This is a genomic window from Nocardioides sp. OK12 (assembly GCF_024341885.1).
Taxonomy (GTDB): domain Bacteria; phylum Actinomycetota; class Actinomycetes; order Propionibacteriales; family Nocardioidaceae; genus Nocardioides; species Nocardioides marinisabuli.
On the sequence record NZ_BNET01000002.1, the window covers coordinates 114924 to 299549 of the forward strand.

161 protein-coding genes, 3 tRNA genes, 1 other RNA gene, 1 pseudogene and 1 riboswitch (1 of these 167 cut by a window edge) are annotated in these 184626 nt (G+C 74.2%); of the genes and pseudogenes, 98 read left to right on the forward strand and 68 right to left on the reverse strand.

The features are described from left to right. On the reverse strand, window positions 1-521 hold the 5' end (the start) of the coding sequence (eccCa, locus tag OCU29_RS04720) for a type VII secretion protein EccCa (RefSeq protein WP_261818998.1). 3514 nt of this gene lie to the left of the window's left edge; the window shows 521 of its 4035 coding nt (coding positions 1-521); the start codon lies at window positions 519-521; its stop codon lies beyond the left edge, outside the window. Window positions 522-740: 219 nt separating this feature from the next. Here eccCa and OCU29_RS04725 point away from each other — a divergent pair, with 219 nt between their 5' ends. The 6 genes from OCU29_RS04725 to OCU29_RS04750 all read left to right on the forward strand — a co-directional run bounded on the left by OCU29_RS04725 (window position 741) and on the right by OCU29_RS04750 (window position 7251). Then, window positions 741-2114: an EsaB/YukD family protein gene (locus OCU29_RS04725; protein WP_261818999.1), complete on the forward strand. Its 1374-nt coding sequence runs from the start codon at window positions 741-743 to the stop codon at window positions 2112-2114. Between the two features lie 153 nt (window positions 2115-2267). Then, window positions 2268-2594 (forward strand): WXG100 family type VII secretion target, encoded by a 327-nt coding sequence (locus OCU29_RS04730; RefSeq protein ID WP_179615097.1) that lies wholly within the window; start codon window positions 2268-2270, stop codon window positions 2592-2594. A gap of 50 nt (window positions 2595-2644) precedes the next feature. Beyond that, entirely contained in the window at window positions 2645-2938 is a 294-nt protein-coding gene (locus OCU29_RS04735; protein ID WP_179615098.1) for a WXG100 family type VII secretion target, read from the forward strand. Between the two features lie 126 nt (window positions 2939-3064). After that, the gene (eccD, locus tag OCU29_RS04740) at window positions 3065-4450 is read left to right on the forward strand and encodes a type VII secretion integral membrane protein EccD (RefSeq protein ID WP_261819000.1); all 1386 of its coding nucleotides are present in this window, start codon (window positions 3065-3067) and stop codon (window positions 4448-4450) included. 3 nt (window positions 4451-4453) lie between these two features. Continuing rightward, window positions 4454-5911 carry a type VII secretion protein EccB gene (locus tag OCU29_RS04745; protein ID WP_261819001.1) on the forward strand — a complete coding sequence of 486 codons (1458 nt, stop codon included), beginning with the start codon at window positions 4454-4456 and terminating at the stop codon, window positions 5909-5911. Next, window positions 5908-7251, forward strand: coding sequence for a S8 family serine peptidase (locus OCU29_RS04750; RefSeq protein ID WP_261819002.1), 1344 nt, complete (start codon window positions 5908-5910; stop codon window positions 7249-7251). The genes OCU29_RS04745 and OCU29_RS04750 overlap by 4 nt, the downstream gene beginning before the upstream one ends. Before the next feature lie 171 nt (window positions 7252-7422). Here OCU29_RS04750 and OCU29_RS04755 read toward each other — a convergent pair. After that, window positions 7423-7510 (reverse strand) — tRNA-Ser (locus OCU29_RS04755). Between the two features lie 149 nt (window positions 7511-7659). Between OCU29_RS04755 and ffs the strand changes: the two genes are divergently transcribed. From ffs to OCU29_RS04790, 7 genes are all read left to right on the forward strand, one after another. Next, window positions 7660-7750: signal recognition particle sRNA small type (gene ffs, locus OCU29_RS04760), an RNA gene on the forward strand. Between the two features lie 91 nt (window positions 7751-7841). Beyond that, complete coding sequence (locus OCU29_RS04765; protein ID WP_261819003.1) at window positions 7842-10151, forward strand: DNA polymerase III subunit gamma and tau; 2310 nt, start codon at window positions 7842-7844, stop codon at window positions 10149-10151. Window positions 10152-10250: 99 nt separating this feature from the next. Next, window positions 10251-10643 carry a YbaB/EbfC family nucleoid-associated protein gene (locus tag OCU29_RS04770; RefSeq protein ID WP_261819004.1) on the forward strand — a complete coding sequence of 131 codons (393 nt, stop codon included), beginning with the start codon at window positions 10251-10253 and terminating at the stop codon, window positions 10641-10643. Between the two features lie 12 nt (window positions 10644-10655). After that, window positions 10656-11252 carry a recombination mediator RecR gene (gene recR, locus OCU29_RS04775; RefSeq protein WP_179615104.1) on the forward strand — a complete coding sequence of 199 codons (597 nt, stop codon included), beginning with the start codon at window positions 10656-10658 and terminating at the stop codon, window positions 11250-11252. After that, the gene (locus OCU29_RS04780) at window positions 11249-11893 is read left to right on the forward strand and encodes a DUF5063 domain-containing protein (RefSeq protein WP_179615105.1); all 645 of its coding nucleotides are present in this window, start codon (window positions 11249-11251) and stop codon (window positions 11891-11893) included. Before recR ends, OCU29_RS04780 begins: the two co-directional genes overlap by 4 nt. Before the next feature lie 124 nt (window positions 11894-12017). Continuing rightward, window positions 12018-13322: an aspartate kinase gene (locus OCU29_RS04785; protein ID WP_218876267.1), complete on the forward strand. Its 1305-nt coding sequence runs from the start codon at window positions 12018-12020 to the stop codon at window positions 13320-13322. After that, entirely contained in the window at window positions 13319-14365 is a 1047-nt protein-coding gene (locus OCU29_RS04790) for an aspartate-semialdehyde dehydrogenase (RefSeq protein ID WP_179615107.1), read from the forward strand. The genes OCU29_RS04785 and OCU29_RS04790 overlap by 4 nt, the downstream gene beginning before the upstream one ends. 59 nt (window positions 14366-14424) lie before the next feature. Here the strand turns inward: OCU29_RS04790 and OCU29_RS04795 are convergent, their stop codons facing one another. From OCU29_RS04795 to OCU29_RS04805, 3 genes are all read right to left on the reverse strand, one after another. After that, window positions 14425-15252: a hypothetical protein gene (locus OCU29_RS04795; RefSeq protein WP_261819005.1), complete on the reverse strand. Its 828-nt coding sequence runs from the start codon at window positions 15250-15252 to the stop codon at window positions 14425-14427. Between the two features lie 114 nt (window positions 15253-15366). After that, a tRNA-Pro gene (locus OCU29_RS04800) sits at window positions 15367-15440 on the reverse strand. Between the two features lie 108 nt (window positions 15441-15548). Continuing rightward, complete coding sequence (locus OCU29_RS04805; protein ID WP_261819006.1) at window positions 15549-16487, reverse strand: metallophosphoesterase; 939 nt, start codon at window positions 16485-16487, stop codon at window positions 15549-15551. Window positions 16488-16513: 26 nt separating this feature from the next. On the opposite strand from OCU29_RS04805, the gene OCU29_RS04810 reads away from it, so the two are divergent. Beyond that, window positions 16514-16972 (forward strand): GatB/YqeY domain-containing protein, encoded by a 459-nt coding sequence (locus tag OCU29_RS04810; protein ID WP_261819007.1) that lies wholly within the window; start codon window positions 16514-16516, stop codon window positions 16970-16972. A 126-nt stretch (window positions 16973-17098) separates the two neighbouring features. Here OCU29_RS04810 and OCU29_RS04815 read toward each other — a convergent pair whose 3' ends face one another. After that, complete coding sequence (locus OCU29_RS04815; protein ID WP_261819008.1) at window positions 17099-19471, reverse strand: penicillin-binding protein; 2373 nt, start codon at window positions 19469-19471, stop codon at window positions 17099-17101. Between the two features lie 296 nt (window positions 19472-19767). Between OCU29_RS04815 and OCU29_RS04820 the strand changes: the two genes are divergently transcribed. Beyond that, window positions 19768-20070, forward strand: a complete 303-nt coding sequence (locus OCU29_RS04820; protein WP_261819009.1) for a WhiB family transcriptional regulator — start codon at window positions 19768-19770, stop codon at window positions 20068-20070. A 124-nt stretch (window positions 20071-20194) separates the two neighbouring features. On the opposite strand, the gene OCU29_RS04825 is transcribed toward OCU29_RS04820, so the two are convergent. Both OCU29_RS04825 and OCU29_RS04830 read right to left on the reverse strand, forming a co-directional pair. After that, a complete protein-coding gene (locus tag OCU29_RS04825) occupies window positions 20195-21403 on the reverse strand; it encodes an ArsA family ATPase (RefSeq protein WP_261819010.1) in 1209 nt (402 codons plus the stop codon). Further along, window positions 21400-22401: an ArsA-related P-loop ATPase gene (locus tag OCU29_RS04830; RefSeq protein ID WP_258017184.1), complete on the reverse strand. Its 1002-nt coding sequence runs from the start codon at window positions 22399-22401 to the stop codon at window positions 21400-21402. Before OCU29_RS04830 ends, OCU29_RS04825 begins: the two co-directional genes overlap by 4 nt. Window positions 22402-22672: 271 nt before the next feature. Here OCU29_RS04830 and OCU29_RS04835 point away from each other — a divergent pair, with 271 nt between their 5' ends. From OCU29_RS04835 to OCU29_RS04855, 5 genes are all read left to right on the forward strand, one after another. After that, window positions 22673-24397 carry a BCCT family transporter gene (locus tag OCU29_RS04835; protein ID WP_261819011.1) on the forward strand — a complete coding sequence of 575 codons (1725 nt, stop codon included), beginning with the start codon at window positions 22673-22675 and terminating at the stop codon, window positions 24395-24397. Window positions 24398-24528: 131 nt separating this feature from the next. Then, window positions 24529-24684 (forward strand): DUF4177 domain-containing protein, encoded by a 156-nt coding sequence (locus OCU29_RS04840; protein WP_261819012.1) that lies wholly within the window; start codon window positions 24529-24531, stop codon window positions 24682-24684. A 5-nt stretch (window positions 24685-24689) separates the two neighbouring features. Next, a complete protein-coding gene (locus tag OCU29_RS04845) occupies window positions 24690-25160 on the forward strand; it encodes a RidA family protein (protein ID WP_261819013.1) in 471 nt (156 codons plus the stop codon). Further along, complete coding sequence (locus tag OCU29_RS04850) at window positions 25160-26029, forward strand: NUDIX hydrolase (protein WP_179615117.1); 870 nt, start codon at window positions 25160-25162, stop codon at window positions 26027-26029. The genes OCU29_RS04845 and OCU29_RS04850 overlap by 1 nt, the downstream gene beginning before the upstream one ends. Next, window positions 26026-26868 carry an MBL fold metallo-hydrolase gene (locus OCU29_RS04855; protein WP_306799007.1) on the forward strand — a complete coding sequence of 281 codons (843 nt, stop codon included), beginning with the start codon at window positions 26026-26028 and terminating at the stop codon, window positions 26866-26868. The genes OCU29_RS04850 and OCU29_RS04855 overlap by 4 nt, the downstream gene beginning before the upstream one ends. Here OCU29_RS04855 and OCU29_RS04860 read toward each other — a convergent pair. The 5 genes from OCU29_RS04860 to OCU29_RS04880 form a co-directional block, all read right to left on the reverse strand. Further along, window positions 26847-28241, reverse strand: coding sequence for a hypothetical protein (locus tag OCU29_RS04860; protein ID WP_261819014.1), 1395 nt, complete (start codon window positions 28239-28241; stop codon window positions 26847-26849). The genes OCU29_RS04855 and OCU29_RS04860 overlap by 22 nt on opposite strands. Beyond that, window positions 28238-28759 (reverse strand): SigE family RNA polymerase sigma factor, encoded by a 522-nt coding sequence (locus OCU29_RS04865; protein ID WP_261819015.1) that lies wholly within the window; start codon window positions 28757-28759, stop codon window positions 28238-28240. Before OCU29_RS04865 ends, OCU29_RS04860 begins: the two co-directional genes overlap by 4 nt. Window positions 28760-28810: 51 nt before the next feature. Next, on the reverse strand, window positions 28811-30217 hold the full coding sequence (locus OCU29_RS04870) for a hypothetical protein (protein ID WP_261819016.1): 1407 nt from the start codon (window positions 30215-30217) through the stop codon (window positions 28811-28813). Next, the gene (locus tag OCU29_RS04875) at window positions 30214-30738 is read right to left on the reverse strand and encodes a SigE family RNA polymerase sigma factor (RefSeq protein ID WP_261819017.1); all 525 of its coding nucleotides are present in this window, start codon (window positions 30736-30738) and stop codon (window positions 30214-30216) included. Before OCU29_RS04875 ends, OCU29_RS04870 begins: the two co-directional genes overlap by 4 nt. A gap of 86 nt (window positions 30739-30824) precedes the next feature. After that, on the reverse strand, window positions 30825-31502 hold the full coding sequence (locus OCU29_RS04880; RefSeq protein ID WP_179615120.1) for a Crp/Fnr family transcriptional regulator: 678 nt from the start codon (window positions 31500-31502) through the stop codon (window positions 30825-30827). 198 nt (window positions 31503-31700) lie between these two features. Here OCU29_RS04880 and nth point away from each other — a divergent pair, with 198 nt between their 5' ends. From nth to OCU29_RS04900, 4 genes are read left to right on the forward strand one after another with little or no spacing between them, the layout of a single operon-like run. Beyond that, the gene (gene nth, locus OCU29_RS04885) at window positions 31701-32405 is read left to right on the forward strand and encodes an endonuclease III (RefSeq protein WP_179615121.1); all 705 of its coding nucleotides are present in this window, start codon (window positions 31701-31703) and stop codon (window positions 32403-32405) included. Continuing rightward, entirely contained in the window at window positions 32402-33025 is a 624-nt protein-coding gene (locus tag OCU29_RS04890; protein ID WP_261819018.1) for a TlpA disulfide reductase family protein, read from the forward strand. Before nth ends, OCU29_RS04890 begins: the two co-directional genes overlap by 4 nt. Next, the gene (locus OCU29_RS04895; protein ID WP_261819019.1) at window positions 33022-33795 is read left to right on the forward strand and encodes a CoA pyrophosphatase; all 774 of its coding nucleotides are present in this window, start codon (window positions 33022-33024) and stop codon (window positions 33793-33795) included. Before OCU29_RS04890 ends, OCU29_RS04895 begins: the two co-directional genes overlap by 4 nt. Before the next feature lie 4 nt (window positions 33796-33799). Then, window positions 33800-34969 carry a MarP family serine protease gene (locus tag OCU29_RS04900; RefSeq protein ID WP_179615123.1) on the forward strand — a complete coding sequence of 390 codons (1170 nt, stop codon included), beginning with the start codon at window positions 33800-33802 and terminating at the stop codon, window positions 34967-34969. 33 nt (window positions 34970-35002) lie between these two features. Here the strand turns inward: OCU29_RS04900 and OCU29_RS04905 are convergent, their stop codons facing one another. The 5 genes from OCU29_RS04905 to OCU29_RS04925 form a co-directional block, all read right to left on the reverse strand. Further along, a complete protein-coding gene (locus tag OCU29_RS04905; protein ID WP_179615124.1) occupies window positions 35003-35413 on the reverse strand; it encodes a phage holin family protein in 411 nt (136 codons plus the stop codon). A gap of 85 nt (window positions 35414-35498) precedes the next feature. Beyond that, window positions 35499-36872 carry a Na+/H+ antiporter NhaA gene (gene nhaA / locus OCU29_RS04910; protein WP_261819020.1) on the reverse strand — a complete coding sequence of 458 codons (1374 nt, stop codon included), beginning with the start codon at window positions 36870-36872 and terminating at the stop codon, window positions 35499-35501. Between the two features lie 225 nt (window positions 36873-37097). After that, window positions 37098-39077: an acetate--CoA ligase gene (gene acs, locus OCU29_RS04915; RefSeq protein WP_261819021.1), complete on the reverse strand. Its 1980-nt coding sequence runs from the start codon at window positions 39075-39077 to the stop codon at window positions 37098-37100. Between the two features lie 102 nt (window positions 39078-39179). Continuing rightward, window positions 39180-40853: a sodium:solute symporter family protein gene (locus tag OCU29_RS04920; RefSeq protein WP_179615127.1), complete on the reverse strand. Its 1674-nt coding sequence runs from the start codon at window positions 40851-40853 to the stop codon at window positions 39180-39182. Then, complete coding sequence (locus OCU29_RS04925; RefSeq protein WP_179615128.1) at window positions 40850-41128, reverse strand: DUF4212 domain-containing protein; 279 nt, start codon at window positions 41126-41128, stop codon at window positions 40850-40852. Before OCU29_RS04925 ends, OCU29_RS04920 begins: the two co-directional genes overlap by 4 nt. Before the next feature lie 309 nt (window positions 41129-41437). Between OCU29_RS04925 and OCU29_RS04930 the strand changes: the two genes are divergently transcribed. Then, entirely contained in the window at window positions 41438-41881 is a 444-nt protein-coding gene (locus OCU29_RS04930) for a hypothetical protein (RefSeq protein ID WP_261819022.1), read from the forward strand. Window positions 41882-41884: 3 nt separating this feature from the next. Here OCU29_RS04930 and OCU29_RS04935 read toward each other — a convergent pair whose 3' ends face one another. Further along, on the reverse strand, window positions 41885-42406 hold the full coding sequence (locus tag OCU29_RS04935) for a metallophosphoesterase (protein ID WP_261819023.1): 522 nt from the start codon (window positions 42404-42406) through the stop codon (window positions 41885-41887). 211 nt (window positions 42407-42617) lie between these two features. On the opposite strand from OCU29_RS04935, the gene OCU29_RS04940 reads away from it, so the two are divergent. The 7 genes from OCU29_RS04940 (at window position 42618) to OCU29_RS04970 (ending at window position 52626) form a co-directional block, all read left to right on the forward strand. Continuing rightward, on the forward strand, window positions 42618-44147 hold the full coding sequence (locus OCU29_RS04940) for an MFS transporter (RefSeq protein ID WP_261819024.1): 1530 nt from the start codon (window positions 42618-42620) through the stop codon (window positions 44145-44147). Beyond that, complete coding sequence (locus OCU29_RS04945) at window positions 44147-46237, forward strand: molybdopterin oxidoreductase family protein (RefSeq protein ID WP_261819025.1); 2091 nt, start codon at window positions 44147-44149, stop codon at window positions 46235-46237. Before OCU29_RS04940 ends, OCU29_RS04945 begins: the two co-directional genes overlap by 1 nt. A gap of 109 nt (window positions 46238-46346) precedes the next feature. Further along, complete coding sequence (locus OCU29_RS04950) at window positions 46347-47672, forward strand: FAD-dependent oxidoreductase (protein ID WP_261819026.1); 1326 nt, start codon at window positions 46347-46349, stop codon at window positions 47670-47672. Between the two features lie 112 nt (window positions 47673-47784). Then, on the forward strand, window positions 47785-50361 hold the full coding sequence (gene nirB / locus OCU29_RS04955) for a nitrite reductase large subunit NirB (protein ID WP_261819027.1): 2577 nt from the start codon (window positions 47785-47787) through the stop codon (window positions 50359-50361). Then, on the forward strand, window positions 50358-50756 hold the full coding sequence (gene nirD, locus OCU29_RS04960; RefSeq protein ID WP_179615134.1) for a nitrite reductase small subunit NirD: 399 nt from the start codon (window positions 50358-50360) through the stop codon (window positions 50754-50756). The genes nirB and nirD overlap by 4 nt, the downstream gene beginning before the upstream one ends. Window positions 50757-50815: 59 nt before the next feature. Further along, window positions 50816-51940 carry a uroporphyrinogen-III synthase gene (locus OCU29_RS04965; RefSeq protein WP_261819028.1) on the forward strand — a complete coding sequence of 375 codons (1125 nt, stop codon included), beginning with the start codon at window positions 50816-50818 and terminating at the stop codon, window positions 51938-51940. Beyond that, window positions 51937-52626: a sirohydrochlorin chelatase gene (locus OCU29_RS04970; RefSeq protein WP_261819029.1), complete on the forward strand. Its 690-nt coding sequence runs from the start codon at window positions 51937-51939 to the stop codon at window positions 52624-52626. Before OCU29_RS04965 ends, OCU29_RS04970 begins: the two co-directional genes overlap by 4 nt. Before the next feature lie 10 nt (window positions 52627-52636). Here the strand turns inward: OCU29_RS04970 and OCU29_RS04975 are convergent, their stop codons facing one another. The 10 genes from OCU29_RS04975 to OCU29_RS05020 form a co-directional block, all read right to left on the reverse strand. Next, window positions 52637-53362: a fibronectin type III domain-containing protein gene (locus OCU29_RS04975; protein ID WP_261819030.1), complete on the reverse strand. Its 726-nt coding sequence runs from the start codon at window positions 53360-53362 to the stop codon at window positions 52637-52639. 162 nt (window positions 53363-53524) lie between these two features. Then, window positions 53525-54283, reverse strand: coding sequence for an ABC transporter ATP-binding protein (locus OCU29_RS04980; protein WP_261819031.1), 759 nt, complete (start codon window positions 54281-54283; stop codon window positions 53525-53527). Next, window positions 54280-55293 carry an iron chelate uptake ABC transporter family permease subunit gene (locus OCU29_RS04985; RefSeq protein ID WP_261819032.1) on the reverse strand — a complete coding sequence of 338 codons (1014 nt, stop codon included), beginning with the start codon at window positions 55291-55293 and terminating at the stop codon, window positions 54280-54282. Before OCU29_RS04985 ends, OCU29_RS04980 begins: the two co-directional genes overlap by 4 nt. Further along, window positions 55283-56212 carry an ABC transporter permease gene (locus tag OCU29_RS04990; RefSeq protein WP_261819033.1) on the reverse strand — a complete coding sequence of 310 codons (930 nt, stop codon included), beginning with the start codon at window positions 56210-56212 and terminating at the stop codon, window positions 55283-55285. The genes OCU29_RS04985 and OCU29_RS04990 overlap by 11 nt, the downstream gene beginning before the upstream one ends. 116 nt (window positions 56213-56328) lie before the next feature. Beyond that, window positions 56329-57291: a siderophore ABC transporter substrate-binding protein gene (locus OCU29_RS04995; protein WP_261819034.1), complete on the reverse strand. Its 963-nt coding sequence runs from the start codon at window positions 57289-57291 to the stop codon at window positions 56329-56331. Between the two features lie 209 nt (window positions 57292-57500). Then, entirely contained in the window at window positions 57501-59045 is a 1545-nt protein-coding gene (locus OCU29_RS05000; protein WP_261819035.1) for a cation acetate symporter, read from the reverse strand. Further along, a complete protein-coding gene (locus OCU29_RS05005) occupies window positions 59042-59443 on the reverse strand; it encodes a hypothetical protein (RefSeq protein ID WP_179615138.1) in 402 nt (133 codons plus the stop codon). Before OCU29_RS05005 ends, OCU29_RS05000 begins: the two co-directional genes overlap by 4 nt. Further along, the gene (locus OCU29_RS05010; protein WP_306799008.1) at window positions 59440-60186 is read right to left on the reverse strand and encodes a LytTR family DNA-binding domain-containing protein; all 747 of its coding nucleotides are present in this window, start codon (window positions 60184-60186) and stop codon (window positions 59440-59442) included. The genes OCU29_RS05005 and OCU29_RS05010 overlap by 4 nt, the downstream gene beginning before the upstream one ends. Then, a complete protein-coding gene (locus OCU29_RS05015) occupies window positions 60183-61316 on the reverse strand; it encodes a sensor histidine kinase (protein ID WP_179615139.1) in 1134 nt (377 codons plus the stop codon). The genes OCU29_RS05010 and OCU29_RS05015 overlap by 4 nt, the downstream gene beginning before the upstream one ends. A gap of 33 nt (window positions 61317-61349) precedes the next feature. Next, window positions 61350-62291: a class I SAM-dependent methyltransferase gene (locus tag OCU29_RS05020; RefSeq protein WP_261819036.1), complete on the reverse strand. Its 942-nt coding sequence runs from the start codon at window positions 62289-62291 to the stop codon at window positions 61350-61352. Window positions 62292-62326: 35 nt separating this feature from the next. On the opposite strand from OCU29_RS05020, the gene OCU29_RS05025 reads away from it, so the two are divergent. Then, the gene (locus tag OCU29_RS05025) at window positions 62327-63058 is read left to right on the forward strand and encodes an oxidoreductase (RefSeq protein WP_261819037.1); all 732 of its coding nucleotides are present in this window, start codon (window positions 62327-62329) and stop codon (window positions 63056-63058) included. A gap of 310 nt (window positions 63059-63368) precedes the next feature. On the opposite strand, the gene OCU29_RS05030 is transcribed toward OCU29_RS05025, so the two are convergent. After that, the gene (locus OCU29_RS05030) at window positions 63369-64154 is read right to left on the reverse strand and encodes an HAD family phosphatase (RefSeq protein WP_179615142.1); all 786 of its coding nucleotides are present in this window, start codon (window positions 64152-64154) and stop codon (window positions 63369-63371) included. Between the two features lie 162 nt (window positions 64155-64316). Between OCU29_RS05030 and ssd the strand changes: the two genes are divergently transcribed. From ssd to OCU29_RS05065, 7 genes are all read left to right on the forward strand, one after another. Then, a complete protein-coding gene (gene ssd / locus OCU29_RS05035) occupies window positions 64317-65423 on the forward strand; it encodes a septum site-determining protein Ssd (protein ID WP_261819038.1) in 1107 nt (368 codons plus the stop codon). Then, window positions 65420-66598 carry a TadA family conjugal transfer-associated ATPase gene (locus OCU29_RS05040; RefSeq protein ID WP_261819039.1) on the forward strand — a complete coding sequence of 393 codons (1179 nt, stop codon included), beginning with the start codon at window positions 65420-65422 and terminating at the stop codon, window positions 66596-66598. Before ssd ends, OCU29_RS05040 begins: the two co-directional genes overlap by 4 nt. Beyond that, complete coding sequence (locus OCU29_RS05045; protein ID WP_261819040.1) at window positions 66595-67470, forward strand: type II secretion system F family protein; 876 nt, start codon at window positions 66595-66597, stop codon at window positions 67468-67470. The genes OCU29_RS05040 and OCU29_RS05045 overlap by 4 nt, the downstream gene beginning before the upstream one ends. Beyond that, a complete protein-coding gene (locus OCU29_RS05050; RefSeq protein ID WP_261819041.1) occupies window positions 67467-68207 on the forward strand; it encodes a type II secretion system F family protein in 741 nt (246 codons plus the stop codon). The genes OCU29_RS05045 and OCU29_RS05050 overlap by 4 nt, the downstream gene beginning before the upstream one ends. 152 nt (window positions 68208-68359) lie before the next feature. Beyond that, entirely contained in the window at window positions 68360-68578 is a 219-nt protein-coding gene (locus OCU29_RS05055) for a DUF4244 domain-containing protein (protein ID WP_261819042.1), read from the forward strand. Between the two features lie 89 nt (window positions 68579-68667). Then, window positions 68668-69000, forward strand: coding sequence for a TadE family type IV pilus minor pilin (locus OCU29_RS05060; protein ID WP_219633641.1), 333 nt, complete (start codon window positions 68668-68670; stop codon window positions 68998-69000). Beyond that, on the forward strand, window positions 68997-69365 hold the full coding sequence (locus OCU29_RS05065; protein WP_261819043.1) for an Rv3654c family TadE-like protein: 369 nt from the start codon (window positions 68997-68999) through the stop codon (window positions 69363-69365). Before OCU29_RS05060 ends, OCU29_RS05065 begins: the two co-directional genes overlap by 4 nt. A 7-nt stretch (window positions 69366-69372) precedes the next feature. Here the strand turns inward: OCU29_RS05065 and OCU29_RS05070 are convergent, their stop codons facing one another. Next, complete coding sequence (locus OCU29_RS05070; protein ID WP_261819044.1) at window positions 69373-69681, reverse strand: hypothetical protein; 309 nt, start codon at window positions 69679-69681, stop codon at window positions 69373-69375. A 9-nt stretch (window positions 69682-69690) separates the two neighbouring features. Further along, window positions 69691-71979, reverse strand: coding sequence for a DEAD/DEAH box helicase (locus OCU29_RS05075; RefSeq protein ID WP_370463660.1), 2289 nt, complete (start codon window positions 71977-71979; stop codon window positions 69691-69693). A gap of 303 nt (window positions 71980-72282) precedes the next feature. Here OCU29_RS05075 and OCU29_RS05080 point away from each other — a divergent pair, with 303 nt between their 5' ends. Both OCU29_RS05080 and OCU29_RS05085 read left to right on the forward strand, forming a co-directional pair. After that, window positions 72283-72621, forward strand: coding sequence for an anti-sigma factor antagonist (locus OCU29_RS05080; protein ID WP_179615149.1), 339 nt, complete (start codon window positions 72283-72285; stop codon window positions 72619-72621). 265 nt (window positions 72622-72886) lie between these two features. After that, the gene (locus OCU29_RS05085) at window positions 72887-75199 is read left to right on the forward strand and encodes a sodium-translocating pyrophosphatase (RefSeq protein ID WP_179615150.1); all 2313 of its coding nucleotides are present in this window, start codon (window positions 72887-72889) and stop codon (window positions 75197-75199) included. Between the two features lie 106 nt (window positions 75200-75305). Here the strand turns inward: OCU29_RS05085 and OCU29_RS05090 are convergent, their stop codons facing one another. Beyond that, a complete protein-coding gene (locus OCU29_RS05090; RefSeq protein WP_261819046.1) occupies window positions 75306-76868 on the reverse strand; it encodes an Ig-like domain repeat protein in 1563 nt (520 codons plus the stop codon). 147 nt (window positions 76869-77015) lie between these two features. Between OCU29_RS05090 and OCU29_RS05095 the strand changes: the two genes are divergently transcribed. Then, window positions 77016-78563, forward strand: coding sequence for a methyltransferase (locus OCU29_RS05095; RefSeq protein ID WP_261819047.1), 1548 nt, complete (start codon window positions 77016-77018; stop codon window positions 78561-78563). Between the two features lie 90 nt (window positions 78564-78653). Here the strand turns inward: OCU29_RS05095 and OCU29_RS05100 are convergent, their stop codons facing one another. The 3 genes from OCU29_RS05100 to OCU29_RS05110 form a co-directional block, all read right to left on the reverse strand. Further along, window positions 78654-79391, reverse strand: coding sequence for a hypothetical protein (locus tag OCU29_RS05100; protein ID WP_261819048.1), 738 nt, complete (start codon window positions 79389-79391; stop codon window positions 78654-78656). Continuing rightward, window positions 79388-79930 (reverse strand): sigma-70 family RNA polymerase sigma factor, encoded by a 543-nt coding sequence (locus OCU29_RS05105; protein WP_261819049.1) that lies wholly within the window; start codon window positions 79928-79930, stop codon window positions 79388-79390. Before OCU29_RS05105 ends, OCU29_RS05100 begins: the two co-directional genes overlap by 4 nt. Window positions 79931-80046: 116 nt before the next feature. Then, window positions 80047-80919, reverse strand: a complete 873-nt coding sequence (locus OCU29_RS05110; protein WP_261819050.1) for a hypothetical protein — start codon at window positions 80917-80919, stop codon at window positions 80047-80049. 240 nt (window positions 80920-81159) lie between these two features. On the opposite strand from OCU29_RS05110, the gene topA reads away from it, so the two are divergent. The 5 genes from topA (at window position 81160) to OCU29_RS05135 (ending at window position 88705) form a co-directional block, all read left to right on the forward strand. Then, window positions 81160-83901 carry a type I DNA topoisomerase gene (gene topA / locus OCU29_RS05115; RefSeq protein WP_179615156.1) on the forward strand — a complete coding sequence of 914 codons (2742 nt, stop codon included), beginning with the start codon at window positions 81160-81162 and terminating at the stop codon, window positions 83899-83901. 194 nt (window positions 83902-84095) lie between these two features. Then, entirely contained in the window at window positions 84096-85172 is a 1077-nt protein-coding gene (locus tag OCU29_RS05120) for a spore photoproduct lyase family protein (protein ID WP_179615157.1), read from the forward strand. A 79-nt stretch (window positions 85173-85251) separates the two neighbouring features. Then, on the forward strand, window positions 85252-85923 hold the full coding sequence (gene tmk / locus OCU29_RS05125; RefSeq protein WP_261819051.1) for a dTMP kinase: 672 nt from the start codon (window positions 85252-85254) through the stop codon (window positions 85921-85923). Next, a complete protein-coding gene (locus OCU29_RS05130; RefSeq protein WP_261819052.1) occupies window positions 85920-87122 on the forward strand; it encodes a DNA polymerase III subunit delta' in 1203 nt (400 codons plus the stop codon). The genes tmk and OCU29_RS05130 overlap by 4 nt, the downstream gene beginning before the upstream one ends. Next, window positions 87119-88705, forward strand: a complete 1587-nt coding sequence (locus tag OCU29_RS05135) for an alpha/beta hydrolase (protein ID WP_261819053.1) — start codon at window positions 87119-87121, stop codon at window positions 88703-88705. Before OCU29_RS05130 ends, OCU29_RS05135 begins: the two co-directional genes overlap by 4 nt. Before the next feature lie 10 nt (window positions 88706-88715). Here OCU29_RS05135 and OCU29_RS05140 read toward each other — a convergent pair whose 3' ends face one another. Both OCU29_RS05140 and OCU29_RS05145 read right to left on the reverse strand, forming a co-directional pair. Further along, window positions 88716-89114 (reverse strand): limonene-1,2-epoxide hydrolase family protein, encoded by a 399-nt coding sequence (locus OCU29_RS05140; RefSeq protein ID WP_261819054.1) that lies wholly within the window; start codon window positions 89112-89114, stop codon window positions 88716-88718. Between the two features lie 38 nt (window positions 89115-89152). After that, window positions 89153-90079, reverse strand: a complete 927-nt coding sequence (locus tag OCU29_RS05145) for a LysR family transcriptional regulator (protein WP_261819055.1) — start codon at window positions 90077-90079, stop codon at window positions 89153-89155. 106 nt (window positions 90080-90185) lie between these two features. Between OCU29_RS05145 and OCU29_RS05150 the strand changes: the two genes are divergently transcribed. From OCU29_RS05150 to OCU29_RS05200, 11 genes are all read left to right on the forward strand, one after another. Then, entirely contained in the window at window positions 90186-90368 is a 183-nt protein-coding gene (locus tag OCU29_RS05150; protein WP_261819056.1) for a hypothetical protein, read from the forward strand. Window positions 90369-90486: 118 nt separating this feature from the next. Further along, window positions 90487-90559 (forward strand) — tRNA-Thr (locus OCU29_RS05155). A 583-nt stretch (window positions 90560-91142) separates the two neighbouring features. Beyond that, a complete protein-coding gene (locus OCU29_RS05160; protein ID WP_261819057.1) occupies window positions 91143-92471 on the forward strand; it encodes a fibronectin type III domain-containing protein in 1329 nt (442 codons plus the stop codon). A 356-nt stretch (window positions 92472-92827) separates the two neighbouring features. Beyond that, a complete protein-coding gene (locus OCU29_RS05165; RefSeq protein ID WP_261819058.1) occupies window positions 92828-94030 on the forward strand; it encodes a fibronectin type III domain-containing protein in 1203 nt (400 codons plus the stop codon). A 108-nt stretch (window positions 94031-94138) separates the two neighbouring features. Then, complete coding sequence (locus tag OCU29_RS20060) at window positions 94139-94630, forward strand: transposase (protein ID WP_370463652.1); 492 nt, start codon at window positions 94139-94141, stop codon at window positions 94628-94630. Next, window positions 94627-95040 (forward strand): hypothetical protein, encoded by a 414-nt coding sequence (locus OCU29_RS05175; protein ID WP_261819059.1) that lies wholly within the window; start codon window positions 94627-94629, stop codon window positions 95038-95040. Before OCU29_RS20060 ends, OCU29_RS05175 begins: the two co-directional genes overlap by 4 nt. Before the next feature lie 83 nt (window positions 95041-95123). After that, on the forward strand, window positions 95124-95528 hold the full coding sequence (locus OCU29_RS05180) for a hypothetical protein (RefSeq protein ID WP_261819060.1): 405 nt from the start codon (window positions 95124-95126) through the stop codon (window positions 95526-95528). 109 nt (window positions 95529-95637) lie between these two features. Next, on the forward strand, window positions 95638-99198 hold the full coding sequence (locus OCU29_RS05185) for a SpoIIE family protein phosphatase (protein WP_261819061.1): 3561 nt from the start codon (window positions 95638-95640) through the stop codon (window positions 99196-99198). An 86-nt stretch (window positions 99199-99284) separates the two neighbouring features. Beyond that, window positions 99285-100946, forward strand: a complete 1662-nt coding sequence (locus tag OCU29_RS05190) for an amidohydrolase (protein ID WP_261819062.1) — start codon at window positions 99285-99287, stop codon at window positions 100944-100946. A gap of 148 nt (window positions 100947-101094) precedes the next feature. Continuing rightward, a complete protein-coding gene (locus OCU29_RS05195; RefSeq protein ID WP_261819063.1) occupies window positions 101095-102375 on the forward strand; it encodes an HNH endonuclease signature motif containing protein in 1281 nt (426 codons plus the stop codon). A 170-nt stretch (window positions 102376-102545) separates the two neighbouring features. Continuing rightward, the gene (locus tag OCU29_RS05200; RefSeq protein WP_261819064.1) at window positions 102546-103760 is read left to right on the forward strand and encodes a YibE/F family protein; all 1215 of its coding nucleotides are present in this window, start codon (window positions 102546-102548) and stop codon (window positions 103758-103760) included. 26 nt (window positions 103761-103786) lie between these two features. On the opposite strand, the gene OCU29_RS05205 is transcribed toward OCU29_RS05200, so the two are convergent. Beyond that, the gene (locus tag OCU29_RS05205) at window positions 103787-104398 is read right to left on the reverse strand and encodes a flavin reductase family protein (protein WP_261819065.1); all 612 of its coding nucleotides are present in this window, start codon (window positions 104396-104398) and stop codon (window positions 103787-103789) included. An 82-nt stretch (window positions 104399-104480) separates the two neighbouring features. On the opposite strand from OCU29_RS05205, the gene OCU29_RS05210 reads away from it, so the two are divergent. From OCU29_RS05210 to OCU29_RS05220, 3 genes are read left to right on the forward strand one after another with little or no spacing between them, the layout of a single operon-like run. Next, window positions 104481-105053, forward strand: coding sequence for a thermonuclease family protein (locus OCU29_RS05210; RefSeq protein ID WP_261819066.1), 573 nt, complete (start codon window positions 104481-104483; stop codon window positions 105051-105053). Between the two features lie 52 nt (window positions 105054-105105). After that, window positions 105106-106101, forward strand: coding sequence for an alpha/beta fold hydrolase (locus OCU29_RS05215; protein ID WP_261819067.1), 996 nt, complete (start codon window positions 105106-105108; stop codon window positions 106099-106101). Between the two features lie 10 nt (window positions 106102-106111). After that, window positions 106112-107323: a thiolase family protein gene (locus OCU29_RS05220; protein WP_261819068.1), complete on the forward strand. Its 1212-nt coding sequence runs from the start codon at window positions 106112-106114 to the stop codon at window positions 107321-107323. Between the two features lie 66 nt (window positions 107324-107389). Here the strand turns inward: OCU29_RS05220 and OCU29_RS05225 are convergent, their stop codons facing one another. From OCU29_RS05225 to xylB, 3 genes are read right to left on the reverse strand one after another with little or no spacing between them, the layout of a single operon-like run. Continuing rightward, window positions 107390-108184, reverse strand: coding sequence for a siderophore-interacting protein (locus OCU29_RS05225; protein ID WP_261819069.1), 795 nt, complete (start codon window positions 108182-108184; stop codon window positions 107390-107392). Between the two features lie 54 nt (window positions 108185-108238). After that, window positions 108239-109408, reverse strand: coding sequence for an ROK family transcriptional regulator (locus tag OCU29_RS05230; protein WP_261819070.1), 1170 nt, complete (start codon window positions 109406-109408; stop codon window positions 108239-108241). Between the two features lie 41 nt (window positions 109409-109449). Then, on the reverse strand, window positions 109450-110835 hold the full coding sequence (gene xylB, locus OCU29_RS05235) for a xylulokinase (protein ID WP_179615173.1): 1386 nt from the start codon (window positions 110833-110835) through the stop codon (window positions 109450-109452). Between the two features lie 193 nt (window positions 110836-111028). Here xylB and OCU29_RS05240 point away from each other — a divergent pair, with 193 nt between their 5' ends. The 7 genes from OCU29_RS05240 to OCU29_RS05270 all read left to right on the forward strand — a co-directional run bounded on the left by OCU29_RS05240 (window position 111029) and on the right by OCU29_RS05270 (window position 119464). Continuing rightward, window positions 111029-112312, forward strand: coding sequence for an ROK family transcriptional regulator (locus OCU29_RS05240; RefSeq protein ID WP_261819071.1), 1284 nt, complete (start codon window positions 111029-111031; stop codon window positions 112310-112312). Then, complete coding sequence (locus OCU29_RS05245; RefSeq protein ID WP_261819072.1) at window positions 112309-113832, forward strand: sugar ABC transporter ATP-binding protein; 1524 nt, start codon at window positions 112309-112311, stop codon at window positions 113830-113832. Before OCU29_RS05240 ends, OCU29_RS05245 begins: the two co-directional genes overlap by 4 nt. Continuing rightward, window positions 113829-114908: an ABC transporter permease gene (locus OCU29_RS05250; protein ID WP_179615175.1), complete on the forward strand. Its 1080-nt coding sequence runs from the start codon at window positions 113829-113831 to the stop codon at window positions 114906-114908. Before OCU29_RS05245 ends, OCU29_RS05250 begins: the two co-directional genes overlap by 4 nt. 80 nt (window positions 114909-114988) lie before the next feature. Next, window positions 114989-116044 (forward strand): substrate-binding domain-containing protein, encoded by a 1056-nt coding sequence (locus tag OCU29_RS05255; RefSeq protein ID WP_261819073.1) that lies wholly within the window; start codon window positions 114989-114991, stop codon window positions 116042-116044. A gap of 44 nt (window positions 116045-116088) precedes the next feature. Further along, window positions 116089-117264 (forward strand): Gfo/Idh/MocA family protein, encoded by a 1176-nt coding sequence (locus OCU29_RS05260; protein WP_261819074.1) that lies wholly within the window; start codon window positions 116089-116091, stop codon window positions 117262-117264. Then, the gene (xylA, locus tag OCU29_RS05265; protein ID WP_261819075.1) at window positions 117261-118421 is read left to right on the forward strand and encodes a xylose isomerase; all 1161 of its coding nucleotides are present in this window, start codon (window positions 117261-117263) and stop codon (window positions 118419-118421) included. The genes OCU29_RS05260 and xylA overlap by 4 nt, the downstream gene beginning before the upstream one ends. Window positions 118422-118456: 35 nt before the next feature. After that, the gene (locus OCU29_RS05270; RefSeq protein ID WP_261819076.1) at window positions 118457-119464 is read left to right on the forward strand and encodes a sugar phosphate isomerase/epimerase; all 1008 of its coding nucleotides are present in this window, start codon (window positions 118457-118459) and stop codon (window positions 119462-119464) included. A gap of 51 nt (window positions 119465-119515) precedes the next feature. Here the strand turns inward: OCU29_RS05270 and OCU29_RS05275 are convergent, their stop codons facing one another. Continuing rightward, window positions 119516-120673, reverse strand: a complete 1158-nt coding sequence (locus OCU29_RS05275; protein ID WP_261819077.1) for an alcohol dehydrogenase catalytic domain-containing protein — start codon at window positions 120671-120673, stop codon at window positions 119516-119518. 227 nt (window positions 120674-120900) lie between these two features. Beyond that, window positions 120901-121545, reverse strand: coding sequence for a hypothetical protein (locus OCU29_RS05280; protein ID WP_261819078.1), 645 nt, complete (start codon window positions 121543-121545; stop codon window positions 120901-120903). 471 nt (window positions 121546-122016) lie between these two features. On the opposite strand from OCU29_RS05280, the gene OCU29_RS05285 reads away from it, so the two are divergent. Further along, entirely contained in the window at window positions 122017-123285 is a 1269-nt protein-coding gene (locus tag OCU29_RS05285; RefSeq protein WP_261819079.1) for an ATP-binding protein, read from the forward strand. Window positions 123286-123314: 29 nt separating this feature from the next. Here the strand turns inward: OCU29_RS05285 and OCU29_RS05290 are convergent, their stop codons facing one another. The 5 genes from OCU29_RS05290 to OCU29_RS05310 all read right to left on the reverse strand — a co-directional run bounded on the left by OCU29_RS05290 (window position 123315) and on the right by OCU29_RS05310 (window position 127105). Continuing rightward, window positions 123315-124238, reverse strand: a complete 924-nt coding sequence (locus OCU29_RS05290) for an alpha/beta hydrolase (RefSeq protein ID WP_261819080.1) — start codon at window positions 124236-124238, stop codon at window positions 123315-123317. Further along, window positions 124231-125301: an NADH:flavin oxidoreductase gene (locus OCU29_RS05295; protein WP_261819081.1), complete on the reverse strand. Its 1071-nt coding sequence runs from the start codon at window positions 125299-125301 to the stop codon at window positions 124231-124233. Before OCU29_RS05295 ends, OCU29_RS05290 begins: the two co-directional genes overlap by 8 nt. A gap of 69 nt (window positions 125302-125370) precedes the next feature. Next, window positions 125371-125811: a GAF domain-containing protein gene (locus OCU29_RS05300; protein WP_261819082.1), complete on the reverse strand. Its 441-nt coding sequence runs from the start codon at window positions 125809-125811 to the stop codon at window positions 125371-125373. A gap of 29 nt (window positions 125812-125840) precedes the next feature. Then, window positions 125841-126059, reverse strand: coding sequence for a CDGSH iron-sulfur domain-containing protein (locus tag OCU29_RS05305; RefSeq protein ID WP_261819083.1), 219 nt, complete (start codon window positions 126057-126059; stop codon window positions 125841-125843). Beyond that, entirely contained in the window at window positions 126056-127105 is a 1050-nt protein-coding gene (locus OCU29_RS05310) for an iron-containing redox enzyme family protein (protein ID WP_261819084.1), read from the reverse strand. Before OCU29_RS05310 ends, OCU29_RS05305 begins: the two co-directional genes overlap by 4 nt. 76 nt (window positions 127106-127181) lie before the next feature. On the opposite strand from OCU29_RS05310, the gene OCU29_RS05315 reads away from it, so the two are divergent. After that, on the forward strand, window positions 127182-127805 hold the full coding sequence (locus OCU29_RS05315) for a methyltransferase (protein WP_261819085.1): 624 nt from the start codon (window positions 127182-127184) through the stop codon (window positions 127803-127805). Window positions 127806-127855: 50 nt separating this feature from the next. Here OCU29_RS05315 and OCU29_RS05320 read toward each other — a convergent pair whose 3' ends face one another. Then, window positions 127856-128107, reverse strand: a complete 252-nt coding sequence (locus OCU29_RS05320) for a hypothetical protein (RefSeq protein ID WP_261819086.1) — start codon at window positions 128105-128107, stop codon at window positions 127856-127858. A gap of 165 nt (window positions 128108-128272) precedes the next feature. Here OCU29_RS05320 and OCU29_RS05325 point away from each other — a divergent pair, with 165 nt between their 5' ends. Together OCU29_RS05325 and OCU29_RS05330 are read left to right on the forward strand one after the other, a co-directional pair. Continuing rightward, a complete protein-coding gene (locus OCU29_RS05325; protein ID WP_179615189.1) occupies window positions 128273-128923 on the forward strand; it encodes a response regulator transcription factor in 651 nt (216 codons plus the stop codon). Window positions 128924-128943: 20 nt separating this feature from the next. Next, window positions 128944-130029, forward strand: coding sequence for an aromatic acid exporter family protein (locus tag OCU29_RS05330; RefSeq protein ID WP_261819087.1), 1086 nt, complete (start codon window positions 128944-128946; stop codon window positions 130027-130029). A gap of 21 nt (window positions 130030-130050) precedes the next feature. On the opposite strand, the gene OCU29_RS05335 is transcribed toward OCU29_RS05330, so the two are convergent. After that, a complete protein-coding gene (locus tag OCU29_RS05335; protein ID WP_261819088.1) occupies window positions 130051-130497 on the reverse strand; it encodes an SRPBCC family protein in 447 nt (148 codons plus the stop codon). Between the two features lie 119 nt (window positions 130498-130616). On the opposite strand from OCU29_RS05335, the gene paaA reads away from it, so the two are divergent. The 5 genes from paaA to paaE are packed head-to-tail and all read left to right on the forward strand — an operon-like array spanning window position 130617 to window position 134574. Then, entirely contained in the window at window positions 130617-131657 is a 1041-nt protein-coding gene (gene paaA / locus OCU29_RS05340) for a 1,2-phenylacetyl-CoA epoxidase subunit PaaA (RefSeq protein WP_261819089.1), read from the forward strand. Window positions 131658-131671: 14 nt separating this feature from the next. Further along, window positions 131672-131977, forward strand: a complete 306-nt coding sequence (paaB, locus tag OCU29_RS05345; protein ID WP_261819090.1) for a 1,2-phenylacetyl-CoA epoxidase subunit PaaB — start codon at window positions 131672-131674, stop codon at window positions 131975-131977. An 8-nt stretch (window positions 131978-131985) separates the two neighbouring features. After that, complete coding sequence (paaC, locus tag OCU29_RS05350) at window positions 131986-132921, forward strand: 1,2-phenylacetyl-CoA epoxidase subunit PaaC (RefSeq protein WP_261819091.1); 936 nt, start codon at window positions 131986-131988, stop codon at window positions 132919-132921. A gap of 2 nt (window positions 132922-132923) precedes the next feature. Further along, on the forward strand, window positions 132924-133472 hold the full coding sequence (paaD, locus tag OCU29_RS05355; RefSeq protein WP_261819372.1) for a 1,2-phenylacetyl-CoA epoxidase subunit PaaD: 549 nt from the start codon (window positions 132924-132926) through the stop codon (window positions 133470-133472). Between the two features lies 1 nt (window position 133473). Next, window positions 133474-134574 (forward strand): 1,2-phenylacetyl-CoA epoxidase subunit PaaE, encoded by a 1101-nt coding sequence (paaE, locus tag OCU29_RS05360; RefSeq protein WP_179615196.1) that lies wholly within the window; start codon window positions 133474-133476, stop codon window positions 134572-134574. Here paaE and OCU29_RS05365 read toward each other — a convergent pair. Next, window positions 134552-135196, reverse strand: coding sequence for a TetR/AcrR family transcriptional regulator (locus tag OCU29_RS05365; RefSeq protein ID WP_261819092.1), 645 nt, complete (start codon window positions 135194-135196; stop codon window positions 134552-134554). The genes paaE and OCU29_RS05365 overlap by 23 nt on opposite strands. 116 nt (window positions 135197-135312) lie before the next feature. Between OCU29_RS05365 and OCU29_RS05370 the strand changes: the two genes are divergently transcribed. Then, window positions 135313-136176, forward strand: a complete 864-nt coding sequence (locus tag OCU29_RS05370) for a serine/threonine-protein kinase (protein ID WP_261819093.1) — start codon at window positions 135313-135315, stop codon at window positions 136174-136176. Window positions 136177-136195: 19 nt separating this feature from the next. On the opposite strand, the gene OCU29_RS05375 is transcribed toward OCU29_RS05370, so the two are convergent. From OCU29_RS05375 to OCU29_RS05390, 4 genes are read right to left on the reverse strand one after another with little or no spacing between them, the layout of a single operon-like run. Next, window positions 136196-137014: a glycosyltransferase family 2 protein gene (locus OCU29_RS05375; RefSeq protein WP_261819094.1), complete on the reverse strand. Its 819-nt coding sequence runs from the start codon at window positions 137012-137014 to the stop codon at window positions 136196-136198. Continuing rightward, window positions 137011-138054: a glycosyltransferase gene (locus OCU29_RS05380; protein WP_261819095.1), complete on the reverse strand. Its 1044-nt coding sequence runs from the start codon at window positions 138052-138054 to the stop codon at window positions 137011-137013. The genes OCU29_RS05375 and OCU29_RS05380 overlap by 4 nt, the downstream gene beginning before the upstream one ends. Then, a complete protein-coding gene (locus OCU29_RS05385; RefSeq protein WP_261819096.1) occupies window positions 138051-139127 on the reverse strand; it encodes a glycosyltransferase in 1077 nt (358 codons plus the stop codon). Before OCU29_RS05385 ends, OCU29_RS05380 begins: the two co-directional genes overlap by 4 nt. Continuing rightward, the gene (locus OCU29_RS05390) at window positions 139124-140248 is read right to left on the reverse strand and encodes a glycosyltransferase (RefSeq protein ID WP_261819097.1); all 1125 of its coding nucleotides are present in this window, start codon (window positions 140246-140248) and stop codon (window positions 139124-139126) included. Before OCU29_RS05390 ends, OCU29_RS05385 begins: the two co-directional genes overlap by 4 nt. Window positions 140249-140421: 173 nt before the next feature. Between OCU29_RS05390 and OCU29_RS05395 the strand changes: the two genes are divergently transcribed. Further along, on the forward strand, window positions 140422-141291 hold the full coding sequence (locus OCU29_RS05395) for a pyruvate, water dikinase regulatory protein (protein ID WP_261819098.1): 870 nt from the start codon (window positions 140422-140424) through the stop codon (window positions 141289-141291). Continuing rightward, the gene (ppsA, locus tag OCU29_RS05400) at window positions 141288-143732 is read left to right on the forward strand and encodes a phosphoenolpyruvate synthase (protein ID WP_261819099.1); all 2445 of its coding nucleotides are present in this window, start codon (window positions 141288-141290) and stop codon (window positions 143730-143732) included. Before OCU29_RS05395 ends, ppsA begins: the two co-directional genes overlap by 4 nt. 69 nt (window positions 143733-143801) lie before the next feature. Here the strand turns inward: ppsA and OCU29_RS05405 are convergent, their stop codons facing one another. Then, window positions 143802-144965, reverse strand: coding sequence for a hypothetical protein (locus OCU29_RS05405; RefSeq protein ID WP_261819100.1), 1164 nt, complete (start codon window positions 144963-144965; stop codon window positions 143802-143804). 172 nt (window positions 144966-145137) lie between these two features. Here OCU29_RS05405 and OCU29_RS05410 point away from each other — a divergent pair, with 172 nt between their 5' ends. Next, window positions 145138-147681, forward strand: a complete 2544-nt coding sequence (locus OCU29_RS05410) for an AMP-binding protein (RefSeq protein WP_261819101.1) — start codon at window positions 145138-145140, stop codon at window positions 147679-147681. A 212-nt stretch (window positions 147682-147893) separates the two neighbouring features. Here OCU29_RS05410 and OCU29_RS05415 read toward each other — a convergent pair whose 3' ends face one another. The 5 genes from OCU29_RS05415 to OCU29_RS05435 form a co-directional block, all read right to left on the reverse strand. Continuing rightward, window positions 147894-149021 carry an ABC transporter ATP-binding protein gene (locus tag OCU29_RS05415; RefSeq protein ID WP_261819102.1) on the reverse strand — a complete coding sequence of 376 codons (1128 nt, stop codon included), beginning with the start codon at window positions 149019-149021 and terminating at the stop codon, window positions 147894-147896. After that, complete coding sequence (locus OCU29_RS05420) at window positions 149018-150790, reverse strand: iron ABC transporter permease (RefSeq protein WP_261819103.1); 1773 nt, start codon at window positions 150788-150790, stop codon at window positions 149018-149020. Before OCU29_RS05420 ends, OCU29_RS05415 begins: the two co-directional genes overlap by 4 nt. Window position 150791: 1 nt before the next feature. After that, window positions 150792-151826, reverse strand: coding sequence for an extracellular solute-binding protein (locus tag OCU29_RS05425; protein ID WP_261819104.1), 1035 nt, complete (start codon window positions 151824-151826; stop codon window positions 150792-150794). A gap of 236 nt (window positions 151827-152062) precedes the next feature. Beyond that, window positions 152063-152755 (reverse strand): response regulator transcription factor, encoded by a 693-nt coding sequence (locus tag OCU29_RS05430; RefSeq protein WP_261819105.1) that lies wholly within the window; start codon window positions 152753-152755, stop codon window positions 152063-152065. A gap of 264 nt (window positions 152756-153019) precedes the next feature. Further along, window positions 153020-153976 carry a B12-binding domain-containing protein gene (locus OCU29_RS05435; RefSeq protein ID WP_261819106.1) on the reverse strand — a complete coding sequence of 319 codons (957 nt, stop codon included), beginning with the start codon at window positions 153974-153976 and terminating at the stop codon, window positions 153020-153022. Window positions 153977-154221: 245 nt separating this feature from the next. Between OCU29_RS05435 and OCU29_RS05440 the strand changes: the two genes are divergently transcribed. After that, on the forward strand, window positions 154222-154458 hold the full coding sequence (locus OCU29_RS05440) for a hypothetical protein (RefSeq protein WP_179615210.1): 237 nt from the start codon (window positions 154222-154224) through the stop codon (window positions 154456-154458). Window positions 154459-154505: 47 nt separating this feature from the next. Here OCU29_RS05440 and OCU29_RS05445 read toward each other — a convergent pair whose 3' ends face one another. Then, a complete protein-coding gene (locus tag OCU29_RS05445) occupies window positions 154506-155303 on the reverse strand; it encodes a sigma-70 family RNA polymerase sigma factor (protein ID WP_261819107.1) in 798 nt (265 codons plus the stop codon). A 119-nt stretch (window positions 155304-155422) separates the two neighbouring features. Between OCU29_RS05445 and OCU29_RS05450 the strand changes: the two genes are divergently transcribed. Together OCU29_RS05450 and OCU29_RS05455 are read left to right on the forward strand one after the other, a co-directional pair. Beyond that, window positions 155423-157048, forward strand: a complete 1626-nt coding sequence (locus OCU29_RS05450) for an adenylate/guanylate cyclase domain-containing protein (RefSeq protein WP_261819108.1) — start codon at window positions 155423-155425, stop codon at window positions 157046-157048. Between the two features lie 116 nt (window positions 157049-157164). Beyond that, window positions 157165-158142, forward strand: a pseudogene (locus OCU29_RS05455) (acyltransferase family protein); the annotation flags it as partial. An 89-nt stretch (window positions 158143-158231) separates the two neighbouring features. Here OCU29_RS05455 and OCU29_RS05460 read toward each other — a convergent pair. The 3 genes from OCU29_RS05460 to OCU29_RS05470 form a co-directional block, all read right to left on the reverse strand. Next, on the reverse strand, window positions 158232-158981 hold the full coding sequence (locus OCU29_RS05460; RefSeq protein WP_261819109.1) for a helical backbone metal receptor: 750 nt from the start codon (window positions 158979-158981) through the stop codon (window positions 158232-158234). Window positions 158982-159168: 187 nt separating this feature from the next. Next, a complete protein-coding gene (icmF, locus tag OCU29_RS05465; protein WP_261819110.1) occupies window positions 159169-162390 on the reverse strand; it encodes a fused isobutyryl-CoA mutase/GTPase IcmF in 3222 nt (1073 codons plus the stop codon). 103 nt (window positions 162391-162493) lie between these two features. After that, the gene (locus tag OCU29_RS05470) at window positions 162494-162991 is read right to left on the reverse strand and encodes a MarR family winged helix-turn-helix transcriptional regulator (RefSeq protein ID WP_261819111.1); all 498 of its coding nucleotides are present in this window, start codon (window positions 162989-162991) and stop codon (window positions 162494-162496) included. 76 nt (window positions 162992-163067) lie between these two features. Here OCU29_RS05470 and OCU29_RS05475 point away from each other — a divergent pair, with 76 nt between their 5' ends. From OCU29_RS05475 to OCU29_RS05490, 4 genes are read left to right on the forward strand one after another with little or no spacing between them, the layout of a single operon-like run. Beyond that, window positions 163068-164273: an NADH:flavin oxidoreductase gene (locus tag OCU29_RS05475; protein WP_261819112.1), complete on the forward strand. Its 1206-nt coding sequence runs from the start codon at window positions 163068-163070 to the stop codon at window positions 164271-164273. Window positions 164274-164295: 22 nt separating this feature from the next. Further along, complete coding sequence (locus tag OCU29_RS05480) at window positions 164296-165396, forward strand: diacylglycerol kinase (RefSeq protein ID WP_261819113.1); 1101 nt, start codon at window positions 164296-164298, stop codon at window positions 165394-165396. Then, window positions 165393-166196: an SDR family oxidoreductase gene (locus OCU29_RS05485; RefSeq protein ID WP_179615218.1), complete on the forward strand. Its 804-nt coding sequence runs from the start codon at window positions 165393-165395 to the stop codon at window positions 166194-166196. The genes OCU29_RS05480 and OCU29_RS05485 overlap by 4 nt, the downstream gene beginning before the upstream one ends. A gap of 33 nt (window positions 166197-166229) precedes the next feature. After that, complete coding sequence (locus OCU29_RS05490) at window positions 166230-167336, forward strand: MBL fold metallo-hydrolase (RefSeq protein ID WP_179615219.1); 1107 nt, start codon at window positions 166230-166232, stop codon at window positions 167334-167336. 80 nt (window positions 167337-167416) lie between these two features. On the opposite strand, the gene OCU29_RS05495 is transcribed toward OCU29_RS05490, so the two are convergent. Further along, on the reverse strand, window positions 167417-167869 hold the full coding sequence (locus OCU29_RS05495; protein ID WP_179615220.1) for a GNAT family N-acetyltransferase: 453 nt from the start codon (window positions 167867-167869) through the stop codon (window positions 167417-167419). Window positions 167870-167904: 35 nt separating this feature from the next. Further along, window positions 167905-168027, forward strand: a riboswitch (TPP riboswitch). Between OCU29_RS05495 and OCU29_RS05500 the strand changes: the two genes are divergently transcribed. The 5 genes from OCU29_RS05500 (at window position 168026) to OCU29_RS05520 (ending at window position 174930) form a co-directional block, all read left to right on the forward strand. Further along, the gene (locus OCU29_RS05500; RefSeq protein WP_261819114.1) at window positions 168026-169120 is read left to right on the forward strand and encodes a thiamine ABC transporter substrate binding subunit; all 1095 of its coding nucleotides are present in this window, start codon (window positions 168026-168028) and stop codon (window positions 169118-169120) included. (Overlaps the previous riboswitch by 2 nt.) Then, window positions 169120-170778, forward strand: a complete 1659-nt coding sequence (locus OCU29_RS05505) for an iron ABC transporter permease (RefSeq protein WP_261819115.1) — start codon at window positions 169120-169122, stop codon at window positions 170776-170778. The genes OCU29_RS05500 and OCU29_RS05505 overlap by 1 nt, the downstream gene beginning before the upstream one ends. Then, complete coding sequence (locus tag OCU29_RS05510) at window positions 170778-171791, forward strand: ABC transporter ATP-binding protein (RefSeq protein ID WP_261819116.1); 1014 nt, start codon at window positions 170778-170780, stop codon at window positions 171789-171791. Before OCU29_RS05505 ends, OCU29_RS05510 begins: the two co-directional genes overlap by 1 nt. 52 nt (window positions 171792-171843) lie before the next feature. Next, entirely contained in the window at window positions 171844-172863 is a 1020-nt protein-coding gene (locus tag OCU29_RS05515; RefSeq protein WP_261819117.1) for a phosphatase PAP2 family protein, read from the forward strand. Between the two features lie 39 nt (window positions 172864-172902). Then, window positions 172903-174930, forward strand: coding sequence for an acyl-CoA dehydrogenase (locus OCU29_RS05520; protein WP_261819118.1), 2028 nt, complete (start codon window positions 172903-172905; stop codon window positions 174928-174930). A gap of 120 nt (window positions 174931-175050) precedes the next feature. On the opposite strand, the gene OCU29_RS05525 is transcribed toward OCU29_RS05520, so the two are convergent. After that, window positions 175051-175539, reverse strand: coding sequence for an inorganic diphosphatase (locus OCU29_RS05525; protein WP_179617306.1), 489 nt, complete (start codon window positions 175537-175539; stop codon window positions 175051-175053). 128 nt (window positions 175540-175667) lie between these two features. Between OCU29_RS05525 and dacB the strand changes: the two genes are divergently transcribed. The 4 genes from dacB to OCU29_RS05545 form a co-directional block, all read left to right on the forward strand. Beyond that, a complete protein-coding gene (gene dacB, locus OCU29_RS05530; protein ID WP_261819119.1) occupies window positions 175668-177182 on the forward strand; it encodes a D-alanyl-D-alanine carboxypeptidase/D-alanyl-D-alanine-endopeptidase in 1515 nt (504 codons plus the stop codon). Window positions 177183-177195: 13 nt separating this feature from the next. Continuing rightward, window positions 177196-178233, forward strand: a complete 1038-nt coding sequence (locus OCU29_RS05535) for a zinc-dependent metalloprotease (protein ID WP_261819120.1) — start codon at window positions 177196-177198, stop codon at window positions 178231-178233. A gap of 22 nt (window positions 178234-178255) precedes the next feature. Next, entirely contained in the window at window positions 178256-179236 is a 981-nt protein-coding gene (tilS, locus tag OCU29_RS05540) for a tRNA lysidine(34) synthetase TilS (protein WP_261819121.1), read from the forward strand. Window positions 179237-179497: 261 nt separating this feature from the next. Further along, window positions 179498-184626 (forward strand): peroxidase family protein (locus OCU29_RS05545; protein ID WP_261819122.1); only part of this gene is annotated, 5129 nt, incomplete at its 3' end.

The following is a 184626-nucleotide window of genomic DNA, read 5'->3' on the forward strand; positions in this document are numbered from 1 at the left end:
GGCACCAGCGAGAGCGCGAGCTCCTGGCTGCAGCGGCCGTAGCGCACGTGCAGGAACTCGGGGTCGCCCACGCCGTGCTCCCACACCCGGGTGCGGTCCTCGGCCAGCGCGGGCAGCGCCGACGGGTCGGGGTGGCGCCAGGTCAGGGCGCGCCGCTGCTGGTCGGCGGCGTCGCGGGCCACCTGGCGCACGGTGCCGAGGTAGCGCAGGTACTCGGTGCGCGAGCCGGTCACGCTCTGGGCGCGCTGCTTCCGCTGCCGGTCGATCTGGACCACGATGAAGCCGAGGGTGGCGAAGAGGAACATGCCCGCGGCGATGAAGCTGCGCCCGCCGTTGCCCGAGGACTGGCCCATCGTGGCGACCAGCACGATCGAGCCCAGGCTGCCCAGCATCGGGATCGCGTTCATCAGCACCCCGGCGGCACCCTCGGAGCGGTCGAGCTCGGGAGGGGCCTGGAGCCGGATCTCGCCGGAGGGCATCTCCGGCTCCTCGAGGCGCTGGCCCCGCAAGGTCGTGGTCACTGCTCTCCTCGGTCGAGCGGGGCGCTGCGGGGCGCCGCAGGGGGAGTGGGGACCTCGGGCTGGTGGCCCCCGGCGCGTGCTGGGGTGGCCCCCGCCGCCCGTGCCAAGCACTACCCTGCCTCACCACGGGCCAAACCGTCCTGACCTCTCCGGACCCCAGGGCCCGCGACGCTCGTCGCGCGACCGGCGCGGCGCCCGACCGGGAGCGGAGGTGGTCGCGTGACGACCGGCAGCGAGGCCCTCGACCGCGTGGCGCTGACCGTGCACGGCCCCGCGGGCGCCGTCGACCTCGTCGTGCCCCTGGGGGCCAGCGCCGCCGACGTCGCTCGCGAGTACGCCGCCCAGGCCGGGCTCGCCCGCCCGCCCGCGCTCGGCACGGCCGCCGGCCGCCGGCTCGACCCCGACGAGCCGCTGGCGGGCGCCGGGCTGCGCAGCGGGGCCCTGCTCGTCGCCCTCGGCGACCCCGGACGCCCCGACGCGGGCAAAGGGGTGCCGGGTCCCGTACCCGAGCGACGTACCGACGCCACGGCGCCCGGCCCGGTCGCGGGGGCCTGGGTGGGGGTGGCCGCGGGCCTGGCCGCCCTGGCCGGGTGGGCCGCGGCCCGTGCCGACGGCGCCCTGCACCAGGCGAGCGTCGGGCTGCTGGTGCTGGCCGCGCTGGTGGGGGTGCTGCCGCTGGGCCGGCTGGCGGCGCACCGTGTCGTGGCCGCCCCCGCCTTCGCCGGGGCCGCCGCCTTCGCGGTGGTCTGGGAGCCGGAGGTGGTGCTGCGACCCACTGCGGTCGGGGTGGCGGCGCTGGTCGCGGCGCTGGCCGCCGCCGTGGGCCGGTCCCTCTCGCGCGCCCAGGAGCAGGTGCTGCGGGTGTGGGTGGTCGTGGGCGCGGGCGTCTTCGGCCTCACCGTCGCCGGCGCCCTCGTGGGCGCCCCGACGGCCCTCGTGTGGGGCGTGCTCCTGGTGCTGGGCGTCCTCGCCCCGCGCTTCGTGCCCGGCCTGGCCGTCGACGTGCCCGACCAGCTGCTCCTCGACCTCGAGCGCCTCGCCGTCACCGCCTGGTCCGCGCGCGAGCGCCCGGCGGGGCGGCGCGGGCGCACGATCGTGGCCCCCGAGGCGGTGGCCGAGGTCGCCGCCGGCGGCGCGCGCACCGTCACGGCCGCCTGCGCGGCGGTGGTGGCGGTCGCGGTGGTCGCCGCGAGCGGCCTGCTGGGCGCCGTCGAGGCCGGTGTCGACATCGTCGGGGCTCGGCTGATGGTGCTGTTCTCGGGGGCGGCGATCGTGCTGGCGGCGCGCAGCTACCGCCACCGGGCCGCCAGGGCGCTGCTGCGCCTGGCGGGCCTGGGCTGCTGGGTGGCGCTGGGCGTCGACGTCGCCCCGGCCCTGCAGGGGAGCGCCGGGATGGCGGTGGCCGTGGGTGCGGTGCTGGTGGCCGGCCTCGTGGTGCCGGTGGCGGTGGCGACGGGCCGCGGCTGGCGCTCGGCCTGGTGGGCCCGCCGGGCCGAGGTCGCCGAGGGCCTGTCCTCCGCGCTGGCGCTGGCCGCGCTGGTCGTCGCCTCCGGGTTCTTCCGCCACCTGTGGGAATCCATCCCCGATGTTTAGAGGGTAAAGGCCGGGGTAGAGGACTGCGCGACAGCTCCATGCCGGGTCCGCGATGACGACACCGAATCGGCCCGCAGGCTGAAACGACAGATCCAGCGCGCACCCAGCGCAGACACCCGTGGCGACCCGGTCGCGACGGGAGAGGAGCAGGAGATGAGCAACGAGTTCGGACAGGGCGAGAAGACCCTCAGTCGGGCGGCCGGCATGGTCGCCCAGGCCCGTGGCGAGTTCGACGGCATCAGCAAGACGCTGATGGGCAACGTCGAGGCGATGCGCTCGCAGTGGGGCGGTCAGGGGTCGGTGGCCTTCCAGGCGCTGGCCATGGCCTGGAACGAGAAGCAGCAGAAGATCGTCAGTGCGCTCAACGAGTTCGAGTCGAACCTGGTGACCACCGAGAAGGACAACATGGCCACCGACGACTCCCAGTCGTCGTCCATGACGTCGCTGCAGAACAGCCTCGGCCAGCTGCCCAACGGCTGAGCCCCCCCACCAAGCGCACCCACACTCACGGACCTGGAGAACCCCAGATGATGAACGACGGCATCCGCGTCAACCACGCCGGGCTCGACACCGGCGCCGGCGACCTCGCCAACGGCGTCAAGCAGATCGAGGACCGCATGAACCGTCTCGAGGACGACCTCAAGGAGCTCAAGGGCGCCTGGGTCGGAGACGCCAAGGACTCCTACGCGGTCGCGAAGGCCAAGTGGGACCAGGCGATCCTGGAGATGAAGGACCTGCTGCAGAAGACCAGCGTGGCCGTGTCGCAGGCCAACCAGGACTACCGCTCCGCCGACCAGCGGGGCGCCTCGCTGTTCAACGGCTGAGCCGCAGCAGGCACCACCGCACGACGCACGAGTCCACCAGGGGGCCGGCACCGCGAGGTGCCGGCCCCCTGGTGACGCGCCGCAGTAGCATCACCGTCCGGTCGAGACCTCCGGCGAGGAGACGAGATGAGCCCCCCGATCAGCCCGGCGCCCGTGAGCGCCACCGGTCTGGTGCGCGTGACCGTCGCCTCCGGCACCCGGCGCGTCGACCTGGTCCTGCCCGGGGCGGTCCCGGTGGCCGAGCTGGTGCCCGAGCTCGCCCGCAGCGTCGGGCTGCTCGACCCGCTCACGGTGCACGGCGGCTACCGCGTGGTGACCGCCGAGGGCCGGCTCCTGGCCGCCGACGCCGGCCTCGTCGTCCAGGGCGTCGAGGACGGCGCGCTGCTCACGGTGACCGCCGGGGTCGACGACGAGCCGCCGCGGGTCTACGACGACGTCGTCGAGGCGATGACCGACGTGGTCGAGCGCGACCTGCGCCCCTGGTCGCCGGCCTCGGGGCGTCGTACCGCCCTGGGGGCCGCGGGGCTGCTGATGGCGATGGGCGCCGCCGCGCTGCTCGTGCAGAGCGACACCCTGCTCGCCGGCAGTGCCGCCGGGGTCGTGGCCGCCGTGCTGGTGGCCGGCGCCGTGGTCCTTTCCCGCGCCCAGGACGAGCCCGAGGCGGCCGTCGCGGTCGCCTGGATGGGCACGGCGTACGCCGCCGTGGCGGGGCTGCTGCTGGCCCAGGACGGCGCCCCGCTGACCGACCTCTCCGACCTGGCCGGCGTGGCCGTGGCCGCCGCCGGCCTCGGCGCCGTGGTGGCGGGCCTCGTCGCGCTGCTCGGGCTCGGCGACGGGCGGGCGCTGGTGCTGCCGCCGGTGGTCGTGGGCGCCGCCTTCACCGTCGTGGGGCTGGTGCTGCGCACCGGCGACGTCGACGCCGGCGTGCTGCTCGCGACCGTGCTGGTGCTGGTCGTGCTGATGGGCAGCCTCTTCCCGTGGCTGGCCCTCGGCATGACCGGAGCCCGGGTGGAGCAGATCTACAGCACCGCCGACATCACCGCCGACCCCGACGAGGTCGACCCCGACCAGGTCGGGCGCGAGGCCCGGCTGGCCCACGAGATCCTGCTGGCCATCACCGCGACGGTGGGGCTGCTGCTGGTGCTGGTGGCCCCGGTCGCGGTCGCGCTGGGGGTCTCCGGCACGCTGCTGGCGCTGGTCTGCTGCCTGGTCGTGATGCTGCGCACCCGTCAGTACCGCACCGGCAGCGAGGTCCTCGTCGGGCTGGTCTCCGGGATCGCCGGGCTGGCCTCGGTCGCCGTCGCGCTGCTGTGGCTGCAGCCGCAGTGGCGGCCCACCACCGCGCTGGTGCTGGCCGCCGCGGGGGCCGTGCTGCTGGCGGTCACCCTGCTGCCCGCCACCCCGTCGGTGCGCCGCGGCCGCCTTGGCGACGTCGCCGAGAGCGTGTGCCTGCTGGGCCTCGTCCCGCTCGCGCTGGTCGCCACCGGCGTCTTCTCGGCGATCGCCGGCTGAGCCGTGGCCACCAAGCGCGACCTCGTCGAGGCGCACGCCTTCAGCAGGCGCCGCCTGGTGACGGCCTTCGTCTCCGGCGCCCCCGGCGGCCGCGAGGTCGAGCCCGCGCGGCCCGGTCGCACCATCGTCGGCGGCGTCGCGCTGGGCGTGCTGCTGGTGGCCGGTGCCGCCATCACCGGCGTCTTCACCGACAACGCCCCCACCGACTGGGACGAGCCGGGCCTAGTCATCAGCAAGGAGCAGGGCGCGGCGTACGTCATCCTCGACGACGGTGCCGACCCCGACCCCGACGCGGAGACCGGCGACGACGCCGGGCCGCAGCTGCGACCGGTCCTCAACATCACCTCGGCCCACCTGATCCTGGGCGCCGAGGGCCTCGAGCCGCGCATCGTGTCGCAGGAGACCATCGAGACCCGGCCGCTGGGCGAGGACATCGGCATCCTCGACGCGCCCGCGAGCCTGCCCGGCACCGACGCGCTGGTCGAGTCGGGGTGGAGCGCCTGCACCGGCGACGGGCTGGGGCTCAAGGTGGCGCTCAGCGAGACCCCCGAGGTCACCGCCGCGCCGGGCACGGCGTTCCTGGTCAAGGTCGCCACCCGCAGCCGCAGCGACGCGGCGTACTGGGTCGTGGCGACCGCGGAGCGCACTGGGCAGGAGACCGAGGCCTACCGCTACGCGCTGACCATGCCCGGCGGGTCGCAGCGCAACGCGTTCCTCGCCGCGCTCGACCTGCCGCTGCTCGACACCGCGACCAAGGTGCCGGCGGAGTGGCTCGAGCTCTTCCCGCGCGGCGCCGACCTCGACGCCGGCAGCTTCGACGTGCCCGGGCTCGGCGACCCGCTGCCCGGTGGCGGCGGGCGCATCGGCGACTACGTCGTCGACGAGGGCGGCGGGGGCTACCTGGTCACCGCCGACGGCGCCGAGCTGCTCGACGAGTTCGCGCTGCAGGTGCTGGCCGCCTCCGAGCTGCCCGGCGGCCGGCTGCCCCGGGAGCTCGCCGAGCTGCCCTCGGGCAGCGACGGGTCGTCGCTGGTCGCGGCCAACCGCTGGCCCGAGGACGTGCTCGACGACGAGCCCGGCGAGCACTGCGCGCTGCTGGAGACCGCGGCGGGGGAGGCCCCCCGGGTCCAGGTCGCGGTCAACCCCGTCGGCGAGGCCGCGGCGCTCGACGTCCCCCGCGGCGAGCGGGTCGTCGAGGTCGAGCCCGGCGGCGGCGCCTACGTGATGAGCGGCGGCTGGGGCGACGTCGAGAGTGGCAGCCGCTGGGCGGTCGACCAGAAGGGTCGCGCCAACGCGCTGGTCGGCGACGACACGCCGACGCTGCTCGGCTACGGCGGGTACGACCCGGTGCTGGTGCCCGACGCGTGGCTCGAGCTCTTCGCCCAGGGCGTGCCGCTCTCGCAGGCGGCCGCGCTCTGCCCGCCCGACCGCGACCCGGACGCCGGGTCGGGCTGCGCGTGAGCACCCGGGGCGCCCGCTGGGCCACGGCCGCGGCGACCTGCGGGGTGCTCGCCCCGCTGACCCTGCTCGGGCTCGGGGCCGTAGCGCTCGGCCAGGCGGCCCAGGCGGCCGCGCCGGGCCCGGCCGCCCCCGAGACCCGCTCGTGCACCGAGGTCGCGGCCGACGACCCGCGCGTGGGGCCGTGGGCCGGGCCCAGCCGGGCCCTGGCCGCGACGGGGGTCCTCGAGGCCCAGGACCTGCTGCGTCGCCGTGGCGTGACCCCCGGGGCCGGGGTGGTGGTCGCCGTGGTCGACAGCGGCATCGCCGACGCGGCGAGGCTGCCCGCGGCGCCCGGGGTGGCGGCGTACGGGCAGGGCGGCGCCGTGGTCGACCCGCACGGCACGATCGTCGCCGGCCTCGTCGCGGCCCCGCCGCGTCCCGGGGGTGGGGGCGCCGTGGGCGTGGCGCCCGGCGCCCGGCTCGTCGACGTACGGGTGCTCGACGCCTTCAGCCCGCAGGAGGGGCAGGCGGGGCCGCTGGCGGTGCGCGTCGCCGAGGGCCTCGAGCACGTCCTGGCCGAGGTGCGCCGGGCCGGGGGCGGCGAGCCGGCCGTCGACGTCGTCAACGTGTCGATGGCGGTGCCGCCCGAGCCGCGCATCGACGCGGCGGTCGAGGCGCTGTGGCGCGAGGGCGTCGTGGTGGTCGCCGAGTCGGGCGACCGGCCGGTCGACGAGTCCGACCCGCTGCCCGACGAGCTGGCCGTCGCAACCCCGGGGGAGGACGCCGCGACGCAGGTGCACCCGGCGGGGGCGGGGAGCGACGGGGAGGAGCCGGGCCGCCACGTGCTCGCCGTCGGTGCGGTCGCCGAGCCCGACGGCTCGGGCGGCCCCGCCGACGAGCTGCTGCGCAGCAGCGCGATCGACGTCGCCGCGCCCACGGCCGGCGGGGTCTCGATCGGTCTCAACGGCGGCTCCTGCGGCGTCGACTCCGTGTCGACCTCGTGGGCGGCCGCCCAGGTCACCGGGGTGGTGGCGCTGCTGATGTCGGCCTACCCCGACGACACCCCCGCGCAGGTCCTCGACCGTCTGGTCTCCACCGCCGACGGCCGCGCCGACGTCCGCTCGCCCCTGCGCGGCGCCGGCGTCGTGCGCGCCGACGAGGCGCTGGCGCGGGGGCTGGCCGCCCGCCCCGACGCCGCCGCCCCAGGAGCCGAGGCCGAGCCCGCCACCGCCCCGGCCGCGGAGCCCGACCTGCTCGCCGGCATCCGCGACGACGCCGTGTGGTGGGGCGTGCTCGGCGGCGGCGCGCTGCTGCTGGCGCTGGTGCTGCGCCCGGTCCTGGCCCGCCGTGACCCGGCCTGAGTCTCCCCCTGACCCGGCGCAGATCTCGCGCTGACCCGGCCCGGATCTCGCGCTGACCCGGCGCAGATCTCGGGCGGGGTGGAGGTCTGCGCCGGGTCGACGCGAAGATCGGGCCGGGTCGGCGGGGAACACGAACGGCGCCGGTCCCACAGGGGAGCGACGCCGTCCGGATGGCGGAGGATAGGGGATTCGAACCCCTGAGGGCGTTAACCCAACCCGCTTTCCAAGCGAGCGCCATAGGCCACTAGGCGAATCCTCCGCCGAGGAGCGTACCGGTGCCCCGGGACGGGGCGAAATCGCCCCCTCACGTCGTACGCCGGTGGCGCGCTGCCGAGGCGCCGGGCCCGGCACCGCGCCCGGGGCCGGCCTCGTGTTGGTCGCCCCGGCCACCTCACCTACACTCGTGCCAACCCCCCGTGTGGCGACATCTTGCCCAACTCCCCCAGGGCCGAGAGGCAGCAAGGGTCAGCGAGCTCTGTCGGGTGCGCGGGGGGCCTTTTCATGCCCGGACGCGGGTGGCCCGGGGGTCGTGCTCCCCAGGTCCCCTCCTGGCGATGGCCAGTGTCGGACCTGCTGGTTAGGGTCGTCGTGTGGAGTCCCCCCTCGCCCTGTACCGCCGCTACCGGCCCGAGACGTTCTCGGAGGTCATCGGGCAGGACCACGTCACCGAGCCGCTGCGCGCCGCGCTCGCCAACAACCGGGTCAACCACGCCTACCTGTTCTCCGGGCCGCGCGGGTGCGGCAAGACCACCTCAGCGCGCATCCTCGCCCGCGCGCTGAACTGCGAGCAGGCGCCGGTCGCCGACCCCTGCGGGGAGTGCGACAGCTGTCGCGACCTGGCCCGCGGCGGGCCCGGGTCCATCGACGTGATCGAGATCGACGCGGCCAGCCACGGCGGTGTCGACGACGCCCGCGACCTGCGCGAGAAGGCGTTCTTCGCGCCGGTGCGCAGCCGCTACAAGGTCTACATCATCGACGAGGCCCACATGGTCACCACGCAGGGCTTCAACGCCCTGCTCAAGCTCGTCGAGGAGCCGCCGCCGCACCTGCGCTTCATCTTCGCGACCACCGAGCCCGACAAGGTGCTGCCGACCATCCGCTCGCGCACCCACCACTACCCCTTCCGGCTGATCCCGCCGCGGCTGCTCTCCTCCTACCTCTCCGAGCTGTGCGAGCTCGAGGGGGTCCCGATCGAGCAGGCGGCGCTGCCGCTGGTGGTGCGCGCCGGCGCCGGCTCGGCCCGCGACACGCTCTCGGTGCTCGACCAGCTGCTCGGCGGCGCCGGGTCCGCCGGCGTGACCCACGCCCTGGCCACGGGGCTGCTGGGCTACACCCCCGACTCGCTGCTCGACGAGGTCGTCGACGCGTTCGCCGCCGGTGACGGCGCCGCGGTCTTCGGGGTGGTCGACAAGGTGATCGAGACCGGCCAGGACCCGCGCCGCTTCACCGAGGACCTGCTGCGCCGCCTGCGCGACCTGGTGATCGTGGCCGCGGTGCCCGACGCCCCGGCCACCGGGCTCATCGACGTCAGCGAGGACGCCGGTGAGCGGCTCGTGGCCCAGGCCGCCCGCTTCGGCGCGGCCGAGCTGACCCGGGCCGCCGACCACGTGGCCGCCGGCCTGACCGAGATGCGGGGCGCCACCGCGCCCCGGCTGCTGCTCGAGCTGATCTGCGCCCGGGTGCTGCTGCCGGGTGCCGACCACTCCACCGACGGGCTGACGGCCCGCCTCGACCGCATCGAGAAGCGGATGTCGGTCTCGGGGGTCCCCGCCAGCGCCCCGGCCCGCCCGCAGACCCAGGTCCCGGCCCAGGACCGGCCGGCCCCCGCGTCGTCGACGCGCGCGCCCGACCAGGTCGCCGAGGCCCCCGCCGGGGCGGCGGTCGCGCCCTCGGCCACCGCGCCGCACGCCGAGCCCGCGCCCGAGCCCGTGCCCGCCCCGACCCCGCACGCCTCCACCCAGGCACCGTCTGTCCAGCCGACGTCCCAGCCCACGCCCGAGCCGGTCCCGCAGCCCCAGGCCGCGCCCGCCCCGCAGGCGTCGGCGCCCCCGCAGACCAGTGCCCCGAGTCCCCAGAAGCCCAGCGGCCAGCCCGGCGGCCAGCCCGGTGACCAGTCCGCCGAGCCCGCGGCGGGTGCGCTGAGCCTGGTCGAGGTGCGCCGGCTGTGGCCCGACATCGTCGAGGCCACCAAGGTGCGGCGCCGCGTCACCTGGATCCACCTCACGCAGAACGCGCAGGTGGTCGCGGTCGACGCGAGGACGCTGACGCTGGGCTTCGCGAACGCGGGTGCCCGCGACTCCTTCGACGGCAACGGCAGCGCCGAGATCGTGCGCCAGGCAGCGATCGACGTGGTGGGCTCCGACTGGCGCATCGAGACGATCGTCGACCCGGGCGCCACTCCCGACTCGACCCCGGTCGTGACCCGGCAGGCGGCCCCCAGCGCGCCCGAGCAGCCCGCCGCCCCCGCCGCTCCGGCACGCCCGGTCGACCAGCAGCCCGCCCAGCAGTCCGCCCAGCAGCCGGTGGTCCGCGACACCCCGCCGTCCGCAGCCGAGGCCCCGTCGCCGGCCGCGCCGGCCCCGGAGCGCCCCCCGGCCTGGATGGACGAGCCGCCCCCGGACGACGACCCGGGCGAGCCCGGTCCGCCGCCGGGCGAGCCCCAGGCTGCCGCGCCCGCGCAGCGCCCCCAGGCGGGCCCCGGCTCGATCGCCGCCGCCCGGGGAGCCATCCAGCAGACCCGGGTGGCCGGCCCCGACACCTCGCGCTCCGACGACCTGCGCGCCGCCGACGCCGACGCCCACCCCGACGACCTCGACGCCGACGACGAGACCCTCGGTGGCGCCGCGCTGCTCGAGCGCGAGCTCGGCGCCCGGGTCATCGAGGAGATCCCCCACCAGTGACGACCCGGCGACCGCCCGGGTGACCTGCCGCACGACACACTGAGCACACCAGCTCCCACGACTCCCCATGACTCCCCACGACACCCAGAGGTGACTCCCATGAGCCAGAACCCCTTCGATGCCCTCGGCGGCGCAGGCGGCGGCCTCGACATGAACGCCCTGCTGCAGCAAGCCCAGCAGATGCAGGAGCAGCTCCAGCAGGCCCAGGAGCGGCTGGCCGAGGCCGAGGTCGAGGGCACCGTCGCCGGCGGAGCCGTCACCGTGCGGGTCAACGGCGTGGGCGAGCTCGTCGGTGTCGACATCAAGGCCGGCGGCTTCGACGGCAGCGACGCCGACGACCTCAGCGACCTCGGCGACATGATCGTCGCGGCGTACCGCGACGCCAAGGCGCAGGCCGACACGATGGCCGGCGAGGCGCTCGGCCCGCTGGCCGGCGGCGGCATGCCCGGCGGCGGCGCTCCGGGCGGCCTGCCCGGCCAGCTCGGCTTCTAGGGGCGCACGACCTTGTACGAGGGCGTCGTCCAGGACCTCATCGACGAGCTCGGGCGGCTGCCCGGGGTCGGGCCGAAGAGCGCCCAGCGCATCGCGTTCCACCTGCTGCAGGCCGACCCGGTCGACGTGCGCCGGCTCGCCGACGTGCTGCTCGAGGTCAAGGCGAAGGTGAAGTTCTGCTCCACCTGCTTCAACGTCTCCGAGGACGAGCAGTGCCGCATCTGCCGCGACCCCCGCCGCGACCCGTCGGTGCTGTGCGTCGTCGAGGAGTACAAGGACGTCGTGGCGATCGAGCGCACCCGCGAGTACCGCGGCCGCTACCACGTCCTGGGCGGGGCGATCAGCCCCATCGACGGCATCGGACCCGACCAGCTGCGCATCCGCGAGCTCATGACGCGCCTGGCCGACGGGGTGGTCACCGAGGTCATCCTGGCCACCGACCCCAACCTCGAGGGCGAGGCCACCGCGACCTACCTCACCCGGATGCTCAAGGTGATGGACTTGCGCGTGACCCGGTTGGCGAGTGGACTGCCGGTGGGTGGAGACCTCGAGTACGCCGACGAGGTGACCCTCGGACGGGCGTTCGCAGGAAGGCGGGCAGCGGAATGACGAGCACGAGCAGCACCGACGGAGCGCACGAGGCGGGCAGCGGACTGGCCGAGGGGCTCGTGGAGGCCCTGGCGCTCGACGCGGAGACCCACGAGTTCGCGCAGCAGATCGCCGACCAGGTCGCCAGCTTCCTGCTGGCGCTGCGAGCGATCGCCGAGGAGGCGGACGGCGGGCGGGCGATCTCGCTGCTGCTCCTCGAAATCAGCCAGGTCCTGCTGGCCGGCGCCCGCCTCGGCGCCCAGCAGGACTTCACCCCGCACTCGCGCTACCAGCCCGACGTCGGCCCCGAGCCCGACCTCGACGAGCTGCGGATGCGTCTGGCGGCGATGCTCGACAACATCGACACCTACAGCTTCGTCTTCGACCCCTACGTGCCCGACGTGGTCGAGAGCCAGCTCTCCGACGACCTCGCCGCGATCGCCACCGACCTCGACACCGGCCTGCGGCACTTCCGTGACGGCAACGTCGGTGAGGCGCTGTGGTGGTGGCAGTTCTCCTACGTCTCCTCGTGGGGCAACCTCGCCGGCGCCGCGCTCAACGCCCTGCTCTCCGTGGTGGCCCACGACCGCCTCGACGTCGACGTCGACCTCGACGCCGACCAGGTCGCCGCGGCCGACGCGCTGCTCGGCGACCGTCCCTGACCCCGGCGGCCGGCGGGGCCCGGACGGGCCGGACGGTGGGCGTGAGATGCGTCCGGGAGGTGGCGTCGAGCCCCGGTAGACTCCGACCCGGTCATGGTGGGCCTGCCGGCCCACGCCCCCTCACATGCGGAACGGGAAGTCTGTCGTGGGCATTGTCGTCCAGAAGTACGGCGGTTCGTCGGTCGCTGACGCAGCTGCGGTCAAGCGGGTCGCGCGCCGCATCGTCGAGGCCAAGAAGGCCGGGAACGACGTCGTCGTCGCGGTGTCCGCGATGGGGGACACCACCGACGACCTGCTCGAGAAGGCGCAGGCGGTCAGCCCGCTGCCGCCGGCCCGCGAGCTCGACATGCTGCTCACCGCCGGCGAGCGGATCTCGATGGCCCTGGTGGCGATGGCGATCTCCGACCTCGGCTACAGCGCCCGCTCCTTCACCGGTTCGCAGGCCGGCGTGATCACCGACTCGGTGCACGGCAAGGCCAAGATCATCGACGTCACCCCGGGGCGCATCCGCACCGCCATCGACGAGGGCCACATCGTGATCGTGGCCGGCTTCCAGGGCGTCTCGCAGGACACCAAGGAGATCACCACCCTGGGTCGCGGCGGCACCGACACCACCGCGGTCGCGCTGGCCGCGGCGCTCGAGGCCGACGTCTGCGAGATCTACACCGACGTCGACGGCGTCTTCACCGCCGACCCTCGCATCGTGCCGACGGCGCGCAAGCTCGACCGCGTCACCTACGAGGAGATGCTCGAGCTGGCCGCCAGCGGCGCCAAGATCCTGCACCTGCGGTGCGTCGAGTACGCGCGCCGCTTCGACATCCCGATCCACGTCCGGTCCTCGTTCAGCCAGCTCGACGGCACCATCGTCTCCGGCAGCATCGAGGACCCCGCGCCCGAGGAGGGCACCATGGAGCAAGCGATCATCGCCGGCGTCGCGCACGACCGCAGCGAGGCCAAGATCACCGTCACCGGTGTGCCCGACAAGGTCGGCGAGGCGGCCCGGATCTTCGCGGCGCTGGCCGAGGCGCAGATCAACCTCGACATGATCGTGCAGAACGTGTCGGCGGCCTCGACCAACCTCACCGACATCTCCTTCACGCTGCCGCGCACCGACGGCCAGACCGCGATGACGACCCTGGCGGGCCTGCAGGACCAGATCGGCTTCGAGTCGCTGCTCTACGACGACAAGGTCGGCAAGGTCTCGCTGATCGGGGCCGGCATGCGCAGCCACCCGGGCGTGACCGCGAAGTTCTTCTCGGCCATCGCCGAGGCCGGGGTCAACCTCGGCATGATCTCCACCTCCGAGATCCGCATCAGCGTCGTCGTGGCCGACGAGGACGTCGACGCCGCGGTCGCCGCGACCCACACGGCCTTCGACCTCGACGCCGACGAGGTCGAGGCGGTCGTCTACGGCGGGACCGGCCGATGAGCGGGCTGCGCATCGGCGTCGTCGGCGCCACCGGCCAGGTCGGCGTGGCGATGCGCCAGATCCTCGCCGAGCGCGACTTCCCGGTCGAGGAGATCCGTTTCTTCGCCTCGCCGCGCTCTGCCGGCAAGGTGCTCGACTTCGCCGGCACCGAGGTGGTCGTCGAGGACTCCGAGACCGCCGACCCGACCGGCCTGGACATCGCGCTGTTCTCCGCCGGTGCCACGGCCTCGCGGGCCTTCGCGCAGCGCTTCGTCGACGCGGGCGTCATCGTGGTCGACAACTCGAGTGCCTTCCGCAAGGACCCCGCCATCCCGCTGGTGGTCGCCGAGGTGAACCCCGAGGCCGCCGCCGACGTGATCGCGGCCGGGCGCGGCATCATCGCCAACCCCAACTGCACCACGATGGCCGCGATGCCGGTGCTCAAGCCGCTGCACGACGAGGCGGGGCTGGTGCGGATGATCGCGTCGACGTACCAGGCCGTCTCGGGCTCCGGCGTGGCCGGCGTCGAGGAGCTGGCCGGCCAGGTCGAGGCGGCGGGCGGGAAGGCCCGCGAGCTGGCCTACGACGGCGAGGCCGTCGACTTCGGCGAGCCGGGCGTCTACCGGCGCACCATCGCCCACAACGTGCTGCCCTTCGCCGGCAACCTCGTCGACGACGGTCTCGGGGAGACCGACGAGGAGCAGAAGCTGCGCAACGAGTCGCGCAAGATCCTGGGGCTGCCCGAGCTGGCCGTCTCGGGCATCTGCGTGCGGGTCCCGGTCTTCACCGGGCACTCCCTGGCCCTCAACGTCGAGTTCGCCTCGCCGCTGAGCGTCGAGCGCGCCACCGAGCTGCTCGGTGCCGCGCCGGGCGTCGAGCTCAGCGAGATCCCCACCCCGCTCCAGGCCGCCGGCAAGGACCCGTCGTACGTCGGCCGCATCCGCGCCGACGAGGGCGTACCGGGTGGTCGTGGGCTCGCGCTCTTCGTCTCCAACGACAACCTGCGCAAGGGCGCGGCCCTCAACACGGTGCAGATCGCCGAGCTGGTCGCCGCCACCCGCTGAGCGCCCGCACGACCCGCCCGCCGTCGGCGGGCCGGTCGTGGCTGCTCGGTCGTGGCTGCTCAGTCGCGGGCGGGCTCGACGACCGCGGTGGTGACCCAGTGCGAGAGCACGAAGGTGCCGACGCTGACCAGCGGGATGACCACGGCCATCCACGGTGACATCAGCGCGTCGACCAGGAACAGCAGCGCGACCACGCACAGCAGCCCCACGGCGAGGAAGGCGGTGCTGGTCGGGTCGGGCGCGCCCGCGGCGCGCAGCATCGCCCCACCGAGCACGACCATCGCGACCATGATCGCGAGCAGCAGGAAGAAGCCGGGGTTGCCGCACGAAGGCGTGCCCTGCAGCACCTCGCACAGGCGCAGCGCGCCCCAGGTCAGGGCGACCACGAGCAGTCCGACGACGGCCCCGGTGAGCGCCGCGGCGCTGCGCCCGCGCAGGCCGAGCAGGGTGGCGAACGGTGAGCGGCCCCGGGCGGTCGCCGGCTCCTCGACCGGCACGGGCTCCTGAGCCGGCTCGGGAACCTCGTCGGCGAACAGCGGGGTCCCGGTGCCCTCACCGGCGCTCTCGGTCCTCCGGGACTCCGGAGCAGGAGCCGGGGCGGCCATCGGTGCCGTCGTGGGGGCGGGCCGGCGAGCGGCAGGCCGGGAGACCGGCGGGGGAGCGGGTGCCGGCTCGGGCTCGGGCTCGGGGGCCGGTACGGGGTCGGGCTCGGGGTCGGGGGTCGGCTCGACGTCGGGCAGCGGCTCCGGCTCGACGACCGGGATCGTCGCCGTGGGGTCCTCGGCCACCTCGTCGGAGGTGTCCTTCTTCCTGCGGCGCCACCTGCCCAGCCCCAGGGAGGGTGCCTCCAGGGACGGGGTGTCCGCGGAGCGGTCGTCGTCTGCCATGGGCGCAGTCTGCCACGCGGGCAGCGGCCTCAGCGCCGGCCCGGGGCCGGAAATGACAGCAGCCGGGCCCACTCGCGTGGGCCCGGCTGGTCGATGTCGGGAGACATCACTACGTCGGGCTGACAGGATTTGAACCTGCGGCCTCCTCGTCCCGAACGAGGCGCGCTACCAAGCTGCGCCACAGCCCGATCCATGGGTCCAGCCGAGGCTGACCCCACGAGCACCGGAGCATACCGGAGCACCGAGGGGCCACCCCAATCGGGCCCCCGGCGGACGCGTGCGGCCGCGCGGGGGCTTCAGTGCGGGCGCGGCACCAGGGTCATCAGGGTCGCCTCGGGGCGGCAGCTCGTGCGCACCTGGGCGAACGGGCTGGTGCCGAGGCCGGCGCTGACGTGCAGCCAGGCGGAGCCCGCGTCGCCGGGCTGGGAGTCGGCGGGGTGGCGGTGCAGGCCCCGGGCACGGGCGGGCTCGAGGTCGCAGTTGGTGGTCAGCGCCCGACCGCCCGGCAGGCACACCTGCCCGCCGTGGGTGTGCCCCGCGAGGATCGCGTCGTGGCCGTCGGCGGCGAACTGGTCGAGCACCCGCAGGTACGGCGCGTGCGCGACGGCCAGGCGCACGTCGGCGCGGGGGTCGGCCGGGCCGGCGACCGCGGCCAGGTCGTCGTACTCCAGGTGCGGGTCGTCGACCCCGACGAAGGCCAGGTCGAGCCCGGCGACCTCCAGCCGGCCACGGGCGTTGGTCAGGTCGAGCCAGCCGTGCTCGGTGAAGGTGGCGCTCAGGTCGCGCCACGGCAGCTGGGGCACGTCGGTGTGGCGGGTGCCGTCGTCGGGCAGCACGTAGCGGAACGGGTTGCGCAGCCGCGGCTCGAAGTAGTCGTTGGAGCCGTGCACGAAGACGCCCGGCACGTCGAGCAGCGGCCCCAGGGCGTCGGTCACGTACGGCACCGCGCCCTGGTGGGCGAGGTTGTCGCCGGTGTCGACGACCAGGTCGGGACGCAGCGTGGCGAGCCCGGCCAGCCACTCCTGCTTGCGCTGCTGGCGCGGTGTCATGTGCACGTCGCTGAGGTGCAGCACCCGCAGCGGGTCGGCCCCCGGCGGCAGCAGCGGCACCTCGACCCGGCGCAGCACGAACTGCCGGGTCTCGCGCACGGCGTACGCCGTCACGGCCGCACCGCCGAGCGTCGCGGCCCCGAGGAGGGCGGCGCTGCCACGGGCGAGAACTGGGGTGAGGCTCACCAGCACAGGCTGTCACAATGTCGGTCATGAGCACCCTCAAGGACCAGCTGCGCGCCGACCTGACCACCGCCATGAAGGCCCGCGACCAGGTCCGCTCCTCGACCCTGCGGATGGTGCTCGCCGCCGTGGCCAACGCGGAGGTGGCCGGCAAGACCGCCCGCGAGCTGTCCGACGACGAGGTCGTCACCGTCCTCGGCGCCGAGGCCAAGAAGCGTCGCGAGGCCGCTGCGGCCTTCGACGAGGGCGGGCGCGAGGAGAGCGCGGCCAAGGAGCGCGCCGAGGCCGAGGTGATCGCCGTCTACCTGCCCGAGCAGCTCGACGCCGCCGAGATCGAGCGCATCGTCGCCGCGGCTGTCGAGTCGACCGGTGCTGCCGGCGAGGGCATGAAGGCGATGGGCAAGGTGATGGGGGTCGTGCAGCCCCAGGTCAAGGGGCGCGCCGACGGCGGTGCCGTCGCGGCCGAGGTGCGTCGCCAGCTCGGCTGAGAGGCCCACGGTCGCTGACCCGGGAGGTCCGGGCCGGGTCAGCGCGAGGTTTGGGCCGGGTCAGTGCGAGATGTGCGCCGGGTCAGCGCGAAGTTCGCGCCGGGTCAGCGCGAAGTTCGCGCCGGGTCAGCGGTTGTTGCCGTTGCCGTTGCCGTTGCCGTTCCCGTTGCCACCGCCGCCACCGCCGCCGTTCCTGCCGCCGCCGTTGCCGTTGCCGCCGCCACCGTTGTTGGAGGGCGGCGGGGGCGGCGGGGTGCCGTTGGACTGGTAGAGGGTGATCTGCGAGCCCGAGGGGGCGCTGCCGCTGGGCGAGGAGTAGGCGACCGTGCCGGCGGAGTACGACGAGTTCACGTACCCGCCGCTGCTGACGCCGAACCCGGCGTCCTCGAGCACCTGGGTGGCCCCGTCGAGGGTCATCCCGCTCACCGACGGCACCGAGATCGTCACGCCGTTGACGACGGTGGCGTCGGGGGGCGTGAAGCCGGTGTCGGGGAGCTGGTCGTCGATCGCCTTCATCGCGTCACCCCAGATCGGGCCGGCGTAGCCCGAGCCGGAGGCCGAGTCGATGTAGCGTCCGCCGACGGTCTGGCCGGTCAGGGTGATCGGGGTCCCGGACTGGTTGGCGCCGGCGATCATCGCGGCGGCCGCCATCTCGGGGGTGTAGCCCACGAACCAGACCGAGCGACCGTTCTGGGTGGTGCCGGTCTTGCCGCCGGCGGGGCTGTCGAGGGCCTCCGCCTGGGCGAAGCCGCCGGGCTCGATGACCCCGCGCAGGATGTCGTTGACCGCGTCGGCGGTCGAGGCCTTCAGCACCTGGCGGCACTTGGCGGGGTACTGCTTGAGCACGTTGCCGTTGGCGTCCTCGATCGAGGTGACCGGGCGCGAGGCGCAGTGCTGGCCGCGGGCGGCGAAGGTCGCGTACGCCTCGGCCATCTCCAGCGGGCTCACGCTGGCCACACCGAGCGGGAAGGAGGGCACCATCTCGTTGGCCTTGTCGGTCAGCCGCACTCCCATCTTCTTGGCCAGCCGGTAGGGCTGGCACAGCCCGGTGCGCTGCGCGAGCTGGATGAAGAACGTGTTCACCGACAGCTGGGTGCCGCGGTAGAGGTCGAAGGTGCCCGAGTCGGTGGAGTTGCCCACCGGGTAGGTGTCGGTCGACTGGTAGTTCTGGCCGCCGCAGACCGCGAACGAGCTCTGGGGGACCTCGATCTGCTCGGGGCTGTTGATCTGGGTGTTGAGCGGGATGCCCTGCTCGATCGCCGCCGCCAGCACGAACGCCTTGAACGTCGAGCCGGGCTGGAAGCCGCCGGAGTCGCCGTACTTCCGCGGCACGACGTAGTTGAGGTAGGTCTGGCCGGGCCCGTCGCCCACGGGCCGGGACTGGGCGATCGCGCGCACCTGCCCGGTGCCCGGCTCGACCATCGCGAGCGCGCCGATGGCCTGGTCGGTCGGGTTCACGCCCTCCCGCACGGCGGCGTCGGCGGCGTCCTGGAAGTCCTGGTCGAGGGTGGTGCGGATGGTCAGGCCGCCCGACTCCAGCAGCGCGCGGCGCTCCTTCTTGGTGTCGCCGAGGGCGGGGTCGGTCACCAGGTAACGCAGGACGTAGTCGCAGAAGAAGGGGGCCGCGGTGAACACGCAGCCGTCGGAGGTCTTCTGGACCTTCAGGCCCAGCGGCTTGTCCTTGAGCCGGTCGGCGCGCTTCTGCTTGATCACGCCCAGCCCGGCGAGGCTCTGCAGCACCACGTTGCGGCGCTCGGTGGCGCGCTCTGGGTTGTCGACGGGGTCGTAGCCGACGGGGTTGCGCACCAAGCCGGCCAGCAGCGCCGACTGCTGCATGTCGAGCTTGTTGGCGTTGACGCTGAAGAAGTGCTGGGCGGCGGCCTGGATGCCGTAGGCGCCGTCGCCGAAGTAGGCGATGTTGAGGTAGCGCTCGAGGATCCAGTCCTTGGAGTGGCGCTGCTCCATCGCGACGGCGTAGCGCAGCTCCTTGAGCTTGCGGGCGTACGTCGTCGCGGTGGCGGCCTCGCGCTCCTCGTCGGTCTTGGCCTGGTTGACCAGGGTCTGCTTGACCAGCTGCTGGGTGATCGTGGAGCCGCCCTGCACGTCGCCGCCCTGGGCCTGGTTGGTCACGAAGGCGCGCAGCGTGCCGCGCACGTCGAGCGCGCCGTGCTCGTAGTAGCGGGCGTCCTCGATGCCGACGATGGCCTTGACCATCTTGCGCGAGACCTGGCTCAGCGGCACCTCGACCCGGTTCTGGTCGTAGAGGGTGGCCAGGGTGTTGCCGTCGACGTCGAGGATGGTGGTCTTCTGCGCCAGCGCCTCGGTCTCGAGCTCGGCGGGCAGCTGGTCCATCGTGTCGGCCAGGTTGCGCGCCCCGATCCCGACGACCCCGGCGAAGGGGATGGCCAGCCCGGCGACGACGACACCCAGCACGGCCGAGATCGCGACCATCACGGCGAGGTGGGAGGCGACACGGCTGGCGGGACGAGACGCAGGCATGGCGCCCAGGGTACGGGAGCACGGCACACCGATCCCATCGTCGAAGCCGGGCACCGTACCCCGGCTGGGCCGCCCGCGGGCCGGAATCCGTCATCGCTACCCCCCTGAGCCGGGTGAGGCTGACCACATCGGTCTAGTCATTTCGGGCCATCTCTTTGAGTCGAAATGACCTGTCCCCAGGTGCGTCACCGCTCTTTACTGAGAGGCAGGGACATGAGAGCAGAGGCGCAACCGACTCCAGGGGACGCAACGGAGCCGGCGGCACCCGCTCTCGCACATAAGGATGGGGACTTGTCATGTGGGTTGAGGACTGGACGCCGCGCGCCGCCTGTCGGGCTGCGCAGCCGGATCAGCTGTTCGTGCGAGGCGCTGAGCAGAACAAGGCCAAGCAGCTGTGCGCGGGCTGCCCCGTGCGCACCGAGTGCCTCGCCGAGGCGCTCGACAACCAGATCGAGTGGGGCGTGTGGGGCGGCATGACCGAGCGCGAGCGCCGGGCCCTCCTGCGCCGCCGTCCGGCCGCCTCGTGGCGCTCGGTGCTCGAGAACGCCCGCACCCGCGGCACGGTCGAGGCCGAGCCGCTGCCCGCGCGCGCCCGCTGATCCCGTAGTCCTCCCGACCCGGCCGGTTCGAACCGGCCGGCTCGCGGCGCGCGCCGTGGGGTGGCTGCCGTGCGCCGGGTGCCTGCGGGGTTTCGACGACGCTCGAGCCTTCGGCCCTCGCTGCTCAACCAGCGGGGTGCTGGGTGCCCAGCAGGTCGCCGACGCGGCGCAGGCCGTCGAGGTCGTGCACGTCGCCGGCCAGCGCGGGGACCACGGCGGTGGCCACGTCGGGGTGTGCGGCCGCGAAGCGTTCGCGCAGGCCGGTCTCGCGCTGCACCAGCCGCACCCGGTCGGCGTGCAGGCGCAGCAGCGCCGCGCCCAGCTCGTGGCCCCCGGTGGCCTGCAGGCGGTGCGAGGCGGCCATCGCCTCGTCGGCGCCGATGTCGTCGTACGGCGCCGCGCTGGCCCGGTTGACCACGAGACCGGCCAGCGGCATCCGGTCGCCGCGCAGCCGCTCCACGAAGTAGGCGGCCTCGCGCAGCGCGTCGGGCTCGGGGGCGGCCACCACGACGAAGGCGGTGCCGTCGGCCTGGAGCAGGGCGTAGGTGCGCTGGGCGCGCTGGCGGAAGCCGCCGAAGACGGTGTCGAGGGCGGCGACGAAGGTCTGCAGGTCGGTGAGCACCTGCGCCCCGAGGATCTTGGTGAGGGCACCGGTGACCAGGCCGAGACCGGCGGTCACGAGCCGCGCCGGACCGCGGGCCGGGGCCAGCATCAGCCGGATGAAGCGTCCGTCGAGGAAGCTGGAGAGCCGCTCGGGGGCGTCGAGGAAGTCCAGCGCCGAGCGGGAGGGCGGGGTGTCGACGACGATCAGGTCGTAGGTGCCGTCGCGGCGTGCGTCGGCGTGGATCTGGCCGAGCTTCTCCATCGCCATGTACTCCTGGGTGCCCGCGAACGAGCTGGACAGGGCGACGTAGAACGGGTTCTCCAGGATCTGGCGGGCCTTCTCGGGGGAGGCCTGGCTCTCCACCACCTCGTCGAAGGTGCGCTTCATGTCGAGCATCATCGCGTCGAGGCTGCCCCCGCCGTCGACGCCGGCGACGGGTCGCGGGGTGTTGTCGAGCTCCTCGATGCCCATCGACTGGGCCAGGCGCCGCGCGGGGTCGATGGTCAGCACCACGACCTTGCGCCCGCGCTCGGCGGCGCGCAGCGCGAGGGCCGCCGACGTGGTCGTCTTGCCGACCCCGCCCGAGCCGGTGCACACGATGATCCCGGTCGCCGGGTCGTCGAGCAGCGCGTCGACGTCGAGGTGCGGCGCCGGCGCCGGGTGCGCGGCCAGCGGCCCGACCCGCGTGCGCGAGCGGTCGGCGGTCCTGGGTGCTGGTGTCCTGCTCATCCGAGCCCCTGTTCCCTGAGCGTGGCGGCGAGGTCGTAGAGCCCGCCCAGGTCGACCCCGCCCGGGAGTCGGGGCAGCTCGACCGAGGGCACGTCGAAGCCGGCGACCAGCGCGCGCTGGGCGTCCTCGAGCGCCCGGCGCTCGGCGTGGTCGCGCGCCTCGGCGACCAGCCCGTCGAGCAGCTCGGGGCTGGGGGTCACGCCGCCGGCCTCGAGGTCGGCGCCCAGCTGGGCCCGGTCCAGGCGCCCGGCGAGGGCGTCGGCCAGGTCGTCGGGGCCCACGTCGCGCGGGCGCACCTGGTTGACGATCACGGCGCCGACCGGCAGCTCGGCCTCGCGCAGCTGGGCGATGCCGTCGGCGGTCTCCTGCACCGGCATCTCCTCCAGCACCGTCACCAGGTGCACCGCGGTGCGCGGGGAGCGGAAGAGGGTCATCATCGTGTCGGCCTGCGAGCGGATCGGCCCCACCTTGGCCAGGCCGGCCAGCTCGTCGCTGACGTTGAGGAACTGGGTGATCCGGCCGGTCGGCGGGGCGTCGAGCACCACGGCGTCGTACTGCACGGCCCCCTTGTTGCGGGCGTTGCGCTGCACCGCCTCGTAGAGCTTGCCGGTCAGCAGCACGTCGCGCACCCCGGGGGCGATCGTGGTCGCGAACTCGACGACGCCGAAGCGGTCGAGGGCACGCCCGGCGCGGCCCAGCTTGTAGTAGAGGGCCAGGTACTCCAGCAGCGCGGCCTCGGGGTCGATGTGCAGCGCGTGGACGGTGCCGGGCCTCGCCCCGCCGGCCAGGCCGGTCGCGATCCGGCGCTCGGCGTACGGCAGCGGGTCAACGTCGAACATCCGGGCGATGCCCTGGCGGCCCTCGACCTCGCAGAGCAGGACCTGGCGCCCCTCGGCGGCCAGCGCCAGGGCCAGCGCCGCCGCGGCCGTCGACTTGCCGGTGCCGCCCTTGCCCGTCACCACGTGCAGCCGCACGCCGGACCAGTCGGTACGTCTCACGCGGCCGAGCCTAGTGGGCGTCCCACCCACCCCTCAGGAGGCGCCGGAGGAGTCTCAGGCCTCTCCCAGCCGGTGGGGCACCACCCGCAGGTGTGACGCGAGGGGTGACCCTTCGGTAACGTGATGGGTTGCCCCGCACCGGCCTCGGGGTCCGGTGGCCCCCACGGGGCGTGCGACGACGGCTCGGCACCAGCCGGCCCGACGCACCGCAGGCGCTCCAGCACGAGACTCAGCACGACCGACTCAGAGTGATCCCGACCGAGAGGCAGTCATGACGTCCAGCCCGCCCACCGAACGAACCACGCCGCCGGGCGAGCCGTCCGGCGACGGTTCCCGGCCCACCCCGCGCACCGCCCGTGGCCGGTTCCCGATGGCCGCACCCCGCGTGTTCATCCCCGCTGCGGTGATCCTGGTTCTCTTCTCCGCCACCGCGGCGATCTTCCCCGACCGCATGGGCGACTGGCTGGCCTCGGCCAACACCAACGTCGTCATCGACCTCGGCTGGTGGTACGTCCTGGTCGTGACGTCCTTCGTGGCGTTCTCGCTGTGGATGGCGCTCTCGCCGATGGGCTCCATCGTCCTGGGCAAGGACGACGAGGACCCCGAGTTCGGCCTCAAGTCGTGGTTCGCGATGCTCTTCGCCGCCGGCATGGGCATCGGCCTGGTCTTCTGGGGCGTCGCCGAGCCGCTGAACCACCTGGCCACGCCGCCCCCGGGCACCGACGTCGCCGGCGGGCCCGACCAGGTCGCGCGCACCGCCATGGACACCACCTTCCTGCACTGGGGCCTGCACGCCTGGGCCATCTACGTCGTCGTCGGCCTCGCGATCGCCTACGCCGTGCACCGCAAGGGCCGCCCGATCTCGATCCGCTGGGCGCTCGAGCCGCTGCTCGGCAAGCGGATCCTGGGCTTCTGGGGCGACGTCGTCGACGTCGTGGCCATCGTCGGCACGCTCTTCGGTGTCGCGACCTCGCTCGGCTTCGGCGTCAAGCAGGTCGGCGCCGGCCTGAGCTTCCTCGGTGTGGTCGACGAGGCCAGCACGCCGCTGCTGGTCCTGCTGATCGCCATCATCACCGGCGTGGCGCTGGTCTCGGTGGTCACCGGTGTCGACAAGGGCATCCGCTACCTGTCCAACATCAACATGGGCGTCGCCGCCGGCCTGCTGGTCGCGGTGCTGCTGCTGGGCCCGACGGTCTTCCTGCTCAGCGACTTCGTGACCCAGATCGGCTCCTACCTGCAGAACTTCCTCAAGCTCTCCTTCGACGTGCGCCCCTTCCAGGGCGAGGCCGGGCAGAGCTGGCTGTCGGGCTGGACCACCTACTACTGGGGCTGGTGGATGAGCTGGGCCCCGTTCGTGGGTGTCTTCATCGCCCGCATCTCGCGCGGTCGCACCGTGCGCGAGTTCGTGCTCGGCGTGCTGCTGGTGCCGACCATGGTCACTTTCCTGTGGTTCTCGGTGCTCGGTGGCACCGCCATCTGGACCGAGATGTTCGGCGGCGGCGGGCTGATCGGCGAGGAGGGCGTGAGCACCGACCTCGCGCTCTTCCAGATGCTCGACACCCTGCCCCTGGGCACGGTCCTCAGCGTGGTCGCGATCTTCCTGATCGTGGTCTTCTTCGTGACCAGCTCCGACTCGGGCTCCTTCGTGGTCGACATGCTCGCCGAGGGCGGCGACCCCAACCCGCCGGTGTGGAGCCGTGCGTTCTGGGCGTCCATGGAGGGCGTCGTGGCGGCCGTGCTGCTGATGGCCGGCGCCGGCGGACTGGCGGCGCTGCAGACCAGCGCCATCCTGGTCGCGGCCCCCTTCAGCATCATCATGGTGCTGCTGATGATCGCGACCGCGAAGGCGCTGCTCGCCGAGAACCGCGTGATCCAGCGCAAGAAGCGCAAGTGGCTGGCCACGCAGATCGCCGACGAGGTCACCGAGGGTCTGCAGGACAGCGGCACCATCCCCGCGGTCGACCCGACCCCGGGGAAGGGCAGCCCCCGCCGCTGACCTCGCCCAGCACGACCCAGCACGACCAGCACCACCCAGCACGACACCCGGCCCCGGCCGCGCCCCGCGCGCGGTCGGGGCGTGTCGTACGGGGCGGCGCCGCGCACGGCGGCCCGAGTAGGGTGCGGGCCATGACCAAGTGGGAATACCAGGTGGCGCCGATTCCGCTCCACAACGAGGCTCTGATGCTCAACAACTTCGGCCAGGACGGCTGGGAGCTGGTGACCATCCAGACCAACGCGCAGGGTGGCCTCGTGGCCTTCCTCAAGCGCGCCGCACAGGGCTGACACGCATGCCCACCCCCGAGGAGCGCCTGGGCGAGCTCGGCCTGGCCGTGCCCGAGGTGGCCAAGCCGGTCGCCGTCTACGTGCCGGCGGTCCGCTCCGGGTCGCACGTCTACACCTCCGGGCAGCTGCCGATGCGCGACGGCGAGCTGATGGCCACCGGCAAGGTCGGCGGCGAGGTCACCGCGGAGGAGGCCTACGAGTGCGCCCAGCAGTGCGCGCTCAACGCGATCGCCGCGGTGCGCGCCCAGGTCGGCGAGCTGTCGCAGGTGGCGCGGATCGTCAAGGTCGTGTGCTTCGTGGCCTCCACCCCCGACTTCACCGGGCAGCCCGGGGTCGCCAACGGCGTCTCCGAGCTGCTCGGCAAGGTCTTCGGCGAGGCCGGGGTGCACGCCCGATCGGCGGTCGGCGTGCCCGTGCTCCCCCTCGACGCCCCCGTCGAGGTCGAGCTGGTCGTCGAGCTGGTGGCCGACGCCTGATGCGCATCCCGCTGCCGCCCGTGCCGCTGCCCGACACGGTGGTCGCGTTGGCGCGCGAGTACGCCGACGGCACCCGCGAGCCCGCGGAGCCGCGCAACGCGGCCACGGTGATCGTGCTGCGTCCCGGCGACTCCGGCCCCGAGGCCTACTACCTGCGCCGCCAGGTCTCCATGGACTTCGCGGCCGGCATGGCGGTCTTCCCCGGCGGCGGCGTCGACCCGCGTGACTTCGACGCCCAGGTCGGCTGGGCCGGTCCCGAGCCGGCGGCCTGGGCCGCCCGGCTGGGCTGCGACGAGGAGACCGCACGGGCGCTGGTCTGCGCGGCGGTGCGCGAGACGTTCGAGGAGTGCGGGGTGCTGCTGGCCGGGGCCTCCGACGGGGAGGTGGTCGCCGACACCACCGCCGACGACTGGGAGGCCGACCGGGTCGCCCTGGAGTCGCGCGAGCTGGCGATGACCGACTTCCTCAACCGCCGCGGCCTGGTGCTGCGCACCGACCTGCTCGGCGTGTGGGACGCCTGGCTGACCCCGGTCTTCGAGCCCAAGCGCTACCGCACCTGGTTCTTCGTGGCCGAGCTGCCGGCCGGGCAGGTGACCCGCGACGTCTCCACCGAGTCGTCGTCGGTGCACTGGCTGCCGGCCCGCGAGGCCGCCGACCAGGCCGACGCCGGCGAGCTGGCGATGATGCCGCCGACGTACCTGACCTCGATGGAGGTCGGCACCTACCCCGACACCGGGGCGGTGCTGGCCACGGCCCGCGAGCGCTCGGTGCAGATGTTCACCCCCACGGTGGAGCCGCTGGGGGACGGCTGGACCCTGTCGATGCCCGACCGGCTGCGCCCGCTGGTGAGCGAGCGGAGGCAGGCGTGAGCGGCGCGGGCGGCCCCGTGGTGGGGCCGTCCGGCTGGGCCGGCGGTGCGTTCGGCGAGCGGGCCCGCTGCGTGCTGGCGCCCAACGCCGACCACATGACCCTCGACGGCACCAACACCTGGGTGCTGCGCGAGCCGGGCGCCCGGCGCTCGGTCGTGGTCGACCCGGGACCCTCGATCCTCTCCCACCTCGACGCGGTCGCCGAGACCGCCGGGCAGGTCGGTGTGGTGCTGCTGACCCACCACCACCACGACCACGCCGAGGCCGCCAAGGAGTTCGCCGAGCGGATGGGCTGCGGGGTGCGCGCGCTCGACCCGCGCCACCGCCTCGGCTCCGAGGGCCTGGCCGACGGTGATGTCGTCGAGGTCGACGGTCTCGAGGTGCGGGTCGTGGGCACCCCCGGCCACACCGCCGACTCGCTGTCGTTCGTGCTGCCCGCCGAGCGCGCCGTGCTCACCGGTGACACCGTGCTGGGCCGGGGCACCACCGTCGTGGCGCACCCCGACGGCGAGCTCGGCGCCTACCTCGGCTCCCTGGGGCGCCTGCACGCCCTCGCCGAGGCCCAGGAGGTCGCGACCATCTGGCCCGGGCACGGGCCGGTCATCGACGACGCGCTCGGGGCCATCGGCTACTACCAGGACCACCGCCGCGAGCGCCTCGAGCAGGTGCGCGCCGCCGTCGAGACCCTGCGCGCGACCCCGCACCCCGAGGGCCTCGCCGTCGACGAGCTGCCCCGCCGGGTCGTCGAGATCGTCTACGCCGACGTCGACCCGGTGCTGTGGGGCGCCGCGGAGATGTCGGTGCGCGCCCAGCTGGCCTACGTCGCCGAGGGCCGCTGAGCGCTGCGCCGGCGGCGTCGTACGACGGCGAGCGCGAGCGCGCCCACGAGCAGCAGCACGCTGCCGACGTACCACCAGCTGCGCGAGCGCCGGTCGTCGGCGAAGGCCGGGAGCGGCCGCTCGACCGCCGCGGCACCGTCGGCGAGCAGGTCGGTGGCCACGGTGAGGGCCCGGGCGCCGGGGTCGCTGGTGAGCACCGGGTCGTACCTCGCGCCGTCGTCGGCGAGACTGACGACACCGACCTGCGTCTGCCGCGGGGAGATCTCCTCCTCAGCGCCGGAGACGTCGACAGCCACGACGGCGTGGTCGGGGTCGACCCACTCCAGCACCCACCAGCTGTTCAGCGGCAGGTCCGCGGGAGTGTCGAGGCGGCGTGGTGTCGCCTCGGGTTCCCCGCGGCTCGCGGTCACCCAGGTGAACGAGTACTCGGGGTCGGCTCGCGGCCGGTAGGTCTGGACCAGGCTGCTCACGGCCAGGTCGTCGATGCTGCCGCTGTGCACGATGCCCTCCAGGCCGCCGAGGGTGGCGGCGGGCACCTCGTCGGCGCTGGCCCTCAGCAGCCGGGTGGACCCACCGACGCGGGCGACCGTGCCCTGGTCGTCGACACCGACCGACAGCTCGAGGTCGCGGTCGCGTCCCGGCAACGGTGTGGAGCGGGTCGCCCCGGGAGCGACCACCCCGTGGGCGGTGGCGGAGCCGAAAGACCGCCCGTCCTTGCTGGAGCGGACGGGCTGACCCGTCCAGAGCAGCCAGCGACCGTCGGGGGAGAAGGTCACGGTGCGAAGCAGCACGGGCCGACCCTCGTCCTCCAGCGCGATCTTCCGCACGTCGCCGGTGACCAGGTCGACGATGCCGACGCCGGTGCGCAGCGTGCCGCCGGCCCGCCAACCGCTGGCCCGCGGGTAGGCCAGCGTCGTCCCGGCCGGCGAGAGCGTCACGGGATGGACGGTGCCGCTGAGGCCGCGACCCGTGGCGGCGCCGAAGCCGGGCAGGTCGAGGCCCCGGTACTCACCGCTGCGGGCGTCCACGACCACGACCTCGCGGTTGCCCTGCGGGGTGTCCGGCACCATCGCGACCGCCTGCGCCCCGACGGCGAGGTCGTCGGTCCCGTGCACCCGCTCGAGGCCTGTCGGCACCGGCAGGTACGCCGGTAGCGCGCTGGCGTCGCCGTCGGCCGGCGCGATCCCGTCCCGGTCGGGCAGCCAGGCGACCGCGCCGGCGACCAGGGCGACGACCGCGACGAGCGCCGCCAGGGCGGCCGCGGTGTCTCGACGCACGCTGCGGCGGGCGCGGCTCCAGGTGTCGGCCGGCACGTCGGCGACCGGGGCCCGATCGGCGATCCGCTCGAGCTCGTCGCGCAACGGCTGACTCATCGTGATGCCTCCTCGGCCACGGGCCGGCCCACCAGCTCGGCGAGCTCCGGGGCGAGCGTGCGGAGCCGGGCCAGGGCCTGGCGGGTCAGGGACTTGGCGGTGCCGGGCCGGATGCCCAGCGCAGCCGCGGTCTGCACCTCGGTGAGGTCCTCGAAGTAGCGCAGCACCAGCACCGTGCGCTGGCGCGTGGTCAGCCGCGCGAGCGCCCCCTCGAGACTGAGGCGCAGCGCGGGGTCGGAGCGGTCGGCGGCCGGGGCGTCGTACCCGCCGAGCGGCTGCTCGGAGAGATGACGTCGCGAGCGCCACCAGGAGATGTTCTGGGTGTAGAGGATGCGCCGCACGTAGGGCTCCGGGTCGCCGGAGATCCGCGGCCACGCGCGGGCCGCCTTGAAGAGAGCTGTCTGCACGAGGTCCTCCGCCAGGTGGGCGTCCCCCGTCAGGAGGTACGCGGTGCGGGAGAGGGCCCGCGTGCGGGCGCGCACGAACGACTCGAAGTCCACGTCCGGTCCCGAGATCACCTGATCACCCTCTCTCACCCAGGCCTACGCCCGCCGGGAGCTGCTCGGGGGTCACTCGTCCGCAAGTTCTTCCCGTGCTCGGCGTCGACGCCGGCGTACGACGACCCGGACGAGCGCGGCCACGAGCAGCAGAGCGGCACCCAAGGCCGCCGGGACGGCCCAGGACGGCGGGTCCCAGGGCCAGTCGGGTGCCGGGCGGGTGACGGTGGGCTGGTCCTCGGTGACCAGGTCGGCCGCGACGCTCAGGGGTCCTACCCCGGTGTGCGGGTTGTCCGACTCGCCCCCGTCGAGCACACCGACGTCGCGCACCGCGGCGTCGCCGGTGACGTCGACCAGGCTGAGCAGCCCCTCGTCGCCGCTGGCTGGTGGCGTGCGCTGCACCAGGACGGCGTCGCCGACCCACGCCAGTGGGCGCGCCGACCAGTCCTGCGCGCCGCCCGACCGGGTCTCGACCCGGTCGCGATCGAGGTCGATGGCCACCAGGTCGTAGCCTGCCGCCGTGCCGATCACGAGCCGGGAGCCGTCGGGGGAGAGCAGCCCCTCGCCGGTGAGCTCGGGTGTCCCGGCGGCGCCGCGGCGCGCCATGGTGGTGCCGTCGGAGCGCTGCACCTCGATGCTCCCGCCGTCGAGCACGATGGCCGCACCGTCGTCGTCGACGTAGGTGCTGCCGCCGGGCTCGACGGCGCGTCGGGTGCCGTCCGGTCCCGCTACCCCGGCTCTGCTGCGGCTCCCGTTGAGGGTGGTCGTGGTCCAGTACGACGTCTCGAACCCGGTCCAGGCCAGCCAGGCGCCGTCGGGTGACCACGAGACCTGGGTGACCGCGACCCCGGATCCACCCTGGAGCGCCAGGTCGCGGGCCACCTCGCCGGTCTCCAGGTCGAGCACCCGGATGCCTGAGGGCACGACGGTGCCGTCGTCCGTGGCGGGCCAGGCGTAGGCGTAGGCCAGCCTGGTGCCGTCAGGAGAGAGGGCCATGGGGGGCTGGTCGCCGGGGAACCAGCTGATCGCCAGGTCACCGGCGAGCAGGAAGTCGGGCAGGTCGAGCAGGTGGTAGCGACCGTCCGTCGCGCCGACGAGCACCGGCAGCCCGGCGCTTGTGACCCATGCGGCCACCGCCCGCCCGATGGCGAGGTCGTCGCTCACCTCCTCGTGGCCCCAGCGCTCGTCCTCGCCCCGGGCTGCCAGGTGGGAGGGCACCGCGTGCAGGTGGTCGGGCAGGCCCGGCCCCGACGCCCCGCTGCCGGCGGGCTGCGGTGCGGAGCGGTCCGTCGCGCGGTCGAGCAGGCCGGGCGTCGCGGCGACCAGGGCGACGACCCCGACGACGGCGGCGGCCCGCAGCGCCAGGGAGCGGCGGTGCCGGCGCCGGCCGCGCTGCCAGGTGTCGCGGGGCACGTCGGCGGGCGGCACGGTCTCGGCGGCCTGCTCGAGCAGGTCCTTCAGGTGCGGGTGCGGGCTCATGCGGGGTCCTCCACGAGGTCGGCCAGGTCGGGGGCGAGGACCCGCATCCGCGCGAGCGCGTGACGGACCGTGGACTTCACCGTGCCGCGGCTGATGCCCAGGACGTCGGCCACCTGCGGCTCGGTCAGGTCCTCGAAGAAGCGCAGCACCAGCACCGTGCGCTGCCGGGTGGTGAGCCGGCGCAGCGCCTCGACCAGGCTGAGCCGCAGGTCCGGGTCGCCGGCGTCGGTCGCGGCAGCGGCGTCGTACGCGCCCAGGGCCTGCTCGTGCACGTCGCGGCGCCGCCGCCACACCGAGACCTGCTGGGTGTAGAGCGTGCGGCGCACGTAGGCCTCGGGCGAGGTCTCGATGCGGTGCCAGTGCTCGGCCGCCTTGAGCAGCGCGCTCTGCACCAGGTCCTCGGCGAGGTGGACGTCGCCGGTGAGCAGGTACGCCGTGCGTGTCAGCGCGGGCGTGCGGGCCAGCACGAACGCCTCGAAGGCGGCGTGCTGCTCCTCGCGCCTGGCCTGGCGTGACCCCATGGTGTGCTCCTCGTCCTCACCTGCTCAGACGCGGTGGGGACGGGAAAAGGGGGCACCCCGCAGGAAGTTTCTTTCTCGGGCGGGCCTCAGCGGGCGCGGCGCGACATCCGCTCGAGGTCCATGATGACCACCGAGCGGGGCTCCAGGCGCAGCCAGCCGCGCGAGGCGAAGTCGGCGAGCGCCTTGTTGACCGTCTCGCGGGAGGCGCCGACCAGCTGGGCGAGCTCCTCCTGGGTGAGGTCGTGGTGCACGTGCACGCCGTCGTCGGCGGTGCGCCCGAAGCGGTCGGCGAGGTCGAGCAGCGCCTTGGCCACGCGGCCGGGGACGTCGGAGAAGACCAGGTCGGCCACGACGTCGTTGGCCTTGCGCAGGCGGCCGGCGAGCTGGGTGAGCAGCCCGCGGGCGACGACCGGTCGGCCCTCGAGCCAGCGCAGCAGGTCCTCGTGGGACAGCGAGGCGAACGACGCGTCGGTCACCGCGGTCACGGTCGCCGAGCGCGGGCCGGGGTCGAAGAGCGAGAGCTCGCCGAACATCTGGCCCGGGCCGAGGATCGCCAGCAGGTTCTCGCGCCCGTCGGAGGAGGTGCGGCCGAGCTTCACCTTGCCCTCGAGCACGATGTAGAGCTTGTCGCCGGAGTCGCCCTCGCGGAACAGCACGTCACCACGGCGCAGCCGGCTCTCGGTCATGGACGTGCGCAGCGCGGACGCAGCCTCGTCGTCCAGGGCGCTGAAGAGTGGGGCCTGACGCAGTACGTCGTTGTCCACCGGACCTCCTGTAGGCGTGCGGGTGCTCGAGACTCGACCGCGCAGGGGCGCACGGATGTGGGCAATGCTATCCAGTGGACTTGCTCACACGCACCATCGCCCCTCCCAGGCGCGGCGGCCCCGGCCCCGGCGCTGCCCCGGCGCCGGACCGGCGCCGGTCCTGCCGGAGGCGTCGGTGCCGTCTCGTAGGCTGGCGGGGTGCCCGCCGCCGAGACCCCCACCGCCCTCGTGCGACGCGCCCGCAAGACCCACCGGGTGCTGGCCGAGACCTACCCCGATGCGGCCTGCGAGCTCGACTTCGACGACCCCTTCCAGCTGCTGGTCGTCACCGTGCTCTCCGCGCAGACCACCGACCGGCGGGTCAATGCGGTGCGTCCGACCCTCTTCGCGGCCTTCCCCGACGCCCGGGCCATGGCGGCGGCCGACCGGGCCGTGCTCGAGGAGATCGTCGGACCGCTCGGCTTCTTCCGCGCCAAGACCGAGTCGCTGCTCAAGCTGTCGGCCCACCTGGTCGAGCACCACGACGGCGCCGTGCCGCCGCGGCTGGTCGACCTGGTCAAGCTGCCCGGGGTGGGGCGCAAGACCGCCAACGTGGTGCTCGGCAACGCCTTCGACGTCCCCGGCATCACCGTCGACACCCACTTCGGCCGGCTCGCCCGCCGGCTGGGCTGGACCGACGAGACCGACCCGGTCAAGGTCGAGCACGCGGTGGGGGCGCTGTTCCCCAAGAAGGACTGGACGATGCTGAGCCACCGGCTGATCTGGCACGGCCGCCGGCGCTGCCACGCCCAGCGCCCGGCCTGCGGTGCGTGCCCCGTGGCGCGGTGGTGCCCGGCGTACGGCGAGGGCCCGACCGACCCCGAGACCGCCGAGAAGCTCGTCAAGACCGAGGCGCGCCGGTGACCCGACGTCGCCTCGTGCCCGCCCTGGCGGCGGCCGCGCTGCTGCTCAGCGCGTGCTCCGGCGAGGACGGCTCGTTCGTCGCCGCGCCCGGCCCGGCGCAGATCGACGTCGACACCCCCGCCCTGCGCGAGGCCAAGGCCGACGCCGGGATCGAGGAGTGCCGGCCCGGGGACGCCTCGGCCGGCCCCGTCGAGGGCGGTCTGCCCGCGCTCGAGCTGCCGTGCTTCGGGGGCGGCCCGGCCGTCGACCTGTCGACGCTGCGCGGGCCGCTGGTGCTCAACGCCTGGTTCGCCACCTGCGCCCCCTGCAAGCGCGAGCTGCCGGTGCTCCAGGACTTCTACACCCAGCACGGCGACCGGGTCGACGTCCTCGGTGTCGACTTCGCCGACCCGATCACGGAGGGGGCCATGGAGCTGCTCGTCGACAGCGGGGTGACCTACCCCCAGGTCGCCGACACCCAGGGGGAGCTGCAGGTCGACCCGGTGGTGCGTGCGGTCGCCTTCCCCACCACGGTGCTGGTGGGTGCCGACGGCGTCGTCGAGGCCGTCCTGCCGGTCGAGATCCGCAGCGTCGAGCAGCTCGAGGACCTGGTCGCCGAGCACCTGGGGGTCGAGCTGTGAGCGACCGCGGAGGCGCTGGCGGGCACGGTGGGCTCGGTGGGCACGGCGGCTCCCTGGCCCCGCTGCCCGAGTGGCTGCTGCCGGTCCAGGAGGGCGCCGCCTCGATCACCGCCGACCACCTGACCCGCTTCACCCCGCCCGCCGACGGCAGCGCCCGCCTCGGGGCGGTGCTGATGCTCTTCGCCGAGGGCGCCCAGGGCCCCGAGCTGCTGCTGACCGAGCGTGCCCACGACATGCGCTCGCACCCGGGCCAGGTCTCCTTCCCCGGCGGCGGGCTCGACCCCGGCGAGACCGCGGTGCAGGCCGCGCTGCGCGAGGCCGAGGAGGAGGTGGGCCTGGAGCCCGCCGAGGTGCGGGTCTTCGCGACCCTGCCCGACCTGTGGCTGCCGCCCAGCAACTTCGCCGTCACTCCCGTGCTGGGCTGGTGGGCGCACCCCAGCGGGGTCCACATCGCCAGCCGCGACGAGGTGCACGCGATCCACCACGTGCCGATCAGCGAGCTGCTCGACCCCACGCACCGCGTCACGGTCCGTCATCCCCGCGGCTACCAGAGCCCGGGGTTCATGATCGGCCCCGACAACGACGTCATCCTGTGGGGCTTCACCGGCGGCATCATCGCCAAGCTCTTCGACTTCCTCGGCTGGACCCAGCCGTGGGACGAGACACGGGTGCGCGACCTGCCCGACTACATGCTGGCCGCCGACCCGCGGCCCACCCCGGGCCTCCTCGACATCGAGGACGAGCCCGACCGACCCCACGAGGACATCTGACGTCATGAACCTGCTCGACTGGCTGCTGGTCCTCCTCGTCGTCGCCTACGCCCTCTCCGGCTACTGGCAGGGCTTCATCACCGGCGCGTTCGCGACCGCGGGCCTGCTGGCCGGCGGCCTCTTCGGCATCTGGCTCGCGCCGATCGCGCTGGGCGAGGCCAACCCCTCGCTGCTGGTGACCCTCGGGGCGCTGTTCATCGTGATCCTGGCCGCCTCGCTGGGCCAGGCAACCCTGCAGTACGTCGGCGCCCGGCTGCGCTCGCGCATCACCTGGCAGCCCGTGCGTGCCCTCGACGCGGTGGGTGGTGCCGCGCTGAGCGCGGTCGCGGTGCTGCTGGTGGCCTGGGCGCTCGGGGTGGCCGTCTCGGGCTCGCGGATCGCGGGCGTCACCCCGATGGTGCGGGCCTCGACGGTGCTCGCCAAGGTCGACTCCGCGCTGCCGCAGTCGGCCGGAGGCCTGCTCCAGGCCTTCAACACCGTCGTCGGCACCAGCTTCTTCCCCCGCTACCTCGAACCCTTCGCCCCCGAGCGGATCGTCGAGGTCGGCCCCGGCTCCGAGCGGATGCTCCAGCGCCCCGCGGTGCAGCAGGCCGCGCCCAGCGTGCTGAAGATCCGGGGCGCCAACTCGTGCGGCAGCGGGGTCGAGGGCAGCGGGTTCGTCTACGCCCCCGACCGTCTGATGACCAACGCCCACGTGGTCGCCGGCGTCGACAACCCGCAGGTGCAGACCGAGGGCGGCCCCGTGGACGGGCAGGTCGTCTACTACAACCCCGACGTCGACGTCGCGGTCATCTCCTTCGACTCCGGCACCCTGCCCGCGCTGGACTTCGCCGACGCCGCCCCGCGGGACGCGGTGGCGGTCCTGGGCTACCCGCTCGACGGGCCCTACGACGTGCGGGCCGCCCGCATCCGCGCCGAGCAGCGGCTGCGCTCGCCCAACATCTACGGCGACGGCACGGTGATCCGCGAGGTGTTCTCGCTGCGCGGGCTGGTGCGCCCCGGCAACTCCGGTGGCCCGATCGTCTCCACGTCGGGCGACGTCGTGGGCGTGATCTTCGCGGCCTCGGTCACCGACGGCGACACCGGCTACGCCCTGACCAGCGACCAGGTCGAGCAGGCGGCCGAGCAGGGCCGGGCCGCCACCGGGGCGGTCTCGACCGGAGCCTGCGCCTAGCGCACAGGGCGGGTCGAGACCCAGCCGCGAGGCTCAGGCCGAGTGCTTGCCCTTGAGGGCCGAGGGGATCTGCTTGCCCTGGCTGATCGCCTTCTCGGGCGGACCGACCTGCTTGACCTTCTTCACGCCGACCAGCACCAGCAGCCCGGCCAGGGCGACGTACGCGCCGAAGACGATCAGGAACGCCCAGTGCAGCGACAGGCCGGAGCCGTTCCAGTGGATGAAGTAGGCGATCGCCACCGAGAGCATGATGATCGCGAGCACGCCGATGAAGCCGGCGGCCGCGAACAGGCCGACGCCGATGCCGCCGGCCTTGACGCTCACCTTCAGCTCCGACTTGGCGAGCTCGATCTCCTTGGAGATCAGGGTCGAGATGTCGCGGCTGGCGTCGGTGACCAGACGCCCGATGGTGGGATCGGTGTCCTTGACCGGCTCGATGGCCATGCGGTTGCTCCCAGGTGGTGAGTCGGGTGTCGGGTTCTGACCCTACAAGCCCGACACCCCTCCCGTGCCGCCAGTGGGGTGAGGCTCAGGCCGGCGGGGTCGCCGGGTCCTTGTCGCCGGTCTGGTAGACGTCGGGGATGTCGTCGCGGTCCTCGTCGACCTGCTCGGCGTCCCAGAGCTTCTTGTAGACCCGGTTGCGGGCGCGCAGCACGATCGTGGCCAGCAGGACCGCCAGCATGGAGCCGACCAGCACACCGACCTTGACGTGCTCGTCGCGCTCGGTGGAGGAGCCGAAGGCCAGCTCGCCGATCAGCAGGGAGACCGTGAAGCCGATGCCGGCCAGCAGCGAGAGCCCGACGACGTCGATCCAGGCCAGGTCCTCGTCGAGGTCGGCCTTGGTGAACTTCGCGAGCAGCCAGGTGGAGCCGGTGATGCCGATCGTCTTGCCGAGCACGAGGCCCGAGACGATGCCGATGGCCACCGGGTCCTGCAGCGACTCGACGAGGCCGCTGAAGCCGCCGACGGTGACACCGGCGGCGAAGAACGCGAAGACCGGGACGGCGAAGCCCGCGGAGATCGGCCGCACCAGGTGCTCGAGGTGCTCGGCGAGGCCGGGCTTGTCGTCGGCACGGTCCTTGCGCAGCACCGGCACGGTGAAGCCCAGCAGCACGCCGGCGACGGTCGCGTGCACGCCGGACTCGTGCACGAGCACCCACGCGACGAGCGCGAGCGGGATGAGCAGCACGCCCCGGAAGATGCGCATCTGCACCAGCACCGCGAAGAGCAGGATCGGCAGCAGCCCCAGCGCCAGGAAGAGCAGGTCGAGCTCCTCGGTGTAGAAGAGCGCGATGATCGTGATGGCCAGCAGGTCGTCGACCACGGCCAGGGTCAGCAGGAAGGTGCGCAGTCCCGAGGGCAGGTGGGTGCTGATGACCGCCAGGATCGCCACCGCGAAGGCGATGTCGGTGGCGGTGGGGATGGCCCAGCCGCTGGGGGCGCCGTCGGCGAGGGTGAAGTTCCAGGCCAGGTAGATCAGCGCGGGTGCGACCATGCCGCCGACGGCCGCAGCCATCGGCAGGGCGGCCCGCTTGGGGTCGCGCAGGTCGCCGGCGACGAACTCGCGCTTGAGCTCGAGGCCCACGACGAAGAAGAAGATGGCCAGCAGGCCGTCGGCCGCCCAGGTGCCGATGCTCAGGTCGAGGTGCAGGGTGAAGGCGCCCAGGTCGAGCGGCTCGCTGAGCGGCTTGAAGTCGCGGATCGCCTCGTAGGTGCTCGCCCACGGGGTGTTGGCCCAGACGATCGCGATGAGGGCACCCGCGATGAGCAGCAGGCCGCCGGTGGTCTCGGCCCGCAGCACCCCCGCGATGCGGGAGTCCTCCAGGAAGCTGCCGCGCGAGAAGAGGCGGGTCGAGCCCGACGAGCCGGACGTGTCGGGGGGAGTGGGGCTGCTGGAGTTCACGAGGTCTCCTCGGATCGGTCAGCGGTCATGGGGCAGGGCCCGTCGACAGGGGTCGACGGACGAGCTGCCGACCAGACTTCCCGGCGCACCAGCCACTCACTCTACCGGCGTACGACCCCACCCCCCACCGCCGACCCGGCGCCAGTTCCGCGCCGAGCCGGCGCCACTTCCCGCCCAGCGAGGGAAGTAGCGCCGGCTCGCGGAGGAAGTAGCGCCGGCTCGGGGCTACTCGTCGCTCTTGCCGGTGGAGGCCCCTGCGGCGATCAGGTCCATCACCGAGGAGTCGGCGAGGGTGGTGACGTCGCCGACGTCGCGGTGCTCGGCCACGTCGCGCAGCAGGCGGCGCATGATCTTGCCCGAGCGGGTCTTGGGCAGCTCGGGGACGATCATGATCTGGCGCGGCTTGGCGATCGGGCCGATCTCCTTGCGCACGTGGTTGCGCAGCTCCTCGACGATGTCGGCGCCGCCGTCGCCGGCCTCGTCGCGCAGGATGACGAACGCGCAGACCGCCTGGCCGGTGTCCTCGTCCTTGGCGCCCACGACCGCGGCCTCGGCGACCTTGGGGTGCGAGACCAGGGCGGACTCGATCTCGGTCGTCGAGAGGCGGTGGCCCGAGACGTTCATGACGTCGTCGACGCGGCCCAGCACCCACAGGTCGCCGTCGTCGTCGAGCTTGGCGCCGTCGCCGGCGAAGTAGTAGCCGAGCTTCTCGAAGCGCGACCAGTAGGTCTCCTTGAACCGCTCGTCGTCGCCCCAGATGGTGCGCAGCATGGCCGGCCACGGCTTGGTCAGCACCAGGTAGCCGCCGGCGCCGTTGCCGACCGGCTCGCCCTGCTCGTCGACGACCTCGGCGCTGACGCCGGGGATCGGGATCATCGCCGAGCCGGGCTTGCCGTGGGTCACGCCCGGCAGCGGGCTGATCATGATCTGGCCGGTCTCGGTCTGCCACCAGGTGTCGACGACCGGGGTGCGGTCGCCGCCGATGACGTGGCGGTACCAGACGTAGGCCTCGGGGTTGATCGGCTCGCCCACCGAGCCCAGCACCCGCAGGCTGGACAGGTCGTGCGCGTCGGGGATCTCGCGGCCCTGCTTCATGAAGGAGCGGATCGCGGTCGGGGCGGTGTAGAAGATCGAGACCTTCAGCTCCTCGACGATCTTCCACCAGCGCCCGCGCTCGGGGGAGTCGGGCGTGCCCTCGTAGAGCACCTGGGTCGCGCCGTTGGCCAGCGGGCCGTAGACGATGTAGGAGTGCCCGGTCACCCAGCCGATGTCGGCGGTGCACCAGTAGACGTCGTCGGGCTTGAGGTCGAAGACCGCCCAGTGCGTGTACGCCGCCCCGGTGAGGTAGCCGCCGGTGGTGTGCAGGATGCCCTTGGGCTTGCCGGTGGTGCCGGAGGTGTACATGACGTAGAGCGGGTGCTCGGCGTCGAAGGCCTCGGGGGTGTGCTCGGTCGAGGCGGCGTCGACGCTGTCGTGCCACCACACGTCGACGTCGTCGTCCCAGCCGTCGAGGTCCTGGCCGGTGCGGCGCACCACCAGCACCTTCTCGACCGTGTGGCCCAGCTCGGCGGCCTTGGTGCGGGCCTCGTCGACGGCGGGCTTGAGCGCCGAGGCGCTGCCGCGGCGGTAGCCGCCGTCGGCGGTCACCACCACCTTGGCCTGGCAGTCCTCCAGCCGCGAGGCCAGCGCGTCGGAGGAGAACCCGCCGAAGACCACGGTGTGCGGGGCGCCGATGCGGGCGCAGGCCAGCATCGCCACGACCGCCTCGGGGATCATCGGCATGTAGATCGCGACCCGGTCGCCGGTCCGCACGCCCAGGTCAACCAGGGTGTTGGCGGCCTGGCTGACCAGGTCCTTGAGCTCGGCGTAGGTGATGTCGCGGGTGTCGCCGAGCGGCTCGCCGACGAAGTGGAAGGCGACCTTGTCGCCGCGGCCGGCCTCGACGTGGCGGTCGACGCAGTTGTACGCCGCGTTGAGGCGCCCGCCCTCGAACCACTTGGCGAACGGCGGGTCGTCCCAGTTGAGCACCCGGTCCCAGGGGGTGGCCCAGTCCAGGCGCCCGGCCTGCTCGGCCCAGAAGCCCTCCGGGTCGCGCTCGGCCGCGGCGTACGCCTCGGCGGTGACGTTGGCGTTCGCCGCCAGGTCGGCCGGCGGCTCGAAGCGGCGGTCCTCCTTGAGCAGGTTCGACAGGGTCTCGTCGCTCACGTCTCTTCGTCTCCTTCGTCGGCGGGTGCGTGGTGGGGCCGTCGTCACACTAGGACGCCCGGGCCGGTGGGGGGAACGGCCCCACCGGCCACGGGTGCGTGCTCAGAGGTCGATCTCGCCCGCCTGGTGCTGGGCGACGAGCTTGGTCTTGCCGGGGTAGCGGATCTCCTCGACCAGCTCCTGCATGATCGGGGACGGCTTCGTGGTGAACTGCGAGACCACGATCGTGACCGTGAAGTTGATCAGCATGCCCACGGTGCCGAAGCCGGTCTCGGGGATGCCGAGGATGCCGTCGGAGTTCCCGTAGATGTCGATCGTCCAGATCATGTAGGCCAGCGTCACCGTCAGGCCGGTCAGCATGCCCGCCACCGCACCCTTGGCGGTGCAGTTCTTCCAGAAGATGCCGAGCACCAGGATCGGGAAGAAGCTGGCCGCCGCCAGCCCGAAGGCGAGCGCGACCACCTGGGCCACGAAGCCCGGCGGGTTGATGCCGAAGTAGCCGGCCACCAGGATCGCCCCGGCCATCGCGATGCGCCCGACCATCAGCTGCTTGGCCTCGGTCGCGGCCGGGTTGATCTTCTTGTAGTAGACGTCGTTGGCCACCGACGAGGAGATCACCAGCAGCAGGCCCGAGGCGGTCGAGAGGGCCGCTGCGAGCGCGCCGGCCGCGACCAGGCCGACGATCGGCGCCGGCAGGCCGCCGATCTCGGGGCTGGCCAGCACGATGATGTCGTTGTTGATGACCGTCTCGGTCGCGAAGTCGATGACCCCGTTGCCGTTGGCGTCGGTCGCCGAGACCAGGCCGACCTCCGACCAGGTGCTGAACCAGCCCGGCTCCGAGCCGATCGCGGTGCCCTCGAGGTCCTGGAGGATCTGCAGCTTGGTGAAGGCCGCCACCGACGGGGCGGTCGTGTAGAGCAGGGCGATGAAGAAGATCGCCCATAGTGCGCTGTAGCGGGCCGCGCGCACGCTCTTGGCGGTGTAGAAGCGCACGATGACGTGCGGCAGGCCCGCGGTGCCGAACATCAGCGCCGCGGTGATCAGCACCATGTTGGGCATCGAGGTCTGCGTGAAGGCTTCGGTGTACGCCGCCAGCCCGAGGTCCTGCTGCAGGCCGTCGAGCTCGGCGAGGATGTCGCCGAAGCCGATCTGGGGCACGGGGATGCCGGTGACCTTCGCGGACACCGCGAACGCCGGGATCATGTAGGCCACGATCAGCACGGAGTACTGCGCCACCTGGGTCCAGGTGATGCCCTTCATGCCGCCGAGCACGGCGTAGAAGAAGACGACCGTCATGCCGATGACGACGCCGGTGGTCGTGCCGACCCCCAGGAACCTGGTGAAGACCAGGCCGGCGCCGGCCATCTGGCCCGCGACGTAGACGAACGAGACGACGATCGCCGCGACCACGGCCACCAGCCGGGCGGTCTCGGAGTACCGGTCGCCCACGAAGTCGGGCAGCGTGTACTTGCCGAACTTGCGCAGGTACGGCGCCAGCAGCAGCGCCAGCAGCACGTAGCCGCCGGTCCAGCCGAGCAGGAAGACGCCACCGGCGTAGCCGTTGTAGGCGAAGGCCACGATGCCGGCCAGCGAGATGAACGACGCCGCGCTCATCCAGTCGGCGGCGATCGCGGCGCCGTTGGCCACGGCGGGGATGCCGCCGCCGGCGACGTAGAAGCCGGAGGTGGTGCTGACCCGGCTGGCGTAGGCGATGTAGATGTAGACGCTGAAGGTGATGACCGTGAAGATCAGCGTCCAGAGCTGGATGTCGCTCACGAGTGGTGCACCTCCTGCTCGTACTCCTCCACGCCGAACTCCGCGTCGAGCTTGTCCATGCGCCACACGTAGACCGCGATGATCGCGACGAACGTGATGATCGCCCCCTGCTGGGAGAACCAGAAGCCGAGCGGGAACCCGGCGACCACGATCTCGTTGAGCGGCTCCACGAACAGGATCCCGGCGCCGAACGACACCAGGGCCCAGATCGTCAGCAGCACGGCCATCAGCCGCACGTTGCGGCGCCAGTACTCCCGGCGCTGTGCGTCATCCATCGCTTCCTCCTCGTCTCGACGTCGCGTGAGGTGGACCACACGTCAGGTCGTCGAGACGGGATGCAAGCGCCTGGGTGGTGCCCGCCACAAGAGGCTGGCGTGACACCGGTCACAGTTTGCGACGAGCGGCCGGGTGGCTGCGACGAGCGGCGGGCGGACACCGTCGGAGGTCGCCACCAGCGGGCTCCGAGCGGCCTCGCCGACCGCTCGTCGCCGCGCGCCGACCGCTCGTCGCACGACGTACGACGCTCAGCGGGCGCCGGGCCGCTGCCCTGTCGTGACGTGGGTCACTCGTCGTAGCCTCCGAGCATGACCACCCGTGCCGGCGCTCCCGCCACCACCGCCCCGTCCGGCCCGCGACGCACCGCCGCCCGGCCGCGGCGCGGCGGCGAGCCGGGCCGCCGCAGCCTGCTCGGTGCCAGCCTGCTGGTGCTCTTCGGCTCCTTCATGCCGTGGGTCGACACCCCGCTCGGCACGGTCCTGGGCGGGCAGGGTGCCGGGCTGTGGACGTTCTACGCCTGCATGCTCGGCCTCGCCGGGGTGATGGTCCCGCTGCGCGGGTTGGCGGTGGCGCAGGCCGCGCTGCTGGGAGTCGTGGCGTTGGCGCTGCCGCTGTGGCAGGTGGGCCACCTGCTGAGCCTCGTGGGCACGGCGGGCTGGATGCCCGGTCCCGGCCTGGTGCTGGTGCTGGGCGGCGGCGTGCTGGCCTGCGTCAGCGCGGTGCGGCTGCACCGCGGACCGCGCGAGGCCTGAGCCTCACCCGCGACGCGGGACCCGCGGCGGGAGCCGGTGCAGGGTGACCTCGCCCAGCGCGCCGTCGTCGACCACTGCGGTCAGGTAGGTGCAGTGCGGCTGGCGGCGCCGGTCGGTGGGCGAGCCCGGGTTGAGCAGCCGCAGGCCACCGGGCGTCGTGGTGTCCCACGGGATGTGGCTGTGGCCGAAGACCAGCACGTCGAGGTGCGGGTAGGCCGCGTCGCAGCGCTGCTCGCGACCCTGCTTGGCCCCGGTCTCGTGCACCACCCCCAGGCGCAGCCCCTCGACCTCGGCCTCGGCCACCAGCGGCAGCCGCTCGCGCAGCACCCCGTGGTCGTTGTTGCCGTGCACCGCCACCAGGCGCGCGCTGCGCGCCTCGAGCTCGTCGAGCAGGGCCACGTCGACCCAGTCGCCGGCGTGGACGACGACGTCGGCCTCGTCGACGGCCGCCCACACCTCCTCGGGCAGCGCCTTGGCGCGCAGGGGGAGGTGGGTGTCGGCGATGATCAGCAGTCGGGTCGGCACCGCCCCAGTGTGCGCCGCCCCGATGTGCGCCGTGCCGGGGTGTGCCGTGCCGACGGTGAGGTCGTGAGCGGCGTGAGGCCGTGAGCGGAAGTTGACGGAAGCGACGCGCCAGACGCACGCGGGCTGAAACCTGCGCTCGGGAGGCTGGCGGCACGCCGGTCACCGACTGGTCGGCGCGCACCCGTCCCGTGCTCCTCCGAGGAGAACCGCCATGACCACCCTGCAGCCCACACCCCCCGCCGCGGCGCCGCCAACCAGCCCAGCCAGCCAGGCCGGCCCGGCCCCCACCACGCCGGCACGGCGCACCCGGCGCTGGATCGACGACTGGCGCCCGGAGGAGCCGGACTTCTGGGAGGGCGGCGGCAAGCAGGTCGCGCGCCGCAACCTCGGCTGGTCGATCTTCGCCGAGCACCTCGGCTTCTCGGTGTGGCTGATCTGGAGCGTGTCGGCCGCGATGCTGGGCAGCCGCTTCGGCTACAGCCCCCAGCAGCTGTTCTTCCTGGTCGCGGCACCCAACCTGGTCGGCGCGCTGATCCGGATCCCCTACACCTTCGCGGTGCCCCGCTTCGGTGGCCGCAACTGGACGGTGGCCAGCGCGCTGCTGCTGCTGGTGCCCACCGTGCTGTTCGTGGTGGCCGTCCAGCACACCGGCACGCCGTACTGGGTGATGGTGCTGATCGCGGCCACCGCCGGGCTCGGCGGCGGCAACTTCGCCTCCTCGATGGCCAACATCAACGCCTTCTACCCCGCCGACAAGAAGGGCGCCGCGCTCGGCCTCAACGCCGCGGGCGGCAACATCGGCGTGGCGGTCATCCAGTTCGCGCTGCCGGTGATCGTGGGCGGGGCCGGGGTCTTCGGGCTGGTGCAGGCCGCCGAGGGTGGCATCCACCTCGAGCGGGCCGGCTGGGCGTACGTCGCCCTGGCCGTGGCCGCCGCGCTGGGCGCCTACTTCTTCATGGACAACCTCGGCACCGCCACCGGCTCGACCCGCGAGAGCGCCGCGGTGCTGCGCCGGCCGCAGACCTGGGTGATGAGCTTCCTCTACATCGGGACCTTCGGCTCCTTCATCGGCTACTCCGCGGCGATGCCGCTGCTGATCAAGGTGAACTTCTCGGTCGTCGACCCGGCGAGCGGAGCGGTCACCGGCGGCATCAACTTCGTCTTCTACGCCTTCCTCGGCGCCCTCGTCGGCTCCTTCACCCGGCCCTTCGGCGGCTGGCTGGCCGACCGCTTCGGCGGCGCCCGGGTGACCCTCGCGGCGTTCGGCGCGATGATCGCCGCGACCTGCGCGGTGCTGTGGACGCTGAGCCAGGTGGTGGCCAACCCCACGGGCGACAGCGCCGTGGCCGACGCCAACTCGTCGTGGTTCCCGCTCTTCCTGGCCTTCTTCCTGTGCGTCTTCGCCGCCACCGGCGTCGGCAACGGCTCGGCCTACCGGATGATCCCGACGATCTGGCGCCACCAGCACACCGCGGGCACCGCGGCCGGCACCCCCGAGCACCGTGCCGCGCTGCTGCGGGCGACCAAGGAGTCCTCGGCGGCGGTCGGCATCATCGGCGCCGCCGGCGCGATCGGCGGGTTCCTGATCCCGATGATGTTCGGGGCGCCGTGGATCGCCGACCCGCTCGCGGCCGTGCAGACCGCCTTCGTGCTCTTCATCTCCTACTACGTGCTCTGTGCGCTGGTGACCTGGTCGACCTACGTCCGGCGCGGCGCCCCGCTCGCGGCGGCCCGCGCCTGATGCCCGGCGCGGCGCCCCCGCAGGGGACCCGGACCCACTGCCCCTACTGCTCGCTGCAGTGCGGCATGACCCTCACCGGCTCCGGCCGCGGCGGGACGCGCCTGGAGGTGCAGCCGTGGGAGGAGTTCCCGGTCAACGAGGGGGCGCTGTGCCGCAAGGGGTGGACCGCCGGCGGGCTGACCGGGAGCCGCGAGCGGCTGACCACGCCGCTGCTGCGCGACCGGGCCACCGGCGAGCTGCGGGCGGCCTCCTGGGACGAGGCGCTCGACCTGGTCGCGGCCCGGCTCGACGACCTGCGCGCGGAGCACGGCGCCGACGCGATCGGGGTCTTCGGGGGCGGCGGGCTGACCAACGAGAAGGCCTACCAGCTCGGCAAGCTGGCCAGGGTCGCGATCGGCACCAGCCAGATCGACTACAACGGGCGCTGGTGCATGAGCTCGGCGGCCTCGGCCGCCACCCGCACCTTCGGGATCGACCGGGGGCTGCCCTTCCCGCTGGCCGACGTCGAGCAGGCCGACGTCGTGGTCCTGGTCGGGTCCAACCTGGCCGAGACCATGCCGCCGGCGGCGCGCCACCTCGACCGGCTGCGCCAGCGGGGCGGCAAGGTCGTGGTGGTCGACCCCCGCCGCACCCCGACCGCCGACCTCGCCGACCTGCTGGTGCAGCCGGTGCCGGGCGGCGACCTCGCGCTGGCCCTGGGCGTGCTGCACCTGCTGGTCGCCGGCGGCCACGTCGACACGGCGTACGTCGAGGCGCGCACCCGGGGCTGGGAGGCGCTCGCCGACTCCGTCGCGGGCTGGTGGCCCGAGCGCGTCGAGCGGGTCAGCGGGGTGGCGGTCGCCGAGCAGCGGTCCCTGGTCGACCTGCTGGCCGGGGCGGGTCGCGTCGTCGTGCTCACCGCGCGCGGCGCGGAGCAGCACGCGCAGGGCTCCGACACCGTGCTGGCCTGGATCAACGTGGCGCTGGCGCTCGGGATGCCCGGCCGTCCGCACGCCGGCTACGGCTGCCTGACCGGGCAGGGCAACGGGCAGGGCGGCCGCGAGCACGGCCAGAAGGCCGACCAGCTGCCCGGCTACCGGATGATCGACGACCCGGCGGCCCGGGCCCACGTGGCGGGCGTGTGGGGGGTCGAGCCCGAGTCGCTGCCCGGCCGGGGGCGCTCCGCCTACGAGATGCTCGACGCGCTCGGCACGCCGACGGGGCCCCGCGCGCTGCTGGTGATGGGCTCCAACATCGTGGTCTCGGCGCCCCGGGCCACGCGGGTGGCCGACCGGCTCGCCGCGCTCGACCTGCTGGTCGTCTGCGACCTGGTGCTCTCGGAGACGGCCGCCCTGGCCGACGTGGTGCTGCCGGTCACCCAGTGGGCCGAGGAGACCGGCACCATGACCAACCTCGAGGGCCGGGTGGTGCTGCGCCGCCAGGCCCGCCCGGTGCCCGAGGGCGTGCGCTCCGACCTCGAGGTGATGGCGGGCCTGGCCCAGCGGCTGGGCTCGCCGGTCGAGCTGTCCACGGACCCCGAGGAGGTCTTCGCCGAGCTCGGCCGGGCCTCGGCGGGCGGCGTCGCCGACTACAGCGGCATCACCTACGCGCGCATCGAGGCCGAGCACGGCGTGTTCTGGCCCTGCCCCTCGACCGAGGGGGCGCCGCACCCGGGCACCCCGCGCCTCTTCGCCGAGCGCTTCGCCACCGCCGACGGGCGGGCCCGGCTGCACCCCGTCGACCACCGCGGCCCGGCCGAGCCGCCCGACGCCGACTACCCGCTGCACCTGACCACCGGCCGGGTCCTGGCGCAGTACCAGTCGGGCGCGCAGACCCGGCGCATCGCCGCCCTGCCCGACCCGGGACCGTTCGTCGAGATGCACCCCCAGCTCGCGGCCCGCCTCGGCGTCGCCGACCGGATGCTCGTCGAGGTCGCCACCCGGCGCGGCACCCTGCGCGCCCCCGCCCGGGTCGTGGCCACGATCCGGCCCGACACCGTGTTCGTGCCCTTCCACTGGCTGGGGGTCAACCGGCTCACCAACGACGCGCTCGACCCGGCCAGCCGGATGCCCGAGTTCAAGGTCTGCGCCGCGCGCGTGGGTGTCGCATGAGCCCCGAGCGGCTCGTCGTGGTCGGTCACGGCATGGCCGCGACCCGGCTGGTCGAGCAGCTCGTCGCCGGCGCGTACGCCGGACGGGTCACGGTGCTGGGGACGAGCCGGTGCCGGCGTACAACCGCATCCTGCTCTCGGCGGTGCTCGAGGGCACCCACGCCGACAGCGCGATCACGCTGCGCCGCGCCGAGTGGTACGCCGAGCACGGCGTCGACCTGCGCCTGGGCAGCCGGGTGCTGGCGATCGACCGCGAGCACCGCGACGTGATGCTCGTCGACGGCACCGTCGTGCCCTTCGACCGCCTCGTGCTGGCCACCGGCTCGCTGCCCACCCTGCCGCCCGTGCGGGGGCTGGTCACCGCCGAGGGCCGGCTGCACCCCGCGGTGCACGCCTTCCGCTCGCTGGCCGACTGCGCGCGACTGCTCGAGGCCGTGCCCGGGGCCCGCCGCGCCGTGGTCGTCGGCGGCGGGCTGCTGGGGCTGCAGGTCGCCCGCGCGCTCTCGGTGCGCGGGGTGGCGACCGAGGTCGTGGAGGGCGCCGAGCACCTGCTCTCGCGGCAGGTGGGTGCGGGCGCCGGAGCGGTCCTGGCACGCAGCCTGCGCCGGCTCGGCACCACGGTCTACACCGGCGCCCGGGCGGTGCGGCTGGTCGAGCCGACCTCCGGCGAGGGCGTCACCGGGGTGCGCCTCGACAACGGCGTCGTGCTCGACACCGACCTCGTCGTCCTCACCGCGGGCGGACGGCCGGCGACGTCGCTGGCCCGCGCCGCCGGCCTGGCGGTGCGCCGCGGGGTCGTGGTCGACGACCACCTGACCTCGCCCACCGACCCCGCCGTGCACGCCATCGGCGACTGCGCCGAGCACCGCGGCGCCACCACCGGCTTCGTGCCCCCGGCCTGGGACCAGGCCACGGTGCTGGCCCGGCGCCTCTGCGGCGACGACGTCGAGCACGCCGGGTCGCGCGGGGTGGCCCGGCTGCGGGCCACCGGCCTCGACGTGGCGGTGCTCGGCGACCCGGTCGGCGCCGAGGGCGAGGTGGTCGAGGTGACCAACCCCGTGGTGGGCAAGCACTCGCGGCTCGTGGTGCGCGACGGCGTCGTCGTGGCCGCCGCGCTGGTCGGCGACCTGTCGCGCGTCGGCCTGATCACCCAGCACTACGACCGCGGCACCGTGCTCGGCCCGCACGAGCCCGGGCAGCTGCTGCTGCCCGAGCAGGGGGCCGCGGCACCCACGGCCGACGCGCTGCCCGACGACGTCGAGGTCTGCGCCTGCGCCGGCGTGAGCGCCGGGCGGCTGCGGGCCTGCGCCGACCTCGCGCAGGCGCGCGAGCAGACCCGGGCCACCACCGGCTGCGGGTCCTGCACCGCGACCTGCGCCCAGCTGGTGGGCACCGCCGCGGCCGACCCCGCCTGTGAGGTCGTGCGGACAAAGTGACACGACGTGATCGACGAGGTCATCGCGGGGCAACGTCGCCGGCCCACTGTGGTCGAGCAGTCCCGCACCACCCGAGCCCCGCCCCGGGCACCGCACCCGTGAGGGAGAACCGATGACGAGCACCACCCCCCGCCCCCGCCTGGTCGTGGTCGGCCACGGCATGGTCGGCCACCGCCTCGTGCAGGCCGCCGTCGAGCGCGGGCTGAGCGCCACGCACGACATCGTCGTGGTCGGCGAGGAGCCGCGGCCGGCCTACGACCGGGTCGCGCTGACGTCGTACTTCGCCGCGAGCGGGCCCGAGGAGCTCTCCCTGCTGCCCTCCGGCTCCTACGACGACCCCGCGGTCGAGCTGCTGCTCGGCACCGAGGTGACCGCGCTCGACCGGGCCGCCCGCACGGTGGCGCTCTCCGACGGCCGGGTGCTGGGCTACGACCAGCTGGTGCTGGCCACGGGCGCGGCGCCCTTCGTGCCACCCGTGCCGGGCCACGCCCTCGACGGCTGCTTCGTCTACCGCACCATCGAGGACCTCGACGCGATCCGGGCCGCGGCCGGCCCGGCCACGGCGGGCGTCGTGGTGGGCGGCGGCCTGCTGGGCCTCGAGGCCGCCAACGCGCTGGTGCAGCTGGGGCTCGAGACCCACGTGGTCGAGATGGCGCCCCGGCTGATGCCGGTGCAGCTCGACGAGGCCGCCGGCGCCACGCTGGTGCGCCACGTCGAGGGCCTCGGCGTGCAGGTGCACACCGGCGTGGCCACCGAGTCGGTGAGCGGCACCGACCGCGTCGACGGCCTCGTCCTGGCCGGCGGGGCACGGGTCGAGGCCCAGGTGGTGGTCTTCTCGGCCGGCATCCGCCCGCGGGACGCGCTGGCGCGCGCGGCCGGGCTCGAGGTCGCCGAGCGCGGCGGGGTGCTGGTCGACGAGCAGTGCCGCAGCAGCGACGAGCGGATCTGGGCCGTCGGCGAGTGCGCCGCGCCCGGCGGGCGGATGTACGGCCTGGTCGCGCCCGGCTACGACATGGCCGAGGTGGTCGTCGACGCGCTGCTCGGCGGGGCGGGGCGCTTCGTGGGCGCCGACATGTCCACCAAGCTCAAGCTCCTCGGGGTCGACGTGGCCTCCTTCGGCGACGCGTTCGCCACCACCGAGGGCGCCCTCGAGCTGGTCTTCTCCGACGCCGTCGCCGGGCTCTACAAGAAGCTGGTGGTCAGCGACGACGGGCGGCGCCTGCTCGGCGGGATCCTCGTCGGCGACGCGTCGGCGTACGGCGTGCTGCGGCCGATGGTGGCCAGCGGGATCGACCTGCCCGACAACCCCGAGGAGCTGATCCTGCCGCCGGGCCGCGGCGGTGCGGCGACCGGCGTCGCGTCCCTGCCGCCCGAGGCCCAGGTCTGCTCCTGCAACAACGTCACCAAGGCCGCCCTGCTCGAGCGGCTCGACCAGGCGCACCCGGGCCCCGACGGGGCCGAGCACCACTGCGAGGACGTCGCCGCCCTCAAGGCCTGCACCGGCGCCGGCAGCACCTGCGGCTCGTGCGTGGGCACCGTCAAGGCGCTCGTCGAGGACCACTTCGCCGCCCAGGGCCGCGAGGTCAGCCGGGCCCTGTGCGAACACTTCGCGCTCTCGCGCGCCGAGCTCTTCGACGTGGTGGCGATCCACGGCTACCGCAGCTTCGACGAGGTGGTCGCCGCCCACGGCACCGGCCGCGGCTGCGACGTGTGCAAGCCGACCGTCGCCTCGGTGCTGGCCAGCCTGGTCAACGAGCACGTGCTGGGCGAGCAGCGCGCGGTCCTCCAGGACACCAACGACGCGTTCCTGGCCAACATCCAGCGCAACGGCAGCTACTCCGTGGTCCCGCGCATCCCGGGCGGCGAGATCACCCCCGACAAGCTCATCGTGATCGGCGAGGTGGCCCGCGACCACGGGCTCTACACCAAGATCACCGGCGGCCAGCGCATCGACCTCTTCGGGGCGCGCGTCGAGGAGCTGCCCGTGATCTGGCGCCGCCTCGTCGACGCCGGCTTCGAGTCCGGGCACGCCTACGGCAAGTCGCTGCGCACGGTGAAGTCGTGCGTCGGCTCGACGTGGTGCCGCTTCGGGGTGCAGGACTCGGTGCAGATGGCCATCGACCTCGAGCTGCGCTACCGGGGGCTGCGCTCTCCCCACAAGCTCAAGGGCGGGGTCTCGGGCTGCGCCCGCGAGTGCGCCGAGGCCCGGTCGAAGGACTTCGGGGTGATCGCGACCGAGAAGGGCTGGAACCTCTACGTCGGCGGCAACGGCGGGGCCACCCCGGCGCACGCCCGGCTGCTGGCCGGTGACCTCGACGACGAGACGCTGGTGCGCTACCTGGACCGCTACCTCATGTACTACGTGCGCACCGCGGACCGGCTGCAGCGCACGGCGCCGTGGCTCGACTCCCTCGAGGGCGGGCTCGACCGGCTCCGCGAGGTGGTCGTCGACGACGTGCTCGGCCTGGGCAGCGAGCTCGAGGCCGCCATGGCCCGCCACGTCGCGACGTACGTCGACGAGTGGTCGGCGGTGCTCGACGACCCCGACAAGCTCGCCCGCTTCGTCTCCTTCGTCAACGCGCCCGAGACCCCCGACCCGGCCGTCTCCTTCGGCACGGTGCGCGAGCAGATCGTGCCCAACGGGCCGGTCGACCTGGGGGCCACCATCCCGGTGGGGGCACCGGCATGACCACCTCCACGAGCACCTCCACGAGCACCTCCACGAGCGCGGGGCCGGACGAGCTGCTCTGGGTGCCCGTCTGCCCGCTGGACGCGCTGGCCCGCGAGGCCGGCGTGCCGGCGCTGGTGCGCGGCGAGGCGGTCGCGGTCTTCCGCACCCACGACGACCAGGTGCACGCGCTGTCCAACATCGACCCGGTCACCGGGGCGTCGGTGCTCTCGCGTGGGATCATCGGGACACGCGGCGACGAGGTGTTCGTGGCCTCGCCGCTGCACAAGGAGCACTACGCGCTGCGTGACGGCCGGTGCCTCGACGACCCGACCCTGCGGGTCGCCGCCTACGACACCCGTGTCGTCGACGGAGAGGTCCAGGTCGGCGGGCGGCGCCCCGAGTGCCCGCAGTGACCTCCGGGAGGGCCCTGGCACCAGGCTCCGGCCCGGACGCCGAGGAGAGGGCCGAGGAGATGGACGAGTCCGGGGGCGGCAGCCTCGACGGCTTCCGCATCGGCGTCACCGCCTCGCGCAAGGTCGAGGAGCAGGTCGCGCTGATCGAGCGCCGCGGCGCCGAGGTCGTGTGGGCCCCGGCGCTCTCCGACGACCCCACCCGGGTCGACGACGCCGCGCTGCGCCGGGCCACCGAGGCCGTCATCGCCCAGCCGCCGGACCTCTTCCTCGCCACCACCGGGGTCGGCATGAAGGCGTGGCTGCGCGCGGCCGAGTCGTGGGGGCTGCGCGAGGACCTCGTGGCGGCGCTGCGCCCGGCCGAGATCCTGGCCCGCGGCCCCAAGAGCGTCGGCGCCCTGCGCGGCGCCGGGCTGCGCGAGCTGTGGTCGCCGGAGTCGGAGCTCTTCGAGGACGTGCTCGACCACCTGCGCGGGCGCGACCTCGCCGGCCGGCGGATCGTGGTGCAGGAGCACGGCCAGTCGCTCTCGATGGTGGCCCACGCCCTGCGCCGCCAGGGGGCCGTCGTCGACGTGGTCACCGTCTACCGCGTGGTGGGCGCCGACGACCCGACGCCGATGTTCCGCCTGGTCGACCAGATCGCCGACGGCCAGGTGCACGCCGTCACCTTCACCGCCGCGCCGGCGGTCGCGGCGCTGCTCGACGCCGCCGCGTCGGTGGGGCGGCGCGACGACGTGGTCAGCGCCTTCCAGGCCGACGTGCTCGCCGTGTGCGTCGGCCCGGTCACGGCCGCGGCCTTCGAGCTGTGGGGCGTGCCCACCGTCTACCCCGAGCGCTCCCGCCTGGTGGCGATGGTCAAGCTGCTGGCCAGCGAGCTGCCCTCGCGCCGCTCCGGCCTGGCCGTCGAGCTGGTCGGCGGCCACCAGCTGCTCCTGCACGGCGACAGCGTCCTGCTCGACGGCGCCGAGGTGCGGCTCTCGCCCGCCCCGGCCTCGGTGCTGCAGGCCCTGGTCGCCAACCCCGGCAACGTCGTGTCGCGGCGCGCCCTGCTGGCGATGCTGCCCAGCGGCACCGCCGGCTCCGAGCACGCCGTCGAGATGGCGGTCGCCCGCCTGCGCGCCGCCCTCGGCACCCGCACCGTGCAGACCGTCGTCAAGCGCGGCTACCGCCTCGCGGTCGAGCCGTGAGCCGGACGCCGCTGCTGGTCACCGTCGCCCACGGCACCCGCCGCGCCGGCGGCAACGAGACCGCGCGGCGCCTGACCGCCACGGCGGCCGAGCGGCTCGGGGTGCCCGCCACGGCGGCGTACGTCGAGCTGAGCGAGCCGCTGCTCGCCGACGTGGTCGCCGGGCTGACCGCGCCGGCGGTGGTGGTGCCGCTGCTGCTCTCGACCGGCTTCCACGTGCGCCAGGACCTGCCCGAGGCCTGCGCCGGTGCGCCGCCGGGGGTGCCGGTCGACCTGGGGCGGCCCCTGGGGCCCGACCCGCTGCTGGCCCGCGCCCAGGTCGACCGGCTGGTCGAGGCGGGCGCCCAGCCGGGCTCGCCGCTGGTGATGGTGGCCGCGGGCTCCACCGACCTGCTCGCCTGGCGGGACCTGCGCGGGGCCACCCGGCTGCTGGCCGAGGCGTGGGGCGGGCGCGTGCGGCTCACGACCCTCTCCGGCTACGGACGCCGCCCGGAGACCGTGCTGCGCGCCGGCGACGCGGTGTCGACGTACCTGCTCTCGCCGGGGCTGTTCTCGCGCAAGGTGCGCGACGTCGCCGAGGCCGCCGGGGCGGTCGCCTGCGCCGACGTCCTGGCCGAGCACCCGCTGGTGGTCGACCTCGTGGTCGAGCGCGCCCGCGACCTGCTGGCGCAGCCGGGCCGGCCCTGACCGGGCGACCTCAGGGGCGACGCAGGTAGACCCGCACCCGGGCGGCCCGTCCCTCGCCACGGCCGTTGGTGGCCCGCACCCGGAAGGTGTGCCACCCGGGCCGCAGGCCGTCCCAGACGAGCTGGGTCCGCGGGCTGTCGGGGATCCAGCCCTGGGTGGTGCGGTCCTCGCCGCCGTGCCGGACCCGGTAGGTGTGCACGGGCGACCCGTGCGGCTCGGCCCCGCCGTGCCAGCGCACGACGACCTCCCCGCGGCGCGGCCGCGCCTTGGCGCGCAGGTCCTGGGGTCGACCGGGCGCCTCGGCGCCGATCACGGTCGTGGTCCGCGAGCTCTCGTTGCCGGCGAGGTCGCGCGCGTAGAAGGTCACCTGGTGCGTGCCCTGCGGCACGCCGACGACCATCGCGTAGTCGACCGGCTCGATCGTGTCCTGCCCGGGCGCCATGAACGAGCCGTGCGGCACGAAGCCGGACCCGTCGTCGTACTCGTGCTCGCCGACCGGCTCGCCGTCGAGCAGCGCGCCGAGGACGGCCAGGTCGTCGCCCTCGTCGAGCCACCCGGCGACGTACGCCGCCTCGAGCTGGCAGGGCTCGGACCCGGGGCAGGGGTCGAGGTCGATCCGCGGCGCGTCGGTGTCGGCAGGGGGCTGCTGCGCCGCGACGGCCACCGGGCCGAGCAGCGGCAGCACGGTCGCGGTGGCGCACAGGAGCAGGGCAGCGGGGAGGGTCCGAGATCGCACGGTGCGATCCTCCCACGGCCGGCGTGTGCGGGGTCGTGGTTTCGGTCGTGGTCCCGGTCGTGGTCCCGGTCGTGGTCCCGGTCGTGTGGCCACGGACGCGCCCAGGCGCGTCCACAGGCCACGACCCGGGCCACGACCCGGGCCACGACCCGGGCCACGACCTCAGCCGTAGTGGACCGCCACCCGGTGCCCGCGCACCGTCTCGACGTGCACGTCGACGCCGTACAGCCCGCGCAGCACCTCGGGGGTGACGACCTGCGCGGGCGGGCCCTGCGCCACCACCCGGCCCCCGGCCATGGCGACGATCTCGTCGGACCAGCGGGAGGCGAAGTTGATGTCGTGCAGCACCACCACGACGCGGGTGCCCAGGGTGTCGGCGGCGGTGCGCAGCATCCGCATGATGGCCACGGCGTGGGTCAGGTCGAGGTTGTTCAGCGGCTCGTCGAGCAGCAGGTACTCCGTCTGCTGGGCCAGGGTCATCCCGATGAAGGCACGCTGGCGCTGGCCGCCGGAGAGCTGGTCGAGGAAGCGGTGGGCGAGCCCCGTGAGGTCGAGCCGGGCGAGCACGTCGTCGACGACCGCGACGTCCTCGGTGGTCGGTCGCCCCCGTGAGTGCGGGAAGCGGCCGAAGGAGACCAGGTCGCGCACGGTCAGCCGGGCCGCGAGGTCGTGCTCCTGGCGCAGCACCGCCAACCGGGTCGCCAGCTCGCGCGAGCCGGCGCGGTGCACGTCGAGGTCGTCCACGTGGGCCGTGCCCCGCTCGGGGCGCAGCAGCCGCGCCACCACCGAGAGCAGGGTGGACTTGCCGGCACCGTTCGGGCCGATCAGGGCGGTGACGCCCGCAGTCGCGAGGTCGAGGGTGACGTCGTCAACGACGGCTGCGTCGTCGTACTGCTTGGTGAGCGAGCGGACGGTGATCACCGGCGGGACCTCCTGAGGACCAGGGCGAGGAAGAGCACGCCGCCGGCGAAGTCGATGATGATCGACAGGCCGGTGGCGTAGGAGAACACGCGCTCGAGGAGCAGCTGGGCCAGCACCAGCGTCACCACCCCGAGCGCGGCGGCGGTGGGCAGGCTGTGGCGGTGCCGGTGCCCCACGAGGCGGTAGGCCAGGTGGGCCACGAGCAGGCCGAAGAACGTGATCGGCCCGACGAGTGCGGTCGAGACCGAGACCAGGACCGCCACGGCCACCAGCACGCCCATCACGGTGCGCCGGTGGTCGACGCCCAGGCTGGTCGCGACCTCGCGACCCAGCGCCAGCACGTCCAGCGTGCTGCGCAGGCGCCACACGGCCGCCACCGTCAGGGCCACGGCCAGCGCGGAGATCCCCAGCAGGGTCTCGTCGACGGTGTTGAAGGAGGCGAAGAAGGAGTCCTGCAGCACCGCGAACTGGGTCGGGTCGAGCATCCGCTGCAGCAGGCTGGTCACCGAGCGCAGGAGCGTGCCGACCACGATGCCCACGAGCACCAGCACGTGCAGGTCGCGGCGGGCGCCGACGAAGAGCCACTGGCTGAGCAGGGCCACCACCACGACCATCACCGTCGTCTCGACGACCCACAGGACACGGGCGCCGTCGGTGCCGGTGACCGCGTTCTCGCTGGTGCCCACCGAGAACACCACCAGGGTCGCGACCAGCAGGTGCAGCGCGTCGAAGCCCATGATGCCGGGGGTCAGGATCGTGTTGGCCGTGACCGTCTGGAAGAGCACCGTCGAGACCGCCACGGCGACGGCCACCAGGGCCAGCGTCGCGACCTTGCGCACCCGCAGCTCCAGCACGTACTCCCAGGCCGGGGGCAGGTCCCACAGCACGAACGCCGCGCAGACCGCCAGCGCCGCGACCGCGCTCAGCGCCGTCGCGGCCCGGGCGCGGTGCTCGTGGGTGGCCCGCGGGGCCGGGTCGTACGCGGCCGCGGGTGCGTTCTCAACCGACACGGGAGGACCCCTTGAGGAGGAGCACCAGGAACACCACGCTGCCCACGACGCCGACGACCACGCCCAGGGGGATCTCGTAGGGGTGGCGCAGCGTGCGGCCCAGGACGTCGCAGACCAGCACGAACCCGGCGCCGACGAGGGCCACCCAGGGGATGCTGCGGCGCACGTGGTCGCCGAGGAACAGCCGGACCACGTTGGGCACCACCAGGCCCAGGAACGGGATGACCCCGGCGGTCGTCACGACCACGGCGCTGACCAGCGCCACCACCACGAGACCGGTCATCAGCACGCGCCGGTGGTCGACGCCGAGACCGGTCGCGACCTCGGCGCCCAGGCCGGCGATCGTGAAGCGGTCGGCGACCACCCAGGCGACCACGGCCAGCACGCCGGCGACCCAGAGCAGCTCGTAGCGACCGCGCAGGATCCCCGAGAAGTCGGCGGTGGTCCACGCGAGCAGCGACTGCACCAGGTCGTGGCGGTAGGCCACGAAAGAGGCGGCCGCGCCCACCACCCCGCCGAACATCAGGCCCACCAGCGGCACCATCACCGGCGAGCGCAGCGGCATCCGGCTCAGCAGCAGCAGGAACACGGCGGTGCCGGCCAGCGCGAAGAGGCTGGCCACCCCGGCCTTGGCGATCAGCGGCAGCCCCGGCGCGAACAGCATCACCGCGACCAGGCCCAGGGTGGCGGAGTCGACGGTGCCCGCGGTGCTGGGGTCGACGAACCTGTTGCGCACCAGCACCTGCATGATCAGCCCGGCGATCGAGAGGGACACCCCGGCCAGCACCAGTGCGGTGGTGCGCGGGCCGCGGCTGACCGCGACCAGCTCCCACGCGTCGGGCTCGCCGCGCAGCAGTGCGGCGGGGGACACGTCGCTGACCCCGACGAACAGGCTGACCAGGGCCAGCGCCGCCACCACGACGGCGCCGAGCAGCAGCGGGCCGGCGCCGGACCGCCGGCCCCGGCCGGCACGGCGTACCGCGTCGACCGGGGCCGGTGGGGGCGGGGCGGTGGCCAGCGACCCGGGTGCTGCGCTCAGGACGCGATCCCGTCGGCCACGTCGGAGACCATCGTGCGGGTGGCGGTCAGGCCGCCGCTGACGATGTACCAGGCCAGCGGGTCGAGCTGCACGACCTGGTCCTGCGACCACGCGGTGGTGCGCGCCACCAGGGCGTTGTCGAGCACCTGCTCGGCCGACTCGCCCGAGGTCTCGCCGATGGCGACGTCGCGGTCGACCACGAAGAGCCAGTCGGGGTCGGCCTCGGCGACGAACTCGAAGGAGACCGGTTCGCCGTGGGTGGCGGAGTCGATGTCGACGGCCGGCTCGACGCCCAGCACGTCGTGGACCAGGCCGAAGCGCGAGCCGGCGCCGTACGCCGAGACCTCGCCGGCCGACGTCATCACGATGAGGCCGGTGCCTGCCTCGGCGCCCGCGGCGCGGGTCTGCTCGACCTCGGCCTCGAGGTCGGCGAGCGCCTGCTCGGCGGCGTCCTCCTCGCCGAGGACCGCGGCCAGCGACCGCACGTTGCGCTCGACCGAGCCCAGGTAGTCGCTCTCGTCGACGGACAGGTCGATGGTCGGGGCCAGCTCCTCCAGGTCGGGCATCGCCTCCAGGCTCCGCCCGGTCACGATGATCAGGTCGGGGTCGATCTCGGCGACGGCCTCGAAGTCGGGCTCGAAGAGGCTGCCGATGACCGGCGCGTCGTCGTACGCCGACAGGTAGTCGGGCAGCGCGAACTCGGGGACGCCGGCCACCTCGCCGCCCAGCGTGTCGATGGTGTCGAGGACGCCGATGTCGAAGGTGAGGACGCGCTCGGGGTCCTGCGGCACCTCGACGGGCCCCCGGGCGGTCTCGATGGTGACGGTGGCGCCGCCGGCGTCGGTCGCGGTCTCCTCGGAGCCGCCGCAGGCGGTCAGGGCCAGGGCGGCGGGCAGGGCGAGGGTGGCCAGGGCGAGCGAGGTCGGCCGGGGACGGCGCAGGTGCATCGGGGACTCCATCTTAAGAGGTGAGGCTTACCTAAGTAAGGCTACCCTCAGTGAAGCCGGGGTGTGCGAGGGGTCCCACCACGTGGCCTGGGTCGTGGCCTGGGTCGTGGCCTGGGTCGTGTGCCCTCGGACGCGCCATGGCGCGCGCACGGCCCACGTCCCGGACCACGACCCGGACCACGACCCGGACCACGAGCCTGCGCCGGGCGGAGGGGAGGTGCTCAGCCGCGGTCGAGGTCGACGGCCTCGGGGGTGTGCAGGCGCACCATGAAGCGGCGCACGTGCAGCGGGGCGGTGCGCCGGGTGGCGCGGCTGACCACGATCATCACCAGGAACGACAGCGGCACGCTCCAGGCGGCCGGGCGGCGCAGCAGGATCTCGACCCACCCGTCGGCCCAGCCGGGGAAGAGGGTCAGCAGCGCCGCCAGCCCGGACCCGAGGCCCCCGGCGGCCAGCCCCGCGAGGGCGCCCGCCGCGGTCAGCCCGCGCCACCAGATGCCGAGCAGCAGCAGCGGGCAGAAGGTGGAGGCGGAGACGGCGAAGGCGAGCCCGACGGTGGTCGCCACGCCGACCTGCGACTCCGAGAGCGAGACCACCGCCGGCACCACCACCGCCAGCACCGCGCCCACCCGGAAGGCGGCGACCCCGCCGAGCCGGCGCCCGGCGTACGGCCGGCCGGTGACGTCCTGGCTCAGCACGCCCGCGACCGCGATGGCCAGCCCCGACGACGTCGACAGGAACGCGGCGAAGGCGCCGCCGACCACCAGCCCGGTCAGCAGGTCCCCGCCGAGGCCCGGGAGCATCAGCCGGGGCAGCTCGAGGACCAGCACGTCGGAGCGCCCGCTGGCCGCGAGCTCGGCGGCGTAGACCCGCCCGAGCGCGCCGTAGACCGGCGGCACCATGTAGAAGACGCCGATCAGCACCAGCACCACCAGCGTCGTACGACGCGCGGCCCGGCCGTCGGGGTTGGTGTAGAAGCGCACCACCACGTGCGGCAGCCCCATCGTGCCCAGGAACGTGGCGACGATCAGCGAGTAGGTCAGGTAGAGCCCCATCGAGCCGGACTCGGCCAGCGGGCTCGACCACGACAGCGACCGGGTCGCGCCGGCGTGCACCGCGGCCGGGTCGGCGCCGGGGCGGCCGTCGCCGGCCCACACGACCAGCAGCACGGCGGCCGGGACCAGCAGGGCGGTGAGCTTGAGCCAGTACTGGAAGGCCTGCACCAGGGTGATCGAGCGCATCCCCCCGCTGATGACGTTGACCAGCACCACCGTGCCCACCACCAGCGAGCCCAGCCACGTCGGGCCGCCCACGGCGCTGGCCAGGGTGATGCCGGCGCCCTGGAACTGCGGCAGCAGGTAGAGCCAGCCGATCGCGACCACCAGCAGCGAGCAGGCGCGGCGCACGGTCTGCGAGTCGAGCCGGGCCTCGGCGAAGTCGGGCAGCGTGTAGGCGCCCGAGCGACGCAGCGGCGCGGCCACCAGGGTCAGCAGCACCAGGTAGCCCGCGGTCCAGCCGACGGGGTACCAGAGCATGTCGGCGCCGAAGGTGAGCAGCAGCCCCGCGACCCCCAGGAAGGAGGCGGCCGAGAGGTACTCGCCGCTGATCGCGGAGGCGTTCATCCGCGGCCGCACCGTGCGTGAGGCGACCATGAAGTCGCTGGTGGTGCGCGAGAAGCGCAGCCCGTAGGTGCCGATGGCCAGCGTCGCCACGCTGACCACCACGAGCGCGACGATGCCGGGCGCGGCGTCGAGGTCGGGGCTCACCGCCGCGGACCCCTCCCGGGCCGGGGGCCCGGGGCACGACCGGCCTCCATCAGCTCCACGAACGCGTCCTCGTTGCTCTCGGCGCGGCGCAGGTAGCGCCACCCGAGCAGCACCAGGAACGGGTAGGCCAGCACGCCCAGCAGCAGCCAGGCCAGCGGCAGGCCCAGCACCTGCACCTCGGTCAGACCCGGCGCCAGCACGAACAGCACCGGCAGCACCCCCAGGCCCAGGACCAGCACCACCAGGGTGCGCACCGCGAGCCACAGCTGCTCGCGCAGCAGCGAGCCGAGGTAGAGCGTGCCGAGCGGGGTCTCGTCGTCGACCTCGCGGGTGCGCGCCAGCGGCGTACGCCGGCGCGGTGGGCCGGTGACCCGCACCCGGGCCGGCGGCTCGTTCACCCGCCACCCCGGCGCAGCAGGAGGTCGCGCAGCTCGCGGGTGTGGCGCCGGCTGACCCCCAGCTCGACCCCGGGGGCTCCGCCGGGTCCGGTGACCACGACCGAGCAGCGCCCGGCGTCCATCCGCACCTCGTGCACGTGGGCCAGCGAGACCAGCAGCGAGCGGTGGATGCGCACGAAGCCGGCGGCGGCCCACTCCTCCTCCAGCGTCGACAGGGCGGCGCGCACCAGGTGGGAGCCACCGGCGGTGTGCAGGCGCACGTAGTCGCCGTGCGCCTCGACGTGGGTGAGCTCGGAGCGGTGCACGAAGCGGGTCACCCCGCCGAGCTCGACCGGGATCTGGAGGTCCTGGTCGGCGGGGGAGCGGGTGTCGCCGCCGCCGACGCGGCGCACGGCCTCGGCGAGCCGCTCGGCGCGCACCGGCTTGAGCACGTAGTCGACGGCCTGCAGGTCGAAGGCGTCGACGGCATGGCCCTCGTGGGCGGTGACGAAGACGATCGCGGGCGGCTGCTTGAAGCGGGTCAGGACCTGCGCGAGCTCGAGGCCGCTGAGCCCGGGCATCTGGATGTCGAGGAACAGCGCGTCGACCTCCTGCTCCTGCAGCACCCGCAGCGCCTCGGTCGCCGAGTCGCAGGTCAGCACCTCCCCGACGCGCTCGTCGCGCTGCAGCAGGTAGGCCAGCTCGCCGAGGGCGGGCCGCTCGTCGTCGACCACCAGCACCCGCATGCGGGCGGCGGCGCTCACGCGTGCACCCCCGGGGCGAACTTCGGCAGCCGCACCACGACCTTGGTGCCGGCACCGGGCGCGGTCTCGACGACCAGGCCGTGGTCGTCGCCGTAGACCGCGCGCAGGCGCCCGTCGACGTTGCCCAGCCCGACGGAGTCGAGCGACTGGTCGCCCGCGAGCACGCGTCGGATGTGCTCGGGGTCCTCCCCGGCGCCGTCGTCCTCCACCTCGATCACGCACTCCTGCCCCTGGTCGATGGCCGCGATCCGGATGTGGCCCCCGCCCTCGGCGGACTCCAGACCGTGACGCACCGCATTCTCGACCAGGGGCTGGATGCAGAGGAAGGGCACGGCCACGCTCAGCACCTCGGGCGCGATCGAGAGGGTGACCCGCAGCCGGTCGCCGAAGCGGGCCTGCTCGAGCAGCAGGTAGCGCTCCACCGAGCGCAGCTCCTCGGCCAGGGTGGTGTACTCGCCGTGGCGGCGGAAGGAGTAGCGGGTGAAGTCCGCGAACTCCAGCAGCAGCTCGCGGGCCCGGTCGGGGTCGGTGCGCACGAAGCTGGCGATCGCGCCCAGCGAGTTGTAGACGAAGTGCGGGCTGATCTGGGCCCGCAGGGCGCGCACCTCGGCCTCCATCAGCCGCGTGCGCGAGGAGTCGAGCTCGGCCAGCTCGAGCTGCCCCGAGACCCAGCGGGCCACCTCGTCGGCGGCGCGGACCAGCCCGGCCGAGGCGTAGGGGCCGAAGACCAGGAGCGCGCCGATGACCCGGTCGTCGACCACGAGCGGGCTGATCACCGCTGCCCGCACCGGGCAGCCGCCCTGCTTGTCGGCCGGGCAGGGCAGCTCGCGCCGCGAGACGACCTGGGTGCCGCTGCGCGCGAGGGCCTCGGCCACCAGCGCCGGCACCTGGGCGGCGTGGTGCTGCCCGGCGCCGTCCCAGGCCAGCAGCCCCGAGGTGTCGCTCAGGGCGATCGCGGGCGTGCCGAGGAGGGCGCGCAGGTGCTTGATGGAGCGCTCGGCGCTCTCGCGGGTCAGCCCCGCGCGCAGGGCCGGCGCGGCCAGCGAGGCGGTGTGCAGGGTGCGGAAGGTCGCGCGGTCGGCGTCGGAGCCGAGGTGCGTACGCCGCCAGGGGCGCGGCAGGCGTGCCACGGCGCGGCCCTCAGCCCTTGTTCATCGCCGGGCTCACCGGAAGTCGATGAGCAGCATCGAGGTGTCGTCGTCGGAGATCGAGGGCCGCGGCGCCTTGGTGACCTCGTCCTCGATGCGCGGCATGCTGCCGGTCGTGACGGTCCACGGCGGGTCGGACTGGTGGGTGTCGTCGATCTCGGCGGCGGTGCGCTGCTCGGGGTGGCCGGGGTGGCCGGGGGCCGGCTCGGGAGCCGCCAGCGGGCGCACCCGCGCCCGGAAGCACGAGGTCAGGTAGGGCAGCTGCATGCCGTCCATGCCGCGGCCGTAGTCGTCGTAGAGCGCCAGCACGTCGGCCAGCAGCCGCTCGCGCTCGGCCGCCTCGAGGGTCGAGACGGAGGACAGCGAGCCGACGTAGTCGAGGATCGACTCGCGGTCCAGGACCTGCCAGTGCTTGGCGGTGTGCTCCTCGGCGTCGTCGAAGAGGTCGCTGTCGGCCAGCGGGCGGGTCAGCTCGTCGAGCGGGTGCTCGGGGCCCAGGATCCGGCTGAGCTTGCGCACCCACGGGATGCGCACGTCGCGCTGGTGCCAGACCAGGGACAGGTGGCCCCCGGGCTTGAGCACCCGGGCGATCTCGGGCAGGGCCCGCTCGTGGTCGAACCAGTGGAAGGCCTGCGCGGCCACCACGACGTCGTACCCGCGGTCGGCGGCGGGCAGCTCCTCGGCGCCCGCCACGCTGGTGCGCACGCCGGGCAGGCGCTCGCGCAGCACTCCCAGCATCTGCTCGTCGGGGTCGGTGGCGTGCACCACGTGGCCCAGGGCCACCAGCTGCTCGGTCAGCCGCCCGGTGCCGGCCCCCAGCTCGAGCACGGTGAGGCCGCCGCGCTGCTCGCCGCCGCCGAGCCAGGCCGCGACGTCGCGCGAGTAGGTCGGGCGGCCCCGGTCGTAGGCCCGGACCACCTGCCCGAAGGATCGCGCGTGCAGGAGGGGATCACTCATCGGGGCGAGCGTATCGGCTCGCTACCCTCGACGCCGTGACCTCCGATCCCTTGTCCTGGCTGGTGTCGCTCGAGGGTGTCCCCAGCGGCCTGGCCGCCGCCCGCGACGGGATCGACGTCGTGCTGCGCGACCGCGGCCTGCGGCGCACCAGCCCCGAGACCACCGCCGAGTCGCTGCTGCGCGGCGCGCACGCCAGCGCCGTGCTCGAGGGGTCGACCTCGACGCTCGCCGAGGCGCGCGCCGGCGAGGGCGACGCGGTCGCCCAGGACTCGCTGCGCCTCTCGACCGAGCTGCTCTCGCTGGTGCCGACGCTGGGTCGCTCGCCGCTCCAGGCGCTGGCCCGGCTGCACGCCCTCGCCTCCGCCTCGAGCCTGCCCGCCGAGGAGCGCGGTCGCCCCCGCGACGCCGGGTCCGCCGGTCGGCTGCGCGACCTGGCCGACCTGATCACCTCGAGCGCCGGCTCGCCGGGCCTGCTCGTGGCCGCCGTGGTGCACGCCGACCTCGCCACCGCCGCCCCCTTCGCCTCCCACAACGGCCTGGTCGCCCGGGCCGCCGAGCGCCTCGTGCTGGTGGCCCGCGGGGTCGACGAGAAGTCGTTGGTGGTGCCCGAGGCCGGCCACCTCGCGCTCCGGGAGGCCTACGAGTCCAACCTGCGCGGCTACGCCACCGGCGGCGACGCGGGCGTGCACTCCTGGCTGCTCTACGCCACCGAGGCGTACGCCGCGGCCGCCGAGGCGTCCCCGCTGCGGAGGCCGGCGGAGGGCTGAGCCCTCCTGCGTCGGGCAAGCAGATGGCCCCGGGAGCAGAGCTCCGCGGGGCCATCGCTGACACGTGTCCTGGCTGGCTACCAAGCGTGCACTCATAAGCTGTCTCGGAAGTGTTCCGTTGACAAGCGCCCTGTAGGAAGGGTGGATCGCCGCGTGGGTACCCCTGGTCACGTGTACGTCTATGGAGTTGGTACCCCCTTGTGTACGCCGATGTGACGCGCGACACAAGGGGACGGCAGGAAAATGCCGCACCCCGTGCCTGCGGGGGCACCCGCCCCGGAGGTGGCCGGGCGAGCGTGCGTCGGAGGGCTCAGGCGGTCGGGCCGCGGCGGCGCGCACCGGCCCAGACGGCCCCGCCCACGGCCACCGCGCCACCCACGGCGAGGGCGGCCAGGGTCGGTCGCACCCGCACCCGGCTGCGCAGCGCGACCGGGCGCATGAAGACCAGGACCGGCCAGTCGCGCTCGGTGGCGGTGCGGCGCAGCTCCTTGTCGGGGTTGACCGCGTGGGGGTGTCCCACGGCCTCCAGCATCGGGACGTCGGTCACCGAGTCGCTGTAGGCGTAGCAGTCGGCGAGGTCGTAGCCGCGCTGGGCGGCCAGCTCGAGGATCTCCACGGCTTTCTGCTCGGCGTAGACGTAGGTCGCGATCTCGCCGGTGTAACAGCCGTCCTCGACCTCGAGGCGGGTGGCGACCACGGTGTCGGCGCCGAGCATCGCGCCGATCGGCTCGACGACCTCGGTGCCGGAGGCCGAGACGATCACGATGTCGCGTCCCGCGGCCCGGTGCTCCTCGATGAGGGCGACGGCCTCGTCGTAGACGATCGGGTCGACGACGTGGTGCAGGGTCTCGGCGACGATCTCGTTGACGGTCGCGACGTCCCAGCCCTTGCACAGCTGCGACATGAACTGGCGCAGCTTCTCCATCTGGTCGTGGTCCGCGCCGCCGACGAGGTAGACGAACTGGGCGTACGCCGAGCGCAGGACGGCGCGTCGCGAGATCAGCCCTCCCGCCTGGAAGGGCTTGCTGAAGGCCAGCGTGCTCGACTTGGCGATGATCGTCTTGTCGAGGTCGAAGAAAGCCGCGGAGGCGGTCATGGGTCGAGCCTAGGCGGTGGTGGCCCCCGTGCGGGCCGGGCCGGGGCGGGAGCGGCGTGGGATGCGCCACCTCGGGCGCACACCGGGGGCGTGGTGCGGGGTCGTTCCACAGGGTCCGTGCGACGTCGCGCCGGGCCGCCGCGGCCGGGGCAGCGTGGGCCCATGAGCCCACTGCGCAGCGCACCCCTCCCCACCGGTCCCGCCAGTCCCTCGGCCGAGGCCGAGCCCGACCCGCCGCTGGTGGTGACCCGCGACCCCGACCTGCTCGACGAGGTCGGGCGTCTGGCGGCCGCGGCCGGCACGGCGCTGGCCGCCACCGGTGAGCCCGCCCAGGCGCTGCGCCGCTGGTCCCGGGCGCCGCTGGTGCTGCTCGGCGCCGACCTGGCCGGGGAGATGGCGGTGCTGGGCCCGCCGCGCCGGCCCCGGGTGCACGTGGTCAGCACCCGGGCGGTGCCCGACGACCTCTTCCGCCTGGCCCTCGCCGTCGGGGCCGCCGACGTCTCCGACCTGCCGGACTCGGCGGGCTGGCTGACCGAGCTGCTCACCGACCTCGGCGAGGCGCGGGTGCGCCCGGCCCGGGTGGTGGCCGTGGTCGGGGGCTCGGGCGGCGCCGGCGCCACCACGCTGGCCTGCGCGCTCGGCCAGCGCGCCGCGCGGCGCGGACCCACCCTGGTCGTCGACACCGACGCGGCGGGCCCCGGCCTCGACCGGGTGCTGGGCCTCGAGCGGCGCGACGGCGTCCGGTGGGACTCGCTGGGGCGCACCACGGGCCGGCTCAGTGCCAGGTCGCTGCGCGACGCCGTGCCGCGCGAGGCCGACCTGGGCGTGCTGACCTGGCCGCCCGGCCGGGCCGACACGCTGGCCCCCTTCGCCGCCCGCGAGGCGCTCTCGGCCGCCCGGCGCGGGCACGAGACCGTCGTCGTCGACCTGCCGCGGGTGCTCGGCCCGGTCGCGGAGGAGGTGGTCGCGCACTGCGACCTCGTGCTGGTGGTCGTGGTCCCCACGGTGCCGGGGCTGGCCTCCGCGGCCCGGGTCTGCGCCCGGCTCGGCGACCCGGCGCGCACCCGGCTCGTCGTGCGCGGCTCGGCGGACCCGTCGCTGGTGAGCCGGGCCGTCGGAGCCCCCGTGCTCGCCGCGATGGGCGACCAACGCGGCCTCGACGAGGCCGTCGACCTCGGGCGCGGCCCGGCGGCCTCCGAGCGCGGCGTGCTGGCCCGCACCGCCTCGGGGCTCCTCGACCGCCTCGAGGTCCTCGGCGAGGCGGCGTGAGCCAGGTGCCGACGGCCCTCGACACCGGCGACCTGGTCGAGGTGGTCCGCGACCACTTGGCCCGCGACCCGGGCCCGCTGACCCCGCACCGCGTCGCCACCGCGCTGCGCGCCACCGGCCGGCCCGTCGGCGACACCACGGTCCTGGCGGTCCACGAGGCGCTGCGTCGCGACGTGCTCGGCGCCGGCCCCCTCGAGCCGCTGCTGCGCCGCCCCGGCGTGACCGACGTGCTGGTCAACGGCGCCGCCCAGGTCGTCGTCGACCGGGGTCAGGGGCTCGAGCCGACCGGGGTCGTCTTCCCCGACGACGCGGCCGTGCGCCGGCTGGCCCAGCGCCTGGCCGCCGCGGCCGGGCGCCGCCTCGACGACGCCACGCCGTACGCCGACGCGCGGCTGCCCGACGGCACCCGGCTGCACGCGGTGCTGGCGCCGGTGGCCCGGCCGGGCACCTCGATCTCGCTGCGGGTGCCGCCGAGCCGGGCGATCCGCGTCGACGACCTCGTCGCCGACGGGGCGCTGCCGGCCGGCGGCGCCCGGCTGCTGCGCGCCGTGGTGGCCTCGCGGCTCGCCTTCCTGGTCACCGGTGGCACCGGCAGCGGCAAGACCACCCTGCTGGCGGGGCTGCTGGGCCTCGTCGACCCGGCCGAGCGGCTGGTGCTCGTCGAGGACTCCTCCGAGCTGCGGCCCGACCACCCGCACGTGGTGGGGCTCGAGGGCCGGCCCGCCAACATCGAGGGCGCCGGCGCCGTCGACGTGCGCACCCTGGTGCGCCAGGCGCTGCGGATGCGGCCCGACCGGATCGTGGTGGGGGAGGTGCGCGGCGCCGAGGTCGTCGACCTGCTGGCCGCCCTCAACACCGGCCACGAGGGCGGCTGCGGCACCCTGCACGCCAACTCCGCGGCCGACGTGCCCGCCCGCGTCGAGGCGCTGGCCCTGGCCGCCGGCCTCGACCGCGCCGCGACCCACAGCCAGCTGGCCTCGGGGGTGCACCTGGTCGTGCACCTGGCCCGCGGTCGCGACGGCGTACGCCGGGTGCGTGAGCTGGCCGTGCCCGAGCGCGGCCCCGACGGGCTGGTGCGGATGCTCACCGCCGCCCGGCTCGACGGCGACCGGGTGCAGGACGGCCCCGGCGCCTCGCGGCTGGCGGCGCTGCTCGAGCCCGCGGACCGGCCGTGACCGTGGCGGTGGGCGCGGGGGCCGGTCTCCCCGTGGGCCCGCCCGTCCTCCTGGCCGTCCTGGCCGCCGTCGCCGCGGCCGGGGCGGCCGCGCTGCTGGTCCGGCCCGACCCGACGAGGAACCTGCGGTGGCGCACCGGGACGGACGCGGGGAACGGTAGGGGGGAGGACACGGGGAGCAGGAGGGGGAGCAGGTGGCTGGCGCTCGGCCTGCTGGGCGCGGCGGTGCTCGGGGCCGGTGGGGTCGCCCTGGTGCGGCTGCTGGCGCCCGTGCTGGTGGCGCTGGCGGCGGCCTGGGTGCTGCTGGTGCTGCACCGTCGTCGTCGCGCGGACCGGCTGGCCACCGAGCGCGCGGAGCGGGTGCGTGAGACCTGCGAGACGCTCGCCTCCGAGCTCGCCGCGGGCCGCCCGCCGGGCGCCGCGCTGGAGCGGGCCGCCGAGGAGTGGGCGGTGCTGGCCCCGGTCGCGGAGGCGCACCGGGTCGGGGCCGACGTACCGGCTGCGTGGCGGGCGGCAGGGGAGGTCCCGGGCGCCGGTGACCTGCGGCTGGTGGCCGCGGCCTGGCAGGTCGCCCACCGCACCGGCCACGGCCTGGCCCACGCCGTGGCCCGGGTGTCGGTCGACCTGCGCCGGGCGCGCGGGACCCGGAGGGTCGTGGCCGGCGAGCTGGCCTCGGCGCGCGCGACCGCGCGGCTGGTCGCGGTACTGCCGGTGGGGGCGCTGCTGATGGGCTCGGGCGCGGGTGGCGACCCGGTCGTCTTCCTGCTCGGGCACCCCGTGGGCCTGGCCTGCCTGGCCGCCGGGGTGGCGCTCGCCCTCGCCGGCCTCGCCTGGATCGAGGCGCTGGCCCGCGAGGCCGGGCGCGGCGCGTGAGCCCCTGGGCGGTGGCGCTGCTGGCCGCCGCGGCCGCGGCCGCGTGGGTGCCGCCCGCCCGCGGTCGCCCGTCGATCCTGGTGCCCGGCGCCGTGCCGGGCGGAGCCACGGGTGCCGCGGGGCCCGCTGCGGCGCAGGGCTGGATGCGCCGGCACCGCTGGCTGCTGGCCCTGTGCGCCGCGGCGGTGGGCCCGACCGTCGTCGGCGGGGCGACCGGGGCCGCGGCCGGGCCGGTGCTGGCGGTGGTCGTCTGGGTCGTGGTCGGTCGCTCCGAGCCGCCGGCGCTGCGTCGCCGACGTGAGCAGGTGCGCCGCGACCTGCCCCACCTGGTCGGGCTGCTCGCGGTGGCGCTGCGGGCGGGGGCCGCCCCCGGTGATGCCGTCGCGGTGGCCGGGGCCGCCCTGCCCGGCCCGGCCGCCGACCACCTGCTGGCGCTGACCTCGAGGCTCGGCCTGGGCGTCGACCCGGGCACGGTGTGGCACGACGTGGCGGGCGACCCGCTGCTGGCCCCGCTGGGCCGGGCGCTCGCGCGCGCCCACACCAGCGGGTCGTCGGTGGTCGAGGCGGTCGAGGACCTGGCCGACGCCCTGGCCCGCGAGGCCGGCGCCGACGCCGAGGACCTGGCCCGGTCCGTGGGGGTGCGGGCCGCGGTGCCCCTCGGCGTCTGCCTCCTGCCCGCCTTCGTGCTGGTCGGCATCGTGCCGCTGGCCGCCGGGCTGATGCGGACCCTGCTGTGAGCCGCCCGCGGTCCGGGCCAGGAGCCGTGCACAGGCGCCGCGTCGCGCGGGCCCGCCCACACGCCGCCTGCGGCCGGCCGCGGGGTGCGCCCGGGCGACCCAGGATCGGAGGACCGGTCGCGACCCTGCGACCCCGACAAGGAGGAGCGCACGTGCACCACGACCTCGACACCACCCAGCGACCCGACGACGGCTTGCAGCCCGGCCCGACCCGCGGCGACGACGGCATCACCACCGCCGAGTACGCGGTGGGCACCGCTGCCGGCGCCGGCCTGGCCGGCCTGCTCTACGCGATGCTCACCGGCGGCTTCGGCGACCAGCTGCTCACCACCCTGTTCGACCACGTGCTCGGCCTGCTGGGCATCGGGTGAGACGCGGGTCGCGTCGCCGGCGCCCGCCGCGTGCTCCGGGTGGCCCGGGTGGCCCGGGTGGCCCGGGGGCGCGACCCGAGCGCGGCGCCGTGACCGCCGAGCTGGCGATGGTGCTGCCGCTGCTGCTGGCCGTCGTGGTGGCGATGACCTGGCTGCTCAGCGTCGGCCTGGCCCAGGTCCGCGTCGTCGACGCGGCACGCGAGGCCGCCCGGGCCCTGGCCCGCGGCGACGACCAGGCCCGCGCGGTCGCGCTGGCGGCGCAGGTCGCGCCACCGGGCAGCCGGGTGGCGGTGGCCCGGGCCGACGGCACCGTCGTGGTCACCGTGACCGGCACGGTCAGCGGGCCGGGCGGGCTGCTCGCGGCGCTGCCGGGCGCCGAGGTGTCGGCGGCCGCGACGGCGCTGGAGGAGCAGGCACCGTGACCCGCCCACGGGCCCGGCGCGGGGGCCGGGGCGCGCCCGACGAGGCCGGTGCCGCCACCGTGCTGGGCGTCGCCCTGGCCGGACTGCTCCTGCTGCTCGGGGTCGCCCTCGCCGAGCTGGGCGCCGTGGTCGTCGCCCACCGCCGCGCCCAGGCCGCCGCCGACCTCGCCGCGCTGGCCGGCGCCACCAGCCGGGCCGACGGGTGCCTGGCCGCCGACCGGGTGGCCCTGGCCAACGGGGCGGCGCTCACCGCCTGCACGCCCGAGGGCAGCGCGGTGCTGGTCACCGTGCGCGTCGACGCCCCGCCGGGGCTCGACCGGGTGCTGGTCATCGAGGCCCGGGCCCGGGCCGGCCCGGCGCCCTGAGGGCCCGTCAGTGCGAGGCGGCGTCCTCGTCGGGGTCGCGGCGGCGCTCGGCCTCGACGGCGTCGAGCTTCTGCGACAGCTCCTCGAGCTTCTTGTGCTCGCGGCGTGCCTGCAGCGAGCGGCGGGTGCCGATGCGGATCAGCACCACGCCCAGCAGCACGGCGACGCCCGAGGCGAGCCCGAGCAGGAAGAGCGTGGGCGCGCCCACGTCGACGCCGAGCACCTGGACGACCCCGACCGCGTTCTCGGCGGTGAGCACCCCGGCCAGGATCGTGGCGACACCGGCGGCGAGCAGGATCAGACCCAGGACGACCATGCGCGGAGCCTAGGCCATCGCGTCGGTGGCCGGGCCGGCCTCGGCCAGCAGCACCTCCAGCAGCCGGGCCGCCCCGGCCTTGTCGAGCGGGTTGTTCTGGTTGCCGCACTTGGGCGACTGGATGCACGAGGGGCAGCCGGCCTCGCACTCGCACGACACGATCGCCTCGCGGGTCGCGCCCAGCCACGCGCGGGCGGTGCGGTAGCCCCGCTCGGCGAAGCCGGCCCCGCCCGGGTGGCCGTCGTGCACGAAGACGGTCAGCACCCCGGTGTCGGGGTGCCGCGCGGTGGAGACGCCACCGATGTCCCAGCGGTCGCAGGTCGCGAAGAGCGGCAGCAGGCCGATCGAGCAGTGCTCGGCCGCGTGCGCCGCCCCCGGCAGGTCGCCGGGGTCGATCCCGCTGTCCTCGAGCACGTCGTCGGGCACGCTCCACCACACCGCGGTGGTGCGCAGGGTGCGCTCGGGCAGGTCGAGCGGCTCCTCGCCGACGACCTCGCCCCCGGGCTGGCGGCGCAGCAGGTAGGAGACGACCTGGTGGGTCACCGCCACCTCGCCCACCGAGAGCCGGCACCGGCCCCAGTCGGTGTGCTCGCGCTCGGCGAGCACGCTGATGTCGGTGATCTCGCGGGCCGAGGTGGAGTGGTCGGGCTCGGCACGCTCGATGACCGCCACCGACTCCTCCAGGTCGAGCGAGGTGACCAGGTAGGTCTCGCCCCGGTGCAGGTAGACCGCCCCGGGGTGGGCGGTGCCGTGGGCGCTGCCCGCGTCGACGGTGCCGACGACCCGGCCGGTCCCGGCCTCGACCAGCTGCACCGGGCGTCCGCCCGCGGAGCGGATGTCGGCGAGGTCGGCCGCGCGGCGACGGTCGGTCCAGAACCAGCCGTTGGCTCGGCGGCGCAGCAGCCCCGCGGCGACCAGCTGGTCGAGCACCGCCCGGGCGGTCGGGCCGAAGAGCGGCAGGTCGGCCTCGGTCAGGGCCTGCTCCTGCGCGGCGGCGCACAGGTGCGGGCCCAGCACGTAGGGGTTCGAGACGTCGAAGACGCTGGCCTCGACCGGGCGCCCGAACAGCGCCTCCGGGTGGTGCACCAGGTAGGTGTCGAGCGGGTCGTCCCGTGCCACCAGCACCGCTGCCGCGTCCCGGGCGCCGCGCCCCGCGCGGCCCACCTGCTGCCACAGCGCCGCCCGGGTGCCGGGGAAGCCGGCCATCAGCACCGCGTCGAGCCCGCTGACGTCGATGCCGAGCTCGAGGGCGTTGGTGGCGGCCAGGCCCAGCAGCTCGCCGGCCCGCAGCTGTTGCTCGATCGCGCGGCGCTCCTCGGGCAGGTAGCCGCCCCGGTAGGACGCCACCCGGCCCGCGAGCGCGGGGTCGACCTCCTCGAGCAGCCCGGCGGTGGTCAGCGCGACCTGCTCGGCGCCGCGCCTCGAGCGCACGAAGGCCAGGGTGCGCACGCCCTCGACGACCAGGTCGGTGAGCAGGTCGGCGGTCTCGGAGGACGCCGCGCGACGCACCGGCGCGCCGTTCTCGCCGGCGTTCGACGTCAGCGGGGGCTCCCAGAGCCCGAGGGCCACCGAGCCGCGGGGGGAGGCGTCGTCGGTCACGGCGTGCACCGGCAGCCCGGTCAGGCGGCCCGCGGCGTCGGCGGGCTCGGCCACCGTCGCCGAGGCCAGCACGAAGGTGGGTGCGGAGCCGTGCAGGGCGCAGACCCGGCGCAGCCGGCGCAGCACCTGCGCCACGTGGGCGCCGAAGACGCCCCGGTAGTGGTGGCACTCGTCCACGACCACGTAGCGCAGCGTGCGCCAGAAGTGGTGCCAGTGCTCGTGGCCGGGCAGCAGGCTGCGGTGCAGCATGTCGGGGTTGGTCAGCACGTACTCCGCGTGGTCGCGCGCCCAGTCGCGCTGCTCGCGGGTCGAGTCACCGTCGTGGGTGGTCACCCCCAGGCCCAGGCCGAGGCCGCGCAGCGACGCCAGCTGGTCCTGGGCCAGGGCCTTGGTCGGCGCCAGGTAGAGCGTCGTCGCCCCGCGCTGGCCGCGCCGGCCGCGGGCACCCAGAAGGGTGGTCAGGGCCGGCAGCTGGAAGGCCAGCGACTTGCCCGAGGCGGTGCCCGTCGAGACCACCACGTGCCGCCCGGCCCACGCCGACTCCGCGGCCTCGACCTGGTGCTCCCAGGGGCGTGCCACGCCCCGGGCGGCGAAGGCCTCCACGACCCCCGGGTCGGCCCAGCCGGGCCAGTCGGCCGAGCGCCCCGGACGCGCCGGGAGCCGCTCCAGGTGCGTCAACCGGCCCTCGCGGGAGGGCAGGGAGGCGAGTCGCTCGACGACGTCGCCGACGCCGCCCGGCGGCGTCCGCAGGGTCCGCCCCGGGGCAGGGGGACGGGGGGTGTCGGAGGGGTCGGCGGGCACGTCCCGATGGTCCCAAACCCCGCCGACACCGCTGCCTCCGGCAGGGTCGTGGACCGGTCCGGGCCGACACGATGTGGGACCGGCTCTTTACTGTGGTGTGCGTGCGGGTGCCGCACGTGGTTTCATATGCCTGATCCGATGCTCGGGACCGGGGGCGTCCCGCCGCCTCCGAGCGCCAGTGCAGCTGACAGGGAGTAAGACGTGGACCTCACCCTTGCGACACGCGATGCCGATGGCAAGACCATCGTTGCGGTCGGCGGGGAGATCGACGTCTACACGGCTCCCAAGCTGCGTGACAAGATCACCGAGCTGGTCGCCGCCGGCGTCTACGACCTCGTCGTCGACATGGAGGCCGTCGAGTTCCTCGACTCCACCGGCCTCGGCGTGCTGGTGGGCGGGCTCAAGAAGGTCCGTGCCCACGACGGGTCGCTCCAGCTGGTCTGCACCCAGGACCGGCTGCTCAAGATCTTCCGGATCACCGGCCTGGCGAAGGTCTTCGTGATCCACGAGTCGGCCGACGACGCGCTCGCCGCCAACTGAGCCGACCGGCCCCGCACCACCGCCGCACCGCGGCCGCAGCACCGCCGCGCCGGGCGCCGGCGTACGTCGCCGCGCCGCCCCGTCGAGCCCGCTCGAGCGGCCTGAGGGCAACGCACGTAGGGGATGCGCGCCCGACACGATGTGGCGCAGGTCACATCGACGTGCTTTCCGGGTGCCTGATCTGCGTAGAGTCTGCCTCGTTCCGTGAGACCTGGGTCACACCTGGTGGCCCCGACCCGCACGACCGAGTCGCAGGAGGCAGCACATGACGGGATTCGCTCCCGCTGTCGTGGACGTCACCGGTGGGAACCTCGTCCTGGTCATCGTCGTCGCACTGATCGCGCTCGGCGCGCTCGCGATGGCGGCGATGTTCAGGCAAGAGGTCCTAGCCGCCGGTGAGGGCACCGACAACATGAAGACCATCGCCCGCGCGGTCCAGGAAGGAGCCAACGCCTACCTGACCCGTCAGTTCCGCACCCTCGCGATCTTCGCGGCCATCGCGTTCTTCGCGCTGCTGCTGCTGCCGGCCGACGACGCCGTGGTGCGGATCTTCCGCTCCGTGGCCTTCCTCGGTGGCGCGGGGTTCTCCGCGGCCGTGGGCTACCTCGGCATGAGCCTGGCCGTGCAGGCCAACCTGCGCGTGGCCGCCGCCGCCGAGACGCAGGGTCGCGACCCGGCGATGCACATCGGCTTCCGCACCGGCGCCACCGTCGGCATGCTGACCGTCGGCCTGGGCCTGCTGGGCGCGAGCCTCGTGGTCATCTTCTTCCAGGACAACGCACCCAAGGTGCTGGAGGGCTTCGGCTTCGGCGCCGCCCTGCTGGCGATGTTCATGCGAGTCGGTGGCGGCATCTTCACCAAGGCCGCCGACGTGGGTGCCGACCTGGTCGGCAAGGTCGAGCAGAACATCCCCGAGGACGACCCGCGCAACGCCGCGACCATCGCCGACAACGTCGGCGACAACGTGGGCGACTGCGCCGGCATGGCCGCCGACCTCTTCGAGTCCTACGCCGTGACCCTGGTCGCCGCACTGATCCTCGGCTCGCAGGCCTTCGGCGACAAGGGCCTGGTCTACCCGCTGCTGATCCCCGCCATCGGTGCGCTGACCGCGGTCGCGGGCGTCTACCTGACCCAGCCCCGTGCCGGGGAGAGCGGCCTGAAGACGATCAACCGGGCCTTCTACCTCTCGGCCGGCATCGGCGCGGTCGGCTCGGTGCTGCTGTCCTTCGTCTACCTGCCCGGCGACTGGGCCTCCCTCGGCGTCGACGTGAGCGCCGAGGCCAGCCCGCGGGTCTTCGCCTCGGTCTCGGTGGTGATCGGCATCGTGCTGGCCGCCGCGATCCTCTCGCTGACCGGCTACTTCACCGGCACCGAGCACCGCCCGGTCAAGGACGTCGGCAAGACCTCGATGACCGGCGCCGCCACGGTGATCCTCTCCGGCCTCGCGGTCGGCTTCGAGTCGGCCGTCTACACCGCGCTGGTCATCGGTGCGGCCGTCTTCGGTGCCGCGCTCATCGGCGGCCAGGTGGCGCTCTTCGGTGTCGCGCTGGCCGGCTGCGGCCTGCTGACCACCGTCGGCGTGATCGTCGCGATGGACACCTTCGGGCCGGTCTCCGACAACGCGCAGGGCATCGCGGAGATGTCCGGCGACGTCAGCCCCGAGGGCGCGCAGATCCTCACCGAGCTCGACGCGGTCGGCAACACGACCAAGGCGATCACCAAGGGCATCGCGATCGCGACCGCCGTGCTGGCCGCCAGCGCGCTGTTCGCCTCCTACACCCAGGACGCCTTCGAGAAGTTCGCCGAGGTCGCCAACGACGCGGACATCAGCCCGTTCTTCGAGGGCTTCTGGGTCTTCGACGCCAAGGTCCTCGTCGGCGCGCTGCTCGGCGCCAGCGTGGTCTTCCTGTTCTCGGGCCTGGCCATCAACGCCGTCGGACGGGCCGCGGGCGCGGTCGTCTACGAGGTGCGCCGCCAGTTCCGCGAGATCCCCGGGATCATGGAGGGCACTGGTCGCCCGGAGTACGGCAAGGTCGTCGACATCGTCACCCGCGACTCGCTGCGCGAGCTGGCCACGCCCGGCATCCTCGCGATCCTGGCGCCGATCGCGGTCGGGTTCGGGCTCGGTGTCGCCCCGCTGGCCGGCTTCCTGGCCGGTGCGATCGCCACCGGCACGCTGATGGCGGTCTTCCTGGCCAACGCCGGCGGCGCCTGGGACAACGCCAAGAAGCTCGTCGAGGACGGCCACCACGGCGGCAAGGGCTCGCCGGCCCACGAGGCGACCGTCATCGGCGACACCGTCGGCGACCCGTTCAAGGACACCGCCGGCCCGGCCATCAACCCGCTGCTCAAGGTGATGAACCTGGTCTCGCTGCTGATCGTGGCCGCGATCGTCGACCTCTCCTACGGCGAGGGCGAGAACGACGTGGTGCGCATCCTCATCGCGATCGTCGCCGCCGGCGGCATCGCGGTGGCCGTCTACATCTCCAAGCAGCGCCCCACGGTGATGGGCGAGGAGGAGCCGGCCGTGGCTGCTCCGCCGGTCGGCGGCACCCCGCCGGGCGGTCCCACCACCTGAGGTCCTGCGACCGCTCCGACGAACGCCACAGCCCCCGCCCGGTCCTCCGGGCGGGGGCTGTGGCGTGCCTGGTCGGTCGTGGTGCTCCAGGACCGGGCGTGCGGGGCTACCTCTTCCGCTTCTTCAGCACCCGCACCACGACCTTCCGGGCCCGGGAGTCCGCGGTGGTCTCGGAGCCGAGGTAGCCCACGCGCAGCGTGTGCTTGCCCGTGGCGAGCTTCTTGATCCGCACCTTCTTGGAGCCCTTCGCGATGGAGAAGGTCTTCAGGGTCCGCCCGCCCTCGGTGATCGCGACCTTGCCGTCGGGGCTGGCCGGTGCCGCGTCGACGGTGATGGTGAGCACCGCCGCCCTGCCCTGGCGGACCTTCTTCCTCGCCGCCTTCGCGGTGGTGCTGGTGGTGGCCCGCGCCACCGGCAGGGCGGCGGTGGTGAAGCTGCCCGGCGCGTAGCCGGTGCGGGTCGCGGTCACCCGCAGCGCCAGGTCACGGCCCAGGTCGGCGACCGTGACGGCGTACGACGAGGCGGTGGCGCCGCTGACGGGCGAGCCGTCGCGCAGCCACTGGTAGGCGACGACGGGGGTCTCGCCGGCGCCCCAGGTGCCCGGGGTCGCGGTGAGGGCCTGGCCCAGCGCCGCGGTGCCGGTGACGCGCGGCTGGAGGGTGGCGACGATGGCGTCGCCGAGGCTCGGGACAACCGCCTTGCTCGTCACGGTGGTCCGTGCCTCACCCTTTGTCCCCGTGACACTGGCGGTGATCGACCGGCCGAGGTCGGCTGGGACCAGCACGTAGGAGGGAGCCTCGGCGCCACCGATCGGAGTGCCGTCCCGCAGCCAGGCGTAGCTGTTGTCCACGTCCTCGACGTTCCAGTCGGGGTCGCTGACCTCGAGCTTTGCTCCGACCTTGCTGTCACCGGAGACCAACGGCGGCTCCGCCGCGAGTTCCGGCTCGGGCACGAGGACACCGCCGGTAACGAGCTCGACCAGGGGCAGAGCCCCCAGGAGGCCGGTCACCTTGACGGTGATCACGCTGCCCGCCTGCTGGAGGGTGGGGACGAACGTCTTGCCGTCGGCACCAGCGATGGGAACGCCGTCGGCCATCCACTGGTAGGTCGTCAGCACGTCCAGCAGGTTCCACACGGGGTCGATGACCTGCAGCAGTGAGCCGACCCCGGGGATCCCGGTGATCTGGGGCGGGACGGTGGCAACGAGCTCGTCGCCGGCCCCGCTGTCGGTGTCCTGCACGAGGATCGCCTGCGTGAGACCTTGGACCGGCACCAGCAGGAGGAGACCGCTCACCCGGGCGCGGATCTCGCGGCCGACGTCGGCCGCTCCCGGGGTGTAGCTCGTGCCACCCGCGTCGGGGATCACCACCCCGTCGCGCAACCACTCGACCTTGGTGACGGTGACCAGGTTGTTGATGAACGGGTTGCTGAGCAGGCTCAGTGGCGAGCCCACCAGTCCGCTGCCGCTCAAGGCGTTGGCCACCAGCTCCAGCAGACCGTCGAGGCCCCGATCGTTCACGGCAGTCGTAGACGGGGCCGCGGGGGCCGCGGTCGCGGGCGCGGCCAGCCCGGCGCCGGAGGCGACGAGGGCGGTGGTCAGTGCGGCGCCCAGGCCGGCGCCGAGCCGGGTCCGCAGGCGGGTGTGCGGGGTGCGTCGAGCTCGGTTCATGTGGGTTCCCTCCCCATGGTGGTCGCCGCTCCCCGGGCTCCCGACCGGTCGCGGAGGTGACCTGGGCAAGGTAAAGCGCCGGGTCGACCCCCGTCCGGCGAATGCGCAAGGTGTGCCCGACCGGTCGCGGTCACTAGGCTCGCCCGGGTGAGCGACCTCCCCCACCTGCTGCGCGACGCCCTGGTCCGTGCCGACTTCACCTACGACGCCGTCGCCGAGCTGCTCGGCCCCCGCGCGCACGACGCGCTGGCACGCAACGAGACGACCCCCGGGCTGCGGCGTACGGCGCAGGCGGACGGCTCGCCGCTCGCCACGCTGGTGCGCCTCTTCCTGCTGCAGGTGCCGGTCGACCTCGCCGCCGCCGAGGCGGCGCTGCCGGGCCTGGTCGACCGGATGTGCGTCGAGGGGCTGCTGGAGCAGTCGGTCGGCGAGGTCGCCGCGCGCCTCGACGTGCGCCCCTACGCCACCGAGCACGCCGGCCCCGCGGGCGTCGGCGGCACCGTCACCGAGCACCTGTGGGTGGTCTCCGACCTCACCCCGGGCCTCGACGGGGCGCCCCAGCGCGTCGGCACCGACCACGTGCTGGGCATCAGCCCCGCCTCGACGTCGCTGGCCCAGCTGACCAGGCGCGAGCCGGTGCGGCGCGCGCTCGACCTCGGCACCGGGTGCGGCGTCCAGGCGCTGCACCTGGCCCGCCACGCCGACTCGGTGGTCGCCACCGACGTCAACGCCCGCGCGCTGCGGCTGACCCGGTTCAACGCCGCCCTCAACGACGTGGCCGACCGGGTCGACGTGCGCGACGGATCGTTCTTCGAGCCCGTCGTCGGCGAGCGGTTCGACCTGATCGCCACCAACCCGCCGTTCGTGATCTCGCCGGCCACCGGCGAGCGGCTGGTCTACCGCGACTCCGGGCTGCCCGGCGACCGGGTCGTCGAGGACATCGTGCGCACCGCCCCCGACCACCTGGCCGCCGGCGGCTGGTGCCAGGTGCTGGCCAACTGGGTGATCAGCGAGGACCAGCCCTGGGACGAGCGGCTCGGCGCCTGGCTGCGCGACGACGTCGACGCGCTGGTGGTCCAGCGCGAGGTCCTCGACCCGGCGTCGTACGTCGAGCTGTGGCTCAAGGACTCCGGCCACCACCCCTCCACCGGCTCGGCCACCGCGGCCGCGACCGCCGACTACCGGCGCCGCTACGAGACGTGGCTGTCGTGGATGGAGGAGCAGCGCATCGAGGCGGTCGGCTTCGGCTGGGTGAACCTGCACCTGCGCGAGGACCGCGCCGCGGCTCCCGCCCGCGAGCTGCTGTCGTGGCCCTACGAGGTCGAGCAGCCCATCGCCCCCGCGATCTCGGCGTGGGGCGCCGTCGCGCGGCACGAGGTCGGCCCCGAGAGCCGCCTGGTCACCCGCCCCGACGTGCAGCAGGAGACGCAGGGCGCCCCCGGCGCCGAGGACCCCGAGACGATCGTGCTGCGCCAGCAGACCGGTCTGCGCCGTGCCCGCACCGCCGACACCGTGGTGGCCGCCCTGGTGGGCGCCTGCGACGGCGACCTCGAGGTCGGCCAGATCCTCGACGCGCTCGCCGAGCTCCTCGACCTGGAGCCCGCCGCGACCCGCGAGGACTACCTGCCGGTGGTGCGCGAGCTGGTCCGCGAGGGCTACCTCACCCCCGCCGACCAGGCCCGAACTTCCCACTGACCCGGCCCGAATCTCACGCTGACCCGGCCCATACCTCCCACCGACCCGGCCCGAATCTCGCGCTGACCCGGCCCGAACCCGCGGCGAAGGTCAGGGCAGCGCCAGGCGACCCTCGACAGGGAGGGCCGGTTGCCCGACCTCGCTGCCGAGGACGGCGTCGATGGTCACGTCGAGGGAGGGGACGTCGCCGCAGGTCGCTGCGTCGAAGCGCACCGTGCCGGCGGAGTCCGGGAGGCCGCTGACGATCTCGTTGGCCTCGCCCGCGGGGTCGGCGGCCGGGACGGCCGCGAAGTAGACGAACGTCCACTCGTCGGACGACACGTTCTTCTTCTCCGGGCTGCCCTCGAAGGGCAGCGTGTAGGTGCGGCCGGGTTCGACGTCGTCGACGAGGACGGAGATGTGGAGCAGCGGCTCGAGCAGCACCTCCTCGGACCCGGGGGCAAGCACCAGCTCGGTGGTGGCGTTGAGCCGCTCGCCCGAGCGGCCCGCCTTCTCACAGCTGAGCTCGACCGGGCCGAAGGTGAGCCCCTCGCCGTCGTCGCGGGTGACCACCACGGTGTTGGTGCCGCCCTGGCCTGCCGGGTCGGGCGCCCGCTCGGGCTCGCTGCCGCCGGTGGTCAGGGCGAGCCCGCCGACCACGACCGTGGCCGCCACGGCGCCACCGGCCACCCGCGCCGCCGTACGACGCCGGCGACGGCGGACGATCGCGGTGCGCAGCGAGGGCCCGAGGTCGGTCGGGGCCGCCAGCGCCGCGGTCAGCCGGCCGTAGGCCTGGGCCAGCTCCTCGTCGCGTCCGTCGGTGGTCTCGTGCAGGTCGGTGGTGCTCATCGCGAGGTCGCTTCCTGGGTGCCGGGACGGGTCGGTCGAGCGGTGGTGCGGTGCCGGGCGAGCTCGGCCTGGAGCCGTTCGGTGCCGCGGGAGAGGTGGGCCTTGACGGTGCCCTCGGCGCAGCCCATCCGGGACGCGATGCCGCGCACGTCGAGGTCCTCGACGTAGCGCAGCGCCAGCGCCGTGCGCTGGCGTGGGCTGAGGGTGGCCAGCGCCTCCACGAGCCACCCATCGAGCTCGCCGACGAGCTCCACGCGCGCGTCCTCGCGGTGGTGCCCGGCGACCAGCACCTCGCGCCGGAAGCGCCGCAGCCGGTCGATGTTGAGACGGGTCATCACCGTGCGGGCGTACGCCGCCGGCTCGTCGAAGCGGGTGCGTCCCCAGCGCTCGCCCATCCGCACCAACGTCTCCTGGGTCAGGTCCCAGGCGTCGTGCGGGTTGCCGGTCAGGGCGTGCGCGAGCCCGAGCAGCCCGGGGGTCTGCGCGTGGGCGAAGTCCCCGAAGTCCCCGAGGCCGCGGCCGTCGTCGTGCGTGCTCATCCGAGTCCTCTGCTCGCAGTTGCTGACACCACCATGACGGTGCCGCGGCGCGGAACGTTGAGGGCAGGACCAGAAATCGGAGGTACGTGACGGCTCGACGCGAAGTTCGGGCCGGGTCAGCGTTGGTGGTCGGCGTCGCGGGCGGCCCGGGCCCGGTCCCGCAGGTGCAGCAGCCGGGCCCGGGTGGCCCCGGTGAGCAGGTCGGCGTGGCCCAGGTCGAGCAGGTCGGGCACGCCCAGCGGGCGGTGGTGGCGCGAGGCGAGGTGCCGGAAGCCGAGCAGGCCCGCGCGCACCGGGGCGGCGTACGCCGACGGGCTGCTGCGCAGGTCGAGGTGGTCCTTGAGCGCCCCCACGCGCACCCCGCCGGTGGGCGCGAGCAGCCCGTTGGCCTTGGCGACGGCCCAGGAGATGCCGCCGGCGCAGCTGGCCGCGGTGGCGGCCCGGGCGACCGCCTCGGGCTCGAGGCGCCACAGCGTGAGCAGCGCGGTGCGCAGCGCGGTGGCGACCTCGGCGTCGAAGAAGCGGCCCGCCACCGAGTCGAGGAGCTCGGCCACCGCCTCGACCCGCTGCCGCTCGGCCCGGCTGCCGCACTCGTCGGGCAGGTCGGGCGCCTCGCCCAGCGGCTCGTCGTGCAGCGCGGCCAGCGCGCGCTCGCCCCCGACACGGTCGCCGAGCCAGTCGAGCACGTCCTGCCACAGCGGGGTGGGCGGTGGCGGTGGCGGCAGCTGCCGCTCGCGGTCACGGTCGGCGGCCAGCCGGGCCCACTCGGTGCCCGCCACCGGGCCGGTGCGGTGGCAGACGAGCCGGCCGTCGAGGAAGACCAGCTCGGTCAGCCGGTCGTCCCACGCCGGCCCGTCGAGCCACGGCTCCCGGAAGCCGGGCACCCCGAAGGCGGGCTCCCCGAACGCAGGCTCCCCGAAGGCAGGCTCGTCGAGGTAGCGGTCGTCGTAGGACGGGCGCAGCCGTGGGCTGCCGGGGCTGTCGTGCACGGGTCTCTCCTCGGGTCCGGGATCGCCACGGGGGCGTGGAGCCAGGAGGCTGGCACGCCGCGGCCGGTGCCGCCGGGCTCCTCCACAGGGTCCTCGAGCGCCGGGCCCCACAGCCCCGCTGACCTGCGCAAAGCGTCCGCGGCCACGCCGCAGCAGCGGCGTACGGCGCCGCACGCGCTACCGTGACGGCCGGCGGGACCCGCACGGGCACCGCCGCTCTTCCCCACCTCTTCCGAAGGAATGACACACGCAGTGGCACACAAGTTGGTGATCGTCGAGTCCCCGGCGAAGGCCCGCACCATCGGCGGGTACCTCGGCCAGGGCTACGTCGTCGAGTCCTCCATCGGCCACATCCGCGACCTCCCGCAGTCGGCCGCGGACACCCCGGCCAAGATCAAGGACAAGCCGTGGGGGCGCCTCGCGGTCGACGTCGACAACGGCTTCGAGCCGTACTACGTCGTGCCGCGCGACAAGAAGAGCCACATCACCAAGCTCAAGGGCCTGCTCAAGGACGCCGACGAGCTCTACCTCGCCACCGACGAGGACCGCGAGGGCGAGGCCATCGCGTGGCACCTGCTCGACGAGCTGAAGCCGAAGAACATCCCGGTGCACCGGATGGTCTTCCACGAGATCACCAAGTCGGCGATCCAGGAAGCGGTCGCCAACCCGCGCACCATCAACGACGACCTCGTCAACGCCCAGGAGGCGCGTCGCATCCTCGACCGCCTCTACGGCTACGAGGTCTCGCCGGTGCTGTGGAAGAAGGTCATGTCGGGCCTGTCGGCCGGGCGCGTGCAGTCGGTGGCGACCCGCCTGGTCGTCGACAAGGAACGCGACCGGATGGCGTTCAAGATCGCCTCCTACTGGGACCTCGAGGGCACCTTCGACGCCGGGTCCAAGCACGACCAGCGGATGTTCCCGGCCAAGGTCTACTCGGTCGACGAGCGCCGCGTGGCCCGCGGCTCCGACTTCACCTCCGAGGGCGTGCTGAAGGCCTCGGCCGAGGGCAAGGTCGTCCACCTCGACCGCACCCGCGCCGAGGCGCTGGTCGCCGGGCTGGGCGAGTCGACCTTCGAGGTCCGCTCGGTGGAGGCCAAGCCCTACCGCCGCTCGCCGTACGCGCCGTTCCGCACCACGACGCTGCAGCAGGAGGCCAGCCGCAAGCTCGGGATGGGCGCGAGCGTGACCATGTCGGTCGCCCAGCGCCTCTACGAGAACGGCTTCATCACCTACATGCGTACCGACTCCACGACGCTGTCGGGCACCGCGGTCAACGCGGCGCGCGCCCAGGTCCAGGAGCTGTACGGCGCCGAGTACCTGCCCGACGCGCCCCGCACCTACGCCTCGAAGGTCAAGAACGCCCAGGAGGCGCACGAGGCGATCCGGCCCGCGGGCGACTCGTTCCGCACCCCCGCGCAGACCGGCCTCAAGGGCGAGCAGTTCCGCCTCTACGAGCTGATCTGGATGCGCACCGTCGCCTCGCAGATGAAGGACGCCGTCGGCCAGTCGGTCACGATCCGCCTCGGCGGCGCCGCCTCGACCGGCGAGGACGTCGTGTTCTCGGCCAGCGGGCGCGTCATCACCTTCCACGGCTTCCTGAAGGCCTACGTCGAGGGCACCGACCACGGTGCGGCCTCCGACGACCAGGAGACCCGCCTGCCGCAGCTGGCCCAGGGCGACGCGGTCTCGGCGGCCTCGATCAGCGCCAACGGCCACGAGACCAAGCCGCCGGCGCGCTACACCGAGGCCACGCTGATCAAGGAGCTCGAGGAGCGCGAGATCGGCCGCCCCTCGACGTACGCCTCGATCATCGGCACGATCCTCAACCGCGGCTACGTCTACAAGAAGGGCACGGCGCTGGTGCCGGCCTGGCTGGCGTTCTCGGTGATCCGGCTGCTCGAGGAGCACTTCCCGCGCCAGATCTCCTACGAGTTCACCGCGCAGATGGAGGACGTGCTCGACGAGATCGCGGCCGGGCGCAAGCAGCGCAACACCGAGCTCGGCGAGTTCTACTACGGCAACAGCGAGCTCGACGGGCTCAAGAAGCTCGTCGACGAGCTGGGTGACATCGACGCCCGCGAGCTGGCGACCTTCCCGGTCGGCGGCCCCGACTCGGGCATCAACCTGCGGGTGGGCCGCTACGGCCCCTACCTCGAGGGCCCCGACGACGACGGCAACGCCGCGGGCGTGCGCGCCAACGTGCCCGAGGACCTGCCGCCCGACGAGCTGACGCTGGAGAAGGCCAAGGAGCTCTTCGCCAACCCCGCCGGCGAGGAGATCCACCTCGGCGCGCACCCCGAGACCGGCCTGGAGGTCGTGGCCAAGAACGGCCGCTTCGGGCCCTACGTCACCGAGGCGCTGCCCGAGGACGCCAAGAAGAGCGCCAAGCCGCGCACCGGCTCGCTCTTCAAGTCGATGTCCCTCGACACCATCACCCTCGAGGACGCGGTCAAGCTGCTCTCGCTGCCGCGCGTGGTCGGCGAGGACCCCGAGACCGGCGACGAGATCACCGCCCAGAACGGTCGCTACGGGCCCTACCTGAAGAAGGGCACCGACTCGCGCTCGCTGACCAGCGAGGACCAGCTCTTCACCATCGGCCTCGACGAGGCGCTGAAGATCTACTCCCAGCCCAAGCAGCGCGGCCGCGCCGCCGCGGCCCCGCCGCTCAAGGAGCTGGGCAACGACCCGGTCTCCGGACAGCCGGTCGTGGTGAAGTCGGGCCGCTTCGGCGAGTACGTCACCGACGGCGAGTACAACGCCACCCTCCGCAAGGACGACACCGTCGAGGACCTCACCCTCGAGCGGGCCGCCGAGCTGCTCGAGGAGCGTCGCGCCCGCGGCCCGGCCAAGAAGGCGGCCAAGAAGGGCGCGAAGAAGGCTCCGGCCAAGAAGACGGCCACGAAGAAGACGGCGGCCAAGAAGACGACGAAGAAGGCCGCCGCCAAGAAGACGACGAAGAAGGCCGCGGCCAAGAAGTCCTGAGGCCGCCCTGCATGAGTCCCCGGCCGGCCGGGGACTCATGCACTTGTCAGGGGTTGCAACACCTGACAAGTGAGCGACTCGCCCGCCCAGCACCCGCCCCGCACCCGGCCCGTACGCCGCCCGCTCGCCCACCCCGGGCGGGGCGGCGTACGCCGTTGCCGGGCGCCGTCGGTGGGCGCGCCTAGCCTGGGTCCATGCCACCCGCGACCGCAGCCGAGCGCCTGCTCGAGGTGCGCCGGATCTACCACGAGCCCGACATCGAGCGGTGGCCGCGAGCCGTGCAGGTGCTGGAGCGCTTCCCCGACGCCGAGCGGGTCGAGGTGGCCTCCCACCAGGACATCCCGGGGCTCTACGGCAACCCCGGCGGCGTGGAGCGGTGGGTGCGCACCAAGCGCGAGGTGCTGGTGCTGGGGGAGAAGCGGAGCCTGCAGGCACGGCCCAACGGCCGCTCGGCCGACTTCATCGCGCCCTCCACCAGCAACGGCTGCGCGATGGCGTGCAGCTACTGCTACGTGCCGCGGCGCAAGGGGTTCGCCAACCCGATCACGGTCTTCGTCAACATCGAGAGGATCGCGGGCTACCTGGCCCGGCACGCGGCGCGGCAGGGGCCGAAGCCGGAGCCCAACCAGTGCGACCCGGTCGACTGGGTCTACGACCTGGGCGAGAACGGCGACTGCTCGGCCGACGCGCTGGTCTCCGACAACGTGCGCGACCTGGTGGACCTCTTCGGCGACCTGCGCGGGGCCAAGGCCAGCTTCGCGACGAAGCTGGTCAACCGCGACCTGCTCGACTGGGACCCGCGCGGCGGGACCCGGGTGCGGTTCTCGCTGATGCCCGAGCCGATGGCGCACCGCCTCGACCTGCGCACCTCGCGCATCCCCGAGCGGATCGCGGCGGTCAACGACTTCGTCGAGGCCGGCTACGAGGTGCACCTCAACTTCAGCCCGGTGGTGGTGCACGAGCAGTGGCTGGGCCAGTGGGCCGAGCTGTTCGACCAGGTCGACGACGTGCTCAGCGAGCGGGCGAAGGCCCAGCTGGCGTGCGAGATCATCTTCCTGACCCACAACGAGCAGCTGCACGAGGTCAACCTCGGCTGGCACCCCCGCGGCGAGGAGCTGCTGTGGCGCCCCGACCTGCAGGAGCCCAAGACCAGCCACTCGGGCCAGGCCAACGTGCGCTACCGCGCCGGGTGGAAGGCGCGCTGGCGCGACCAGCTCACCGACCTGCTGGCCGAGCGGATGCCCTACTGCCGGGTCCGCTACGCCTTCTGACCCGGTCGGGCGGGCCCTCGGGCGCCCGGCTGTGGACCGGTGCTGGTCGGCGTCGGTGCCCCCACGTAGGTTCGGGGCCGTGACATCGCCCGGCACCTACACCCAGCGCGGCGTCTTCGTGTGCTTCGAGGGCGGCGAGGGCTCCGGCAAGTCCACCCAGTCGCGCCTGCTGCGCACCTGGCTGGAGGAGCAGGGCCACCGGGTCGTGCTGACCTTCGAGCCCGGTGACACCCCCGTCGGCCAGCAGCTGCGCCGCATCGTGCTCTCGCCCGAGACCGGGGCGCTCGCCGACCGCACCGAGGCGCTGCTGTACGCCGCCGACAAGGCCGAGCACGTCGAGACGCTGGTGCTGCCCGCGCTCGAGCGCGGCGAGGTCGTCGTCACCGACCGCTACGTCGACTCGACGCTGGCCTACCAGGGGGCCGGCCGCAGCCTGCCGGTCGCCGAGGTCGAGCAGGTGGCCCGCTGGGCCACCGGCGACCTGCGGCCCCACCTGACCGTCGTGCTCGACCTCGAGCCGGCCACCGGCCTGGGCCGCTTCGAGGGCCGCGACCGCATCGAGGGCGAGTCCCTCGACTTCCACCAGCGCGTGCGCGAGTCGTTCGTGGCGATGGCCGCCGCCGACCCCGAGCACTACCTGGTGCTCGACGCCCGGGCCCCGGTCGAGGAGATCGCGGAGGCCGTCCGGGCCCGGCTGGTGCCGCTGCTGGCGAGCCTGACCGACGCGGTCCCCGGGCAGGTGGCCCCGTGACCCAGCAGCCGACCCAGCAGCCGACCCACCAGGACGCCGGCACCGTCTGGGAGCGCCTGGTGGGCCAGCGCCCGGCCATCAAGGCCCTGCGCACCGCCGCGGCCGGCCACGGCATGAGCCACGCCTGGCTCTTCACCGGCCCGCCCGGCTCGGGCCGCTCCAACGCCGCGATCGCCTTCGCGGCCGCGCTGCAGTGCGAGAACGCCCCCGGCGACGCCGGCTGCGGGCGCTGCCACGGCTGCCACACCACGATGGTCGGCAGCCACGCCGACGTCGCGGTGATCCGCACCGAGAAGCTCTCGATCGGCGTCGACGAGGTCCGCGACCTGGTCCGCAAGGCCTCGCTGTCGCCGGTCGGCGCCGGGCGCCAGGTCCTGATCGTCGAGGACGCCGACCGGCTCACCGAGCGCGCCTGGAACGCGCTGCTCAAGGCGATCGAGGAGCCGGGCGAGCGCACGGTGTGGATGCTCTGCGCCCCCACCCTCGAGGACGTGCTGCCCACCGTGGTGAGCCGCTGCCGCCTGGTCACGCTGACGACGCCGACCTCGCCCGACGTGGCGGCGTTCCTCTCCCGCACCCTCGGCGTGCCCGACGCGCTCGCGTCGTACGCCGCCCGCGCCAGCCAGGGCCACATCGGCCGCGCCCGTGCACTGGCCACCGACGAGGCGACCCGCAACCGCCGGCGCGAGGTGGTGCTCTACCCCGCCAAGCTGACCACGCTGGGCGGCTGCATGCAGGCGGCCGCCAACCTCGTCGAGGTCGCCAAGGAGGAGGCGGAGGCGATCACCGCCGAGCTCGACGCGCGCGAGAAGGTCGACCTCGACGCCTCCTACGGCGTGGTCGAGCGCGGCCGCCGACCCCGCGAGTACGCCCCCGCCCTCTCGGCGCTGGAGAAGGGGCAGAAGACCCGCGCCAAGCGCCGGGTGCTCGACGTGGTCGACCGCAGCCTGATGGACCTGGTCTCGGTCTACCGCGACGCGATCGCGGTGGCCGTGGGCGCGGCGGGTGCGCTGGTCAACGAGGAGATCCGGCCCGACGTCGAGGAGGTCGTGCGCACCTCGAGCCCCGAGCTCAACCTGCGCCGCATCGACGCGATCTTCGAGGCGCGCGAGCAGATGCTGGAGTTCAACGTGCCGCCGGCCTTGGCGCTGGAGGCCATGATGGTCGCCCTGATGGTGCCCGAGGGGAGCAGCCGGTGAAGCAGGTCGTGGCGATCGTGGTCGTCCTCGCGATGGTGCTCAGCGCCCTGGGCCTGGCCCTGGCGTTGGTGCTGGGCGGGGTGCTCGGCGGCGACGACCCGGCCGAGGCGCCGCAGCCGCGCAGCGGCCCCGCGCCCACCACCAGCCCGTCGGGCGACGCCACCGAGCCGCCCGACGAGGCGCTGGCGCCGTTCTACTCCCAGTCCCTGGACTGGCAGCCGTGCGAGAGCGACCCCGCCCACGAGTGCTCGCGCCTCGAGGTGCCCCTCGACTACTCCGAGCCCGACGGCGAGACGATCGAGGTCGCGGTCCTGCGGGTGCCGGCGGCCGACCCCGACGCCCGCATCGGCTCGCTGGTGGTCAACCCCGGCGGCCCCGGCGCCCCCGGCACGACGTACGCCGCCGCCGGCGACCGGGTCTTCCGCCAGCCGCTGCTGAACCGCTACGACGTCGTGGGCTTCGACCCGCGCGGCACCGGCGGCTCCGCGCCCGTCGACTGCCTCTCCGATGAGGAGCTGACCGAGTTCCTGGCCGGCGACCCCGCCCCCGACGAGCCCGCCGAGGTCGACGCGCTGGTCGCCGACCTGGAGGCCTTCTTCGAGGGCTGCGTCGAGCGCTCCGGCGACCTCGCCGCCCACGTGTCGACCGTCGAGGCGGCCCGGGACATGGACGTGCTGCGCGCCGCGCTCGGCGAGACCGGGCTGACCTACCTGGGCGCCTCCTACGGCACCAAGCTCGGCGCGACCTACGCCGAGCTGTTCCCCGAGCGTGCCGACCGGCTGGTGCTCGACGGGGCGGTCGACGTCGGGCTGAGCAGCCGCGAGCTCAACCTGGGCCAGGCCGCGGGCTTCGAGCGCGCCCTGCGGGCCTACGTGGCCGACTGCGTCGACGCCGGCGACTGCTTCCTCGGCAGCACCGTGCAGGAGGGGCTCGACCGGATCGAGCAGTTCCTGGCCGACGTCGACGAGGAGCCGATCGAGGGGCCCGGTGGTCGTGAGCTCAGCGTCGGCACCGCGTTCTACGGGCTGATCACGCCGCTCTACGTCAGCGACTACTGGTTCCTGCTCAGCCAGGGGCTCGAGTCGGCCTTCGAGGGCGACCCCACGACGCTGCTGCTGCTCGCCGACACCTACGCCTCGCGCACCCCCGGCGGGGAGTACACCGACAACTCGGCCGAGGCGATCTACGCGATCAACTGCCTCGACGACCCCTCCTCGACGCCGGTCTCGGAGATCCCGGCGCAGGTGCCCGACTTCCTCGAGGCGAGCCCGACGCTGGGCGAGGTCTTCGCCTGGAGCCTGGTGGGCTGCCGGGGGCTCGAGGTCGAGCCCGACGAGTCGACCCGCCTCGACGACATCGACGCCGCGGGCGCCGCGCCGATCCTGGTGGTCGGCACCACCCGCGACCCGGCCACCCCCTACGAGTGGGCCGAGGCCCTGGCCGACCAGCTCGAGCCCGGCGTGCTGCTGACCCGCGACGGCGACGGCCACACGGCCTACAACTCGGGCAACGACTGCATCGACGAGGCGATCGAGGCGTTCCTGCTCGAGGGCACCGTGCCCGCCGACGGCACCACCTGCTGAGGGCTGCCGCTCAGCGCCAGAGGGGCAGCAGGCGCAGCAGTCCGGCCACGGAGGCCACAGACGCCTCGCCCCAGCTGAACCGGTCGTCCCACAGCGTGATGAGCCCGTCGCGCACCTCGAAGGTGCCGTCGACGTGGAAGCGGCTGCCGTAGGCCTTCCAGGTCAGCGTGTCGTGGCGGTCGGTGAGCACGGTCGACCCGTCGGCGCCGACGTGGTGCAGCTCGACGCGGACCCCCACGCCGCGCTCGCCGAGCATCGTCAGCGCCTCGGCCACCTTCTCGCCGCGCACCGTGGGCAGGCGGGTGTTGCGCCACACGACCTCGGGGGCGAGCAGTGCGTTGGCCTGCTCGGTCTCGCCGTCGGACAGGTGGGTCAGGAAGGCGCGGACGACGTCGCGGGGCTCGCTCATGGAGCCAGCCTAGGCACCCGCGGCCGGGCGGGCCGGGGTCAGCGAGGGTTGATCGGCTCGGCGATGGCCTGCATCCGCCTCGTGGCCAGGTCGATCATCAGCCGGGCGGCGGGCGAGAGGACCGCGTTGGTGCGGTGCACGATCGCGAAGGTGTCGAACTGCCGCGGTCGCAGGGAGACGAAGCCGGCCCGCGGCGCCAGGCGCGGCAGGAGCTGCTCGGCGGCGCCCCGGGGGATGACGCTGTCGGCCAGGCCCATGCCGACCAGCTCGACGGCCGTCTCGACGTCCTCCACCTCGATCCGGCTCTGCGGGTTGCGGCCGGTCTCGTGGAGCATCTGGCGTAGCGTCGCGCGGGTCGAGTCCACGGCGCGGTACGTCGTCTCGGGCATCACCAGCGAGGCCTGCGCGAGGCGGTGCGCGGTGACCGGGGAGGTCAGGTGCTCGGGGTCGGCGCTGATGTAGACCAGCTCCTCGCGGGCCACGGGCTGCACGGTGATGCCCTCGCCGTCGACCGCCGAGATCGCCAGCATGGCGGCCTCGAGCCGGCCGCGGCGCAGGTCCTCGACGACCTCGGTGGAGTTCTGCCCGACCAGCTCGACCCGCACGCCGGGGTAGCGCTCGAGCACGTCGGCGATCAGCGCCGAGCCGGCGTACAGGCGCGCGATGCCGAACATGCCGAAGCGGATCGTGCCGGTCTCGAGCGACCGCACGCTCGCGACCGCTCGCTCGGTCTCGGCGATCGCGGCGAGCACCTGCTCGGCGTGCGGTCGCATCGTCTCGGCCACCGGGGTCGGCACGACGCCCCTGCCGACCCGGTGGAAGAGCTGCACGCCGAGCGACTTCTCGAGCGCCCGGATCTGCTCCGAGACCGAGGGCTGGGCGTAGCCGAGCTCCTCGGCGGCGCGGGTCAGCGAGCCCTGCTCGTAGGCGGCGAGGAAACATGTGAGCTGGTGCACAGAAAGCACAAGGCTGATCCTATGCCTCCTGCTGGAAAGTCAGGCTACCCCTATTGCTACCGGCGAGTCAGACTGGTCGCAGACACCATGTCTCCGAGCCGAGAAAGGAACCGCCGTGCTCACCCACCTCTGCACCTCCTGCAGCAAGCGCCAGCTCATCTTCCCCTCCCAGATCACGGCCGTGACCGGCGCCGAGACCGGGCCGATCGCCACCTTCACCTGCTGGTGCGGCGCCGAGCAGACCGCCCCGCTGGGCTGGGTCGACGCCGAGCCGCGCAAGCGCGTCCTCGCCGCCTGAGCGAGCCCCGCACCACGCACGTCGCCGCCCCCGCCGCCTGATTTCTCGCGGCCGGGGCGGCGTCTGTATGCTCACCCGCGTTGCCCTGGGCCCGGACACTCCGGACCGCGGGCGGCACGCCGCCTTAGCTCAGTCGGTAGAGCGTCTCACTCGTAATGAGAAGGTCGTCGGTTCGATTCCGACAGGCGGCTCGCTACAGCCCTCCGACCTGCAGGAGTGCAGGTCAGGGGGCTGCTTTGTTTCCCTGCGGCTCAACCGAGCGCGAGCCGCGATCGGCTTGATCGGCTGACGTCGGCGGGGATCGGTGCGGCGAGCGAGCGCGGCCATGGCACCCCACCACGTACCGAGTGCAGTGGTGCAGTAACCACGGAACCGCGCAACGCCGTGCCCAGGCAGCGGTGGCGGTGATGCTGGGATGGCGTGACCGCGAGGGTCCTGGCGTGCCCGCGGGCGCTGGGCCCGGTCCCGGGTCTTTGTCGCTGGGGAACGCTGAGACCGCTCAGAGCGCAGGGTGGTGGGGGAGCGGTGCGGAGTGGAAGGGCCCCAGAGTCCGTTTGGGATTGTCCTTGCGACGAGGCCAGGGTGGGCGGGATCGATCCTGGACGGTTTATTGCGCGGCACCGCAGATCGCGAAGAAAGTGAGCCGTCGGGTCAAGCTGCACGTATCGTCTAGACCAGTTCGCGATCCCGGTCTAGACCGTCCCGCTCGGGCGTGTCCAGGCAGGTGCCGCCATCACCCGCCACCGCCCACCCTCAGCCACCACCGGGACCGCCATGACCGTCGAGACACCCGCCCGTGCCACCGCCACCCGCCGCCCCAGCGCCCTCGCGGCCCTGATCGGCATCGCCACCGCGACAGCCCTGACCCTCACCGGCGTGGGCGCTGTCCCCGCCGCCCACGCGGCACCCGCGGTCGCCGCCACCGGGGTACTCGTCGAAGCCGACGGCGCCCCCGTGACTGATGGCCGCGTGCGATACCGCGGCGACAGCAGCACCACCTTCTCCACCGACGACCAGGGCCGCTTCACCGTCCCGCTCAACTCCGACCAGACCGTCGCGCTCGACTTCGTCTACCCGATGCCCGACGGCCACTCCACCCTCATCGTCCACGGCAGCGCCATGCCGCCGGTCACCGAGAGCATCGACCTTGGCGCCGTCACCATGCCGCCGCTCACCGACCACCAGATCCGTGTCGTCGACGTCGATGGCGCCCCCGTGCACCGCGCCTACCTGCTCGGCAGCAGCAACAGGCTCTCCGGCTACGACTGGCAGGACCTCGGCGCCAACCTGACCGCCTCCGGTGACATGGTCATCGCCGACGCCACTTTCGCCTCCGCCCGCAACAGCGACCCCGCTGGGCTGCTGTCCGTGAGCGGACCCCGGATTGCCACCCCCGACCTGCCCATCAACGTCGCCCACCACGACCGCTCGGTCGCGCGGCTGGCCCAAACCTGGAACCCCAACGGCGACCTCGGTGACGACCGGGTCTGGACGGTCCCGCTCAACGACTTCCGCATCGGAGCCCCGATGGAGCCCTGGGTCCCGGAACTGGACATCGTCGACAAGAACACGATCCGGGTCACGCCACGGGCCGGCGCCTATGACGGCGGCAGTGCCATCACCGGCTACGACATCGTGGCAACACCCACCGAAGGTGCCTCGACGACTGTCAGCATGGATGCAACCCAGACCTCCACGGAGGTGACCGGGCTGAGCACCGGCATCGAACACGGCGTCTACGTGCGCGCCCGCAACGCCGCCGGTACCTCCGCCCTCTCGCAGGGTGGACACCGCATCGTGCCCGCGGGTCCTCCCTCGCGCATCAAGCGACCCGTCGCCACCGTCGGCAGCAAGCCCCGCACCAAGCGCGATACCGGCAACGTCATCCTCAAGTGGAAGACCCCCAACGACAACGGCGCTCGCCTGGCCTGGTTCTACGTCTCAGCCAACGGCGAGAAGCCCACGCGCGTGCACCACAGCAGGAACCGCTTGCGCACCAAGGCCCGGGTCGGGCGCCACAAGTACACGATCACCGCGATCAACATGCGCGGCTTCAGCAAGCCCTCCAAGCCGGTCACGGTCCGGGTCCGCCTCCGCCGCTGAACCTCCGCGGGCCATCTGGACGGAGCATCCACCGGGTGCCCCCAGAACGGCCCCGCCACCACGCTCAGCGCACCGAGCGCCACGGCCCACAGCGGCTACTGCACACCCTCCACCGCCCGACCGCACCCGGTCGCACTCGCCTAGGAACAGCCTTGCCCCGTGATCAGCACACCGCACCCCACGTGAGCGACCACTCACGCCCCGCGCGCAGGACGCTCATCCTGGTCTTGGCCGCGACCGTGGCCGCAGCGATGCTGACCATGGCAGGACTTGGCACATCTCGCCCGGCCCACGCGGTCCCCGTAGCGACCATCGGCGGAACTGTCACGGATTCCACCGGCGCGCCCCTACGCCAGGTGAGCGTCTACTTCACCCACCGCGGCTTCGACAGCCCCGTCAGTCGCACCGACGACCAGGGGCAGTTCACGCTGCCACTCGAACCCCATGAGCAGTACGCCCTGACCTTCGGTCAACCCCTCAATAACGCTGAGAACGGCTCGTACCTGTTCCTCAATGCCAGCCCGCAGCCCGGAGTAAAGGACGGCCACACCGACCTCGGCGTCCTCACTCTGCCCCCGCTGAAGACACACCGCATCATGATCGTCGACGCCGACGGCGCCCCGGTCCACAGCGGCTATGTGGGAGATGGCTCGTCCAGCGTCAATGAGGGGCTCAGGAATCCCAACTACGAATGGGAAGACGTCGACGCCAGCTTGACCCCCGACGGCTCCATGTACCTATACAGCGGCGGGTACCACCCCCGCGACGAGCGCAGCGGCACCGACGGGACCGTCACATTCCTCGGCCCCCGCATCCCTACCCGGATGATCTACGCCGAGGCCTTCCACTACGACCAGTCAGTCTCCACCACCGCACACGCCCGCACCCGAGACGGCTACGACGCCGACGGGCTTTGGACGGTCCGGCTGCTTTCGTTCAGGGTCGGCCCCCCGCTCCAGCCCGCCCAGCCAAACCTGACACCGCTCGACCACACCTCGCTGCGCGTCGACCTGGCAACCCAGCGCTACGACGGCGGTCGCCCCATCACCGAGCACATCGTCACCCTCGAACCCGGCGGTCAGAGCATCACCATCCCCGCCCACCAACAGTCCGTGACCTTCACCGGACTGGACGCGGACACCGACCACACCGTCCAGGTGCTGGCCACCAACGACGTGGGCAACTCACCCAAGTCCACCCCACGCACGGTCACCACCTCGCCTGCACCGCCTCCCGGCCCCGACCCCGGCGCCGGGCCGGGGCCCGGGGTGGAACCCGGGGCCTCCCTGCCCCCACGCCCAGCACGCCCCCGTGCCAGCGTCGTCCGCTCCACTGGCGCCAAGGTCGCCGTTGCGGTCAGGTGGAGCTCCGGCTACGGCACGACGTCAGTGGACTCCTACACTGTCACCGCCAACGGCAAGGCCAAGACCACCACCACCAGCCAGAAGGCGAAGATCCGATTGCGACCAGGAGTCTGGAAGATCCGCATCGTGGCCGAGAACGAGGCCGGGTCTAGCGACCCCAGCTCAGCCAAGAAGGTGCGCGTCTACAGGCCCTGACCGCGGTCAGGGACTGCTGCACGCGTAGGTGACAAGTTTGACCTTCCCCACTAGGAAGGTTCCAGTTCGTGTGGCTAAAGGACTGCTTTCACCGGAGGGCTGAACACCGTGCCCCGTGCTTACCCGCCCGAATTCCGCGCCCGAGCCATCGCGCTCTCCCGTGCGGGCAAACCGAAGAAGCAGACCGCTCGCGATCTCGGCATCCACCCCGTCGCGCTGTCGAAGTGGTCAAGCAGGACCGCATCGATCGTGGTGAGATCCCCGGCACGACCACCACTGAGTCAGCAGAGCTCCGAGAACCTCGGCATTAGGGCAGCATCGCCCCGACGCCACCAGCGGCAACGGGCACGGAGCCTGACCGGTCGTTCTCATTGGTCGACGGAAAATCAACAGGAAAGTCCAGGAACCCGCGCGATGTACCGTGACCGAGCGGGAGTGTCGGTGACGATGTTGAACCCCGGTTTCCCCCAGGCCAGAAGGCTTTCTTGCGTTGGGTCGCTGTTGTCGAGGCATGACTACTCGCAAGAGAAGGTCGTCGGTTCGATTCCGACAGGCGGCTCCATGAAGGCCCCCCGGGAAGCGCTCCAGTGCCCCGGGTGAGCGACGCCGTCCTCCGCAAGCAGGTGACCCGCGGCCCGGTGCTCGTGCTCGCCTCGGTGGCGGCGCTGCTCTGGGCCTGGTGGGGCCTCGTGCCGACGCCCCTGTTGCTGCTCCTGCCGGTGGTGCTGCTCGCGGTCGGGGCGTGCTGGGGTCGCCTCCTGCCTCTGCACCCGCGCAGGCACACGTGGGCGCCGCTGGTCGTCGCGCTGTCGACGCCCCTCACGGCCGCCGCGCTGGTCCGCGCGACGCCGTCTGGTGCGGAGCGGGAGCTGGCAGGGGCCTGCGCCGCGCTGTCGGTGGTGCTCGGCGCCATGATCGTGGTCAAGGCCCGTCGGCTGCGCAGCTTCCGCGACAGCATCCGCCCCTGGAGCAGGGAACCGCGGACGAAGGTGGTCGTCGTCACCGACTGAGGAGCGGCCAGGGAGCGCCGGCTCGCAGGGACGTCACGGTGGTCCATCAGGTTCCTGTCAGGTCGGCGGCGCAGGCTCGGTGCATGACATCGGCAGCCCGTCCCCGCAGGACCGCCCGTCTCGCCGCTGCGCTGCGCTCCGTCCCGGCGCGCGGCCGGCGCGCCGCCGTCACCGCGGCGCTCGTCGGCGCGACCCTGCTGGCGGGGCCGCTGCCCGCCGCCGAGGCCGGCACGGCGGCGTCCGCCTCCGTGCCGGTCGTCGACGGGGCCACCCCGGCCGCCCAGGACGAGCTCGCCGCCGGCCTCGCGGCCGAGTACACGGGGGCGGTCGACGCGCAGGACGTGACGGCGCTGGTGCACGGGGTGGCGCGACGCCTGCAGGCCGAGTCCCTCCCGCCGCGGCTGGCGCTGCGGACCGCCGAGGCCGTCAGCCGCCGAGCGCTGACCGACCACCTCGCCCGCGGGACGGCCCTGCCGTCCTGGGGGTGAGGCGGCACCCCCTCCCCAGGGGCGAAGCGCCGCAGCCCCGCAGTGGATACGATCCGGTGCCGCGCAGATGCGCGGGGAGGTCAGCCTCCGCGAGCGTGGAGGCACGACCATGGCAGCGACGGGTGCGTCGGGGGCGCCGTACGGCGCGGGCGAGGTGCCCGACGTGCGCGCCGCCCTGGTGCGCCGGCTGGTGGCCGGCAGCGAGCGCAGCTCCTCGCTGGACCGGCTCTGCGAGCTGGCCGCCGCCCTGCTCGAGGCCGGCTCGGCCCAGGTGTCGCTGATCGGCGAGACGCAGGTCGTGGTCGGCGGTCACGGCGCCGGGAGCGCCCTCGTGGGCATCCCGACCCCGGTCGAGCACTCCCTGTGCACCGTGACCGTCGGGCTCGACGCCCCGCTCGTGGTGCCCGACGCCGCGACCGACGCTCGGGTGGCGGGGCTGCCGCCGGTCGCCTCCGGTGCGGTGCGGGCCTACCTGGGCGTGCCCCTGGTCGTCGCCGACGACCAGGTCGTCGGCGCCCTGTGCGTCTACGACACCCGGCCTCACCCCTGGTCCGACCACGACGTCAGCACCCTGGAGCGGCTGGCCCGCGCGGTCGTCGGGGACCTCGAGCTGGCCGCGACCAGCTCGGACTACGAGGTCCAGCAGGTCGCCTGGCGCCTGGCCACCGACGCGGCGGGCGTGGGCGCCTGGGAGTGGGACCTCGTCTCCGGCGACCTGCGCTTCGACGACCGGCTGCTCGAGATCTTCGGCTTCGACCACGACTCCTTCGGCGGCACGATCGGCGCCTTCACCGACGTCGTCCACGACGAGGACGTGCCGCGGGTCAACGCCGCCCTCGACCGGGCCATCTCCACGTGCGGCGAGTACGCCGCGGAGTACCGCATCCACCTGCCCGACGGCTCGGTGCGCTGGATCGAGGCGCGTGGCCGCGCGCTCGGCGACGAGCAGGGCTCGGCGGTGCGGGTGCTGGGGGCGGCGTACGACACCACCGCCGTGCAGGACGGCGAGGCGCGCGTCGCCCGGGTGCTGGAGTCGATGCCCACCGCGTTCTTCCAGCTCGACCGCGGGTGGCGCTTCGCCTACCTCAACGGCGAGGCCGAGCGGCTGCTCGGCCGCAGCCGCGACGAGCTCGTCGGCCACGACATCTGGCAGTCGTTCCCGGCCGCGGTCGGCAGCGACTTCGAGCACCACTACCGCCTGAGCGCCCGCACCGGCGAGCCGGTGGCTTTCGACGCCTACTACCCCGAGCCGCTCGACGCCTGGTACGAGGTGCGCGCCTGGCCCAACCCCGACGGGCTGGCGGTCTACTTCGTCGACGTCACCGCGCGCCACCGGGCCCAGGAGCAGGTCGCGCGCACGGCCCGCCGCGACGCGCTGGTCGCCACGGTGACCGAGCAGCTCGCCGGCACGCTGGACCTGGAGGAGGCGGTCGCCCGCCTGGGCGCGATCGTGGTGCCGGCCCTGGGCGACTGGTGCGTGGCGACGCTGGTGGAGGAGACCGGCCCGGAGGGACGGCTGCCGGGGCTGCGCGACGTCGGCGGCTGGCACCGCGAGCGTGAGGCCCAGCCGCTCGTGGACCGCTTCGCCGCGGTGCGCCTCTCGCGCCTGGCCGACGACTCGTTCCTGCCCACCGTGCTCGGGTCCGAGGCCCCGGTGGTCGGCGCCGGGGCGACCGAGGGCCTGTGCAGCGTCTTCGAGGAGGGCGAGGTGCACGACCTGGTGCGGGCCCTGGCCCCCGAGCACGTCGCCGTCGTCAACCTGCGGGGTCGTGACCGCGTCGTGGGGCTGCTCACCGTGCTGCGCGACGCCGCGCGCGGTCCCTTCACCGGGGCCGACCTCGACACGCTGGCGCAGGTCGCCGAGCGCGCCGGCCTGGCCGTCGACAACGCCAGGCTCTTCGCCGAGCAGCGCGACCTCGCCGAGGGGCTGCAGCGCAGCCTGCTCACCGCCCCGCCCCAGCCCGACCACCTCGAGATCGTGGTGCGCTACGAGGCGGCCGCCGAGACCGCCCAGGTCGGCGGCGACTGGTACGACGCCTTCGTGCAGGACGCCGGAGCCACGATGCTCGTGATCGGCGACGTGGTCGGCCACGACACCGCCGCGGCCGCCGCCATGGGCCAGGTGCGCAACCTGCTGCGCGGCATCTCGGCCTTCAGCGGGCTGGGGCCCGCCGACGTGCTGCGGGGGGTCGACCGGGCCCTCGACACGCTCGGCGTCGACACGACCGCGACCGCGGTCCTGGCCCGCCTCGAGCAGACGCCCGAGGAGCTGGAGCAGGGCGTCACCCGGGTGCGCTGGTCGAACGCCGGGCACCCGCCGCCGGTGGTCCTGGGGGCCGACGGCAGCGTCGAGCTGCTCTCGGCCGACGACCCCGACCTGCTGCTGGGGCTCTTCCCCGACGCCGAGCGCGGCGAGCAGGAGGTGGTGCTGCCGCGGGGCTCGACCGTCCTGCTCTTCACCGACGGACTGGTCGAGCGACGCGGCGAGGACCTCGACGTGGGCCTCGACAGGCTGCGCCGCGAGCTGGCGAGCCTCGCGGCGGGCGACCCCCCGCTCGACGAGCTGTGCGACCGGCTGCTGGTCCGGATGGTCCCCAGCATGCGCGAGGACGACATCGCGCTGGTCGCGGTCCGGCTCCACGACCAGACGCAGCCCCCGCCCACCGGGCGTGGACGGCGCGCGGGCACGGTCGTGGAGGACCTCGAGTCGCCCGTGGTCAGCGGCCGCATCGTGCGGACCCGGCTGCCGGCGCACCCCTCGGGCGTGCCCGGGGCCCGGCGCTTCGTGCGCGAGGCGCTGCGCGGGCGCGGCATCGAGCTGGTCGACGACGCCGAGCTGTGCGTCGGCGAGCTCGCGGCCAACGCCGCGCTGCACAGCGGGGGCGCCTCCATGGACGTCGCCGTGCGGCTCGACCACGGGGCGGTCACCGTGACCGTGACCGACGAGGGCAGCGTCCCGGCCGACGCCGTGGTCCCGCGCCTCGCCGACCCGGGTTCCTCGTCGTGGGGCGAGCCCACCACCGGGCGGGGGCTCGGCATCGTCGCCGTGCTCGCCGACGACTGGGGCGTCGAACGGGTCCCCGGCGGCACGAGGGTCTGGGCCCGGCTGCTCGACGAGCGGGCCGACAGCGCCGTACGGCCCCCCGACTCGCCGCCGGAGCCGGACCCCGAGCCGGCCGGCGGCGGGCCCGGGACGCAGCCGGTGCTGCTGCGCGGCTGCCCGGTGCAGCTGTGGCTGCGCCAGGACGAGCACATCGACGAGCTGGTGCGCGACCTGCAGCTGCTCTCCGCCACCCACGGGCACGAGCCGGGGTTGGCCCTGGTGGGCGAGGTGCGCGCGCTCCTCGACGTCTTCGCACCCCTGCGCCGCGCGACGCGGCGTCGGGTGGAGGCCGCCCGCGAGCAGGGGCGTACCGAGATCGACGTCGAGGTGTCGCTGCCGGTCGCGGCGGCGGGCCGGGCGGCCCGCCTGGTCGACCTGCTCGCCGTCCCCGACCAGGGGCTCGACGAGGGGCGCCTGCTCACCGTCGGCGCCGAGCCGGAGGTGCAGTGGCTGCGCACCTGGATGATCGCGCAGGTCCGCGCCCAGCTGGAGGACGGCGACGAGCCCGAGTCGTGGACCGACTGGCTGACCCGCACCGCTCCGGGCGTCGAGCAGGGGCAGGCCTAGTCTCGACAGGACCGGCCAGCCCGAACCAGCACGAACCAGCACGAACCAGCACCGATCTCGACCGATCTCGACCGAACGGGGCAGCAGTGAGTGACCTGATCTTCGCCAACGGGCGACTCTTCGACGGACTGAAGTACCACCACGAGCACGCCGTGGGGGTGCGCGGCTCCATGATCCACGCCGTGGGGCCGCTGGAGCGCGTGCGCGAGGAGATGGCCGCGGGCGGGCGGCGCGTCGAGGAGGTCGACGCCGACGGTGGCCTGGTGATGCCGGCCTTCCACGACGCCCACGTGCACCCGCTCATCGGCGGGCTCGAGCTGCGCAACGCGCTGCTCACCAGCTGCAGCAGCGCGGACGAGTGCCTCGAGACGATCGCCGACTGTGCGGCCGAGCAGGACGACTCGCACGGGGACTCCTGGTTCCGAGCAGGCGGTTGGTCGCTGGACCACTTCGACCCGCGCACCGGCCCCACGGCCGAGATGCTCGACAAGGTGGTGCCGCACCGCCCGGCGTTCCTGCCCAGCAACGACCACCACAACGCCTGGGTCAACACCCGGGCGCTCGAGCTGGCCGGCATCGACCGCGACACCCCCGACCCGCCCGACGGGTGGATCGAGCGCGACGAGGACGGCAACCCGACCGGCACGCTGCGCGAGGCCGCGGCCCTGCTGGTGCACCGCCTCGTCGACACCACCCGCGAGGAGAAGCACGCGGCCCTGCTCGACGCGCAGGCGCACCTGCACTCGTGGGGCATCGTGGGCTGGCAGGACGCCCTGGTCGGCGGGTACGCCGGCATCGACGACCCGACCCAGGCCTATCTCGACCTCGTGGCCGCCGACGAGCTCACCGCGCGCGTGCGGCTGGCGCTGTGGTGGGACCGGCACCGCGGCGTGGAGCAGCTCGAGGACCTGGTGGCCGAGCGCGAGCGGCTGCGCGAGGCCGGGCTGGACGCCGGCTCGGTCAAGCTGATGGTCGACGGGGTCTCCGAGACCCTGACGATGGCGGTGGACGAGCCCTACCTCGGGGGCGCTCGCTGCCCCTGCGCCGGTGGCGAGCGCGGGCTGGCCTTCCTCGAGCCCGAGCAGCTCGACGAGGCCGTCACCGCCCTCGACGCCGCCGGCTTCCAGGCCCACTTCCACGCCCTGGGCGACCGGGCCGTGCGTACGTCGCTCGACGCGATCGCCGCCGCCCGCCGCCACAACGGCTGGAGCAACCAGCGCCACCAGCTGGCCCACCTCCAGCTGGTCGCGCCCCGCGACCGCAACCGCTTCCGGCTGCTCGGTGCGATCGCCAACGTCGAGGGCATGTGGGCGCGCTACAACACGCCCGCGGTGCAGATGGTCGAGCCCTACCTCGACCAGGAGCGCCGCGACTGGCAGTACCCCTTTGCCGACATCGTCGACAGCGGCGCGCTGGTGGCCGGCGGCTCGGACTGGCCGATCAACCCGCCCGACCCGATGGAGGGCATCCACGTGCTGGTCAACCGCTCCTCGCGCACCACCGACGAGAGCGACGAGGAGCCGCCGATGCGCGACGAGCAGGGCCTCACCCTGCTGCAGGCGCTGCAGGCCTACACCAGCGGCGCCGCCCACGCGAACCACCAGGAGGACTCCGGCAACCTGCGCGTCGGCGCCTCCGCCGACGTGCTCGTGCTCGACCGTGACCCCTTCGACCTGCACGAGGACGAGATCGGCTCCGCCGAGCCGGTCACGGCCTGGGCCCGGGGCTCCGAGGTCTACCGCCGCTGACGGCCGAGCAGTCACTTTCGAACCCTCGACCGGTCAGTTCGGAACCCTCGACCGGTCACTTCCGAAGCGTCGAAAAAGTTTTCGATCGGCCTGTGGAAAACGGGGTTTGACCTGGTGCTTTGTCGGTGAGCCCTGAGATACTTTGATCATGTCGACCACCGCCGCGCACCCTGTCGGGAGTGCTGTCGCGCGGGTGCGTTCGGTGCTGAGCGAGGTCGCGGGTACGCCGTTGTGGTCGATGAGCCAGGGCGAGGCTGCTGAGGTGCTGGCGGAGGTCGCGCGGGTGGAGGCCATGTTGGTCGAGGTGCGCTCGGGGTTGCTGACCCATGCCGAGACCGTTGGTGTGCAGGAGCGCAACGCCTCGCCGTCGTTGGCGGTGTGGCACTCGAACGTCACTAGGACCACCAAGCGGGAGTCGTTCCGTCAGGTACGCCTGGCCGAGGGACTGGCGCGTCACGTGCTGGTGCGTGAAGCGCTCGGTCGCGGGGATCTGGTCGCGGAGCAGGCGTCGGTGATCTGTACGTCGTTGGACGCGCTGCCCGACGACCTCGACCCGGCGGTCCTCCGAGACGCCACCGAGACTCTGGTGGCGTTCGGCAAGGTGCACGACGCGAAGGCGCTCAGGGTGCTCGGGCGCCGCATCCTCGACGTCGTCGCACCCGAGGTCGGTGAGGCGTGGGAGGCCGAGCTGCTGGATCGTGAGGAGCGCGAGGCCGAGAAGGGCTCGGTGTTCCGGATGCGTGAGGACGGCCACGGTCACATCAGGGGTTCCTTCACGGTGCCGCTGCTCGTCGGGCAGATGCTCGAGCGGGCGCTGCTGGCCTTCGCGGCCCCCAAGCACCAGGTCGCCACCCGTGCCACCGGTGACGACCAGGACGGCCAGAGCGGTTCGGAGGAGGCGGCGGTGCCGGTACGTCGTCCGACCGCGCAGCGCCTGGGGGCTGCGTTCGTGGAGCTGGTGGAGCGCCTCGACCCGGCTGCGCTTCCGCGGGCCGGTGGGGTGAACGCGACCGTGGTGGTGACGATGACGTTGGAGTCGCTGCAGGGTGGGTTGGCCGCGGCCACGCTCGACACCGGTGGTCGGGTGAGTGCTGCGACCGCGCGTCGGCTGGCGTGCGAGGCCGGGATCGTGCCGGTGGTGCTGGGCGGCCGGAGCGAGCCGCTCGACGTGGGGCGCAGCCAGCGGCTGTTCACCGTCCCGCAGCGTCTTGCCCTGGGTGTGCGTGACGGCGGCTGCACCGCGAAGGGGTGCGACGCCCCTCCTGCGATGTGCCACGCCCACCACGAGGACTTCTGGTGCAGGGACGGCCACACCAAGGTGGAGCGGGGGCGGTTGCTGTGCCCCTACCACCACCGACGCATCCACGACCCGGAGTACGAGACCGAGATCGGTGGGGACAACCAGGTCAGCTTCCACCGGCGCACCTAGAAGACACCCCCTGCAGCAACAAGACGCCGTACGCCGTGAACTGGCGCCCACTCGGCGTACGACGTGAACTGGCGCCGACTCGGCGCAGGTGAGGGTGACGTCGCACGGCGTACGCCGTGAGCCCGCGTCGACCCGGCGGGTAGGTTGTGGCGCGTCCGAGACCACGCGGGGTGCGCACGCCCCGCCGCACCCAGGAGTGGCAGCGCATGGGCGGGCACCACCGCAGACCCGACGAGCACGAGCTGGGGCGCACCCCGCGGGCGGCGTGGCTGGTGCTGGCGCCGATCGCGCTGTTGACGGTGGTGGCGATGGCGTGGCTGTGGCCCACCGAGGACCTGACGCCCGCGGAGGGGCAGGGCGGCGCGGCGCAGTACGACGGCACCATCACCGCCATCGAGAGCAGCGAGTGCACCGAGGACCTCACCGACGACGTCAACGGCTGCGGCACCGCCACGGTCGCGCTCGAGGTGCCCGAGGACGACCCGCGCCAGAACCCGGTCGACGAGGCCGAGGTGCCGCTGCCCAACGGGCCGGGCGCCCCCGAGGTCGCCGAGGGCGACGACGTCGTGCTGATCCTCAACGAGACCCCCGACGGCGAGTCCTACGCGATCGTCGACCACCAGCGCGGCACCAGGCTGGCGGTGCTCGTCGGCGCGTTCGTGCTGGCGATGGTCGCCTTCGGCCGCTGGCGGGGGGTGAGTGCGCTGGCGGGTCTCGGGGTCACCTTCCTGCTGCTGCTCTACTTCGTGGTGCCCGCGATCCTCGCCGGCTCGCCGCCGCTCCTGGTCGCGATCGTGGGGTCGGCGGCGATCATGCTCACCGTCCTCTACCTCACCCACGGCCTGGCCGCCACGACCACCGTCGCGGTGCTCGGCACCCTGGCCAGCCTCACCCTCACCGGGGTGCTGTCCGCGCTCGCGGTCTCGGCGCTGCACCTGACCGGCGTCACCGACGACCTCTCGCTGGCCGTGGGGATGACCCAGGGCGTCAACACCGAGGGCCTGCTGCTGGCGGGCATCGTGATCGGCTCGCTGGGCGTGCTCGACGACGTCACCGTCACCCAGTCCGCCACCGTCGCGGAGCTCGCCCGCGCCAACCCGGCGTACGGCGCCCTGCAGCTCTTCCGCGCCGGCAGCCGGGTCGGGCGCTCGCACATCGCCTCGGTCGTGAACACGATCGTGCTGGCCTACGCCGGCTCGGCGCTGCCGCTGCTGATCCTGATCGTGGCCAACACCGAGTCGCTCGGCAGCGTGGTGACCGACCAGATCATCGCCCAGGAGGTGGTGCGCAGCGTGGTGGCCACGCTCGGCCTGGTCGCGGCGGTCCCGCTCACCACGGGCCTGGCGGCGCTGGTGCTGCGCTCCCGGCCGGACCCGCAACCCTGATCCCGCAGGCCTGAGGACGCCCCCGCTCAGGCGGGGCGGGTCATCCGCAGCATCGTGTCGGCCACGAGGTACTCGTCGGTGTAGCCGGCGCGCATCAGCGGCTGGGCCGCGAGGGTGTCGAAGCGGCCGTCGGCGGTGATCATCGCCGGGTCGACGTGCACGCCCACGACCTCGCCGACGACCAGCCACTGGTCGGTATCGGCGCCGTGCCGGTCGCGCAGCCGGGTCGAGTGCACCACGACGCACTCCAGGGAGGCGTGGCTCGCGACCACCCGCAGGGCGCCCACCAGGTGCCCGGGGGCCAGCTCGAGCCCGACCGCCTCGGCCTCGTCGGTGCCGCGCGGCAGCGAGCGCGACGTGGCGTTCATCTGCTCGGCCAGCCCGCGCGAGACCAGGTTCCAGACGAACTCGCCCGACTCCAGGGCCAGGCTCGCGGTGTCCTTCATCCCCACGCTCGAGAACATCACCATCGGGGGCCGGTCGCCCACGGCGTTGAAGAAGCTGTACGGCGCCAGGTTGGTCGTGCCGTCGGCCGTGCGGGTGCTGATCCACCCGATCGGGCGCGGGGCCACGATCGCCTTGAACGGGTCGTGGGGGAGCAGGTCGCGGTCGCGCGCCGAGGGCTCGTAGAACACCATGCGCCCATTGCACCAGCACCGGGCCCACCCTCCTCGTCGGCCCAGCGGCGGCCCGTCGGTGGTGGCTGCCAGGCTGTGCGCCGTGGACGTCAGGTGGATGCCCGTGGCCGGGCTCGCGGTGGTGCTGCTCGCCGGCTGCACCGAGGTCGGTGGGGTGGGTGGGGTCGGCGCCGGCGGCGTCGTGACGGTGCCGGAGCAGGCACCCGCCCCGGTCGGCAGCGGGGGCCGCGAGCGAGGTGAGGTGGTGCGCATCGTCGACGGCGACACGCTCTACGTGCGCGGCGACGGCGACCTGCTGGGCGACGGCGGCGCCGACGGCACGGCGGTGCGGCTGCTGCAGATCGACACCCCCGAGACCGTGGCGCCGGGGTCGCCGGTGGAGTGCTGGGGCCCGGAGGCGTCGGCCGCGCTCGAGGACCTGGTCCCGCCGGGCTCGGGCGTCAGCGTGGAGGCCGACGACGAGCTGCTCGACCGCTACGGGCGCACGCTGCTCTACGTCTACGACACCGACGGCGAGATGGTGAACCTCGCGATGGTGCGCGCCGGGCACGCCGAGGCGGTGCTGTACGAGCCCAACGACCGCCACATCGCCGCCATGCGGGCCGCCGAGAGCGAGGCCCGCGAGGCCGGGCGGGGCCTGTGGGGCGCCTGCTGAGCCGCTACCTGCGACAGTGGAGCCCGCCGTCGCCGCACCGCCCGAGGACCCCATGATCACCCGCACCCCCGTCTCCGCCGTCCGCCTGGGCGGCCGTCCGGACCAGCCGCTGCTGCTGCTGGGCCCCGACCTCGGCACGAGCGCGCAGGCGCTCTGGGCCGCGGCCGCCGTCCACCTCGCCGAGCACTTCCAGGTGGTGGCCTGGGACCTGCCCGGGCACGGCACCAACCGGACCCCGCTCGAGGCGCCGGTGACGGTCGCCGGCCTCGCCGCCGGGGTGCTCGAGGCCGTCGACGCGATGGGCCGGGGTCTCCAGCCGCCGACCTTCCACTACGCGGGCGCCGGGGTGGGCGCGGCCGTCGGCCTCCAGCTGCTCCTCGACGCGCCCGCCCGGGTCGAGTCGGCCAGCCTGCTCGGCGCCGGGGCCGTGGCGCCCGACCCGCTCCCCGAGCGGCCCGCGGCCGCCGCCGACGCCGACACTGAGGCTGACGACGAGGGGTACGCCGCGGTGCGCGCCGCGCTCGCCGGCTTCGACGTACGCGGGCGGCTCGGCCGGATCGCCACCCCCGTGCTCGTCGTGGCCGGCGCTGACGACGCGACGACGCCGGTGGCATCGCTGCGCGAGGTCGCCGACGGCGTGCAGGACGGACGGCTCGAGGTGGTCGCGGGAGCCGGCCGCCTCGTCCCGCTCGACGCGCACGCCGAGGTCGCTCGTCTGGTGCGCGAGCACGCGTTCGGGCCGGCCGCGACGGCCCTCGAGGACATGACCACGCGCTTCGAGGCCGCGGTCGCCGACGTGTGGGGCGCCGTCGCGTCCCGACCGGGCCTCGACCCGCGCTCCCGCTCGCTGGTCACGCTGACCGCCCTGGTGGTCGGCGGCCACCACGACCGGCTGGCGCAGGAGGTGCCGCTCGCGCTCGAGCAGGGCGTCGGGGTCGAGGAGATGACCGAGCTGCTCGTCCAGGCGGCGGTGCTCTGCGGCGTCCCCGCCGCCGAGGCCGCCCTCCGCACCGTCCGGGCCACCCTCGCGGAGCTCGGGGAGGGCTAGCCTCGACGCCGTGACTGCGAGCTACCTCTACGCCACGGCACGGACCCCCTTCGGCCGCTTCGGCGGCGCCCTCGCGGGGGTGCGCCCCGACGACCTGGCCGCGACAGCGCTGCGCGGCGTGCTCGCCAAGGCGCCCGGCCTCGACCCCCCCGAGGTCGACGAGGTGGTGTGGGGCTGCGCCAACCAGGCCGGCGAGGACAACCGCAACGTGGGCCGGATGGCGGTGCTGCTGGCCGGGCTGCCGACCTCGGTGCCGGCGACCACCGTCAACCGGCTCTGCGGCTCGTCCCTCGACGCGGCCATGCAGGCCTCACGCGCCCTCGAGACCGGCGACGCCGAGGTCGCCGTCGCGGGCGGCGTCGAGTCGATGACCCGCGCACCCTGGGTGCTGCCGAAGCCGGAGCGGGCCTTCCCGGCCGGGCACGCCCAGATGGTCTCCACGACCCTGGGGTGGCGCCTGGTCAACGAGCGGATGCCGCCCGAGTGGACCGTCTCGCTCGGCGAGGCCAACGAGCAGCTGGGCGAGCGGTTCGGGATCAGCCGCGAGCGCCAGGACGCCTTCGCCGCCCGCTCCCACCGGCTCGCCGCAGAGGCCTGGGCCACGGGTGCGTACGACGACCTGGTGGTCGGCGTCGACGGTGTCGACCTCGGTCGCGACGAGGGCATCCGCGACGGCTCCACCCCCGAGGCGCTCGCCGGGCTGGCGCCGTCCTTCCGCAGCGACGGCACCATCACGGCCGGCAACGCCAGCCCGCTCAACGACGGCGCCTCGGCGCTGCTGCTCGGCACGGAGGCCGCCGCCGACCGGATCGGTCTCGCGCCGCTCGCCCGGGTCGCGGGTCGCGGGGCGCACGCGCTCGACCCGCAGGACTTCGGGTTCGCCCCCGTCGAGGCCGCGGCCAAGGCCCTGGCGCGCGCCGGCATCGGCTGGTCGGACGTCGGCGCCGTCGAGCTCAACGAGGCCTTCGCGGTGCAGGCGCTGGCCTGCGTCGACGCCTGGTCGCAGCAGGGGGACGTGGACCCCGAGGTCGTCAACGCCTGGGGCGGCGCGATCGCGATCGGCCATCCGCTGGGGGCCTCCGGCGGCCGGGTGCTGGCCACCCTCGCAGCCCGGCTGCGCGCGAGCGGCGAGCGGTGGGGCGTCGCGGCGATCTGCATCGGTGTCGGCCAGGGCCTGGCCGTGGTGCTCGAGAACGTGGCCGACGCCGCCAGCGCCTCCTGAGCCCGCGGGACGTCATGCGCCGGGCACGGACGGACGTCCCGCCCGGATGACGTCCCGGGGCGGGGCTCAGGCGGTGTCACCCTCCATCGCGGTCACGAACTGCTTCTTGACCGAGCGCCACTGCTCGTCGTCCATGCCGCGGCGCCAGTACGGCGAGCACGACAGGTCGGCGCGGGCGACGCCGCGGTCGCGCAGCAGGTGGGCACGGATCGCGCGGATCTCCTCGGCCTCGCCGTGCACGAAGGCGTGCACCCGCCCGGTGGGCAGCTCGGCCTGCTCGACTGCCTCGACCAGCGGCCGGGGCGACCGGGCGCTGCGGTGCACCCACCGCAGGTCGAGGTCCGCGGGGCTCTCGACGGCGATCTCGTGCTCGGGGCCGTCGACGACCAGGAGTGCCACGGCGCGGTCGGCGGGGCGCAGGACCTCCAGCGAGGCGGCGATGGCCGGCAGGGCCGACTCGTCACCGACCAGCAGGTGCCAGTCGGCACCGGGGTCGGGCCGGTAGTCGCCGGCGGGGCCGTTGAAGACGAGCACGTCGCCGGGCTCGGCACGGTCGGCCCACGGGCCGCCGTGCCCGCTGCCGCCGTGCACCACGAGGTCGAGCGTCATCTCGCGCCGCTCGGCGTCCCAGCGGCGCACGGTGTAGCGGCGCCGCAGCGGCCACTGCTCCTGGGGGTGGGTGTCGCGGACCTCGCGCGGGTCGAAGACCGGCCCGTACGTCGCCCCCGCCGGGGGGATGGCGGCGTTGATGTAGCTGTCGGTGCAGTCGGGCATCTCCAGCCCGTCGAGCCCGTCGCCGCCGAGGACGACGCGGACCATGGTGGGGGAGATCTGCTCGGTGCTCTGGACGACGCCGTGCACGGGCGGGCCCCTTTCAGTGGAACAGGTCGCCGAAGCGCTGGAAGTTAGGCAAGCCTAACTCCCTGCCCCTGGCGGAGGGCCACCGGGCGGCGCAGGGGCGTCGAGGGCGGCCTCGCCGGAGAGCACCGCCATCAGCCCGCGCTCCGCGGCCCCCGTGGCGGCGGCGCGGATGCCCAGCGCGCCGAGGCGCAGGTCGGGGACGGGGCGCTGGGCCGGGGCGGAGCGTCGGGCGAGCGCCAGGCGGGCCGGCTCGAGCACGTGGTCGCCCAGGGGCACGAAGTACCCGCCCAGCACCACGACCCGGGGGTCGAGGACGGCGGTCAGGGCGCTCAGGCCCAGGCCGACCAGCTCGCCCAGCCCGCGCAGGGCACCGGCGACGGCCGGGTCGGTGCGCGCACGCACGGCGACCGCGGCGGCGGTCGTCAGCGGGTCCTCGAGCTCCGGCATCCGGGTCGCGCGCAGCAGCGCGTGCAGCCCGATCGAGGCCTCCCAGCACCCGGTGCGGCCGCACCCGCAGACCGCCCGCGGGTCGCCCAGCGGCATGTGCCCCACCTCGCCGGCGAAGCCGTGCGCCCCGGTGCGCAGGACGCCGCGCTCGAGGATGCCCGCGCCGATGCCGACGGTGCCGGTCAGGTAGACCGCGTCGTCGAGCCCGGCGGCCGCACCGTGCCGGCTCTCGGCGAGCGCGGCGCAGTTGGCGTCGTTGGCGATCTCGACGGGGCAGCGGGAGGCGACGACGGCGGCCACCTGGTCGTGCAGGCGGGTGCCGTGCTCGATGCCGAGGTTGGGGGTCCACACCACCTCGCGCCGGTCGGCGGCGATCAGACCGGGCACCGCGACCGTCACCCCGACCGCGGCCGCGCCCGCCGCCTCGACCTGCGCGTGCACCGCCTGCGCCAGGTCGACGAGCGCGACCAGGGGGTCGGGGTCGCGCGAGCGGCGCGACCGGGTCTCGCTCAGCCGGGTCCGGCCCGCCAGGTCGAGGACGACGGCGCTGACGTAGTCGACGTTGACCTCCAGGCCCACCGACACGTGCGGCTGCGACCGGAGCCGCACCGGTACGGCGGGCCGCCCGCGCCCGGCGCGGCTGGAGGCCTCCTCCTCGACGGCCGCCACCTCGAGCAGCTCCGTCACGATCGCGCTGACCGTGGTCTTCGACAGCCCGGTGCGCTCGGCCAGCCTGCTGCGCGACGCCGCACCCTCGAAGCGCAGGGAGCGCAGCACGGCCGCGACGTTGTGCCGGCGCAGCCGCTCGGGCGCGGTCGTCAGGACCAGGCCCCGGTCTGCTCGCGGAGCCGGACGTAGGCCTCGCGCACCTCCGGCGTGGGCTCGGCGGTGAGCGTGCGCGTGCCCGTGGTCGGCCAGGCCGGCGGGGTGGCCGCGCCCGAGAGGGCCCAGGCGGCCTGGCGGGCCGCGCCGCGGGCGACGTACTCGCCCGGCTCCGGGAGCTCGAGGTCGCGGCCCAGCACGGCCGGGAGGATCTGCTGCAGGGCCCTGCTGCGGGTGGCACCCCCGATGAGGAGGACCCGCCCCACCGGGCGGTCCAGCTGCGCGGCCAGGGCGTCGACCGTGTCGGCCAGGCTGCAGCCCAGCGCCTCGAAGGCCGCGCGCGCCAGGTCGGCCCGGTCGGTCGTGGTGGTCAGCCCCGTCCACGTGCCGACGGCGTGCGGCCGGTCGGGGGTCCGCTCGCCGCCGTAGTAGGGCAGCAGGGTGGTGCCGTGCGAGCCCGGCGGGGCGGAGAGCGCGAGCGCCGCCAGCTCGTCGTGGTCGACGCCCAGGAGCCGGGCCTGCAGGTCCAGGATGCGGGCCGCGTTGAGGGTGACGGCCAGGGGCAGGAACCCGCCGGTCGCGTCGGCGAACCCGGTGACCAGCCCCGACCCGTCGTGGACCGCGGCCTGCGTGCGCGCCGAGGCGACCCCCGAGGTGCCGACCGAGATCAGGACGTCGCCCGGCTGCAGGTCCAGGGCCAGGGCGGCGGCCATGTTGTCGCCCGTCCCGGGCCCGACGACCTGGCCGTGCCGCGTCTCGGCGGCGGCCTCGCCGGCACCCGCGACGCGGGGCAGCTCGACCTCGCGGCCCAGGGCGGCGGCCGCGAGCTCGGGGCGCCAGCGGTCCTCCCGGGTGGAGAAGTAGCCGGTGCCGGAGGCGTCGCCGCGGTCGGTGAAGGCCGCCGTGCCCGGCGCCGCCAGGTGCCGGGACAGGTGGTCGTGGGGGAGCAGCACCCGGTGGGTACGGCGCGCCGCCTCGGGCTCGTGGTCGCGCAGCCACCTCAGCTTCGTGACGGTGAAGGAGGCCACCAGGACGCTGCCCACCAGGTCGGCGCACGCCTGGGGGCCGCCCCACTCCTCGACCAGCTGGCGGGCCGCCCCGGCGGAGCGGGTGTCGTTCCACAGCAGTGCCGGTCGCACCGGTGCGTCGTGCTCGTCGAGGGCGACCATGCCGTGCTGCTGCCCGGCCACCGAGACGCCGGCGGCGCGCGGCAGCAGCGGCCCGGCCGCTGCCTCGAGGGCGGTGGTCCAGGCGTGCGGGTCGACCTCGGTGGCGTCGGGGTGCGGGGCCGCGTCCTGGGCCACGACGGTGCCGTCGTCGGCGTCGACGAGCACCGCCTTGGTGGACTGGGTCGAGGAGTCGATGCCGAGCACGAGAGTCATGCCGACGATTTAGTGCGGGTGGTGCACAAAAGTCAAGGCCGGGGCGTCGCGAGCGGGGGTACGCCGACCGTGCCGGTCTGGTCCACCCGCACGCTCAGCGGGCCGCGACCCTTGACGTGATGGTGGTCACTACTTAGTTTGTTGCACCGACAGACAAACTATGTGACCGCCGTCATACCGAGGAGCAGACCCCGTGAGCCGACGCCCGAGCCTCACCGGCAGCAGCGCGACTGCCGACCAGGTCGCCGTGCGCCGGCACAACCTCTCGCTGGTCCTGGGCCACCTGCGCCGCCACGGCGACCGCTCCCGGGCCCGGGTCGCGGAGGAGACCGGCCTGAACAAGGCGACGGTCTCCAGCCTGGTCGCCGAGCTGGTCGAGCGTGGTCTGGTCAGCGAGGGCGAGGCGGAGCGGGGCGGGGTCGGCAGGCCGGCCCAGGCCGTCGGGCTGGACGGTCGCCACCTGGTCGCGCTCGGCGCCGAGATCAACATCGACTACCTCTCCGTCCTGGCCCTCGACCTGCGCGGCGAGCTGGTCGCCGAGCGACGCGTCGCCCTCGACACCGCCGGCATGGAGCCCACGCGGGTCCTGGGCGAGCTGGCCCGGGTGGTCAGGGAGGTGCTCGACGGTCTCGACGGCCGGTCCCGTCCGGTCGGGCTCACCGTCGCGGTCCCCGGCCTGGTCGAGACCGCGACCGGGACCGTCTTCGACGCGCCGAACCTGCGCTGGCAGCGCACGGCGGCCGTGGCCCAGCTGTGCGCCGACCTCGACGCCCCCGACTACCCGGTGACGCTGGACAACGAGGCCAACCTCGCGGCCGTCGCCGAGCTGGCGGCCCGGGCCGACGCGCCTCCGGACGACCTGCTGCTGCTGACCGGCGGCGCCGGCGTCGGTGGCGGCATGGTCGCCGGCGGCCGCCTGCTGCGCGGGGGACAGGGCTTCGCCGGCGAGGTCGGGCACATGCGCGTGGAGCGGGCGGGCACGCGGTGCGGCTGCGGGCGCACCGGTTGCTGGGAGACCGTGGTCGGCCTGCACACCCTGCTGCGCCTGGCCGCCGACGAGGGCGACCCGGTCCGCGACCCGGCGCGCGACCTGGTCCAGCGCCTCGACGAGCTGCGGGGGCGCGCCGCGGCCGGCGACACCCGCACCCTGGCCGCCCTCACCGAGGTCGCGGACTGGCTGACGGTCGGCGCCGGGATCCTGGTCAACGTCCTCAACCCGCAGGTCCTCGTCCTCGGCGGCTACTTCGCCGCCCTCGGGCCCTGGTTCGCCGAGGCGCTCGAGGCGGGCCTCCAGCAGGAGGTCTTCGCCCCCGGCAGCGGCGGCTGCCGGGTCGAGATGTCGACGCTCGGCTTCTCCGCCGCGGTCCGCGGCGGCGCGCTGCAGGCGCTCTCCGTCGTCTTCGACGACCCCACCCGGGCCGGCCTCGCCCCGCCGGCCCGCACCACCGACGACCTCGCGACCGGAGCCACCCGATGACCGAGCAGCCCCGCCCCGCCCCCCTGCTGGAGATGCGCGGCATCACCAAGACGTTCCCCGGCGTGCGCGCCCTGGGCGGGGTCGACCTCGAGGTGCGCGCCGGCGAGGTGCACTGCCTGCTCGGCCAGAACGGCGCCGGCAAGTCGACCCTGATCAAGATCCTCTCGGCCTCCTACCAGCCCGACGAGGGGGAGATCCTGTGGGAGGGCGAGCCGGTCGCGCTGTCGACCCCCGTGGCCGCCATGCGGCGCGGCATCTCCACGATCTACCAGGAGCTCGACCTGGTCGCCGGTCTCACCGTGACCGAGAACATCTTCCTGGGCCACGAGCTCTCGGTGGGCGGCTTCACGCGGGCCATCGCCGCCGACCGCCGCGCCCGTGCCCTCCTCGAGCGGCTCGGCCACGCCGAGATCGACCCGCAGTGCCAGGTCGGCGAGCTGTCGCCCGCGGCGCAGCAGGTGGTCAGCATGGCCCGCGCCCTGTCCCACGACACGCGGCTGCTCATCCTCGACGAGCCGTCGGCCGTGCTGGACCAGGAGGAGGTCCGCAACCTCTTCCGGGTCGTGCGCGACCTGACCGCCGAGGGCGTGGCCATCGTCTACATCTCCCACCGGCTCGAGGAGATCCGCAAGATCGGCGACCGCATCACCGTGCTCAAGGACGGCGTCACGGTCGGGCGCAACCTCGCCGTCGACGCCACCCCCACCCCCGACCTCATCCGCCTGATGACCGGCCGCTCGATCGAGTACGTCTTCCCGGCGCGCTCGGGCGCCGCCCGCCGCGAGGGCGAGCCGGTCCTGCAGGTGCGCGGCCTGGCCTGCCCCGGCATCTTCTCCGGGGTCGACCTCGACGTCCACGGCGGCGAGATCGTCGGGCTCGCGGGCCTGGTCGGTGCCGGGCGCTCCGAGATCGTCGAGACCGTGTACGGCGCCCGCCGGGCCTCGGCCGGGACCGTCACCGTCGACGGACGCCGGCTGCGCCGCGGCTCGGTCGCCGCGGCCGTCGGCGCGGGGGTCGGGCTGTGCCCCGAGGAGCGCAAGAGCCAGGGCCTGCTGCTCGACCAGTCGCTCTACCGCAACATCACGATCTCCAGCCTGGCCCGCTTCGCCCGCGGCGGCTTCCTCGACAGCGGCTCCGAGCGGCGCCGCTCCGAGGAGCTCTGCGCCTCGCTCGACGTGCGTCCCACCGGCGTCGAGCGGGTGGCGCGCACCCTCTCGGGCGGCAACCAGCAGAAGATCGTGCTGGCCCGCTGGCTGCTGCGGGAGTGCCGGGTGCTGATCCTCGACGAGCCCACCCGCGGCGTCGACGTGGGCGCCCGCGCGGAGATCTACAGCCTGATCCGCGGCCTCGCCGACTCCGGTGTGGCCGTCCTGGTGGTCTCGAGCGAGGTCGAGGAGGTGCTCGGTCTCTCCGACCGGGTGCTCGTCGTCCGCGAGGGCACCGTCGTCCACGAGGGCCCGGCCGAGGACATCGACGAGTCCCGCGTCCTAGACCTCGTCATGGAAGGAAACGTCGCATGAGCCACCAGGAGCCCGTGAGCACCACGGCCGCCCCCGGCACCCCGGGCGCGCTGCCGCCGGGGGACCGCGCGGAGGGCACCCGCGGCGGGCCCCGCGCGCCCGGCCGGGGTGGGGGCGCCCAGCGCCTGCGCACCGGGATGGGCCGCAACCTGGGCCTGGTCCTGGCCCTCGCCCTGCTGTGCGCGGCCGGGGTCCTCACCGCCGGCGACCGCTTCGCCGACGTCGACAACGTGCTGACCATCCTGCGCCTGGCGGCCGTGATCGGGGTGGTCAGCGTCGGGATGACCTTCGTGATCACCGGCGGCGGCATCGACCTCTCCGTCGGCGCGATCCTCGCCCTGTGCTCGGTCTGGTCGACCACCCTGGCGACCCAGGCGCTGGCCAACGACGTGCACTGGATCGTCATCGTCTTCACCGCGGTCGCGGTCGGGGCCGGGTGCGGCCTGGTCAACGGGGTGCTCATCGCCTACGGCAAGGTCGTGCCGTTCATCGCCACCCTGGCCATGCTGGCCAGCGCCCGCGGCCTGGCCGAGATCATCTCCAACCGCCGCACCCAGATCGTGCAGGTCCCGGAGTTCCGGGACTTCTTCGGCGCCGACGTGCTCGGCGTGCCGGTGCTGGTCCTGCTCTTCCTGGTCGTGGCCGCGCTCGGCTGGGTGCTGCTGAACAAGACCACCTTCGGCCGGCGCACGCTGGCCGTCGGCGGCAACCCCGAGGCGGCCCGGCTGGCGGGCATCCGGGTGCAGCGCCACACCGTGATGCTCTACGTGCTCGTCGGCGTGTGCTGCGGCATCGCCGCGGTGATGCTGGTCTCGCGCACCACGACCGGCAGCTCCACGCACGGCACCCTCTACGAGCTCGACGCCATCGCGGCGGTCGTCATCGGCGGCACCCTGCTCTCGGGCGGGCGCGGCACCATCGTCGGCACCGTCCTGGGCGTGCTCATCTTCACCACGCTGTCGAACGTCTTCACCCTCAACAACCTCTCGATCTCGGCCCAGTCCGTCGTGAAGGGCCTGATCATCGTCGTCGCCGTGCTGCTCCAGCAGCGCCTGGCCGAACGCAGTCGCACCTAGCGCTGCGCCCGCCCCTCCCGTCCCGTCCTTCTCGGGCACCACCACACACCCGTGACACACCACGTCCCAAGGAGCTCGTCATGTCGCACCGTCCCGTCCTGCGCCGCACCCAGATCGGCCTGGCCGCCGCCGCCACCTCGCTGCTCGCGCTCACCGCGTGCACCAGCAACACCACCGAGTCCAGCGAGGCCGCCACCGGCGGCACCTCGCAGGCCGAGGCGGGCTCCAACGACGAGGCCGGCGAGACCGTGGTCATCGGGTTCTCCGCCCCCGCCGCCGACCACGGCTGGATGGCCGCCATCACCGACGCCGCCAAGAGCACCGCCGACGGGTACGACGACGTCGAGCTCAAGGTCGCCGAGGGCACCAATGACGTCAACCTCCAGATCAGCCAGGTCGAGACCTTCATCAACGAGGGCGTCGACGCCATCGTGCTGCTGCCCTTCGACGGCGCGGCGATGACCCCGGTGGCGCTCAAGGCGATGGCGGCCGGCATCCCGGTCATCAACGTCGACCGCGAGTTCAACGACCCCAACGCCGCGCGCGTGACCGTGCTCGGCGACAACTACGGCATGGGCGTCTCGGCCGGGCAGTACATCTGCGAGCAGGTCGGCGACGACGCCGACGCCGTGGTCGCCGAGATCGCCGGCATCGACTCGCTGCCGCTGACCCAGGACCGCAGCCAGGGCTTCGAGGACGCGCTCGCCGAGTGCGGCCAGGACGTCGACAACCGGGTCGCCGCCGACTTCACCGTCGAGGGCGGCGAGAAGGCCGCCGCGAACCTCCTGCAGGCCGCGCCCCGCATCGACGCGGTGTGGAACCACGACGACGACCAGGGCGTCGGTGTCCTGGCCGCCATCGAGAACGCCGGGCGCGACGAGTTCATCATGGTCGGCGGCGCCGGCTCGGCCAACGCGATGCGCTCGATCCAGGCCGACGACGGGGTGCTCAAGGCCACCGTCATCTACCCCTCCACCCAGGGCGCCGACGGCATCAAGCTGGCCCGCCTGCTGGTGCAGGACAAGGCCATGAGCGACACCGTCGAGGTCGAGGTGCCCCGCATGCTGCAGCTCTTCGCGCCGGTCGTGACCCAGGAGAACGTCGACGAGTTCCTCGGCTCGGCCTTCGAGTCCTGAGCCGCCGGCCCGGTCACCGCTCCACGCACACCTGAGGAGATCGCATGAGTGCCACGCAGGACACCCTCTCGGTCGGGATGGTGGGCTACGCCTTCATGGGTGCCGCCCACTCCCAGGCCTGGCGCAACGCGCCACGGTTCTTCGACCTGCCGCTGAGGCCGCTGATGACGGCGGTGGCCGGGCGCGACGCGACGCGGGTCGCCCGGGCCGCCGAGGTGCTCGGCTGGGCGGGCACCGCCGGGTCCTACCAGGAGCTGGTCGAGCGCGACGACATCGACCTGGTCGACATCTGCACCCCGGGCGACACCCACGCCGAGATCGCCATCGCGGCCCTCGAGGCGGGCAAGCACGTGCTGTGCGAGAAGCCCCTGGCCAACACCGTCGAGGAGGCCGTCGCGATGGCCGAGGCGGCCGAGCGGGCGGCCGCCTCGGGGGTGCGCGCCATGGTCGGGTTCACCTACCGGCGGGTGCCGGCCATCGCCCTGGCCCGGCGCCTGGTGGCCGAGGGCCGGATCGGCACCGTGCGCCACGTGCGCGCGCAGTACCTCCAGGACTGGATCTCCGACCCCGAGGCGCCGCTGTCGTGGCGGCTGCAGAAGGAGCGCGCCGGGTCGGGGGCGCTGGGCGACATCGGCGCGCACATCGTCGACCTGGCCCAGTTCATCACCGGCGACCGGATCGGCGAGGTGTCCGGGCACCTGGAGACCTTCGTCAAGGAGCGGCCCCTCGCCGCCGAGCACGCCGGGCTGTCCGGGACCGCCTCGAGCGGGCGCGGGGCGGTGACCGTCGACGACGCCGCCATGTTCCTGGCCCGCTTCGCGAGCGGGGCCCTGGGCGTCTTCGAGGCGACCCGCTTCGCCCAGGGCCGCAAGAACGCGATCCGCCTCGAGGTCAACGGCTCGCGCGGCAGCCTCGCCTTCGACTTCGAGGACATGAACCTCCTGCACTTCCACGACGCCGACGAGGACCCGGCCACCGCCGGCTTCCGCCGCATCGTCGTCACCGAGCCCGAGCACCCCTACCTGGCCGCCTGGTGGCCGCCCGGGCACCTCATCGGCTACGAGCACGGCTTCGCCCACCAGGTCGTCGACCTGGTGGGCGCCATCCACGCCGGTGAGGACCCCACCCCGACGTTCGCCGACGGTCTCCAGGTCCAGCGGGTCCTGGGCGCCGTCGAGCAGAGCTCCCACAAGCGCACCTGGCAGGAGATCCCAGCATGAGCGACTACACCCCCACCCCCGACGACAAGTTCTCCTTCGGCCTGTGGACCGTGGGCTGGGAGGGCGTCGACGTGTTCGGCCCCGCCAGCCGGGCCCCCATCGACCCGGTGGCCGCCACCGAGCGGCTCGCCGAGATCGGCGCCGCGGGCGTCACCTTCCACGACGACGACCTGGTGCCCGACGACGGGACCCGCGAGGCCGTCCTCGAGCGCTTCTCCAAGGCGGTCGCGGCCTCGGGGCTCACCGTCGAGATGGTCACCACCAACCTCTTCGGCCACCCGGTCTTCAAGGAGGGCGGGCTGACCGCCAACAACCGCGACGTACGCCGCTACGCGCTGGCCAAGGTGCTGCGCAACGTCGACCTCGCGGCCTCCCTGGGCGCCCAGACCTTCGTGCTGTGGGGCGGTCGCGAGGGCGCCGAGCACGGCGGCTCCAAGAACGTGCAGGCCGCGCTCGACCGGTACGCCGAGTCGCTCAACGTGGTGTGCCGCTACGTCCGTGAGCAGGGCTACGACATGCGGCTGGCCCTCGAGCCCAAGCCCAACGAGCCCCGCGGCGACATCCTGCTGCCGACCATCGGGCACGCGCTGGCGCTGATCGGCGAGCTCGAGCACCCCGAGATGGTCGGGCTCAACCCCGAGGTCGGCCACGAGGAGATGGCGGGGCTCAACTTCGCCCACGGCATCACCCAGGCGCTGTGGCACGACAAGCTCTTCCACGTCGACCTCAACGGCCAGCACGGGCCCCGCTTCGACCAGGACCTGCGCTTCGGCGCCGGCAACCTGCGCGGCGCCTTCTGGACCGTCGACGCGCTGCTCGGCGGCTCCGCCGGTCGGGCCTACGACGGCTACGTGCACTTCGACTTCAAGCCGCCGCGGGTCGAGGCCGAGGACGGGGTCTGGGAGTCGGCGCGCGGCTGCATGCGCAACTACCTGATCCTGCGCGACAAGGTCCGGGCCTTCCGCGCCGACCCGGCCGTGGTCGAGGCGCTCGCCGCCGCGGGCGTCGAGGAGCTGAGCACCCCCACCCTCGCCGAGGGTGAGCCGCTCGCCTCGGTGCGCGAGGCGTCGTACGACATCGAGGCCCTGGGCCGGCGCAGCGTGGCCATGGAGGCCCTCGACCAGCTCGCCCTCGACCACCTGCTCGGCGTCCGCTGAGCAGCTGCACCGACCCCACGACATCTGGAGGACCGATGGCACGACCGATCACCCTGTTCACCGGCCAGTGGGCCGACCTGCCGCTGGAGGAGGTGGCCCGGCTCGCCTCGGGCTGGGGCTACGACGGCCTCGAGCTGGCGTGCTGGGGCGACCACTTCGACCCCTGGGCGGCCGTGGAGGACGACGACTACGTCCCGGCCAAGAAGGCCCTGCTGGAGAAGTACGACCTCCAGGTCTTCACGATCAGCAACCACCTCAAGGGCCAGGCCGTCTGCGACGACCCGATCGACGCCCGCCACCAGGCGATCCTGCCCGAGCGGATCTGGGGCGACGGCGACGCCGAGGGGGTGCGCCAGCGCGCGGCCGAGGAGATGAAGATGACCGCCCGGGCCGCGCGGAAGCTCGGCGTCGACACGGTCGTCGGCTTCACCGGGTCCTCGATCTGGAAGTACGTCGCGATGTTCCCGCCGGCCACCCAGGACATGGTCGACGCGGGCTACGAGGACTTCGCGCGCCGCTGGAACCCGATCCTCGACGTCTTCGACGCCGAGGGGGTGCGGTTCGCGCACGAGGTGCACCCCAGCGAGATCGCCTACGACTACTGGACCACCGTGCGCGCGCTCGAGGCGATCGGCCACCGCGAGGCGTTCGGCCTCAACTGGGACCCCAGCCACTTCGTGTGGCAGGACCTCGACCCGGTGGGCTTCCTGTGGGACTTCAAGGACCGGATCTACCACGTCGACTGCAAGGACGCGAAGCGCCAGACCGGCAACGGGCGCAACGGCCGGCTCGGCTCGCACCTGGCCTGGGCCGACCCGCGCCGCGGCTGGGACTTCGTCTCGACCGGCCACGGCGACGTGCCGTGGGAGCAGTGCTTCCGGATGCTCAACTCGATCGGGTACGACGGCCCGATCTCGGTGGAGTGGGAGGACGCCGGGATGGACCGGCTGGTGGGGGCGCCCGAGGCGCTCGAGCTCGTGCGCCGGCTGGCGTTCGACGCCCCCGACGCGGCCTTCGACGCCGCGTTCAGCACCAGCGACTGACCGAGGTCACCGACCGAGGTCACCGGGGCCCGCGCGGGCCCCGGTGGCCGGTCACGGCGTCGTGGCGCCGCTCGCCGGGTCGATGAGGATCTTCGCGTGCTCCTCGGGCTCGGCGAGGGCCTTGAACGCGGTGGCCACGCCGTCGAGCCCGACGGTGCCGGTCACCAGCGGGGAGGCGTCGACCTCGCCCTCGGCCAGCTGGTGCAGCGCGTCGCGCAGCTCGAGCGGGGTGTAGGCGAGCACGAAGCGCAGGTCGATCTCCTTGTTGACCGCCATCGTGGGGCGCAGCCGGTCCTCGCCCATGCACACCCCGACGACCACCACCCGGGTCCCGATCGGCGCCGCACTGACGACGCCCTCGATCATCCCCGGCACGCCCACGCACTCGAAGACCACCGGCCCGGTGATGTCGGCCGCGCCCAGCGCGTCGGCCGCGCGGTAGAGGTGCACCCAGCCCGGCAGGCGGCGCAGCCGCTGCATCGAGTCGACGGCGTGGTCGAGCACCTGCGGCGCCGAGCGCATCCACCCGGCCCCGGCCGCGGCGTCGTACGGCGACTCCTCGGCGGGGTCGACCACTGTGTCGGCCCCGCAGGCCAGGGCCAGGGCACGGCGGGCCGCGGAGTAGTCGGAGGCCACGACCCGGCGCACCCCGCGGGCCTTGAGCTGCAGGACCACCGCGAGGCCGACCGGGCCGCAGCCCAGCACGACCGCCACGTCCTTGCGGCCCACGTCGCTGCGGTTGACCGCGTGCAGCGCGACCGCCATCGGCTCGGTGAGCACGGCGGTCTCGGCGGGCAGCCCGTTGGGCACCTTGAAGCTGAGCGCGCCCTCGACCAGCACCCGCTCGGCGTACCCGCCCGGGGCGCGCGGCGAGAGCCCCGTGGGGTGGACCCCGGCGGCGTCGCGCAGCAGCGGGAACGGCACCACGAGGTCGCCCTCGCGCAGCCCCCGCCCCGCCCCGCGACCGCGCTCGAGGACCTCGCCGACGATCTCGTGGCCCGGCACCACGTGGTTGTCGCCGCGGATCGAGTGCTCGTAGCCCAGCTCGTCCATCACCTCGGCCAGCGCGTCGCCGTGGTCCTTGGCGTGCAGGTCGGAGCCGCAGATGCCGCAGCGGCGCACCGCCAGCACCAGCTGCCCGCGACCCGGGCGCGGGTCGGGCAGGTCGACGACCTCGAGGTGGCCACCGGAGCAGTCGACCGCCCTCACCGCGGCGCCGCCGCGCCGCGCTCGTACGTCGGTCGGCCGGGCGCGCTGGGAGTCATGGGCCGCAGTATGCCGCTCCACCCCGCCCGCGCCCGGCGTACCCGGGCCCGGGTCGTGGTCCGGCTCGTGGTCCGGGTCGTGGTCCGGGTCGTGTGCCTGAGGACGCGCTCGGGCGCGGTCAGGGGCCACGACCCAGGCCACGACCCAGGCCACGACCCGGGGGCGGCGCGTCAGGCCGCGAGCACCGGCTCCGGTACGGCGACCTGCTCGGCGCGTGCGACCAGGGCCGGGGTGCGCACGCTGACCGCGCAGAGCACGCTGATCGAGGAGGCGACGCACACGACGCCGAAGACGAGGCCGCCGACGAGGAGCCCCGGGAGGGACTCGCCGAACCACACCAGCCCCTGCGCCAGCAGCAGCCACCAGCTCAGCGGCGAGATGCCCGAGAGCGACGGCGCGCGCCAGACCCCGACCGCCTGCGGCACGAAGACCAGCAGCGAGCCCAGGCCGAGCAGGCCGCCCAGGAGCGCGGGCGCGAGGGCGACGACGGCGAGCAGCACGACGGCCCAGACACCTGGCACCACGCAGGCGCGGGTCCAGGCCAGGCCGCGCACGGCCAGCCCGGTGACCACGACCCACACCAGCCCGGCCAGCACGTTGCCGACCAGGAGCCCGGTGGCGTCGGTGCCGGCGAGGTAGTAGGTCCAGGCGGTGTAGTTGACCAGGCCCGCGAGCAGGGCCGGCAGCGAGAGCCCGGTCGGGTCGCCGGTGCGGGCGAGACGGGCGAGCTGGGGCAGGAGCGGGACGACGCCGATGGCGACGACGCCGACGGCGTAGACGGTGTCGAACGAGACGGTGTCGAGCGAGACGGGCACGGAGGACCTCGGGGCGGGCGGGCGCGCACGCGCACGCACGGCGCCGGCCGCCGGCGACCCCCGCTCCCTGCGCGGGCGCAGGCGGGCAGGACGACGACCGGTCGGTCGGAGGACGAGCAGGACGCGGGACGGGCGGACGGGACGGGACGTGGGTGGCGCCGCGGTCGGGCCGGGTGCGCGGAGCGCCCCTGACCGACCCCCAGGTGACGTCGTACTCGCCGGCCGCGTGGGCCTCGTCGTTCTGTCGGGCTGGTGGTGCTGGTGCCGGGAGAAGCGTACGACCCCGCGACCCGGCCCCGACGTCATTTCTCCTGGGAGGTGCGCCGTCGGGGTGTGGGGTGCCTCACGTCCCCCGGGTCGTGGCGGCGGGACCCTTCTCGCCAGGTGGGTCAGACATGGGAACGGTCGATGCTGGGTACGATGCCGGAGGCGGCACCCGTCGCCCGGGGCGCACGAGGGGGTGGCCGCCCGGTGTCAGCAGTGTTGAGCGAGGAGCGGGTGCTGCCCGCGGAGCCCCGCAGCGCCCTGGAGGCGCGGCGCCTGGTGCGCCGCCTGCTCGAGCAGGCCGGGGCGGAGCGCTTCGCCGAGGCCACCGAGCTCGCCGTCTCCGAGCTGGTCACCAACGCCGTGGTGCACGCCGGCGGCGAGGTGCGGCTGCGGGTGCGCTGCGACCCCCAGGCGGTGCGCGTCGAGGTCGACGACACCAGCTCGCACCGACCCGTGCCGCGGCACTGGACCACCACCTCCGGCACCGGGCGCGGCCTGCACCTGCTCACCGACTGCGTCGACGTCTGGGACGTCGACATGCGACCCGGGGCGGGCAAGACGGTCTGGTTCGAGATCGGCGGCAGCCACACCCGCGACCCGCACGACAGCGCCGCCACCGCCGACAGCGCGACCGGGGTCGTCGAGGTCGAGCTGCGCGGGGTGCCGCTGCTGATGCACCACGCCTGGCAGGAGCACGCCGCCGGGCTGCTGCGTGAGCACCTGCTGCTGCGCCTCGACGAGGACCTGGCCGCGCTCGACGAGCACGCCGCCGCCAGCGACGCCCTCAACCTGCTGCACGAGCAGCTGCCCGTGCCGCCGCTGCACGACGACGGCGAGGCGATCATGGCCGACGCCGTGGAGCCGGCGGTCTCGGCCGAGCGCCTGGTGCTGCGGGTGCCGGCCGCCTCGGTGGCGCACTTCGAGGTGCTCTCCGAGGCCCTCGCCTCGGCCCTGGAGCACGCCCGCGAGGGTCGCCTCCTGGCGCCGCCCACCCAGCCCGAGATCGAGCTGATGCGCGTCTGGCTCTGCGGCGAGGTCCTCGGCCAGGCCGAGGGCGCCGCCCCCACCGCCTGGCGCAGCACCGGGCTCGACGTCGGCCGCCCCGCGACCCCTCGCCTGGTCGACTCCGCGGCGGTCGCCGCGATCGTCGACGCCGAGCCGGTCATCGTCACCGACGAGCGCCACGACATCGTCGGGGTCAGCCCGGCCGTCGCCGCGTTCCTGGGGTACGACGACGCCGCGGCGCTGGTGGGCCGGCGCGTGCTGGCGGTGGTCCCGGCCCGCTTCCACCAGGCCCACGTGGCCGGCACCACCATGCACGCCTCCCACGGACGCGACGTGCTGCTCGACCGGGTGGTGCGGGTGCCGATGGTGCGCGCCGACGGCAGCGAGGTGGAGGCGGCCTTCGAGGTCACCGTGCACCGCCTCGACGCCGACGACCGGGTCTTCGTCGCGCGCTTCCTGCTCGACTGACCGGCCCGCCCCACGAGCCGTGCCGGCGCTCAGTCCGTGAGCCAGGCCGCCAGCTCGTCGACCAGGTCGCGCTGCTCGGGCAGCCCCGGGAAGAGCGCCCAGTCGTGCGGCAGCCCCTCGCGCACCCGCAGCTCGAGGTCGGTGCCCTCGACCTGCGCCGCCCGCTCGGCCAGCCGCTCGCACTGCGGCCAGAACAGCTCGCGGGTGCCGACCAGGGCCAGCACCCGGCCCAGGCCGGAGAGGTCGGCCAGCCCGGGGGAGACCCGCGGGTCGTCGAGACCGTGCGGCCCGGCGTACAGGCGCGCGGCGCCGTGCAGCGCCCGCCTGCTCAGCAGCGGGTCGCACCGGTCGGCGGCCACGGTGCCGGCGTCGGCCATCACCGCGTCGACCCACGGCGAGAGCAGCACGCTGGCACGCGGCATCGCGGCCCCCTCGTCGCGCAGCTGCTGCAGCAGCGCCAGCGACAGGCCGCCGCCGGCGGAGTCGCCCATCAGCACCGGTGCGGGCCGCCCGGCGCGGGCGGCGGCGGCCAGCGCCTGCTCCCACGACTCGCGCACCATCGGCAGGGTCTCGTCGACGGTGTGCTCGGGGGCCAGCGGGTAGTCGACCAGCGAGACGGCGTACCCGCGCCCGAGCAGCCGCCCGAGGAAGGGCCAGTGCTGGGCCTGGAGCGTGTAGGCGCCCCCGTGCAGGAAGAAGACGTGGTCGCGGGCGCCCGCCGGGGTCACCGTGGCGACCCGGCCCGCGGCGACGTCGGTGACGACCACGTCGTGCTGGGCGGCCAGGGACCTCGGGACCAGCGCGGTGCGCAGCCGGGGCGGGTGGGTGAAGACGTGGGTCACCACGGCGTCCGGGAGCAGCCCGAAGGCCCGCACCGCCAGGCGCGCCTGCCAGGAGGGCGTGCCGGTCGGGGCCCAGCCGGGGCCGGGGGCGGGGGCGGTCGGCTCAGCCAACGAAGTCCCACCCCGCGGCGAGGTACTCGATGAAGTCGGCGCCCAGCCGCTCGGTGCGCAGGTGCTCGCGGCTCACCGGGGTGCTGGTCATCGTGAACTCGGGGTCCTCCAGCGCGCGCCGCGCGAAGTCGTGGTGCAGGATGCCGGCGGTGCCGACGGTGACGAAGTCGGCACCCCGCTCGAGGCACCACTGCGCGTCGGAGGTCGACACGATGCCGCCCGCCACCCCGAGCCGGGTGGTGCCGCGCTCGAGTGCGGTGAACTGGTCGATCAGCAGGCCGTCGTACGCCGTCTCGAAGGGCTCCTTGCGCACGTCCCACAGCGACATGTCGAGGTGGTCGAGCGCGCCGGAGAGCATCAGCTGCTGGGCCAGCGCGGTCGACTCGGCGACCGCGATGCCGCTGCGCTCGGGGGTCAGGCGCATCCCGACCTGGAAGTCGGGGCCGGTGGCGGCGCGGATGCCGTCGACGACCTCGTGGAAGACGCGGGCGCGGGCCTCGGGCGAGCCGCCGTAGGCGTCGGTGCGGTGGTTGGAGCGGGCGTCGAGGAACTGCGCGAGCAGGTAGGCGTGGGCGCCGTGCACCTGCACGCCGTCGAAGCCGGCGCGCTCGCAGCGCACCGCCGCGTCGACGAAGTCCTGGACCACCCGCTCGACCTCGGCGGTGGTCAGCGCCCGGGCGCCCTTCGACTCGTCGTCCCACGGGGCGACCGGCTGGTGGCCCGACAGCGCCTGCGAGGCGCGCATGCCGCCGTGCTGCAGCTGCACGCACGAGGTGGTGCCGGTGGCCCGCAGCGCGTCGGCGAGCCGGGTCAGCCCGGGCAGGAACCGGTCGTCCCAGACCGCGAGCTGGCCGTCCCAGCACTGCCCCTCGGGCGAGACGTGCGCCGCGCAGGTCATCACCATCGCGAAGCCGCCCTCGCCCCGCGCCACGAGCCAGTCGAGCTCGTCGTCGGAGAGGCTGCCGTCGGCGTGCGACTGCAGGTTGGTCAGCGGCGCCAGCGTGATGCGGTTGGCCCACGCGGGGCCGCGGTCGAGGGGCAGGGTCTCCTGGAGCGAGGTCACGCCCCCATCATCCACACCCCGCCCCCGCGCCCACCGCGACCCGGCCGGTTCGAACCGGCCGGGTCGCGCTCAGTCGTCGTGGATGCGCTGCAGGTTGCGCCCGCCGCGGGCGAAGGAGCGACGTACGGCGGGCGGGACGTCGGCGTCCGGCACCTCGCCCCAGGTGCAGGGCCGCACGTGCACCAGGTCGAGCGCCCTCGCCCCCGGGGAGTCGTCGTGGCGCCACGGGCCCTCGAGCCGGCCGCGCCACCAGCCGCCCCGGTCGTCGCGGGTCCAGGCGATCGTCCGGTCGGGTTCGGCGGCGAAGCGCCGCAGGCGGGCGGCGAAGCGCGGCCCGTGCTCCTCCTCGAGCAGCGCCAGCGCGTCGGCCAGGTCGTGGGGCGGGCGCGACAGGCGCCCGCCGATGCCGCACACGCCCTCGGCGAGCGCCCGCCGCACCGCCGCCGCGTGGTCGACGGTGTCGTCGCGGGAGCGCATCGGCGCCCGCAGGACGCTCGGCTGCTCGCCCATGCGCTCGTCCGGCTGCTCGACCGGCGGGGTCACACCGAGCCGAGGCGCCGGGCGCGCGGGCCGCCCGCCGCCAGCAGCTTGTGCGAGCCGTCGCACCAGGGCTTGAGGGAGGAGGCGCCGCAGCGGCACACGGCGGTGACCGGACGCGTCGAGACGTGCCGCTGGCCGTCCTCGTCCTCCACGACGACCTCGCCGCGCACCAGCATCGGCCCGTCCTCGCAGAGCAGGATCTCGGTGGGCTCGCTCATGCGACGTCCTCCGTGTCCTGGGGCTCCACGGCGGCCTCGCCGGCGCCGCGGCGCACGTGCTCGAGCAGCGCGGTGGCGGTCGCGGCCTCCGCCAGCAGGCACACCGCCGCCCCGAAGGCGACCTCGGCCTCGCTGCCGGGCACCTCGGCGACGTACGAGCCGACCAGGTCGCGCACGGCGACCTGCTCGTGCACCGCGTCGGCCGCCATGTGCTCGCGGTAGTAGGCGACCATCGGCTCGGGCACGCCGAGGCGCTCCATGCCGCGCACCACCCGGCGCGAGGGCACCGCGCTGGTGACCTCGAAGGCCGCGAGGTGGCCCAGCGCCGCCGGCACCAGGCGCCGGTGCAGCCCCAGCAGCGTCATCAGGTTGTTCTGCTCCAGCACCGCCGGCAGCGCGGTGTCGACGTGCGCGGCGTACGACGCGTCGAGGCCGCAGGCGACCATGCCCCGCGCCCACAGCGCGGCGTGCAGGTCGTCGGGCCGGCCGTTGCCGTACTCGTCGGCCGCGATCGTCATCAGGTGCGCCTTGGTGGTGTCGGGCAGCCGCGGCAGCGTCCACATCGCGGCGTCCTGCTCCTTGACGTGGTAGATCGAGCGCTGGCGCAGCACCTCGTCGAGCTGGTCGCGGTCGGCCTCGCGCTGCACGAATCGGGCCACCGACTCCGCCCCGGTGTCGGCCTCGCAGAGCGCGAAGAACGCGCGGGTCAGCTCACGCGGGTCGCCGCCGACCGGCAGCGCGGGCAGGTCGGCGGCCGTGACCCGCTCGCGCCAGCGCTGCTCGAGGCGTCGCTCGAGCCGGCCGCGCAGCGCCAGCAGGTCGGGTCGCCACTCGTGCTCGGGGCCGTCGGGGGGCTCGACGGCGTCGTCGAAGCCGTGGTGGTGCAGCTCGTAGAGCACCCACAGCGCCAGCTCCTCATCACCGGAGCCGGCGGGACCGGGCCGGGGCGCGTCGACCGCGTGCCCGTCCGGCAGCGGCGCCTCGCCGCGCAGGTCGGCGAGCAGCGCGGCGCTGAGGGGCCCGCGGGCCCGGGGGAGAGTCGGCATGTCCTGACCGTTCCCCGACCACCCGTGGTCCATGCACCCCCACAAGGGTGTTCGTGGGTGCCCTAGCGTGCGGTCCATGCCCGAGTCCACCGTCCAGCAGATGACCTTCGGCCCGCTCACCATCACCTACGACGACAGCGTGCTCGAGCCCCGCCCGTGGACCCGGGCGCAGTCGCTGTGGGCCCGCAAGCTGCTCGACGACGCCCCCGCCGGGCGGGTGCTGGAGCTGTGCGCGGGGGTGGGCCACATCGGCCTGCTGGCCGTGCACGGCACCGACCGGTCGATCGTCTGCGTCGACCTGTCGCCCCGGGCCTGCGAGCTGCTGGGCGCCAACGCCGCGGCCAACGCGATGGCCGGGCAGGTCGAGGTCGTGCACAGCGACCTGGCGCGGCTGCCGCTCGACGAGGAGCGCTTCGCGCTCGTGGTCGCCGACCCGCCGTGGGTGCCGACGGCCGACATCGGCCGCTACCCCGCGGACCCGGCGCTGGCCATCGACGGCGGCCCGCAGGGCCTCGACGTGGCCCGGGCCTGCGTGCGCGCCGCGGGTGCGTGCCTGGTTGCGGGGGGCACGCTGGTCCTGCAGGTCGGCACCCCCGAGCAGGCGGCGGCGCTGGCCCCCGACCTCGAGGCGGCCGGCCTGGCCACCGCGGAGGTGCGGGCGCTGGAGCGCGGGACGCTGGTGCGCGCCGACCGGCACTGACCCCTCAGCGGGGCCTCAGTGCTGCCTCAGCGGGGCGTCAGTGGGGGGGGTCAGCGGGGCCCGGCGGCCGGCTCGGGCACCACGGTGGAGTCGGCCTGCTCGCGCACCTGGTCGCACAGCCCGGCCAGGCGCAGCGCGTACTCGTCGGTGTCGAGGCGCCGCGCGGTCCAGGCCCGGTGCAGGTCGATGGCCTGCAGCCGCACCCGGGCCGAGAGGATCGGATCTCGCCGCTCGATCCGAGCGAGCTGCTGCATCAGGCTCATCCGCGTCTGGGTCACCTGTGCGTCGACGTGCGTGTCCATGTCCCACCTCCCGGGTGTCGTTGATCTGGTGCCTCCATCGTAGGTCGCACCCCCTCGCCGGGCCGACTCGGCGAGCACGCCTGTGGGTCCGGCCGGCCCGCGCGAAGCCTCGCCCCAGCGGGTGGTCGGAGGGCGTCCGGCACACGTCGTCCTTATGATCGGGACATGTCCAGCAGTCCCGTGCGCGTCGCGATCGTCAACGACTACGAGATCGTCGTCGCCGGCATCGCCGCCGTCCTCGAGCCCTTCTCCGACCGCCTCAGCGTCGTGGAGCTCGACAGCGGGGTGCCGGTGCTGGGCGACGTCGACGTGGTGCTCTACGACTCCTTCGGGCAGGTGCAGGGCGGCGACGTCGACGTGGCCCGGCTGATGGCCGGCGGCCGCGGGCGGCTGGTGATCTTCAGCTGGAACACCGAGCCCGAGCTGGTCGAGGCGTCGCTGGCCGGCGGCGCGGCCGGCTACATCGCCAAGGGCGTCTCCGCCAAGCAGCTGGTCGACCTCATCGAGGCCGTGCACCGGGGCGAGCGGGTGGTCCCCGACACGATGCAGTCGCCGGAGAGCGACGACTTCGGCCGCTGGCCCGGCAGCGAGCACGGGCTGAGCCCGCGCGAGGCCGAGGTCCTGGCGCTGATCTGCCAGGGGCTGAGCAACCAGGAGATCACCGAGCGGGCGTTCCTGGGGCTCAACACCGTCAAGACCTACATCCGCTCGCTCTACCGCAAGATCGGCGTCGACAGCCGCACCCGGGCCCTGCTGTGGGGGATCGACCACGGCTTCCGCCCCGACCACGTGCGCCGGCCCGGCCCGCACGCCTGAGCCCGGCGACGTACCGGCTGATGCAGTCCTCGGACCTCGCCGCCCGCCTGCGCGGCCGGCTGCGCAGGCTGCGCGACCCCGCGGTCCACACCGACCTGCTGCAGGTGGTCAAGGCGACCGTCGCGGCGGTCGTCGCGTGGATGGTGGCCGACCGGGTGCTCGACCTCGAGCAGGCCTTTCTGGCCCCGTGGGTGGCGCTGCTGACGGTCCACGCCACCGTCTACCGCTCGGTGCTGCGGGGCGGGCAGTCGGTGGCGGCGACGGTGCTGGGGGTGCTGCTGGCCTACGGGCTGGTCGAGACGATCGGCTACGGCGCGGTCTCCCTGGGCCTGGGCCTGTTCCTCGGCCTGCTCGCGGCCCGGTGGCGTCCGTTGCGGCTCGAGGGCGTGGCGGTGGCCACGACTGCGCTGTTCCTGCTCACCATGGGCGGGACCCGGCAGGAGTCCCTGCTGGTCGACCGGCTCGTCGACACCGCGATCGGCGTGGTCACCGGCGTCCTGGTCAACCTGCTGGTGGTCCCGCCGCTCGACGACCGCTCGGCCGAGCACCAGCTCGACCGCATCCACCGTCGGCTCGGTGAGCTGCTGCGCCGGATGTCGCGCGAGCTCGACGAGGGCGTCGACGACGACGGCGTGCGGGACTGGATCGAGGAGACGCGCGGCATCGACGACGAGGTGGACCGCGCGGAGTGGCTGCTGGAGTACTCCCAGGAGGCGCAGTGGTGGAACCCGCGCCGGCACCGCTCGCGCCGGGTCAGCGACACCGAGCGCGGTCGCGAGGTGCTGGTGCGGCTCGAGGAGGGCGTCGCCCAGGCCCGCGCCATCGCCCGCACCCTCGAGGAGTCGGTGGTGCAGGCCGAGGAGTGGGACCCCCGCTTCCGCGACCCGTTCCTGGCCCTGCTCGAGCGGGTGGGCAGCCGGGTCGCCGACCCCGACAGCGGGGTCGAGGGCCTGCGCGAGGAGGTCGACGACCTGGCCGCGCAGCTCTCCGCCGACGACCTGCCGGCGCTGCGCTGGCCGTTGTACGGCTCGCTGATCACGTCGCTGCGCCACGTCGTGACCATCGTCGACGACGTGGCGTCCACGCAGCCCTACGGCGAGGGCTGAGCGCGCCCACCGTCGTGGCGCTCAGCGCTCGAGGAGCGCCTTGAGCCGCGCGAGGTCCTTGGTGGTCGCGCGCCGCACCGCCAGCGCCATCGCCGGCGCGGCGACGCCGGCGAAGCCGCTGGGCCGGCCCCGGTTGGCCAGCGTCATCAGCGTGCCCTCGCCCGCGGAGGTGCTGTCGGCCGCCCACGTGTAGGTGGTCTCCATCGGGAACGGCCCGTCGGCGGTGCGCATCACCAGCCGCTCGCCGGGCACCAGCTCGACGACCTCGTAGGTGTAGGCCAGCCGCCGGCCCAGGAAGCCCGCCACGAAGTCCATCCGCGACCCGACCGCCAGCGGCGGCGGGGTGCGCCACTCGACGCTGCGGATGTTGGCGTACCACTGCGGGGCGTTGCCGGGGTCGCCGGCGTACGCCGCCACCTCCTGCGGCGGGCGGGCGATGCGGGTGCGCACCTCGACGTCGACGTCCATCGCCCCATCGTGGCGCACGGGCCGGCCCGGGCCCTCTTGTGACCGGGGCCACGGCGTGGTGCAATTAACAGACCGATCGGTCAGTAATCCCTGGTCGGTCGATCCTGCGAGGAGACCCGATGAGCACCAGCACCGACGAGCGCGCCGACGAGGCCCGGCTCGAGCAGCTGCTCGAGGAGCAGTTCGAGGCGGTGGTCGCGCGCCACGAGCGGATCGAGCCGCGCGACTGGATGCCCGAGGGCTACCGCCGCACCCTGGTGCGCCAGATCGCCCAGCACGCCCACTCCGAGATCATCGGCATGCAGCCCGAGGGCCGCTGGCTGACCCGCGCGCCCTCGCTGCGCCGCAAGGCGGTGCTGCTGGCCAAGGTGCAGGACGAGGCCGGCCACGGGCTCTACCTCTACTCGGCCTGCGAGACGCTGGGGGTCTCGCGGGCCGAGCTGACCGAGATGCTCATCGAGGGCCGCCAGAAGTACTCCTCGATCTTCAACTACCCGACGCTGTCCTACGCCGACGTCGGCACCATCGGCTGGCTGGTCGACGGAGCCGCCATCTGCAACCAGGTGCCGCTGTGCCGCACCTCCTACGGGCCCTACGGCCGCGCGATGATCCGGGTCTGCAAGGAGGAGTCCTTCCACCAGCGCCAGGGCTACGAGCTCCTGATGACGATGATGGCCGGCACCGACGAGCAGCGCGCGATGGTGCAGGAGTCCGTCGACCGGTTCTGGTGGCCGGCGCTGATGATGTTCGGCCCGCCCGACGACTCCTCGCCCAACACCGCCCGCTCGCTGGCGTGGGGGATCAAGCGCAACACCAACGACGAGCTGCGCCAGAAGTTCGTCGACATGACGGTGCCGCAGGCCGAGCGGCTCGGCGTCACCCTGCCCGACCCCGACCTGAGGTGGGACGAGGAGCGTGGTGCCCACGACTTCGGCCAGCCCGACTGGGACGAGCTGACCCGGGTGATCTCGGGCGCCGGCCCCTGCAACGCCGAGCGCATCGCCCACCGGCGCCGCGCCCACGAGGACGGCGCCTGGGTCAGGGAGGCGGCAAGCGCGTTCGCGCGGGCGACGAAGGAGCCCGGGCGAGACCGCGCGCAGGTCGAGCAAGCCTCGGGGTCGAGCCTGCGAGACCCCGAAGGGCGGGTCGAGACCCCGTGAGCGAGGAGACGACAGTGACCACCACGACCAGCAGGCCCCGGGCCGAGTGGCCCCTCTACGAGGTGTTCGTGCGCGGCAAGCGCGGCCTCAACCACGTGCACGTCGGCTCGCTGCACGCCGCCGACGACACGATGGCGCTGCACCACGCCCGCGACGTCTACACCCGCCGCAACGAGGGCGTGAGCATCTGGGTGGTGCGCGCCGACGCGATCACCGCCTCGAGCCCCGACGAGAAGGACCCGCTCTTCGCGCCCTCGGGCGACAAGGTCTACCGCCACCCCACCTTCTACGACGTCCCCGCCGACGTCCCCCACATGTGAGCGCCCCGATGAGCCACGACACCAGCGGCCACGAGTCGGTGTACGACGGCCTGGTCGAGGACCACGGCGACGTGTCGGGCCAGTGGGCCTTCGGCACCTCCTTCGAGGACCCGCTCGCGGGCGTCGACACCACGCTGCCCGAGGGGGTCGACGGCGCTGACCTGGCGGCGTACTGCCTGGGGCTGGGCGACGACGCGCTGGTGCTCTCGCACCGCCTCTCGCAGTGGTGCAGCCGCGCGCCCGACCTCGAGGACGACATCGCGGTCGCCAACATCGCCCTCGACCTGCTCGGCCAGGCCCGGCTGCTGCTGGCGCGGGCCGCGGCGGCCGACCCCGCGATGGTGCCGGCGCTGCCCGAGGGGTCGCCCGCTCCCGACGAGGACCGGCTGGCCTACTTCCGCGAGGCCGCCGACTTCCGCTGCACCCGTCTCGTCGAGCTCGAGCACGGCGACTTCGCCCACCTGGTGGTGCGGCTGCTGCTCTTCTCCACCGCCCGGCTCGCGCTGCTGCACCGGCTGGCCGCCAGCCGCGACCACGTGCTGGCCGCGATCGGCGCCAAGGGCGCCACCGAGGTGACCTACCACCGCGACTACGCCGCGCGCTGGGTCGTCACCCTGGCGCGCGGCACCGAGGAGTCGCGCCGCCGGCTGCTGGCGGCCCTGGAGCAGCTCGCCCCGTGGCACCCCGAGCAGCTCGAGGCCCACCCCGTCGCCACCCGACTCGCCGAGGCCGGCGTGGGCGTCGACCCGGCCGGGACCGCCGACGAGGTCGGCGCCGTGCTCGCCCAGGTGCTCGACGAGGCGCACGCCACCTGGCCCGAGGCCCCTGCCCGGGCGGGGGTGCGCGAACGGGCCGGGCGCGACGGCATGCACACCGAGGCGCTGGGCCTGCTGCTCGCCGAGATGCAGGTGGTCGCCCGGGCGCACCCGCTGGGGCGGTGGTGACCATGGGCGCCGGGCAGGTGCGGGAGCGGGCGCTGACCCGTGCCGACGCGGAGGCGGCCGCCGGCACCGTCACCGACCCCGAGATGCCGATGCTGACGCTGCTCGACCTCGGGGTGCTGCGCGAGGTCACGGTCCACGAGGGCCCCGACGGCAGCGAGGGCACCGCGGTCACCGTGGCGCTGACGCCGACGTACTCGGGCTGCCCGGCGATGGCCACGATGCGCGACGACCTGGTGCGCGCCCTGACCGGCGCGGGCTTCGACGAGGTGCGGGTGCAGGTGCGCCTGAGCCCGCCGTGGACCAGCGACTGGATCACCGAGCGCGGCCGCGCGGCCCTGCGCGAGCACCGCATCTCGCCTCCCGGCACGGCCGGGCCGCGCCCGGCGGGTCCGGTGCCGCTGCGGCTGACCGCGACCCGGCGGCTGCTCGCCTGCCCCCGGTGCGGGGCCGAGGACACCGAGCTCACCTCGGAGTACGGGCCCACCGCCTGCACCGCGATCTACCGCTGCACCGTGTGCCGCGAGCCGTTCGAGCACGTCAAGGAGATCTGAGATGAGCGCACCCGCGGTGGAGCGCCCGCGCAGCCGCACCTTCGAGGCGCTGCGCGTCGCGGCGGTCACCCCGCTGACCGACGATGCGGCGGCGATCACCTTCGAGGTGCCCGAGGAGCTGCGCGAGCGGCTGGCCTTCGACGCCGGCCAGTCCCTGACGGTGCGCCGGGTCGTCGACGGCGTCGAGCACCGCCGGTCCTACTCGATCTGCGCGCCCGTGGGGGCCGCGCCCCGCATCGGTGTGCGCGAGATCCCCGGCGGCGTCGTGTCGTCGTGGCTGGTGCGCGAGGTGCGCCCGGGCGACGAGGTCGAGGTGCAGCTCGCCCCGGGCGGGTTCCGCGCCACCCCCGACGTCGTCGCCGCGGGCGGGCGGCACCTGTGCGTGGCGGCCGGCTCGGGCATCACCCCGGTGCTCTCCATCGCCGCCAGCCTCCTCGAGCACCCCGACGCCCGGGTGACGCTGCTCTACGGCAACCGCACGACCGGCTCGGTGATGTTCGCCGAGGAGGTCGCCGACCTCAAGAACGCCCACGTCGACCGGTTCCAGGTGGTGCACGTGCTCAGCCGCGAGCCGCGCGACGTCGAGCTGCTCTCGGGCCGCCTCGACGCCGAGCGCCTGGAGCGCATCCTGACCACGCTCGCGCCGGTCGGTGCCCAGCACCGCCCCGACCACGCCTGGCTGTGCGGCCCGCACGCCATGGTCCAGGACGCCCGCGACGTCCTCGGACGCCTCGGCCTGGCGCCCGAGCAGGTGCACGCCGAGCTGTTCTTCGTCGACGAGCCGCCGCCCGAGCTGGTGCGCGAGGTGGCGGCGCCGAGCGGCGCGACCAGCGAGGCCACCGTGGTGCTCGACGGGCTCAGCTCGACCTCGACGGTCTCCCGCGACCGGCCGCTGCTCGACTCCGCCCAGGAGACCCGCTCGGACCTGCCGTTCGCCTGCCGCGGAGGGGTCTGCGGCACCTGCCGCGCGCTGGTGCGCGACGGGGAGGTCGAGATGGCGCGCAACTACGCGCTCGAGCCCGCCGAGGTCGAGGCCGGCTTCGTGCTGACCTGCCAGGCCCGACCGGTGACCGACGCGGTCACGGTCGACTTCGACGCCTGAGGTCGTCGGGGCGCGCCGCGTGCAGGCCGTCGAAGGCCAGGGTGGTCACCGCGCGGGCCAGGTCGGCGGCGTCGACGTCGCCGCGGGGTCGGTGCCACTCGACGAGCGAGTTGACCATGCCAAAGAGCAGCCGGCTGACCAGGAGCGGCTCGACGTCGTCGCGCAGCGAGCCCTCCTCGACCGCAGCACGCACCAGGTCGGCCAGGCGGGCGTCGATCCAGCGCCGGCGCTCCAGCGCCGCCAGCTCCACCGGGCTGTTCCCGCGCACCCGCAGCAGCAGCGTCACCTCCGGCTGGTGGGCCACGAGCACCTCGACGCTGCGCGCCACCAGCGCGCGCAGCCGCTCGTACGCCGACGTCTCGTCGTGCGCCGGCCCCGTCGCGGCCTCGACGGCGTCGGTGAGCTCGCCCAGCGCGGCGTCGAGCGCCATCCCGAGCAGGTGCTCCTTGCTCGGGACGTGGTGGTAGATCGCCGACTTCGTCAGCCCCAGCTCGCGCGCCAGGTCGCCCATGCTGGTCGCGTCGTAGCCCTGGGCGTTGAACAGCGCCACCGCCTCGCGCAGCACGTCGGCCTGGTCGTGGCCGGGGCGCCCGCGGCGGGCCGGGGCAGCGGGGTCGGCCATGGGAGCAGGATGCCACGTCCCGGGCGCGGTGCACCGGCTCCTGCGGGCCGTCCCGACTCACCTTTACGGGCGGGGAGGTGGCCAGGGGTGGGGTGGTCGGTGCGATCATCACGACGATGACCGCGCACAGCTCCCCCGAGACCCCGGCGACGACGTCGCTGGTGGTCGGTGGTCGCTACGAGCTGGTCGAGCTGATCGGCAGCGGCGCGATGGGCAGCGTGTACGCCGCGCAGGACCTCGTCGACGAGCGCCTGGTCGCGCTCAAGCGGCTGCACGCGCAGCGCGCCGACGACGACACCGCCCGCACCCGCTTCGAGGCCGAGGCGCGCACCCTGCGCCAGCTCTCCCACCCCGGCCTGCCCCAGGTCTACGACGTCGGGGAGGAGGACGACGGCGTCGCCGTGCAGCCCTACCTGGCGATGCGCCTGGTCACCGGCGACACGCTCTCCGACCTGGTCACCGAGCGGGGGCCGCTGCCGCCGCTGGAGGTCGCCGGGCTGGTCGCGAAGCTGGCCTCGGCCCTCAGCGCCGTGCACGCCGCCGGTGTCGTGCACCGCGACATCAAGCCCGCCAACATCGTCGTGGGCGAGACCGGGCAGCCGGTGCTCGTCGACTTCGGGATCGCCACCGGCGACGACGTCGAGCCGCTGACCAGCACCGGCGAGGTGCTCGGCACGATGGAGTACATCTCGCCCGAGCAGGTCTCGGGCCGGCGCGCGACCGCCGCCTCCGACGTCTACTCGCTCGGTGTCGTCGCCTACCAGTGCCTGACCGGGGTCAAGCCCTTCCAGCGCGAGTCGCCGGTCGCCTCGGCGCTGGCCCACCTCAACGACCCCGCGCCCGACCTGCCGCCCAGCGTCGACCGGCGCCTGGGCGAGGTCGTGCAGCGGATGCTGGCCAAGGAGCCGGAGGCGCGCCCGCTGGCCGCCGACGTCGCCCGCCTCCTCGAGCGCGTGCTCGCGCGCCGCCGGCGCCGCTGAGCCGACCCGCCGGCCGCGCTCAGCCTCCGGCCCGGACCCACCGCCCGTCCTGCCGGGCGACCAGGCCCTCGGCCTCGAACGCCTCCAGCCACCCGGTCATCGGCCACCAGCCCCACCGCCGGTGGAAGAGCGCGGCGTTGCGCAGCACGTCGTCGACGTGCTGGCGCGGCGGGTCCTGGGTCGGGTGGTGCTGGTGGAAGCCGCGTGCCGACCCGACCCAGCCGAGCGGGACGCCGCCGGCGACCGCGAGGCGCGCGAAGTCGGTGTCCTCGCCGCCGTAGCCGACGTAGTCCTCGCAGAAGCCGCCCACCCGCTCCCACGCCGGCGCCGAGGTGGCGAAGGACAGCGACCAGAACAGGTCGGGCGAGGCGTCGCGCAGCACCTCGCCTTGCGCGGGCGCCGGCCGCGCGGGGTGCGGGTCGTCGAGGGCGCCCAGCGCGCCGAGGTCGTAGCCGCCGGCCGGCGGCGGGGGCAGGTAGGTCACCGGCCCCGACCAGAGCGCGACCGGGTCGCAGCGCACCACGTCGGCGTACGCCGCCACGAGCCCGGGCCCGGCCAGCAGGTCGACGTCGAGCAGCACCAGCACGTCGGCGCCCAGGCGCACCGCCTCGGCGACGCCTCGGTTGCGCGCCCGCGCCAGCGGCAGGCCCTGTGGCTCGGCCGGCAGGTGCAGCACCCGGGTCTCGACGCCGCGCAGCGCGGCTACCGGCGGGTCGTCGTCCATGGCCACCACGACGCTCAGGTCGGGCAGCACGTCGCCGAGGGCCAGCGAGGCGCGCTGGCGGGCCAGGTGGTCGTGCCGGCCGTGCGCGATGGTGACGACCGCGGTGCCGCTCACGGGCACACCCCCGTCACCACGTCGGCGAACCTGCGCGCCGCCCCGCCGTCGCACCAGGCTGCCCAGGCGCCGCCGTCGAGGGCCCGGGCCTGCTCCAGCACGTCGGGCCAGCGGCCCGCGCCCAGCGCGGGCAGGACCACGGCGGGCCACCCGCCGCCACCGAGCGCGGCGCCGGTGCGCACCTGCTCGTCGTGCGGCCGGGCGGCCGGTACGACGACCGCCGGGCGCCGCATCGCCGCGACCTCCGCCAGCGCGTTCTGGCCGGCGTGGGTCAGCACCACGTCGGCGCGGCGCATCGCCTCGCGGGGGTCGGCGACCCAGGTGCCGCGCGTGCCGCCCAGCACCTGCCACTCCCACCCCGGCGACGCGGCGACGGCGCGGTCGAGCTCGTCGTCGGTCCAGGCGTCGCCGCCGCTGCCGCCGAGCACCAGCACGCGCGGTGGCCCGGGGTGCCGCTCGGCCACCCGGGCCGGCTCCACCGGGAAGCGGGACAGCCCGCCCAGCGCCTGCACCCGCGCACCCACCTCGGGGGCGACGTCGAGCACCGAGCGGGTCTCGCCGGCGGGCCACAGCCCCACCAGGGCGTCGGCGACGTCGTGCCCGAGCCGGTGCGCCGCGTCGTCGCGCACCCCGGGCAGCACCACACCGACCACCGGCACCCCGTGCAGGCGCACCAGCAGCGCCACCTCGACCGACACGTCCACCACGACCGCGGCGGGCCGGGCGGTGTCGAGCCAGGCGGCGATGCGGGCGTGCCGAGCGCGCAGGCCGGCGTGGCCGCGGGGCACCCAGTGCAGCCGGCCGCCGGCGTCCGGGGCCCGTGCCGCCGGGTCGTCGAGCCCCGGCTCGGCGCCGTCGTCGCGGGGCAGGTCGACCCACTCCCCGGGCCAGTCCGCCGGGCGGGGCAGCGAGGAGAGGCCCGTGGTGACGACACCGCGGCTCGCCAGCTCGCGGGCCAGGGCGCCGGCGCGGTGCAGGTGGCCGCTGCCGTGGTGGTGCACGTAGCAGCCGACGACGGCGGGGCCGCTGGCGCTGCTCATGCGGCGGGCCGCCCGGCGCGGGCCAGCGACCGGTAGATCGCCTCGTACTCGTCGACCATGCGCTCCAGCGAGCACTCGCGCACCGCGGTGGCGCGCACGGCGCCGCGGGGCAGGGTCGCCGCGCGCAGCACCGCCGCCGCCAGCGCGTCGACGTCGTCGGCGGGCACCACCACGCCGGCCCCCGGCGAGACGACCTCGGCGATCGCGCCGCGGTCGTAGGCCGCGACCGGGGTGCCGCACGACATGGCCTCCGCGGCGACCAGCCCGTAGGGCTCCTCCCAGCGGGGGGTGACCAGCGCGACCGACGCCTCGCCGACCACGGTGACCAGGTCGTCGTGGGCGAGGTGCCCCAGGTGCTCGACGTCGCCGCCGAGCAGCGGGCGCAGGCACGTCTCGTAGTAGTCGCGGTCGCTGACCGGGCCGACCAGCCGCAGCGGCACCCCCGCGCGTCGGCAGGCCAGCACCGCGTCGTGCGGGGCCTTCTCGGCGGTGATCCGGCCCGACCAGACCGCCGGGCCGCCCCCCGGGCCGGGGCGCCACCGGTCGGTGTCGACGCCGTTGCGCACCACCGAGGCGCGCACCCGCGGCGCCCACATCCGGCGGCACGTCTCGGAGACGGCCACCGCGGACGTCTCGGAGCTGAGCTGGAACGCCGACTCCAGCCACGGCAGGGGCGGGGTGTGCAGGGTCGTGACCACCGGCACCGGCAGGGTCCGGGCCATCGCGACCGGCAGGTGGTGCAGCGAGTTGTTGTGCACCACGTCGACGCTCGCCCCGCGCGGCCCGGCCAGGTCGAGCATCAGCGCGAGGTAGGCGTGGTGCTCGGCGATCCAGCGCGCGGGCGGGGCGTTGACGTCGGCGCAGGCCGCGTCGCTGGGCCAGAACGGGTCGACGTCCAGCTCGACGGCGCCCAGCGCGGGGTCGGAGCCCGGGGCGGCGTACAGCGAGACCTGGTGGCCGCGGCGGCGCAGCTCGCGGGCCAGGTAGTGGGTCTGCGACTCCAGGCCGCCGGCGAACGGCTCACGGATGGGGTGCTGGGACGAGGCGACCAGGCACACGCGCAGCGGGGTCACCGACCGACCGCCCGCAGCACCTCGGCGTACACCCGCTCGTGCGCGGCCGCGACCTGCCGGCGCTGGGCGCGGCGCTCGTCGATGCCGGCGCCCCACCGGGGCCGCTCGGCGTGGGCGCGGCGCACCGCCGCGTCCAGCGAGCCGAGGTCGATGTGGTCCTCGTCGTGCTCGTAGGACAGCACCGGGCCCTGCTCGGCGAAGTAGCCGCAGGTCGGCGCCAGCACCGTGGTGCCGAGGTCGCGGCAGGCCTCCAGCCAGCCCGAGTGGGTGCCGAAGCGGTAGGGCAGCACCGACAGGTCGAGCGAGCCGAGGTAGTCCCACAGCTCCTTGTCGGGCAGGAAGTCGTGGACGCGCAGGTCGATGCGCCCCTCGGCCGCGGCGCTGCGCAGCCACCCGCGCAGCGCGACGTCCTCGCGGGCCCCGCCCTCCATGACGTCGCGGTGCGCGTTGACCTGGAGCACCGCGTCGGGCAGGTCGGCGACGGTGTCGGCGAGCGTGGGCAGCAGCCGCATCGGCGCCATGCCCGCGCGCAGGCTCTTGACGTGCAGCCCCACCCGGAAGGCGCCGGTGCGGCGCCGCGCCCGGCAGTCGGCGGCCACCGCCATCGTGCGCAGGTCGACGACGTGCGGGTGCGGCACCACCGTGGCCTCGCGGCCCCAGCGTCGGCGGATCTCCTCGGCCGCACCCGGCGTCAGGGTGAGCAGCGCGTCGGCGCGGGGCACGAGCGCGTCGAGCTGCTCGTCGTGCAGGCGCCGGTCGACGTGGTGCGGGTTGCGCAGGTCGTGGACGGTCTGCACGAACCCCCGCCCGGTCTCGTGCACGGCGTCGACCAGGGCGGCCAGGTCGCGGGGGTCCAGGGCGTCGAAGCCGAAGTGCAGGTGCATCAGGTCGAAGTCGTGCGCGCGCACCCAGGCCGGGTCGAGCATCGCCGGCGGCCACCACTGCCCCGGCTCGGGATCGGCGACCCGCGGCGGCGGGTCGGGCAGCCGGTGCGCGCCCGCCGCGGCGAGGCCGGGCTCGGGGGCGAGGTGGCGGACGTAGACGTGCCCGCTGGGCACCGACGCGATGGTCGGTGGCCGGGTGCCGGCCTGCGGGGCGGCCGGGGCGACGGAGGTGCTCACCCACCTCCTTTACCCACGCCCCCGACCGCCGATCCCCCTCCCAACGGGTGACGCTGGTGCGACCAGCCCCGACCACATCGCGGCGCCCTGCCCGAGCGCCCCCGTCAGGCGCTACGGTGCCGACCGGGGCCCGAGCGGGTCGCGCCCGGGGAGTCCGGCTCAGGAGGTGGCAGGTGGTCGACGTCGCGGAGCCGGTCGTGCCGGTCTTCTTCCTCTCCGACTCCACCGGCATCAGCGCCGAGACGATGGGCAACGCGCTGCTCATCCAGTTCCCCGACACCGTGTTCGAGCGCACCACCATCCCCTTCATCTCCACCGTCGAGCACGCCCGCGAGGTCGTGGCGATGCTCGACGAGCAGATGGACGGCCCGGTGACGCCGCTGGTCTTCACCACCGCGGCCGAGGACCTGGTGCGCGAGGAGCTCAACCGCACCCGCGCCCCGCTGATCGACTTCTTCGGGATGCACATGCAGCGCGTCGAGTCGGTGCTCGGGCGCTCGGGGCGCCGCGAGGCCGCCCGGCTGCACGGCGTCGGCGACATCCAGCGCTACAACAGCCGGATGGCCGCGGTGGAGTTCACCATCGAGCACGACGACGGGCAGAGCCTGCGGGCGATGGACCGCGCCGACGTCATCCTGCTGGCGCCCTCGCGCTGCGGCAAGACGCCCACCAGCATGTACCTCGCCCTCCAGCACGGCCTGTTCGTGGCCAACTACCCCCTCGTCGACGAGGACCTCGAGCGCACCGACCTGCCCGGCCCCGTGGCGGCGTACGCCGACCGGTGCTGGGGCATCACCACCAACGTCGACCGGCTCAGCCGGGTGCGCAACGAGCGCCGCCCCGGCTCGCGCTACGCCTCGGCCGAGCAGTGCCGCTGGGAGCTGCGCCGCGCCAAGCAGCTCTTCGAGGCCCACCGCCTGCCCGTCGTCGACTCCTCGTCCAAGTCGGTCGAGGAGATCAGCGCCCTGATCCTGCAGAACCGCACCTCCCGAGCCAAGGCCGCCGAGCGCGTCCGCCGCACCCAGGAAGAGAACCCCGCATGAGTGAGCAGACCACCGGCACCGCCCGGCCCGACCACCACGCCGACGTCCGCTGGTTCTCCGACCTCGGGCTGGGCGACCTCGAGCAGGTGGGCGGCAAGAACGCCTCCCTGGGCGAGATGGTCTCGCACCTGAGCGACCTCGGGGTGCGGGTGCCCAACGGCTTCGCCACCACCGCCGACGCCTTCCACCGCTTCATCGGCGACACCGGTCTGGCCGAGCGGATCTCCGGGCTCCTGGCCGACCTCGACACCGACGACGTGCGCCGCCTGGCCGAGGTGGGCCGCGAGATCCGCGAGGCCGTGGTGGGCCAGCCGTTCCCCGAGGACCTCGAGGCCGGCATCCGCGCCGCCTACGACGCCCTGGTCGAGGAGTCGACCCGCGAGGGCGCCGACGCGCCGTCCTTCGCGGTGCGCTCCTCGGCGACCGCGGAGGACCTGCCCGACGCCTCGTTCGCGGGCCAGCAGGAGACCTTCCTCAACGTGCGTGGCATCGACGAGGTGCTGCAGGCCGTGCGCGAGGTCTACGCCTCGCTCTACAACGACCGGGCCATCGCCTACCGCGTGCACCACGACTTCGCCCACGACGCGGTCGGCATCTCCGCGGGCGTGCAGCGGATGGTGCGCTCCGACATCGGCTCCTCGGGGGTCATGTTCACGATGGACACCGAGTCGGGCTTCACCGACGCCGTCTTCATCACCTCCGCCTTCGGCCTCGGCGAGGGCGTCGTGCAGGGCGCGGTCAACCCCGACGAGTTCTACGTCTACAAGCCGGCCCTGCGCGCCGGTCGCCCGGCGGTGCTCAAGCGCAGCGTGGGCGGCAAGGCCACCCAGATGGTCTACACCCAGGACACCGCGGTGGGTCGCACCACCGAGTTCGTCGACGTCGAGCCGGCGCGCAGCCGCCTGCTGAGCCTGACCGACGACGAGGTCACCGAGCTGGCCCGCCACGCGCTGGTGATCGAGGAGCACTACGGGCGCCCGATGGACATCGAGTGGGGCAAGGACGGCGTCGACGGCCACCTCTACGTGCTGCAGGCGCGCCCCGAGACGGTGCAGTCGCGGCGTACGGGGGCGCTGGAGCGCTACGCCATGGACCCCGCGGTCGCCAAGGGCGCCGAGGTGCTGGTCGAGGGCCGCGCGATCGGCCAGAAGATCGGCTCCGGCGCGGTGCGGGTGCTCACCGACATCGACCAGATGCACGAGTTCGTGCCCGGCGAGGTGCTGGTCGCCGACATGACCGACCCCGACTGGGAGCCGATCATGAAGCGTGCCTCGGCGATCGTGACCAACCGCGGCGGTCGCACCTGCCACGCCGCGATCATCGCCCGCGAGCTCGGCATCCCCGCCGTCGTCGGCACCGGCGGCGCCACCCGGTCCCTTACCGATGGCCGCGAGGTCACCGTGACCTGCGCCGAGGGCGACACCGGCCTGGTCTACGAGGGGCTGCTCGACTTCGAGGTCGAGCGCACCGAGCTCGACTCGCTGCCCGAGGTCCCGGTCAAGATCATGATGAACGTCGGCACCCCCGAGCAGGCCTTCGCGTTCTCGCGGCTGCCCAACAAGGGCGTGGGCCTGGCCCGGCTCGAGTTCATCATCAACCGTCAGATCGGCATCCACCCGCGCGCGCTGCTGGAGCTGGAGTCCGACCCCGACGCGCTGCCCGCCGACCTGCGCGGCGAGGTCGAGGAGATGATCGCGGCGTACCCCTCGCCGCGCGAGTTCTTCGTGCAGCGCGTCGTCGAGGGCGTGGCGACGATCGCCGCGGCCTTCGCGCCGGAGCCGGTGATCGTGCGGATGAGCGACTTCAAGTCCAACGAGTACGCCAACCTCGTCGGCGGCGAGCGCTACGAGCCCGAGGAGGAGAACCCGATGATCGGCTACCGCGGCGCGTCGCGGTACCTCTCGGAGGACTTCGCGGAGTGCTTCGCGATGGAGTGCGAGGCGCTGCGCCACGTGCGCGACGAGATGGGCCTGACCAACGTCTGGGTGATGATCCCGTTCGTGCGCACCCTCAAGGAGGCCCGCGGCGTCATCGAGCTGCTGGCCAGCCACGGGCTGGTGCGCGGCGAGAACGGCCTCAAGGTCGTGATGATGTGCGAGGTGCCCTCCAACGCGGTGCTGGCCGAGCAGTTCCTCGAGCACTTCGACGGCTTCTCGATCGGCTCCAACGACATGACCCAGCTGACCCTGGGTCTGGACCGCGACTCCGGCCTGGTCGCCGACGGCTTCGACGAGCGCGACCCGGCGGTGCTGCACATGCTCGAGCTGGCCATCAAGGCCTGCAAGAAGCAGGGCAAGTACGTCGGCATCTGCGGCCAGGGCCCCTCCGACCACCCCGACCTCGCGCAGTGGCTGCTGGAGCAGGGCATCGAGTCGATGTCGCTGAACCCCGACACGGTCGTGGACACCTGGCTGCGCCTCGGGGGCGTCGAGACCGCCTGAGGCTGCGCTGGGGGAGCCGGGGGAGCCGGGGGAGCGTCGTCGGCCGCTCGACGACGCTCCCCCGGTGTCTCAGGCCCGCGGGACCGGCAGGCCCGGGAAGCCGGGGAGCCCGCCGAGCAGGCCGCCCAGGATGTCGCCCAGGATGTCGCCGAGCGAGGCCAGCAGACCGGCCAGGGCGCCGGTGTCGAGCACGCCGCTGAGCTGGTCGAGGAAGCCGGTCGAGCCGAGCTCGCCGACGAGGGCCTCGAGCACCTGGGAGAGGACGGCGGTGGGGTCGCTGCCCTCGAACGCGCCGAGGTCCTCGAGCTGGGAGAACAGCTCGAGCAGCGGGCCGAGCTGGCCGCCGCCGGTGAGCGCGGTCGCGAGCCCCTCGACCGCGGCGATGAGGCCGGCCGGGCCGGCGGCCGGGTCGAAGGAGCCCAGGGCGCCCTGCAGCGCGGCCAGGGCGCCGCTGAGCTGGCCCAGGTCGGCCCCCGGCAGGGCGGTGCCGCCGGGCAGGCCGCCCAGCAGCGTGTCCAGCACGGCGCTGAGCGCGGCCGGGTCGGCGCCCTCGAGGCCGCCGCCGGTGAGCTCGCCGAGCAGCCCCTGCAGCGCGGCGACGAGGGCCGGCACGTCCAGGGCCTGCAGAGCGGCGAGGATCTCGTCGAGCTGGCCCGCGTCGGCGCCGGGGATGCCGGCCTCGAGCTGACCCAGCAGCGCCTGCAGCTGCGCGGTGGCGGTGTTGAGCTGGTCGGCCAGGTCGGCGGGCAGCAGGGCGCCCAGCTGGTCGAGCGGCAGCGCGCCGAGCGCGTCCTGCGACTCGTCGACCTCGCCCTGGGCCTCGTCGGGGGTGGTCGTGCCGCCGCCGGCCGCGCAGAGCTTGTCGCGGCGGTTCTTGCGCTTCTCGACGCGCTTCTTGGCGCGGGTGACCTTCTTGGCCTTGTTCTTCTTGGCCTGCTTGGCCTTCTTGACCGACTTCTTGGCCTTGCGCAGGTCGGCCTTGGCCTCCGCGCAGGTCCGGGCCCGGCGCTCGCCGGAGGCGAGGTCGCCGCCGGTGCTCGCGGTGCCGGCGACGGCGGCTGCGGAGATCCTGGGGGAGGTCTCCGCGGCGGCTCCGGTCGTGGCGACGCCCATGGCGCCGGCGGTCAGGGCCAGCACCGTGACGCCGCTGGCGCCGAGGCGGGCCAGGCGGCGGGCGGCCGGTGCTGCGCCGTCTCGGCCGGCGGGGTCGGTGGTGGGTCGGTGCAGGTGCATGTGCGGGGCTCCCTCGTGTCCTCGGTGCGGCCCCTCCCGGGCCGCTCGAGGTCATCGTGGACCGTCGCGCCCGGCGGTGTCAGGAGAAGTCTTATGTCTGACCGATCGGAGGAGGCGACCATGCCGCGGACGTCGACTCGTGCATAGGTGAGGCTTGCCTTACCATCGACGGGTGAGCATCGCCCCCCACCCCCCGGAGCACTCCGGGTCGCCCGCCGCCGCACCCGCCACGGGTGTCGGCTTCGCGCGCGACCTCGCCTCCTGGGGAGCGCGGCGCGCGCTCGTGCACGCCGGGCGCGTCGTCTCCTACGCCGACCTGGCGCGGCTCGTCGACGACCGCGCCGCCCGCCTCGGCCCGGTGCGCCGCCTGGTGCTGCTCGAGATGGCCTCCGACGTCGACTCGGTCGCGACCTACCTGGCCGCCCTCGCCGGCGGGCACCCCGTGGTCGTCGTCGACGCGGCCCGGCCCGACGTGGTCGCCGCGACCCGGGTGGCGTACGACCCCGACGTGGTGGCGCGCGGCGACGTGCTCGACGAGCAGCGCGCCGGCACCGCCCACGACCTGCACCCCGAGCTCGCTGCCCTGCTCTCGACCTCCGGCAGCACCGGCTCGCCGCGGCTGGTGCGCCTGAGCGCCGAGAACCTGCAGGCCAACGCCGAGTCGATCGCGGCCTACCTGCCGCTGCGCGGCGACGACCTGGCGGCGCTGAGCCTGCCGCTGCACTACTGCTACGGCCTCTCGGTGCTGCACACCCACCTGCTGCGCGGGGCAGGGGTGCTGCTGGGCGACGCCTCGGTCGTCGACCCGTGCTTCTGGGCCGCCGCCCGCGAGCACGGCGCCACCTCGCTCGCCGGCGTGCCGCACACCTTCGAGCTGCTCGACCGGGTCGGCCTCGACACCGTCGCCCCCGACTCGCTGCGCTACCTCACCCAGGCCGGCGGGGCGATGGCCCCCGACCGGGTGCGCTCCTACGCCGAGCTCGGCCAGCGCCGCGGGTTCGACCTGTTCGTGATGTACGGCCAGACCGAGGCCACCGCCCGGATGGCCTACCTGCCGCCCGACCTCGCCGGCACCCGGCCCGGGGCGATCGGCGTCCCCGTGCCCGGCGGCCGCTTCGACCTGGCCGAGGTGCCGGGCGCGCCCGAGGGCACCGGCGAGCTGGTCTACGAGGGTCCCAACGTGATGCTCGGCTACGCCGAGCACCCCGACGACCTGGCCCGCGGGCGCGAGGTCACCCGCCTGCGCACCGGCGACCTGGCCCGCCGCGGCGACGACGGCCTGTGGGAGGTCGTGGGCCGGCTCTCGCGCACCGCCAAGGTGCTCGGTCTGCGCATCGACCTCGACCGCGTCGAGCGGGCGCTGGTCGCCGACGGCGTGCGCGCCCTGGTCGCCGGCACCCCGCCGACCGACGGTGCCACCGAGCAGCTGGTCGTGGCCGTCGAGCCGCGCGCCACCGGCGGGTCGGCCCGCCTCGTCGCCCGCGTACGCCGCCTGGTCACCGCCCTGACCGGGCTGCCGGCCGCGGCGGTGCAGGTGCACCCCGTGGCGCAGCTGCCGCGGCTGGCCAACGGCAAGCCCGACCACCGCGGCGTGGCCGCCCTCGCCGCCCCGGCCCCCGAGCGGGCGACGACGCCCGCGACCGGCGTGCGCGACGTGCTGGGCGAGGTCCTGGGCCGCCCGGTCGGCGACGACGACACCTTCGCCGGTCTCGGCGGCGACTCCCTGACCTACGTCGAGACCTCGGTGCGCCTCGAGGAGGCGCTGGGCCACCTGCCGGCCGACTGGCACCTGCGCACGGTCGCCGAGCTCGAGGCCGGCACGACCACCCGCACCCGGCGCGGCCGCGGCGTCGAGACCAACGTGGTGCTGCGTGCCGTGGCCATCGTGGCCGTGGTCGGCACGCACGCCGACCTGTTCACGCTGCTCGGCGGGGCGCACCTGCTGCTGGCGCTCGCCGGCTTCAACCTGGCCCGCTTCGCCCTGGGCGACGTCACCCGTCGCGAGCGGGTGCAGCGGCTGCTGACCGCGGCCGCGCGGGTCGTGGTGCCGGCGGTGCTGTGGATCGGCGGCACGGCCCTGCTCCTCGGCGCCTACCCGTGGCAGACCGCGCTGCTCGTCAACGGCTTCCTGGGCCCCCCGGGCTGGACCGAGCCCGCCTGGCACCACTGGTTCGTCGAGGCGCTGGTGCTGCTGGTGCTGGGTGTCGCGGCGCTGGTCGCGGTGCCCGTGCTGGACCGCACCGAGCGGCGCTGGCCGTTCTGGTTCCCGGTCGCGCTGACCCTGCTGGCGCTGCTGACCCGCTACGAGCTGGTGCCGCTGCCCGACGGGGACGTCATCCACCGGGCCCCGGTGGTGGCCTGGCTGCTGACCCTCGGCTGGGCGGTGGCCCGGGCCCGCACCACCGGGCACCGCCTGGTCGTCTCGGCGCTGGCCGTGCTGACCGTGCCCGGCTTCTTCGCCGACGACGCCCGCAGCGCCGCCGTGGTCGTCGGCCTGCTGCTGCTGACCTGGTCGCGCCAGGTCCGCCTGCCCGGCCTGCTCGCGCGCCTGGTGGCCACCCTGGCCGGCGCCTCGCTCTACATCTACCTGACCCACTGGCAGGTCTACCCCCACCTCGAGGACGACCTGCCCGCCCTCGCGACCCTGCTCAGCCTCGTCGTCGGGGTCGCCGTGTGGCGCGCGGTGACCACCACCGAGCGCCGCCTGCGCCGCTGACCCGGCGCAGATCTCCCCCCGACCCGGCGCAAATGTCGCGCCGACCCGGCGCAGATCTCGCGCCCACCCGGCGCAGATCTCGCACTCATCGGGACGGCGCTCGACAGGGACGATCCGGGCCGGGTCAGCGCGAGATATGGGCCGGGTCGGCGCGACATACGCGCCGTCTCAGCGGGAGATTTGCGCCGGGTCAGCGCGAAGTTTGTGCCTGGTCAGCGGCGGGCGGCGGCGGGCGGCGCGGTGAGCGCGTCGTCGCCGGCCAGCAGCACCGGCCGCGAGCCCGGGACGACCGAGACCGCCACCGGGGTGCCGGGGGCGTGCTGGACGTCGTGCTGCTGCCAGGAGCGCACCGTGCTGCCGGAGGCCAGGCGCACGTGGTGGAGCACGAACGCGCCGTAGTACTCGACCCGCTCGACGCGGTGGGTGGAGTCCCGCTCGACGCGCAGCGCGACCTCGTGGGGGCGCAGCATCACCTCGACGTCGAGGTCGGTGCGGCCCCAGCCCGGCACGGTCGAGACCACGCCGATCTCGCAGGTCAGCAGCGCGTCGCGGACGTGGGCGGGCAGGAAGTCGGCCTCGCCCATGAAGGAGGCGACGAAGCGGCCGCTGGGCGACTCGTAGACCTCGCTGGGGGTGCCGATCTGGCGCACGACGCCGTCCTTGAGCACGGCGAGCCGGTCGCCCATCGAGAGCGCCTCGGTCTGGTCGTGGGTGACCACGAGCGCGGCGCTGCCGGTCTCGTGCAGCGCCTCGAGGGTCTGGGTGCGCACCTGCGTGCGCAGGTTGGCGTCGAGGGAGGAGAACGGCTCGTCGAGCAGCACCACGGTGGGGCGCGGCGCGAGCGCGCGGGCCAGGGCGACCCGCTGCTGCTCGCCGCCGGAGAGCTCGTGGGGGTGGCGGTGGCCCAGGTGCGAGAGGCCGACCAGCTCGAGGACCTCCGCGACCCGGCCGGCGCGCTGGGCGCGGGGCAGGTCGTCGAGCCCGAAGGCGATGTTCCGCGCCACGTCGAGGTGGGGGAAGAGGGCGTGGTCCTGGAAGACCATGCCGACGTGGCGGCGCTCCGGCGGCACCCAGGTCGGGCCGGCCACGACCTTGCCGCCGACCCGCACCTCGCCGCCGTCGGGCCGCTCCAGGCCCGCGGCCAGGCGCAGCAGCGTCGACTTGCCGCAGCCGGAGGGGCCGATGACGGTGACCACCTCGCCGGCGGTCACCGCGAGGTCGACCCCGCAGACGGCCTGGTGCGAGCCGTAGCTCTTGGTGGCGCCCACCAGCTCCAGCGCGGGTACGCCGTACCCGACGGTGGTCCCGTCGGCCCCGGGCGCGCTGCGGGTGCTGGTCATGGGTCCATCCTGCCTGGCGGGCCCGCGCGGCCCCGGTCGAGGGTCAGCGTGGTGCTGACCTGCCCGGGCGCCGGCGGCAGCGAGCCGGACAGCGCCGCCGGGGCGGCAGCGCCCACGCCGCCCCCCGGGGCGCCGGGCTCGGCCGGGTCGGCGCGGCCGCCGGTGGCGCGGAAGGTCAGCACGACCGGCACCACCGCCACCAGCACGATCAGCAGGGCCGGCAGCGCGGCGCGCTCCCAGAAGTTCTCCGAGGCCAGCTCGTAGACCCACACCGAGAGCGTCGTGAAGCCGAAGGGGCGCAGCATCAGCACCAGCGGCAGCTCCTTGACCGCGTCGATGAGCACCAGCGTCGCGGCGACCGCCACCCCGGGGCGCGCCAGCGGCAGGTGCACCCGGCGCAGCAGCCGCCCGGGGCCGGCGCCGAGGGTCATCGCGGAGGCGCTGACGCTGGGGGAGACGCGCGAGAAGCTCGCCTCGACCGCCTGGTAGGCCGGGGCGGTGAACCGGACGACGTACGCGACCAGGATGCCGAGCACCGACCCGGTCGCCAGCAGGCCGGTGCCGCCCTCGACGCCGAGGGCCACCAGCGCCCGGTCGGCGCCGGCGAAGACGGCCAGCACGCCGATGCCGACCACCGCACCGGGCACGGCGTAGCCGAAGGTGGTGACCTGGGCGGCGGCGTGCACCACGCGACCGCCGCCCAGGCGCATGGCGTGGGAGATGGTCAGCGACACCACGACGCACACGACGGCGGCGATCGCGGCGACCACCAGCGAGCTGGTCAGGTTGTCGACGAAGCGCTCGTCGAGGACGGCGCCGGCGTCGTCGCCCAGCGCCGAGAGGGCCCAGGTGACCAGGCGCAGCACCGGCAGCGCGAACGCCGCCCCCACCACCGCGAGACCGGTCGCGGTGGCCGCGCCGGCCCGCCAGCCGGTCAGCCGACGACGCTCGAGGCCGCGGCCCCGGCCTCCCTTCTGGTGGTAGCGCGCCCGGCCGCGCAGCGCCCGCTCGGCGGCCAGCACGGCGACCGCGAAGACCAGCACCAGCACGGCCAGCGAGATCGCGGAGCCGACGTCGTAGGTGCCCTTCCAGGTCAGGTAGACCCCGACCGAGACGGTGCGCACGTTGAAGTACTGCACGGTGGCGAAGTCGGTGAGGACCTCCATCGTCACCAGCGCCAGCCCGGCGGCCAGCGAGGGCCGCGCCAGCGGCAGCAGCACCGCGCGGAAGGCCCGCGCCCGGGAGGCGCCCAGCGTGCGCGCGGCGTCGTACGCCGTCGGCGCGAGCTCGAGGAACGCGGCCCGGGTCAGCAGGTAGACGTAGGGGTAGAGCGTGAGGACCAGCACGAGCGCGGCGCCGCCGAGCGAGCGCACCGGCAGTGCGCCGAGGTCGTCACCCAGCACCGAGCGCAGCGCGCCCTGCACCGGCCCGGCGTAGTCGAAGGTGGAGAGGAAGACGAAGCCCAGGATGTAGGCCGGCATCGCCAGCGGCAGCACCAGCAGCCAGCTCAGCGCCCAGCGCAGCGGGAACTCGTAGGCGGTGACCAGCCAGGCCAGCCCGGTGCCGAGCACGGCGGTGCCGGCGGCGACCAGCAGCAGCAGCGCCAGGGTGGTGGCCACCATCTCGGTGACCCCGCCCGGCATCCGCAGCCCGCCCTGGCCCAGGGCGTACGCCGCCACGGCCAGCACCGGGCTGGCCACCAGCAGGGCGATCAGGACGACCGCCGCCGACCACCCGGGCCGCCCCGCGCCCCGGGCGAGTGCGGTCACGTCAGCGGTACCCGGCCTCGTCGAGCAGCTCGACGGCGTCGGAGTTCAGGGCGCCGTAGGCCTGCGCGTCGACGGGCATCCGGTCGAACTCGCCGAAGGAGGCGACCAGCGGCTCGGGCTCGACCTCGGGGTTGACCGGCAGCTCGTGGTTGGCGTCGACGAACGCGCTCTGGCCGTCGGTGGCCAGCCACTCGAGCAGCTGCTGGGCCTCGGCGGCGGACTCGGTGCCCTCGACCAGGCCGGCGCCGGAGATGTTGACGTGGGTGCCGTCGCCCTCCTGGCTGGCCCAGAACAGCTCGACGTCGAAGTCGGGGTCCTCCTCGAGCATCCGCGCGAGGTAGTAGTGGTTGCTGATGCCGATGTCGCAGCCGCCGGCGTCGATGGCCTCGAGCAGCTCGACGTCGTTGCTCATGATCTGCACGTCGTTGGCGACCCAGCCCTCGACGATCTCGAGCGCCTTCTCGCGCCCGTGCAGGTCGATCAGGCTGGCCACCAGGCTCTGGGTGTACGACGCCGTCTCGTCGCGCATGCAGACCCGACCGGCCCACTGAGGGTCGCCGAGGGCCTCGTAGGTGTCGACGGCGTCGATGTCGGCGGGGTCGACGCTCTCGGGGTCGTAGACGACGGTGCGCGCGCGCATCGCCAGGCCGTACCACTGCCCGTCGGGGTCGCGCAGGTCCTCCGGCACGGCCGCGTCGAGCACGTCGGAGCTGACCGGCTCGAGCACGCCCTGCTCGGCGGCGTTCCACAGCATCCCGGCGTCGACGGTCATGAAGATGTCGGCGGGCGTGGAGTCGCCCTCGGCCTTGAGCCGCTCGAGCAGCTCGGCGTCGTCGCCGGAGAGGAACTCGACGCTGATCCCGGTCTCGTCGGTGAAGGCCGCGAAGGCCTCCTCGAGGTCGTAGTGGCGCGCGGTGTAGATCTGCAGGTCCGCCTCCTCGCCGCCCCCGAGGGCCGAGCAGCCCGTCACGGCGAGCGTGGCGGCGGTGGCCAGGGCGGTGACGGCGGTGCGGACGGTGCGGGCGCTGCGCTTCACGCGGGTTCTCCTCAGGCGGCCGGGGAAGGGGCCACGGACGGACGTGGCGGTATTGGTGAGGCTAACCTTCCCACCCTGAGGTGGCCCATTCCAGGCCAGGGACCGAGATCCGGCCCACCCCCGGACGCACCGCGGGCGGGGGCGCTCCTCCCGGACCGTGTGGGTCCGGCGCCCCCGCCCGTGCGGGTCCTGCTGGGTGCTGCTGGGTGCTGCTGGGTCGTGCGGGTGTGTCCTGCTCAGCCGGCCATCGAGGTCTCGACCTCGTGCAGCTCGGCGGCCTCCACGTCCTCGGCGACGGCGAGGTTGTTGGCCATGCCCCAGGCGACGGCCTGGGTACGGCGCTCGACGTCGATCTTGCGGTAGGCCTGGCGGATGTAGGTCTTGATCGAGTTGATGCTCAGGTTGAGCTTCTCGACGATCTCGCCGTTGGTCATGCCCGCGGTGATCAGCGTGAGGATCTCCAGCTCGCGGGGGGTCAGCCGGCTGCCGGCCGGGGCCTCGGGGCGCAGCGGCGCGGGGGCCGGCGCCTCGACGACGGGGGCCTTCTCGGGGGCCGGGGCGGTCGGCACGCGGCGCCCGGAGACCAGGTCCTCGAGGGCGACGACGAGCTGCGCCGCGGTGAGGGTCTTGGGCAGGTACATGTTGGCCGTGGACGTCGGCAGCTGGTCGCCGGGCGCCCAGCTGAAGACGACCGGGTGGGCGTCGGCGGCGCGCTGCAGGTCGCGCAGCATCGCGGCACCGAAGGCGGACTGGCCGACGGGCTCGTAGAGCACGACGTCGAGGTCCTCGGGGTGCGCCAGCGCCTGGCGCATGTCGACCAGGCGGACCCGGTCGGCGTACGGCGTCAGCAGCGTCTGCAGGCCGGCGACGGCCAGGTCGTGGTCGTCGACCATCGTGATGGTCAGCGGGGCGGCGTTCTCGTGCGACATTCTCAACACCTCTGGGGTTTCGGCTGTGACGGTGAACTGTGCGGTGACTGTGCTGTGACGGATCGGGGACCGGTCGGGGACTGGTCCGGGGCGGCCGGGGCGACGGGCTGCGTCGTCGGCCTGCACTCCACTGATGTCCGCCTGGTGCAGACTTCAACCGTCCGTGGCGGTTATTTCACCCGTCCGGGTGGGCGGAGGTTTGAAGCCCGCGTGCAGGGGCACGGTCCCGCCTCAGGTCCGGCTCAGGTCCGGCTCAGTCCGGGCTCAGGCGGGGGAGGCGCCCTGGCTGCTCGGCCGGGTCGCCCGGCGGGCGGTGCCGACCAGGGAGCCGGCGGCCGTGACCGGGTCGCCCTCGAGGACCTCGGCCCCCCAGCGCTCGGCGGCCGCCCGGTCGGCTCCGGCCCCGGCGAGCACCACGCGCGTGGCGGCCGCGAGGCGCGCCACCGCCTCGACGTCGTCGGGGTCGACGTGGAAGGCCTCGGGGCGGGTGCCGGCGAGCACGAGGAGGTCGGGCTCGACGACCCCGACCGCGACCTCGAGCGAGCGCACGGGGGTCTGCGGGCCGAGGAAGCGGGTGCGCCAGCCGGCGCGCAGCAGCACCACCTCGAAGGCCTTGAGGGCGATGTCGTGCGACTCCGTCGGCGGGCAGGCCAGCACCGCCACCGGGCCGGTGCGCGAGCCCGGACCGATCGAGAGGGCGGCCAGGCGTGCGCGCACCAGGTCGCTGGCGAAGTGCTCGTCGGCGACGTCGAAGTCGCCTGCGGCCCAGCCCGCGCCCACCGAGGCCAGGAACGGCAGCAGCACGTCCTTGATGGCGGTCTCGGCCGAGACCTCCACGAGGATCCGGTCGAGCGCGGCGTGCATCGAGCCCACGTCGTAGGCGACCATCGCGGCCTGCAGCTCGCTGAGGGTGCCCTCGGTGTCGAGCGCCGCCGTGGCGGCGTAGCGCGGGCCCGGTGCCCCGGGGAGCCGGCTGCTGGAGCGTTCGGAGGCCAGGATCTCGGCCGCCGCCTGGCCGGCCGGCACGCCGCGGCGGCGCGCGTCCTGCATGGCGCGGGCGCGGCGCTCGTCCTCGGGGCCGTAGAGGCGGTAGCCGGCGTCGCTGCGGGTGGGGCTCAGCAGCCCGTAGCGCAGCTCCCAGGCGCGCAGCAGGGTCTCGGAGACGCCCACGCGGGAGGCCAGGACGCCGATGCGCCAGCGCTGGGCGGGACGGGAGGCCATGGTGTCGCGGACCTCCTTCTCAAGGACCCGGGATGGACCCGGTGGTGGACCCGGTGGTGGACCCGGTGGTGGACCCGGGCGCGGGAGCAGTCGGGTGGGCGCCGCGCAGCGGAGTTTAGACGAACTCTCCACGACCGGACGACCCTTCCTGGCACCAACCTTGCACGGAGCTTGCACAGCGCGTGCTTGGATGGGAAGCAGCCGGCACCTGCGCCGGGCCCCCGACCCGAGAGGCGTGACCCCCCGTGCCCGAGCCGCAGCCCATCGGACGACTGGTCGACTCCCTCGGCGTCGAGCACCGGCCCGAGGACGGCGAGCTGGTGCTCGGCGCGGTCGTGCTGCTCAAGGTGATGGAACCCGACGGCGAGGTGTCGATGCGCGCGGCGTGGTCGCCGGGGCTGAGCTGGATGGAGCGGGTGGGCATGCACCAGGCGGCCGTCCAGTCCGACCTGCCGCAGCGCGGCGGCGTACCGGGGGAGTGAGCCGGGCCCCTCGGGGTTCGGGGGCCCAGGAGGCCCGGGGATCGGTCTCAGACCGCTTCGCTGAGCGCGCCGCGCATCTGGGTGAGCACCCGCTGCAGCAGGCGCGAGACCTGGATCTGCGAGAGCCCGAGACGGTCGGCGATCTCGCGCTGGCTCAGCTCGTCGACGAAGCGCCAGCGCAGGATCTGCTGGTCGCGGCGGGCCAGGGAGGCGACCAGGGGCTGGACCAGCAACCGGGCCTCGGCCTGCTCCTGCGAGCGGTCGCCGTGGTCGGCGACGTCGGCGGCCGGCCCCTCGTCCTCGGCGCCCCCGGCCGGCTGGTCGAGCGAGAGCAGCGAGAAGCAGGTGCGCGCCGACAGGGCCTCGCGCACCACCTCGACCGACTCCTCGACCTGGCTCGCGAGCTGCTCCAGCGTCGGAGCGTCGTAGCGCTCGAGGCTGGCGCCGGTCCGCACCAGGCGCGTGTGGGCGCGCTGCACGTCGCGCGGGGGCCGGATCGTCCAGCCGTGGTCGCGGAAGTGGCGGCGGATGTCGCCCTCGATCGTCGGTACGGCGTAGGCCAGCAGGTCGCGCTCGTGCGCGGCGTCATAGCGGCGCACGGCCCGCACCAGCGCGAGGTAGGCGATCTGGGTCAGGTCCTCGACCGGGACCCCGCGGCGGGCGTAGCGGCGGGCGACGGCCTCGGCCACGCGCATGTTCACCCGCACCACCTCGTCGTGGCAGGCGCGGCGCTCGGCGTCGTCGTCGGTGGCCGCGGCGCGCGCCAGCAGGCTCGTGGTGGCGGCGGCGCGCTCGGCGTCGGAGGTCCGGAAGGCGCTGCGTCGTTCGGCGAGGGAGGTGGTCATGTGCGGCTGCCTTCCATGGGCGGCTGAGGAGAACTGCCTAACTGAACAGGAATCTACACAAGCCTCTACAAAGGTTCTACAGGCTCACCCCTTCGGTTGCGTGCGCGATGATGCGCGGCGTGAGGAGCACCCGCGAGCCAGTCCCCGGCACCGGCCCGAGCACCGGCCCCGGCGCCGGCCGCCGCCGACGACGACCGCGGCGTACGCCGTTCGGCTCGTGGTTGCTGGGGCCCGAGGGCCAGTCGCCGCGACGGCTGCGGGCGCGGGTGCAGGTGCTGCTGACGGTGGCGCTCACGCTGACCCACGGGGTCGGGGCGGCGGTGGTGCTGCTGCTCTCGGTCTTCGTGGTCACCGCCCCGGCGCCCGACGGCCCGACCTGGCTGGCCCTGGCGGTCGCCGTCCCGGTCTACGTCGGGGTGGCGCTCGTGGTCGGCACGGTGTGGGGGACCCGGGTCGCACTGCAGGGGCTGCGCTGGGCCGCCGAGGGTGGCGGGTCGTCGCGCCGGGTGCGCCGCCGGATGCTGCGGGTCCCGCTGCGGCTGACCGTGGTGGCGGGCGCGCTGTGGGCCGCGGCCGACGTGCTCTTCGTCGGCCTCGCGCTGTGGCTGCAGCCCCAGCGCGCGCTGAGCACCGCGTTCACGGTGGCCATCGGCGGGGTCGTGGCCTGCGCCGTGGCCTACCTGTTCTCCGAGTTCGCGCTGCGCCCGGTCACCGCCCGCGCCCTGGACGACGGTGGCGGCCACGCGGCCTCGGAGCGCCCCCGCGGCCTGGGCGTGGGTGGCCGGATGCTGATGTTCTGGCTGCTGGGCACCGCCGCCCCGGTCGTCGGGCTCGTGGTGGCGGCGCTGCTGGTGCTGGTCGGCGACGACGTCAGCACGCGACGCCTGGCCGTCGAGGTGCTGGTCCTCGGCGGCGTGGTGCTCGTGGTCGGGCTGCTGGTCACCGTCCTCAACGCGCGCTCGGTGGTGGCGCCGCTGACCGCGGTGCGCGGGGCGCTGCTCGAGGTGGAGCGCGGTGACCTCGACCAGCGGGTGGCGGTCTACGACGCCACCGAGATCGGCGAGCTGCAGGCCGGGTTCAACCACATGGTCGCGGGGCTGCGCGAGCGCGAGCACCTGCGCGACGTCTTCGGCCGGCACGTGGGGCGCGAGGTCGCCCGGGCCGCGGTCGACGGCGACGTCGAGCTCGGTGGCGAGGTCCGCGAGGTGACGGTGCTCTTCGTCGACCTCGTCGGGTCCACCACCATGGCCGCCGAGCGGGACCCCGCCGAGGTCGTCGCGGTGCTCAACGCCTTCTTCGAGGTCGTCGTCGACGAGGTCGACCGGGCCGGCGGCATCGTCAACAAGTTCATGGGCGACGCGGTGCTCGCGGTCTTCGGCGCCCCGGTCGAGCAGCCGGACCACGCCGCGGCCGGGCTGGTGGCCGCGCGCCGCATCGACGAGCGGCTGCGCGCCGAGCGGCCCGACGTCGCCGCGGGCGTCGGGGTGTGCACCGGGGCCACGGTGGCCGGCAACGTCGGCACCCGCGCCCGGCTGGAGTACACCGTGATCGGCGACGCGGTGAACGCCGCGGCCCGGCTCACCGAGCTCGCCAAGGCCGAGGAGCCGCGGGTGCTCACCACGCTCGCGACGGTGCGGGCGGCCGCACGCGCCGGCGGGGACGACGAGGCGCGCTGCTGGCGGGCGGCCGGCTCGACGGTGCTGCGGGGGCGCCCCTCGGCCACCGACCTGGCGCGACCCGTGTGAGACATGGAGAGACCTGGAGAGACCTGTGTGGCGCCTGGCCGCGACCTGTGTGAAGCCCGTCACGACAGGGGGTCGTGATTGCCGCGGGCGGGGCCCCGCACCGGACACTCGGGAGCGTGCACACCCCCCTGCCCGCCGCCACCGCCCCCGTCGTCGCGGGCGCCGGCACCTCGCGGGTCCTGTGGATCGACGTCGCCAAGGGCCTGAGCATCCTGCTGGTGGTGCTGCACCACGCGGTGGTCAAGAACCTCGGCATCGACGCTCCTGAGTCGCTCGCCGGCGTCGTGGCCGGCTGGGGCGCGGTGACCAGCGCCCTCAAGCCCATCCGGATGCCGCTCTTCTTCGTGCTCAGCGGCTTCGTGGCGTCCCGCGCGGTGCACCGGCCCTGGGCCCAGGTGCGCCGCCGCGCGCTGTCGCCGTACTACCTCTACGTCGTGTGGCTGCTCCTGCTCGGCGCGGTCTTCTCGGTCGAGCGGCTGCTGCCGATGAACCGCACCCAGGACCTCGGCGAGCTCGCCCAGGACCTCGTGTGGGCCTCGACCGGCGTGTGGTTCCTCTACGCGCTGGCCGTCTACTTCGTGCTGGCCAAGCTGCTGGCGGGGCTGCCCGCCGGGTGGGTGCTGGCCGGCGCCGCCGTCCTCTCCGCCTCGTCGTCGGCCTTCGGCATCGAGCAGTGGAACCGCTTCTCGGTGCTCTTCCACTTCACCTACTTCGCCCTCGGCGCGCTCGCCCCGCGGCTGGTCCGCCGCCTGGCCGAGCGCCCCGCCGGCCCGTGGGGCGGGGTGCCGGCGCTGACGACGGCGTACGTCGCCCTGACCCTGCTGCTGTGGCGCCTCGACCTGCCCACCAGCGCCCACCTGCTGGTGGCCAGCGTCGTCGGGGTGCCCCTGGGGCTGCGGGTGGCGGTGCTGCTGGCCCGCAGCGGTCCGCCGGCCCGGCTGCTGGGCTGGGTGGGGCGCCGCACCCTGCCGATCTACGTGCTGCACACCGTGGTGCTGGCGAGCCTGCTGCACCTGCCGCCGCTGCTGGACCTCGAGCAGGGCTCGGTGGTGCGCGGCGTGCTGCACCCGCTGGTGCTCAGCGCGGTCGCGGTGCTCGTGTCGCTCGGCGCGCATTGGGTGCTGCTGCGGCTGGGGGCGACCTGGCTGTTCGCGCTGCCCGGGCGCCCCGAGCGTCCGCGCCGTCAGGCGCCGCGGCGCTCCACCGAGGTGCGGGCGTCGAGCAGCGAGGGGCCGTACCAGGTCAGCAGCCGCCCGTCGACGAGCTCGCAGGGCGAGCGCAGCGCCTCCGGCCCGTCGGCCGCAGTGAACTCGTAGGGCTCGTCGGGCAGCAGCACAGCGTCGGCGCCCAGCGCGTCGATCTGCTCGACGTCGAGCGTCGGGTAGCGCCCCTGCGCCTCCCCGGCGCCGGGCAGCGTCTGCCAGCCCAGCCGGCGGCACAGGTCGCTGGTGAAGGTCGCGGGGCCCACGACCATCCACGGGTCGCGCCAGATCGGCACCACCACGCGCCGTGTCACCGCGGGCAGCGGCCCGCACCACAGGTCGCGGGCGCGGGCCAGCCAGTCGGGGCGCTGCCAGCCGATCCCGTCGAGCAGCCGCTCCATCGAGGCGACCGCACCGGGCACGGTCTCGATGTCGGTGACCCACACCCGCACGCCCGAGTCCCGCAGCCGGCGTACGTCGAGCTCGCGGTTCTCCTCCTTGTTGGCCACCACCACGTCGGGCTCCAGCGCCCGCACCGCGGCCAGGTCGGGGTTCTTGGTGCCGCGCACCCGGGTGGTCTCCAGGTCGGTGGGGCGGATGCACCAGTCGGTCGCCCCCACCACCGCCGCGCGGTCGACCGAGACCAGCGCCTCGGTCAGCGACGGCACCAGCGAGACCACCCGCCGCGCCGGCCGCGGCCCGTCGTACGTCGTGCCCAGGTCGTCGTCCATGCCCCCACCCTCCCCGACCCGTCGCAAACTTCGCACTGACCCGTCGCAGACTTCGCACTGACCCGTCACAGATCTCACCCTGACCCGTCGCAAACTTCGCACTGACCCGGCCCGGATCTCCGCGGAGGGAGATCCGGGCCGGGTCGACGCGAGGTATGCGCCGGGTCAGCGCGAGATACGGGCCTGCTCAGACGTTGCGGCGGTAGGCCCCGCCGACCTCGAAGAACGCCTCGGTGACCTGGCCGAGCGAGCAGACGCGGGCGGCGTCCATCAGCACGGCGAAGACGTTCTCGCCCGAGGTCGCGGCGGCCTTGAGCCGGGCCAGGGCCTCGGCGGCCTCGCTCTCGTGGGTGCGCTGGAACTCGCGCACCCGCCGCAGCTGCGACTCCTTCTCCTCGTCGGTGGCGCGGGCCAGCTCGACGTGCTGCGGGGTGGCGTCGTCGCCGACCTCCTTGAGGAAGGTGTTCACGCCGACGATCGGCAGCGAGCCGTCGTGCTTGCGGTGCTCGTAGAGCATCGACTCGTCCTGGATGCGGCCGCGCTGGTAGCCGGTCTCCATCGCGCCCAGCACGCCACCGCGCTCGTTGATGCGGTCGAACTCGGCGAGCACGGCCTCCTCGACCAGGTCGGTGAGCTGGTCGATGATGAAGGAGCCCTGCAGCGGGTTCTCGTTCATCGCCAGCCCCCACTCGCGGTTGATGATCAGCTGGATCGCCAGGGCGCGGCGCACCGACTCCTCGCTGGGGGTCGTCACGGCCTCGTCGTAGGCGTTGGTGTGCAGGCTGTTGGCGTTGTCGTAGATCGCGATCAGCGCCTGCAGCGTGGTGCGGATGTCGTTGAAGTCCATCTCCTGCGCGTGCAGCGAGCGACCGCTCGTCTGCACGTGGTACTTCAGCTTCTGCGAGCGCTCGCCGGCGCCGTACTTGTCGCGCATCGCCACCGCCCAGATCCGACGGGCGACGCGGCCGATGACGGAGTACTCGGGGTCCATGCCGTTGGAGAAGAAGAACGACAGGTTGGGCGCGAAGTCGTCGATGTCCATGCCGCGCGCGAGGTAGGCCTCGACGTAGGTGAAGCCGTTGGCGAGGGTGAAGGCGAGCTGGCTGATGGGGTTCGCCCCGGCCTCGGCGATGTGGTAGCCGGAGATCGAGACCGAGTAGAAGTTGCGCACCTGCTTCTCGATGAACCACTCCTGGATGTCGGCCATCATCCGGAGGCTGAACTCGGTGGAGAACAGGCAGGTGTTCTGGCCCTGGTCCTCCTTGAGGATGTCGGCCTGCACGGTGCCGCGCACGCTCGCCACCGCGTGGGCGGCCAGCATCGCGGCCTCGTCGGCGTCGGGCTCACGGCCCTCGCGCTCACGGAAGGCGTCGACCTGCTGGTCGATGACGGTGTTGAGGAAGAACGCCAGCACCGTCGGCGCCGGGCCGTTGATGGTCATCGAGACCGAGGTGCTCGGCGCGACCAGGTCGAAGCCGTCGTAGAGCACCTTCATGTCGTCGAGGGTGGCCACCGAGACGCCCGACGTGCCGACCTTGCCGTAGATGTCGGGGCGCTCGTCGGGGTCGCGACCGTAGAGGGTCACCGAGTCGAAGGCCGTCGAGAGGCGCTTGGCGTCACCGTCCGCGGAGAGGATCTTGAAGCGGCGGTTGGTGCGCGCGGGGTCGCCCTCGCCGGCGAACATCCGGGCCGGGTCCTCGCCGTCGCGCTTGAACTTGAAGACGCCGGCGGTGAAGGGGAAGAGCCCGGGCAGGTTCTCGCGGCGCCAGAAGCGCACCAGCTCGCCGTGGTCGGCGTACGCCGGCAGCGCGACGCGGGGGATCTTGTTGCCGCTCAGTGACTCGCGCGTCAGCGTCGTGTGGATCTCCTTGTCGCGCACCACCACGACCTGCTCGTCGCCGGAGTAGGACTCCACGACCGCGGGCCACTGCTCGAGCTGCTCGGCGACCTCGGGGTCGAGCTGCTTGCGGGCCTTCTCGAGCAGGGCCGGCACGTCGCCGGCGTCGTGGTCGACGAGCTCGGCGCTGACCGCCTCGAGGCGCTGCACGCGGCGCGCGGCCTCGGCCAGCTCGTCGGTGCGCGCGTGGTAGGCGCGCACCGTCTCGGTGATCTCGGCCAGGTAGCGCACCCGGTCCTGGGGCACGACGGCGCGGATGCCCGAGGAGTGCTTGACCTCGACGGGGGCCAGGGTGCCCTCGTCGGCGGGCAGGCCCTTCTCGACCAGGATGCCGCGCAGGTGCTGGTAGAGCGCGGTGACGCCGTCGTCGTTGAAGGTGGCGGCGCTGGTGCCGAAGACCGGCATCTGGTCGGGCTGCTGGCCGAAGGCCTCGCGGTTGCGCACCAGCTGGCGGCCCACGTCGCGCAGCGCGTCCTTGGCGCCGCGGCGCTCGAACTTGTTGATCGCCACGGTGTCGGCGAAGTCGAGCATGTCGATCTTCTCGAGCTGGCTGGCGGCGCCGAATTCGGGCGTCATGACGTACATGGCGGTGTCGACGAACGGCACGATCGCCGCGTCGCCCTGGCCGATGCCGGGGGTCTCGACGACCACCAGGTCGAAGCCGGCGGCCTTGACCACGTCGATGACGTGGGGCAGGTGCTCGGGCAGCTCGTGGGCGCCGCGGGTGGCCAGGGAGCGGAAGAAGACCCGGTCGCCGTCGAGGCTGTTCATCCGGATGCGGTCGCCGAGCAGCGCCCCGCCGCCCTTGCGGCGGGTGGGGTCGACGGCGATCACGGCCACGCGCAGCTTGTCCTGCTGGTCGACGCGGAAGCGGCGCACGAGCTCGTCGGTCAGCGACGACTTGCCCGAGCCGCCGGTGCCGGTGATGCCGAGCACGGGTGCGTGGCTGCGGGCGGCGGCCTCCCGGATCGTGTCGAGTTCGCCGCCCAGGCGACCGAGCTCGGCGCCGGTGATCGCGCGGGCCACGGCGAAGCGGTCGCCGCTGAGCACCTGCTCGGCGGTCACGGCGCCGGCGGCCCACAGGTCGTGGTCGCAGTCGGCGACGACGCTGTTGATCATCCCGACCAGGCCCATCCGCTGGCCGTCCTCGGGGGAGAAGATGGTGACCCCGGAGTCGCGCAGGCGCTGGATCTCGTCGCGCACGATGACGCCGCCGCCCCCGCCGACGACCTTGACGTGCCCGGCGCCGCGCTCGCGCAGCGACTGCACGAGGTACTCGAAGTACTCGATGTGCCCGCCCTGGTACGACGACACGGCGACGCCCTGCACGTCCTCCTCGAGCGCGGCGTCGACGACCTCGGCGACCGAGCGGTTGTGCCCGAGGTGGATCACCTCGCAGCCCTGGCTCTGGAAGATCCGCCGCATGATGTTGATCGAGGCGTCGTGGCCGTCGAAGAGGCTCGAGGCCGTGACGAGGCGGATGGGGTGGGTGGGCTGGTGCAGGTCGCTCATGTGGGGCTCGCTCCGGGGAAGATAGTTGGACGTCCAACTATCTCAGCATAGGTGATGCCCGTCGCACCGGGAACCCCTACGCGGCGGTAGCCGGCACGGGGTCTCAGTCCACCCGGTCGCCGGCGCTGGCGCGCAGCTCGCCGAGCAGCCGGGTCAGCGTGCTCGTCGACCCCGCCCCGATGCCGGGGGAGCCGAAGACCTCGGCGTTGAGGCCCTCCGTCGCCCGCTCGACGACCTCGCGCCCGGTGTCGGTGATCTCGGCCAGCACCACGCGCCGGTCGCCGTCGCCGCGCACGCGGCGTACGAAGCCCTGGCGCTCGAGCCGGTCGACCGCGCTGGTCACCGAGGTCGGGTGCACCTGCAGCAGCGAGCCGAGCCGCATCATCGGCATCCGCCCGGCCGAGGAGAAGGCGAGCAGCCGCAGCACCTCGTAGCGCGCGAAGGTGAGGTCGAGGGGGCGCAGCACCGCCTCGATGCGGCCGGTGAGCAGCTGGTGCACGCGCACCACCGAGGTCACCAGTGCCATCCCGTCGGCGGCCTCGGCCCAGCCGTGGGCGACCCACTGGCGGTGGGCCTCGCGGATCGGGTCGCGCTCGCTCATGGGGCCGCAGTCTGGCAGGCGGGGCCGGGACGCACAGAACTAGAACACGTTCTCGCTGGCGGCGTACGATCCGGACATGACCGCGACCCCGGACGTGCTGGCCCCCGCGACCCTCGGCCCGGTGCGCCTGCGCAACCGCACGGTCAAGGCCGCGACGTTCGAGGGCCGCACCCCCGAGGGGCAGGTCACCGACGCGCTGGTCGACTACCACCTCGAGGTGGCCCGCGGCGGCATCGGGATGACCACGGTCGCCTACCTCGCGGTCGCCCCCGAGGGGCGCACCCACCGCGAGCAGGTCGTCGTCGGCCCCGCCACCGAGGCTGGGCTGGCCCGCCTCGCCGACGCCGTCCACGACGCGGGCGCGGCCGTCGCCGGCCAGGTCGGGCACGCCGGGCCGGTCGCCAACGGCCGCTCCAACGGGGTCCGGGCGATCGCCGCCAGCCGGATGCCGAGCCCGCTGTCGATGCAGCTGGTCGCCGCGGCCACCGAGGCCGACCTGACCCGCGTCACCGGCGCGTACGTCGCGACCGCGCGCACGCTGGTGCGGGCCGGCTTCGACTGCCTCGAGCTGCACATGGCGCACTCCTACCTGATCTCCTCGTTCCTGGCCCCCGGGCTCAACCGCCGCACCGACCGCTGGGGCGGGTCGCTGACCAACCGCGCCCGGCTGGCGCGCCAGGTCGCCCGGGCGGTGCGCGAGGAGGTCGGCGACGCGGTGGCGGTCACCGCCAAGCTCTCGCTCTCCGACGGTTTCCGGGGCGGGGTCACCCTCGACGAGGCGGTCGAGGTGGCGCAGATGCTGGAGGCTGACGGTGCCGTCGACGCCCTCCAGCTCTCCGGCGGCTCCTCGCTGATGAACCCGATGTACCTCTTCCGCGGCGACGTGCCGCACCGCGAGCTCGCCGCCGCGATGGGCGGCCTGGCCGGGTGGGGGATGCGCACCCCGGTGGGGCGCTCGTTCCTGAGGTCCTACCCCTTCGAGGAGGCCTACTTCCGCGACAAGGCGCTGCGGTTGCGCGCGGCGGTCGACCTGCCGCTGATGCTGCTCGGCGGCATCAACCGCCTCGCGACGATGGAGCAGGCGATGGCCGACGGGTTCGAGTACGTCGCCCTGGCCCGCGCGGTGCTGCGCGAGCCCGGCCTGGTCGACCGGCTGGCCCGCGAGCGCGCGGCCGGGCGGAGCGGCGAGGGGGCGTGCATCCACTGCAACCGGTGCATGCCCACGATCTACGACGGCACCCGCTGCCCGGTCCGGGAGGACGTACCCCTTCCGCAGATCTAGAACGTGTTCTAGATTGCCTCGCATGACACAGGTCGTCCCCGAGAAGCCCCTGCGCGTCGTCGTCTGGTCCACCGGCACCATCGGCTGCCACGCCATCGCCGGCATCGACGCCCACCCCGACCTCGAGCTGGTGGGGGTGTGGGTCTCCAACCCCGCCAAGCACGGCCGCGACGCCGGCGAGCTCGCCGGCCTCGGCCGCGAGCTGGGCGTACGGGCCAGCACCGACCGCGACGAGGTGATGGCGCTGGCGCCCGACGCCGTGCTGCACGCCGCGATGACCGACGACCGCCCCTTCGAGGCGATCGAGGACCTGCTGTGGATGCTCGAGCAGGGCGTCGACGTCGTCTCCTCCGGACCGGTGCTGCTGCAGTGGCCCGCCGGGATCCTGCCGCCCGAGATGATCGAGCGGATCGCCGAGACCGGCTGCCGCGGCGACGCGAGCCTCTACGTCAACGGCATCGACCCCGGCTTCGCCAACGACGTGCTGCCACTGGTGATGACCAGCCTGTCGCAGCGCATCGACCTGGTGCGGGTCAGCGAGATCGCCGACTACTCCACCTACTACCAGCCCGTCGTGATGAGCGATCTCTTCGGCTTCGGGCGCCCGATGGAGGAGGTCGGGATGCTCTGGCAGCCCGGCATCCTGTCGATGGCCTGGGGCAGCGTGGTGCGCCAGATCGCCGCCGGCCTCGACATCACCCTCGACGAGCCGCTCACCGAGGAGGTCGACCGCCGCGCCGCCGAGGTCGACACGCCCAGCGTCAGCGGCGACATCGCCGCCGGGACCATGGGCGCGGTCCGCTTCCGCGTGGTCGGCAAGGTCGACGGCGTCGAGCGGGTCGTGCTCGAGCACGTCACCCGCACCGCCCCCGACCAGGTGCCCGAGTGGCCGATCCCGCCCGAGGACGACGGCTGCTACCGCGTGGAGATCCTCGGCGAGCCGATGATGAAGGTCGACCTCACCCACCACGGCGAGCACGGCGACCACAACGTGTCGGGCATGATCACCACCGCCCAGCGGCTGGTGAACTCGCTGCCGGCCGTCTGCGCCGCCGAGCCCGGGCTGGTCACCGCCCTCGACCTGCCGCTGGTCACCGGCCGCGGGCTGGTGGCGCGGGCGTGAGCATCCTCGACCGGTTCACCCTCACCGACCACGTCGCCGTCGTCACCGGCGCCGGGCGCGGCATCGGCGCGGCCACCGCCGTCGCCCTGGCCGAGGCCGGCGCCGACGTGCTGCTCTCCTCGCGCACCGAGGCCCAGCTCGAGCGGGTCGCCGAGGCGGTGCGGGCCACCGGCCGGCGCGCCCTCGTGGTGCCCGCCGACCTGTCCGACACCGACGCGGTCGCCGCGCTCGCGGGGGCGGCGTACGAGGAGTTCGGGCGGCTCGACACGGTCGTCAACAACGTCGGCGGCACCATCCCCAACGCCTTCCTCGACACCGACGTGGCCTACCTGGAGGAGGCCTTCCACTTCAACGTCTCGACCGCCCACGCGCTCAGCGTCGCCGCGGTGCCGCTGATGCTGAAGGGGCCCGACGAGGCGCAGCGCTCGATCGTCAACATCTCCTCGATGATGGGCCGGGCCTCCGGGCGGGGCTACCTGGCCTACGGCACCGCCAAGGCCGCGCTCGCGCACTGGGCGCGGCTGGCCGCCACCGACCTCGCGCCCCGTATCCGCGTCAACGGCATCTACGTCGGCTCGGTGATGACCAGCGCGCTGGAGTTCGTCGCCGGGCAGCCCGAGATGATGGACCAGCTCGAGACCAAGACCCCGCTCGGCCGGGTCGGCGAGGCCGAGGACATCGCCGCGGCGGTGCTCTACCTGTCCTCGCGGGCCGGGCAGTACGTCACCGGCAAGGTGCTGGAGGTCGACGGCGGCATCCAGCAGCCGAACCTCGACCTCGGGCTGCCGGACCTCGGGTGAGGTGTCCGCGGCGCGGGGCCTAAGGTCGGACGGGTGACCGCGTCAACCAGTTCAGGCCAGCAGACCCCGCAGCCGCGAGAGCCCCGCGGCGGCACGCCCACGGCGTACGCCGTCTCGCCCGACTCGGGCGAGCACTGGACCGCCGAGGGGGCCTGGCAGGTCGCGCCCGGCATCCACCGGATCCCGCTGCCGCTGCCCATGGACGGGCTCAAGGCGATCAACGTCTACACGATCGAGACCGACGACGGGCTGACGCTGGTCGACGGCGGGTGGGCGATCCCGGAGGCGCGCGAGCTGCTCGAGCGGTGCCTCAAGGGCATCGGTGCCGGCTTCGCCGACATCAACCGCTTCCTGGTCACCCACGTGCACCGCGACCACTTCACGATGGCCACCGTGCTGGGCCGCGAGCTCGGCATCGACGTGGCGCTGGGGCAGGAGGAGAAGCCGGCCCTCGACCTGCTCAACCACGCCGGCGACCTCACCGAGAACCCGTTCGTGGCGGTGCTGCGCTCGGCCGGCGCCCACGAGGTCGCCGAGGTGTGGCTGGGTGTCGGTGAGGACGACCCCGACCTGACCCACTGGCAGTACCCGACCACCTGGCTCACCGGCGACCAGCGCATCGAGGTCGGCGCGCGGGTGCTCGATGCCGTGCACACCCCGGGCCACACCCCCGGTCACTTCGTCTTCGCCGAGGCCGACGCCGGGCTGCTCTTCGCCGGCGACCACGTGCTGCCCACCATCACCCCCTCGATCGGGTTCACGGTGCCGCCGATGGACCAGCCGCTGGGCCACTTCATGGCCTCCCTGACCAAGGTGCGCTCGCTGCCCGACCTGCAGGTCCTGCCCGCCCACGGCCCCGTCTCGCCCTCGACCCACGCCCGGGTCGACGAGCTGCTCGCCTTCCACGAGGACCGGCTCGACCAGAGCCTCGCCGCGCTGTCGGCCGGCCCGCTCACCGGCCACGACGTCGCCGGGCGCCTCGGCTGGACCCGCCACGAGAAGGCCTACGACAGCCTCGACGTCTTCAGCCAGGGCATGGCCGCCATGGAGACCAAGGCCCACCTCGAGCTGCTCCACGCCCGCGGCCAGGTCACCCGCGAGGAGACCGACGGCGGGGTCGTCTTCACCGCCACGCCCTGACCGGGCCGCTTGCATGAGTCCCCGGTCAGCCGGGGGTTCCTGCACTTGTCAGGTGTTGCAACCCCTGACAAGTGCATGAGTCACCGGTCGACCGGGGACTCATGCACCCGGCGCATCGGCACGTGCGGGATGCCGTCCTCGAGGAACTCCTCGCCGTCGGGGGTGAAGCCGAAGGTGGCGTACCAGCCGGCCAGGGGCGACTGGGCGTCGAGGACGACGTCGCGGTCGGGGCAGACCTCGAGGGCGGTGTGCACCAGCTGGTCGGCGAGGCCGCGCCCGCGCACGCTGGGGGCCAGGACGACGCGCCCGACCCGCCAGGTGGTCGCGTCGTCGAGCACCCGGGCGTACCCGACCAGGACGCCGTCCTCGGTCAGCAGCACGTGGCGGGTGCCGGGCTCGGGGTCGCGGCCGTCGAGGTCGGGGTAGGGGCACTGCTGCTCGACGACGAAGACCAGCTGGCGCAGCCGCCACACGTCGTACGCCGCCGCGGGGTCGAGGGCGGCGAAGGGCTGGGCGGTGATGGCGAGGGTCACCGGACCATCCCACCACGCCGCCGGATACCCTCGAGGACGACAGACAGGGGAGCACCCGCCCGGCCGAGCCCGGGGTGGTGCTGAGAGTGCGGACCCGCCGCAGACCCTCCGAACCTGCTCCGGTTAAGACCGGCGAAGGGAGTCCAGGTGCGACGCATGCGTACGCCCATCCACCCCACGAGGACAGCCGCCGCGGCGCTGCTGGCCCTGACCGTCAGCGGCTGCTCGCTGGTCGGCACCGGCGACGACGAGTCGGCCACCGCCCCGGGCGGGGCCGCCGGGACCGACGGCGAGGCCGGCGGCACGGTCGTGCTCGTCACCCACGACAGCTTCTTCCTGCCCGAGAAGCTGGTGAAGCGCTTCGAGCGCGAGAGCGGCTACGACCTCGAGCAGCGCGCCGGCGGCGACGCCGGGGCGCTGACCAGCCAGCTGGTGCTCAACACCGACAGCCCCATCGGCGACGTCGCCTTCGGCGTCGACAACACCTTCGGCTCCCGGGCGCTCGAGGCCGACGTCTTCGCCCCCGCCGAGATCGACGCCCCCGCCGGCGTCGAGGAGAACGCGCTGCCCGGCGACGACGAGGGCACGCTGGTCGCCGTCGACACCGGCAACGTGTGCGTCAACGTCGACACCACCTGGTTCGCCGAGCGCGACCTCGACGCGCCCGAGACCCTCGACGACCTGGTCGACCCCGCCTACGAGGGGCTCTTCGTGACCCCCGGCGCGACCACCAGCTCGCCCGGCTTCGCGTTCCTGCTGACCACCGTCGCGGCGTACGGCGACGACTGGCAGGAGTGGTGGGAGGAGCTGCTCGACAACGACGCGAAGGTCGTCAACGGCTGGGAGGACGCCTACCAGGTCGACTTCACCCAGGGCGGCGGCAAGGGCGACCGGCCGATCGTGACGTCCTACGACTCCTCACCGGCCTTCACCGTCGACGGCGAGGGCGGCACGACCACCCGCGCCCTGCTCGACACCTGCTACGAGCAGGTCGAGTACGCCGGCGTGCTGCGCGGCGCCGACAACCCCGAGGGGGCGCAGGCGGTGCTCGAGTGGCTGGTCTCCCCGGAGGTGCAGGAGGCGCTGCCCTCCTCGATGTACGTCTACCCGGTCGTCGAGGGCACCGAGCTGCCCGAGGAGTGGACCGACCTCACCGAGCGGCCCGAGGACCCGTGGGCCGTGGAGCCCGCCGAGATCGACGAGAACCGCGACGCGTGGCTGCGCGAGTGGGGCGACCTGGTCAGCAGCTGATGACCGCCCCCCGCCGCGTGCTCGGCCTGGTCGCGCTGGCCGGGCTGCCGCTGGCGGTGCTCGGGGTCTTCTTCGTGCTGCCCGTCGCGGGCATGCTCGAGCGCGGGTTCGTCGTCGACGGCGACCTCGACGTCGGGGCCGTGCTCGAGGTCCTCACCCGCCCGCGCACCGGCCGGGTGCTGTGGTTCACGGTGTGGTCCTCGGCGGTCGCGACGGTCCTCGCGGTGCTGCTCGGGCTGCCTGCGGCGTACGCGCTGCACCGGCTGCGCTGGCCCGGACGCCGCGCGGTGCGGGCGGCGCTGCTGGTGCCGTTCGTGCTGCCGACGGTGGTGGTCGGGGTCGCCTTCCGCCAGCTGCTGGGGGAGTCGGGCCCGGTGGTGGCGCTCACCGGTGGTCGGGTCGACCTCGACGGCACCGCCGCGGGGATCGTCGCCGGCCTGGTGTTCTTCAACGTGGCGGTGGTGATCCGCGGCGTGGGCGCGGCCTGGGAGGGCCTCGACGTGCGGCCCGGGGAGGCCGCGGCGGCCCTGGGCGCCTCGCCGGCCCAGGTCTTCCGCACCGTCACCTGGCCGATGCTGCGCCCGGCCGTGGTCTCCTCCGCCAGCGTGGTCTTCCTCTTCTGCGCCACCGCCTTCGGCGTCGTGCTCACCCTCGGCGGGCTGCGCTACTCCTCGGTCGAGACCGAGATCTACCTGCTCACCGTGCAGTACCTCGACCTGCAGGCCGCCGCGGCGCTGTCGATGGTCCAGCTGGTCGCGGTGGTGGCGCTGCTGGTGGTCGCGGGCCGGCTGCGCGCCGTGCCCGACCCGACCCTGGCGCGCAGCACCGCCCGCCCGCGCCGGCCCCGGCGCGGCGACACCCCCCAGCTGGTGGCCACCGCGCTGCTGCTGGTGCTGGTCGCGGCCCCCGTCGCCACCCTCGTGGTCGGCTCGCTGCGCGTCGACGACGCCTGGTCGCTGGCCTACTACCGGGCCCTGGCCTCCGACGGCGAGCAACAGGCCCTGCAGGTGCCCGCGCTGGAGGCGCTGGTGACCTCGCTGCGCACCGCCGTCGACGCCACCTGGATGGCGCTGCTGCTCGGCGGCCTGGTCGCCCTGGTGCTGACCCGCCGCTCCCACGGCCGCGCCGAGCGCCGTGTCCGCTCGGTGCTCGACGGCTTCTTCATGCTCCCGCTGGGGGTCTCCGCGGTGACCCTGGGCTTCGGCTTCTTCATCACCCTCGACTCCCCGCCCCTCGACCTGCGCGAGTCGCCGGTGCTGGTGCCGCTGGCGCAGGCGCTGGTGGCGCTGCCGCTGGTGGTGCGCACCCTCGTGCCGGTGCTCGCCGGCGTCGACGACCGCCAGCGCCAGGCCGCGGCGTCGCTGGGCGCCGGGCCGCTGCGGGCGGTGGCCACCGTCGACCTGCCGGTCGTGTGGCGCCCGCTGCTGGCCGCCTCCGGCTTCGCGTTCGCGATCTCCCTCGGCGAGTTCGGCGCCACCTCGTTCCTGGCCCGCCCCGACAGCCCGACGCTGCCGGTGCTGATCTTCCGGCTCATCGGGCGCCCCGGCGAGCTCAGCTACGGCACCGCCCTGGCCGCCTCCGTGGTGCTGGCCGCCACCACCGCCGTCGTCGTGCTCGCCGTCGAGCGCCTGCGCGTGCCCTCCCTAGGAGCCTTCTGATGCTGTCCCTGACCGACGTCGACGTCGCCTACGACGGGGTGCCCGCCGTGCGCGGGGTCTCCCTCGACCTGCCCGACGGCCAGGTGCTCGCCGTGCTCGGCCCCTCGGGCTGCGGCAAGTCGACGCTGCTGCGCGCCGTCGCCGGGCTCGAGCCCAGCGGCGGATCGATCCGCTGGGACGGCCAGGACCTGGCCCGGGTGCCCACTCACAAGCGCGGCTTCGCGCTGATGTTCCAGGACGGCCAGCTCTTCACCCACCTCACCGTGGGCCGCAACGTCGGCTACGCCCTGCGCCTGCGCCGCACCCCCGGCGCCGCGCGGCGCGTCGAGGAGCTGCTCGAGCTCGTCGGCCTCGCCGGGTACGCCGACCGGCTGCCCGGCACCCTCTCCGGCGGGGAGCGGCAGCGGGTGGCCCTGGCCCGGGCCCTGGCCGTGCAGCCACGGCTGCTGCTGCTCGACGAGCCGCTCTCGGCGCTCGACGCAGGCCTGCGCGAGCGGCTGGCCGGCGACCTGCGCGACATCCTGCACCGGGCCGGCACCACCGCGCTGATGGTGACCCACGACCACGACGAGGCCTTCACCGTGGCCGACCGGCTGGCGGTGATGCGCGAGGGCCACCTGGTGCAGGAGGGCGCGATCGAGGCGGTCTGGCGCTCGCCCGCCGACACCGCCACCGCGCTGTTCCTCGGCTACGCCCGGGTGCTGGAGGGCGCCGGCGCCCAGCGGGTGCTCGACGCCGCGGGCCCGCACGACCGGCGCGCCGCCGCGGTCGCCGTACGACGCTCGGCGCTGCAGGTGGGCGACGACGGGCCGCTGGCCGGGGTGGTGCGCTCGCTGCGCGCGACCCCCGAGCAGCAGCGGCTCGTGCTCGACGTCGACGGCGTCGGCGAGTGCGACGCCGTGGCCGGGCTCGACCGGCGCCTGGGACCCGGCGACCGGGTGCGGCTGCGGGTCGACCAGACCCGGCTGGCGGTGCTGCCGGAGGTGCCGCCCGGCGCGCCCGACGCGCGGTGAGGACCGTTCACTAGACTCCGGTCCTGTGTACCGCCGCGCCTATGCCCTCCTCGTGGGCACCGCCCTCGCCATGGGCCTGTGGGCCATCATCACCGCCGTCGTCCTCGACAAGCGGCTGGTCGACCCCGAGGGCAGCTTCCTGGGCCCGTCGTGGCTGCGGCTGCCGCTGCTGCTGACCGGCGCGCTGCTGCTCGACCTGCTGCCGCGCTCGCTGTGGTTCGGCAAGGGCCACCCCGGCGCGATGCTGCGGGTGGCGCGCGAGCGGCTGCGCACCCACTGGAACCGCGAGCGGCTCACGCTGGTGGTGCTGGGCATCGTGAGCTTCTACGTCACCTACGTCTGCTACCGCAACCTCAAGTCGTTCCTGCCGTTCATGATCGAGACGAAGTACGACCGCGAGCTGCACCTGCTCGACCGGGCGCTGTTCTTCGGCAACGACCCGGCGATCGTGCTGCACGGGCTGCTCGGCACCGACGTGGTGGCCTACCTGCTGTCCTACATCTACCTCTGGTTCCTGCCGCTGGTGCCGCTGGCGCTGACCGCGTGGCTGGTGTGGTCGCGCAACATGTCCTACGGCTACTGGTTCGTCACCTCCCAGTGCATCGCCTGGAGCCTGGGCACCGTGTCCTACTACGCGCTGCCGACCCTGGGCCCGGGCCTGGAGTACGTCTCGCTCTACGCCGACCTCGCCCAGACGCCCACCAACGACCTGATGGACTCGCTGGTCTCCTCGCGCCAGGGCGTCATCCTCGGCGGTCTGACCGGGCAGGTGCAGTCGGTGGCCGGGTTCGCGAGCCTGCACACCGCGATCACCCTGCTGGTGGCGCTGCTGGTGCAGTACACGCTGCGCTCGAAGGTCCTCAAGATCGTCTTCTGGGTCAACTTCGGCGTCACCGTGGTGGCCACCTTGTACTTCGGCTGGCACTACGTCGCCGACGACCTGGCCGGCATCATGATCGCCCTCGTCGCCTTCTACGTCGGCGGCCTGGCCACCGGGCAGAAGTTCGACCACGGCGGGCTCGCCTCGCACCCGACCACGACGACCTCGAAGATCCCCGTCTCGCGGGACTGAAGCCCGGCCCTCACCCCTCCGGGCCGGTAGCGTGGCGACATGGCGACCCAGACCACCGCGCCCGGCACCACGCCCCCCTCGCACGGCGAGGAGCCGGCCCAGGAGCCGGCCCAGGAGACGGCCGCCGACGGCTACGTGCAGCCCGACGTCGACGTCGAGGCGCTGCAGCGGCTGCTCGACGGGCGCTACGCCGAGGTGCGCGCGCTGGTGCGCCGCAACCTCGTCGACACCGCCGACATCCTCACCGACGCCGAGACGATGAGCCGCGGCGACTACCGCGAGAGGGTCAAGGACCTCATCGTCGAGCTGGCCGCGACCGGCCAGACCGGCATGGGCTTCCCGACCGAGCACGGCGGCGGCGGCGACCCGGGCGCGTCGGTCGCGACCTTCGAGACCCTCGCCTTCGGCGACCTGTCGGTGCTGGTCAAGGTCGGCGTGCAGTTCGGCCTCTTCGGCGGCGCGATCCAGCAGCTCGGCACCCGGCGCCACCACGACGAGTACCTGCCCCGGCTGATCACCGGTGAGCTGCTGGGCTGCTTCGCGATGACCGAGACCGGGCACGGCTCGAACGTCCAGGCCCTCGGCACGGTCGCGACGTACGACGTGGAGGCGGGGGAGTTCGTGATCACCACGACCCGCGAGGACGCCCGCAAGGACTACATCGGCAACGCCGCCGCCCACGGCGAGCTGGCCGTCGTCTTCGCCCAGCTCGAGGTCGGCGGCGAGGGCCGCGGCGTGCACGCCTTCGTGGTGCCGATCCGCGTCGACGGCGAGCCGGCGCCGGGGGTGCGCATCGAGGACGACGGGCTCAAGATGGGCCTCAACGGCGTCGACAACGGGCGGCTGTGGTTCGACGGGGTGCGGGTGCCGCGCGAGGCGCTGCTCAACCGGTTCGCCGACGTCTCCGAGGCCGGCGTCTACGAGAGCCCCATCGACAACCCCAACCGGCGCTTCTTCACGATGCTCGGCACCCTGGTCACCGGTCGCGTCAGCGTCGGCGCCGCCGGGATCAGCGCCAGCAAGGTCGCGCTGGCGATCGCGGTCAAGTACGCCCTGCAGCGCCGCCAGTTCGAGGCCAGCGACGACGAGCAGGAGTCGCTGCTGCTCGACTACGGCATGCACCAGCGCCGGCTGCTGCCGCTGCTGGCGCGCACCTACGCGCTGCACTTCGCCCAGGAGGAGCTGACCTCCCAGTTGCACGACGTGCTCACCGGCGCCGCCGACGACGAGCAGACCAGGCGCGAGCTCGAGTCGCGTGCCGCCGGCACCAAGGCGCTCGGCACCTGGCACGCGACCCGCACCATCCAGGAGTGCCGCGAGGCGTGCGGCGGCGCGGGCTACCTGGCCGAGAACCGCTTCACCGCGCTCAAGGCCGACACCGACGTCTTCACGACCTTCGAGGGCGACAACCACGTGCTGCTGCAGCTGGTGGCCAAGGGCCTGCTGACCGACTACGCCAGCGAGTTCGAGGACATGGACCAGCTCGGGATGGCGCGCTTCGTGGCCGCCCTGGCCGTCGACACGGTCGTGGAGAAGACCCGGGTCCACCAGCTGCTGGAGCGGGTGCGCGACCTGCTGCCCGGCGGCGACGAGTGGGACCAGGAGGCCGGCCTGCTCGACCCGGAGTACCAGCTGGCGATGCTGCGCTTCCGCGAGGAGCACATGATCAGCGGCGCGGCGCGGCGCCTCAAGCGCGGCGTCGACCAGGGGATGCCCGCCGGCGCGGTGTTCTCCCGGGTGCAGGACCACGTCATCGGCGCCGCCGACGCCCACATGGAGCGCCTGGTGCTCGAGGCGTTCGTGGCCAAGACCCGCTCGCTGCCCGACGGCGACCAGAAGGTCGCCCTCAACCTGCTCTGCGACCTCTACGCCCTCTCGGTGATCGAGGGCGACCGGGCGTGGTTCATGGAGCACGGCCGGCTCTCCGTGCAGCGCTCGAAGGCGATCAGCCGCGAGGTGGCTGCGCTGTGCCGCAAGGTCCGCCCGCTGGCCGGCGACCTCGTCGACGCCTTCGGCGTACCGACCGAGATGCTGCGTGCCCCCGAGCTGGTGGGCGAGCTGGGCTGAGGGGCGCTCCGGGGAGTTCCATCGGGTACCCGCTAGAACTCGCGCCGCCTGACCGAAGCTTCAGTCAGGCGGCGCCAGGTTCATCGGGTACCCGATGAACCGTCAGGGGTCGTACGTCGCTCAGTGGCCGTTGGTCTTGGCGCGCTCGAAGGAGGCGACGACCTCGGCCTCGGCCTCGGTGCGCCCGACCCACTCGGCGCCCTCGACGGACTTGCCGGGCTCGAGGTCCTTGTAGACCTCGAAGAAGTGCTGGATCTCCAGGCGGTCGAACTTGGAGACGTGGCTGATGTCGCGCAGGTGCTCCAGGCGCGGGTCGGCCGCGGGCACGCACAGCACCTTGTCGTCGCCGCCGGCCTCGTCGGTCATCCGGAACATGCCGATCGCGCGGCACTTGATCAGGCAGCCCGGGAAGGTGGGCTGCTGCAGGATCACCAGGGCGTCGAGCGGGTCGCCGTCCTGACCGAGGGTCTCCTCGATGTAGCCGTAGTCGGCGGGGTACTGGGTCGAGGTGAAGAGGGTCCGGTCCAGGCGCAGCCGGCCGGACTCGTGGTCGACCTCGTACTTGTTCCGCTCGCCCTTGGGGATCTCCACCAGTACGTCGAACTCCAGCACGTATTGCCTCCGCGTGTCGGTCCGGCACGAGGGCCGGTCGTCAAAAGTCGTTGTCGGGCCCCGTGGCGGAGCCGCCGACAGTCTCGCGCACAATGGCTCGAAACGTGAACGGGGAGGTTCATCAGGTGGCTCGACGTGACCCACGCCACTCCCCGGCGACCCCGCGCGACGACGCCGGACGGGCCGCGACGTGGCTGGTCCTGCTGCTGGTGCTGGCCCTCGCCGCGGGTGCGGCGGCCTGGCGCCTCGACCTCGCCGACCCCGCCCGCGAGCGGCTCGAGAGCCTGCGCGAGCGGGTGCTGGGCGGCGAGGAGGAGCCCGACCCGAGCACCGACCCGGCCGCCGTCCCGCTGCCCGAGGGGCTCAGCCTGCCGCCGCTGACGGACCCGGCCGAGGTGGCCGAGGCGCTCGACCCGGCCACCGCCGGCGAGCTCAGCCCGACCGCCGTACGACGCGCGCTGCAGCAGCGCCTGGGCGACGACCGGCTCGGCAGGCGGGTCTCGGTGGCGGTCGCGGGGGCCAGCGGGGCGCCGGCGTACGAGAAGGGTGCGGCGCTGGTGCCGGCCTCGACCACCAAGCTGCTGACGTCGGTGGCTGCGCTGGAGACCATCGAGCCGGGCACCACCTTCCGCACCACGACCGTGCTGCGCGGCGACCGCCTGGTCGTCGTCGGCGGCGGCGACCCCTTCCTGATGCGGGCCCCCGACGAGCCGGGCATCGCCAGCGTGCCGGCCCGCGCCGACATCACCACCCTGGCCCGCCTCAGCGCCGCCGAGCTGCGCGAGCAGGGCGTGCGCCGGGTGCGGGTGGGCTACGACGACCGGTTGTTCTCCGGGCCGGCGTTCAACCCGCGCTGGCCCGACACCTACGTCGGCGACGTGGTCGCGCCGATCACGGCGCTGTGGGTCGACCAGGGCCGCCCCGAGACCGGCTACGGCCGCGTCGCCGACCCGGCGGCGGTGGCCGCGCAGGTCTTCGCCGACGCGCTGGCCGCCGAGGGCGTCCGGGTGCAGGGCGCCCCTGCCGCTGTCCGTGGTCGAGGGGAGGAGGTCGCGGCGGTCGAGAGCGCGCCCGTCGACGACGTCGTCGACCGGCTGCTGCAGGTCAGCGACAACGAGGCCACCGAGGTGCTGCTGCGCCACGTCGGGCTCGCCACCGGCGGCGCGGGTTCCTTCGTCGACGGGGTCCGCGGGGTCGAGACCGTGCTGGAGCGGCTCGGGGTGCCCGCGCCGCAGCGCCTGTACGACGGCAGCGGGCTGTCGCGGGAGAACCTGATCGCCCCCGAGACCCTCGTCGGGCTGCTGCAGGCGGTGCTCGGCGCCGAGGCCGACGACCCGGTGCGGGCGGTGCTCGGCGGGCTGCCGGTGGCCGGCTTCAGCGGCTCGCTGACCTTCCGCTTCGACGACGCCCCGGCGGCGGCCGTGGGGTCGGTGCGGGCCAAGACCGGCACCCTGAGCGGCGTGAGCAGCCTGGCCGGCACGGCGGTGAGCCGCGACGGCGTACCCATGGTCTTCGCGCTGATGCTCGACCGGGTGGGCGAGGTCGACGAGGCCTACGCGCAGGCGGCCCTCGACAGCGCCGCGGCAGCACTGGCGGCCTGCCGGTGCGCCCGGGGTGGGTCGGCCGCAGCCGGTCGGTGAGTAGGTTCGACCCATGACGACGAGCCCTCCGCAGATCATCGACTGGGACCTCGCGGTGCGGCTCGGCACCAGGCTGGCCGGCGACGGGCCGACGGTGGGTCGCGACGAGGCCGCCGCAGCCGTGGCGGAGCTGCGCGCCGGGGCGCACCGCTCGACGCCGCTGGTCGCCGAGTTCACCGGGCTGCACGCCGACGCCGACACCGCGCCGGTGCTGGTGGTCGACCGCGGCGGCTGGGTGCAGGCCAACGCCGACGCCTTCAGCACCGTGCTCGCGCCGATGGTGGCCAAGCTGGTGGAGAAGAAGCCCCCGAGCGGGCTGTCGCTGGCGGTCGGCTCCCGGATCACCGGCGCCGAGGTCGGCGGCCTGCTGGGCTTCCTGGCAGGCAAGGTGCTGGGGCAGTTCGACCCCTTCCACGACCCCTCCGGCCGGCTGCTGCTGGTGGCGCCCAACATCGTGCAGGTCGAGCGCGAGATCGGCGCCGACCCCACCGACTTCCGGCTGTGGGTGTGCCTGCACGAGGAGACCCACCGGGTGCAGTTCACCGCGGTGCCCTGGATGCGCGACCACATCTTCTCCCTCGTCGAGCAGCTCAGCGCGACCATGGACAGCGCCAGCCTGCTCGAGGACGGCCTCGCCCGGGTCAAGGCCGCCGTAGGCTCGGGTACCTCGGGGGGCAGCCTCGTGGAGATGTTCAGCACCCCCGAGCAGCGCGAGCTGATGGACCAGGCGACCGGTGTCATGTCGCTGCTCGAGGGCCACGCCGACGTGGTGATGGACGGCGTCGGCCCCGAGGTGATCGGCTCGGTGGAGGAGATCCGGGCGAAGTTCAACGAGCGCCGCAAGGGCGTGGGCACCCTCGACCGGCTCGTACGCCGGCTGCTGGGCCTCGACGCCAAGATGGCGCAGTACCGCGACGGGGCGGCGTTCGTGCGCGCGGTCGTCGACAAGGTCGGGATGAGCGAGTTCAACGCGGTCTTCGCCGGGCCGGAGAACCTGCCGAGCAAGGCCGAGATCCACGACCCGCAGGCGTGGGTCGCGCGCGTCCTGTGAGGCCGCCGACGAGGCCGGCACCGTGAGGCTGCACCCGTCGGTCGCGGCGGTGCGGGTCGCCGTACGACGTGACCTCGAGGACCTCGCCGAGGGCGACACCGTGGTGGTGGCCTGCTCCGGCGGCCCCGATTCCCTGGCGCTGCTGGCCGCGACGGTGCACGAGGCCCGCGCCGGTGGGTGGCGGGTCGTCGGCGCCACCGTCGACCACGGCCTCCAGGAGGGCTCGGCCGAGCAGGCAGCACGGGTGGTGGAGCAGATGGCGGCGCTGGGCGCTGCCGAGACCCTGACCGCCCGGGTGCAGGTCGGCTCCGACGCCGGCATCGGGCCCGAGGCGGCGGCCCGGCGCGCCAGGTACGCCGTGCTCGAGCAGGTCGCCGACCACGTCGGCGCCGCGGCGGTCCTGCTGGGCCACACCCGCGACGACCAGGCCGAGACGGTGCTGCTCGGGCTCGCGCGCGGCTCGGGCGGCCGGTCGCTGGCCGGGATGCGCCGCCGCTTCGACCGCTACCGCCGCCCCCTGCTCGACGTCCCACGCGACGACACCGTCACCGCATGCCAGGTCGAGGGCATCGAGACGTGGGACGACCCGCACAACCTCGACCCCGGCTTCGCCCGGGTGCGGGTGCGCCGCACCGTCCTCCCGGTCCTCGAGGAGCAGCTCGGCCCCGGCATCGCCGCCACCCTCGCCCGCACCGCCGACCAGCTGCGCGCCGACGCCGACCTCCTCGACGACATCGCCGAGGCGACGTACGCCGACCTGGTAACGGCCGAGGGCGCCCTCCCGGTCGAGGCGCTCGAGGGCGTCCCCGACGCGCTGCGGCGCCGCGTGCTGCGGCTCGTCGCCCTCGCCGCCGGCGCCCCGGCCGCCGAGCTCTTCCACGAGCACGTGCTCGCGCTCGACTCCCTCGTCACCCGCTGGCGCGGGCAGAAGTGGGTCGACCTGCCCGGCCACCTGCGCGGGGTGCGGGTGGGTGGCCTGGTCCAGGTGGTCTCCTCGCGCTAGTCGACCGACCCCTGAGAGTGACCCCTGGGGGCGGAGCCGGCCGGAGACTGGCGGTGGGCAAGCGCCGGGTCCGGCCCCTGCTGTCGTGCCTGGACCAGTCGCGCCGGCGTGTCCCCGATCTGAGGTAACTAGCACCCCTTCGACCCCGATGAGGGGTCCTCGTCTCCACACACTGGCGCAGCGGACCGGATGTGCCCGCGGCCATGCAGGTGCGTGGTCAGACTCGACGGGGGAGCTCAGATGAGCCGAAATCACACGTCCGTGGTCGCAACGCCACGGAAGTTCCGCGCCGCCATGCTGGGGGCGCTCGCCACGGTGATGGCGATCTCGGGGGTGGCCGGCCTGGGAGCTGCGACCAACGCGGCGTTCGCGGTCGACCCGGATCCTGACTTCATCCTGATCGAGGAGGACCTCGAGCACATCCTGAAGCAGATCCAGATCGCCGAGGCGCACGCCGCCGGCGGTCGGCTGCTCTGCGCGCGCCCGACCGACACGTCGGGCAAGTGCGTGGCGGACCCGGCTCTCCCCGACGGCCTGCGGACGGTGGACGGCTCGAGCAACAACCTCGAGCACCCGGAGTTCGGCGCCGCGGACCAGCCCTTCCCGCGCCTGCTCCCCACGCGCTGGCGCAAGGGCGAAGCGGCACCGCCCGGGGCGCCCGGCAACAACCCGGCCGACACGAGCATGTGTGACGCGGGGACGACGTGCTACTCCCAGCAGCAGGGCTTCGTCTACGACTCCCAGCCACGCATCATCAGCAACCTGATCGTCGACCAGACGATCGCCAACCCGGCCGCCCAGAACGCCCACGACAACACCCCTGGCTCGACGATCGACGCCGAGGGCAACGTCTTCGTCCCCAACACCGCGCCGGACGAGGCGCTCTCCGCGCCGTTCAACGCCTGGTTCACCTTCTTCGGCCAGTTCTTCGACCACGGCCTCGACCTGGTCAACAAGGGCGGGAACGGCACCATGGTGGTGCCGCTGCGGCCCGACGACCCGCTCTACCAGGAGGGCGGCCGGACCAACTTCCTGCTGCTGAGCCGGGCCACCCGCTACCCCGGACCCGACGGCACGGTCGGCACCGAGGACGACGTGCACAACAACCAGACCACGCCGTTCATCGACCAGAACCAGACCTACACCTCGCACCCCTCGCACCAGGTCTTCCTCCGCGAGTACCGATTGGGCGACCACGACGGCGACCCGGCCACGCCGGACGCGCCGATCGACACCGGACGGCTGCTCGACGGCACCCTGCCCGGTGGCGGCACCGGCGGGCTGGCCACCTGGGCCGACGTGAAGCGGCAGGCCCGTGACGTGCTCGGCATCGCGCTCGGCGCCGAGGGCGCCCCAGGTCCGGACAACAACGACTACCCCGACGTGGTCAACGTCCCGCAGGTCGACGTGGACCAGTACGGCAACTTCGTCCCCGGGGCCAACGGGTTCCCGGTGCTGCAGATGGCGGACGGCACGGAGGTCGAGGGTGACCCGACGAACCCGGCCACGACACAGGGCGCGGCACGCACCGACCACGCCTTCCTCGACGACATCGCCCACGGAGCCAGCCAGGACCCCAGGGACCTGAGCGGCTACGACAACGTCACCCTCGACGAGCACTTCGTCACCGGCGACGGCCGGGGCAACGAGAACATCGGCCTGACCTCGGTGCACCACATCTTCCACGCCGAGCACAACCGGATGGCGCAGGCCATCGAGGACATCCTCGACAAGCCGGGCAACGAGCAGCTGAAGCTGGCCTTCCAGGGCGAGACGAACACCTACGAGGAGCTGCTGGGCGAGCCCCTGCCCGAGGGCCCCGAGGCCGACGACTGGACCTACGAGCAGCGCCTCTTCCAGGCTGCGAAGTTCCCGACCGAGATGCAGTACCAGCACCTCGTCTTCGAGGAGTTCGCCCGCAAGATCCAGCCGGCGATCGATGCGATCGTGTTCAACGAGAACAGCTACGACGCCACCATCAACCCGGCGATCCGGGCCGAGTTCGCGCACGTGGTCTACCGGTTCGGCCACTCCATGCTGACCGAGGAGATCCAGCGCGACCTGCCCGGTGTGCCGGGGGTGCAGGACGTGTCCCTGCTCGAGGGGTTCCTCGATCCACGGGCCTACGACAACGACGGGACGCTGACTCCCGAGCAGGCGGCCGGTGCGGTCGTCAACGGGACGACCAACCAGGTCGGCGGCCAGATCGACGAGCACATCATCGACACGCTGCGCAACAACCTGCTCGGCCTGCCGCTCGACCTGGCGACGATCAACATCGTCCGAGCCCGGGACGCGGGTGTGCCGCCGCTGCAGGTGGCGCGCAGGACGTTCTTCGAGGAGAGCGGCGACCCGATGCTGGAGCCGTACACCAGCTGGGTCGACTTCGGCCTCGGCATGAAGAACGGCGACAACTTCGGCCGCGAGTCGGCGAACCCCAACGCCTCGCTGGTCAACTTCGTGGCCGCCTACGGCAAGCACGAGACGATCCAGGCCGCGACCACCGTGGCGGGCAAGCGCGAGGCGGCCGACCTGATCGTCAACGACGGCGCCGGAGCCCCGGCTGACCGCCTGGACTTCATGAACAGCACGGGCGCCTGGGCCAACGTGGACGGTCAGACCACCACCGGCCTCGAGGAGGTCGACTTCTGGGTGGGCGGCCTGGCCGAGGCGCTCGAGCCCTTCGGCGGCATGCTCGGCTCGACGTTCAACTACGTCTTCGAGAAGCAGATCGAGGACCTGCAGTTCGGCGACCGGTTCTACTACCTGTTCCGCAACCAGGGCAACCAGCTCTTCTCCGCCCTGGAAGGCAACTCGTTCGCCGGCCTCATCCGGCGCAACACCGATGCCTCGCTGCTCCCGGCGGACATCTTCTCCGTGCCGGACCCGTTCATCGACCTGGAGAACCTGCCCACGCCGCTGCCGGACGGGCTGGTGCTGATGCCGGACGGCACCTACCGGTGGGACGGCGACGAGCACGTCGAGATCCATGGGCTGCGCACCGGTGAGGCCCCTGCCACCAACGACAGGATCCGCGCCGGTCAGGGTGACGACTCGCTCTGGGGCTATGGCGGCGACGACCGGATCGAGGGCGGTTCCGGCAACGACAGCCACCTCGGTGGGCCGGGCAACGACATCCTCACCGACACCTTCGGTGACGACAACATGAAGGGCGGGTTTGGCAACGACGCCATCAAGGGCGGCTCCGGCGACGACCTCATCCTGGCCGGCCACGGCCACGACTACGTCAGCACCGGCAACGACTTCAAGACGGTCTTCGCGAGCACGGGCCGTGACGTCGTCATCGGCGGCGGTGGTCGCGACACCGTCTTCGGCGGCGAGCACGACGACTGGATCGAGGGTGGCGCCCACGCCGACCTGCTCCAGGGCGACAACGCCAACCAGTTCCAGTCCAACCCGCACGGCGGCGACGACATCGTCGACGGCGGCGCCGGCAACGACGACAACGAGGGCGAGGGTGGCGACGACATCCTGATCGGACGGGCGCAGGGCACGGACCGGATGGAGGGCATGCACGGGTACGACTGGGTCACCTACCGAGGTGACCGCCGCGGCGTGGACGTGGACCTGAGGTTCACCACCCTGCAGCGCCCGGACGTCCAAGCCGTGCGTGACCGCTTCGACATGATCGAGGGTGTCTCCGGCGGCGACGGGAACGACGTGCTGCGCGGCGTCGGCCGGGCGATCGACGACATCGCCGACCCGACGGACCACGTCATGACGCAGGCCTCGATGGACAAGATCGGGGGACTGCGTGCGGTGCTCGACCCGGGCCACGCCCAGAACTACGCGGAGCGGTTCATGCGCCAGGAGATCGGCGTCGACACCGAGATCGTCAACAACCTGCTGCTCGGCGGCCCCGGGAGCGACATGGTGCAGGGCAGGGCCGGTGACGACTTCATCGACGGCGACGCCCACCTGGACGTCTACGTCCGGGTCAACGGCACCCGCTACACCAGCCCCGGCGACAAGGCTCTGCAGGCGGCCATCTTCAACGGCACGGTCGACCCGGGCGACATCGAGTTCGTCCGCGAGATCGTCGAGAGCCCCGGTCCGGACGACAACGACCTGGCGGTCTACAGCGCTCCCAGCTCGCAGTACGACATCACCGACCTGGGCGACGGCTACTGGCGCGTCGACCACCCCGGCGTCGACGGTGAGGACCGTGAGCTGGACGGTTCCGACGTGATCCGCAACATCGAGCTCCTCGAGTTCGACGACGGGTGCTTCGTCCTCGGACCTGAGCCGATGGAGGCCTGCGGCAGCTACGGAACCGCAGCCCTCAGCTACCAGGCTCCTGCCACCGAGGACGCACCGATCACCGCGACCGTGGTGTTCGACGGCCAGAACACGGTCCAGAACCCCACGGACATCCAGTTCCGCTGGATGATGACCGAGGACGACGCGGTGCCCGAGTGGCTGGCCACCACGGTCCAGAGCCCGAGCAGCTGCGCGCCCGACGCGGCCGGGGTCCTCGAGTGCACCGTCACCTTCACCCCCGGGGACTTCGAGGTCGACCACCTGCTCAGGGTCGAGGTGACCTTCTTCGACGACCAGGGCGTCCTGAGGACGATCAAGTCCGAGCCGACGACCGAGACCGTGGTCAACGTCCAGGACGTCCCGATCCCGCCGGTGCTCAGCACCCAGAGCCCCGTCGTCGGACAGGTGGTCCGTGCCTCCGGGCTGCAGGACGGGGACGGCCTGGCCCTGGCGGGGGACACCCTCACCTGGACCTGGCAGGTGTCCGACACCGGCACGGGCGAGTGGACCGACGTGGCGACCAACCCGTACAACGTGACGGGCTTCGTCCCGCTGGCCGAGCACGTGGGCAAGTTCCTCCGGGTGGTCGCCGACTACACCGACGACCACGGCACCGTGGAGAGCGCAGCGTCACTGCCCACCGAGAACCCGGTGGCCGAGACGGCGACCGGGCCCGCGGCCCCGACACCGCCGATCAGCGACGTCGCGTCCGTCACCGCTCTGGGTCGCATCCAGGTGTCCTGGACCCGGGCGGTCGACAACGGCGGCGCCGAGATCACCGGCCACGTCGTCACGGTCTACGCGGACGAGGCCGTGCTCGGCACCCGCACCGCCGGGCCCGAGGCGACCAGCCTCGTCGTCGACGGTCTCGATCCCGATCCGGCCATCGCCTACAAGTTCACGGTCGCTGCCGTGAACGCGGCGGGCACCGGTGCCGCGTCCGAGCCGATGGGACCGGTGAGCTTCACCGGGACGGAGCCGGAGGAGCCCACAGAGCCGGAGGAGCCTGTGGAGCCGGAGGAGCCGGTGGAGCCGGACCCCGACCCGGCTCCGGACCCTGACCCGGCTCCGGACCCCGACCCGGCTCCGGACCCCGACCCGGCTCCGGA

What these genes read in the sequence shown, in the direction of transcription:
- OCU29_RS05415 (WP_261819102.1), bottom strand. Translation starts at nt 149,021, where the DNA reads ATGACCAGCACCCGCAGCGCGCCCGGGGCCGACGGGACCACCGTCGGG.
- OCU29_RS04770 (WP_261819004.1), top strand. Translation starts at nt 10,251, where the DNA reads ATGAGCCAGAACCCCTTCGATGCCCTCGGCGGCGCAGGCGGCGGCCTC.
- OCU29_RS04930 (WP_261819022.1), top strand. Translation starts at nt 41,438, where the DNA reads ATGACCACCCGTGCCGGCGCTCCCGCCACCACCGCCCCGTCCGGCCCG.
- OCU29_RS04940 (WP_261819024.1), top strand. Translation starts at nt 42,618, where the DNA reads ATGACCACCCTGCAGCCCACACCCCCCGCCGCGGCGCCGCCAACCAGC.
- eccD (WP_261819000.1), top strand. Translation starts at nt 3,065, where the DNA reads ATGAGCCCCCCGATCAGCCCGGCGCCCGTGAGCGCCACCGGTCTGGTG.
- OCU29_RS05480 (WP_261819113.1), top strand. Translation starts at nt 164,296, where the DNA reads ATGACACAGGTCGTCCCCGAGAAGCCCCTGCGCGTCGTCGTCTGGTCC.
- OCU29_RS05430 (WP_261819105.1), bottom strand. Translation starts at nt 152,755, where the DNA reads ATGTCGCACGAGAACGCCGCCCCGCTGACCATCACGATGGTCGACGAC.
- OCU29_RS05120 (WP_179615157.1), top strand. Translation starts at nt 84,096, where the DNA reads ATGCCACCCGCGACCGCAGCCGAGCGCCTGCTCGAGGTGCGCCGGATC.
- OCU29_RS05185 (WP_261819061.1), top strand. Translation starts at nt 95,638, where the DNA reads ATGGCAGCGACGGGTGCGTCGGGGGCGCCGTACGGCGCGGGCGAGGTG.
- OCU29_RS05330 (WP_261819087.1), top strand. Translation starts at nt 128,944, where the DNA reads ATGCAGTCCTCGGACCTCGCCGCCCGCCTGCGCGGCCGGCTGCGCAGG.
- OCU29_RS04925 (WP_179615128.1), bottom strand. Translation starts at nt 41,128, where the DNA reads ATGGATGACGCACAGCGCCGGGAGTACTGGCGCCGCAACGTGCGGCTG.
- ppsA (WP_261819099.1), top strand. Translation starts at nt 141,288, where the DNA reads ATGAGTGAGCAGACCACCGGCACCGCCCGGCCCGACCACCACGCCGAC.
- OCU29_RS04860 (WP_261819014.1), bottom strand. Translation starts at nt 28,241, where the DNA reads ATGAGTCAGCCGTTGCGCGACGAGCTCGAGCGGATCGCCGATCGGGCC.
- OCU29_RS05325 (WP_179615189.1), top strand. Translation starts at nt 128,273, where the DNA reads ATGTCCAGCAGTCCCGTGCGCGTCGCGATCGTCAACGACTACGAGATC.
- OCU29_RS04815 (WP_261819008.1), bottom strand. Translation starts at nt 19,471, where the DNA reads ATGCCTGCGTCTCGTCCCGCCAGCCGTGTCGCCTCCCACCTCGCCGTG.
- ssd (WP_261819038.1), top strand. Translation starts at nt 64,317, where the DNA reads ATGAGCCCACTGCGCAGCGCACCCCTCCCCACCGGTCCCGCCAGTCCC.
- OCU29_RS05195 (WP_261819063.1), top strand. Translation starts at nt 101,095, where the DNA reads ATGTCGACCACCGCCGCGCACCCTGTCGGGAGTGCTGTCGCGCGGGTG.
- OCU29_RS05300 (WP_261819082.1), bottom strand. Translation starts at nt 125,811, where the DNA reads ATGGGCGAGCAGCCGAGCGTCCTGCGGGCGCCGATGCGCTCCCGCGAC.
- nirB (WP_261819027.1), top strand. Translation starts at nt 47,785, where the DNA reads ATGACGAGCACCACCCCCCGCCCCCGCCTGGTCGTGGTCGGCCACGGC.
- OCU29_RS05090 (WP_261819046.1), bottom strand. Translation starts at nt 76,868, where the DNA reads ATGAACCGAGCTCGACGCACCCCGCACACCCGCCTGCGGACCCGGCTC.
- OCU29_RS05460 (WP_261819109.1), bottom strand. Translation starts at nt 158,981, where the DNA reads ATGGACGACGACCTGGGCACGACGTACGACGGGCCGCGGCCGGCGCGG.
- OCU29_RS04845 (WP_261819013.1), top strand. Translation starts at nt 24,690, where the DNA reads ATGCCCACCCCCGAGGAGCGCCTGGGCGAGCTCGGCCTGGCCGTGCCC.
- nirD (WP_179615134.1), top strand. Translation starts at nt 50,358, where the DNA reads ATGACCACCTCCACGAGCACCTCCACGAGCACCTCCACGAGCGCGGGG.
- OCU29_RS05070 (WP_261819044.1), bottom strand. Translation starts at nt 69,681, where the DNA reads ATGGTCGTCCTGGGTCTGATCCTGCTCGCCGCCGGTGTCGCCACGATC.
- OCU29_RS05475 (WP_261819112.1), top strand. Translation starts at nt 163,068, where the DNA reads ATGACCGCGACCCCGGACGTGCTGGCCCCCGCGACCCTCGGCCCGGTG.
- OCU29_RS05435 (WP_261819106.1), bottom strand. Translation starts at nt 153,976, where the DNA reads ATGGCCTCCCGTCCCGCCCAGCGCTGGCGCATCGGCGTCCTGGCCTCC.
- OCU29_RS05030 (WP_179615142.1), bottom strand. Translation starts at nt 64,154, where the DNA reads ATGACCGCCTCCGCGGCTTTCTTCGACCTCGACAAGACGATCATCGCC.
- OCU29_RS04850 (WP_179615117.1), top strand. Translation starts at nt 25,160, where the DNA reads ATGCGCATCCCGCTGCCGCCCGTGCCGCTGCCCGACACGGTGGTCGCG.
- OCU29_RS05520 (WP_261819118.1), top strand. Translation starts at nt 172,903, where the DNA reads ATGGCGACCCAGACCACCGCGCCCGGCACCACGCCCCCCTCGCACGGC.
- OCU29_RS05245 (WP_261819072.1), top strand. Translation starts at nt 112,309, where the DNA reads ATGACCGAGCAGCCCCGCCCCGCCCCCCTGCTGGAGATGCGCGGCATC.
- OCU29_RS04835 (WP_261819011.1), top strand. Translation starts at nt 22,673, where the DNA reads ATGACGTCCAGCCCGCCCACCGAACGAACCACGCCGCCGGGCGAGCCG.
- OCU29_RS05215 (WP_261819067.1), top strand. Translation starts at nt 105,106, where the DNA reads ATGATCACCCGCACCCCCGTCTCCGCCGTCCGCCTGGGCGGCCGTCCG.
- OCU29_RS05100 (WP_261819048.1), bottom strand. Translation starts at nt 79,391, where the DNA reads ATGAGCACCACCGACCTGCACGAGACCACCGACGGACGCGACGAGGAG.
- OCU29_RS05270 (WP_261819076.1), top strand. Translation starts at nt 118,457, where the DNA reads ATGGCACGACCGATCACCCTGTTCACCGGCCAGTGGGCCGACCTGCCG.
- OCU29_RS05445 (WP_261819107.1), bottom strand. Translation starts at nt 155,303, where the DNA reads ATGACCACCTCCCTCGCCGAACGACGCAGCGCCTTCCGGACCTCCGAC.
- OCU29_RS05370 (WP_261819093.1), top strand. Translation starts at nt 135,313, where the DNA reads ATGACCGCGCACAGCTCCCCCGAGACCCCGGCGACGACGTCGCTGGTG.
- OCU29_RS05500 (WP_261819114.1), top strand. Translation starts at nt 168,026, where the DNA reads ATGCGTACGCCCATCCACCCCACGAGGACAGCCGCCGCGGCGCTGCTG.
- OCU29_RS04790 (WP_179615107.1), top strand. Translation starts at nt 13,319, where the DNA reads ATGAGCGGGCTGCGCATCGGCGTCGTCGGCGCCACCGGCCAGGTCGGC.
- OCU29_RS05260 (WP_261819074.1), top strand. Translation starts at nt 116,089, where the DNA reads ATGAGTGCCACGCAGGACACCCTCTCGGTCGGGATGGTGGGCTACGCC.
- xylA (WP_261819075.1), top strand. Translation starts at nt 117,261, where the DNA reads ATGAGCGACTACACCCCCACCCCCGACGACAAGTTCTCCTTCGGCCTG.
- OCU29_RS05180 (WP_261819060.1), top strand. Translation starts at nt 95,124, where the DNA reads ATGACATCGGCAGCCCGTCCCCGCAGGACCGCCCGTCTCGCCGCTGCG.
- OCU29_RS04945 (WP_261819025.1), top strand. Translation starts at nt 44,147, where the DNA reads ATGCCCGGCGCGGCGCCCCCGCAGGGGACCCGGACCCACTGCCCCTAC.
- OCU29_RS04735 (WP_179615098.1), top strand. Translation starts at nt 2,645, where the DNA reads ATGAACGACGGCATCCGCGTCAACCACGCCGGGCTCGACACCGGCGCC.
- OCU29_RS04810 (WP_261819007.1), top strand. Translation starts at nt 16,514, where the DNA reads ATGAGCACCCTCAAGGACCAGCTGCGCGCCGACCTGACCACCGCCATG.
- OCU29_RS04785 (WP_218876267.1), top strand. Translation starts at nt 12,018, where the DNA reads ATGCGGAACGGGAAGTCTGTCGTGGGCATTGTCGTCCAGAAGTACGGC.
- OCU29_RS05105 (WP_261819049.1), bottom strand. Translation starts at nt 79,930, where the DNA reads ATGAGCACGCACGACGACGGCCGCGGCCTCGGGGACTTCGGGGACTTC.
- paaD (WP_261819372.1), top strand. Translation starts at nt 132,924, where the DNA reads ATGGGCGCCGGGCAGGTGCGGGAGCGGGCGCTGACCCGTGCCGACGCG.
- OCU29_RS04820 (WP_261819009.1), top strand. Translation starts at nt 19,768, where the DNA reads ATGTGGGTTGAGGACTGGACGCCGCGCGCCGCCTGTCGGGCTGCGCAG.
- OCU29_RS05085 (WP_179615150.1), top strand. Translation starts at nt 72,887, where the DNA reads ATGACGGGATTCGCTCCCGCTGTCGTGGACGTCACCGGTGGGAACCTC.
- OCU29_RS05505 (WP_261819115.1), top strand. Translation starts at nt 169,120, where the DNA reads ATGACCGCCCCCCGCCGCGTGCTCGGCCTGGTCGCGCTGGCCGGGCTG.
- OCU29_RS05250 (WP_179615175.1), top strand. Translation starts at nt 113,829, where the DNA reads ATGAGCCACCAGGAGCCCGTGAGCACCACGGCCGCCCCCGGCACCCCG.
- icmF (WP_261819110.1), bottom strand. Translation starts at nt 162,390, where the DNA reads ATGAGCGACCTGCACCAGCCCACCCACCCCATCCGCCTCGTCACGGCC.
- topA (WP_179615156.1), top strand. Translation starts at nt 81,160, where the DNA reads ATGACACACGCAGTGGCACACAAGTTGGTGATCGTCGAGTCCCCGGCG.
- paaC (WP_261819091.1), top strand. Translation starts at nt 131,986, where the DNA reads ATGAGCCACGACACCAGCGGCCACGAGTCGGTGTACGACGGCCTGGTC.
- OCU29_RS04870 (WP_261819016.1), bottom strand. Translation starts at nt 30,217, where the DNA reads ATGAGCCCGCACCCGCACCTGAAGGACCTGCTCGAGCAGGCCGCCGAG.
- OCU29_RS04730 (WP_179615097.1), top strand. Translation starts at nt 2,268, where the DNA reads ATGAGCAACGAGTTCGGACAGGGCGAGAAGACCCTCAGTCGGGCGGCC.
- OCU29_RS05320 (WP_261819086.1), bottom strand. Translation starts at nt 128,107, where the DNA reads ATGGACACGCACGTCGACGCACAGGTGACCCAGACGCGGATGAGCCTG.
- OCU29_RS04795 (WP_261819005.1), bottom strand. Translation starts at nt 15,252, where the DNA reads ATGGCAGACGACGACCGCTCCGCGGACACCCCGTCCCTGGAGGCACCC.
- OCU29_RS04875 (WP_261819017.1), bottom strand. Translation starts at nt 30,738, where the DNA reads ATGGGGTCACGCCAGGCCAGGCGCGAGGAGCAGCACGCCGCCTTCGAG.
- OCU29_RS04825 (WP_261819010.1), bottom strand. Translation starts at nt 21,403, where the DNA reads ATGAGCAGGACACCAGCACCCAGGACCGCCGACCGCTCGCGCACGCGG.
- OCU29_RS05365 (WP_261819092.1), bottom strand. Translation starts at nt 135,196, where the DNA reads ATGGCCGACCCCGCTGCCCCGGCCCGCCGCGGGCGCCCCGGCCACGAC.
- OCU29_RS04780 (WP_179615105.1), top strand. Translation starts at nt 11,249, where the DNA reads ATGACGAGCACGAGCAGCACCGACGGAGCGCACGAGGCGGGCAGCGGA.
- OCU29_RS05020 (WP_261819036.1), bottom strand. Translation starts at nt 62,291, where the DNA reads ATGAGTGATCCCCTCCTGCACGCGCGATCCTTCGGGCAGGTGGTCCGG.
- OCU29_RS04995 (WP_261819034.1), bottom strand. Translation starts at nt 57,291, where the DNA reads ATGGAGTCCCCGATGCACCTGCGCCGTCCCCGGCCGACCTCGCTCGCC.
- OCU29_RS05535 (WP_261819120.1), top strand. Translation starts at nt 177,196, where the DNA reads ATGACGACGAGCCCTCCGCAGATCATCGACTGGGACCTCGCGGTGCGG.
- paaA (WP_261819089.1), top strand. Translation starts at nt 130,617, where the DNA reads ATGAGCACCAGCACCGACGAGCGCGCCGACGAGGCCCGGCTCGAGCAG.
- OCU29_RS04965 (WP_261819028.1), top strand. Translation starts at nt 50,816, where the DNA reads ATGGACGAGTCCGGGGGCGGCAGCCTCGACGGCTTCCGCATCGGCGTC.
- paaE (WP_179615196.1), top strand. Translation starts at nt 133,474, where the DNA reads ATGAGCGCACCCGCGGTGGAGCGCCCGCGCAGCCGCACCTTCGAGGCG.
- OCU29_RS05510 (WP_261819116.1), top strand. Translation starts at nt 170,778, where the DNA reads ATGCTGTCCCTGACCGACGTCGACGTCGCCTACGACGGGGTGCCCGCC.
- OCU29_RS05160 (WP_261819057.1), top strand. Translation starts at nt 91,143, where the DNA reads ATGACCGTCGAGACACCCGCCCGTGCCACCGCCACCCGCCGCCCCAGC.
- xylB (WP_179615173.1), bottom strand. Translation starts at nt 110,835, where the DNA reads ATGACTCTCGTGCTCGGCATCGACTCCTCGACCCAGTCCACCAAGGCG.
- OCU29_RS05140 (WP_261819054.1), bottom strand. Translation starts at nt 89,114, where the DNA reads ATGAGCGAGCCCCGCGACGTCGTCCGCGCCTTCCTGACCCACCTGTCC.
- OCU29_RS05470 (WP_261819111.1), bottom strand. Translation starts at nt 162,991, where the DNA reads ATGAGCGAGCGCGACCCGATCCGCGAGGCCCACCGCCAGTGGGTCGCC.
- OCU29_RS05205 (WP_261819065.1), bottom strand. Translation starts at nt 104,398, where the DNA reads ATGGTGTTCTACGAGCCCTCGGCGCGCGACCGCGACCTGCTCCCCCAC.
- OCU29_RS05315 (WP_261819085.1), top strand. Translation starts at nt 127,182, where the DNA reads ATGCCCGAGTCCACCGTCCAGCAGATGACCTTCGGCCCGCTCACCATC.
- OCU29_RS05405 (WP_261819100.1), bottom strand. Translation starts at nt 144,965, where the DNA reads ATGCACCTGCACCGACCCACCACCGACCCCGCCGGCCGAGACGGCGCA.
- OCU29_RS05335 (WP_261819088.1), bottom strand. Translation starts at nt 130,497, where the DNA reads ATGGACGTCGACGTCGAGGTGCGCACCCGCATCGCCCGCCCGCCGCAG.
- OCU29_RS04900 (WP_179615123.1), top strand. Translation starts at nt 33,800, where the DNA reads ATGAACCTGCTCGACTGGCTGCTGGTCCTCCTCGTCGTCGCCTACGCC.
- OCU29_RS04840 (WP_261819012.1), top strand. Translation starts at nt 24,529, where the DNA reads ATGACCAAGTGGGAATACCAGGTGGCGCCGATTCCGCTCCACAACGAG.
- OCU29_RS04905 (WP_179615124.1), bottom strand. Translation starts at nt 35,413, where the DNA reads ATGGCCATCGAGCCGGTCAAGGACACCGATCCCACCATCGGGCGTCTG.
- OCU29_RS05255 (WP_261819073.1), top strand. Translation starts at nt 114,989, where the DNA reads ATGTCGCACCGTCCCGTCCTGCGCCGCACCCAGATCGGCCTGGCCGCC.
- OCU29_RS05310 (WP_261819084.1), bottom strand. Translation starts at nt 127,105, where the DNA reads ATGCCGACTCTCCCCCGGGCCCGCGGGCCCCTCAGCGCCGCGCTGCTC.
- OCU29_RS05380 (WP_261819095.1), bottom strand. Translation starts at nt 138,054, where the DNA reads ATGAGCAGCGCCAGCGGCCCCGCCGTCGTCGGCTGCTACGTGCACCAC.
- OCU29_RS05305 (WP_261819083.1), bottom strand. Translation starts at nt 126,059, where the DNA reads ATGAGCGAGCCCACCGAGATCCTGCTCTGCGAGGACGGGCCGATGCTG.